The sequence below is a fragment of the Devosia sp. genome, from assembly GCF_028290625.1.
GTDB lineage: Bacteria > Pseudomonadota > Alphaproteobacteria > Rhizobiales > Devosiaceae > Devosia.
On sequence record NZ_JAQGJM010000038.1, the window covers coordinates 1 to 227,228 of the forward strand.

Consider the following 227,228-nt stretch of genomic DNA (forward strand, 5'->3'; position numbering starts at 1 on the left):
TTTTTTCGCGATTTGTGAGCGCTTAGCTCAACCCGAGCATCTTGCGGTTGGCGGCTTTGTCGGTGCCGGCCGCGGCGAAATCGTCGAACGCCTTTTCCGTCACGCGGATGATGTGGGCGGCGATGAATTCGGCGCCTTCGCGGGCACCGTCCTCGGGGTGCTTGATGGCGCATTCCCATTCGAGCACGGCCCAGCCGGCAAAATCATATTGTGCCATCTTGGAGAAAACGGAGGCGAAATCGACTTGGCCGTCGCCAAGCGAGCGGAAGCGCCCTGCCCGGTTGATCCAGCTCTGGTAGCCGCCATAAACCCCCTGGCGGCCGGTCGGATTGAACTCGGCGTCCTTGACGTGGAACATCTTGATGCGCTCGTGATAGATGTCGATGTAGTCAAGATAATCGAGCTGCTGCAGCACGAAGTGGCTGGGATCATAGAGCAGGTTGGCGCGCGGGTGGTTGTTCACGCGCTCGAGGAACATCTCGTAGGTGACGCCGTCGTGCAGGTCTTCGCCGGGATGGATTTCGTAGCAGAGATCGACGCCGTTCTCGTCCATGGCATTGAGGATCGGGGTCCAGCGACGCGCTAATTCATCGAAGGCTTCTTCGACCAGGCCTGCCGGACGCTGCGGGAACGGATAGAGGAACGGCCAGGCCAGCGCGCCCGAAAAGGTCGCGTGTTCGGTCAGGCCCAGGTTTTTGGAGGCCTTGGCAGCCCACATCAATTGCTGCACCGCCCATTCCTGGCGGGCCTTGGGATTGCCATGTACGGATGCCGGGGCGAAGCCATCCAGCATAGTGTCATAGACCGGGTGGGCGGCAACGAGCTGGCCCTGCAAATGGGTCGATAGCTCGGTGATGGCGATGCCGTGCTTGGCGGCGGTGCCGACCAATTCGTCGGCATAGGTCTTGGAGGTGGCGGCCTTTTCCAAGTCGATCAGGCTGCCGACCCAGGTCGGGATCTGCACGCCCTTGTAGCCGTAATTGGCGGCCCAGCCGCAGATGGCGTCGAAGGAATTGAATGGTGCCGCGTCGCCGGCGAACTGGGCCAAAAAGATCGCGGGCCCCTTGATGGTGCGCATGTCGTTTCTCCTCTGTCGGCGCTTGGCGCCAAGTCTTCTGTTGCCGCTTCATGGAACAGGCGGCGAATGACCGCCGCCTGCTCATTATTTCAGTCTCAATCTTGACTGGCACACAGCGCCTGTCAATGAGGTACGCACATCAAGCCCGCAGCAAAGCCCGGGCTTCATCGGGACCGAGGGCCGCAGGGCGCTCGCACGTGGTCGAAAGCGTCACCACCTGGCCGATTTCGCCGGCCTTGAGGATCGACGCCATAACGTCGATGGCATGCAGCGCAACGTCGATCGAGCAGCGGGCCGCATGGCCGGTTTCGATCGACATCATCATGTCCGACAGGCCCGCATTGCGGTAGTTGGCGCGCGGATTGGGCTTGTCGAGTTCCTGATTGGCGATACCGAACGGATGGTCCCACGGGGTAACCGTGGTCTTGGCGCCTTCACGGTCGGCGGTGATGACATCGCCGTTGAAGAAGTTGGGATCGGGCACATAGACCGAGCCCTCGGTGCCATAAAGTTCGATATTGTGGTGGCCGTGGCTGAACACGTCCCAGCTCGCGCCCAGGGTAACGATGGCGCCGGTGTGGAATTCGAGCACTGCGTGGATCGTGGTCGGCGTGCCGACCTTGATCTTGGTGCCAACCAGCGGCGAAGTCGGGGTAGAGATGGTGCGTTCAGGATTGGCCATACCGGTGAAGGCGGTCACCCGCTTGATCGGCCCGATCAGGCTGATCAGGTCGGTGATGTAGTAGGGGCCGAGATCGAGGATCGGGCCGCCGCCAACCTGGAAGAAGAAGTCCGGATTGGGGTGCCAGTGTTCCATGCCGCGCGACAGCACGTGCATGGTGCCCGAAGTGATGCGGCCGACCTTGCCGCTATCGATGATCGAGCGCGCCTGCTGATGCGCGCCGCCGAGGAAGGTGTCCGGCGCGGAGCCGATCTTGAGGCCGGCCGCGTCGGCCTGCTTCTTGAGCGCCTTGCCCTCTTCGACGTCGAGCACGAACGGCTTTTCGGAATAGGCATGCTTGCCGGCCGAAAGGATATCGCGCGACACCGAATAGTGGGTCGAGGGGATGGTCAGGTTGACGATCACGTCGACTTCGCTGTTTTTCAGCAGCTCGTCGGGCGTCTGCGCCTTGACGTTGTATTCAGCAGCGCGCGCCTGGGCGGCGGCCGGGACGATATCGGCGATGGCGCGCACTTCAAGGTTCTTGAACAGCGGCGCGAGACGCAGATAGGCGCCCGAAATATTGCCGGCACCCATGATGCCGACGCCATAAGTCTTGGCCATGTTAGACTCCGAAAGAATTGACGGTCGCGATGGACCGAGTGGCGAAGCGGGTGAGATCGTTTGGATTGTCGTGCTCGGCCACGAAGTAGCGCGCGGCGGTCTTGGCCTTGACGTGGTTCAGCAGGTCCTTCCACGGCAGCGTGCCATGGCCGACGTCTGCCCAACCGTCTTCATCGAGGTTCTGGCCGGCCGGAGCGATGTCCTTAACGTGGACGGCGACGATGCGCTTGCCGAACTTTTCCAGCCAGGCGAAGGCGTCGGCCTTGCCGCGATAGATCCACGCGATATCGGCTTCGGTGTAGATGTCGGGCGCCGCTTCGAGCAGCACGTCCATCGGGTAGCGACCATCCGGCAGCATGGCGAATTCGAAATCGTGGTTGTGGTAGCCGAAGGTGATTCCGGCCTTGGTAAAGGGTGCCGAAATGTTAGCAAGACGCTCACCAAAAGCCTGCCAACCGGCCACATCGGTGGGGCGTTGATCGGGCGACAGCCAGGGGCACATGAACACCGTGGTGCCCAGCGCTTCGTTAATGGCCAAAGCGCGGTCGGGCTGCTCGAGCAGGTCGAGACCCACATGGGCGGTCGGCATGGTTAGGCCATTGGCATCGAGCTTGGCCTTGAGGCCCGGCAGGTCGCCATAGAGGCCGCCCAGGCCGCCATCGGTGGAGGCGTAATCGAGGCCGCCGTAGCCTTCGACATATTTGTAGCCGGCATCGGCGACGGTTTTCAGCACCTGATCAAGCGGGTAATTGCGCCCGCTGAACATCTGGAACGACATATCCATAATTTTTGGTCCTTATAGGTTGGCCTCTGAGCATGATCCGGAAAAGTGGCTACCGGTTTTCCGAAAACATCATGCTCTAACAAAGAGATAGAGCTTGATGATAACTCGAAGAGAAATCATCACGCTCCAGGGGAAGTCCGCTTACTTCCAGCTCTTCCACGCATCCATACTGCGCGTGGCGAAGCGGTCGACATCCGACGGGTTGTCGTGTTCGGCGACGAAATACTGGGCGCGGGTCTTGGCACGGATGGTGCCGATCAGCGCAGACCAGCCCATGGTGCCCTGCCCCGGATCGGCCCAGCCGTCTTCGTCCTCGGCGACGCCGGCGGGCGCGATGTCCTTGACGTGGACGGCGGTGATGCGCTGGCCATAGGCGTCGAACCACTTCTGCGGGTCGTTCTCGCCACGCACGATCCAGGCGACGTCGGCCTCCCACTCGATATCCGTGGCGGTATCGAGGATGATGTTCATCGGCAGCTTGCCGGTTTCGGTGGGCCAGAATTCAAAATGGTGATTGTGCCAGCCAAAGCCGAGGCCGGCCTTCTTGTAGGTCACGGCCAGCTCAGCCAGCGTTTCGGCCAATTGCACCCAGCCGGCTTCAGGCTGCTTGCGCTGGTCCTGCGGAATGGCCGGGCAGAACACGGTCTTGATGCCGAGCGTCTCAGCGGTCTTGAGCGTGGTCGAGGTGTCCTTGAGCATATCGAGGCCGAAATGGCCGGTCGGCATGGTCAGCCCATTGGCCTTGAGCGAAGCGGCCAGAGTGGCGGCGTCGGCATAAAGCCCGCCATAGCCTTCCACCTGCCCGTAGCCCAGCGATTTGAGCTTGGCGAGGACGGTATCAATGGGCGGGAAATTGCGGGCGCTGTAGAGCTGGAAAGACAGTTCGGTCACTTTTGGCCTCAGATTAACGTTCATACGAAGATCAATACCACTGAGATAGCGCATTCGTCATGCGCCATCGCGCCAGTTCGACAGGTCAGTTGCTTGAAAAGTAACATTGGCCGTGGCTTTGCCGGCGAAGTGGCTGCCGGCGCCTGAGCGCCGGCAAACTCGAAATCAAATGCGGTTGGTGGTCTCGGCGTTAAAGATAGAACCGCGCGCGGGATCGAAGCCGATTAGGATCTTCTGGCCGCTCGTGATCACGACATCGCTGTCGCAGCGGAAGGTCACGGCTTTGCCCGCGATCTTGGTCCAGGCCAGGGTGTCGGAGCCCATCGGTTCGACGATTTCGATTTCGACTTCCTGGGTGAACGGCTTGGACTTGGCGTCCTCGCCGATCAGGATGTGCTCCGGGCGGACGCCCAGAACGGCCTTGGTCGAGCCGCTGACCGGGGTCTCGAAGGCGTAGGTACCCACCGGAACGACAGTGCCGTCATCGGCAACGAAGGTCTGGTTGGCGGGATTGAGCGTACCTTCGAGGAAGTTCATCGAGGGCGAGCCGATGAAACCAGCCACATAGAGATTGACCGGCCTGTTGTAGATGGTGTGCGGGTCAGCCAATTGCTGGATCGTGCCATTCTTCATGATAGCGATGCGATCCGCCAGCGTCAGCGCCTCGATCTGGTCGTGGGTGACGTAGATCATGGTGTTCTTGAGGCGATGATGCAGCCGCTTGATTTCGACGCGGAGGTCGCTCCGGAGCTTGGCGTCGAGATTGGACAGCGGCTCATCGAACAGGAACACGTCCACATCGCGCACCAAAGCGCGGCCAATGGCGACGCGCTGGCGTTGTCCGCCCGACAGGTTGGCGGGCTTGCGACCCAGCAGCGGCTGAATCTGCAGGATTTCGGCGGCGCGATTGACGCGCTGTTCAATCTCCGCCTTGGGCATGCCGGAGACGCGCAGGCCGAACGACAAGTTCCGCTCCACCGTCATCTGCGGGTAAAGCGCATAGGACTGGAACACCATGCCGATGCCGCGATCCTTGGGCTCGGCCCAGGTCACGTTCTTGCCGCCGATGAAAATCTGCCCTTCGCTGACGTCGAGCAGGCCGGCAATGCAGTTCAGCAGTGTCGACTTGCCACAGCCGGAGGGCCCCAGCAGCACGATGAACTCACCTTTGGCGACTTCCAGATCGAGCGACTGCAGCACTTTGACGCTGCCGAAATCGAGCGACAGATCTCTGATTGAAACACTGGATTCCATAATTCTAACCCTTCACCGCGCCGGCAGCGATGCCGCGGACGAACCATTTTCCCGAGATGAAATAGACCGCCAGGGGCACGAGGCCCGTCAGGATGGTTGCGGCCATGTTGACGTTGTATTCCTTCACGCCCTGCGTGGAGTTGACGATATTGTTGAGCTGCACGGTCATCGGATAATTCTGGTTGCCGGCGAAGATGACGCCGAACAGGAAGTCGTTCCAGATACCGGTGATCTGCAGGATCATCGCCACCACGAAGATCGGCAGCGACATTGGCACCATGATCTGGATGAAAATGCGCCAGAACCCTGCCCCGTCGACCCGCGCCGCCTTGAACAGTTCAGGTGGCAGCGAGGCGAAGTAGTTGCGGAACAGCAGCGTCAGGATCGGCATGCCGAAAACGGTATGGATCAGGATCACGCCCTGCAGGGTCGAGAACATATGCAGTTCGCGCAGGATGATCACGAGCGGATAGAGCATCACCTGGTAGGGTATGAACGAGCCGAACAGCAGGATGACGAAGAAAACCTCAGAACCCTTGAAGCGCCAATTGACCAGGGCATAGCCGTTGATCGAGGCGATCAGCACCGAGACGATGACGCTGGGAATGGTGATCTTCATCGAGTTCAGGAACCCGACCTTGAGGCCTTCGCAGTAAAGGCCGGTACAGGCGGTATCCCAGGCCTTGAACCAGGGATCGAAGGTCACCTTGATCGGCAGTGCGAAAATGTTGCCGCCACGGGCTTCATCCAGGCTCTTCAGCGACGTGACGATCATCACGTACATCGGGAACAGGTAGTAGACGGAGATGAAGAACAGCAGCGAATAGATGATGATCTTGCGGGGGGTAAAGAACGGGCGCGGGCGCATCCCCCGGGGTTCTAGTGTATCGACAGCCATGATGGCCCTCCCTTGCTGACGCGTCCGGTCATTTGTTTTTCTTTGGGCCGAATTCGATATAGGCCCATGGGATCAGGATGATCAGCACAGTCACCAGCATCATGGTCGACGCGGCCAGACCCTGGCCGAGATTGCCGCGCGCAAACATGTAGTCGTAAACGTATTTCGCGGGGACGTCGGAGGCGAAGCCGGGGCCGCCCTGGGTCAAAGCCACCACCAGATCGTAGAGGCGGACAATGCCCGAGCCGACGATCACCAGCGTGGTGATGACCACGCCGCGCATCATCGGAATGACGATCTGCAGATAGGTGCGCCAGGCGGGAATGCCGTCGATGCGTGCGGCTTTCCAGATTTCCTCGTCGATGCTGCGCAGCCCTGCGAGCATCAGCACCATGACGAAGCCGGTGCCCTGCCAGAGCCCTGCGATCACTAGGCCATAGATGACGGTGTCGCTATTGGTCAGCAGGTCGAACCGGAAATTGGTGAAACCCAGGTCGAAAGCGACTTTCTGGATGCCGTAATTGGGGTTCATGATCCACTGCCACACCAGGCCCGTGACGATGAACGACAGCGCGAACGGGTAGAGAAGCACGGTGCGGAAGGTGTTTTCGAAGCGGATCTTCTGGTCCATCAGCACGGCCAGCAGGAAGCCGACCACCATGGTGAAGACCAGCGACAAGACGCCGTAAAGAGCGAGGTTTTCGGCCGAACCAACGAAGCGCGCCGTCTTGAACAGACGCTCATACTGAGCGAAGCCGACGAATTTGCCGCTTGGGAGCGAGCCGGAGTTGGTGAAGGAGTAGATAACGCTCCAGGCGCTGCAGCCGACGAAGACCACCAGCACTGTAAGGACCATTGGCAGAGCGGCGATCTTGGCGCTCAGGTTCCTTAGGAAGATATTGTGCAGCAAGCTTGGCCGGGTGGATATTTCTTCCGGCTTGGATTGTGCCGCGAGTGTCGCCTCTGCCATGGATCGATGCCTTACTTCATGCCTTATTGGAAACATGGCCGGCCCGGGTATTGCCCAAGCCGGCCACGCCTAGCCTAATGTCGAGCTACCGATTACTCGGAAGCGGCAACGATATCGGCGTATTGGGCCTGCATGTCTTCCGCAGTCATGGACTTGTCGGCGAAGAATGCAAGCACGAGATCCTGCAGCTGGCCCTGAGTGTCGGAGCTGAAGGTCTGCTCGCCGGTAGGCAGGACGTTTGCCGGATCGGCCAGGATTTCGAGGCCCTTCTTCATGCAGGCATTGGCAGCGGCGAGATCAACGTCGCCACGAACCGGCATCGAGCCCTTCTTCAGGTTGAACGCAACCTGAACTTCAGGGGAAAGCATCAGTTTGGCCAGCTCGAGCTGGGTGCGGGTGATTTCCGGATCGGTGCTCTTGGGGAAGTAGAATGCGTCACCGCCGGTATCGACGATGGCGTGCATGCCCAGACCTGGCAGGCAATCATAGTCCTTGCCGGCGACCTGGTTGGCGACGGCGAATTCACCCTGGGCCCAATCGCCCATGATGTTGCCGGCAGCCTTGCCTTCGATCACGAGCTGGGTCGCGTCGTTCCAGAGCGGAACGATGGCGCTAGTGTCGGCGGTGTCGCGGACGACGGCGAAAGCATCGACGACAGCCTTGAACTCAGGACCGCGGACCGCGTCGGCGCTCTTGTCGATATTGACCGAGCGGAACAGGTCAGGACCACCGATGGAAGCGAGCAGAACGCCCCACATGGTGTTGATCGGCCAGCCCTGGCCAATCGACATCGGGATGATGCCGGCTTCCTTGAGCTTGGGGAAATCGGCGACATATTCCGTCCAAGTGGTCGGAACGGTCATGCCGTTGTTCTCGAAAGCGGGACGCGACAGCCACAGCCACTGCTGGGAGTGGATGTTGACCGGCACGCAGTACATCTTGCCTTCGAACATGCAAGAGTCCATCAGCTTGGCCGGGCGGATCACGTCAGCCCATTTTTCGGCCGTCGCGACTTCGGTCAGGTCCTGCATCAGGCCGGCCTGGATGAGCTGCTCGGCATCGCGGCCGGTGTTCATCTGGGTGGCGCCCATCGGGTTGCCGCCGAGAATACGGCTGATGATGATCGGGTTGGCGGCATCGCCCGAACCAGCGATAGCACCGTCGATCCACTTGTCGGTGCCCGTTGCGTCGAGCGCATCGGCGAACACCTTCACGGCGGCGGCTTCGCCACCCGAAGTCCACCAGTGCGTAACTTCAAGATCGGTAGCGTGTGCGGTACCGCACATCAAGGCAGCCGCCATCGTGGCAGCTACTGCGAACTTATTCATATGTAGTCCTCCCAACGTCCTCATGGAGCGAAACGCTCCCGCGAAATTGCCAGCCGCAAGGTTACCTTCTTAGGAGGCATCCCCGGCTGGCCGCATGTAATCGATTGCATCGCAAGTTTTTTGCCAGTGCAATCGATTGCATGAGTTTCAAACACTTCTTGCGGTCGTGTCAAGATCGATTTAGACCGTTTGCGTTGCTGACGGCCTGAGGGGGTGCTGCCAGGCATGAGTATAGCCAGAAAAACGCCCACGATTCAGGACGTTGCGCGCTTCGCCCGCGTATCCACCGCCACCGTGAGCCGCGCGCTTTCCAGCCCGGAGCGCGTCAGCGAGGGGACGCGCGCGCGCATTTCCGATGCCGTCGAGGCCACCGGATACACCCTTAACCAAGCCGCGCGATCGCTGCGCCAGCGTACCTCCAAAACCATCCTGGTGGGGCTGCCCGATATCCGCAATTCGTTCTTCTCGACCATACTCGACGCCATCGAGCGCGAAGCGGCATTGCGCGGCTATGGGGTGCTGGTGTGCAACCGTTATTCGGGGCCTAACCCAGCGCGGCGACTGGGGGAATACTTCCTGTCGCACCGCGCCGACGGCCTGCTGTTGCTGGACGGTTCATTGGACCTCGAGCAGTTGCTGGAGCTGACGCGCGAGCCGAGCGCCGTGCCGCTGGTGGTGGCCTGCGAGGAGATTCCCGATGCGTCGTTCCACACCGTCAAGACCGACAATCCCCGCGCCGCTGCCCATGCCACCCGCCACCTGATCGATCAGGGCCATACCCGAATCGGTCACATCACCGGGCCTGCCGGCAATGTGCTGCGCCAGGAGCGTCTTGCCGGCTTCATGCAGGCCATGGACGAGGCTGGGTTAAAGGTCCTTCCCGACTGGATTTTCCCGGGCAATTTCATGATGGAAAGCGGCTATGCGGCGGCACTCCAATATCTGGCCATGGCCAACCGTCCCAGCGCGGTGTTCGCGGCCAATGACGAGACAGCAATCGGCTTCCTGTCGGGCCTGCGCGAACAGGGTCTCGAATGCCCGCGCGACATTTCCGTGGTCGGCTTCGATGATCTTGCCGTCGCCCTGCACTATTCGCCGCCGCTGACCACGGTGCGCCAGCCGCGCGAGAAACTCGGGCAATTGGCGGCGCAAACGCTGATAAACATTCTCGAAGGCGGCGTTGAAGCCAAACCGCTGCGGATCGTGCTCACCTCCGAAATGATCATCCGCAGCAGCACTGCCCGCTACTTCCCGCCCCCACACAGTTAAGGGCAGTGTCCAGAATCACTTAGCCCGATCCCTGGACAAAAAGAATCAACGCCCCTGCCCTGTCAGGCCGGCAAGAAGGGCGTTCATTTTGCCGCAAAATGCGCTAAAGGAGCCCTGCCAAGAGCCTCGGTCCCGTAGCTCAGCTGGATAGAGCAGCAGCCTTCTAAGCTGTTGGTCGGGGGTTCGAGTCCCTCCGGGATCGCCAAAATTTCCAGTGTCGGCGGGACCAGATCAGTCTGAATCGATTTGGCCCAGAAATCCTGAATCGACAGAAATCCCTGAGTCGATTTGGCCTGAAAGCGTGAGTCGTAGCCGCTCCACCACGTTGGCGTGCTGAGACCACCCAACCTTGCCACTGGCCGTTCGGGCATTGCAGCGTGGAAATTTCCCTTTGGCGCGCGCTAGAAGGAGCCCTTGGCTCCGGCCTGCACCTGGCTGGTCTGGGCGTTGGAGGTGAATTCACCCGTGTAACTGAGATCGAGCGCGAGAGCAGAGCTGACGTCGAGGCCGGCCGAGGCCTCCACGGCGAGACGGTCGGCGGGGACTTCGGCGCTGGAGACTGCAAAGCTGTTGCCGCCGGCCACGAAGCTATGGCTGATGGTCGACTGATCCGCAAAGGCATGCTTCCAGCCAGCGCCGGCACCGAGGGACAGCAGCATGTCGCCGCCAACCACGAAGTCGGCCGAGGTGCGCAGGCCGACGGTGGTGTAGAAGATGTCGTTTGTCCGTGCGGCGACTGAGAGTGCGGCCGTGCCGCCCTGTTCGAAATAGGCATCGCCCATGCTGCGGACATATTGCGCGCCGGCATAGGGGGTGAGGCTGATGACGCCGAAATCGAACTCCTTGGCCGCCTCGCCGAAGAGGCTGCCGGTGCGGGCCGCATAGTCGGCCGTCAGCGTCTGTACGGTGGGCAGAGTGATGTTCCGGGTGCTCGCGACGGCCGATTGGGTATAGACGGCGCCCAGCGCCAGGCGAATGCTGTCCCACTCCGTTCCGGCATAGACGCCGGCAGAATAGTCGGCGCTGCCAATGCTGGTGTCCAGCGCGGCAACCGTGTTCGCCGAATGGCCGTAGCCGCCCATCGCGCCGACCGTCCAATTGTTCAGTTCGCCATCGAGGCCGAAGGTTAGCCCGCCGGTATCGGTCGCGCTGGCGGCATTCTGCGCGCTTGCATCGACACTTGCGCGCGCGCCGTAGCCGGATATCCACATCGAATGGGTGGGGTCCGGCGTCCCGTCGATCGCATCGAAGGCCTGGGTGACCGGATCTGGCGTCGGCAGGTAGTTGCTGGCCCCGGCGCCCTTGAGCGCATCGAAGGCCTGGTTGACGCGATCGACCACGGCGGTGGACACGAGGCCGGCCGATTGCACCTGTCCCTGGTCGGCCGAGCCGAGGCTTTCGCCCGAGAGCTGCTGGTAGGCGCTTTGCACCTGGTCGCTGCCGAGCCCCAGAATGCCGCTATAGAGGGGATTGCCGGTGCCGAGACTTTCGATGGCACCCGCCGTGCTCATCTGATTGCCGCCCTGCGCCAGGTCCGTCAAGCTCGCCTGGTTGCGGGCGAGGGTCAGGGTGACGGCGTTGGGCGTGGCATAGTCGAGCGAACCATCGAAGAAGGCGAGTGCGCTGGTATCGAGGCCATTAAAGCGGCCGGTGACGCCGCCGGTCGCGGTGAGGATGGTGTACTGGCTCGGTGTGCTCGGAAAGTCGTTGGCTCCCGAGGCCGAGGTGACGACCACGGTGCCGGCCAGCGTCGCTATACCGGTCACGGCGATGTTGTCGCTGGTGCCGTCAGGCGCGACCTCGACCACGTAGCTCGAACCGACCGAGAGCGTGAGAGCGCCGGTGTGGAGCGTGCCGATGCTGTTGCCGGGCGCAACGGTGCCGCCGGACTGCACGGTGGTTGCGCCCACCGTACCCATGCCACCGAGCGTACCGCCGGATTGGACGGACAGCACGCTGTTGGCGAGGGACCCGTTGACCAAGAGCGCGCCGCCCGAGACGGCGGTGTCGCCACTGAAACTGCTGGTCCCCGTCAGCGTCCAGCTGCTCAAGCCGGTTTTGCCGAAAGTGTCAAAGTTCTGGAACGTGGTGGCGATAAGCGACAGGTCGAACGCGCCATTGCTACTGCCGCCCAGCACCAAACCGTCGCCGGTGCCCGCACCGTCACTCACCGCATTGCCGTTGAGGACATAGCCGTTCTCCAGTGCCAGCGTATTGCCGCCACCAGTGAAGCTGACTGCATTGGCCCGCACCAAGTTGGTGCCACCCATGCCGCCCGTCACGGTGCCGGCGACCGTCACCATGGCGCCGCCGGTCGCCTGGATGCCGGCGCCGCCGGCACCTGTCTGCGCCGTGCCAAGCGAGCCGGTGCCGGCCGCGGCGCCATTGCCGCCCCTGACACTCGCATCGGCCTGTACGGTGACATCGCCGGTAGCATTCACGCCAGCACCACCGGCACCGCCATTGCCGCCAAGGCTGTTGGCATTGGCGCCACCGTTGCCGCCTGCGCCGCCGTTGCCGCCGGTGACTGTGCCATGCTCGATCGTAACGCTGCCACCCCCGGAGGAGCTCATGCCCTCGCCGCCCGCGCCACCAATGCCGCCCGAGCCGGGGTTGGCTGCCCCCTGACCATTCGGAGCCGGCCCGCCGTTTCCGCCTGCACCACCATTGCCACCGGTTATCGTGCCGGTTTCAACGATGACATCGCCGCCTACGGCAGTGACTATGCCAGCGCCGCCGACGCCGCCGTCGCCGGAAGTCGCAGGGCCGCCGGCCAAAGCACCGTTTCCGCCGAGACCGCCGGCGCCGCCCACGATCGAGTCGACATTGGCCGTGACGCTGAAGCCGTCGGCCATGACCACGCCGCCACCGCCGTCACCGCCGCCGCCGCCCGCACCACCCTGAAACCCCTTGCCTCCGGCGCCGCCCTTGCCGCCGACGACGATTCCAACGCCGGCTTCGTCCAGCAGGTCCTCGATATCGAAGAGATAGTAGAAGCCCGCACCACCGGCGCCGCCACCGCCGCCGCTGCCGCCACCGTTGGGGGCACCGGCAACACCAGCGGCGCCATCACCGCCGTCGCCCGCCGAAGCACCATTCTGATTGTTGAGGCCACCATTGCCGCCGTTGCCGCCCGGACCGCTAGGGGATCCAGGGCCGCCGTTGCCGCCCGGACCACTGGCACCGCTACCGGCACCACCACCGCCACCGCCGGCATGCAGCCAGGCCGGGTTATCGCCGCCCGCGCCTGCCGCACCGTTATACCCGGCGCCGCCGGCTCCGCCCCCCGTTCCGCCGCCCTTGCCGCCATCGGCAAGCGCGGACGTCAGCCCGCTCGCCGTCAGCAGCAGAGCAAGGAAAACCACCGCGGCATTGCGGCTGGTCGTCGCACGAAATGGCATGAGGGTCTCGGGAAGGGAGCCGTCGGATCCAGATGGCTGGCGAATGGGCACGAATCACCTGGAGAAAGTACGGTTTCGTACACTGGTAACGTGCCTCTCCGTGCGACCACAAGCACAGTGCTAACCACGAACGAGCGATTTTTTTATCGTCCAGCGGCGATCGTAGCGGTGCCCTGAGGGTCGCCCAAACCTCTTCACGCCGTGGTTGGTGCTGCAGGATGTGAAATCGGCGGCGACAGAATAGCCGCTGCCCGGTTTGCCTAGCGGGCTACCTTCCTTGGAGCACGGTCGGGACGCGTCTGGCTATGCGATCCATCTCGAGAACGGCAGCGATCGATCGCTCTCGCGGCGTGCCGTCCCTGCAATGTACGGTATCGCCGGGGCCATTCTTGCAAAGTGATCCGCATAATCACGTTGGACAATTTCCAACAAGGCGCCGGCGCCTTCGATGAGCTTAGCCTGATCGACTTTGACAAGTTTGCGATCTCGCACCACGAACTCGCCGTCGACCAAAACGTCTCGCACGCCTCGTCCGTTCTCCGCGTAGACCAATTGCCGCTGCGCGTTGTTCAGCGGAAGATAGGCAAAATCATCGAGATCGATGATCGTCAGGTCGGCTCGCTTGCCCACCGCGATGGACCCGACAAGATCGCCGATTCCCAACACGTTGGCGGCGCCCTGGGTGGCGATGGCGAGCACTGCACGCGCGTCGAGCGGGCTATTTTGCGGGCCACGTCCCGAATTGAGGTGGGCCAGCGATCGCATTGCCTCGAACATATTCTGGCCATCGCCAGCACTGACATTGTCGCAACCCAGCGTCAGTTGCGCACCTGCACGCAGCAATGCGCCATGAGGCGCCACGCCGTTCTTGAGTTTCAAATTGCTGGCCGGGCATGTTGCCACGGCAGCGCCGACGCTGCCAATTCTGTCGATCTCGGCGTCGCTGAACCAGATGCCATGTGCCATGCACAAGCGAGAGTTCAATACCCCGGCTGCCTCCAGGTAATCGAGCACCGAGCCCCCATAGGCGCCATAAAGCTCCCTGGCGAGAAAGACCTGCAACTTGGATTCATTGACATGGGTGACATAAGGCAGGCGTCTGGCTCGCGCCAGATCGCCCAGGCCCGCCATCAGTTCGATCGTGCAGCGCTGTGGCGATCCTGGCGCTATCGCCCAGTGCAGCCGGGACTTGGCGGCGTTTTGCAGTGGCGTCGCCACGAAGGACAGGAATTGCTCGACATCGGGCGGATTGCCTGAGATGAGCGGCTGGATTTCCAACGGCATGCTTTCGCGAATTCCGGGCAAGCAGTCGATGGCCGGCCGATTGCCGACTTGCAGCGACATCACGCATCTGATGCCGATCTCGGCATAGGCAGCCAAGGCGGCCTCGACGATGTCCTCGCTCCCGGGACCGCATCCGAGCATATCCTGGACGGTGGTCGTGCCGTTGCGCAGGTTTTCAGCCGCGCCGATGAGCGTGCGCAGGCGCACCTCTTCCTTGGTCACCTTCCGCCAAGGTGGCAGGATTGCCAGCGCGATCCACACCTCCAGCGGAATGTCCTCGAACAGTCCGCGGGCCAGGACGTCGTGCGAATGATAATGGGCGTTGATAAGTCCGGGGATGATGAGGGTGCGATTGCCCTCGATGCGCTGGCTACCGGACCAAAGTTCCCCGCCGGGCTCACGCAAAGCGCTGATGACGCCGCCATCGATGAAGACATCGCGTTTGACCGGCACTGCCGATGCGTCGGTCAGCACCAGGGCATTCGAAAACACCAGACCCAAGGCGCCCTCCAGGTTGATCAGTAGCAGCGAACGCTTGCCTAAAGATCGAGGATCAGTTTTTCCGACTTGGCGCCGGAGCAGCAGATCAGCATGACGTTATTGGCATCGCGTTCGCGGGTGGAGAGGACATTGTCCTTGTGGTCTGGGATGCCGGCGAGGACGCGTGTTTCGCAGGTGCCGCAGACACCTTCGCGGCAGGAATGGGAGACCTGGATTCCATTGCGTTCGAGTACCTGCATGATCGACTCGCCGATCTCGACATGGAACTGCTTGCCGCTGCGCTTGAGTTCGACGTCGAAGGCGGTGGTTGGCTTGGCATTGGTGCCGACGAAATGCTCGATGTGAACGTTGTCGCTCGGGCGCCAGCCGGCCGAGGCCTTGAAGGTCTCGATCATGCGCCCGGGGCCGCAGCAATAGATATGGGCGGCCTTGGGAATACCCGATGCCAGCTTGAGCAGCGGCATGACCTTGCCGGCCTCGCTATCGAAATGCAGCAGAACCCGGCCCGGCGAGCTGGCCTCGAGCGCTTCCAGCTCATCCACGAAGGCGGCGGTTGAGCGGCTGCGCGCGCCGTAGAACAGCTTCCAGGGGCGCCCCAGCGCCTCGAGGCGCCGGATCATCGACAGGATCGGCGTGATGCCGATGCCGCCGGCGAAAAAGGCGTTGAGTTCGGCGTCCTCGACCAGCGGAAAGGTGTTGTGCGGCGGATCGACCGGTAGCACGTCGCCCACCTTGAGCGTCTCGGCGATATAGGCCGAGCCACCGCGGCTATTGGGATCGCGGTTGACCGCAATGGCGTAGCGATCCAGCGTTTCGGGCCCATTGGTCAGCGAATAGGAGCGGCTGAGTTCCCCCGGCAGCTTGAGGTTGATATGTGCGCCGGCCGTGAACGGCGGCAGCGGCGCGCCATCGGCCGATACCAGCTCGATCGCCCGCACCGTGTCCGCTACCAGCTCGATAGCCGACACCCGCAGCAGCAGGGGCCGGGCATCGGCGGGCACCACATGGTGCACCGCCGGCTCGTCGGGGCCCGAGGGATCCGCGAGCTGCGCATCGAACCCCATGTTCAGCCCCTCGCTCATTCGGCCGCGCTGAGGTTGGGCCGGTAACCCTTGATCTCAGCCATCTTCTCTTCGTAGCCCTCCAGCCATTCGGTGCCGTAGGGGACGATGATGTCGCCGCCGCGGGCATCCTTAGCCAGCTCCGGCCGATGGGCGACCGGTGGCAACTCGCCGGTGGCGGCATATTTCCGGGCCGCATCGAGCATGACGCGGCGGGTGAGGATCACCATGCGGTCGGAAGCGGCGAGGTGTTCCATCTCGCGGTCGACGATGGGCCCCATGGATTCCTGGATCATCTGGTCCTGCAGCGGCACGCCGACAATACCCGTATAGCTGTCGCCATTACGCTGCCATTCACGGTCGATGGCGTAGTCGTTGGTCAGGTCCTTGGTCGGGCGCCAACGGCCCTTCCAATCGGTGGTGTTGGGCAGGTATTCGAGCGGACGTGCCAGCCCGCCGACCGGTGTGCCATCCTTGTACATCAGCTTCTTCTTGCCGCCGCCACTGGCGCGGCGCAGGTCGATATTGAAGATCATGGTCGAGTGATCGTCGATCGGCACCCAGGCATTGGCGGTGATGTTGGTGTCTAGATCGCCGCTCGGATAGCTCACCCAGATCGGGAAAATATAGTGGGCATAGCGCTGATGCTCGGTGCCCTCATAGGCGTCGCGCTGCGCCGAATACATGGTGCCGTAAGCCATTTCCGACACGTTGATCTTGGGCGCCTTCTCCTTGACGGTGAAGACTTCGGGATCGTTGAGATCGAGCTTTTCGCTATCGACGCCGCCGACATGCAGAAAGCCCAGATGCGAGGTGTCGATGTCGCCTTCCAGCGCCTGCAGGTAATTGCAATCGCGGTGGGTCAGCACGATGTTGCGGTCGTCGCCTTCGGCCATGATGGCTTCCAGATGCGGCAGTTCCGGCGGGTTTTCCTGGTGCTCGCCCATATAGGCGAAGACCATGCCGCCCTGCTCCTTGACGCGGTAGGCGATCGCCGGTGTGCCGGCAGGATATTTGGACTTGTCCTCGAGATTAGGTTGATCGAGGCATTTGCCGGTCACGTCGAACTTCCAGCCGTGATAGGCGCAGCGGATGCCGCCCAGCTCGTTGCGGCCGAAGAACAACGAGGCGCAGCGGTGCGGGCAGCGGTGGTCGAACACGCCGACACGCCCTTCTGTGTCGCGGAAGGCGACAAGCTTTTCGCCCACGATCATCAGGCGCACCGGGTCGCCATCGGCCTTGAGTTCGGAGGACAGGCAGACCGGCAGCCAGAACTGACGGAAGAAATTGCCCATCAGCGTGCCACGACCGACACGGGTGAGCTCGATGTTTTCCTCGGCGGTAATCATGCCAGTTCTCTCCTAATGGGCTGCTGCGGCCACGGGCTCAACTGCACCGTGGGATTGCGGTTGAAGTATTCCTGCGCGCTCCAGATTCTGGCGAGCGGCCTGGATAGCCCCTTTGATCTCGGAACTGTCGGCCATCGGCGCGTCGAGGAAGTAGTTTGGTGGGTAGAATTCAGCGCGACTGTAGAAGGGCACATACATTTCGTAGCGCGCCCGCAGCAGCGGATTGTCGAGGCCGGTATCGGTGCGCCGGTCGGCCCGCAGCTGCTCGATATCGATGAGCGCGGTGACGGCGCTGTTCTCGGCCGCGTCCTCGCGATAGGCCAAGGTGCGGCCCTTGTGATCGAGGATATGCGAGCGCCCGCCCGGCTCGGTATTGTCGGGCGAGAAGCCGATCCAGTCGGCGACGTTGGCGCTGACCAGGTAGGTCATGTTCTCGGTGACGCGGGAGAGCTTGGCGGCCTCCTGGCGCGCGGTATATTTGGAATTTGTGGGGTGCAGGATCACCTCGGCGCCCTGCATCATCATCACGCGGGCGACCTCGGGAATGGTGATCTCCCCACACGGAATAACGCAGAGCTTGCCCAGTTCGGTATCGACGACCGGGAACCAGTTTTCCTGCGGCGTGGCGGCGGTATAGCTGCTGAGGAAGTCATGAACCGATGGGAACGCCGCCGTGTTCAGCCGCCGGTAATGCAGAACGATTTCGCCATCGCGGTTGATCAGGAACGAGCTGTTGAAATAGCGCCCCGGCCATTCGGGCGGTGCCTCGAAAGCATTTCCGGCAATGAAGATGCCGCGGCGACGCGCCAGTTCCTGCAGCGGCTGCGTCAGCCGACCCGGAAAGGGGTAGCAGGCGCGCGCGATCCATTCGGCCGGCCGCATCTTGAGTGGCGGCCCCTGCATGGCGAACTCGGGGAACACCACCAGGTCGGGCGCCTCGTTCGAATCGCAGGCCTGCTCGATGAGCGAGACGAGCCGATCGATATTGCGCTGGATGACCTGGCTCGCAGTCGCGTCGTCGGGCGCCTGCGAGGCGCGTTCGCTGCGCATCTGAATGCAGGTTGCACGCCAGGGTTTGATCGGCATCGGCTTCGACTCCAATGTTGGACCACTCAGGCACGCCAGTGGTATACCACCTATTTTTTACTGCATTGTCGAAAGATTGCAAGGCCCTCCCGACGAAAAAAGTGGAAAGACCGACCTTGGGATAGGGCTGGATTGCCCTTACGGGACTAAAGGGATACCAGACATATGCCGGGGTTGTTTAAGTCGGCAGTGCAAGTCGACTTTAGGCGGGAGAGTATTCAGTGGCGAATGTGCCCGAGCATCGCAACGATCAGGACCTGGTGGGTGATGACCAGAACTATGCCAGCCTGACCGAGCAGGTATACGGCCAGTTGACCGACCTGCTGATCGGGGGCGAATTGCGGCCGGGTGACGTGATTACGGAACGCCGGATGGCCGAACGGCTCAATGCATCGCGCACGCCAATCCGTGAAGCGCTTGGACGGCTGGAGTCCGAAGGGCTCGTCTACAAGCAGCCCAGCCGGGGCGTGACGGTCAAGCCATTCTCCACCGAGGCGTTCGTCGAGATGCTCAATGTGCGCCGACTGCTGGAGGGCGAGGCGGCCTATCTGGCGGCTGGCAAGATTCCGCAGGCGCGCATCGACGAGATCCGCAAGAGCCTTGAGGAGCTCAAGCGTTTGCCGCAACCGACGCTGGCCGAGATCTGGAAGGTGGACGACCTGCTCCATGGCGAGATCGCCACCGCCGCCGGCAACACGCTGATGGCACAGATGATCCGCGACCTGCGCCGCCGCATCCACGTGTTCAACGCCTATCGCAACAGCGTGCAGCCGAAATTCGGCTTCGAGGAAAATGGCCAGCTGCTCGACGCCATCGAGAGCGGCGACCAGGAGCGGGCCCGCGACGCAATGGTCCAGCACATCGACAGCGTCAAGCTGGCGATCATCGAACGCCTCTCTGGCGCCATCCGTTAGCCTCTGGCGACGAAGCGCCCGGTGCCGGCCTTTGCACGGATGGCAGCGCCGTCCCAAACCAGTTGACCGCGTACGAACGTCGCCGCCGGCGTCACCGCGAAGGTCTCGCCGTCATAGGCGCTCCAGCCGGGGCCTGTGGGATTGCTTTTGGCGTCGTATCGCATCGATACCGGCGCCATCACTGCCACGTCCGCGTCCATGCCCGGTGCCAGACGGCCCTTGCGGGACAGTCCGAAGAACCGCGCCGCCCGGTCACTGCCGAGATCGGCGACCATCATCGCGGCATTGTCGGCGCCATAACGCTCGGCCGCCTCGGTGAAGAAGCCCGGCAACAGTGCCTCCAGCCCCGGCATGCCGGCAGCCACGTCGAGGATTGACGGATTGGTCTTGCGCTCGATCGGCCAGGCGCTGTGGTCGGACGACACGAAGGTGGCGCCGTCCTGCTCGATCACCTCCCACATGTCCTCGCGCACGCCGTCGCGGATCGGCGGATTGACCTTGAGCTGGCCGCCCAGCCGCGTCATGTCCGTCGCCGCATCGAAATGCAGATAGTGGAAGCACATCTCGGCCGTCGCATCGACGCCCGCCTGCCGATAGCGCTCGACGATTTCAAAACCCTGCGGCGTCGAGATATGCACGATATGCAGGTGAATATCCCGATCCCGGCCCAGTTCGAGAAAGGTGGCCGTCGCCGTCAGTTCGGCGACCTCCGGCCGGCTGGCGCTGTGGTCTTCCGGGCGGGTGCGCCCTTCCGCCTTGAAGCGCTCCGTGGTGCGGCGGATGATGTCCTGGTCCTCATTATGCAGCCCGAGCGGCAGGCCCCTGCCCTCCAGCGCATCGATCAGCACCAGCGTCGCGCCATTGTCGATGCGCGGGAACCGGTGTGGATGGGCCTGGAACGATGAGATCTTGAAGGCGCAAACGCCCCCATTGATCAGCGCCGCGATATCGTCGGGATTGGGTTCTGCAGGAACGGTGCCGTAGAGCGCCACGTCGCAGATCGCATACTGGCCGACAGCGTCGACCTTCTGCTGTAGCAAAGCACGCGTGATGATCGGATCAGGCTCGTCATAGGGCATGTCGATGATGGTCGTGACGCCACCGCGCACCGCAGCTTCCGTAGTCGGCGTCAGTCCCGGAAAGCCGATCTGGCTGCCCGCATGGGTCTGGCCGTCGATGCCGCCCGGCAGCAAATAGGCCATACCGTAGTCGGCAACCTCTTTTGCTTGCGGCCGTCCGCCCTGCCCGACAGCAGCAATCGTACCGCCGGAAATCGCCAGCCAACCGTCATCGAGAATGGCGCTCGGCGATACGACGCGTCCAGCGATCAGCAGGTCATACATGTGCCGCCCTCTCAATTTCACAGCAGCCAAGGCATTTTCAGTATGCACTTGGCATCCATCTGGTGTACCAATATTTCGAGGCGTTGAATAGCCTCGCTGCAACCACAAACATGGGGCCAACATGTTCTATGATCTGACCATCCTGTCGCTATTGCCGAACACCCTGGGCGCCGTGCTGCCCATCCTGCCCAAGACCTACGCGTCGTTTTCCAGCACCGGAAAGACGATCGGCTGCTTCGGCTGCGAGTTCGGCGTCCTCAACCGTTTTGCCTTCCTGACTGCCTATGACAGCGTCGAGAAAATCGCCGAAGAGCGCGCCCGCCTGATGCAGGCCGAAGACCCCTACGGCATCGCGCCCTATCTCGGCGGCGTGCAGAGCACCGCGTTTAAGCCCCTGTTCTTCATGAACGACGCGATCGAGGCCGGCAGTTTCGGTCCATTCTACGAATTCCGCACCTATACGATCGCCCCCGGTGGCCTGGCCGAAACCGCCGATGCCTGGAGCAAGATCGTCGAGCGTCGCAACGCGATGTCTAAGCTTTTGATGGTCATGGGCTCGATCGAGGAAGGCCCGCAGCGCATGGTCCATATTTGGCCCTACAACAGCATCGAGGACCGGGTGAAAGCCCGCGGCCAGGCCAGCAAGGAAGGCATCTGGCCACCCCCGGGCGGCTCCGCCAAGCTGACGGCCCTGCAGTCCGAACTGTTCGTCGCCACCGGCTTCTCCGACCTGAAGTAATACCACGGGCGCTCGCCAATAGCGGGCGCCCTTCAGACCGCCTCGGCCCGCAGCCGCTCCATGGCCATCAGCACGCGCTCCGGCGTCGCCGGCGTGTCCAGGTGTGGCGCCTTGCGATAGTCCGCCACGCTCGCCACCGCCATGCCGAGCGCGTCGAGCACCGCGATGGCCAGCATGATCGGCGGCTCACCGACGGCCTTGGAATTGCGGACCGTCGGAGCCTCGTTGATCGACCATTCGGCCAACGCGACATTGAAGATACGCGGTCGGTCGGACGCCACCGGAATCTTGTAGGTCGAGGGCGCATGGGTGCGCAGGCGCCCCTTGCTGTCCCACCACAATTCCTCAGTGGTCAGCCAGCCCATGCCTTGGATAAAGCCGCCCTCGATCTGGCCGATATCGATATCGCGATTGATCGAGCGACCGACGTCCTGGAGGATATCGGTGCGTAGCACCACATATTCCCCGGTCAGCGTATCCACCGCGACCTCCGAACAGGCCGCCCCATAGGTGAAATAGAGGTACGGACTCCCCTTGCCGGCCTTGCGGTCCCAGCTAATGTGCGGCGTCTTGTAGAAGCCGGCGGCCGACAGCGATACGCGAGCGCCATAGGCCTGTTCGATCATCTCGGGCCAGGCAATGAGATGGCGGCCGACACGAACGGCTTCGTGCTCGAACACCACCTGCTCGGCGTGGACCCGATAGGCATCCATGGCAAATTCGACCAACCGCTGCTTGATCTGGCGCGTCGCATCGATCGCCGCCATGCCGTTGAGGTCGGTGCCCAACGATCCCGCGGTCGGCGCCGCATTGGGCACCTTGTCGGTCGCCGTCGCGGTGATACGCACACGGCTCAGATCGATGTGCAGTTCCTCGGCGATCACCTGCATGATCTTGGTATGCAGGCCCTGCCCCATTTCGGTGCCGCCCTGACTCACATGCACCGAGCCGTCGCGATAGATGGTCAGCAGCACCGCGCCCTGGTTCATTACCTTCTTGGAAAAACTGATGCCGAATTTGACCGGCACCATGCCGATGCCCCGCCGCACGATCGGGTTGGTGCGGTTATGCGCGATGATCTCGGCGCGCCGGGCCTGATATTCGCTGCTGGCCTCCAACTCGGCGATGATGCGCGGCATGATATTGTCCCGCACCTCCTGCCCATATGGGGTCGCGTTGCGCTTGGCGCCATCGTAGAAATTGCGCTTGCGCACTTCGAGCGTATCGAGCCCTAGCGTATAGGCGATCTCTTCGATCATCCGCTCGACGGCGACTAGCCCCTGCGGCCCGCCATAGCCGCGAAAGGCGGTATTGGAGACGGTGTTGGTATAATAAAGCTGCGACGCGACGCGGGTGGCCGGAAAATAGTAGGCGTTGGACGCATGCATCAGCGTGCGGTCGGTGACGCCGATAGACAGGTCCAACGAATAGCCGCAGCGCGCGCCGTAATCAGCCTCGACGCCGGCGATGATACCGTTGTCGTCAAAACCCACAGCATAGTCGACGACATAGTCGTGGCGCTTGCCGGTGATCATCATGTCGTCGTCGCGGTCTGGTCGTACCTTGATGGCGCGTCCGAATTTGCGCGCCGCCACGGCGCCCACCGCGGCGAACAACGTGCCCTGGGTCTCCTTGCCGCCGAAGCCGCCACCCATGCGCCGCACATGCACGCGCACCCCATTGGCGTCGAGCCCCAGCACCCGCGCCACCACATCCTGCGTATCGCTCGGATGCTGGGTGGCGGTATGGAGCGTGACTTCCCCATCCTCGCCCGGCACGACCAGCGACACCTGGCCTTCGAGATAGAAGTGCTCCTGGCCCCCGATGGTGATGGAGCCGCGCACCACATGGGCCGCCGCCTCCAGCGCCGCCTTCACATTGCCGTTTTGGATCACCATGCCGGGCGCCACAACCCGGCCGCCAGCCTCCTGCGCCGCGCGCACATCCAGGATCGGCACGGTCTCAGCATAACTGATCTTTGCCAACTTCGCCGCGCGCCGGGCAGCGTCACGGGTACGCCCGACGACGGCGAAAATGGGCTGACCGTGATAGGTGACGCTGGTTTCGCAGAACAGCGTATCGTCGCCGATGCCAGCCGGACTGATATCGTTCTTGCCCGGAATATCGGCGGCAGTGATCACCCCGACCACGCCCGGCGCCGCCAACACGGCGCCGACATCGATGCCGGTGATCTCGCCGCTGGCAATCGCTGCCGTGCCCAGATAGGCGTGCAGCGTTCCCGTCGGCTCGGGTATGTCATCGACATATTCGGCGCGGCCCGTCACATGCTTATGCGCCGAGTCGTGCGGCACCATGGCGCGGTTGGTCGGCCGAGCCCCGATATCCCGCCGCTTGCGGACGTCATCCATCGATCAGGTCCCTCCCACTCGTCACTGTCCCGCCCCGGGTTTCGATGAAGAAGCGCAGCAGCAGATTACGCGCAACCAACATGCGGTAACCGGCCGAAGCCCGCCAATCACTGAGCGGCTTGAAATCGTCGGCATAGCGGGCCATCGCGGCCTCGACGGTGTCGCGCGTCCAGGGCTGCCCGATCAGTGCCGCCTCGACACTGGGCGCCCGTTTTGGCGTGGCGGCCATGCCCCCATAGGCGATCACCGCATCGGCCACGCGGCCATCAACGATGCCAAGGCGGAAAGCGCCGAGTACCGAGGAGATATCCTCATCGAACCGTTTGGTGACCTTGTAGACCCGGAATTCCTGTCCGACGTCCGGGATCGGCACGCTGATAGTCTCGATGAACTCGCCGGGCTGACGGTCCTGCTTGCCATAATCGATGAAGTAATCCTCGAGGGGTAGCTCGCGCCTGCTGGCGCCCATGCGCAGGGTGATACGTGCCCCGAGCGCGATGAGCGTTGGCGGCGAGTCTCCGATCGGCGAGCCGTTGGCGATATTGCCGCCGACAGTGCCGGCATTGCGTATCTGCACCCCGCCGATCCGCGACCAAAGTTCCTCAAGCTGCGGAATGGCCTCGGTTAGCGACGCCGCCGCGTCGGAAAACGACACGCCTGCGCCCAGCACGATCCGCCCATCCGCGATGGCGACGGTCTGCATATCGGCGACCCGGTTGAGGAACACCACCACCGGCAGGCTGCGCATAAACTTGGTGACCCACAGCCCGACATCGGTCGCCCCGGCGATCAGCACCGCCTGCGGATAGCTCTCGAGCACCACCGCCAGATCGTCGCTACTAGCCGGCGAGATGACTCGATGCCCCGGCGCTTCGATTTCAATGCGCGCCCCGTCGCGCAGCGCACGTAACCTCTCAATCGTCTGTGCCCGATGAACCATCAGCGCGTCATCAGCCGGGTTGGCATAATGGCTGATCGTCTGCGCCGCCTTGATGATCGAACTGTAGCCGGTGCAGCGGCAGAGGTTCCCCTGCAGCGCCTGCTCCACCTCCGGCACGCTTGGCTTGGGATTCTGCAGCCATTGGCCATAAAGCGACATCACGAAGCCCGGCGTGCAGAAGCCACACTGGCTGCCATGATTGTCGACCATCGCCTGCTGCACCGGATGGAGCGGCGCGTCCTGCGGCGCCAGATGCTCGATGGTCACGACATGCACCCCATCGAGCGAGGCGACAAAACGGATGCAGGCATTGATGGTCTCATAAACCAGATGGTCGTCGCGATCGAGCCGCCCCACCAGCACGGTGCAGGCGCCACAATCGCCCTCGGCGCAGCCCTCCTTCGTGCCGCGCATCATCCGATCCAGCCGCAGGTAATCCAACAGCGTCTGGTAAGGCGCGATGGTATCAAGCTCGACCAACACGTCATTCAGATAGAAACGGACCGTCCGGCGAACGTTCATGCAATCCCCTCCCTACCGACGGATCTGGCAAATGCAGTCGATCGCCAGCGCCGTGCCGCCCGGCAGGGATGCAACTCCGTAGGCCATCCGCGCATGCGCGCCACGCTCGCCGAACACCTCCAGCAGCAGTGTGGAACAACCGTCGATCACCGCCGGATGCTGGGCGAACTCGGGCACGGCACAGATCATCCCGGTGATGCGGATCACCTGCTGCACCTGTTCGAGGTCCCCAAGTGTGTCCTGTAACACCGATAATATAGAGAGCCCGACGCCCCGCGCCGCGGCATTGGCAGCCGCGACGTCGAAATCCCGCCCGACAATACCGACCAGCGGCCCGCCCTCCGCGTTGCGAGCCCCGAATCCAGACAGATAGATCAGGTCACCAACGATGACAGCCGGTCGGTATGCACCGGCCGGCTTGGGTGGCGCCGGTAGGACGAGGCCCTGTGCGAGTGCCATGGCGTTCAGGCGACCGCGGCGATCGGCGCGCCGCTTTCGGCGAGGCGCTGCTGCAGCCGGTGCACCAGCCGATCCAGCTCGCGGTGGTCGTCCCCGGTCAAGCGCGGGCCGGGCGAGCGGACATGCGCGGAGGCAATCGCGCCGCGGCGACGCAGCAGCTCCTTGCGCAGCGCGATGCCAACCACCGGCTGGGCCTCGTGGCGCAGCAGTGGCAGGTAGGCGTCATAGAGGTCTTCGCCGCGGTCCTGGTTGCCCTTGGCGAATTCGGCGCAGACCTGCACTAGCATTTCGGGATAGGCGAAGCCGGTCATCGCGCCATTGGCGCCGCGCGCCAGTTCCTGCGGCAGGTAAAGCCCACCATTGCCCACCAGGACGCTGACCTGGCGGCCCGGCGCGGCGCGCAGGCGCGATAGCTTGGTCAGGCCTGGCCAGTCCTCGTGCTTGAGCATGACGACGTTGGGGTAGCGTTCAAAGACGCGCAGCAGGCAATCGACGGAAATGTTGACGCCGGTGGTAAAAGGATAGTCCTGCAACACTACCGGCGCATTATCCAGCCGGTCGATGACATTGCTGAAATAGCCCAGGATTTGCTCTTCGGTCCGCAGGGTGGTGACCGGGGCCAGCATCAGGCCGGCGGCGCCGGCATCCATGGCTTCCTTGGCGAACTGCACCAGCGGATCGGTACCCGGATTGGAGACGCCGACTACGACGGGCACCCTCCCATCGACACGCTCCAGGTAGCGCGTCATGACCTGGCGGCTTTCGTCGACGCTCAGCTTGTGGGATTCCCCCATCATGCCGAGGATCGTGATGCCGGACACGCCCTTGTCGAGGTAAAACTCGGTGACGCGATCGATGCTGTCCAGGTCGACCTGGCCAGCATCGGTAAATGGCGTGACAGCGATGACGTAGACGCCCGCCGCGCTCTCATCCAGCCGGTGTGACATATTCTTTCTCCTCGGTTCGGCGTTATAGGGCGACGGCCTTGCTGCGGTCGTCGCGTTTGGATTACTCGCTGGTGATCACGGCGGCGTGCTTCCACGGCACGACGAACTTCTCGATCAGCTCGATGATGGCAAAGAAGATCATGCCGATGGCCGAGATCATGATGATAGCCGCGAACTGACGGGCGATGTCGAAGCTGGAGCCGGCCACTACGATGACGTAGCCCAGCCCCTTGTCGGCCCCGATGAACTCGGCCACGACCGCGCCGATGACCGACAGCACCGTCGCCAGCTTGAGGCCGGCGAACATATAGGGCAGCGCTTGCGGCAGCCGGAACTTCCAGAACGTCTGCCAGCCGCCGGCACCCATCGATTGGGCCAGATACAGCATTTCGGCGGAGCTCGACTTCAGCCCCACCACCGTATTGATGACGATCGGGAAGAACGACAGCAGCACGACGATGACGATCTTGGGCGTCAGGCCGTAGCCGAACCAGGCCAGCAGCAAGGGGGCGATGGCCACCTTGGGAATGGTCTGGCTGGCGACGATCAGCGGGTAGACCGAGCGTTCGGCGGCGCGCGAATAGGTCACCAGCACCGCCAGCGGCACGCCGATGAAGATGGCGCAGATAAAGCCGATCAGCACTTCGGACAGGGTCACGCCGGCATTGATCAGCAGCCGCGGCCAGTAGTCGACGAATTCCAGGGCGATCGCCGAGGGCGACGGCAGGATGTAGACGGGAACATTGGTGATACGGACCGCGATTTCCCAGAGCACCAGCAGGATGATGAGGGTCCAGAAGGCCGGCGATACGGAGCCGAGAAAACGCAGTGGGGAACGACGGGTCCGCGCAACGGGCGCAGCGTCGGTTATCGCAGCCATGGTCACACCTCTTCCCTGAAGACGCCGAGACCCATGAAGATCTCAGTCAGCTCGCGCGTGTATTTGATGAATTTGGGGTCTTCGCGCACCGCCAGCCGGCGGGGGCGTGGCAGGTCGATATCGATGATTCTCTCGATCCGGCCGGGGCGCGGCGACATCACCACCACGCGGTCGCTGAGGAACACTGCCTCGGGGATCGAGTGGGTGATGAAGAACACCGTCATGTCGTCGTCCGAGCACAGGCGCAGCAGGTCGAGCTGCAACTGGTCGCGTGTCATGGCGTCGAGCGCGCCGAACGGCTCGTCCATCAGCAGCAGGCGCGGCTTGTGCAGCAGCGCCCGGCAGATCGACACGCGCTGGCGCATGCCGCCTGACAATTCCTTGGGATAGGACCCTTCGAAATCCTCCAGCGACACCATCTTGAGCAATTGCTTGGCGCGGGCGGTCGCGGCGTCCATCGGCGACTTGCGGATTTCCGCCTGGATCAGGATGTTCTCCAGCGCATTGCGCCATTCCAGCAGCACGTCCTGCTGGAAGACGATGCCGATATCGGAATTGGGGCCGTTGATAATCTTATCGTCGACCTGGATCTTGCCGCGGCTCGATGGCAGCAGGCCCGACAACAGCATGAGCAGCGTGCTCTTGCCGCAGCCCGACGGTCCCAGGATCGACACGAACTCGCCGTGCTGGATCTGCAGATCGACCTCGCGCAGCGCCTGCACTTCGCCCTGGCGTCCGCGGAAGGTCTTGGAGACCTGGCTGATATTGATGTGTGGTTTGACCGCATGATCGGTCATGAGTGACGTTGCGATTTGATCCACCTGCTGCTGCTTCGGCCTAAGCCGACCTCCCTATCGAAAACCTGCCGTCCACCTGTCCGCTCTTGCGGCTAGATCGAGCGGATGGCCCCTCCGTCCACACGAATGACGGAACCCGTGACGTAGCTGGCGCTGGCGCCAGCCAGAAATGTTGCGACGGCCGCGAACTCCTCGACCGTGCCGTAGCGCCCCGCCGGAATAGATGCCGCCGATGCCTGCGCAATATCGTCCTCACTGCGGCCTGCAGCGCTGGCCATGGCCGCATCCACGCTGTGCGTGCGGTCGGTGGCGATGCGTCCTGGCGCCAGGATGTTGACGGTGACGCCGTCGCTGGCCACCTCACTGGCCAGCGTCTTCATGAAGCCGACCAGCGACGCGCGCAGCGTATTGGAGATCGGCAGATGCGCGATTGGCTGCACCACCCCGCTGGACGCGATCGTCAGGATGCGGCCCCAGCGCCGCTGCCGCATCGATGGCAGCACCGCCAGCGTCATGGCGATCAGCGGTTGAACCATGCCGTGGAACTGCTTTTCCAGCGCCGCCAGGTCCATCTCGCTTGCCCTGCCCGTCGGCGGCCCGCCGCTATTGTTCACCAGGATGTCGACCTCGCCGGCGGCAGCCCGAACCTCATCCAGGATGCGTTGCGGCGCGGCCTTGTCCGCCAGGTCGGCCGCCACGATCACGCAGCGATCCCGATCAGCCGCCGGCAAAGCGGCCCGCGCTGCGGCCAGCGCATCGAGGGACCTCGAGGTCATGGCGACCCTGGCGCCCTCGGCCAGAAGGCTGCGGGCAATACCCAGCCCGAGGCCCCGGCTTCCGCCGAGGATCAACGCCGTCTTTCCGTTCAGTCCGAGGTCCATCGCTTCACTCTGCATCGGGCGGGATTGGCGCGGCGACTTGGGTCGCCGCGCCGGTTGACTTTGTTACTTGGCGGCGGGCTGGTAGGCGTTGGTGTAGACCATGTCGGCGGTCACGAAACCGGTCGGGACTTCGCTGTACTTTTCGACCAAGTCGATCGACTGCTGCACATCCTCGGGCGCGATCAGGCCGAACGCCTGGCCTTCGGTGCGCTGGGTGTGACGGTACTTTTCCATCACGTCGATCTCGCGGGCGATCGCCTCTTTGTTGGCGTCGGGCCGGTATTGCATGAAGATCTCCAGCGCCGCTTTCGGATCGGCCAGCACGTCGTCATGAGCCTTGGTCAGGGCGCGCAGATAGCCGCGGACGGCATCTTCATGGGCCGCCAGCCAGTCCTTGCGCACGATGACGCTCGAACCCAGCACATTGATGCCATGGTCGGCAAACAGCATCGGCGGCTCGATTTCCTTGAAATCGGCGATCTGGTCACCATCGGGGTTCGCCCAGGCATTAATGAAGTCAGCATCGCCGCTCAGCAGCGCCTGCTTGTAATTGTCGGTGATGATCAGCTCGATCTTGTCCATATCGACGCCGTTCACTTCGGCGAACGCGCCGATCATGCCGTCGCTGAGATTGCCCGCCTCGGTGGCGAAGCGCTTGCCTTCCAGATCCTTGGGCGACGCGATGCCGCTGCCCTTGAGCGAGATGATCGAGGTTGGGTCTTTCTGCACCAGGCCGAACACGGCCGTGATGTTGTCGAACTTGGCTTGAGCCGACGCCTGAACGAGGGCGCCAAGGCCGGCATTACCGAGCTGGATGCTGCCATTGCCCACGGCCTGAATGGTCCCGGTCGAGCCGTCCCCATCGGCAATCGAGACGTCGAGCCCTTCGTCCGCGAAGTAGCCTTTGCCGAGCGCCACGAAGAAAGGCGCGTCGATACCACCGGCGATAAAGGCGAGCCGGACATCGATATGTGTCGGCGCGGCCTGCGCAAAAACCGGCAGCGTGGCAGCGCTCAGCGTGCCGACAACCGCGGCGGCGAGCAATCCGCCCTTCCAGAAATTCTTCATTTTCAACCTACCCCTGACCACCAGTTCAGCCTGGCATTCACACGGTATGCCAACGGAATATCTGGTGTCAACCAGCCTTGAGTGCGCTTTAGGCGAATGTCTAGTTCCGCCTAATTCGCAGGCATATGGCGTGAAATCATGCATCGCGTGGTTGCACTCAATGCATACCTGCCAAACGGCTTTGCCGTCTCGCGATTTTCGAAATCGTGTAGTGGCGGGCGAATGTGGGGGTGCCGCTTTGTTAGTCAAAAACACCTGCACGCGCTCCATGCCCACGAACTCGGCGGGCCAACTCTCTGCCGCACTTGCAAATCTCAGACCAGTGTAGCGGCCCTCAGCGATGGACTGCCCTGCGCGGAAAGCGTGGCTGGCGCGGACCGCTAGCCGCCCATAGACGAAGGCCATCTTGCCACCCCAGGCAGGTGTAAGGCCTCGTCCCTTCGCTGCGCGTTATGCTCACGAGAACGGCAGCGATTGACGTTGGTATGTCATCGGTGTACCAGATGATGGAGGGAGCCATCTATGAGCGTTGTGGGTCAAGCCGGTGAAGCTGGCAGCGTCGATGCCAGGCTGAAAGTCGCCGAGGTCGTCAGCCTGAGCGATTACGCCTATACCTGCATCCTCGAGCAGATATTCTCCGGTAAGATCGCTCCTGGCACCATCCTGCAGGAGCGCCGCATAGCCGAAGCCCTGTCGATTTCCCGCACCCCGGTTCGCGAAGCCCTCGGACGGCTCGAAGCCGAACTGCTGGTCACGCGCAGCCATGGCCGCGCCCCCGTGGTCAGCCATGTCGGCGTGGAATCCTTCGTCTCCATCCTCGATATGCGCCGCATCCTCGAAGTGGAATGCGCCGGCCGGGCCACCGGGCATCTGGGCCAGAACGAGGCCGACAGGGTTGTCGCCGAGATCAACGCGCTGCTCGCCATGAGCGCGCCGACCCCGGTCCAGCATTGGGCCGTCGACGACCTCGTGCACGAGACCATCGCCGATGCCGCCGGCAATCCGCTGGTTGCCTCGACCATCCGCGACCTGCGCCGCCGCACGCGTCTGTTCAACACCACGCGCATCCGTCAGCGCTTGACGCCGGGCGCTTCGGAGCACCTCAAGATGATCGCGGCGATCATGAGCGGCGATCCGGACCTATCGCGGGAGGTGATGGGCCGGCATCTCGACAACGTTCGCGACGCCATCATCGAATATCTCCTCGGGGCCAAACGGTCCTGACGTGACGAATTCGGATACGGCAACCACATCCCCGCAAAGCTCAACGGTGCCAGTCGGAGGCGATGGCGGCGCCCGAGGGTCCGCCGACGGTCGCCTTGGCCAGCCTTGGCATCGCCGTCGGCTGGCGCATGGCAAGACGAGCACGCCTCTGCTCCTTCTGCAGGTACTGGCGGCCGCGCCGCTCCTGCTTCTATTGTTCTGCGTCGTGACCATGGTCTTGCTGCCCACTCGCCAGTTGGCAGACCGAGCCTGATGTCCAAGGCCTTCTTTTTTCGGAGTCTCTCATAATGACCGTGGGTCAACGCCTCAAGCGCCTGGGTATCGACACCTACCTGCTGCTCATCCTCGCCACGGTGGCGCTGGCGGCCGTGCTGCCGGTGTCCGGGCAAGCGGCGGATGGGGTGAAGTGGTTATCGCAGATCGCCGTCGGGCTGCTATTTTTCCTCTATGGCGCGCGACTGGATACCAGTTCGGTCATTGCCGGCCTCGTCAACTGGCGGCTGCAGCTACTGGTATTCCTCTGCACCTTCGTGGTTTTCCCGCTGATCGCCTTAGGCGAGACGGGGTTGTTTTCCTCCTGGTTCGATCCGAATCTTGTGCTGGGCCTGCTCTTTGTCGGCGTACTGCCGTCGACGGTGCAATCGTCCATTGCCTTCGTGGCGCTGGCACGTGGCAATGTCGCTGCGGCGGTCTGCGCCGCCTCGCTGTCCAACCTGATCGGCGTCGTCCTGACCCCGGTGCTCTGCGCCTTGCTGCTGCACACCAATGGCGGCGGCATCAATGGCGGCGCTGTGATCAGCATTGCGGTGCAGATCTTGCTTCCTTTCGTGCTGGGGCAGTTGCTGCGGCCATGGATCGGCGCCTGGGTTAAAAAGCACAGAATGGTTTCGCTGATCGTCGACCGTGGCTCGATCCTGCTGATCGTCTACTCCGCCTTCAGCTCGGGCATGATCGCCGGCATTTGGGGCCAGGTCGACATCACTACGCTGGCACTGCTGGTGGGCTGCATCGCCGCCATGCTGGCGATGGTCATGGTCGGCTCCGTCGCGGTCGGGCGCGCCATGGGCCTGTCGAGCGCCGACCGTACGGTATTGCTCTATTGCGGTTCGACCAAGAGCCTGGCCAGCGGCGTGCCGATGGCGAGCATCCTGTTTGCCGGCCAAGCCATCAGCTTCATCATCCTGCCGCTGATGCTGTTCCACCAGCTGCAGCTCATCGTCTGCGCTATCCTGGCGCAACGCCAGGCGGCCTTGGCCGGGGAAGCGGACCTGCTCACGGCCGCCACCGTGACGACCTGATGCGCGCGACGGAGCCCGCCTGCCCCATGTCTATATCTTCGGCGCCGGACATGTCGGCAAGGCGCTGGCCCGGCTCGGCTCGGCTCGGCCGGAGCTCGGCTCCGCTCGATGCATCGCGCAAAGCAAAACGATCGCGGCAGCGCGCCGTAGCTGCATGAAAACCCAGCGGAGGAACCGCTGGGTTTTAGGTTTTCGGAAACCGAGGTCTCGGCCTCAAATGCTCTGGATCATCCCGCCATCGACACGCAACACCGTGCCGGTGATATAGCCGGCGCGCTCGCTGGCCAGGAACGCGATGGCGTCCGCATATTCCTGCGGGTCGCCGTACCGGCCCATTGGGATCGAGCCGACGCTCTCGTTGACCACGGCGGCGACCTCGCGGCCCTCCCGCGTGGCCTTCTGCTCATCGAGGAAGGTGATACGATTGGTGGCAATACGGCCAGGGACGACGACATTGGCCGTCACCCCGTCCGGGCCCACTTCACGCGCCAAGGTCTTGGACCAGCCGACCAGTGCCATTCGCAGCGAATTGGAAATCCCCAGATTGGGAATCGGCGCGACGACGCCCGAGGAGGTCGAGGTGATGATCCGCCCCCACTTGCGCGCCCGCATCTCCGGCAGCACCGCGTCGGTAATCGAGATGACACTCAGCACCATGGCATTGAAATGCTTGTGCCAGAGCGCCTCGCTCTGCCCCATGATTGGGGTCGGCGGTGGCCCGCCGGTGATGTTGACCAGAATGTCGACCGGACCGAAAGCGCGGTTCACTCCCTCGATATGACCGCCAATGGCCCCCAGATCGCCCAGGTCCCACTCCAGCGCCGTCGCCTTGCCGCCGCTCCCGCCAATCGCCGACACGGTGCTTTGTGCGGCCTCCAGATTGATATCCGCTACGACGACGTTGGCGCCTTCTGCCGCCAGCGTCCGGGCGATCGCTCCTCCGAGCCCTCCACCGGCGCCCAGCACCAATGCCGTCTTTTGCTGCAGTCCGAGATCCATCTCGCTCCCCTTGTATTGCCGCCCAATTTCATTTGCATACCATTGGTCGACCAAATGCCGCAAGCCATCACAAAGCCTCGTGGTGCTGAGAACCAAGTCGCACTGACTGCGGTCACCCGCGCAGTGACTATTGTCATCACGGGTCCTTTGATGTCCTTTGACGGTGTTCAGAGGGTCCGAGAATGAGTTCACTGCCAACGGTTCAGGTCATTTGCCACAAGGCGCCCGGCACCAAGTACAAGGGGCTCGACGACGTGGACCCGAAAGCCTTCATTTTCGACTCTCGCGCGTGGAATTCCTGCGGGTGAACTTCCCGGCTTGAGCGCCGGATGAGTGAGCATCCTCCCCGAATCCAAACGCCGCTGCGGTAAAGCCAACCGACCCCGCCCTATCCTGGAGACTAGCGTGAAGTTCATCCTCACCACCGCCGCCTTGCTGCTATTGACGCCAACGTCCGCTTTTGCGGCGCTTTCGGGCTTTTATGACAGCGCCGAACAAATAAGCACGATCTTCGGCAGCACCGAGGTTGCCGATGCCTTGCGGCAAGCGCCAATCGGGCAAATCAGCAATACCGGTACCAGAGCCGATGGCGCCAACGAGTGGACGATCCGAACGCAGGAATGCGACCTGGTGGTTTACCTCGTTCCTAAGCCACCTGCGGGGCCTGGCATGACCACCTATAGCCTCGATTTGCCAAATACCTGCGAGTAGCGCATCGGCCCTCGCGGGCCCGACGCCTCCTGGAACCTCTCCTTCACCAAATGCGTTGCGTTCGGCTTTACGATGCCATCAGATCGCCTTGTATCAACAATAGTCTGGTGACCTCCCTAGGCCGAGTATGGGGTTGAAGGAGACGACGATGAGCATTTCCCGAGCGAAGAGCTATTCCTGGTGGAGCCGTGAGCAGCGGCCCTTCACGCTGGCGGAGCTTGTTGCCGACGGGGTAGTGCATGTTTTCGGCTTGATCATCGCCATTGCGGCGGGATCGGTGCTCCTGGCATTTGCGATCACCCATACCGCCCCCGAGGCGGCGCCGGCACTGGTGGTTTATGTCGGCTCGCTGGTGGTGGTACTGGGCGTGTCGCTGGCCTATAACCTTTGGCCGGTTTCGCCGATCAAGATGTATCTGGCGCGGCTCGACCAGGCGGCGATTTTCCTTTTCATCGCGGGCACTTATACGCCGTTCCTCGCCGTTCTTGGCGGCACGCCGGTGGCGACGATCCTGACGGTATTCGTGTGGGGCGCGTCGCTGATCGGCATTGCGCTCAAGCTGATCGTGCCCGAGCGGTTTGGCCGGCTGGCAATCGCGCTTTATCTCGCCATCGGCTGGAGCGGCATTTTCGTGTTCAGCTCGCTGGCGCATTCGCTGCCGCCGCTGGCCCTCTGGCTGCTGCCGGCGGGTGGCGCGGTCTATTCGCTCGGGATCATCTTCCATCTCTGGGAGAAGCTGAAATTCCAGAACGTGCTGTGGCATGTCTTCGTGGTCGCCGGCGCGTGCCTGCACCTGTGGGCCGTGCTGGACACCATGGTCATCAGCCGACTCTAGCGCCCTCGCCTATTTGACCTTTTTGCCGACGCGGTCGTGGATCATGGTATCGCCCGGCTGTAGCCCGATCGAGGCCGCGACGCCGCCGGGAATTTCCAGAACGTATTGCACCGGCACGCCCGAGGGGATCGAGGTCGTATCCATCGGGCGCGCATTGGCGTGAACGGTTTTGACCACGCCGTCGGCGCCGACAAACACCATGTCGAGCGGGATGAGAGTGTTCTGCATCCAGAACGACACCGGGCGCTCTTCCTTGAAGTCGAACAGCATGCCGGCGTCATCGGCCAGCTCCTGCACGAACATCAGCCCTTTGGAGCGGCCCTCGGGCGTATCGACGACTTCAACATGGAAGGCATGGTCGCCGCTTGCCGTGTGCAGCACCAGCTTGCCTTCGTCGCTACAGGCAGCCAGCGGCGCAAAGGCGATGATGGCAGCAAGACCGAGGCCTGCGGCTTTGAGCATGCTCCTAGGCTGCCGGGCGACGATCAGATGGGACATGGAAAGACCTTAGTGGGAGGACGGCGCGTCGCCCCAACCATCCGGGCGGATTTCGGCGACCATAAGGCCCTTTGGGCCATTGCCGTAGCGCACCAGTACGAACTGGCCGGGGCGCAGTTCGGTGATGCCGAAACGGCGCAGGGTTTCCATGTGCACGAAAATGTCGGGCGTACCCTCGCCCGCTGACAGGAAGCCGAAGCCACGGATGCGGTTGAACCACTTCACTTCCAGCCGCACCATGCCGGAGGTCGCCTCGACCACCACATGGGTGCGCTGCGCCGGCATCTGCGCGGGATGGCGTGCCGTCGATTCGTCCATCGAGACAACGCGGAAAGCCTGTAGGCCACCGGGGCGATTGAGGGCTTCGACGACGATACGCGCGCCTTCATAGGCAGTCTGGTAGCCGTCGCGGCGCAGGCAGGTCACATGCAGCAGCACATCGGGCATGCCGTTATCGGGAACGATGAAGCCAAAACCCTTGCCGGCGTCGAACCATTTGATAGCGCCGACGATCTCGATGGTATCGAGCCCGGCATCGCCACTTTCGGAATGAACCGCCGGGCCTGCCTCGCCCGACAAACCTCCGGACTCGTCGCCGTCGCCAGAAAACTTGGCCCCCATGATCCCCAAAGCCTTTTCGTACTCGCCCCGCCGCCGCGAGGTACTCCACAAGACTTACACACTCTGTCCGATTCAAACCAAAAAGTTAAGAAGGCGTTGCGATTTTGTTTGGGATGGCGGTGATTGCCCCGAGCCTCCCGGATTGCTACGCCTGCGGCAGCGTTTCAAAGGAGGATAATCATGCAATATCTGCACACCATGGTGCGTGTCACCGATGTCGAAGCGAGCCTGAAATTCTATTGCGAGGGCCTGGGCCTGGAAGAAACCCGGCGCAGCGAGAACGAAAAAGGCCGCTATACCCTGATCTTCCTGCGCGCGCCCGGCGATGTCGGCGGCGAGGTAGAGCTGACCTATAACTGGGATCCGGAAGAATATACCGGCGGCCGCAATTTCGGTCATCTGGCCTATCGCACCGGGGATATCTATGCGCTGTGCCAGCACCTGTCCGACATGGGCGTGGTGATCAACCGGCCGCCGCGCGACGGCCACATGGCGTTCGTGCGCTCGCCGGACGGCATTTCAATCGAGCTGATCCAGGACGGCTCCCTGCCCCCGCAGGAGCCTTGGCTGTCGATGCCCAACACCGGCAAGTGGTAGGCTTGCGTTAGCGAAACGTTAACGCCTCGCATACGTTTCGCTAACCGTGCCGCTTAGCGCACGGTTAGCGAAACCAATCGTATTTTAGCGACTTCACCCGACCATGTTTGACTGTTGCATTCGCGCAACATTGGTCCCGGAAGCCGCCATGAGATCAATCGCCCTTATCCTCGCCTGTACCCTCGCCCTGACCGGCTGCATGCCGATGGCCATGTTCGCCAACAGCAACGGCGCGAGCTATTCGGGCAAGGGCAACAGCTTTGGCACCTTCGTGTCCAGCCGGGAGGTCAACGCCTTCTGCATCACCCCCAAGCTGCGCTTCCTGATCTGGGACTTCGAGGGTCATTTCGGCAAGAAGGTGATCATGAATTCGGGGTATCGCGACGACCAGCATAATTCGTCGGCTGGCGGCCAGGACAATTCCTACCACAAGAAGTGCATGGCGGCCGATTTCTACATCCCCGGCGTCGATAAGAGCCAGCTCATCGCCTATGCGATGCGCAATGACGGCGTGGGCGGGTTGGGCTGCTATCCGGGGCGGTCCTTCATCCATATCGACGTGCGCGACCGCCCGCGCGGCTATTCGCGCCCGGTGACTTTCAGCGGCTGTTGAAAAATTCAGTTTAGCGGTCGGAAATGGGTTGCACATCCGGGATGAGCTGAATATACGAACGCAACGCTTAGGCGCCCATCGTCTATCGGTTAGGACGGCACCCTTTCACGGTGCAGAGCGGGGTTCGATTCCCCGTGGGCGTACCACCCTCTTGCCAGCCAAGAGCCAAGCGTTTAACGACAGAGATGCCAAGCCTACGGCACCTCAATGACCAATGCGCCCATCGTCTATCGGTCAGGACGGCACCCTCTCACGGTGCAGAGCGGGGTTCGATTCCCCGTGGGCGTACCAGTCACCCCCTTGTAATTCTGTAGTCGCTAGCGCCTCTTCTCTCGCTCGAAGCTGCCAAGGGTCGCAGGCTAGGTACTATCCGTCCTCTCCCCACCGGTCGCCTATATTGGTCGTTGAGAAGCACTTCAGTGGCCTGCTGAAGCACCGCACTTTTCGTGGTAAATCCATTGCCGTGGCTGCGACAAAAATGGCTGGTCCATGAAAGTGTCCATACATTCTGGCACACCAGCCGCGTCTACAAACGACAGTTCACTTGTGTCGGTTCGCATAAAGGAGCCCAGATAGGTCCAAGATGCGGCAGAACTGTCATCGCTTAATTGGCGCAGTGGAGCGAAGGCAAAGCCATTGTTTGAGTCGATATCGATGATCCAGACGGTGTTGCCATCACGATAGAGATTTGCACGCAGACCCGGCCCCCACTCAGCAGTCAATTGCAGAGTAAGTTTCTCGCCGGATGAGACCACTTCCAGGTAACGATCTCCGCCATGGTGACCGACCGTTATTGTTACCCCGAGATCGGGGAATGCATAGTCCGCCTCCGCCGAGGGTATCGTGAGACTGCAGAATGCCGCCAACCCAACGACCGAGAGTCCCGCAATAACGATCCGAAGTACCGAGTGATTTGCCTGGGTCCAATCGACTGAGGACATTGCCTCGAATCAAACCGGCTTGCGGTACTGGTAAATCCCGACGTCGATGGCGCCTTCGGTGAAGCCGGCCTCGCAATAGCTCAGGTAGTAGACCCACTTGCGCTTGAACTCTTCGTCATAGCCGAGCGGGGCGATCATGGGCCAGCGTTCGAGGAACCGGTCGCGCCAAAGCTTGAGCGTCTTGGCGTAAGACAGGCGGAACGTCTCGGTGCTTTCCAGCACCAGGCCGACCTTGTCGCCCATCTGCTGCATGGCCGTCTTGGTCAGCAGCATGCCACCGGGGAAAATGTAGCGCTGGATGAAATCGGGGCCGCTGCGATAGCCTTCGAAATCGGCTTCGTTGATGGTGATGGCCTGGATGGCCGCCGTGCCGCCCGCCTTGAGCCGGTCAAAGACCGTCTGGAAATAGCTTGGCCAATTGTCTTCACCGACCGCCTCGATCATCTCGATCGAGCCGATATGGTCGAACTGGCCCTTGGTGTGGCGGTAGTCCTCGAAGTGCAGCGTGGCGAGGTTATCGAGGTCCTGGCGGGCCAGACGATCCTGGCCGAACTTGAGCTGTTCGGCCGACAGCGTGATGCCGTGCAGCTTGGCTTTGTAGTCACGCGCGACGGTTTCGGCGAAGCCACCCCAGCCGCAGCCGATCTCCAGTACGCTGGAGCCCTCCGTGATGCCCGCCATATCGGCAACGCGGTGATATTTGACGCGCTGGGCTTCTTCGAGGCTCTGGTCGCCGGAGGTGAACACCGCCGACGAATAGGTCATCGAGGGGTCGAGCCACTGGCCGTAGAAATCATTACCGAGGTCATAGTGCTCGGCAATGTTCTGCTTGGAACCCTCGAGCGAATTGGGGCGGGACATGTGGTAGGCGAAATCCTGGGCCGCCTTGCGGAACAGGCCCGGATTGGCGTTTTCGAAGATGTCGCGGTTCTGCAGGAAAAAGCGGAACAGCGCTGTGAGATCGTCGATCTCGATGTCGCCCTGCATATAGGCATGGGCGAAACCGACCGTGCCGCGGCGCATCGAATCCTTGATGACCTTGAAATTATTGAGCCGCAGGACCGAATGCTCGCCGGTCGAGGGGTTTCCGATAGTGCGGGCGCGACCGTTGGGAAATATGACGGTAACTGCGCCATGGCGCGGGTGGCCGAGGAGGCGGACACCCACCGACTCGACAATGCGGGATATAAATTGCGTCCACAGCGTTACGCCACTGCGGTTCTGATCAACTGCTGTTTTAGTCATTAGGCCGCGAATTCCAACTAGCGAGAGGCGGGCGGCGGCTGCTTCGCTGTCGCCGGAACTAACGTTCAGTGACTCGTCTATAGAGCCACGAGAGTAGCGCTTCCCAGTGAATACCGGCGAGCACTTTACCGGTCACAAATGGATATGCAAGAGCCAGTTTCAAGTCGGCGTGATGACGCAAGCGGGGCGATAAGGCACCAAAATGTGCCTTAGGTGCGTGGCTTTGCGATATCGGTGACGCGGAACTGCACCTGCTCCCGACCCTGCCAATGATCGATGTTAAGGGTGCCGGCGAAGTGCATGTGCTGGTCATCGGTGGCCAGCAACAAATCGCCGATCGGCGTGCCCGCAGCCCGGAAAGCGATGGCCTTGAGCTTTGCACCGTCCTCGGAAGTCAGGGTGAAACTGACATGGCCGCCCTTGCCCACCACTTGGGCGAATTTGGCGCGATGGGCCGGGAAGGCAAAGACCGGCATGGCATTGCCGGAACCGAAGGGCCCTGCCCGCTCGATATCATGCACCAAGTCGGTGGTGGCGCCGCGTGCGGTAAGCGCCGCGTCGATGGGCAGCGCGGTAGCGGCGCGGGCATCCCCGACGGACACGGATAGACGCTCGATCAGATGCGAGCGGAACGGGCCGAGCTGGCCCGGCTTGAGGGTGACGCCAGCCGCCATGGCATGGCCGCCCCCCTTGACGATCAGGCCCAGTTCCACGGCCTCGATGACGGCGCTGCCGAGATCGACGCCGGGCATGGAGCGGCCGGAGCCGGTGCCGGTGCCATCGGGCTGCAGCGCGATGGCAAAGACCGGACGCTCGAAGCGCTCGCGCAGCCGTGCCGCGATGAGGCCAGCGACGCCGGGATGCCAATTGGCTGAAGCCAGCACCAGCACGGGGGGACCGTCGCTCAGTCCGATTTCGGCCCCCGCCACGCTGGCTGCCTCTTCGACGGCCTCGATTTCGATGCGCTGGCGCTCGGTGTTCAGCTCATCAAGCTGGGCTGCAATGACCAACGCCTGATGCTCGTCATCCAGCGTCAGTAGCCGGGTTCCCAGCGCCGCATCACCAATGCGGCCGCCGGCATTGATGCGCGGGCCGATGAGAAAGCCCAGATGGTATGGATTGAGCGGACCATTCACCCGGGCCGCCAGCGCTAGCGCCGCTATGCCCTGATTGTCGCCGCGCCGCGCCACTTCGAGGCCCCGTATCACGAAGGCGCGGTTGAGGCCGGTCAGTGGCACCACGTCGCAAATCGTCGCCAGCGCCACCAGATCGAGCAGCTTCATCAGGTCGGGCATTCGCGTATCGCCGCGCAAGCGAAGAACGCGATTGACCGCTACGAGGACCATGAAGGTCACCCCGGCCGCGCAGAGATAGCCTAGGCCGGAAATGTCATCCGGCCGGTTCGGATTGACCAGCGCATTGGCATCCGGCAGGTCGTGGTCGGACAAATGGTGGTCAATCACCAGCACATCGGCGCTGCGCGAGCGGGCATGGGCGATCGGCCCGTCGCTGGTGGTGCCGCAGTCCAGCGTGATGATCAGGCTGGCGCCGGCATCGATCAGCTTGTCTATCGCCGCCGAATTGGGCCCGTAGCCCTCGAAAATCCGATCGGGGATATGCACCTGTGGATCGAGGCCGAAGAACCCCAGATAGCGCGCCATCAGCGCGCAGGAACAGGCGCCGTCCACGTCGTAATCGCCGAACAGGGCCACGGATTCGTTATCGGCAATAGCTTTGGCGATGCGCTCAGCCAGCGCGTCCATCGCCGTCAGCGTCGATGGGTTCGGCATCAGCGCCCGGATCGTGGGTTCGAGGAACACATCGGCCTGGTCGATATCGACGCCTCGACCGGCCAGCACCCGCGCGAGGATTTCGCTGTGATTGGTGCGCTGGGCAATTGCCGCCGCAGTCCGCGTCATCGCCGGATCGAGCCGATCGACCCAAACACGGCCAGTGGCCGAGCGGGTCACATCGAGGAAAGGGCGCGGTGGTTCGACCATGGGGGACAGTTAGGTGATTTGGGGGATGGGGGAAAGGGGCGGAGTGCTATCCCTCAGTCATCTCCCTTCTCCCCTTGAGGGAGAAGGTGCCCGAAGGGCGGATGAGGGGTCTCTTGCTTCTGTTTCAGGTGCATGGGTGAGCGCAGCACCCCTCACCCTGATTTTCTGCTGGACGCAGAAAATCTGTCCCTCTCCCTCAAGGGGAGAGGGGTGACGACTGCTGGCCCTACCGCGCGTGATGCGCCTTGATCCAGCGTACGGTCTGGCTCCAGGACCGCATGACGATAGTGGATGTCTCCACCGACTTGCGCCGCAGCCGAATGCCGTCGAGCAAAGTCCCGTCCGTCACCCCCGTTGCCGCGAACAACACGTCGCCCGCCGCCAGTTCGGTGACATCGTAAATCCGATTGGCGTCCTGGATGCCCATGCGATAGGCGCGCTCGCGCTTGTCCTGCGTATCGAGGATCAGCTTGCCCTGCATGTGCCCGCCGATGCAGCGCAAAGCCGCGGCCGCCAGCACCCCTTCGGGAGCGCCGCCGCTTCCGAGATAGATATCGATGCCGGTGTCCTCAGTGTTGACCGCGTGAATGACGCCGGCCACGTCACCGTCGCTGATCAGCTTGACGGCGACGCCGGCGGTCCGCAGTTCCTCGATCAGCCCGGCATGGCGCGGGCGATCCAGTACGATGGCGGTGATTTCGCTCAGGGGCACACCCTTGGCGGAGGCAAGCGCCTTGACGTTGGCCGTCGCTGTCTCATCGATATGCACCACGTCGCGGGCATAGTCGGAGCCCACAGCGATCTTGTGCATGTAAACGTCGCGGGCGACGTTGAGCAGGCCGCCGCGCTCGGCCATGGCCAGCACGACGATGGAATCGGGCTGGTTCTTGGCGCAGAGCGTCACGCCCTCCAGCGGATCGACGGCGATATCGACCTCGGGGCCGTCGCCGGTGCCCACTTCTTGCCCGATATAGAGCAGGTCGGCCTCGCCGGCCTCGCCTTCGCCGATGACGATGCGGCCGCCGATCTGCACCCGCATCAACTCGGCCTGCATGGCGGTGACGGCGGCGTCGTCGGCGCCCTTTTCATTGCCCTTGCCGCGCCATTCGGCGGCGGCGATGGCGGCACGCTCGGTCACGCGCACCAGCTCAAGCGTCAGGCTGCGATGCAGGTGTGCCTCGCTGCGGCTCTCCTCGGCCTTGGTGAGTCTCATGCGTCCCCCTGCCCGTCTCCGGACGGCCGTTAAAGCATCTCGATCCGGATCAATTGCGGCTGCCCGACAATGAACCCGTCGGCGGCGATCTGCGCAAGGGATTCGCGCACATTCGCTTCCAGCGTCTGCTGGGTGATCATGACCACGGTCCGCGTCGGCACGCCATCCTCGGACACGTCCTTAGCCTTCAGATCAGGCCGTTGGATGACACTGTCGATGGAAATGGCATGCTCGCCCATCCGCGTGGCGATGGCGGCCAGCGCCCCGGGCACATCCTTGGCGTTGAGGCGGATGTAGTAGCCGCCCTCATGGGCCTTCATCGGCGCCTGTCTATAGGGCAGCAGTTCGTCGCTGGGCACGCCGAGCGGCGGCACGCGGGTGCCCCGGGCAATGTCGAGAATGTCGGATAGCACCGACGATGCCGTCGGCGGGCCGCCCGCACCGGGGCCGGCCAGCAACAATTCATGGACGTGGTCGGTTTCGAGCGCCACGGCGTTCATCACCCCGTCGACACCCGCAATGGCGCTGCCCTTGGGCACGAATGTGGGATGCACGCGCTGCTCGATGCCGTCGTCGGAGCGCTGGGCGATGCCGAGCAGCTTGATCTTGTAGCCGAGGTCAGAGGCCACCCTGATGTCGTGCTGGGTGATCTTGGTGATGCCCTCGACATGGATTTTGTCGGGGGCAATCTCGTAGCCGAAGCACAGGGTCGCCAGGATCGATAGCTTGTGGGCTGTGTCGAAACCATCGACGTCGAAGCTGGGATCGGTTTCGGCATAGCCGAGAGCCTGCGCGTCCTTGAGGCAATCGGCGAAGGAGATGTCCTCATTGCCCATGCGGGTGAGGATATAATTGCAAGTGCCGTTCATGATGCCGAAGACCTTGGCGATCTTGGCCGAGCCCAGGCCCTCGCGCAGGGTTTTGATGACTGGAATACCGCCAGCGACCGCCGCCTCGAAGCCGAGCTGGGCGCCCGAGTCCTCGGCCATCTTGGCCAGCTTGACGCCATGCTTGGCCAGCAGCGCCTTGTTGGCGGTGACAACGGGCCGGCCAATCTCGAGCGCGGCCTTGACCGCAGCAAAAGCCGGGCCGTCCTCGCCGCCGATCAGTTCGACGAACAGGTCAATGCCATCGGACTTGGCCAAGGCCACCGGATCATCGAACCAGTCGAGCCCGGAAATATCGATGCCGCGATCGCGCGACCGCGAACGGGCGGCGACGGCGGTGACGATCAGCGGGCGGCCAAGCTTCTTGGTCAGCTCGGCGCCGTCCTTCTGCAGGATACGCACCAGCGTGGCGCCGACATTGCCGAGACCGGCAACGCCGATTCGCAGCGGCGTGGCGGTGGCCGCTTCGCCGAAATCCTGCATGGCCTTGAGAATGCGCATTCGCGTGTCGCTGCGCGGCTCGCGGCCCTCGCGGAGGTCGAAAACGAACAGCGGATCGCCCGCGATGGTGCGGCCGAAACGCGTCGGCGTCCAACCGCGTGCGGAGATAAAGGATTCGACGGATTGGCGGAAAGATTGGATGTCGCTCATGGGAGCGACATCTGCATAGGAAAGTGCCTAGTCGTCAATAGGACTTAGCGAGCAGCCATCAAGGATGGGGCGCTTGATTGAAATAGAGCATTGAACCAACCACTATGATCAGAATCAGAACTCCAATAATCCAGCGCCGGTTCATGCGCTGAGCGGCACCACGTTGCCTGACCCGGTATTGCTGCCGAGCAGCTTCTTGATGTTGCGGGCGGCCTGGCGAATGCGCTGTTCGTTTTCCACAAATGCAAGGCGAATATATTGATCGCCATATTCGCCGAAGCCGACGCCGGGAGCCACGCCGACGCCAGTCTCCTTGATCAGGAGCTTGGCAAATTCGAGCGAGCCCAAGTGGGCGAACTGCGCCGGAATCGGGGCCCAGGCGAACATGGTGGCCTTTGGCACCGGGATATCCCAGCCGGAGCGCGCAAAGCTTTCGACCAGCACATCGCGGCGTGACTTGTAGATTTTGCGGACTTCCTCGATTACGTCGTCCGAGCCATTCAGCGCTGCCGTGGCGGCAACCTGGATCGGCGTGAAGGCGCCGTAGTCGAGATACGACTTCACCCGCGCCAGGGCCGCGATCAGGCGTTCATTGCCGACGGCAAAGCCTACGCGCCAGCCGGGCATCGAGTAGGTCTTGGACATCGAGGTGAACTCGACAGTGATATCGATGGCGCCCGGAACCTGCAGCACTGAGGGCGGCGGGGCGTCTTCATCGAAATAGATCTCCGAATAGGCGAGATCGGACAGGATGAAGATGTCGTTGGCCTTACAATACTTGACCACCTCGGTGTAAAAATCGAGGTCGGCGGTGTAGGCGGTCGGGTTGGCTGGATAGTTGAGCACCAGCGCGATCGGCTTGGGAATCGAGTGCCGCACCGCGCGATCGAGTGACCGCATGAAGTCTTCGTTGGGATCGGCCGGCATCGAGCGCACAACGCCGCCGGCCATGATAAAGCCGAAGGCATGGATCGGGTAAGTCGGGTTGGGAACCAGCACCACATCGCCGGGCGCCGTGATGGCCGACGCCATATTGGCAAAGCCTTCCTTGGAGCCCAGCGTCGCCACGATCTGGGTATCGGGGTTCAGCTTCACGCCAAAACGGCGGCCGTAATAGCTCGCCTGGGCCTTGCGCAGGCCGGGAATGCCGCGCGAGCTGGAATAGCGGTGGGTGCGCGGGTCCTTGACCGTTTCCTGCAGCTTTTCCACGATATGGGCTGGCGTCGGCATATCCGGATTGCCCATGCCCAGGTCGATGACGTCAACGCCCTCAGCGCGCGCCTTGGCCTTGAGCGGATCGATATGGGAAAACACATAAGGGGGAAGACGCCGGATGCGGTGGAAATCGTCGGTCATGATAATCCTCGATGGTCCTTCCCGGACCCGATGGGGCCGCGACGCGCTGTCTGGTTTGAGACTTTTGCGCTGCGCCTCCGAACAAGAGTGCGCGATTATCGCGGAATTATGGTTGTGAACGGGTTAAACGCTGCGTGTGGCAGCGGAACAATCATGTTCGGCTCTTCCCTGCCGGTGTGGCACGCGGGAAGAGCTAGCGGGCGTTCGCCCGCGCGAGTGCGGTGATAGCGGCGGCCATCCGATTGCCGGCGAGCGAGGCTCCAACCAAAGCAACAGTGAATGGGGACGGCATGTCTCTTGCCCTTCGGACACGTTTTTTGTAAGGAAATCAGCTATCGAGAGAGCCGTTCATAAATGCACTGCGGGGCATTGTAAATGGTCACGAGGGCTACGACCTTCGTCCAGAATGGCGTCAAGTGAGGATTGAATGGTAAAGCGCATTGCCCTGGTCACGATTGGCACGCAGGGCGACGTTCAACCCTATCTGGCTCTCGCCATGGCACTCAAGGATCGTGGCTACTCGGTGGTTCTCGGCGCTTCCGAGGAATTCGAGGACATGGTCACCAGCCACGGCATTGAATTTCACTCGCTCGGCCCCTCGATCCAGGCCTTCCTGATGCAGTCGCGGTTCGAAAACGCGATGAGCCAGTCGATGCTGATCAACGGCCCTTCCCTGCTGCGGCAGGGTCAGCAGATCGTCGATACGGCGGCCCGCCATGCCTGGAACATGTGCCAGGGCGCCGACGCGCTGATTCTCAACATGAACACCAGTTTCGGCATCGATATCGCCGAGGCGCTGCATATTCCCGCGCTGATGGTGGCGCTGCAGCCGCTCAACTCGACCAGCGAATTTCCGCTCTGCATCTATTACGGCGCCGATTTCGGCCCGGCCTTCAACCGCCTGACCTACACGGCGATGACGGTGCAGCAGATCTATTACAACCTTCCGCGCAACAAGCTGCGTCGCGAATTGATGGGCCTGGAATCGCGCAAGAAGGGCGGCTTCTTCCGCAATACCGACGGTACGCCGCTGACGACGCTCTATGCCTATTCGGATGAAATCTCCCCGCGCCCGCGCGATTGGCCCAAGAGTGCCATCGTCTCGGGCTATTGGACGCTGAAGGACCAGTCGAACTGGCAGCCGTCCGCCGAGTTCCAGAAGTTCCTGTCCGAGGGTGAGGCGCCGGTCTATATCGGCTTCGGCTCGATGCCGTTCGGGGCCGAGCGCAATACGCAAATTCTCAAGGACGCAGTGAAACTGTGGGGCGGGCGCGCTGTCGTCGCACGCGGCTGGGGCGGGATCAATCCGAGCGACCTGCCCGACACCATCTTCGCCATCGAAAAGGCGCCGCACGACAAGCTGTTCAAGTATGTGTCAGCGGTCGTGCATCACGGTGGCGCCGGCACGACGTCGGCGGGCCTGCATCTCGGCCGGCCGACCTTCGTCGTGCCGCAGACCGTCGACCAGCCGTATTGGGGCCGCCGCGTGTTCGAGCTTGGCACAGGACCCAAGCCGGTCCGCTTGCGCAAGCTGACGCCGGAAATCCTGGCCGGCGCGTTGGCTGATTTGAGCACCAACGAGACCTATCGCAAGAACGCCTCGGCGCTGGCGGAAAAGCTGCATGCCGAAGACGGCACCGCCAAGGCCATCAAGGTCATAGAGCGGGTCATGGCGAATTACACCCCGCACGCCGCGATCAAGCCGAAGAAGAAAAAGCCCGCGCTGAAGCTGGTTGGGTGATCGCCACAGTTTCAGTCAAATCTCTCCCAATCATAGGCAATCTCTCCCACCCACCGGCCTTCCCGCGGACTTGATCCGCGGGCCTCTCGCCGCGCCTACCGTGTTGAGAGTGGCCCGCGGATCAAGTCCGCGGGAAGAACCGTGGGTGGGAGACATCAAGGGCACGAAACAAAAAAAGGGGAGGCTTTCGCCTCCCCTTCTCATTGAGATGTGAACCCCCGCCCTATTGAGCAGGCACGGCCTCAGCCGAGTCATCGAGCGCGTCGATGCTCTCGTGACGATCGTACGCAGCCTGATCCAGAATGCCCTCGCGCTTGGCGACAATGGTGGGGATTAGCGCCTGGCCGGCGACGTTGACGGCGGTGCGGCCCATATCGAGGATCGGATCGACTGCCAGTAGCAGGCCCACGCCTTCCAGCGGCAGGCCCAATGTGGAGAGCGTCAGCGTCAGCATCACGGTGGCGCCGGTCAGGCCGGCAGTCGCCGACGAGCCGATAACCGAGACGAACGCGATCAGCAGATATTCCTGCAGCCCGAGCGGCACGCCATAGAACTGGGCGACGAAAATCGCAGCAATCGCCGGGTAGATGGCGGCGCAACCGTCCATCTTGGTGGTGGCGCCGAGTGGCACGGCGAACGCAGCATATTCACGCGGCACGCCGAGATTTTCTTCGGTCAAGCGCTGGGTCAGCGGCAGGGTTCCGATGGACGAGCGGGAGACGAAGGCCAGCTGAACGGCGGGCCAGACGCCCTGGAAGTAGCGAATGGGGTTGAGCCCATTGGCGCCCAGCACGATCGGGTAGACGGCGAACAGCACGATGGCGAGGCCGATATAGATGGCGGCCGAGAACCAGCCGAGCTGTGCCAGCGCATCCCAGCCGTAGACGGCGACGGCATTGCCGAGCAGGCCGATCGTGCCGATCGGGGTCAGGCGGATCACCCACCACAGGATCTTATGGACGATCTTGAGGAAGGAGCGGTTGAACGCCAGGAACGGATCGGCCGAGGGGCCGACGCGCAGCGCCGCGATGCCGACGACGATCGAGATGACGATGATCTGCAGCACATTGAAGTTCAGCGCGGTGGTTGCGCCGCTATCGGCGACCTTGGTGGATGCGGTCAGGCCCAGGATGTTGGAGGGAATGATACCCTTGAGAAAATCGAGCCAGGAACCGGAAGACGATGGCGCATGCGCCGCGGTTGCGGCCACGCCGGTGTGCAGTCCCGGCTGAATGATGAGGCCGAGCGCAATGCCGATGCCGACGGCGATCAGTGCGGTGATGGCGAACCACAGCAGCGTCTGCCAGACCAGGCGGGCGGCGTTGTTGAGTTCGCGCAGATTGGCGATGGAGGCGACGATAGCGGTGAAGATGAGCACCGGTACCAAGGCGCGCAGCAGCGATACGAAGATCGAGCCGACGGTGGACAGCGTCTGGGTCAGCCAGTTGGCATTGCCGGCCGCATCGGGACCGATCGTGCGGGCGATGTAGCCAAGGATCAGGCCCAGCGCCATGGCGGCGAGGACCTGGAAACCGAAATTGCGGTAAAAGGGCTTCGGGGCCCTGCTCGGCCGGGCGGCCGAGGATAGTGTAGTGGGTGACATAGTTGACCTGCAAGTTGGCGAGGCAAAGCTGCCTACCAATTAAGCGGCCCGCCCTATTCTTGGTCACAATCTATGCCCGCGCCTCGGAATATGCTGCGCATGGTTTTCCGTTTGCGGCAATCGCAGGGGAAATTCCTGTTGGCGAAACCGGTTTCACGGCAATGCCATGCCGGACGGGTTTACCTGGACATTACGGTGGCGCATGCCGCCAGCAATGGAGGCACGCTCAGCGCCAGCGCAAAGGCGATCACCAAAGGCCCCAGGTCGGGGGCAAACCAAGCCATCGCCAGCAGCCCTGCCCCGGCCAAGCCAAATGCCACGCCGGTCACCCGGTGCGCCTTGCGCCATTGACTGTCTCCGGCAATCGGCCAAGGCAGTCGCAGGCCGGCATAGGTGTGGCGCTCCGCTTCGGCGAAGACAATGCCAAGGCCGATCAGCAGCAGACCAAGAGCAATGGCGGTGAGGCGAACCAGATCGAGGTCCGAGCCGATACCATTCAGCAGCAGGCCGAGTTGCACCGCCACGAGGACCCCGAGCAGCAGCGCCAGCGCCGGCTCAAATATATGGCGCACCTTGGCCAGATGGTTCTTGGTCAGCAGACCACCGAGGACCGCAAACCCGCCCAGCAGGATGACGGCAATGACAGGGCCGACGGTCAGCGCTGCATTGCGGGGCCAAAGCCAATCGGCCTGGCTGGCCACCCAGTGTGCCGGAAAGGCATAATCAGCCGGCACGCGAAACACCGCCACGCCGGTGATGGCACCGAGCACAAGCAGTTGCAGCAGGTGGAAGCGGGTGATGAGGTTGAACATGGCGGGGCTCGTCGCGGGGTTCAGCGCAGATTGGGTATGAATTGCGGCATCACAACCCCTCACCCTGACTATTCTGCTGAACGCAGAATAGTCTGTCCCTCTCCCGCAAGGGGCGAGGGCCGGCATCGAGTTTATCCCAACCACCGACCCCCCCTTCTCCCCTTGCGGGAGAAGGGGCCCGAAGGGCGGATGAGGGGGTACCGGTCAAATAGCCCCCAAAAGAAAAGGGCCGGTTTCCCGGCCCTTTGCAAAATATGTTCCGAAGCTTAGCGCTTGGAGAACTGGAAGGACTTGCGGGCCTTGGCCTTGCCGTACTTCTTGCGTTCCACGACGCGGCTGTCGCGGGTCAGGAAGCCACCCTTCTTGAGCACTGGGCGCAGGCCCGGCTCGAAGAAGTTCAGCGCCTTGGAGATGCCGTGACGGACGGCACCGGCCTGGCCCGACAGACCACCACCGGCGACGGTGACGACGACGTCGTACTGGTCAGTGCGCTCGGTGGCGACGATCGGCTGCTTGACGATCAGCTGCAGCACCGGACGGGCGAAATAGGTCGCGAATTCGCGGCCATTGATCACGACCAAACCCTTGCCTGGCTTGATCCAGACGCGAGCGACGGCGTTCTTGCGCTTGCCGGTGGCATAGGCGCGGCCCTGGGCGTCGAGCTTCTGAACGTGCACAGGAGCCAGGTTGACGGCCGGAGCGACGGTCGAGGTCCCGAGGTCTTCGAGAGAATTGATGGTCTCAGCCATGTTACTTCACCCTCACGTTCTTGGAGTTCATCGCAGCCACGTCGAGCTTCTTGGGCTGCTGAGCCTCATGAGGATGCTCGCCATTGGCGTAGACCTTGAGGTTCTTGAGCTGGGCGCGGGTCAGCGGGCCACCAGGCATCATGCGACGCACGGCGTTTTCCAGAACGCGCTCAGGGAAACGGCCTTCGAGGATCTCGCGGGCAGTCCGGTCCTTGATGCCGCCGGGGAAGCCGGTGTGCCAATAGAACTTGTGCTGGTCGAGCTTGCGACCAGTGAACTTCACCTTGCCGGCATTGATGACAACGATGTTGTCGCCCATGTCCATGTGCGGGGTGAAGGTCGGCAGATGCTTGCCGCGGAGACGCGAAGCGATGATCGAAGCGACGCGACCGACCACAAGGCCTTCAGCGTCGATCAGGATCCACTTCTTGTCGATCTCGCTCGGCTTGGCAGTGTAAGTGCTCATGAGTGAAATTCCCTAGATTTTCGTAGCTTACCGGCCCGTTCTCGAAGGAATTGGCGGCTTGTTGCGGTCCGTTTAGAGGGGGAGTCGCACCTCGTCAAGGGGGTTGATAAAGATCAACAAAATCAATGCCTTATCGATACGGTATTATGTTACCGTAAGGCGCGACGCATATCCGCGAGATAGGCGACAGTGAGCCCCGCCAGCATGAAGGCCAGCGCCTGATGGCCGACGGCGAGCCCGATGGGCACCGAAAACAGCAGCGTGGCGATGCCGAGAGCGGCCTGTAGCACGACGAAGGCGGCGATGCGGGGCAGCCAGCCGTTGACGCCGGCAAAGCCGCCATTGCGTGACTGGCGCCAGATGGCGAAGGCCAGATACAGCACGATGACATAGGCGATGCAGCGGTGGACGAACTGCACGGTCAGCGCATTCTCGAACAGATTGCGCCAGAACGGCTGCATTATGCCCAGGCCATTGGGGATGATCGCGCCATCCATCAGCGGCCAGGTGTTGTAGCCCATGCCGGCATCGAGCCCGGCAACGAAGGCGCCGGCGGCGATCTGGATGAGGATGAGCACGAGCAGGATCACGCCTGTCCAGATATTGGTGGCGGTGACCTTGCCGGGCGCCCTGCCCGGCTCCAGCGAGCGCGGCACGTAGACCAGGGCGATGAACAGCAGCGCGGCGGCGGTCAGATGCGCGGCCAACCGGTATTGCGACACCGAGGTGAGCTCGGACAGGCCGGAAGAGACCATCCACCAACCCAGCACGCCCTGGAAGCCGCCCAGCACGAACAAGCCGGCCAGCGGCCAGGCCAGCGTACGCGGAATGCGACGTTGCACCAGGAACACCAAGAACGGCACGAGGAAGATCACGCCCAGCAAGCGGCCGATCAGGCGATGCAGATATTCCCAGAAGAAGATGGCTTTGAAGCCATCCATGGTCATGTCGATATTGTTGACCTGATATTGCGGGATTTGCTTATAGGCGTCGAATTCGGCCTGCCAGGCGGCATCGCTCAACGGCGGGATGGTGCCGGAAATCGGCTGCCAGCTGGTGATGGAAAGTCCCGATTCAGTCAGCCGCGTGATGCCGCCAACCACGACCATGAACAGCACCGCCGCCGCCACGGCATAGAGCCAGATGCGCACCGGGCGCAGTCGATCGGCGGCAGGCAAGGTCAGGCTCAGTGCGGCATCATGGGCGGTCGTCACAGCATTATCCCGGTATCGGTCGACGGGGCGCAGTGGTATGCCCGCCAATTATGAACCGCAATAGCCGCGATGACGCATGATGACGCAGCGCAAACGCAAATTTCTGGGAGTGCTGCTGATCCTCGGCTCGATCGCAGCGTGGCTAGTCGTGGGCACGACGATCTACCTGGAACTTCTCCAGGGCATGCCGTGGTTCGTGCTCATCCCGTTCTTCTGCGTCGCCGGCATGGGCTGGATTTTTCCGGCCATGGCCCTCATCCGCTGGATGGCCAAGGATGATGCGCCCGTCGTTTAGCCGGTGATGCGGCCCATGATACTGAAGATGGTTCCCGTCGCAAAAACATCGACATAGCGGTTTTTCTGAAACAATCCGTTGAGCGACACCCGCGGCAGCGCCTGCGGCGTTTGGCTGTGGCGCACATAGATGCCGCCCGGCCGCGTGGTGACGCCGGTGCGGAAGCCCAGTTCGCGCGCCAGCTCGAATTCGCGCGGGCCAGCTGAGGCCGGGCCGCCGATGGGATAGGAGATGTGCGCCGGTCGGTGACCGAACTTTGCCTGCAGGATGTCGGCCGACTGCGCCATTTCGCTGCGTGCCTGCTCGATCGGCAGCTTGGCCAATTCATAGTGATGCACGGTATGCGCGCCGATGGTGCAGAGCGGTTCGTCGGCGAACTGCCGCAACTCGTGCCAGTCCATGATGAGGTCGAGACATTGCTGGTCGAGGTCATAGCCGTGAGCCGCCGCAAAGCCGCGCATCAAAACGACGCGATCTGCTTCGGGCATTTTGCGCATTCGCCAGTAGAGCACATCATAGGCCGCTTGTTTCAGCGCCAAGGTGCTGGTGTCGAGGCGTTTGGCTTCGATGGTGACGGCGTCGTGCCGGGCAATAATATCCTCGATCGCCTGCCACCAGACTTCCCCGGTTCCATCGACCAGGGCGGTGGGCACATAGAGCGTGAACGGGCAATCCTGCCGCCGCAGCACCGGCAGCGCGTATTGCAGGTTATCCTTGTAGGCGTCGTCGAAGGTGAGGACGACGAAGGGTCGCTCGTGGTCGTCGGTCGAAGCCACGCGGATGACCGCTTCGTCCATGCTGACGATGTCGATATCGAGCGCCCGAACGCGCTCGATACAGTATTCCAGAAAGTCAGGCCGCACCTGCAGGATGGCATTCGGCGAGAACTCCGCCGGCGCATCGGGCAGCACGCGGTGCAGTGTGAAAATGACGCCGCGCGACGAGGAAAGCGACCGGATCAGCCCCGGCAGGCGGGACAGCCACAGCGCTTCGAACATGGCGCCGATGGCGGCGTATTTCAGAGACGGCACGCGGGGACCCCCGACTGAATTATGCCGCGACCAATTCGGGCGTGGTGACGATATCGGCGCGGCCAAAGCCGGCATCGGCCAATTGCTGGCGCAGGTCCTCGACGTCGGTAGCGTCATCGCTGGCGACCAGCACTAGTCGCCCTTCGAGGTCGGCGAACAGGGGGAGTGTCGAGGTCATGCCGACCCGGCCGGTCATCAGCACCACGACTTCATAGATATCGCCCAGCGCTTCGATCAGCGTCAGCGGCTTGGGCGAGCGGCGGTCGATGGTCGCGCCCTGCCCCCATGGCACTTCGGCAAAGCTGTTGTCGCTGGACTTGTGCACGACATCACCGAAGCTGGCTTCATCCGTGCTGAGGTCGGATAGTCCGGCATCGTCGGAGCGGCGGGCGCTGCCGGCATCGACCAGGGCAACGCTCAGCCCCTTGTCGAGCGCATCAGCCACCAGCGCCTCGGCTAGTGTTTCGCATTCCACATTGGAACGGTGCCCGGCGAGCAGCACCAGCCTGGTGCGGCCAAGCGCTAGATCGGCGGACAAGTCGGCAAAGGCCGTATGGGCCGATTGCGGCCGCTGCGCAACGGGAGCCGGCGGCAACGCAGTTTCAGACCGCGTCCGGACTGGCGGCGCGGGCAGCACAGGCGCTGCCGGTGGCGCGATGGCGCGTTCGACCTCATGCTGCTCATCCTCGGTCAGTTGCGGCTCAGGCTCTGGCTCGGCCAGCACTGCCTTGATGAAGCGGGCGCGGTCGGCCTGGTCGACATCGTGTTCGCTGGCGAATAGCGGCGCAGCTGGCTCGGCGAGGGGGACTGTCACGGCTACCGCAGCAACAAGTTCCTCTGGCGTTTCGAATGCAGGTGGTGCCTCGAAGGCCGCAACTTCCGGCTCGGCATCGTCCAGCGTGGTGATCTCGGCGTCGAGCCCAGGCGCTTCCGTCCACTGCTGGTCGGCCTCAAGCTCGGTCTCCATGAATGGGACCGTCTCAAGCTCGTCCTGTGGCCGCGGCTCGTGGTCGTCTTCGTAGGCAGCGCGGCGACCTTCGACGATGGCCCGGCCGGACATCAGCTCACCCAGGATGACAAGGCCAATCTGGGCGGCAGCGGCAACAATGCCGACCGCCAGCAGGATCAGCGGCGTCTTGGGCGAGGCCGGGCTCACCGACGCGGCAGCAAGCGAGACCACACGCACGTCAGGTAGCGCCTCGGTGCGCGTCGTGGCTTCGCTGTAGCGCTGCAGATAGCTGGCCAGCAGGTCGCGCTGCGCCTTGGCTTCGCGCTCCAGGCTGTCCAGGGTGACGGTGTTGGTAGTGGCAGCCGAGGCCGAGCCCTTTGCGCGGGTCAGCTCGGTGCGCAGCGAGGTTTCGAGATTGGCCTCGATTTCGGCTTCCGATTCCAGTCCCTCGGCGACGCGGCGGCCTTCGATATTGATCTGGTTGTTCAGCTCATTGATCTGGGCGACCAGCGCCTGGATGGTCGGATGATTAGGCAGTAGTGTTGCGGCCTTCTGCGCCTGCTCACCCTGCAGCCGGGCCTTTTCCTGGGTCAATTGCTGGATGACGGCGGAGGCGCGCACATCGGCGATGCCGTCGATCGGCGCCCCACGTTCCAGCAGACCACGGATCAAAGAGGCCCGCGACAGGGCCGCGCTCTTGCGCTCCTGCGCGGCGCTGATCTGGGTGGCGACGCTGGACAGGTCCTGGTCTGCGAGGCTGGTATTGTTGGCGCCAACGAACAGGTCGTTCTGCACCTTGAAGTTGGCGACGGCGTTTTCCGCATCGGTGACCGATACGCGTAGCTTGGCGATTTCATTGCCGAGCCAGCCGGAGGCCTCGACAGTGTCGGACAGCGACAGGTCGGTGCGGCGCGCCACGTGGGCATTGGCGACGGCATTGGCGATCTTGGCGGCGAGTTCCGGATCGACCGAACGCACCAGCACAGTGATGATGGCCGAATCGCGCTCCTGGATCACCGTCATGCGGTCGAGCAGGTTGGAGAGCACGGTTTCATCGACATTGGCCGGCGCAGCCTTGCGGCCCAGAAACTGCGAAATGATGCCCAGCGGCGACGGCCCGCTGCCGCTGCCATTGAACTCGGGGACGGAGCGCAGGTCGAGCTGGTCGATGACGTTGAGCAGGGTCTCGCGCGACTTGATCAGCTCAATCTGGCTGGAGACGACGCCCGCTGCCAAGCCGCTGACCGCAGCCGAAGGCCCATTCCCCGCCGTGTCGAACACGTTGCTGCGCGGCTCGACCAGGATGCCGGCCGAACTCTCATACATGCGCGGCACCAGCATCAGCAGCGCGAAGGTGGCGGCCAGCAATAGCAGGGTCACCACGATGATGCGTGGCAGACGCTTGACGACCGCGCCGAGTACGGCGCCCAGATCTATTCTTGCATCGCGCAAAGCCTGCGATTCATAGGCCATTGCTTACCTCGCGTGTTCGGGGGGATTTATCGCCCCATCGTGGTAAGCAATCCGTTAAAGCATTTGCAGATCGCAACAATACGCTGCCGCTCTAAGGGAAATCTTAACCATCCCAGCAGACACTCCGGCCATCAAACCCGAGCTGGATTCTCATGCGCTGGCTGCCCGTTCTCACCATTGCATTGATGCTGCCGCTGGCATCCTGCGCCACCGTGCCGGCGACGTACCTCGTCGACACCAAAGGCCCGTACCAGCTCGACACTGGCGACGCCGTGCGGGTGACCGTCTATGGCGATGCCGACCTGACCGAAACCTACCGCGTGGATGATAGTGGCTCGATCGCCTTTCCACTGGTGGGCACGGTGCCAGTGCGCGGACAGACCACCAAAGTGGCCGCCGCGCGTCTCGCGGCAGCGCTGTCCAACGGCTATATGCGCAACCCCAATGTGGCGGTGGAAGTGGCGGAATACCGCCCCTTCTTCATCCAGGGCGAAGTCACCAATGCCGGCCAGTTCCCCTATGTCTATGGCATGACCGTCCGGGCCGCGATCAGTACGGCTGGCGGCTTCTCGGATACCGCCGATCGCAACCGCGCCGTGGTCTATCGTCGCCAGGGCAACGAGATGGTCAAGGGTGCCGTCGACCTCGATTTCCCCATCTATCCCGGCGATACCATCGTCGTGAACGAACGCTGGTTCTAGCCGGTGGCAACAGCGCGCAAACTGCGCATCCTGCAAGTCATGCGCGCTCCGGTGGGCGGGCTGTTCCGCCATGTCGCCGACCTGACGCGGTCGCTCGCGGCCGACGGCCACGAAATCGGCATCGTCGTCGATAGCCTCGCCAATGACGCGCAGACCGAAACCCGGCTGGCGGCGCTTGAGCCCTTTGCCAGCCTGGGCATTCACCGCTTCGCCATGCCGCATGTGCTGGGCCGCGGCGACCTGGTGACGCCGCTGGCTGTGCGCCGGCTGGTCAACAAACTGAATATCGACGTGCTGCATGGCCACGGCGCCAAGGGCGGTTTTTACGCGCGGCTGGCCAAGATCGGCAAACGCAAGCCGATCGCGATCTACACCCCCCACGGCGGCGTGCTGCACTTCTCCGCCAGCTCTCGCTCCGGCCAGGTTTTCCACCTGCTCGAGCGCAAGCTGATGGCGCAGACGGCGGCGATCATCTTCGAAAGCGCTTTCGCCAAACGAACCTATAGCGCGGTGATCGAAGAGCCGAGCTGTCCCAGCCCGGTAATCCATAACGGCCTGAACCAGGACGAATTCGTCCCGGTGCCTGCTAATGACGACGCAGCGGATTTCGTCTTCGTCGGCGAATTGCGCGATCTCAAGGGCATTCACGTGCTGATTGACGCACTGGCCGAGGTGCGGCGCTCCGATGGGACGCCAGCCACACTGGTCATGGCGGGCGATGGCCCGGCCCGTGCCGCACTGGCGACACAGATCGCCAAGCTCAAAATGCAAGACCGGGTGGAACTGGCAGGAGCCCAACCGGCGCGGGCGATGTTCGCACGCGGGCGCTGCGCCGTGGTGCCGTCGCTGGCCGAGTCCCTGCCCTATGTGGTGTTGGAGGCCGCAGCCGCTCAACTGCCGGTGATCGCCACCAAGGTGGGCGGCATTCCCGAGATTTTCGGGCCTACGGCGGCCAGCCTGATTGCCGCTGGCGATCCCCTTGCCCTGCGCGAGGCCATGCAGGGCGTCCTCGACGATCCGAGAGGCGCCCATATCGAGATGAAAACCCGGCTGGCGCACATTGCCGAGGCCTTCTCGCTGGAGCGGATGGCGGGCGATATCGCGGCGCTCTACGCCAGCCTCTCGACCTAATCCTCACGGCCAATTTCACCGAGTCTTCACTCCTTGCGCCGATGATGGCGCCGAGTACGAGTACCGGTGGCGTCAAATGTATCGCGTAGACCCTAAACAGGCTGTGCTGGAGCACGTCTCCAAGCAATCCGAGGCCGGTCCCGCCGGCCGCACACTGTCGCCTCAGGCCGAAGCCATCATCGCCGCCCCCATGGAGCGCGGCTATTCGGGCGCGGTGATCGTCGGCATCGCACAGGCTGCCGAGGCCGTGCTCTTGGCGCTGCTGGGCTACGGCATCTACGAAGTCTATGTGCAACTGGGCGAGCCCTCCTTTTATGTCCCGGTGATCCTGGCCTCGTGCCTGCTGGCCAATGTGCTGTTCAACGGTGCGCGAACCCATCGCATCACCGCCTATCGCACCCTGCTCAGCCAGCTCAGCCGGGTGCTGATCGGCTGGACGCTGGTCATGCTGGTGCTGTCCATCACCGTGTTCTTCCTCAAGGCGTCGGACATGGTGTCCCGCGTCTGGCTGCTGAGCTGGTACGTGGGCGGCGCAGTGGGGCTGGTGTCCTATCGGCTGGCCCTACGGGCGCTGGTCTGGCACTGGACCAAGATGGGCCGCTTGAAGCGCCGCACCGTGATCGTCGGCGGCGGCCACGACGCCGAAACCCTGATTCAGCAGATCGACAAGGGCGCCTCCAACGATATCGGGCTGCTTGGCCTGTTCGATGATCGCGTCGACGACCGCTCGCCCGAAACCGTCGCCGGTTGCCCCAAGCTGGGTAAAGTCGCCGATCTCATCGAGTTTGCGCGCCGCTCGCCGGTCGACCTGGTGATCGTCTCCATGCCGCTTTCGGCAGAAAAGCGCGTGCTGGAAATGCTGACCCAGCTCTGGGTGCTGCCGGTCGATATTCGGCTCTCGGCCCACATGAGCAAGCTCAAGTTCACCAACAAGGCCTATTCCTATGTCGGCGACATTGCCGTGTTCGACATGGCCGACCGGCCGATTTCGGACTGGAACCTGATCTTCAAATGGGTGTTCGACAAGATCGTGGCGCTGACCGCGCTGGTCGTGTTTTCGCCGATCATGCTGGCGACCGCCATCGCCATCAAGCTGGAGAGCAAAGGCCCCGTGTTCTTCATGCAGAACCGGCACGGCTTCAATAACGAGCTAATCAAGATCTACAAATTCCGCTCGATGCGCACCGACATGCTGGATGCCGGCGCCACAAAGCTCGTTACCAAGGGCGATCCCCGCGTCACTCGGGTGGGTCGCTTTATCCGCAAGACCTCGATCGACGAGCTGCCGCAGCTGCTCAACGTGCTCAAGGGCGAGCTGTCCATCGTCGGCCCCCGCCCCCATGCGCTCCAGGCAAAGGCCGACAACAAGCTCTATTACGAAGCTGTCGAGGGCTATTTCGCGCGCCATCGCGTCAAGCCCGGCATGACCGGCTGGGCCCAGGTCAACGGCTGGCGCGGCGAGACCGACACAATCGACAAGATCATGCAGCGCGTGAACCACGACCTCTATTACATCGAGCACTGGTCGATTCTGCTCGATCTCTACATCGTGGCCATGACCCCGGTATCGCTCGTCTCCAAGAACGAGAACGCCTATTGAGCCTCGCGGGCACCATCGGCTCCGATAGCTTCAAGGCCGCCTCCAAGCGACTCGGCCGCGCTTATCTGCGCAGCAAGGTGCAGGTGCTGTTCGATTTCCTGGTTGGATTCTGGATTTTCACCGGTTGCCTGGTGTTCGTCGAGCCGTCGCCCTACGAGGTCAGTTTCCTCCTGGTCCTGCCGTTCGCCTTCATGGCCGGCATGGGCGTTTATCGCTCCACTCTGGGGCTGCTGGCCATGTTCGTCGCCTTCATTCCCTTTGCGTTGATCTCGGCGTTCCAGGCGCGGGTACTGTCGATCACGGACGAGATCATCTTCGTCAGCGTCACTGCCTTCATGCTGCTCACCAGCTATTTCGTGGCCAACTACGTGGCCGAGCAGACAGAGCGGCGCATGCGGCTGGTGATGAACGCCTATACGGCCGCCGCCCTGATCAGCGCCGTGATCGGCACCCTCGCCTATCTGGGTTTGATGCCGTCGGCCGATACGTTCCTGCTCTATGGCCGCGCCAAGGCCATGTTCAACGACCCCAATGTGTTCGGGCCGTTCCTGATCCTGCCGGCAATGTATGCCCTGCAGCGTGTCCTCCTGGGTACGACCCGCAAGGCGTTCTGGGCCGGTGCGGTCTATATGGTGCTGTTCATCGGCGTGTTCGCCAGTTTTTCGCGCGCGGCCTGGGGGCACTTCGCGTTTTCGTCGATCATCGTGCTCGTGCTGTGCTTCTGGCTGGAGGCGCGGGCGCACGAAAAAGTGCGCATCATGATCCTGTCGCTGGTGGGCGTCGGCATGCTGGTTGTGGCGCTCGGCGGGCTGCTCAGCATTCCCTCGGTCAACAGGCTGTTCGAGACACGCGCGGCGAGCCAGAACTATGACAGCGGGGAAACCGGCCGGTTCGGCCGCCAGGGCTATGCCTGGGAGCTGGCGATCGCCCATCCGCTGGGGATCGGCCCGCGCGAATTCAGCTTCATGCGGGTCAGCGAACTGCCGCACAATGTCTATGTCAACGTGCTGCACGCCTATGGCTGGGGCGGCGGCGCCGTCTACTATCTCCTGGTGATCCTGACGCTGTGGCGCGGCATAGCCAGCCTGACCAAGCCCTCCCCCTACCGCCTGATGATGATTCCCCTGGTCGCGACCTACACAATGCTGGTTGGGGAATCGGCCATCATCGACAGCGATCACTGGCGGCATTACTTCCTGCTGGTCGGCCTGATCTGGGGTGTGGCCAGCGCCATCAATCACGGCAAGCGCGACCCGATCCCGCGGGACGCCATGCTCATCTGAGCAGTTGCGCGGTTTCCATATAGCGCTCCGCCAGCCGAGCGGTCCCAGCGGCAAAACCCGGCGCATGGGTCTGGGCCAGGCTGGTTTCGCCATGCGAGCTGATCCAGGCCAGCAGCGCCATGCGGCGCAGCATCACCATCGTATCCATCGCCGCCAGATCGGCAGCCGAAAGCGACCGGACGGCTGTGTAACCCTCCAGCCACGCCGCCTTCAGCGCCGGGATGGCCAGATGGGTCTCGTGGAAGGAAATGGCAGCGGCAAAGTCGTAGGCGAACCAGCAAAACCCGCAATCGTCGAAATCGATCAGGGTGACGTCGTCGCCATCGACCAACAGGTTGCCCAGCCGCATATCGGCATGGATCAACCCGAACCGATCGGGCGCGGTGCCGTACTCGGCCAGTTGCCGACGCAGCAGTCCATCCAGCCGGTCGAGGGTCGCCCTGATGAAGGGCGTGATCTCCCGCGCAGCGCGCCAATCGCCCCACAGACCATCGGCATCCAGAATCCGCTCGGCGCTCCAGACCTGCCGCGTGAAACCCGCCGGCCGGCGCCAATCGATGACGTGCTGGTGCATCTGCGCGGCAAACCCACCCAGCGTGACGAACAGCTCGCCCAGATTGCTGGTCGGCGATGGCTCCTGCCCCGGCGCATAGGCGAACAGCACCGCCAGCCGCGGCTCATGCCCCGGCTGATCGAAGGATTGCAGGATTTGGCCATTGCGGCCCCTGATGGGTTTGGGCACCGGCAGCCGGGTATCGCGCCGCAGCGCCATCAGCCAGGCCAGCTCGCTCTCGACCGAAGCGCGCGACTGATAGCCGGGCCGATGCACGCGCAGGCAATAGCTCTCGCCAAACGGCGCATCGATGCGAAAGGTGTGATTTTCAGAATGATTGATCAGCTGCGCCGTACCGGCAGCCGTTTCCGACCACAACTGCAATGCGCCGATGAGGCCGGGAATGCTCAATGCAACGGCATCCGGATTGTGCCCTCAAGCTTCGTGCATGACGATATCCCGAATGGCTGGGGATATGCCATGCGACATCAATGTCATCTACGATGAGTGGGAATTGGTCGGAGCGGCCGGATTTGAACCGACGACCCTTTGTCCCCCAGACAAATGCGCTACCAGGCTGCGCTACGCCCCGACTGCGCGGAGACATACGGAAAGAGGAGTTTTGAGGCAACCCCAATTTTCCGGAATTGGGGACAAAGCGAAAATTAGCGTGGCTTTGCCCCCACGTTCAATCCGGCCGTAGGGCCGTGAGTTCGGCAAGACCCGCTTCCCGAGACATTACCGGCTCATAGCCTAACTCATTGCGCGCCTTGGTGATATCGACCGTGACCTCCACCGCCGAGGTCGCGAAGACCTGTCCAGTGATCGGAGCTTTATTCGCCCGTTTTTCTATGCGGCCAATGTTCGCCATGGCGCTCAAGTGCCTGTGGCTTGTCAATCGCTCCTGCGAACCGCTTCTGCCGTCAGGCTGCGTAAAACTTCAGGAACATGGCCACGCCGCTGGCGACCACGCGGCTGATTTCTTCGGCGGGCATTTCCTGCCGCAGATTGCCGAACAGGCGCCGCTTGAACGAGGAGGCCATCGACAGCTCGATAAACTGCCGCGCTGCCAGCTCGGTATCTTCGATGCGCAGTTCGCCCGATGCGACCTTGGCGTCGAGGAACGTCTTGAGCACGACAATGGCCGAAAATGGATCGGGACCGAAGAACCGCGTGGCCAAGTCCGGCATGCGTTCGGTTACGGCCAGCACCATGCGCTGCGCCCGGATCACCACGTCGGAGGTCATCTTGGTGGTGGTGGCAACACCAAAGCGCTGCAAGGCCTCGGCGGTGGATTGGGCTTCGTTGAGCTCATGTTCGGCGAAAGTCAGCATGGCCGTGCGTTCGCGCTCGATCAGGCTGCCGAACAGTTCTTCCTTGTTCTGGAAGTAGACGTAGATCGTGCCCTTGGAGACGCCGGCCTCGGCGGTGATCTCGTTCATGCTGGCGGCCTCGAAGCCCAGCTTGAGAAAGCAGTTCTTGGCGCCGTCGAGAATCTGGTCGCGCTTGGCGGGGTCCTGCCCTGCCGCCGCGCGGCCGCGCTGGATTGCGGGAGCAAGAGGGGCGTCATTTTGTGAGTCGTTCACTATGCACTCCTTGCATGGTTGGCCTTCGAACCGAGCGGTTCGATTTATGTTGATATGGAATATGGAGAGGTCTATGTCAATCGAACCGAACAGTTCGGTTTAATGAATTCAAGCTCTGTGGTGCTCCGCTATGGCCAACGATAACGATAAAGTCCGCCGCTTGCCTGCTGCCCGCCGGTCCCAGACCGCAGCCGCGCCCGCTCCCCTTGAGGCGCCAGATGTAGCGCCCGAGACCCCCGAAATGGCTCCGACGCAGGAAGCAGCGCCCGCCCTTGCTGCACCCGTCAAGGTAAAAGGCGGCAGCCGCCGCCGGATCGTCGTCTCGGTGATCGCCCTGCTGGCGCTCGCCGGCGCTGGTTGGTTCGGCAACAATTATTACACGACCGGCCGCTTCATGGTCTCCACCGACGACGCTTATGTCGTTGGCGATATCACCACCATTTCGCCCAAGGTCACCGGTTATGTGACCCAGGTCAATGTGGTTGCCAACCAATCGGTCAAGGCCGGCGATGCACTGGTGACGCTGGACGACGGCGATTATCGCATCGCCCGCGACCAGGTCCAGGCGACCATCGACACCCAGCACCTGACGCTGGCCCGTATCGACGCCCAGATCACCGGCGCTGGCGCTGCCGTTACCCAGGCCGAGGCGCAGAAGACCGCGCTCCAGGCTGCCCAGCGCAATGCCCAATTGGCCTTCGATCGCTCCACCGAGCTGACGGCCCGCGCCGTCGTCTCGCAGGCCGATCTCGACAAGGCTACGGCCGCGCTCGACCAAGCCAATGCCAATCTGGCGGCTGGCAACGCGCAGATCACCGCCGCACAGGCCAATATCGGCGTGTTGCAGGCTCAGCGGGCGGAAGCCGCTGGCGCCATCAAGTCGCAGGAACTGGCGCTGCAAAAGGCCGAACGCGACATGGGTTTCACCGTGCTGCGCGCCCCCTATGACGGCATCGTCGGCAATATGGCGGTGCAGACCGGCGACCTGGTCGGCCCCGGCGCGCGGCTTGCCGCCGTGGTCCCGGTCAATGCGCTGTATGTGGAAGCCAATTTCAAGGAAACCCAGCTCGCCAATCTGGTTCCCGGCGAAGAGGTGACCATCACCGTCGACGCCATCGGTGCCGAGCCGATCCATGGCACAGTCGAATCGCTGGCTCCCGCCTCCGGCTCGGTGTTCTCCCTGCTGCCGGCCGAAAACGCCACCGGCAACTTCACCAAGGTGGTGCAACGCGTCCCAGTGCGCATCGCCCTGCCCGCCGATTCGCTGGGCACCGGCAAGCTGCGCGCCGGCCTCAGCGTCACCATCGAGGCCGATACCCGCACCATTCCGGCGTCGGCGAACTGACGTTGGCATGAGGGAGCGCTCCGATGGCAAACGCAATAGTCGACGTCGCGGCGGTCAGCGCCGATAAGGATGCCATGCCCGCACGCCGCATCTTCGCCTTCGTGGCGATGGTGTTCGGCATGTTCATGGCCATCCTCGATATCCAGGTGGTCTCGGCCTCGCTCGCGGAAATCCAGGCCGGCCTCAGCGCCGGCTCGGACGAAATCGGCTGGGTGCAGACCTCCTACCTGATTGCCGAAGTCATCATGATCCCGCTGTCCGGCACGCTGGGCCGCATCATGTCGACCCGCGTGCTGTTCACCATTTCAGCCGCCGGCTTCACCATCGCCAGCGCGCTCTGCGCCACCGCCACCAATATCGACCAGATGATCGTCTATCGTGCGCTACAGGGCTTTATCGGCGGCGGCATGATCCCGTCCGTCTTCGCCGCTGCCTTCACGATTTTTCCGCCCTCCCGGCGCGCCATCGTCTCCCCCATCATCGGCCTTGTCGCCACGCTGGCGCCGACTATCGGGCCAACCGTTGGCGGCTACCTGACCAGCGCCCTCTCCTGGCATTGGCTGTTCCTCATCAACGTCATCCCCGGCATTCTCGTCGCCACGGCCGCCTGGCTGCTGATCGATTTCGACAAGCCGGAAAAGGGCCTGATGGCCAAGTTCGACTGGTGGGGCCTGCTCGCAATGGGCACGTTCCTGGGCGGCATGGAATACGTGCTGGAGGAAGGCGCCGCTCATGACTGGCTGAACGACCAGACCATCCTCATGGTGTTCATCGCCATGGTTGTCGGCGGCGTCGTGTTCTTCTGGCGCGCCTTCAAGGTCGAGTTCCCCATCGTCGATCTCCGCGCCTTCAGCAACGTCAATTTCGCCTTCGGCTCGGTGTTTTCCTTCGTCCTGGGCATCGGGCTCTATGGCCTGACCTATCTCTACCCACTCTATCTCGGGCGCATCCGCGGTTATGACTCGATGATGATCGGCGAAACGCTGTTCATCTCCGGCCTCTGCATGTTCCTCACCGCGCCATTTGCCGGCTTTTTGTCGAGCAAGATGGACCTGCGCGTCATGATGATGATCGGCTTCCTGGGCTTTGCCGCCGGCACCTGGTCGATGAGCCAGCTCACCGCCGACTGGAGCTTTAACGAACTCCTGATCCCGCAGATTTTCCGCGGCGTCTCGATGATGCTGTGCATGGTGCCGATCAACAACCTGGCCCTGGGCACGCTGGCGCCGGAACGGCTCAAGGGCGGTTCGGGCCTCTTCAACCTCACCCGCAATCTCGGCGGCGCGGTTGGCCTGGCGCTGATCAACACGATCCTCGTCAACCGTACAGCGACGCATTACGAGGTGCTGGCCGAGCATATCACCTGGTCCAACCCCGCCGCTGTCGCGCAAATGGACCAGATGGTGCGCAACAACACCGCCAACGGCTTGAACGGACTGGAAGCCGCGACGCGCCAACTTTCCAACATCGTGCGCCAGCAGGCCACGATCCTGTCGATGATCGACGTGCTGCTGATCCTGACCGTGGCCTTCGCCGGCCTCGCCGTCTTCGCCTTGCTGATGAAAAAACCCGGCAAGGCGGCAGGCGGTGGCGGGGGCCATTAGATTAGCGGCAACCGCACCCTGAAACACGCGCCCGGCAATGCGCTGGGCGCCAGTTCCAGCGTACCGTTCATCCGCGCAACAATCTGCCGGCTAATGGTGAGCCCGAGCCCCGCCCCGCTCTGATCGGTGCCGCTGCGGCGCCCGCGCGAGAATTTCCGGAAGATCAGTTTGCGCTCGCCCTTGGCGATGCCCCCGCCATTATCGGCGATATCGACCACATAATGTCCCGAACGCACCAGCGAGCTGACCCGCATCACCGGCTGCTCGGCGTCGTTGTATTTCACCGCATTGGAAATCAGGTTGATGAACACCTGGCACAGCCGATCCGGGTCGCCATCCACCATGGCGGTGCGCGTGCGCGGCCCAAGCTCGACGCTCATCCCGCGTTGCCGCAGCAGCGCATCACACACGCTCAGCGCCCGCTCCAGCGCCGCCTCGGCGTCGGTTGGCCGGTTCTCCCACGCCCGCTCCCCCCGCTCCAGCGCGCTCAGATCCAGGATTTCGTCCAGCAGCTTGGTCAGCCGCAAACTCTCCTGATGAATGGTTGACACGAACCGCTGCCGCTGGCCGTCGTCCAACTCGCCCGGCTCCAGCAATATCTCCGAGAACGAGCGGATCGACGTCATCGGCGTGCGTACCTCGTGGCTCACCTGACTGAGGAAATCATCCTTCTGTCCATCGAGTTCGCGCAATTGCGCATTGGCATCCTCCAGCTTCTGCGCCGTCGAGCGTAGTTCGGCCGACGTCAGCTCCAATTGCTGGGAATACTGGATCACCTGCTGCGTCTCGTCGGCCATCTGCATGACCTCCTCCAGCGACACGTCGCTGCCCGAAACCACCTTGGACAGCATCACATGGGCCGAAGCCGCACCAATCGAGCCGGCCAATTCGCGCTCCAGCCGTCCGATGAATTCCGGCGACGGGTCGAGCTGCGCCGGCTCCACCCCGCTTTCGCGTGCCGCCGTCTCAAACAAGGCAGCCGCGCGCCGTTCCCCCAACACGCGCTCAGCGACGAAGTACAAATCGTTCGCCGTCGCCGAGCCACGGATGAAGTTGCCCTGCGGCACCGCGCCCCGGCGGAAGATGTCCACAAACACGGTCGCCTGAATACGCTCCAGCGCCGATTGGGTGGTGAACAACGACACCACAACCAGCATGAAGACGTTGAGAAACAGGCTCCAGAACACCGAATGCACCAGCGGATCGAGCCCATCGAGCCCGAACAGATGCTCGGGCCTCAGGAAGCCGACGCCCCATGGGCCTTCCACCATCAGTCGTGCCACCACTGGGCTGACCGTCTCGAAGCTGGGCAGGAACATGGTCCAGGCCCAGACCACAAAACCAATGAACACGCCGCTCGCCGCGCCCTTGAGCGAGGCCTCCCGCCAATAGAGCCCCGCCAGGATCGCCGGCAGGAACTGCGCCACCCCTGCGAACGAAATCAGCCCGATCGGCGCCAGCGCATCGCTGTCCCCGGTCAACGAGAAATACAAAAATCCCAGCGTCAGGATCAGCGCGATGGAAATGCGCCGGCTGATCAGCAGCAGCCGCGTCACCCCACGCCCATCCCCCTGCCCGATGCCGCTGGAACTGCGCAGCACGATGGGCATGATGATGTGGTTGGAGACCATGATCGACAGTGCAATCGAGGCGACGATGATCATCGAGGTGGCCGACGAAAACCCGCCGATAAACGCCAGCAGCGCCAGCCCGGACTGCCCCGCCGCCAGCGGCAGCGTCAGCACGAACATGTCTGGATTGGCGCCGGCCGGCATGTTGGTCAGCCCATAAAGCGCAATGGGCATGGTGAAAATGCTCATCAGCAGCAGATAGGCCGGAAAAGCCCAGCCGGCGGTGCGCAGATGGTTCTCGTTGGAGTTCTCGACCACAGTAATCTGGAATTGCCGTGGCAGGCAGATGATGGCGGCAGCGGACAGGATTGTCATGGCCAGAAAGCGTGAGCCGAACGTGTCGTCGGAGTAAATCTCGATGCCCGCCGCTGCCGCCCGGCTGTAAATTGCGTCAAACCCGCCACCGAGCCCGAATGTCACGAACACCCCGACCGCCAGCAGCGCCGTCAGCTTGACCACGGCTTCGAAAGCGATGGCCGCGACAACGCCGTGATGCTGCTCCTTGGCGTCGACATTGCGGGTGCCGAACAGAATGGTGAACAGCGCCATGCCCGCCGCGATGCCGAAGGCCAGCGCCCCGTCATCGACCCCGGCCAGGCTCCCGCGCGCACCCTCGGACGATGCCGCGACCGCCTGAATGGACGACGTGATCGCCTTCAGCTGCAACGCGATATAGGGCGTGATGCCGATCACCGCGATCAATGTGATTAACACCGCCAGCCGGTTGGACTTGCCGTAGCGCGAGGACAATAAGTCGGCGATCGAGGTGATGGCCTGGGTCCGCCCGATCCGCACCAGCTTGCGCAGCACGAACCACCAGCCCACGAACACAATAGTGGGTCCGAGATAAATCGTCAGGAATTCCAGCCCGCTCCGCGCCGCATTGCCTACAGCACCGTAAAACGTCCAGCTCGTGCAATAGACCGAAATCGACAGCGTGTAGACCGCCGGCGAATGCAGGAATGAGGTCTTGCTCTGTCTGGCCCGCCGGTCGCCGAAATAAGCCAGCACGAACAGCAGGCCGACATAGACCACGGCCGAGATGATGACGAAATCGGCCGACAGCATTAGCCGCCTCCGTCGCCAGAATCGGGCGGCACATGCTTGGGCAGGTAGTGCGTCAGCACCGCCGTGCCGGCAATCAGCAGCCCCCACACCACGAACAGGTAGATGACGATCTGCGGCACGCCGAAATGGCTGATACGCTGGTTGAACACAAACACCAGCGGCGGCACGAACAGCAGCGCGCCGAACCCCGCCAGCACCAGCATGCCGCTTTCGAGCTTACGGCGATCCGGCATTTTCGCCCAGCAATTGCCGCACCGCGCCGACGACATCGGCATTGGCATAAGGCTTGGTGACGAAGGCATCGGCCCCCAGTTCGGTGGCGATGCGCCGGTCCTGCTGCTGGCCCTTGGCGGTCAGGATCAGCACCGGAATGCCCTGCAACGCCGCATCTGCCCGCACCAGCTTGAGCACGTCGAAGCCGCTGCGCTTGGGCAGCATGACATCCAGCAGCAGCATACGCGGCCGCAGCCGACGTACGCCCTCTAATGCCGCGTCGCCGTCGGTCACCGCGCTGACGCTCCAGCCGGCCCGCCGAAGAATGAATTCGAGCGATTCAAGAATGCTCGGCTCATCTTCGGCAATCAACACGTCGATTGCCAAAATCCCCCCTTTGCATCCGCGGTCTCCCCTCCGCGAATGCCACCACTAAAGCGCAATCAGCTGGGATCGCCAAGCGCAAACCCCGCGGGCACCAAAGGCGAGCGGATTTCCGCCGCCGTGCCGCCCGGCGCCATGACCTCCTCCTGCCGGCTGGGACACTCCCGCCGCGTGCACAGGCGGCAACTCGGGCCCACAGGCACATCGGCCGATTGATCCTGCAAGTCGAGCCCGGCGCTATAGATCGTCCGGTCGGCATGCAGCACATTGCAGGCCAGCATGATCGACGTCGGCACCACCGTCTCGCGGAACGCCGCCGTCCTTCGCTGCACCGTCTGCGCCAGGAACAGATAGCGCGATCCATCGGCAAACCGCACGATCTGGCGCACCATGGTGTCGGGCGTGCGAAAAGCGCCATAGATCGCCCAGAGCGGGCACGCATGGCCGCTATTGGGCAGCAGCAGGCCGGGCAGCGGAAAATGCTTGGTCAACCGCCCCGCCGGATCGGAGCGCAGGAACCCAAACGGTATTCCTTGCCCGCCGGGGCGGCGCAGCGTCACCAGTCGGTGGGCGATCTGCTCGAAGCTGGCATGATAAATCTGGCGCAGCCGGTCGATATCGTAGCGCACCGCCTCCGCATCGCTGAGAAAGCGCAAATAGGGAAACACCATCGCCCCGGCCAGATAAGTGCCCAACGCCCGCGCCGCCAACCGTCGCGCCACCGGGCTGGTCAGGGCCGCCGATTGCAGCGCCTCTGCCAGCACATCCCCGGCCGCCAACTCCCCATAGAGCCGCGCCAGTTGAAACTGCCGCGTCGCCAACGTCGCCGCCCCCTGGAACCACAGCACCCCAGATTCGGTATCGAAGCGGTATTGCCCCGGAAAGTCCGAGCCGACATTCGCCGCCGCACCGCCAAACACAACCTGAACGCCGAATCGGGTCCCCAGCAGCGCCGTCAGTGTGAAGACGTTGAACGGCCCCGCCGCCTCGATCTCATCCCGCAAAACCGCCGCCGCATCCTCCAGCGTCGGAAAATAGTTCTCGCGCTCGATAATCAGGTCATCGATTTCCCGCGCCGACGAAACGCCGCGCCGGGTCCGGCTGGCCGTATCGAACTGCCCGATCAAGTTCCGCGCCACATCGCTCAGCGCCAGTGACTCGCGCCCGATGGCTGCCAGAAACCGCTGGCGCTCGGCATCATCCAGATCGGGCACGTCCTGCAGAATTTCGGCGCTGGACCGCACCGCCGTGATGCTCGACAGGATCTGGTGCAGCATCTGCGACAGCAGCGGATCGCTACGCAGCCGATCGGCATAGGCGTCAGCGCTGGTCACTGCCGCCCCATACGCCCGATGCAGCCGGGACAGCGCCGCCGCACTCGCCGGATATTGTGCCACGAGGTCGCGTCGCTCGTCGGGTTGGAACGGAAGTGCCTGCACCATCGGGTCGGCGAATGCCTCTTCCAGGTCTTGCAGCAATTTTTGTTCAAGAAGTCCAGCAAGCTGGTCGATATCGATGTCCAGATGCTGCGCGACGCGCTGCAACAGCGCCCCGCCGATGTCGCGTTTATTGTTCTCGATCAGGTTGAGATAGCTCGGCGAAATGCCGACCAGCCGCGCCAAGGCGGCTTGGGAAAGCTTCAACGCCTTCCGCCGATTACTGATGCGAAAGCCGATCGGGGCGCGCATGGCAATGTCCTCCGCACGGCGATCTGTCAATCAATTGACCATTATCCACCGTATCCAGATCAATTATTTACAGAATATCTCTGCAATTACAACAAGCTATTGCCAGCCTTTACGGCCAGGGCGAATACTCTGCACGCGGAGACCTGCTGGCTATGCATCAGCCGTCCCGCGCCAAAAGGAGGAAATCGATGGCACTTTTGACTCGGCGCAGGCTGCTCCAGACCGGCATGGCCGGCATTATCGGCACGGGCATCGCGCCCATGATGTTCACCAAGGGCGCCTGGGCCCAGGAATTCTGCAACAATCCCACCGGCGACACCGTCACCTTCGGCTTCAACATGCCGCTGACCGGCGCTTACGCCGATGAAGGCGCCGACCAACAGCGCGCTTTGACGCTGGCGGTCGAGCATCTCAATGGCGAAGGCGATGGCGGGCTGCTGCCGACCTTCTCGTCCAAGTCTTTGACCGGCAAAGGTGTTTTGGGGAAGAAGGTCGCCTATGTCACCGGCGACGACCAGACCAAGGCCGATGCCGGTCGCGACTCGGCCCGCCGCATGATCGAACGCGATGGGGCCATCATGATTTGCGGCGCCTCGTCCTCCGCCGTCGCTATCGCCGAACAGGCGCTCTGCCAGGAAATGGGCGTCATCTACATGGCGGGCCTCACCCATTCCAACGACACCACCGGCAAGGACAAAAAACGCTACGGCTTCCGCCACTTCTTCAACGCCTACCAGTCGGGTATCGCGCTCGGCCCGGTCCTGGGCGAAGCCTATGGCAAGGACCGCGTCGCCTACCACCTGACCGCCGACTACACCTGGGGCTGGACCCAGGAAGAATCGATGAAGAACGCCACCGAGGCGCTCGGCTGGAAGACCATCGCCCCCGTCCGCACGCCAGTGGGTGCCGGCGATTTCAGCCAATACCTGACCCCGGTGCTCAATTCCGGCGCCGACGTGCTGATCCTCAATCACTACGGGTTCGACGGCGTCAATTCGCTGACGCAGGCCGTGCAGTTCGGCATGAAGGACAAGACCGTCAACGGCAAGAAGTTCGAGATCGTACTGCCGTTGGTGTCGGACCTGATGGCCAAGGGCGCCGGCGAAGCGATGAAGGGTGTTTACGGCACCTCCAACTGGGATTGGCAGCTCAAAGACGCCGCCAGCGCGGCGTTCACCAAGTCGTTCGGCGCCAAATATGGCCAGCCCCCGAGCCAGATCGCCCACACCTCCTATGTTCAGGCGCTGCTCTATGCCGATGCCTGCGAACGCGCCGGCACCTTCTATCCGCCCGAAGTCATCAAGGCGCTGGAAGGTTTCGAGTTCGACGGCATGGGCAATGGCCCAACGCTGTACCGCGACACCGATCACCAGTGCTTCAAGGACGTGTTGGTGGTGCAGGGCAAGGAAGCCCCGGCCAACCAGTATGACCTGCTCGACGTGGTCGCGACGGCTTCCAAGGACAGCGTCACCTACGATCCGGCGATCTTCGGCGGCGAGCTGGGCCCCGATACCGCGGCCATGTGCTGATCCAACTGGGTCCGGCCACGTGCCGGGCCCTGCCCTTCTCCCGCGCGAACATCGGTAGGTTCATGGACGCGATCCTCGCACAGCTTCTCAATGGCCTCGACAAGGGCGGCGCCTATGCCCTGATCGCCCTGGGCCTCACCCTGGTGTTCGGCACTCTGGGGGTGGTCAATTTCGCCCATGGCGCGCTGTTCATGCTCGGTGCCTTCTGCGCGGTGGCGTTTCGCCAGTTGATCACCATGGAAACCACCACGGTTGATCCCGGCCAGCTGTCGCCTTGGGGCGCGCCGCTCGAAATCAAGACGCCGCTGGCGCAGACCTGGTTCGGCGATTTCGGCGCGGTAATGATCGAATATTCGGTGCCGCTGTCGATCGTGCTGGCCATCCCGGTCATGCTGATCATTGGCATCGCCATGGAACGCGGCATTATCAAGCACTTCTACAAGCGCTCCCATGCCGAGCAGATCCTGGTCACCTTCGGGCTGGCCATTGTGGCGCAGGAGGTCATCAAGGCGATCTTCGGCCCCAACCCGATTTCCCAGCCCATGCCCACCTCGCTACGCGGTGCCGCAGATGTCGGCCTCTGGCTGGGCATGGGGCCCAATGTGCTCACCTATCCCTGGTGGCGGCTGATTTATTTCGTGTTTTCCGCCGCCATCATCGCCGCCGTCTTCGCTTTCCTGCGCTTCACCACCTTTGGCATGGTGGTGCGGGCCGGCATGGCCGACCGCGAGACCGTGGGCCTGCTTGGCATCAATATCGGCCACCGCTTCACCATCATGTTCGGCCTCGCCGCGGTGGTCGCGGGGCTGGCAGGCGTCATGTACACGCCGTTGGTGCCGCCCAATTATCACCTCGGCATGGACTTTTTGGTACTCAGCTTCGTCGTCGTCGTGGTCGGTGGCATGGGCTCGCTGCCCGGCGCTGTGGCAGCCGGGTTCCTGCTCGGCATCCTGCAAAGCTTTGCCTCGATGGCGCAGGTCAAGGGGCTGATACCGGGGATCGACCAGATCATCATCTACCTGACGGCAGTGATTATCCTGCTGGTCCGTCCGCGAGGCCTGATCGGCCGGCGCGGCATGATGGAGAGCTGAGATGAACGCTCTCCTGATGTCCCGCCGCGATGCCGTCACGCTAGCAATCTTCGCCCTGGTCGTTCTCACCATGCCAGTCTGGCTGCAACCGTTCGGCGCCGCCTATCCCGGCCTGATGCAGAAGTTCGCGATCTACGCCATCTTCGCCATCGGCTTCAACATCCTGTTCGGGCTGACCGGCTATCTCAGCTTCGGCCACGCGGCGTTTCTGGGCGTTGGCTCCTACACGGCCGTCTGGTCGTTCAAATTGCTGACTATGGACGCCCTGCCTGCCATCGCGTTTGCGATCATCCTCTCGGGCTTGTTGGCCGTAGTCATCGGGTATCTGAGCCTGCGGCGGTCGGGCATTTACTTCTCCATCCTGACGCTGGCCTTCGCCCAGATGTGCTACAACCTCGCCTATTCGGTGCTGACGCCGATCACCAATGGCGAGACCTCGCTGCAGCTCAACCTGCGCGACCCGCGCATCATCGACTCGGCGCTGGCGCCCCGCCCGGCCGGATTGCCAAGTGCCGGCCTATTCGGACACACGTTCACCGGTCTCGAAGGCTTCTATTTCTGTGCCGCGGCGCTGCTGATCGCCTTTTTTATCGCCCAGAAAATCTTCGCCTCGCCCTTTGGCATGATGCTGCGCGGCATCAAATCCAACCAGACGCGAATGAACTATACTGGCTTCAACACCCGCCCCTATGCGCTGTCGGCCTTCGTCATCTCGGGCATGTATGCGGGCCTCGCCGGCGCCTTGCTGGCCGTCACCGATCCCCTGGCTGGCGCCGAGCGCATGCAGTGGACCGCATCGGGCGAGGTGGTGCTGATGACCATTCTCGGTGGCGTCGGCACGCTGATCGGCCCGGTGCTGGGCGCATGGATCATCAAATATTTCGAGAACATCTTCTCGGCCTTCAACGAGCAGATCGTCAGCCGGTTCTTCGATTTCCTGCCCGCTGGGGCGCATGAAGTGGTGACGGCCGTCGCCAGCAAGTTCGTCGGCGAGGGCTGGAACCTCACGCTCGGATTGGTCTTCGTGCTGATCGTCGTCTTCCTGCCCGGCGGCATCATGGAGGGTGTGCGCCGCATCGCCCACCTGTTCGACAAGTCCCGTCGCGCGCCCAAGGCGCCGGCCAAGCTCTCCACCCAACCTGCCGAATAGGACGACCCGATGGCTGTTCCCAATGTCGTCCTACATGTTGCCGACGTCCATAAACGCTTTGGCGGGCTGCACGCTCTGGCCGATATCGATCTGCAGATCGAGGAGGGCCAGACCCACGCCATTATCGGTCCTAATGGCGCGGGCAAGTCGACGCTGCTCAATGTGTGCATTGGGAAGCTCGCACCGACCAGCGGCACGGTGGTGTTCGATGGCCAGGTCCTGACCGGCAAGAAGCCCCATGAAATCAACCAGCTCGGCATCGCCCGCGTGTTCCAGACACCGGAGATCTTTGCCGATCTCAGCGTGTTGCAGAACGTCATGATCCCAGCCCTCGCCAAGCGCGACGGCGCATTCAAGCTCAACCTGCTGCGCTCGCTGGATAGCCAGACCACCATCCGCGCGGAGGCCGAGGACATGCTGGAGGATGTCGGCCTGTTCGGCCGTCGCGACACGCTCGCCGGCAGTCTCAGCCGGGGCGACAAGCGGCGGATGGAGCTGGCCATGTGCCTGATCCAGCATCCGCGCCTCTTGCTGTTGGATGAGCCTACCGCCGGCATGAGCCGCCACGACACCAATACCACCATCGAATTGCTCAAGAAGATCAAGAGCCGCGGCATGACCAAGGTGATCATCGAACACGACATGCATGTCGTCTTCTCGCTGGCCGACAAGATTTCCGTGCTGGCGCAGGGCCGCATCATCGCCGATGGTACGCCCGACGAGGTACGCGGCAATCCCAAGGTGCAGGAAGCCTATCTCGGAGGAACGCACCAGTGAGCGCGATCGCCATGGAAACGCAGATCATCGGCGCCAGCCAAGCCGCCAGCGTGGAAACCACTCGTCCGTTCTTCTCGGTGCGCGATGTGCATGCCTATTACGGCGAAAGCTACATCGTGCAAGGCGTGTCGCTGGATATCCGCCAAGGTGAAATTCTGGCGCTGCTGGGCCGCAACGGCGCCGGCAAGACCTCGACCCTGCGCGCCATAGCCCGCACCGACGACCCGCAATTGCGCCAAGGCGAGATCTGGCTCGATGGCCAGCCCATCCACCAGATGAAGTCGTTCCAGGCCGCCCGCGCCGGCATCCAACTCGTGCCCGAAGACCGCCGCATCATTGCCGGACTGACCGTGGAGGAAAACCTGGCGCTGGCGCGGGTTGCCCCCGGTCATGGCTGGGAGCTGGAGCAGATTTACCAGAGTTTTCCGCGCCTCGCCGAACGCCGCAAGCAGGAGGGGGTGACACTATCGGGTGGCGAGCAGCAGATGCTGGCGATCGCCCGCGCGCTGGCCCGCGACCTCAAGCTGTTGCTGCTGGATGAGCCTTACGAGGGGCTGGCGCCGGTCATCGTGCAGGAGATCGAGCGCATCCTGCACTCGATCAAGACGCTGGGCATTACCACTGTTATCGTGGAGCAGAACGCCATCGCCGCACTCAAGCTGGCCGACCGCGCAGTGATCCTCGATACCGGCGAAGTCGCCTTTGCGGGCACCGCCAAAGAGGTGCTCGACAACACCGAACTGCGCCACGAATACCTGGCGATCTGAAGACGGACGCCAGCTGCGATCCATCCTGGGGCTTCCGCCCAAGGCAATTGTGCCGCTTCTCTCCCAAGGAAGCCTCAGGATCGGATACCTTCAAACCAGCTTCAGGCCCTGGGGATTGAATAGGCGCAGGTCCTTGGGCTTCCAGGTGAAATGCACTGTCTCGCCAGCGGCGAGATCGTCGCCGTCGCGCTGCTCGGCTACGAGACTCTGGCCATCGGGAAGCTGGCAATAGAGGTAGCGCGTGCCACCCAGATATTCGAAGAAATCCACGGTCGCCTTGAGCGTGCCGGGGGCTGACGCCGTGAGCACCAGGTGCTCGGGCCGCAAGCCGACCGTTACCTTACCGCTGCCAGCCGCCGCGATCGTGGGCACGTCGATTTCGGCACCGGCGGCCAAGACTTTGCCCGCGCCCTGCCCCGCGGCGTCGAGCAAATTCATCCGCGGCGAGCCGATGAAACCTGCGACGAAGGTGTTCGCGGGGTGCTCGTATACCTCGCGCGGGGTGCCAACCTGTTCGATGACCCCATCGCGCAGGACCACGATCTTGTCGGCCAGCGTCATCGCCTCGGTCTGGTCGTGGGTGACATAGACCATGGTATTGCCGAGCTCGCGGTGCAGCCTGGCGATTTCGATGCGCATTGAGACGCGCAGCTCGGCATCGAGGTTGCTCAGCGGCTCATCGAACAGAAACACTTGCGGCTTGCGCACGATGGCGCGGCCGATGGCGACCCGCTGGCGCTGGCCGCCCGAGAGCTGGCCGGGACGCCGATCCAGCAACGGCTCGATCTTGAGGATTTTTGCCGCCGCGTCGACCTGAACCGCGATTTCCGCCTTGGGCACATTGGCCATGGACAGGCCAAAACCGAGGTTTTCCCGCACGCTCATATGCGGATAGAGCGCATAGGACTGGAACACCATGGCGATGCCGCGCTGCGATGGATCGAGGTCAGTGACGTCCTTGCCGCCAATCTCGATATCGCCGTCCGAGACTTCCTCCAGCCCGGCGATCATGCGCAAAAGCGTGGATTTCCCGCAGCCCGACGGGCCGACGAAGACGACGAATTCGCCTTCGCCAACCACCAGGTCGACGCCGTGGATCACCTCAATCGGTCCGAAACTCTTGCGGACCTGCCGCAGCCGCATGCCGTCGGTCATGGCCGTTGTTCCGCCCGCACCCAGACCAGCATTTCGCCAGGCTCGCGGTTATCCCACAAATGGTACGGCACCATGCGGGCCTTGTCCGCCTTGGCGCTTGGCACCGCCTCGCTGTAGAGCGCATCGTCAGCGCTCTCCGCCACTTCGCGCAGCACTGGCAGATCGATGGCGATAGCGCCATTGAAGTTCGGAATGACCGCCGTCTGCGATTTGCCCAGCCCGTCCCCAAGCAGGATCGAGTTCAGGCCCACGGCATTGTCGGTGCCTTCGAGGCAATAGACCAGCGGGCCGCGCATGACCGCAACGCGGCCGGCGTCCTGGCGCACTTTCGGGTTGGCGCGCAAAGCCCGCGGCACCAGCGGCAGGTCGAGCCGGACGCTGTCGCCAGCCTGCCATTCGCGCTCGATTCGCGCGTAGCCATCGACGGTGATGCCATCGACATCGACGCTCTGCCCATTGACCGCAATAGCCGCTCCCTTGGCCCAGGCCGGGATACGCAACGAGAGCGCGAAGCGTGTCGGCTTCTCCACGGCGACCGATAGCGCGATCGCCCCGTCCCAGGGATATTGCGTCTGCTGTGTCAGCGTCACCGCGCCACTGGCCAGATCGACCCGCGCGGTGCTCTCGCCATAGAGATGCACGGCGATTTCGTCATCGGCCACGCCATACATGTACGAGCCGATCGAGGCCACCAGCCGCGCAATGTTCGGTGGGCAGCACGGGCAGCGATGCCAGATCCAGCGATGGTGCTTGCCGGCGCTTTCCAGCGGATTTTCGTAGAAGAAGGTCTTGCCGTCGCGCGAGAGGCCGGCGATGGCGCCGTTGTAGAGCGCCTGCTCCATGGTATCGGCATAAAGCCGGTTGGGTCCGCGCCCCAGCATGCGGTTGGCCCAGAATACCAGCCCGACGGAGGCGCAGGTTTCGGCATAGGCACTCTCGTTGGGTAGATCGTAATAGTCAGTGAAGCCCTCATTCGCCGCTGCCGGCCCGATGCCGCCCGTCAGGTACATCTGCTTGTTGGTCAGGTCGGCCCACAGCGCTTCAAGCGCATGGGTCAGGCTGTCATCGTGATACTCAGTGGCGATGTCGGCCATGCCGGAATAGATGTACATCGCCCGCACCGCGTGGCCGACCACCTTGGTCTGGTCGCGCAACGGCATGTGCGACTGGTTGTATTCCAGCGTATTGGCCTGTACCCCCCTGGGGTCACGGCCATGGGCAATAGCTTCCTCGACGAAAAAATTGGGCGCCTGGCCGCGCTCGTCGACGAAGAACTTGGCCAGTTCCATATAGCTGGAATTGCCGGTCTCGCGCGCCAGCCGCACCAGCGCCAGCTCGACCTCCTCGTGTCCGCAATAGCCGCGCACCTGCCCCGGCCCGCGCCCGAAGCGCTTGACCATGTAGTCGGCCATGCGGCTCATGATATCGAGGAATTTGCGCTTGCCGGTGGCCTGGTGATAGGCGACGGCCGCCTCGATCATGTGACCGGCGCAATACAACTCATGGAAGTCCCGCATATTGGTCCATTTCCACTCCGGCTTGATGCGCTGGAAGAAGGAATTAAGGTAACCGTCAGGGTCCTGCAGCTTTTCATAGAGATCGATGATCGCGTCGGCGCGTGTTTCCAGCACAGGATTGGGCTTGCGATAGAGCGAATAGGCGATGGTCTCGATCGATTTGGCCAGATCGCTGTCCCAGAACATCTGCGTGGTGCCCAGCCAGCCGACGATGGGGATGACGAGACCGGGATTGGGCGCGTCCACATCGACCTGTTCGAGCATGCGCGCCTCGATGCAGCGATCCAGCAGGATGGCAGCGGTCTCGTCGCAGACAGCCTCCTGCCAATCGCCCCAGAAGCCGGCGACATCGACGCTGGGCACGGGCAGAGGACGGAATTGACGCGTGGTGGACTGAGCCATTTTAAGGTTCCGGTGGTTAGGATTATTTGACCGCGCCAGCCATCAGGCCGCGCATGTAATAGCGTTGCAGGATGAGGAATACGGCGAGGCACGGTATGGTCATCACCATCACGCCCGCCTGCACCGCGCCCCAGTTGATTGCCCCGAGCCGGCCGGCGCGCACCGCCGTCATCAGCACCGGGAGCGTATATTTTTCGTTGTCCGAGAGCAGGATCAGCGCCGCCAGGAACTCGTTCCACGAATTGAGGAAGGCGAAGATCGCCACGGTGGCAACGCCGGGCATGACCAGCGGCAGCAGCACGCGGATCAGCAGCTTGAGATCGCGAGCGCCGTCGATCCGTGCCGCCTCTTCGATTTCGCGCGGCACCGCGTCGAAGGCGTTGCGCATCATGAACACCGAAAACGGCAGTTGCAGCGTCACATAGACCAGCACCAAACCGACCAGCGAATTGTTGAGCCCGAGCTTGGCGAGGATGATGAACAGCGGCGTCAGGATCGACTGGAACGGGATCATCAAGGTCGCAATGATCAGCACGAAGAACACGTTCTTGAGCGGAAACCGGTAGCGCGAGAAGCCGTAGCCGGCCAGCAGGCTGACGATCACGGTCAGCACAACGGTCGCCAGCGCCACGATGGTTGAGTTGAACACGTGCTGCCAGACGCCGGCGCCAAAGGTGTTGAGAACGGCGTAGGTATCGAAGCTGACGCCGTGGGTCGGCCAGGGTGGCAGCGGCGGCTGCTGCGCCTCAGTGCCGGTTCGCAAGGAGGCCAGCCCCGTCCAGGCGAATGGCGCGAAGAAGAACAGGGCCGCGCCGATACCGAAGGCGTGGTAGCCGAAGCCGCCCCAGAATTTGCGGCGCTGGCGTGCCTGCTTGGCGTCAACGCTCATTTGTCGTCTCCCACGCGCAGCAGGCGCAGTTGCACGACGCTCAGCACGATCAATATGCCCAGCAGCGCGATCGACAGCGCCGAGCCATAGCCGAGGTGGAACGACACGAAGGACTGGTTGAAGATGTAATAGACCACCGAAATCATCCGGTTCTGGGGCCCACCGCTGGTCATGATGTAGAATTGGTCGAAGGCCAGCACCGAGCCGGTGACACTCAGGATCAGCGCCAGCGCAATGGTGCGGCGCATCAGCGGCAGCGTCAGGTGGCGGAAGCGCTGCCAGCTCCCCGCCCCATCGATGCGCGCGGCCTCGTTGAGTTCGACAGGGATCGACTGCAGCCCAGTCAACAGGATGATCATGGTGAAGCCCGCAACTTTCCACACCACCATGACGATGATGGTCCAGAAGGCGCTATCGAAGGTGGCGAGCAGGTTCACCTTCTTGCCGGCAAAGCCCATCATGCGGATAGCCGGCCCGATCAGCCCGCTATCGACATTGGCCAGCCACACCCAGAGCAGCGAGGCGGTCGCCAGCCCCACCACCACTGGCATGAAGAACACCGTGCGGTAGAACCCTACCCCGCGACGCTGCTTTTCCACGAAGATCGCCAGCGGAAACGCCACCACGAAAATCGCGATGGTGGTGATGACGGTGTAATAGGCGGTGAACCGGAGTGACGAGAGAAAGCGGGTGTCGGTCAGCAGGCGGACATAGTTGCCCAGCCCGATCCATTCCGGCTGCCCCAGCAGCGGCCAATCGTGAAAGCTCATCCAGAAGGTGAACAGCACGGGGATGACGAAGAACACGATGACCAGCGCCATGGCGGGCGCGATATAGAGCAGCCCCTGCCACTGCCCCATGCGGGCGCGGCGGCGGCGCGAAGACGCCGGCACGGCCAAGGTGAGAGCGGGACTGGTCATTGGCGGGCTCCGAAAGGAAGAAAGCCGGGAGCCGAAGCCCCCGGCCAGAATCTTACTTGGCGTTGTCGATGATCGACTGCATTTCAGCCTGCGCATCGGCGAAGGCTGCATCGACGTCGTCGCCATAGATGGCGGCGTTGATGAAGGTCGCCCATGGACCGTTGCTGGAGTTGATCAGGTCGTTGAACAGCACGGTATAGGGCGTCTTGGCGGTCGCGATGGCGTCGACAGCTACCTGCAGGCGCGGATCGAGGCCCTTGAGCACGTCAGCGGCGATATCGCTGCGGGTCGGCAAGCTGCCGTTCTGGGCGAAGACCTTCTGGGCTTCGGGCGAATACATGTATTCGATGAATTCCTTCACCGTCGCCAGCTTGGGCGTGCCCTTGGTGACGACGATATTGTCGCCGCCGGCAAACGACGAAGAGCCGCTGGTGATGCCTGGAATCGGCGCGATCCCGAAGTGCAGGTCCGGGAAGTCGTTGATCATGGTGCCGATGGCGAAGGCGCCAAGGCTCTGCTGGCCGATCTTGCCATTGGTGAAGCTGAGGAAGTTGGTGCCGTTATCGGTCGCGGCGCTTTCCGGCACCAGGTCCTTGGCCACCATGGAGCGATACTTGTCGATGGCGGCGCGCATTTCCGGCGTGTCGAGCGTTGCCGTCTGTGCGTCCTCGGAGAGGATATCCTTGCCCTCCGCCCACACCAGGGGCGTAAACGTGAAGATCATGCAGCCGCCGCAGCCGCCGCCGGAAAAGTAGAAGCCATAGGTATCGTCGCCCAGCGCGCGGATCTTTTCGGCGTTGGCTTCGATTTCGTCCCAGCTTGTCGGCGCCTTTTCAGGGTCAAGGCCAGCGGCGGTGTAGAGGTCCTTGTTCCAGGCGAAAACCGAGGTTTCGACCGAGAGCGGCAGACCGTAGTTCTTGCCCTCATAGGTGCCCAGCTTGACGTGGGATGGTGCCAGAGCGTCGAAATATGGCAGGCCGTGGGCCCAGTCGGTCAAGTCTTCGAGCTGCCCGGCCGCGGCGAAGGACGGCGTATAGATCAGGTCGAGCGAGAGCGCGTCGGGGGCCTGGCCGCCGGCGATGGCGGTGGCGTATTTCTGCACCAGCTCGGCGAACGGCACCTCGGTCAGAGCCACCTGGTTTTCGTGGCTGGCATTATAGGCATCGACCACACCGGTGAAAGCGGCGCCGATGCCGGTACGCACCCACATGTTGATCGTGTCCGCCGCCGAAGCGTTCGAAACCAGGCACAGCGTGGCGACGCTGGCGGTTGCTAGAAGACGTTTAAGCATTTCATTCCTCCCTGTTGGGGCCCTCAAACACGCCGGCCCATGGCGTAACTTCAGCCTGCGGCTACTCCTCCGCAGGATTGGCGCACGACCAGCTGGCATGGCAGTTTCCGGATTCCCGGTTCTACTGTCTTGCCTTCCGCCATCGCCAAAACTGTCAACCCGGCCTCCTTGCCGAGCGTCTTGAGGTTCATATCCACGCTGGTCAGTGGCGGACGCGTTGCCGCCGCGACGATTTCCCAATTGTCGAATCCGACCACCGACACATCGCGCGGTACATCAACGCCGCGCTCGCGCAGTGCATCGACCACGCCGCGGGCAATCTGGTCATTGCCGCAAAAAATACCGTCTGGATGCGGGCTGCCCCCGGCCCACAATTGCGCGACCGCCTCATGCCCCCAGGCTTCCGACCATTTGCCGTGGAGAATTTCGGCGCCCGCCCCGACGATTTCCGAATAGGCATCGGCGCGGACCTGTACCGAGGCAAAGCTGGTCGGACCCGTGACATGCACGATCCGATTGCGGCCCAGCCCCGCCATCCATTGCACCGCCTCGCGCGAGCCCTGCGCATCGTCCGAGACGAAACGCACGCTATCGTCGGGGCCGTCGGTGAAGGCGTAGACCACCGGCACCGACAGATGGCTCAAATCCACCGGCAGCCGCCGATCGATGCGCTTGCCGGAGGCGATGATGCCATCGACCTGTTTGTCGAGCATGGCATCGACATGAATTTTGGCCAGCACCGGATCGTCTTCGATGGTGCAGAGAAAAACCGACACACCGTGATCGACCAGCGCCTCGGAAATGCCCGCCATCAGTGGCAGGGTGAAACGGCCATAGGTATCGTTGGTCAAAAGGCCAATGGTGAAGCTGCGCTTGCTGAGCAGTCCGCGCGCCATGGCATTGGGCCGGAAGCCCAAATCGATCGCCGCCCGCTTCACCCGCTCGCGCGTCTCGGCCGTCATCCGCCCCGTATCGTTCAGCGCCTTGGAGGCCGTCGCGACGCTGACGCCCGCCGCCAGGGCGACGTCGTAAATGCGTATGCGCTCAACCTTTTTAGCCTGCTGTTCCACCGGATTCCGCGAAAATGAGAAAACGTTTGCGCATTTGAGATAACGTTTTTTCATATCCATTTGCGGGCGTCAAGTTGGATAAGTGGAGAGCGGTGAAACTTGTGGGATGGGAGGTTAGGACCGCGGATTTTGCTGCGGCGAAGGATTCGAGCCCGCTAAGGCCGCCCCACTCTCGGTGTCACCCCGGCGCAGGCCGGGGCCCATCCCGAGATCGCTTCATGTGCCGCTAGGTTATGCGATCGGCACCACCTGGCGGCCGCAATCGGATATCAGGATGGGCCCCGGCCTGCGCCGGGGTGACATCGTGGGTGGGGAAAACCTGGGAAAGTAGCGTGCGTTCTTCCCTACCCCAGCTTGAACGCCTGCATCCACAGGTAATACGGCCGCGCCTCATCGGCGATGGCTCGCAGATGATCCGGCAAATCCGGCGCAGTTTCGTCCGGCGCAGCAAATCCCGTGGTCTTGAACACCGCGTTGTACCAATGCGGCGCCCAGACCCCGTCGCTGGCATGCTGACCCGGTGCCCAGCTCAACATGGAATCCTCGAACGGCAGATCGATTGCCGCACACAGCGCCGACAATGATCCGCGCGGATCGCGCCGCACGTCCTCAGCCTCGATCACTACGGGCGCATGGCCCAGCCGGTCGGCGACGCGGTCGAACAGCATGGCCTGCCCCTCGAACCCCACATCGGCCAGCGTCACGCTTTCGCGCTTTTGCGCATAGGAGGCCAGCACCCGCTCCGGGCTGCGCAACAGGAACACATTGGTGACCCCGTCCATCCAATCGAGCGGAAAACCCTCGATCATATGGTGGCTCATATGCTTCTGATACCAAACCGGCTTGCCGTCCGGCACCGGTCCCAACATGTCCGCGGCCACCTGCGCCGCATCCTGCGGTTGGCTGGCCATGACATCTTGGCCCATGGGATGCTCCAGTCCAGTCGCCTTGAGATAGGCCGCATAAAACGGCTCATCGCTGACCGCACAATCCGCCCGTGCTCCGAACGAGCGCATCATCGCGGTCGACAGATTGCGCGGACCCGACCACATGGCGATGCGTTTGATGGTCTCGCTCATGGCCGGAAAATCTCGCGTTCGATCAGTTCTCGATACAGCCCCTGCAGGCGCAGCGTCATTTCCCCCGGGATCGGGCCGGGCCCGGTCAACGGGTGGCCCATCACCCTGCCGTCGACTTCGCGCACCGATGTTAGCCCGGCGAAAGTGCCGGTGACAAAAGCCTCATCGGCGCCATAGACGTCGGTCAGCGAGAAATTCTTCTGCCGCACGGTGATCCCCGCCTCCTCCGCGACCCGGATGATATTGCCGCGCGTGATGCCGCCCAGGCAGTAATCTCCCGTCGAGGTCCATAGCTCACCGCGGCGCACGATAAAAAAGTGCGTGGAATTGCAGGTGGCCACAAACCCCTGCGGGTCGAGCATCAGCGCCTCGTCTGCGCCAGCCTTGGCCGCCTGGATGCAGGCCTGAATGCAGTTGAGCTTGGAATGCGAATTGAGCTTCTGGTCCTGCATATCCGGCGCAGTGCGGCGGATGGTGGAGGTGAACAGCGAAATCCCGTTCGGCTTGGGCGACGGCGCCTTGAACTCTGGAATGATGACGATGGTCGCATCGCCGATCGTTACGCGCGGGTCCTGATAGGGCGTGGCCTTGATCCCACGCGTCACCATCAGGCGGATATGCACGCCATCGGTCATCTCATTGGCGGCGAGGCAATCGAAAATGCGCTTCACCAGCGCATCGGGGGTCAGCCCCACCGAGAAGTCCAGCGCCTTGGCACCCTCGTAGAGCCGCTCCAGATGCGCCCAGAGAAACGGAATGCCGCCCTTGTGCAGGCGCAGCCCCTCCCACACGCCATCGCCGAGCACGAAGCCCGAATCGAACACCGAGACCACCGCCTTGTCGCGCGGCATCAGCGTATCGTTGACCGCGATCTGGATGGTCGCGTTGCGCGGATCGTCCACATATTCATGCACGCCATAGGCCATCGGAAATACCCCAATTCATTGCGCGCACTGTCGTCATTTCCGGCCAAGGCGGCAAGCCGCCAAAGTCGCGGTGCATGCGACTTGTCGCTTTCGCGCGGCGCGAAGGCTGGCTAGGTTCGCCGGCGGAGGACCATTAATTGACCATCACACCAGAACGGCTGCGGACCCTGTTTGGGCTGAACGAGCCCCGCATCACCCTGCTCGAAACCACCATCGAGGAGCACGAAAACTACGTCCTGGAGCGGCTGAGCTTCACCTTCGAAGGCAAGGGCGCCGTGCGTGGCCTGCTGACCCGACCGCGCGACAATGCCGGCAAATTGCCCGCGATTCTCTACGGCCACTCCCATGGCGGCCGCTACGATATCGGCGCCGATGAGCTGACGTCCGGCCGCGAATATCTGCGCGATCCGCTCGGCCCGGTCTTCGCCGCCGAGGGCTACGTTACGCTGTGCATCGATATGCCGGTGTTCGGCACGCGCGCCACCGAGGGCGAGAATGCCGCCGCCAAACGCCTGCTCTGGCATGGCAAATCGCTGTTCGGCGAAATGCTGTCGGACCATGCGGCCGCCTTGACCTATCTCATCGGTCGCGATGACGTCGATCCCGCTTGCATCGGCGCCTTCGGCATGTCGATGGGCTGCACGCTGAGCTATTGGCTGGCGGCCGTCGATCCGCGCATCGCTGCCGTCGCCCATCACAGCTGCTATTGCGATTATGAGACGCTGAACGAACTCGGCGCCCAGGACGGCCACGGCATCTACCTGATGGTGCCGGGCCTGCTCGAAGCGACCAGCACCGGGGAAATCGCCGGTCTGATCGCGCCCCGCCCCCAACTGATCTGCGTCGGCGACGCCGATTCGTTGACGCCGCCCCTAGCGATCGACCGCGCCTATGCGCAAACCAGCGCGCTCTACCGGGCGCAGGGCGCGGAAAACAAACTCACCCTGCTCCGCGAACCGGGCATCAAGCATGAGGAAACCGACCGCATGCGTCAGACGATGCTGAGCTTTTTCCGTGACACGCTTCAGCGGTAGGGCTGCATCCAGCCGAGGCCGGCGGTGGTGGTGGTCTTAGGCTTGTATTCGCAGCCGACGAAGCCGTCATAGCCGAGCCGGTCGAGCGCCGGCAGGATATTGGCGTAGTTGATTTCGCCCGTGCCCGGCTCGTTACGGCCGGGATTATCGGCGATCTGGATATGGGCGATGCGGTTGCTCAGCCGCTCATAGGTGGACAGCAAATCGCCCTGCATCACCTGGGTATGATAGATGTCATATTGCAGGAACAGGTTGCTGGAATTGACGTCAGCCATGATGGCTTCGGCATGGTCGGTGGTGCTGACGAAGAAGCCCGGCATATCGCGCTGGTTGATCGGCTCCATCAGCAGCTTGATGCCGGCCTCAGCCAAGCGCGGCGCGGCATATTTCAGGTTCTCGACCAGCGTCGATTGCAGCACATCCCGGTCGACCCCGGCCGGCGCAATGCCGGCAAGGCAGTTGATCTTGCTGCAGCCGAGCGCCTTGCCATAGCGGATAGCGGTGGCGACACCGGCCTGGAACTCTTCGACCCGATCGGGGAAACAGCCAATGCCGCGCTCGCCGCCGGCCCAATCGCCAGCCGGGAGATTGAACAGCGCCTGTTTCAGATTGTGCTGCTTGAGCAGGTCGGCGATGACTTCGGGCGGGTGATCGTAGGGTCCGACATATTCCACCGCCGGAAAGCCGTCGGCAGCGGCGGCGGCAAACCGCTCAAGGAACGGCAGTTCGGTATAGAGAAATGTCAGGTTCGCGGAAAATTCGGGCACGGCAAAAGTCCTCAGTTAGTCGGCATATCCGGCGCGAAGTCGGCACGCCGGGTGACAATAGCATCGTAGAAGGCTGGCAGCCGCGTGTCGAAAGCCGCCAAAGCACGGCATTCGGCGATCTCGGCCAGTGCCGGCTCCCCTGCCCGCAGCGCCAGCAGCAGCCGGTCGTGACATTCTGCCAAGCTCGCGAATTGCGCACTGGTTGCCAGCGCCTCCGGTCCCAGCAGGAGATGGATCGGTTCCCGCTCACTCATCCCCTTGAGCGCGATCGACCCGGCATCGAGCAGCGCCAGTTCGGCCACGGCGTCGCGCGTCTCGCGGGTCACCAGAATATCGTAGAGCACGGTCTTGCAAGCGCCCTCCAAGCGGCTGGCGACGTTGACGGTTTCCCCGACGCAGGAATAGTCGAAGCGCGCCTCGAACCCCATATTGCCCACCAGCGCCGGGCCGGACGCAATGCCAATGCCGATCGCGATGGGCTCCGCGCCTTGCGACAGATTGGTCTGGTTGAGCTGTCCCAGCGCCTCGCGCATGGCCAAGGCCGCCTGGCAGGCCCGCAACGCATGGCGCTCGACATCCACTGGCGCGTTCCAGAACGCCATCACGGCGTCGCCCATGAATTTGTCGATGGTCCCCATCTGCTCGATGATCGCCGCGCCCAGCACTCCGAACAGCGTATTGAGCATCCGCACCAGATCGGTCGGCGCGGTCTTTTCGCTGATGGTGGAGAAATTGCGCACGTCGGAAAACATCACCGTCAGTTCGCGCATGTCGCCGCCCAGTCGCAGGCTCTCGGCGTTGTTCTCGATCTGCGTCAACAGCGATGGCGCTACGTAGTGGGCAAAGGCATTGCGGATGCGCCGCCGTTCGGCATCGGTGATGGCGAACTGGAAGAAAGCCATGGCGGCATAGACGATCAGCGCGCCGAGAAGGGCGAAGCTCGGGTCCAGCAGTAGGCCATATTGGACGAAGGCAAACCAGCTCCCCGCCGTGGTCACCAGCGCGACCATGATCGAAAATCCTAGCCCGATCAGCGGACCGGTGAAGATGATGGCGAGCGTGATGGCGATGCCGCTCAGCACGAAGATCAGGATTTCGAGCCCGCCGACCCAGTCGGCGCGGTTGAGATAGACCCCCGTCAGCATCTGTTCGAGCGCCTGCACGTGAATGGAGACGCCGGGGACAGGCTCGCCCAGCGGGCTCTGCCGCACGTCGAGCAGGCCGCTGGCGGACGCGCCGACGAAGACGATATTGCCCGCAATCTGCGGTGCGAGGCTGGCATAGTCATCGGCCAGCAGATTGCGGGCAGAGACATAGGTGGAGGGATCGAGGTGGCGATAATACAGCCAAAGATCTCCGCTGGGCCCGGTCGGCACGGTGATGTCGCCGATGCGCAGTGACTCGATAGTGCCGGTATTGGTGGTGTCGCCGAGCACAACGAGCGTGGAGGCGCCGAGCGCGACGCGCAGCGCCTCTACCGAAAGGGCCGGAAACGCCGATGTTCCATTGGACCACAGCAGCGGCAGGCGGCGGGGAATACCGGTATTTTCCTGATCGAGGCTAGCGACGCCAAGCCCCGTCGCGGCGTCGGCAAGCTGAGCCATCGGCATTGCCGCGCCGGTCAGCCTCGGCAAAAACGGCAACGGATCGGCCCCGGTCATGGCAAAGCCAGCCTTGGCCTGCTGCGGCAAAACGAGACTGTTCGGGTTCTGGGTGAAGCTCAGGACGGATGGCCCGGCGGCGAGCGCGGCGGCGAACTCCGCGTCGTAATCCACCCCACCGCTCGCGCTGGCGGATGGCGACAGGCGATCCGGCTCGGGAAACAGCACGTCGAATGCAATGGCGGCGGCGCCGAGCTCGGTCAGGCGTTGCGCCAACGTCGCCATCGTATGGCGCGACCACGGCCATTGCCCGATTTCGGCAAGGGACCGCTCATCGATATCCACGATGCGAATGGGCAGGTCGGGCGCCGCGCGCGGGCGCAATTGCTGGAAGAAATCAAAGGTTGTCTCGCGCGCCACGCGCAGCGGATAGGGGTCGGCGGCGCGCAGCAGCACCAGTCCGGCGATGATGCAAAAGCCGAACAGGAAGGCCCAGAGGCGCCGTTTCCACATAAGCTGACGGCCTACCCGATCGGATCAGTTGTACCGCTCTTCGGGGGCCGGCCGCTTGACGCTGGCGAGAACCGGCCGGGCGCGCACATCGCGGCGGAAATCGGTGGGCGACATACCGGCGATCTTGCGGAACGACTTGTTGAACGCGCTGAGCGAGCCGAACCCGCTATCCATCGCCACCTGCAGCACGTTGGCGTTCTCCTGCATCAGCAGCGCCTGGGCATAGCTGAGCCGCAACAGGTTCACATATTCGTTCAGCGTCATCCCGGTGGACTTCTTGAACACGCTCATCGCGTATTTTGGGTGGATATCGGCCGAGCCTGCGATATCGACGCTGTCGATGTCCTCGCGGAAATTGGTCGAGATGAATTCGCAGATGCTGGCGATATTGCTGAACGAATGGGCGTCGAGCGGTTCGGTCTTGGGCAATTCGGGCCCATGCGGCTCGATCAGGAAGAACGGCTCGAACCGGATTCGCTCCAGCCGCAGGATCAGCTCGTCGATAGCGTGGTCCACTTTTGCCTGCTCGCCCGAGCGCATATAGGACACCCAGCGATGGAAGGTCTCATGGTCGGTGCCGTCCGGCGCCGAGGTCACCAGCGTGGCGCCGTGGGTCAGTTTTCCGGTCAGCTCGCTCGATAGCCGCAGGCGGAAAAAATTGACCAACGGCAGATGGATGGCAGTGAAGAAAGCGTCTTCGCTGGTATCGATGACCTGATGCGGCAGCCCGCCCCAGAACATGGCGACATCGCCTTCGCGCAGGAAAACACGGTGCCCGCTCATCTGATATTCGATGGTGCCGCGGAACACGAAATTGACCTCGACCTGCGCGTGCCAATGGCCGTGCTGCATGATGCCGGGCTGCTCGTAAGCCACGAAAAGCGCATTCGGAATCCGCTCCACGCCGCTCTTGTCGGGGTTCCAGAACCGTTTTGACGGCTTCTTACTTTCCAGCAATTTCATGTTCCCATTAGGAGCGACGCGCCGTTCTGCGACGATAGTGTTACAACGCTCGGCATAAGAGCAACAAAAAAGGGAGGACTACAATGAACCGTATCGCTTCGCGGCGCGGGCGTCTGCTCGGCCTGGCTTTGGCCGGAATCAGCTTTTTCAGCGTCGCAGCCGCTTCGGCCGGAGAAATCTCGGTCTGGGTCTGGGACAAGGCATTCAATGGCAACACCATGCGTGAAGCCGGCGCCCTCTACACTGCCGACCATCCGGACGTGACCTTCAACGTCGATGACAGCGCCAGCCAGGACGATATCCGCGCCAAGCTGCAGACGCAGCTGCTCGCCGGCAGCACCGACGGCTTGCCCGATATCGTGCTGATCCAGGACGATATCGCCCAGAAGTACCTGCAATCCTTCCCCGGCTCGTTCGAGCCGCTGTCAGACAGCATCGATATGTCGGTCTTCGCACCCTACAAGGTTGCGGCTGCCACCTATGACGGCAAGTCCTACTCGCTGCCCTTCGACTCCGGCGTCACGGGCCTGTTCTACCGTTCCGACTATCTCGAGGCAGCCGGCTTCAAGGCCGCCGACCTCAAGGACATCACCTGGGATCGCCTGGTCGAAATCGGCACCGAAGTGAAGGCCAAGACCGGCCATCTGCTGCTCGATCTCGATCTCAACGACACCGGCGTCATCCGCATGATGATGCAGTCGGCCGGCCAGTGGTATTTCAATGCCGATGGCAGCCTGCATGTCATCGACAACGCCCCGCTCAAGAAGGCGCTGGAAACCTACGCCAAGTTCTATCAGGCAGGCCTGGTCAAGCCAGTGTCCGGCTGGGCTGAATATACCGGCACGTTCACGTCGGGCGAAGTCGCCGCCGTTCCCGTGGGTGTCTGGATCACCGCGACCATCAAGGCCAATGCCGATCAGTCCGGCAAGTGGGCCGTGGCCCCGATCCCGCGCCTCGATATGGAAGGCTCGGTCAACGCCTCCAACCAGGGTGGTTCAAGCTGGTATGTGCTGTCCTCCTCGGACAACAAGGCCGAAGCTATCGACTTCCTCAAGACCGTCTGGGCCGGCAACAAGGATTTCTACCAGGACATCCTGATCAAGCGCGGCGCCGTTGGCTCCCTGCTCGCCGCCCGTGAAGGCGATGCCTACAAGGCCTCCGATGACTTCTTCGGCGGTGCACCGGTGTGGCAGGACTTCTCCACCTGGCTGAGCCAGATCCCGAGCGTAGATTACGGCACCTTCACCGCCGAGGTCGACTCCGCTGTGCAGGCACAGTTGCCCGGCATCATCGCGGGCGGCGACATCGACGCGGCCCTCCAGGCGATCAACGACCAGGCCCAGCAGCAGATGCAATAATCTGCTGCGTGAAAGCGGGCTTCGGCTCGCTTTCACTGCCGGGCGCGCAAAGCGCCCGGCGCCTATTGGCCGTGATGACGTTGCTACACCAGGGAGGGTGACAATTGGCACAGGCGCGACTTGATCGCAGGGATCAGATCACCGGATGGGCGTTCATCGCCCCAGCCTTGATCCTGCTCGGACTGTTCATGATCTACCCGATCGTCTGGTCGCTCTGGATGAGCTTCCAGGTCGGCAAGGGCATGAATCTCAGTTTTGGCGGCTTCGCCAATATCATGCGGCTGACCAAGGATCCGGTCTTCCTGCGCGCGCTGGGCAACACCTTCACCTTCTTTATCGTGCAAGTGCCGATCATGATCGTGCTCGCCCTGCTGTTCGCAGTCGCGCTGAACGACTCGACGCTGCGGTTCCGCGGCCTGTTCCGCACCGCGATCTTCCTGCCCTGCGTGACGTCGCTGATCGCCTATTCCACCGTGTTCAAGTCGATGTTCGCCACCGATGGCATCATCAATGAAGCCCTGATGGCGGTCCATCTCATCGGCGCGCCGATCGGCTGGTTCAGCGATCCGTTCTGGGCCAAGGTGGCCATCATCCTCGCCATCACCTGGCGCTGGACCGGCTACAACATGATTTTCTATCTTGCTGCACTGCAAAACATCGACCGCTCGATCTATGAAGCCGCGCGCATTGATGGGGTGCCGGCCTGGGCCCGGTTCCGCTATCTCACCATTCCCATGCTCAAGCCGGTGATCCTGTTCACGACGGTGATCTCCACCATCGGAACGCTGCAGCTGTTCGACGAGGTCTACAATTTCACCGCCGGCAATGGTGGGCCTTCGGACTCAACCATCACGCTGTCGCTGTATATCTACAACCTGACCTTCAAGTTCATGCCCAGCTTCGGCTACTCGGCGACGGTGTCATGGGTGATCGTCGTGGTCGTGGGCATTCTGAGCTTCCTGCAATTCCTTGTTGCGCGTGATCGGAGGAGGTCAGCATGACATCGACCACAATGGCCGAAAATACCGCCTCGGCCGCCACCAAAGTTGGCTTGGCCACAGGGGCTGCGCCGTTCCGCCTCATCCGCCGGGGCCTCGTGTACCTGCTGCTCAGCATCGCCGCCTTTATCTCAGTATTCCCGTTCTATTGGATGGTCGTGGGTGCCACCAACCCATCGGCCGAGATCATCAAGGGCAAAGCCACGCTCGGTGGCTCACTGCTGACCAATGCCGCAACCTTCTTCGCCCAAGTCGATGCGCCCCGCATTTTCTTCAACTCGGCCTTCATCGCCGTCATCGCCACGGCGCTGACGCTGGCGATCTCCTCGCTGGCCGGTTACGGCTTCGAAATGTTCCGCTCTCGCGTGCGGGAACGCATCTTCGGGCTCCTGCTGCTGCTGCTCTCCATCCCGTTCGCGGCGATGATGGTGCCGCTGTTCGTGATGTTCTCGCAGGCCAAGCTGGTGAACACCTACGTGGCGGTGATCCTGCCCACGGTGGCCTCAATCTTCATCATTTTCTACTTCCGGCAAGCCACCAAAGCCTTCCCCAGCGAATTGCGCGACGCCGCCAAGATCGATGGGCTCAAGGAATGGCAGATTTTCCTGTTCGTCTATCTGCCGGTGATGCGCTCCACCTACGCCGCTGCGACGATCATCGTGTTCATGGCCAATTGGAACAATTACCTCTGGCCGCTGATCGTGCTGCAGACCGCCGAGAACAAGACGATCACGCTGATCCTATCGGCGCTCACCTCGGCCTATACGCCCGATTACGGCATGATCCTGTTCGGCACCGTGCTCGCAACCCTGCCCACCCTCATCATTTTCTTCCTGCTCCAGCGCCGCTTCGTCGAAGGCATGCTGGGCGCGGTCAAATAGGTGCATAGAACATGAGCCATCTCACGCTTAAGGCCGTGCGCAAATCCTACGGGTCGGTCGAGGTCATCAAGGGCATCGACCTGGCGATCAAGGCCAAGGAATTCGTGGTTTTCGTCGGCCCCTCCGGCTGCGGCAAGTCTACCCTGCTGCGGATGATCGCCGGGCTCGAACACATCAGCGGCGGCGATCTGGAGATCGGCGGCAAGCGGATGAACGATGTCGATCCGTCCAAGCGCGGCATCGCCATGGTGTTCCAGTCCTATGCGCTTTATCCGCACATGACCGTGCGCGAAAACATGGGCTTCGCCCTGCGTTTTGCCGGCGTGGCGAAAGAGCAGATCGCCAAGCAGGTCGCCGAGGCCGCCCGCATCCTGGCGCTCGAACCGCTGCTGGATCGCGTGCCCAAGGAACTCTCCGGTGGCCAGCGCCAGCGCGTCGCCATCGGCCGCGCCATCGTGCGCAACCCGCAGGTGTTCCTGTTCGACGAGCCGCTGAGCAATCTCGACGCCGAGCTGCGCGTGCATATGCGTATCGAAATCGCGCGGCTGCACAAGGAACTGCAGACCACGATGATCTACGTCACCCATGACCAGGTCGAGGCCATGACGCTGGCCGACACCATCGTGGTGCTCCGCGATGGCCTCGTGGAACAGGTCGGCAAGCCGCTGGAGCTCTACGACAACCCCTCCAACCAGTTCGTCGCCGGCTTCATCGGCTCGCCCCGCATGAACTTCATGGCCGCCAAGGTGGTGGAAGCCGGCTCCGGCACGGTGACGGTTGCGCTGACCAAGCAGGGCAATGTCCGCATCACCCTGCCCCTGACCGCCGCGCCCGCCATTGGGTCCGACGTGACGCTGGGTGTCCGTCCCGAGCATTTCGGGCTCGCCGCAGCTGGCGATGCCGATCTGGCGGTCAATGTGGACGTGGCCGAGCATCTCGGCGCCACCAGCTACCTCTATGCCAATACCGGCACCGGCGAGCAGTTGATCATCGAGCGCGAGGAACTGCGCAACGAGTTGGGCAAGGAAAGCCTCACCGTCTCGATCCGCGCCGCCAATTCATACCTGTTCGACAATTCGGGCCAGCGCCTGCGTTAGGCCTTTCTTTCTAGGAGTAATTTCATGACTGAAACTAAAAAAGTCCGTTGGGGCATCCTCGGGCCAGGCTCTATCGCCAAGGCATTCCAGGGCGGCGTTGCCGGCTCCAAACATGCCGAGCTGGTTGCCGTCGGCACCCGCAATCCCGAAAAGCCGGGTCTTGCCACCGACTTCCCCGGCGCGCGCGTTCACAATGGCTATGACGCGCTGCTGGCCGACAAGGACGTCGATGCGATCTATATCGCGACGCCTCATCCCGGCCATGCCGAATGGGCGATCAAGGCTGCCGAAGCCGGCAAGCACGTCCTGGTGGAAAAGCCGATGGCGCTCAGCGCCTTCGAAATCGACGCCATCTTCCACGCCCACCGCAAGGCTGGCACCTTTGCGGGCGAAGCCTTCATGTATCGCCTACACCCGCAGGTGAAGAAGCTGGGCGAGCTGATCGCCTCCGGCGTCATCGGCGAAGTGCGGATGATCCAGTCCAGCTTCGGCTTCTCCATGGGCAAGTTCCAGCCCCAGCACCGCCTGTTCGCCAATGACCTGGCTGGCGGCGGCATTTTGGATGTTGGCGGCTATCCCGTCTCGATGTCCCGTTTCATCGCCGGCGCCGCCGTGGGCAAGCCCTTCGCCGATCCGATCAAGGTTTCGGGCACCGCCAAGCTCAATGCCGAAGGCACCGACGATTGGGCAGCCGCGGTCCTGACCTTCGAGAACGGGATCGTCGCCCAGGTCTCCTGCGCCGTGATGGCCAATCTCGACAATGTCCTGCGCATCCATGGCTCGGAAGGCCGCATCGAGGTTCCTGATTTCTGGTTTGCCGGTGGCAATCGTGATCAGGGCGTCGGCCGCATCGACGTCATCAAGGGTGGCAAGACCGAAACCATCAGCGTCAACGAAACCGGTCACGTCTATTCCTTCGAGGCCGATGGCGCGTCCGAAGCGATCCTGGCCGGTCGTCATGAATTCGCCGCGCCGGGCATGAGCTGGGCCGACAGCCTGGGCAATGCCCGCGTGCTCGACAAGTGGCGCGCCGATGCCGGTATCGAATTCAACATCGAAAAGCCCGCCAAGCGTGTCAACACGCTCTCGAACCGTCCGCTGGCCTCGGGCGGCACTGCCATCCCAAAGCGTTCGATCCCCGGCCTCACCAAGCAGGCTTCGGCCGTCGCCCTGGGTTTTGAGGATTTCCGCACCTTCTCGTCCGGCGCCATCCTGCTCGATGCGTTCTGGGAAAAGGGCGGCAACCTCTTCGACACCGCCTTCGTCTATGGCAGCGGCTATACCGAAAAGCTGTTCGGCGATTGGCACAAGAGCCGCGGTACCCGCGAGCAGTCGGTGCTGATCGGCAAGGGCGCGCATAGCCCGCTGGTCTATCCCGACGTCATCGCCAAGCAGTTGACCCAGTCGCTGGATCGCCTCCAGACCGACTATGTCGACGTCTACTTCATGCACCGCGACAATCTCGATGTCCCGGTCGGCGAGTTCGTCGACGCCATGGATGCCGAGGTCAAGGCCGGTCGCATCCGTGGTCCGTTCGGCGGCTCCAACTGGACCAAGGAACGCATGGACCAGGCGATTGCCTATGCCGACAAGACTGGCAAGCAACGCCCCGGCGCCCTGTCCAACAACTTCGCTTTGGCCGAAATGCTCGACCCGATCTGGGCCGGCTGCGTCACCTCCTCCACCCCGGAATGGAAAGCCTGGCTCAACGATCGCCAGGTCACCAATTTCTCCTGGTCGAGCCAGGCCCGCGGCTTCTTCACCGACCGCGCCGGCCGCGACAAGACCGACAACGAGGAACTGGTCCGCGTCTGGTACAACGACCAGAACTTCGGCCGCCGCGACCGCGCGATCGAACTGGCCAACAAGCTCGGCCATTCGCCGATCCACGTTGCCCTGGCCTACGTGCTTGCCCAGCCCTTCCCCAGCATCCCGCTGATCGGACCGCGCACGCTGTATGAGTTGGACGACAGCATCAAGGCGTTTGATATCAAGCTGACGTCGGCCGACCTGAAGTGGCTGGAAGACGGCAAGTAGGCCGACGCCGTAGCGTGAACTTACTCAACACCCTCGGGCTCGCCCCGAGGGTGTTTTGCGTCCCACAATGCCTCCACTTACTCGGTGTCACCCCAGCAGAGGCAGGGGCCCATCCCGAGGTGGCGCCTTAACCGCAAGATCGTCGCGAGAACGACCCATCCTGCCACGCCCTCGTGGTTCGAGGGTCGCTACGCTCCCGCGTCACCATGAGGACTACTGAAACTGCGCAAATTCTAGCAGCATCCCCCATGTGAAAACTCCCTCAGCAGTTCACAGCCCAGTAGCCCTCATGGTGAGGTGCGAGTTCTTCACGAGCCTCGAACCACGAGGGCGTGCCCCAATCTATCCCTCTTATCCCCACCCCCAAAACCTCCCGCATACTCCACCCCGATATCTCCACGATGGCTGCGGGTTCGCGACGAACGGCCGTGGGGAGTTTGGTGGGAGGGGAATGCGGTCGCGCGATCCCTGGGCCAGCGCGACGTTCGTTTTCCCCAATGAAAGGGATGACCACGTTCGAGCGGCCAGAAATCCCATCGCATGCGGCGAGACGTGTCTCGCTTATCTACAAAACCCATGAGGCACGTCTCGCCGCATGCCGCAGTCTTCCTCAACCGTCGGTGCGAGCCGCACGGCGCTTCAACACGTCCAAACCGAGCAAATCATTTCCCGGCGTTCGCAAACTGCGCACAGTATCAGCCGTGTGTCTTATTGCGCGCACCGATCTCACGCCCTATCTTCCCGCTTGCAGGCGAAACATCGTCGGCAAAACGTTCTCAGGGCGGGGTGTAATTCCCCACTGGCGGTAACGGGGAGACCCGAAGCCCGCGAGCGCCTCATGTGGAAGCTGTTTGAAATTCGCTGTGGCGAGTCAAATGGCGGTGTTTTCGAGAACCGGAGCGGAGCGTACATTAGTACGTGAGCACCGGAAGCGCAGAAAACGCCGTTAGTTGACCGGCACAGTAGAATTACAAATGGGTTCCAAGTGGGGGTCAGCAGATCCGGTGTGATTCCGGGGCCAACGGTATAGTCCGGATGATAGAGAACGGGTCTGGATCTGGCCTTGGGCGCCGGCGGGAAACCGTCGCCGCAACACCGCTTTGTCTTTTCCCGTAACCCTGAGGAAGCTGGTTACGGAAAGGACTATCATGAACCAGGTTTCCTCCTCCCCGAATGGCGCCGTGCTTGGCGCTGCCTTTGTCATTATCTCAAGCCTCGCCTTCGCTGGCACCAATATCCTGCAATCCGTGCTGCCAACCCCCACTGAATACGGCGGTTTCGGCATGGCCTCGACCGGTATGGCCTTCTGGCAGTACCTCATCGCCACCGTGTTCGCCCTGCCGCTGATCCTGCGTATCGGCATCGGCAAGCTGCGCACGAAGCACCCCGCGATCCACGAAATTCGCGCTTTCGTTTCCGCCCTCGGCGTCCACGTCTTCGTCTATGGCTTCGCCTCGGGCGTGCCCGTCTGGCAGATGGTGACGTTGCTGGCCACCGGCCCGCTGTTCATCATTGCCGGCTCCACCCTGTTCCTGGGCGAGCGCGTCACCGTCACCCGCCTGATCGCTGCTTTTGTCGCCTTTGCCGGAGCGCTCATCGTTTCGGGCATCGGGTCTGAAGGCTTCTCGCTGACCACGCTGGTGCCCATCGTGGCCGCGGCTTTGTGGGCGACCACCGACGTGCTGACCAAGTATCTCTCGCGCGAAGAAAGCCCCGAGACGCTGACGATCTCGTTGCTGGTGCTGGTGACGCCCAATCACCTGCTGATCCTGCTGGTGGCCACCCTGGCTGCCTGGCTGGTGCCAAGCCTGGTTCCGCAAGGCCTCGCCACCGGCTTCCCGTTCCAGCTCCCGAGCGGTCTGGGTCTTGGCCTCGTCGTCCTGCTCGGCTTCCTGACGGCGGCCGCCCAGTACCTGCTCAGCCTGGCCTATAAGGTGGCGGACGCCACCTATCTGCAGCCGTTCGGCGACCTCAAGGTGCCGCTGACCGCCCTGCTCGGCTGGGCGTTGCTTGGCCAGGTGCCGACGCCGTGGTTCTGGCTCGGCGCCGCCCTGATCATCGCCGCCTCGGCCTTCATCTTCCACCAGGAAGCGCAGAAGGATCGGCCCAGCCGGGCAGCCCAGGCCGCCTAAAGACTGACCCAACCCTTGTCATGGTGCGACTGCGCCATGGCATGGACCGTGCGTTCGATCACCAGGCCCGCGTCAAAGTCGATGATGCGGGCCGGCTTGCCCTCGATGGCATTGAGCAGTTCATGGCATTCGATGATCTTGAGATCGTTGAAACCCAGCCCATGCCCCGGCGCCGGAATGAACCGGTCATACGGCGCGTGATGCGGCGCGCTGAGGATGGTTCGGAACCCCTGCTCCGTCGGCCGGTCGCTGACGGTATAGAGCTGCAGCTCGTTCATGCGCTCCTGATCGTAGACGATCGTCCCCTTGGAGCCGAAAATCTGCAGCGCGATCCGGCCTTTGCGGCCCCAGGCCGAGCGATCCAGCGCCATGACGCCAGATATCCCCGCCCCGATTTCAAAGAGTATGCTGGCGATATCGAATGTCTCTACTGCCCTGCGGCTCCCAGATTGAGTCGGGCGATCCTGGTAGGGCTTTGAAAGGTTAGCGAAAACCCGGGAAACCGGACCAAACAGTTTAAGCAGCAGACTAAGGGGGTGAACGCCGAAATCGTCCAGCGCGCCATAGCCGGAACTGGCCACGCTCTTCCAGTAGAACAACGCCTCCGGGTCGGCCATAAAATCCTCATCCATCTCCAACCGGACATGGTTGACCGTGCCGATGGCGCCTTCGGCCAACAGCGTTTCGATATGCCGGATCAGTGGGTTCTGGATATAATTGTAGCCCAGCACCGCCACTTTGCCGGACTTTTTGGCGGCCGCCGCCATCCGTTCCGCATCGGCGAGCGCCACTGCCATCGGCTTTTCGCACCAGACGTGCTTGCCCGCTTCGAGCGCGGCAATCGCCATTTCGGCGTGAAAGGCATTGGGGGTGGTGACCGAGACGACATCGACCTCGGGATCGGCGATCAGGTCGCGCCAATTGCCCGTCGCCTTGGCGAAACCGAACTCGGCGGCCTTCTTGTTCGCGATATCCCCATTCACCTCGGCAAGGTGTACAAGACGTGGCGTGGGCCCGGTGCCGAACACCGCATGCACGCTAGTCCACGCCAGAGCGTGGCATTTTCCCATATAGCCGGTGCCGATCAGGCCGATGCCTAAAGTCGAATTCATTCCACCCTCCCGCAGTTATGAAACACTTATGCCGCTTATTCCAAAAACGGAATATGCTTTCTGTTGGGCTCTTGATTGAATGGCTGGATTGGGGATTATGACAGTATTGCTCCCGTCCGACAGGCCCGACATGACCGAAATCGTCGCTAAAGTGAGCCCGCCACAGGATTTCGACGCGCTGCGCAGCGTCATTCTGGAGCGCAAGGGCGAGTTGCCGAAGCGGCTGACGCAGGTGGCCGCCTATGCGCTGGATCATCCCGACGAAATCGCCTTTGGCACCGCCGCCAGCATCGCCATTTCGGCCAATGTGCAGCCGTCGACGCTAGTGCGGTTCGCCCAGCATTTCGGCTTCGAGGGCTTTTCAGGCCTGCAACTGCTGTTCCGCGCCCGCCTGCGCGAACGCACCTCATCCTATGAGGATCGGCTGCGCACGCTGGAGCAGGATGGCCAGGCGCTGGCGGAAAGCACCAATATTTTCAATGGTTTCACGGCCGCAGCGCATCGATCGATCGACACGCTGTCGGCGGCTGTAGATCCGGCGGCGTTCGAGCGGGCGGTGGATATTCTTGCCGCCGCCGACACGATCTACCTGATCGCCAAGCGCCGCTCCTACCCCATCAGCAGCTACATGGCCTATGCCTTTGGCAAGCTGAAGGTGCGTTGCCAACTGGTGGGCACAGCGGCCGGTATCGACGACGATCTGCTGGCCATGGCCAGCCCGCGCGACGCGGCCTTCGCGGTCAGCTTTTCGCCCTATGCCTCGGAAAGCGCGGTCCAGGCCCGCAACCTGGCGGCGCGCGGGATCAATGTTGTTTCGCTGACCGATTCGGCGTTCTCGCCGCTGGCGGAATGTTCCAAGGAATGGTTCGAGGTTGTGGAAGCCGATCACGCCGGCTTCCGCTCGCTTTCTGCCAGCATGGCCTTTGCCATGGCCTTGACGGTGAGCATTGCCGAAAAACGGCGTCGCGGCTAACCTCACTATGGCCGTTTTGATGAACGCACCTTAAATGGAATGCCGAGATATCCATTTGGAATGGACATTCCATGTTGACGAATTTCCAGAACTGATGTTTCATAATCAGAGGCGCAGGAATTCAGCATCATGGATTTCTTGCTAAAGCGCCGACGCCAATCGGGAGGACTTGAATGACGAACGCGCAGCCCAGCAACGGGACGAAATTGCTCGACGTCATCACCATCGGCCGGGCCTCGGTCGACCTCTATGGCCAGCAGATCGGTACCCGGCTTGAGGATGTCACCAGCTTCGCCAAATCCGTCGGCGGCTGCGCCACCAATATCGCCGTGGGTACCGCTCGGCTGGGACTGAAATCGGCGCAGATCACCCGCGTCGGCAAGGAGCAGATGGGGCGGTTCATCCTCGAGCAGCTCCAGCGCGAGGGTGTCGAGACCAAGGGGATCGTCACCGATCCCGAGCGCCTGACCGCGCTGGCGATTCTATCGGTGGAAAACGAGCACTCCTTCCCCCTCCTCTTCTATCGCGACAACTGCGCCGACAACGCGCTGAACCCCGACGACATCGATCCGGCGTTCATCGCGACCGCCGGCGCGGTGCTGGTGACCGGCACGCATTTCTCCAAGCCGCATACCGAGGCGGCGCAGCGCAAGGCGATGCAGCTGGCCAAGGAGAATGGCAGCAAAGTTATCCTCGATATCGATTACCGGCCCAATCTGTGGGGCCTGGCCGGGCATGACGCCGGCGACAACCGCTACATCGCGTCCGATGTGGTTTCGGCCAAAATGCAAACGGTCCTCGCGGACTGCGACCTGATCGTCGGCACCGAGGAGGAGGTTCTGATCGCCTCCGGCGCGGCCGACCTGCTCACCGCGCTCAAGACAATCCGTGCCCTGTCCTCCGGCACCATCGTCTTGAAGCGCGGCCCCATGGGCTGCATCGTCTATGACGGCGCGATTTCCGATGACCTGGAAGACGGCATCGTCGGCAAAGGCTTTCCCATAGAAGTCTACAACGTGCTCGGCGCCGGCGACGCGTTCATGAGCGGCTTCCTGCGCGGCTGGCTGCGCGGCGAGCCGCATGCGACCAGCGCCACCTGGGCCAATGCCTGCGGCGCGTTCGCGGTGTCGCGGCTGTTGTGTGCGCCGGAAATCCCGACCTGGGTCGAGCTGCAATATTTCCTCGAGCATGGCAGTCCGGAACGTGCGCTGCGCAAAGACGCCGCCATCAACCATGTGCATTGGGCGACGACGCGGCGGCGCGAGATTCCCAGCCTGATGGCGCTGGCGATCGACCACCGCAGCCAGCTCGAAGACCTGGCCAATGGCGACGCGGCCATCCTTGCGAAAATACCGGCGTTCAAGGCGCTGGCGGTGAAGGCCGCCGTGCAAGTGGCCAACGGTCGGCCCGGCTTCGGCATGCTGCTGGATGACAAATATGGACGCGACGCGCTCTATGCGGCCGGCGGTCAGAAGAATTTCTGGATCGGCAAGCCGATCGAACTGCCGGGCTCGCGGCCCCTGCAATTCGAGTTTTCGCAGGACCTCGGCAGCCGGCTGATCGACTGGCCGGTGGATCACTGCATCAAGGTGCTGTGCTTCTATCACCCGGACGACGCGCCGGAGTTGAAGGCGCAGCAGATCGACAAGCTGCGCGCAGCCTATGATGCGGCGAGAAAGATCGGCCGCGAATTGCTGATCGAGATTATCTCGAGCAAGCACGGCGCGCTGCGCGACGACACGGTGGCGCGGGCGCTGACCGAGATTTATGATGCGGGGCTGAAACCGGACTGGTGGAAACTGGAGCCACAGGCCAATGTGGCGGCATGGGCCGCGATCGACGCGGTGATCGAGACGCGCGATCCGTTCTGCCGCGGTGTGGTGCTGCTGGGGCTGGAAGCGCCGCAGGAGGCGCTTGAGGCGGGCTTTGTCGCGGCGCAGCAGTCGCGGACGGTCAAGGGCTTTGCCGTGGGCCGGACGATTTTTGCCGAGGCGGCGAAGGGCTGGCTGGCGGGTAGCGTGAGCGACGAGGTCGCAGTGGCGGATATGGCGGCGCGGTTTGGCGCGCTGGTACGGATTTGGGAGCGTCTGGGGGAAGTGCGGGCGGCGTAACGGCGCCACGTCCGCGTGGTTCGAGGCTTTGCTGCGCAAAGCCTCACCATGAGGACTACTCTCACATTGAGTGAATTGAGACCTCATGGTGAGGTGCGAGCACTTTGCGAGCCTCGAACCACGAGGTCGGGCATAGAGGACTAGGCCAATGAGCCAGAAGACGATCCGACTAACGATGGCGCAGGCCGTGGCCCGCTTCTTGACCATGCAGAAAACCATGATCGACGGTGAAACCGTGCCGATCTTCGGCGGTGTCTTCGCCATTTTCGGGCATGGCAATGTCGCGGGCGTTGGCGAGGCGTTGTACGGCATCAAGGACACGCTGCCGACCTATCGCGCCCAGAATGAGCAGGGCATGGCGCATGCGGCGATCGCCTTCGCCAAGGCCAGTTTCCGGCGGCGGTTCATGGCTTGCACGACCTCGATCGGGCCGGGCGCGCTGAACATGGTGACGGCGGCGGCGCTGGCGCATGTCAATCGCCTGCCGGTATTGCTGCTGCCGGGTGATGTGTTCGCCAATCGCCTGCCCGACCCTGTGTTGCAGCAGATGGAAGATTTTGGCGACGGCACGGCCACGGTCAATGACTGCTTCAAGCCGGTGAGCCGCTATTTCGACCGCATTACCCGGCCCGAGCAGATCATCCCGGCGCTGCGTCGCGCTATGCAGGTGTTGACCGATCCCGCCGAATGCGGGCCGGTGACGCTGTCGCTGTGCCAGGATGTGCAGGCGGAGGCCTATGATTATCCCGAGAGCTTCTTCGCCGAGAAGGTGTGGGGCACTCGCCGCATCATGCCGGATGCCGATGAATTTGCAGTGGCCGCCACGGCGCTGCTGCATGCCAAAAAGCCGGTGATCATTGCCGGTGGCGGCGTGTTGTATTCGGAGGCCTCGTCGGCGCTGCGCAATTTTGCCGAGCGCTATGGCGTGCCGGTGCTGGAAACCCAGGCCGGTAAGTCCAGCCTGCCGCACGACCATCCGCTCAATATGGGCTCGGTCGGCGTGACCGGGACTTCGGCGTCCAACGACCTGGCCGAGCAGGCCGATGTCGTTCTCGCCATCGGCACGCGGCTACAGGATTTCACTACTGGCTCGTGGGCGCTGTTCAAGAATGACGATCTCAAGATCATCGGCCTTAACGTCCAGCCCTTCGACGCCCAGAAGCACCGCGCCCTGCCCCTGGTGGCCGACGCCCGGGCGGGGCTCGAGGCGCTCAATTCGGCGCTGACTGGCTGGCAAGCCGACACCAGTTGGACCGACACGGCCACGGCGGGCAAGGAGGACTGGATGGTTGCCGCCGACCGGGCAACCGGCACCACCAATGCCGAATTGCCCTCTGACGCACAGGTCATCGGCGCGGTGCAGCGGGCCCGCGAGACCGCGACGCTGGTCTGCGCCGCTGGCGGCCTGCCGGGGGAATTGCACAAGCTGTGGAAGGCCGGCCGGCCCGGCAGCTACCACATGGAATACGGCTTCTCGACCATGGGCTACGAGATTGCCGGCGGCCTCGGCGTGAAGCTGGCGCGGCCCGATGACGACGTGGTCGTCATGGTGGGCGACGGCAGCTACATGATGCTGAACTCCGAAATCGCCTCCTCGATCATGCTGGGCGCCAAGCTGACCATCGTGGTGCTCGACAATGCCGGCTATGGCTGCATCAACCGGCTGCAGATGGCGACCGGCGGGGCCAACTTCAACAATCTGTTGAAGGACACCCACCATGTCACTCTGCCCGGAATCGATTTTGCTGCGCATGCTGCCTCGATGGGGGCGATATCGCGCAAGGTTGGCTCGATTGCGGAGCTGGAGACGGCGTTGCAGGAAACTGAAGGGACGGATCGTACGACGGTGATCGTTATCGACACCGATCCACTCATCACCACTGATGAAGGTGGGCATTGGTGGGATGTGGCGGTGCCGGAGGTGAGCGACCGCCCGCAGGTGAATGCGGCGCGGGAGGCTTACGTGACGGCGCTGAAGGGGCAGCGGGTGGGGTAGGCTTTGTGCCACGCCCTCGTGGTTCGAGGCTCGCGAAGGGCTCGACCTCACCATGAGGGCTACTTTGAGATTGAGCTCCCAGTAGGCCTCATGGTGAGGCGGGAGCGCAGCGACCTCGAACCACGAGGGCGTGGCAATAACGGAGCATAAATTGAAAGCCAAACTCGGCATGTCGCCCATCGCGTGGTGGAACGACGATCTGGTGGAATTGAGCGACGACGTGTCGCTGGAAGAATGTCTGCGCCAGTCGCGGTCGGCCGGGTTCACCGGCATGGAAAAGGGCCGCCGGTTTCCCGACGATCCTGAAGTGATGCTGCCCATTCTGCGGGCCGCCGATGTGACGCTGTGCGGGGGCTGGTTTTCCGGCACGCTGGTGGACGAGGACCTAGCGTCCAACAAAGCCCGCATTGCGCCGATGATCAAGCTGTTCAAGGCGGTCGATGCGCCTTGCATCGTCTATGGCGAGGTTGGGCGCTCCATCCAGGGCAAACGCGAAATCCCGCTGGCACAGAAGCCCAAGCTCTCCGATGACGAGATGAAGGCCTATGCCTACAAGGTCACCGAATTTGGCGAATGGTGCGCCGAACAGGGCATGCCGCTGGCCTATCACCATCATATGGCGGCCGTGGTCGAGACAGAGCCCGAGCTGGATGCCTTCATGAAGGCGTCCGGCGCCGGTATTCCACTGCTGCTGGATGCGGGGCATCTGGCTTTCGCCGGTGGCGATGTGCTGCGCGCCATCGACAATCACCACCAGCGGATCAGCCACGTGCATGTCAAAGACGTGCGAATGGGCGTGATCGATGGGCTGGATCGGACCAAGCAATCGTTCCTTGACGCCGTGGCGCTGGGTGCCTTCACCGTGCCCGGCGATGGCTCGCTGGACTTTGGCGCCATCGTGCAGAAACTCGCCGATTACGGCTATGAAGGCTGGTTTGTGGTGGAGGCAGAACAGGACCCGGTCGCAAATCCGCCGCTGCGGATGGCGCAGGTTGGCCACAAGGAACTTATGCGCGTCATGACGGCGGCCGGATACACTGTGGAGACGCAGGGCTTCCCGAAGGGGTGAGCTTTGCCGTCCCGATGTGCTAGACCATTGCCCAATGGTTCTGGAGAATGGCCGTGCTGCTCAAGCCTAATGACGTAAGCTGGTTTCGCCCCATATGGCGGCGCTATGCCGTAACCGCATTTTTGGCGGTGTGGTGCGCGTGGGAATGGGTCTGGAATCGGGAGCCGTTCTGGGGCGTGCTCGTCGGCGCCGCGCTGCTGTTCTCGATCTACAGCTTCTTTATCACCTTTCCCAAGGAAGAGCCCACCGATGGCAACGACACCCAACCTCCGAGTCCGCCCCAAGGGTAACTCCGGCAAGGTTCACTCGATCACGCCAAACAGCGCGCGCTGGACCTATGTGGGCTTCGCGCTGCACAAGCTTGGCGCCGGCGAGGCCGTGGGCGCGGAAACCGGCAGCGACGAAGTGTGCCTGGTGCTGGTCAGCGGCAAGGCGAAGATTTCGGTCGACGGCAAGGATTTGGGCGAACTCGGGCAGCGCATGACGCCGTTCGAGGGCGAACCCTATGCGGTCTATGTGCCGGCGGGGAGCAATTGGGCGGCGGCGGCCACGACCGAGCTGGAGCTGGCTGTGTGTTCAGCGCCGGGCGAGCGCGGGGCCTATCCGGCGCGGGTCATTCCGCCGGGCACCAATCCGCCGATCGTGCGCGGCAAGGGCGCCAATGTGCGCCACGTCACCAATATCCTGCCGGAAACCGATCCGGCCCATTCGCTACTGGTGGTCGAGGTGATCACGCCGGGCGGCAATACCTCGTCCTATCCGCCGCACAAGCACGATACCGACAACCTGCCGCACGAGAGCTTTCTCGAGGAGACCTATTTTCACCGGCTCAACCCGCCGCAGGGCTTTGCCATGCAACGGGTCTATACCGATGACCGGAGCCTCGATGAAGCGCTGGTGATCGAGGACGGCGACGTGACGCTAGTGCCCAAGGGCTATCACCCGGTGGCGACGACGGCCGGGTATGATCTGTATTACCTCAACGTCATGGCCGGCCCGGTGCGGACGTGGAAATTCCACAATGCGCCCGAGCATGAGTGGTTGTTGAAGTAAGAGCATCGCGCCACGCCCTCGTGGTTCGAGGCGCTGAAGAAGCGCACCTCACCATGAGGGCTACTCTTGGCTCAATATTCCAGTAGCCCTCATGGTGAGGTGCGAACTCTACGCGAGCCTCGAACCACGAGGGCGTGCCCCAATGCTTATCGCCCCTGGAAGATGCCCTTATCCGCCAGTACGCCTGTGACTTCGCTGACCTTCACCGCGCGCTTTTCGGCGACCGATTTAAGCGCAGCATCGGCCAGCGCCAATGCAATCAAGCCGTCCAACCCGCTGGGGCCGGCGACAGATTTTGATTCAACGGCCTGGATGAAGGTGCTGATTTCGTTGGCATAAGCTTCGGTATAGCGGGTCATGAAGAAGTCGTGCAAAGGCGGGCGGGTGTAGCCGGAGGCGTTGGCAACTTCGATGGAAACCGGGCGCTGGTTTTCGGCCGAGACGGCTCCCTTGGAGCCGTGGACCTCGATGCGCTGGTCGTAGCCATAGGTGGCGCGGCGAGAGTTGGAGATAGTGGCGTGCTTGCCGGTGGCGGTGGTGAGGATGACGCTGACGCTGTCATAATCGCCGGCGGCGCCGATGGCCTTGTCGACCAGGTTCGAGGCATAGGCGGTGACGGTGTCGACTTCTTCGCCCAGCAGGAAGCGGGCCATGTCGAAGTCATGGATGGTCATGTCGCGGAAAATGCCGCCCGAGCGCTTGATGTAATCGACCGGCGGGGCGCCGGGGTCGCGCGAGGTGATCTGGACCATTTCGACGGCGCCGATCTCGCCTTTGTCGATGACCGCTTTAACGGCCATGAAATGGGGATCGAAGCGACGGTTGAAGCCGACCATCAGCGTGCCACCGGCAGCATCGACGACCTTGAGGCAGGCCTTGACGCGCTCGACGTCGAGATCGATCGGCTTCTCGCAGAAGATTGCCTTGCCGGCCTTGGTGAACTGCTCGATCAGGTCGGCGTGGGTATCGGTGGGCGTGCAGATGACGACTGCGTCGATATCGGTCGCGGTCAGGATCTGGTTGATGGTGCGCACGTCGCAGCCATACTGGGTCGACAGATCACTGGCCGCCTTTTCCATGGCATCGGCAACGGCGACGAGGCGCGCATTGGGATTGGCCGAAATGGCCTTGGCGTGAACTTTGCCAATGCGGCCGGCGCCGAGAAGGCCGAAGCGAACAGTCATGGGGAGACTCCGAGTAGAAGGGCGCGTGCGCGCGGTGGTTATAAAAAGGCCGCGTGCCATTCAGGCAAGGCCGAATGACACGCGGAATCGTTGAGCGCAGCCTAGCGCAAAATCAGACTTTCTTGCGTTTGCGCTGGCGGTATTGGTCGGCGACGACGGCGGCGACAATGATCATGCCCTTGATGATCTCCTGATAATAGGCGTCGACGCGCAGGAACGTGAAGCCCGAGGTCATGGTGCCCAGGATGATGGTGCCAATGACGGTGCCGGTGATGCGCCCCTGCCCGCCTGCGAGCGAGGTGCCGCCGATGACGGCGGCGGCGATGGCGTCGAGTTCATACATGACGCCCATGCCGGCCTGGGCCGTCTGTGCCCGGGCGGCGGTGACGAGACCGGCCAGGCCCGCCAGCATGCCGGCAATGGCGTAGACCTTGACCAGGTGGCGCTCGATATTGATGCCGGAGACGCGTGCCGCCTGCGGGTTGGCGCCGATGGCGTAGGTGAACTTGCCGTAGCGGGTGTAGCGCAGGCCGATATGGAAGATGGCGGCGACGCCGAGGAAGATGATGACCGGCCAGATGCCGGAGCCGATGAAGTTAAACTCAGGGGTCAGGCCGGAAACCGGCTGACCCTTGGTGTACCACTTGGCGACGCCACGGGCGGAGACCATCATGCCCAGGGTGGCGATGAAGGGCGGGATTTTGGTGTAGGAGATCAGGCTGCCATTGACCACGCCGGCGAGGCTGCCGATGGCGAGGCCGACAACCAGCGGGATGATGACGGGCAGGCCGACCAGCGCCGGATAGACCGGGCGCGCCCAATCCGCCGACTGCGCGAAGCTGGCGGCAATCATGGCGGTCATGCCGACGACAGAGCCGGAGCTCAAATCGATGCCGCCGGTGATGATGACCTGGGTGACGCCGACGGCGATGATGCCGACGACCGAGACCTGCAGGATCATGATGGTCAGGCGTTGCTGGTTCATCAGGAAGGATTGCTTGATGAAAATCCAGCCGAGGATTTCGAACACCAGCGCGATGCCGACGAGAACCGCCAGGATGGACAGCTCGGTGGGGAGTTTTCGCGAGCGGCTGCGCGGGGTGGCGAGGGCGTCTGAGGTGGTGGTCATGATTGGGTCCTCGCGGGTTGGCGCAGGCTCGTCTGAAATAACGGAGTGCTCATCGTGCCGCCAAATCCATGATCTTGACCTGATCGGCTTCGGAGCGGTCCAGGAAGCCCGTGGCGCGGCCATGGTGCATGACCATGATACGGTCGGACATGCCGAGCACTTCGGGCAGTTCGGATGAGATCATCACCACCGCGACGCCCTGATGGGCGAGCTGGGTGACGAGTTTATGGATTTCGGCCTTGGCGCCGACATCGATGCCGCGGGTGGGTTCATCGAGAATGAGGATTTTCGGGTTAGTGAGCAGCCAGCGGCCGATCAGCACCTTCTGCTGGTTGCCGCCAGAGAGGTTCTCGACGCGTTCGGCCAGGTTGGGCGTCTTGACGCGCAGCTTCTGGGCCATGTCCTCGCAGGTGCGGGATAGCTCGCCCTGACTGACGAAACCGAAACGGCTGTATTTGTCCTGCAGCACGGCGAGTTGCATGTTCTCCTGGATGTCGAGCGACAGGAGGCACCCGGTTTCCTTGCGGTCCTCGGTGATGAAGGCCATGCCGTGCTGGATGGCGATGGTCGGGGTGGCGATATTGACCACTTCTCCGTTAATCGAGATGGTGCCGCTGCTGGCCGGCGTCACGCCGAAAACCGTCTCGGCGACATTGGAACGGCCGGAGCCGACGAGGCCGGCAATGCCGAGGATTTCGCCGGCACGGACATCGAAGGAGATGTCTTCGAACACGCCCTTGAGCGACAGGTTCTTTACCGACAGCACCACTTCGCCGATCGCCACCTCTTCCTTGGGGAACATCTGGGTGATCTCGCGGCCGACCATCATGCGGATGATCTGGTCGCGGGTAACGTCCGCCGAAGCGTGGGTGCCGATATAACGGCCATCGCGGAACACCGAGACTTCGTCGGCGATCTCGAACAGCTCGCTCATCTTGTGGGTGATGTAGACGACGCCTTTGCCCTGGGCGCGCAGGTCGCGAATGATGGCGAACAGATGCGCGACTTCGGTTTCGGTGAGCGCCGAGGTCGGCTCGTCCATGATGAGCACGTCGCTCTCATAGGACACCGCCTTGGCGATTTCGACCATCTGCCGGCTGGCCACAGACAGGTAGCTGACCTGAATTTCGGGATCGATATCGATCTTGAGGCGGGCGAACAGCTCGGCGGTGCGGCGATTGAGTTCGTGGTGATCCACAAAGCCGAAGCGGGTCAACGGCTCGCGGCGGATCCAGATGTTCTCGGCGACGGTCATGAACGGCATCAGGTTGAGTTCCTGATGGATCATGGCAATGCCGTTTTCAAGCGCGTCGAGCGGTGACTTGAGGCGGATGTCGATGCCGCGGAGCTGCACATTGCCGCTATCGGGGGCGTAAATGCCGGCGATGATCTTCATCAGCGTCGACTTGCCGGCGCCGTTTTCACCCATCAGCGCATGGACGGTGCCGCGCTTGAGTTGCAGCGACACATCATCCAGCGCGACGACGCCGGGAAATTCCTTACGGGCGTGGCTGATTTCCAAAAGAAATTCGGACTGGGGCGTAGCGCCGCTTTCGCGGACGGCGCGCATTGTCTGCGGACTGACCAATCACTGCCTCCCCTGCCCGGTTTCCGAGCTTCGTTGATGAGAGGATGCGCCGTTTGCGCGGCGCATCCAAGTGTGATGTGGGCTTAGTTCTTGCCGGCGTATTCAGCGACGTTGGCCGGGGTCACCAGCTCGAACGGCACGAAGACCTTGGTCTCGACCGCGTCACCCTTGGCGAGTGCGAGGGCGGCATCGAGAGCGCCCTTGCCCTGGCCGGCCGCATTTTGGAACACGGTGGCGTCGAGATCGCCGGCCTGAAGCGCGGCAAGAGCGTCGGCGGTCGCGTCGACACCAGCAACGATCACGTCCTTCATGTCGATGCCGCCGGCCTTGAGGGCCTGGATGGCGCCGATGGCCATTTCGTCATTGTTAGCGACGACAGCATCGAACTTGAGGCCAGCCGACATCCAGTTGGTCATCAGATCGGCACCCTGCTGGCGGGACCAGTTGGCGGTCTGCTCTTCGGCGATCTTCATGAAAGAGCATTCCGGCGTGGCGATCACGTCATGCACGTCCTGGGTGCGCTGGCGGGCGGCCTGGTTGGAGAGCTCGCCCATCATGACGACGATGTTGGCTTCGGTCTTGCCCGCTTCGGTCAGCAGGCGGCAGACTTCCTTGGTCTCCAGCGTGCCGGAGTCCACTTCGTTGGATGCCACGAAGGCCTGCTTGGCCGGCAGGGTATCAAGGTTGACCGGCTGGCGATTGACATAGACCAGCGGAATGCCGGCATCGGAGGCCAGCGTCGACATGGCGGCGGTGGCGTCGGTATCCACGGCGTTGACGATGATGGCATCGACGCCCGAAGCGATGAAGTTCTGGATCTGGCTCATCTGCTTGGACACGTCGTTCTGCGCGTCTTCGACCTGCAGCTCGACATCGGGAAGGGTCTTGGCATAATCGCCCATGCCGTTGCGCAGCACGGTCAGGAAGTTGTCGTCGAACGCCGCCATCGACACGCCAACGGTCGCGGCCATTGCCGAACCGCTCATCAGGCTGGCGATGACGGTAGCCAATACGAGCTTCTTCATTCTTCTCTCCTCCACAGAGCGGGCGTCCGGCGGCGCCCTTGTTTTTCCGGAAATTTCCCAGTTTTTACGGGAATTTATTGGGTCAGGCGGCGCGGGCCGCCAGGCCATTGGCGACGAAATCCATGCTCTGCCGAATGGCGGCAGCCGGATCGGAAAGGGTACGCAATTCCTCGGCAAAGGGCTCGAAGGAGAGCAGGCCGGAATAGCCGCCGGCATAGAGTGCCGCGATCTGTTCGAGATTGCCGAGGCGATCGGCGTGGCCGACGAGGACGCGGTGGCTGTCGCGCATGTCGCGGACGGAGACCGTGGGGTCGTCGACGCCGGAAATGTGGATCAGGCCGGTCAGTTCGGGGAAGATGTCCCCTTCCCCGGCTAGGTGATGATGAAAGGTGTCGTGGGTCAGCTTGAACACATCGCGCGCATTGGCGGCGTCGATAGCGGCGACGGCCTCGCGCTTGGAGCGCAGCGAGCAGATTTCGAAGCCGAGGCATTCAACCAGTCCCACTAATCCCCGCTGCCGCAGAACGGGCGCAAGGTGCGTCAGGGCTTCGGTGGCGTTGCTGACGCGCATATCGGGTTCAAGGCCGGTGCCATCATTGGCGGCGACGAGGACAAGCGCTTGCGAGCCGCACGTAGCGGCGTAGTCGGCGAGGGCTTCGGCCTCACTGGCGCGTAGGGGCGACCAATGGTTGAATTTTTGCAGGGCATTGATGGAAATGATGGAAACATCATTTTGGGTGGCGAGCGACTTCACGACCCTCGCCGAGGTGCCATCGAGGATCGTGTTGCCGGCGATATCGTTGCGAATCTCGACGCCAGACAGGCCAAGCGAACGGGTCAGCGCGAAGAAATCAGCCAGGCCCAATTGCGGCGCGACCATGTGATTGAGCGCAAAGCTGGGGCGCGGACTGGCTGACACTAAAACGAACTCCCTGACGGCGCCGGATTGCTCCGGTCTCTGCGTCAAATGAAACACTGGTTCTGTTATGTTGTCAACGCGGAATATACATTCCATAAATGGATTGGAAATATCGCAAATGCCCGGCTTTGTTGGAACGGCTACAACAGGGCAGTAGCGCTGTCCTAGATATTTTCCGAGACATAGATCTCAAAGGGCAGGAAGGTTTGCCCACCTGATTCCGGGGTCCGCGTAGTCATGGCGGTTGCCGCCAGATTGACCAGGGCGTTACCTATCGCGGTGACCGGGGTCGCGGTCAGCGCGGTGATGAGATTTTCGGCGAGCGCGGCTCGAGAGAAGGCGTTGATCTCGTTGCACACCACGGCGAGACGGCCGGCCATATCCTCCTCGCGCAGGGCGGCGACTACCCCCTCCATGCCACCGCCAGCAACATAGATGGCGCTGAGATCGGGGTGGCGACGGAGCAGGTCCGAGGTTGCTTCGTGGGCGAGGTTGACGTCTTCGAGATTGACCAAGGTATCGATGATCGTCAGGTGCGGGGCGGATTGGCGAAGGTAGGAGCGGAAGCCGATTTCGCGCAGTTCGTGGCCGTGGAAGCGGTGGCTGCCGACGAAAATCGCCACCTTGCCAGGGGGGGCCGAATGGGCGACAAGCCAGCCGGCGGTGCGGCCGACCTTGGTGTTATCGGTGCCGATATAGCCGCGCCGAACGCCGGAGGCGAAATCGGACAGGAGGGCGAAAACCGGAATGCCGGCGGCTTCGATTTCAGCGACGGCGGCGGTGACGGCGGGGTGATCGATGGCCACCATGGCGATGACCTGGGCGGTGCGCGCGGCATCACGCAGGCGATTGGCGATCTCGGACGGCGTCTGGGAGGCAAGGAAGCTGATGGTGGCGGTGACGCGGAATTGGGTGGGCGACAGGGCGGCGCGTTCCAGTTCGCGGGCAAAATCGGCGTAGAACAACTGGTCCGGGCGTTGCAGCAGGATGTGCAGCCGATAATGCGGCAGGCCGGCCTCGACGCGGCGTCGGATCAGGCCGGTGCCATGGTAGCCGATCTGCTCGGCGGCCTTGAAGACGCGCTCGGCGGTCTCCTGGCGCACCGGGAGGCGCGCATTGAGGACGCGATCGACGGTCGCGACGCTGAGGCCGCAGGCGGCGGCGATATCGGCGACGGTAGGGCGGCGGGCCATGGCGATATCCTGCTATAAATTATCACCGCAAAATCCGCATGGTGATAGCAATGATAGAAACTATCACGCTTGTGTTGCCAGTGGAAGGGCGTGGGAGTAGCCATTTCTAAACAAGCATGCGGGATTTCTGGCGGGAGGACGTCATGACCATTGCAGCCACCAGTCGCGATTACAGCCTGATCGGTCGCGACAGCGCCCTGGCGGTCGCCAATGGGCTGGCGGCGGCCGAGTGGTATCACACCGATGTCGAGCGCAAGGCGATGAAGGCCTTGATGCAGCGTTCGGACGGTCCGGCTATTCGCGACACGGCGATCTGGATCGGCGCGATGGTCGTGTTCGCGGGACTAGGCATCTGGTTCTGGGGATCGTGGATCGCGGTGCCGTTTTTCCTCGCCTATGGGGTGCTCTACGGCTCGGGCGGCGACTCGCGGTGGCACGAATGCGGGCATGGCACGGCGTTCAAGACGCGGTGGATGAACGATGTCGTCTACCAGATCGCCTGCTTCATGATGATGCGCAATCCGGTCACCTGGCGCTGGAGCCATGCGCGGCATCATACCGATACGATCATCGTGGGGCGCGATCCCGAGATTTCGGTAATGCGGCCGCCAGATCTGCTGCGGGTGGTGCTGAGTTTCGTCGGCGTGCTGGATGTGTGGCACGGCTTGACCGACATGGTGCGCAATGCTGCGGGCGTGGTCAGCGCCGAGGAAAAGACGTTCATCCCCGAAATGGAGCAGGCCAAGGTGGTGCGCGTGGCGCGGATCTGGGCGGCGATCTATGCGGTGACGATCGTCGTGGCGATCGCCATGGGGTCGTGGCTGCCGCTGGTGATTGTCGGGGGGCCACGGCTTTATGGCGCTTGGCACCATGTGCTGACCGGCCTGCTGCAGCATGGCGGGCTGGCGGACAATGTGACCGACCACCGGCTCAACAGCCGCAGTGTGCTGATGAACCCGGTCAGCCGGTTCATCTACTGGAACATGAACTACCACGTGGAGCACCACATGTTTCCGATGGTGCCGTATCACGCGCTGCCAAAGCTGCATGAGCTGATCAAGCATGACCTGCCGGCGGCGAATAGCTCGATGTGGGACGCGTATCGCGAGATGGTACCGGCGTTCCTACGGCAGTTGCGCAATGAGGACTATTTCCTGAAGCGGGAATTGCCGGCGACGGCGAAGCCGTATCGGGAGGAATTGCATGGGGATGCAGCGGCGGCGGAGTGACGGCATCCCCGACATCGGGGCTCTCATCCCCCCACCCTTGATCCCTCCCCGCGAAGGGGGAGGGTGTCGACTGAAAACTCACAGTGAAAGCAAGAAGAATGGGCGAGTGGATCGAGGCGTGTGGGAGCGATGATGTGGAAGAAGAGGATGTGATCCGTTTTGACCATGCGGGGCGGGTGTTCGCGATCTATCGCAGCCCGGATGACGAGTATTTTGCGACCGATGGGCTATGCACGCATGAGCATGTCAGCCTGGCCGATGGGCTGGTGATGGATGAGATCATCGAATGCCCCAAGCATAATGGGCGGTTCAACTACAAGACCGGCGAGGCCAAGGGCGCGCCGGTGTGCGTGAACCTGCGGACGTATCGGGTGAAGGTCGAGGGCGGGGCGGTGTTTGTGGAGGTTTAGAAGCCCCTCACCCTGACATTTCTGCTGGACGCAGAAATGTCTGTCCCCCTCCCGCAAGGGGAGAGGGGTGACGACTGCGGGGCTTAGTTCCTTTCCCCCTTCTCCCCTTGCGGGAGAAGGGGCCCGAAGGTCGGATGAGGGGTACTTTTGGAGGCGGCATGAGCAAGCATTTTGTCATAGTGGGAGCCGGAGAAGCCGGGGCGCGGGCCGCGATGGCGCTGCGTGAGCAAGGCTTTGATGGCGACGTGACCTTAGTGGGCGGCGAGACCCATTTGCCCTATGAGCGGCCGCCCCTGAGCAAGGACGGAATGGTGGCGGAGGTGTTTGCGGCCAAGACTATTGCGACGGCGGAGCGGTTGGTGGACGCGGGTGTCGCGTTTCGTGGCGGGGTAACTGTTGCGGGGATCGATCGGGCGGGCAAGCGGCTGGAGATGAAGGGCGGGAGCACCTTGCCCTACGACAAATTGCTGCTGGCGACCGGGGCGTCGCCGCGGCGGCTGGCGGGAGTCGAGGGGGAGCGGATCGTCTATCTGCGGACCATCGAGGACGCGCAGCGCCTGCGTGGCGCATTGGGACCGGGCCGGCATATTGCCATTATCGGCGGCGGGTTCATCGGGCTGGAACTCGCAGCCAGCGCGCGGGCGCGTGGCGCCGAGGTGACGCTGATCGAGGCCCTGCCCCGGCTGTTGTCGCGCGGGGTGCCAGCGGGGATCGCGGCGCGGATTCAGGCGCGGCATCTGGCGGGTGGGGTCAGGCTGGTTTTCGGTGACCCAATTGCAGCTATTGAGAGCGCGGCAGTTAGCGCAAGGGTAACATTAGAGAGCGGAATGTGCATCGAAGCTGACATGGTGCTGATCGGGATTGGCGCTGCGCCGAATGTGGCGTTGGCAGAGGCGGCCGGATTGACCGTCGTCAACGGAATCGCCGTCGACGAGCGATTGCAGACCACTGACGCCGATATCTTTGCAGCCGGCGATTGCTGCTCGTTTCCGCTGGCGATCTATGGCGGGCGGCGGGTGCGGCTGGAAAGCTGGCGCAATGCGCAGGACCAGGGGAATTTGGCCGCGCGCAATATGCTGAGCGCTGGGGAAGTCGGGGCCAGCGTGCCGTGGTTCTGGAGCGATCAGTATGAGCTGACACTGCAGATTGCGGGGTTGGCGGATGAAGGGGCTTTGACCGTGGAGCGGGAATTGGCGGAGGGGTCGATCCTGTTTCATTTGAGCGCTGATGGGCGGCTGGTCGCGGCGAGCGGGATTGGCGTAGGGAACGCGGTGGCCAAGGATATTCGATTGGCGGAAATGCTGATCGGGCGCAGGGCAAGGCCGGACATGGCGGCGCTGGGTGACCCAGGGGTCCGGCTTAAAGTCCTGCTATCGCAGGGAGAATTGGCATGAGCCGAGTACGGCCGACGGTGGCGGATTTACGGGCGCTCAAGGGCAAGCGGCAATTGTCGATGTTGCGGGTGATGACGCTGCCGGAAGCCGAGGCGGCAGAAAAGGCTGGGGTCGATTTGATCTCGGTGCCGCCGGCGCTGATCGCGCAGCGGGAATTCCGCGATGCGGCGCCCAATTGCTTTGCGATTCCGGGGCTGGAATATGGCGACTTCGTTACTGCGGAGGACTATCTGCGCGGGGCGTTTGCGATGATCAAGGCCGGGGCGGACGCGGTCTATTGCGCGGCGGGGATGGGTACAGTCCGGCGGTTGCGGGACGAGGGCATTCCGGTATGCGGGCATTCGGGACTGATCCCGAGCCAGGCGACCTGGACCGGTGGGTTCAAGGCGGTTGGCAAGACGGTCGAGACGGCGCGGCTGGTGTGGAACCAGGTCAAGGCTCTGGAGGAGGCTGGGGCGTTCGCGGCGGAAATCGAGGTGGTGCCGAGCGAGGTGGCGGCGGCGATTTCGGCGCGAACGTCGTTGGTGCTGATTTCGATGGGTGCCGGCGCGGGCTGCGATGCGCAATATCTGTTTGCGGACGACGTGTTGGGCAGTAATACCGGGCATGTGCCGCGGCATGCCAAGGTCTACCGCAATTTCGCGGCAGAGTACGAGCGGCTGCAGCAGGAACGGGTGGCGGCGTTCAGCGAATATGTTGCCGATGTGCGCGGCGGGGTTTATCCCGAAGCGCGGCATCAGGTCGGGATCGAGACCGAGGAATTGCGCCAGTTTCTGGCCGAACTGAATTGAGTTTGGAGACTATGATGACTTCCGCTTCTATGGCGCAGGCTGCCAATATCGAGACCGCGCTGGAGCAGCCGGGTTATGTGCTGACGCTGAGCTGTACCGATCGGCCGGGGATCGTCGCGGCGGTGACCACGGAGCTGGCAGCACTGGGCGCCAATATTGCCGAGAGCAACCAGTTCTGGGACCGCCAGACCGGCATTTTCTTCATGCGACTGGCGTTTACGGCGCCGGCAGGCATCGACCGCGATGGAATCGAGCGGGCCTTGCGGGCTCCGATTGACCGGTTCGGCATGAAGACGACGCTGGTGCCGATGTCGCGCAAGCCCAGGATGGTGATCATGGTCTCTAAGTTCGACCATGCGCTGCTGCACCTGCTGTATCAGATCCGCGTTGGGTGGCTTGACGCGGAGGTCGTCGGGATCATCTCGAACCATCCGGACGCCGGCAAGATCGCGGCGGCGGAGAATATTCCGTTCCATCTGTGGCCCGTGGGCAAGGATAACAAGGCCGAACAGGAGGCCAAGGTGATCGCGCTGGTGCAGGAAACCGGCGCGGACCTGGTGGTGCTGGCGCGCTACATGCAGGTGTTGAGCAACACGCTATCGACGCGGCTGTTCGGCAAGATCATCAACATCCACCACTCGTTTTTGCCCAGCTTCAAGGGGGCGAAGCCTTATCACCAGGCGCATGATCGGGGGGTCAAGATCATCGGGGCGACGGCGCACTATGTGACGCCGGACCTCGACGAGGGCCCGATCATCGAGCAGGAAACCGCGCGGGTGACGCATTCGATGAGCGCGGACGACCTGGTGGCGGCGGGGCGCGATGTGGAGAGCCGGGTGCTGGCGCGTGCAGTGAAGTTGCACCTGGAGAACCGGGTGATGCTGAACGGGCATAAGACAGTGGTTTTTGGGTAGAACTGGATTTTGCAGCAAGCACCCCTTCCCAAAGAACAAAGACGCCCTTCCCCCGGACTTGATCCGGGGGCCTCTCGACCATGTGCAGAGCTGAGAGTGGCCCGCGGATCAAGTCCGCGGGAAGGACGGTAGGTGGGCACACGTCGGGGCTGACCGGAAAGGTTGAGCCTAGGACTTGTTCCTATTCGCCTTGGTATCGGACACAGCCGTGCTGAAGCGCTTGAAGAGGCGGGCGAAGGTGACGAGGTCTTCTTCGGGCCACGTGCCGAGGGCTTCGGCGAAGGCGCTCCATTTGTAGTGGCGGATGGCTTCGGCGTGGCTGTGGCCGGTTTCGGTCAGCTCAAGGCCAATGCGGCGGGCGTCGGACTGGGAGGCGACGCGGCGGATGATGCCCTTGTCGACGGCGTCAGCAACGATTCGGCTGGCACGCGACGGGTCGATGGCGAGGCGCTCGGCGATCAGGCCGACGGTGATTTCGCCATCGGGACCGGGGCCATGCTCGATCATGGAGATAATCTCCAGATCGGTGATGTCGATGCCCAATTGCAGGTCGCGCAAAGCCAGGCGGCCCAGTTCCTTGCGGGCCATGGAGCGCCGCAAGTTGCCCATATAGGTATCGATATCGATGGTCGCCTGGGCCGCATCCGGCGTCATGCCCAATTCGAGCAGCAGCTCACGATGCTCCTCAGTGGGCGGGGCGCAGAATGCGGGCGGCTGTTTGATCGGTTGGTCCATGGGAGTCTCATAGCAATTCGGCGACAAATGTGAAATAGTGGACTTAGTCACATATATGACATTGACATATATATGCTAATGTCACATGTTTCGCACCATTCCGCGATATATGGTGATCGTTATGACGGACGTCAGTCCTTTTTCCAATTTGTCTCATCGCCACAAGATGGTGATTTATACCGCCCTGCTGATCGGCATGTTCATGGCGGTGCTCGATATGCAGATCGTCGCCACGGCTCTGCCGACCATTGCGGCGGACCTGGGCAATCTCGATCTGTTCAGTTGGGTGGGCGCTGCCTATCTGCTGACGACTGCGGCGGTGATGCCGTTCTACGGCAAGCTGGGCGACCTGTTCGGGCGCAAACAGGTGTTCATGACGGCAATCGTGCTGTTTGTGATCGGCTCGCTGGCCTGCGGGCTGGCCTGGTCGATGCAGAGCCTGATCGCGGCGCGCGTGCTGCAGGCGCTGGGTGGCGGCGGCCTGATGATCACGGCGTTTGGCGTACTGGCTGACCTGTTCGAGCCGCGCGAGCGGGCGAAATACCAGGGCTATAGCTCGGCGGTGTTCACGGCGGCCAGCATTGTGGGGCCGGCGGCGGGCGGGGTGATCAGCCAGTCGATAGGCTGGGAGTATATCTTTCTGATCAACCTGCCGGTCGGCATCGTGGTCATCCTCATCCTGGCGTTCGGCATGCCGAGCATCAAGACCGGGCGGCGGCCGAGCATCGACTATATCGGCGGGCTGCTGTTGGCCGGTGCGGTGACGGCAACGGTGTTCTGGGCCGAAGAGGCGATGGGCGGCGGTTATGGCGGGGCCTTGCTGTATATCCTGCCGGCGCTGGCGATCCTGGCGGCCGTGGGCTTCGTGCTGGTGGAACGGCGGGCGGTCGAGCCGATCCTGCCGCTGCGGCTGCTGACCAACCGGACCATTGCGCTGTCACTGCTGATGTCGATCGTGGCGGGCGTGGCGACACTGGGCATGCTCAACTATTTTGCACTGTTCCTGCAGACCGTGACAGGGCTGCCGCCGGCGTATGCCGGGCTGCTGTTCCTGCCCTCGTCAGTGGGCACCTTGGTGGGCTCGATCTGGACTGGCTACATGATGGCCCGGACCGGGCGGTACAAGGCCTATCCGATGCTGTCTATGGGGCTAGGCGTGGTGGTGATGGTGCTGTTCGCGCAGGTCAATGCGGCGACGCCATTGTGGGCCATTGGCGTGCTGATGTTCTTCTTCTCGGTCAGCATCGGGCTACAGATGCAGACACTGATGGCGGCCGTGCAGGCGGCGGCGCCACGCTCCGACGTGGGCGCGGCGACCGGCGCGGTCGGGCTGGCGCGAATGATCGGGGCATCGCTGGGGCTGGCCGCCAATGGTGGGCTGCTGACGGCGGGGCTGCTACGTGGGCAGGGCACGATCAGCGAGGCGACGCTGGCCACGATGCCGGCGCCGATGACGGAAATGACACCGGCGGCGATTGCGACCCTGCCAGCGGCGGCGGCGCAGGAGGTGGTGCAGGTGTTCGGATCGGCGTTCGCCGGCGTGTTCTACTTCGCCGCAGGCCTGTTCGCGGTTGGCTTGATGCTGTCGCTGCTGTTGCAGGATGTGAAGCTGCCGTCGCGAGCACCGGCCCCGGTCGCGGGCGAATAGCGTTCTTGACCACTGGCCGGCAATTGTGTCCCCTGCTCGATGAGCGGGGGACTTTTTTATGACCAGAGTTGGCGTTATCGGCTGCGGCTTTTTTGCCGGCAATCACCTGAACGCGTGGAAGCAATTGGCGAGCGAGGGTGTCGAATTGGTCGCGGTGTGCGACATGGACGCGAGCAAGGCGCGGGCGGCGGCCGAGGCATTCGGCATTGCGGGCGTCTATAGCGACGCTGCGGCGATGCTGGCGGCTGAGAAACTCGATCTGGTCGATATCGTGACGCAGGTGCGCTCACATCGGCCGCTGGTGGAGCTGTGCCTCAATGCGGGTGTACCGACCATTGTGCAGAAGCCGTTTGGGCTGAGCCTCGACGATTGCGTAGCGATGCGGGACCTGTCCGAGCGGCTGGGCGTGCCGCTGGCGGTGCACGAGAATTTCCGGTTCCAGGCGCCGTTGCAACTGGCCAAGGAGATTCTCCATAGCGGGGAGATCGGGGAGGCGAACTGGGCGCGGATCAATTTCCGGACGGCCCACGATATCTATACCGGGCAGCCATATCTGCGGACCGAACAGAAGCTGGTGATCAACGACCTGGGGGTACATGTGCTGGATGTGGCGCGGTTTTTCCTGGGCGAGGCCAAGCACATCTCGGCAGAGACGCAGCATCGGCGTCCGGACATCGCGGGCGAGGATACGGCCACCATGCTGGTGCGGCACGAGTCGGGGGCGGTTTCGGTGGCGGAATGTACCTATGATGCGCGGCGGCTGCCGGACCTGTTTCCGCAGGTGCTGCTGGAGCTGGAGGGCACGCGCGGCTCGGTAGTGGTGAAGGCGGATTATGAGGTGGTGGTGACCGCAAATGGGGCGGCGCGCACGATCATGGCGGAGCCGGATGTTCAGCCGTGGATGCGGCAGCCGTGGAATGTGGTGCAGGACAGCGTGGTGGCGACCTGCGCGCATATCCTGCAGGCGTACCGGGCGGGCGAGATGCCGGGCGTGTCTGCGGCGGATAATGTGAAGACGATTGCGCTGTGCGAGGCGGCGTATGAGGCGGCGGAGCGCGGCGTGGCGGTGGTGCCGAGGGGGTAGAACCCCCTCACCCTGCTCGCTCCGCTGAACGCGTCGCAAGCTGTCCCTCTCCCGCAAGGGGCGAGGGGTGACGACTGCGATCTCCCAGGTCATCCCCTTCTCCCCTTGCGGGAGAAGGTGGCCGAAGGCCGGATGAGGGGTGCTGAGCGAGCGGAGCCCCTGCCCTCAGGTCTCCCGCGCCCGCTCCAATATCCGCTTGCACTCGAGCAGTTCGCGCAACACTTCGGAGAGTTTGTTGCGGCTGTCCTGGTCGAGGCTGGGATTGGCGAGCATGACGGCTTCTTCGAGTTCCGCCTCGTCGCTGGCGGCCTCGGCGGCTTCGAGGAGTGGGAGGATTTCGTCGATGGACTTGCCCTCGCCGACGGCGATGACGTAGCGGCTGCCCTGGTCCTTGAGGATGCGCTGCACACCCTTGATGGTGAAACCCTGATCGTAGAGCAGATGGCGGATGCCGCGCAGAAGCAGCACGTCCTCGGGGCGGTAATAGCGCCGGCCGCCGCCGCGCTTGAGCGGCTTGATGGTGGCGAAGCGGGTTTCCCAGAAGCGCAGCACGTGCTGCGGCAATTCAAGCTCGTCGGCGGCCTCAGAAATGGTCCGGAACGCGTCGGGGGACTTTTCCACGCCAGTCATGCGCCCGGCCCCAGGCGCGTCCGACAGCGAAGCGGCGACTGCGGCCGCACCTGCTTGTATCGTTCACGCGAAAAACCAGCTTCCACTTTTTCGCACGAGGCTCCGGGAGAAGGTCTTATTTTCCAGTACGAACCATAGATTTGTTGATCTTGGATTTCAACACGTTGCTAGGTTTGAACACAAGAACCTGCCGCGGCAGGATGGGAACTTCCTCGCCAGTCTTGGGATTGCGGCCAATTCGCTCGTTCTTGGAGCGCACCTGGAAGGAGCCGAAAGAGGAAAGCTTGACGTTGCTGCCATCGATCAGGGCCTCCCCGATCAGTTCGAGCACCCGCTCAACCAGTTCGGCCGATTCGGTTCGCGACAGTCCGACGGACCCGTAGACCGCCTCGGCTAGATCAGCACGCGTCACCGTTTTCTGCGTCATAGACACCCCCGTGTTGCGCAAAGGGCCTAAAATCCCGTCGCAGGGCGACCCTCTCGCACCTCCGACACATTGAATGCCCCAGCCGATTCCCCTAAGAATCGGACTGCGACTGCAGGGATTTTTCCCCAATCTACCGTGCCCGGACCGACTGCAACGCGCCACATGGCGCGTCGTTCCAGCCCGGTTCCTCCACTCGGAATTGACACTAACGCCTTGAAACACCAGAGGTCAATCTGGTGAAGCGCACGATTACCAGCGGATCAGCGAGGCGGCCCAGGTGAAGCCGCCGCCCATGGCTTCCAGCATCACCAGATCGCCCGGCTTGATGCGGCCATCGGTGAAGGCCTCGTTGAGAGCCAGCGGCACGGAGGCCGCGGAGGTATTGGCGTGGCGGTCGACGGTGACCACGACCTTTTCGGGGGGAATGTGGAGCTTGTGCCCTGCCCCGTCGATAATACGCTTATTGGCCTGGTGCGGGATGAACCAGTCGAGATCGTCGACCCCATAGCCGGTGGTTTCGAAGACCGAGTTGACTACATCGGTGATCATGCCGACGGCGTGGCGGAAGACTTCTTTGCCTTCCATATGCACGTAGCCCATGCCGAGCGTCGTGGATGGGCCGCCCTTGGTGTAGAGCTTGTCCCAGTAATGGCCGTCCGAGCGCAGGCTGGAGGCCAGGACGCCGCGTTCGGGAGCGTCGTCGCCCACGTGTTCGACTTCCATCACTACGGCACCGGCGCCATCGCCAAACAGCACGCAGGTGGTGCGATCGTTCCAGTCAAGCAGGCGCGAAAAGGTTTCGGCGCCAATGACCAGGGCGCGCTTGGCGAGGCCGTTCTTAAGATAGCTATCGGCGGTGGCGACGGCGAAGACGAAGCCGGAGCAGACGGCCTGCAGATCGAAGGCCGCACCGTGATGCATGCCCAGCTTGCGCTGCACGATCGCGGCGGTGGAAGGGAATGTGTAATCGGGCGTCGTTGTGGCGACGATGATCAGGTCAATATCGGCCGGGGTGAGGCCCGCGCGCTCGAGCGCCTGCTGGGCCGCCGCAAGGGCGAGATCGGAGGTAAACTCGCCATCGGCGGCCAGATAGCGCTGCTTGATGCCGGTGCGCTGCTGGATCCACTCGTCGGAGGTTTCGACGCGCTGAGCCAGCTCGTCATTGGTGACGCGATTGGCGGGCAAATAGCCGCCGACACCGCGGATGATGGAACGCGTCTGAGTCACGCACTGGCCTCGGGTTCGGGTGTGGGCAGATCCGTCACTGCGCTGACGGGGAAGCGCTGCATGCCTTCGCCGATCTTGTCGATCAGGTGGCTGCGGGCCATTTCATAACCAAGGCCCAGCGCGCTCTTGAAGCCGACTTCGTCGGTGCCGCCATGGGATTTGATGACGATGCCGTTGAGCCCCATGAAGACGCCGCCATTGACGGTGCGCGGGTCCATCTTGCGGCGTAGAGCGTTGAGCGCGGAGGTGGCAAGGAGCGCGCCGAGCTTGCTCAGCCAGTTGGCGCTGAGGGCGCTGCGCAGGTAGGACGCGACCTGGCGGGCGGTGCCTTCGGCGGTCTTGAGCGCGACATTGCCGACAAAGCCTTCGGTGACGATGACGTCGACGGTACCCTTGCCGATGTCGTCGCCTTCGACAAAGCCGTGATAGGTGAAACCGGCGCCGCTGGCCGCGGCGAGAATTCGGCCGGCCTCCTTGATCGACTCGAGGCCCTTGACCTCTTCGGTGCCGACATTGAGCAGGCCGATAGTGGGGGAATCCTGGTCGAACAGGGCGCGGGCGAGCGCCGAACCCAGAATGGCGTAATCGACCAATTGGCGGGCGTCGGCGCCGATGGTGGCGCCCATGTCGAGCACGATGATGTCACTGCGCAGCGTCGGCCAGATGGCAGCGATGCCGGGGCGGGAAATGCCCTTCATGGGGCGCAGGCAGAAGGTGGACATTGCCATCAGCGCGCCGGTATTGCCGCCCGAGACCGCGACATCCGCCTCGCCGTCCTTGACGGCCTGGATGGACTGCCACATCGAGGAAACATTCTTGCCCTTGCGCAGGGCCTGGCTGGGCTTTTCGTCCGAAGCGATGACCATCTCGCAATGGCGCACGATGGAATGGGCCTTGAGCGCGGGAAATTCATCGAGCAGCGGAGTAATCAGCTCCTGCCGCCCGTGGAAAATAAAAGACGTGTTCTTGCGTTCCTTCAGCGCCAGATGGGCGCCGTGGATCACCGCACGGGGGGCATTGTCGCCGCCCATGGCATCCACTGAAATTCGAATTGTGTCGGTCATTTCCGCCAATAGTCCGGCTCGCAGGGGTGCGCGAGCCTACTCTTTTGTAATCGCATCGCGGCCTGCAAACAACGAATTCCCACTGCTTTACGCGACGCTTCGGGCGCTGCCGCAACATATAACATCACCCTTTGGGCGCAACCCCCACGGAGCCACCCGATATGGATCACGCGTCGCCTGTGTCCTCGGGGGACTTGAGCGCTTTAAGACCGGCAAAGGGGCCCTCCTCCTTGTCCGCAAGATCGACGCCGATGGTGTCGAGGCTTTCGCCGGGCAGGCGCGGATAGGGATCGATGGCGAGGGCCAGCGTTTCGATCAGCAGCGCCGACAGATCGACCTCGTTGCCATCAACGTGGTCGGGAAAATCCTCGTCTTCCAGATCGACGAAAATTTCGGCGCCGGGAGCGGGATTGTGCGGCTTATCGGGGCCCTGGATGAAGAGGCGATCGACCGGCTCATCGATGTTCTGGGTAACGGGCTCGAAGGTCACCACGGAGGGTTGGACGATTTTTGCGGTCAGGCGGCCCTGGACGCGGATGCCGCCACGCAGCTTCACGGCGGTCAGGCTGGCGTGGAAGGCCTCGACGGTGGTGATCTTTAGGATATCGGCCATGGCGGCAAGCGCCTCGGCGTCGGGCGTCACCTCAAGTTCGCGGCCTGAGGCGGGGAGGCGGTCGAAGCGGATGATGGCGTCGAGAATCGGGGCGGTATCCTGATGGTGGCTCATGCGGCGGCCTCGAAGGCGATGGCGCCGTTGACGATGGTATCGGCGGATTGGGTGGCGAGCCGGGCGTCTTCGGCCAGCAGATATTCGGCGAGAGCACGGATATGGGGGCCAGAAGCGCCGTCGAAGACGTTGCGGGACAGCACGGCTTCGAGCGCGCCCAGGTCCTTGCGATCCATGGCTTCATTCAGCGCGGCGAGCAGGCCGAAGAAGATATTGCCCATCTTCTGGATCTTCTTGGGGACGGCGAGGTCCCCTGCCCCCATCTCGCGAAGGGAACGGTCCATGTCCTTGAAAAACAGGTCGAATACTGCTTGGCTGAAGTCCTTCTGGCCAGCGTTCTCGGAGCGCAGGCGGCGGAACAACAGCGCCAGATGCAGGCTGATCATATCGAAGCGGCCGGTGACGGTATCGGGCACCGACCAATCGGCGTAGAACCGAGGCTGCCGGGATTGCGCCACAATGGCACGATAGACGGCGTAAACCGGCTCGGGGGCAGTGGTCTTGCGGAACAGGGACAGGATCATGGATTGCGCTCGGCGTCTTGATCGGTCATCACACCAGCAAGTCTCTTAACTTGGCCAATGCCAGCTTGCCAGGATGGTGGGTTGGCAGCTAAACATTCCGGCGGCTGCCGCTTGTCGCCACGCCTATAGTCGAGAGCCATCGGGAAAGTCAAATTCATGCCTCTGTCTATCGTTGCCGGTCGATTTGCACCCATCGCCACCGCTGCCATGCTGGCGCTCGTTCTGGCGGGATGCGCGAGCAACATGAGCCTGGTGACCCAGCGGACCCAGGGCTATGAAATCCCCGACACCGCGCTGCAGCAAATCCGCCCCGGCCAGAGCCAGGAACTGGTGACGCTGGTGCTGGGTTCGCCCCAGACCACCAATTCGTTCGGCGACCAGACAGCATTCTATTATGTCGAGACCAAGGTTCAGGAAACCTCCTTCGGCATGAACATGATCAAGTCGCGCACCGTGCTGGCGATCTATTTCGACAAGAACAAGAAGGTCGTCGACAAGGCGGTGTATTCGCTCGCGGATGGCAAGGCGGTTACCGTGGAGACGCGGCGCACCCAGTCGTTCGGCGAGGACCGCACGTTCGTGGAGCAGATTTTGCAGAGCTTCTAAGCGAAACGTAGAAATTGAAAAAGCCCCGGGAGACCGGGGCTTTTTTTTGTTTGGGATATCGTGGCCACGCCCTCGTGGTTCGAGGCTCGCAAGAGCTCGCGCCTCACCATGAGGGCTACTTTAAGTGCAGAGTTCCCAGTAGTCCTCATGGTGAGGTGGGAGCGAAGCGACCCTCGAACCACGAGGGCGTGCCACAATGCTACTGCGTTTCGGTCATATCCGAGCCGGCTTCGCGGGCGATGGCGTCGAGGGTGGCATTGACGAGGCCGGACGCGTCGTCTTCGTAGAAGGCCTTGGCGATATCGACATATTCGGTGATGACGACGCGGGGCGGAATGTCCTTGCGACGCAGCAGCTCGAACGCCGCGGCGCGCAGGATAGCGCGCAGCGTCGCATCGACGCGCTCGACTGGCCAGCCATCTGAGAGGGCGCGATCAACAGCAGGATCGATTTCAAGCTGATGCTTGGCGACGCCGCCGACGATCTGCCGGAAGAAATCGGCATCGGCGGGCAGGTATTGCTCGCCCTCGATCTCGCGGCCGAGATGGAAGGCGCCGAACTGGGCCAGGGTGTCTTCGAGCGTGGCGCGGCCGACATCCATTTGATAGAGCGCCTGCACCGCGGCAAGGCGGGCGGCCCCGCGCTGATTGGCGGCGCGGCTGGACTGGGGATCGCGTTTGGGGGCGTCGGCCATCAATTGCGTTCCTGCGTAGCCTTGCCCAGTGGCGGGCAAGTGGTGTTCGGCGTCATGCTCATGCGTTCAATTTCAGTTTGAGGGCGGCCATGGCGAGGGCGGTCCGGGCGGCGCGGCCGCCGACATTCTTGCCGATAACGGCGGTCTGGCCGTGGGCCTCACCTTCGGTTTCGACCATGACCAAGCCATTGCCGAGCGGCATGGCATCGACCACGGACAGCTCAAGCAAGGCGCGGGTGACTTCAGGGACGACGTGGCCGACGGCGACCGTGGTGTTGCGCACGACGACGCCCAGGGCGATGAAACCGTCATAGTCGCCGGCTTCAAGCGCCATGGCGATGGCGGCCGGGATTTCGAGTACGCTGGGGACCGAGACGACATCGTAGCTGGCGCCGGCTGTTTCCAGGACTTCGCTAGCGCCCCGCAGGGCTTCGTCGGCGCGGTCGGCATCGTAGCGCGACTCGACGATCAGGAAATGCTGCTCATCGCCGGAGGCGATATCGATGGGAAAAGTCGCGCCTGCCGGGGCCATGTGTCAGTCCTTGTTGCGGAAGTCGGCGATGATCAACCCCATAGTCGCCCCCAGCAGGAACTTCAACCGAATAGGCGATCCAAAAGGGGGAGAAGCGGGCTGGATCAGTCGTCTTCGGTCGCCGGCACGCTCGGGGTTTTCGCCAGTTCGCTGAGGAACGAGCGGAAATCGTCGGCAGCGGAGAAGTTCTTGTAGACCGAGGCAAAGCGCACGAAGGCGACATCATCGAGGCCCTTGAGGCCCTCCATGACATATTCGCCGATCTGGTCGGAGGTGACTTCGACTTCGCCCAGCGATTCGAGCTGGCGGACGATGCCCGAAATCATGCGCTCGCTGCGTTCGGGATCGACGGAGCGCTTGCGCAAGGCGGTATTGACCGAACGCGCCAGCTTTTCGCGGTCGAAGGGGACCTTGCGGCCGCTCTTCTTGACCACGGTAAGGTCGCGCAGCTGCACGCGCTCGAAGGTGGTGAAGCGGCCGCCGCAGCCGGAACAGATGCGGCGGCGGCGGATGGCACCGGAATCTTCGGTGGGGCGACTGTCCTTGACCTGGGTGTCGTCGTTACCGCAATAGGGACAGCGCATTACAGTTCCTAGCTCGCGTAGATCGGGAAGCGGGCAGTGAGCGCCTTGACCTTGTCGCGCACGGCCGCTTCGACGGCGGCGTTGCCCTCGTCGGAATTGGCTTCGCGCAGCCCATCGAGCACGTCAACGATCAGATCGCCGATTTCCTGGAATTCGGCGACGCCGAAACCGCGGGTGGTGCCGGCCGGGGTGCCCAGGCGAATGCCCGAGGTGACGAAGGGCTTTTCCGGATCGAAAGGAATGCCGTTCTTGTTGCAGGTGATGAATGCACGGCCCAGACCCTGCTCGGCGCGCTTGCCGGTGGCGTTCTTGGCGCGTAGGTCGACCAGCATCAGGTGGTTGTCGGTGCCGCCGGAGACGACTTCCAGGCCATGCGACTTCAACCGCTCGGCCAGCGCCTTGGCGTTGGTCACGACCTGCTGGGCATAGGCCTTGAATTCGGGCTGCAGCGCTTCCTTGAAGGCCACGGCCTTGGCGGCGATGACGTGCATAAGCGGGCCGCCCTGCAGGCCGGGGAACACGGCGGAATTGATCTTCTTGGCCAGATCCTCGTCATTGGTGAGGATCATGCCGCCGCGCGGGCCGCGCAGGGACTTGTGGGTGGTGGTGGTGGTGACATGGGCATGGGGCACCGGCGAGGGGTGCACGCCGCCGGCCACGAGGCCTGCGATATGAGCCATGTCGACCATCAGGTAAGCGCCCACTTCATCGGCGATGGCGCGGAAGCGGGCCCAGTCCCAGAAGCGGGAATAGGCGGTGCCGCCCGCCAGAATCAGCTTCGGCTTGTGCTCGCGGGCGAGGCGCTCGACCTCTTCCATATCGAGCAGGTGATCGTCGCGGCGCACGCCGTAGGAGACGACGTTGAACCACTTGCCGCTCATGTTGACCGGCGAGCCGTGGGTCAGGTGACCGCCCGAATTGAGGTCGAGTCCCATGAAGGTATCGCCGGGCTGCAGCAGCGCCAGGAACACGGCCTGGTTCATCTGCGAGCCGGAATTGGGCTGGACGTTGGCGAACTTGGCGCCGAAGAGCTGCTTGGCGCGCTCGATGGCCAGGGTTTCGGCGACGTCAACGAACTGGCAGCCGCCATAGTAGCGTTTGCCCGGATAGCCTTCGGCATATTTGTTGGTCATGATCGAGCCCTGCGCTTCTAGCACGGCGCGGGAGACGATGTTTTCCGAGGCGATCAGCTCGATTTCATGCTGCTGGCGACCCAATTCGTTCTGGATCGCGCCCGCGATCTCGGGATCGGTCTCGGCCAGCGAGGCGCTGAAAAAGGCGGGAAACAGCGGAAGGGAATTTGCAGCGCTCATGGGCGATCTCCTGGGGCTTTCCCGAGATGTTGTGCTGGGCGTGGGGTGTTGGCGCAGCCTGTAGCACAAAGCGCGGCGCCAATCCAAGCGTCGCGGCGTGATTTCGCAGGGTTTGACGCAACCCGGAGTGCCATCTGCGCATTGCTTTGGCAGAGACTGGAATATCCGGTTGCGGGTGGGTCTTCAGGAGATACAAAATGAACGTTTTGAGCAAGGGACTTACAGCGCTGGCACTGATCAGCACGATTGCTATTTCCAGCGTCGTTCCGACGCAGGCGCAGAGCATTCAGTTCGGTTTTGGCCAACGCGACCGCGTGATCACCAGCTATTGCGACCGCAATCCGCGCGACCGCGATTGCCGCAGCTACTATGGCGGCGGCTGGCACGATTCTGATTACAACCGCTTCTATCGTTCGCGCCGCAGCGGATTGGATAGCATCGCCAGCGGCCTGTTCGGCTTTGGATTCGGCGCTATCCTGGGCAGCGCGATCGCCAATTCCAACAATAACGACCGGGTGATCGGCCGTGTTTATAACGGCGGCAGTTCCCATGTGCAGGCATGCTATGCCCGCTACAGGTCGTATGACGCCAACAGCGACACCTATATGGGTTACGATGGCTATCGTCACCGCTGCAATCTCTAGGTAGAGCAGCAGATTAATTGGAAAGCCCCGGGAAACCGGGGCTTTTTTGTTGGGCAGTCTAGAAGCGGCGCGGTTCGGGCTTGAGCGGTGCGTCGCCGAGCTTCTTGCGCAGCTTGGCCAGCGCGACCTGCTGCATCTGGGTGCGAGTGGCGACGACCGGGGTAATGACGATGACCTCGGTTCCGCTCGGCACGTGGATGGCGGCGACGCGCATCTGCTGGCCGACCTGCACGAATTCGAAAAGGACTTCTCCGTCAGTCATCTGCCCTGCCCTCCGGCTAACGGCACAATGCCCGAGTCTCGACCAAATGCGAACGCCCTCCGCGATGGGAGGGCGTTTGCGTATTCGGGGAAGCGAAAAGATCAAGCTTGCTCGAAGGTGACCTTGCCCTGCTCATCGAACTTATAGACGTCGTCGCGGAAGCTGACGGTGCCCTGCTTATTGGCCCAGGCCGTGATGTAGGTGGTGTGCAGCGGCACGCGGGCCTTGCACTCGACATCGAGGCGCTCGTTGGACTCGAACGTCTGGTCGACGCGAGCCTGATCCCAATCGCCGTTGTCGCGCAGCAGCCAATTGACCAGCTGGTTGACGCCCTCGACGCGAACACAGCCCGAAGAATGGAAGCGGGCGTTTTCGCCGAACAGTGCCTTGGTGGGCGTGTCGTGCAGATAGCAATCGTAGGGATTGAAGAAGTTGATCTTGCAATGGCCCATGGAGTTTTCGGCGCCCGGCTCCTGGCGGTACATGTAGTTTACCGCCTCGCCGATATTGGTCCAATCGATGGTTTCGGGCGAGATCTCGTTGCCCTTACCGTCGTAGATATGGATATTCTGCTTGGCGAGGTACTGCGGATCTTCCTGCATGTACTTGGTCAAGTCCTGCTGGATCAGCGACTTAGGCACGTGCCAGTAGGGGTTGAAATTGATCTGCGTGACTTTGCTGGCCATGATCGGAGTGGCGCGCTCGACGCGACCGACAACCGCGGTGTGGCGCTGCTCGACCATGCCGCCGGCAACGGCCTCGATGGTGGCAGCCGGAATGTTGACCACGACATAGCGGTCGGTCAGGTTGGCGGCCATGGTCTGAACGCGCTGGGCGTTCAGGTAAAGCTGGTTGAGGCGGGTCTGGGCCGGCACGTTCATGGCGTACCAGGTCGGCTCATCGACCAGACCATTGACGATGAGACCGTGGCGCGCCTGGAAGGCACGCACGCCAGCGTCGGCGCTTTGGTCAAACGTCTCGCTGACATTGTCGACAAATGGCATGTCGCCAGACTGAATGAGGCGACGCTTGAGCTGGATCGCAGCTTTGCCGCTCTTGCCGACGCTCAGGTTGTAGGCTTCCTGGGGAATTTCTTCCCAGCCGCCATTGGCGACGAAAGGTTCGTACTGCGAAATCGCCAGCTGCAAATTGTAGGCGGTATCGAAGGACAGGATCGGCTCATTGGTCTCGATCAAGGCCTGTGCCGCGCTGGTATTGCCAGCTTGGTCGACTTCGCGCAGCACACGGTTGCGGCCGAACATATCGAGAATTGATTCTTGGGCGCGGGCGCCAGCCGGCAGAGCCACAGATGCCCCCGCCAAAGCCATGGAGCGGAGGAGAGTACGTCGATTGAGCCGCATTAAATCACCCGAATTGCCTAGCCGCGAAGCTGTCAGTTTTTACCATTGCGTCCCGCCGGTCACAATGTCGGTCAACCGACTGTGAACCCGTAAAGGTTTTGTGAACCAAGATTATGCGGGAAATGGTTTCAAACCACTCAACGTCCTCTCTTATGGTGATTTGCGGCAGGAATGTGAAAACGCCAGCGCGAAGCTGGCGTTTGCTTTCAGGTGTGGCGGGCACGCAACATTCGGCTGATCCCGGTCTGCAAATGGCGGTCTTCTGCGCTTCCGGTCCTCACGTACTGATGTACGTTCCGGTCCGGTTCTCGAAAACCACCATTTTCGACTCGGGCTGAGTCGAATGCGTTCAAGCTTAGAGCTTGTAGAGAATCTGGTCGACCCAGAAGCGTTCGAGGCGGGCCAGCGCCTTGTTGAGACCGTCGAATTCGTCGTCGCCCAGGCCGCCGACCTTGTCGATGGATTTGAGGTGACGGTCATAGAGTTCGTCGATGACTTCGGCGACTTCTTCGCCCTTCGGGGTCAGCTTGATACGGACCGAGCGGCGGTCGGTGCGCGAGCGTTCCTGGAAGATATAGCCGGTTTCGACCAGCTTCTTGAGATTGTAGGACACGTTGCTGCCCAGGTAGTAACCGCGCGAGCGCAGTTCACCGGCGGTCAGCTCGGCATCGCCGATGTTGAACATCAGCAGCGCCTGGACGGGATTGATATCGTCCCAGCCCATGCGGTCGAACTCGTCCTTGATCAGGTCGAGCAGGCGACGATGCAGACGCTCGACCCGGGAAACAGCTTCGAGATAAAGCGGCTTCAAGCTCTGGGTACGTTCCGGGACCATAGCCTCGGCGGCGTTGGATTTGATTGCCATTCTAGCCTCACTGTTGTTCCGACTGTGCGATTTTTCGCATCTCATGAGGCCAAACTACGGCCACCGGACTAAGATCGGGCTAAGCCGCACGCTTAAAACTATCTTACTGGAATAGTTCGAGAATTTGGCTTTATTCTTCGTTACACCAGTGCATAAAGTTGTAACCTAAACGGGGTCTGAACACCCCGTTATCGGCTTGTTAGTCATGTGCCTGGGCGCGGCGGAGGCGGATGCCGAGCACGAAGATGATGAGGATGGAGACCAGCAAAAGCAGGCGCACCGCGAAGCCGAAGGCGCTCATGCGGATGTCGGGATTGCCCATCAGGTAGAGCACCATTTCGATGAAGGTGGCGGCGGCAAGCAGCACCGCGCCCCAACTGGCCTTGATCCACAGGCCCACCGCCGCGAACAGGCGCGTCAGCGAAAAGATGGCCAGGTAGACAAAGCCGGTCATGCCCAGGGTCGCCATGGGCGAGACATTGCCAAGATTGACGCCGAGCAGGCGCGCGGCATCGTTGAGGCCCAGCAGCAGGCTGATGATGGCGACGATGCGGATATAGATGCCGATGGCGGGTGCGTTGAAATCCATGGCGGTTTTCTAGCGCTTGGCCGGGGCTGCGACAAGCTACGCCTTTATGCCGTGAACGGCGGCTGGTAATACGGCTGCGGTTTTATGGAGATCTAGCATGGCCGAGCAATGGAACAAGCACGACATGGAGTTCCTGGGCGGCCGCCGGTTGCGCCGGACGCGGCGGACGGCGTGGAGCCGGGCCATGGTGCGCGAGACCGTGCTAACGCCAAGCGACCTGATCTGGCCGCTGTTCGTGATCGAGGGGCACAATGAGAAGACGGCGATCCGCACCATGCCGGGCGTGGAGCGGCTGAGCGTCGATTTGTGCGTGGCGGCGGCGAAGGCGGCGCGGGATGCGGGGATACCGGCGCTGGCGCTGTTCCCCAATACGCCGGAGCATCTGCGCAGCGAGAATGCGGCGGAGGCGTATAATCCGGACAACCTGATGTGCCGGGCGCTGAGCGCGATCAAGGACGCGGTGCCGGAAATCGGGCTGATCGCCGACGTGGCGCTGGATGAGTATTCCAGCGACGGCCAGGACGGGCTGGTGCGCGACGGCGAAGTGCTGAACGACGAGACCATCGAAGTGATGATCCGCTCCACGCTGGTGCAGACGCGGGCGGGGGCGGACATCATCGCGCCGTCGGACATGATGGATGGGCGCGTGGCGGCGATCCGCATGGCGCTGGATGCCGAGGGGCATGAGCAGACGCAGATCATGGCTTATGCGGCCAAATATGCGTCCTTCTTCTATGGGCCGTTCCGCGAGGCGGTAGGCTCTGGCGCTCGGCTCAAGGGCGACAAGAAGACCTATCAGATGGACTATGCCAATTCCGATGAGGCACTGCGCGAGATCGCGCAGGACATCGAGGAAGGGGCCGACAGCGTAATGGTCAAGCCGGGGATGCCGTATCTGGACATCGTGCGGCGGGCCAAGGATGCGTTCAATATTCCGATCTACGCGTACCAGGTGAGCGGGGAATACGCGATGATCGAGATGGCGGCGGCGGCTGGGGCGATCGATCGCAAGGGCGCGATTCTGGAGAGCCTTTATGGGTTCAAGCGGGCCGGGGTCAGCGGCGTGCTGACGTATTTTGCGCTGGAGGTAGCGCGGGAGCTGGGGCGCTAGGTTACTTTTGTGTGCCCACCCTCTTGCGCAGGGGGCAGGCCGTGACAATCTGATTGGGCATGGACCAGACCTATCAAAACAGCCGCCCTACCCTGCCCGATCCGTCGACGGCTCCCGAATTGTTCGAGGGGCTGCTGACGCGGCGCGTTGCTGCGTGGTTTATCGACGTGGTGGTGATGAGCGCGATGATCGTGGCGTTCAGCATCGTGGGGCTGGTTGCGGGCTTTCTCACTTTCGGGCTGGCATGGTTGGCGCTGATCGTGGTCGTGCCGGCAACGGTGGTGCTGTATTACGGCGCGACGCTGGGTTCGGCCAAGCGCGCGACGCTGGGTATGCAGGCCATGGATCTGGTGTTGACGCCGACTCGCGGGCAGCCGCTGAATGGCCCGATGGCGTTTGTGCATGCGGCGGTGTTCTGGGTCACGATCTGGATTTCCTGGCCGATTTCGCTGCTGGTGGCGTTGTTCACGCCGCGCCGGCAAATGATTCACGACCTGATCGTGGGCACTTTGATGGTGCGCCGGTCGCCGATGGAGCGGCATTGGCGCGGGCAAAACCCGCGGAACGAGCCCGCTTATTGAAGCGTTGCGAGTGAGCGCCCGCAGGACTACACTGTGGCGATGCCATGGCAGTGCTTTAGATGACCGACCAGACTCCGGAAACAACGCAGCTGTTCCTGACCGCGGCGATGCCGTGCCCTTATCTGCCGGGTAAGCAGGAGCGAAAGCTGTTTACGCATCTGACCGGACGGCGTGCATCGAACCTGCACCATCTGCTCAGCGAGAACGGATTTCGGCGCAGCCAGAACCTGATCTATCGGCCGGCCTGCGAGGGCTGCAACGCGTGCCAATCGGTGCGGATCGTGGCCGACGCATTCGTTCCTTCGGGGCGGTTCCGGCGCGTGGAGGCCAAGAACAACGATCTTGGTATCGATGTGCGGCAGCCGATCGCGACCAGCGAACAGTACGATTTGTTCAAGCGCTACCTGGAATCGCGCCATGCCGGCGGCGGCATGAACCAGATGAGCTTTGTCGACTATGAGTACATGGTCGAGGATACACCGGTGCAATCGGTGCTGGTGGAATATCGCCTGCGCGACCACCCGGACCAGCCGCTGGTCGCGGTAGCGCTGACCGATGTGATGCCGGATGGCCTGTCGATGGTCTACAGCTTTTATGATCCCGATTTGGCGCATCGGAGCTTGGGGACCTTCCTCATTCTCGACCATATCGCGCAGGTGCGCTCGGCCGGGCTAGGATACGTCTATCTGGGGTACTGGGTAAAAGATTCCCCGAAAATGGCCTACAAGGCCGATTATCAGCCGTTGCAGGTGCAAAAGGGTCCGCTTGGGTGGTGCGCCCTCTAGGGCGAGTGTGGCGCATTCTGCCCACAAACACTGGTCATTCCCGCGCAGGCGGGAACCTCTGTTTTCTTCCTTGAGCCTGGCCAACGGAGGTCCCCGCCTTCGCGGGGATGACCCGGTGGGTGTGGACAAATAGAGCGAAGCGGGCTGTCGCTGACCGCCGCTTGGTTGCTCCCCTCAAACTTCCAGATCGAACACCATCAACCCCTCGATGCCGCCTTCGAGGGCGGCGACGAGGCGTCCGCCGGCGGCTTGGTGGGCGGGGTCGGTGAGGTAGGCGTCGCGGGCGGCGGCGTCGCGCAGGTCCATGACGAAGCCGTCATTGAAGCCCTTGCCGAGGCCTTCGGGCGAAACGTTGGGGCCGAACTTGGCGGAGAGCAGGCCATCGATGGGGCCGACAAGGGCGTTGAGCTGGGCGTAGACGCCGTCGCGCTCGGACTGCGGGACGTTGGCGCGGAATTTGAAGAAGACGCAGTGGCGGATCATGACGAGCTCCAATTCTGGTTCTGCCTTCTCCCCTTGAGGGAGAAGGTGCCCCGAAGGGGCGGATGAGGGGTTTCTTTCAAGGCATTCAAGCATAGGTGGGCGCAGCACCCCTCACCCTGTTCTTCCGCTGAACGCGGAAGAACTGTCCCTCTCCCTCAAGGGGCGAGGGTAAGAAAGGCGGCGGTTACCCCACGAACTTATTGTTCTTCGGAAACCCGTTGGGCGGTTGACGGCCGGCCGTGGCGCGGTCGCCGGACCAGTCGGTGAGTTCTTCCATGGGCTTGGTGTAGGTGCGGCCGGAGCTGTCGGTCCAGGTGAGGCCATCGGCGGCGTAGAAGGTTTTGAGGTCGGAGACGCCGCCGTCCTTGTATTTCTGCAAGCGGACGCCCTTGCCACGCCCCATTTCGGCGAGCTGAGCGAGCGGGAAGACCAGCAGCTTGCGGTTTTGGCCGATGATGGCGACACGGTCGCCGGCCAGCGGCACCAGCAGCTTGGCTTCGTCGGGCGCGGTGACGTTGAGGATCTGCTTGCCCTTGCGGGTATTGGCGATCATTTCGTCTTCCGAGACGATGAAGCCATAGCCGGCGGCGGAGGCGATGATACGCTTGGTGCCGGGGCGATACAGGAACAGGTCGAGGATGTCCTGACCTTCCTCGATATCGACCATGATGCGCACCGGCTCGCCCTGGCCACGGCCGCCGGGGAGCTTGTCGCCGCCAAGAGTATAAACCTTGCCGCCGGTGGTGAGCAGCAGCAGCTTGTCGGTGGTCTGGGCATTGAGGCTCAGCTTGAGGCGATCGCCAGCTTTGAAACCCTTCTCGTCGACCTCGGCATTGTGGCCCTTGAGGGCACGTATCCAGCCTTTTTCGGAGAGCACCACGGTGATCGGCTCGCGCTCAATAAAGGCCTCGGTGACTTCGGCGTGGTCGGCACTGGGCATGTCGCCGAACATGGAGCGGCGGCCGCCGAGCGGATGCAGGGCGCCGTTGGCGTCGAACATCGGATAGGCTTTTTTGAGGGCCTCGACCTGCTTGGAGATTTCGCCCCACTGGCGCTTGTCGGAGGCCAGCAGCAATTCGAGGCGGCCCTTTTCGTCGGTCAGGTCGCTGTGCTCCTTGCGGAGTTCCATTTCTTCCAGCTTGCGCAAGGAGCGCAGGCGCATGTTGAGGATGGCTTCGGCCTGATTGTCGGTGAGCGAGAAGGTGCTCATCAACATTGGCTTGACCTCGTCCTCCTCGCGGATGATGCGGATCACCTCATCGAGGTTGAGATAGGCGATGATGTAGCCTTCGAGCACTTCGAGGCGGTTGGCGATCTGCTCGAGGCGGTGGCTGGTGCGGCGCTGCAGCACGATCTTGCGGTGATCGAGCCAGGCGCGCAGGGCATCGCCCAGGCTCATGACACGGGGCACGGTGCCCTTGTCGAGCACGTTGAGGTTGAGCGGGAACCGCACCTCGAGATCGGTGGTGCGGAACAGTTGCTCCATCAGGATATTGGCGTCGACTGTGCCGGCGCGCGGCTCCAGCACGAGGCGGATGTCATCGGCGCTTTCGTCACGCACGTCTTTCAGCAGCGGGAGCTTCTTGGCCAGCAGCAGTTCGGCGATCTTTTCAACCAGGCGTGACTTCTGGATGCCGTAGGGAATTTGCGTGACGACAATCTGGTAGACACCGCGGCCCTTTTCTTCTTTTTCCCAGACGGCGCGCAGGCGGAACGAGCCGCGGCCGGTCTCATAGGCATTGACGATGGCCGAGCGGGTTTCGACCAATTGCCCACCGGTGGGGAAATCGGGGCCGCGCACCAGATCGTCGGCGCTGAGCGGGCTGGAGAGATCCTGGTGGATCAGCTCATCGACCGTGGCGGCGGGATTGAAGATCAGCTTGAGCGCGGCGTTGCACAGCTCGACCAGATTGTGCGGCGGCACCGAGGTGGCCATGCCGACGGCGATACCGGTGGAGCCATTGGCGAGCAGATTGGGAAAGTTCGAGGGCAGGACGACGGGCTCCTCGTCCTCGCCGTCATAGGTGGGTTTGAAATCGATGGCATCTTCGGTGATGCCTTCGAGGAGGCGCGTGGCCACGTCGGTCATACGGGATTCGGTGTACCGCATGGCGGCGGCGCTATCGCCGTCGATATTGCCGAAATTGCCCTGGCCATCGACCAGCGGGTAGCGCAGGGCAAAATCCTGGGCCAGGCGGACCAGGGCGTCATAGATCGACTGGTCGCCGTGCGGATGGAACTTACCGATCACGTCGCCGACGATACGGGCGGATTTCTTGTAGCCCTGGTTCGGATCGAGCTTGAGCAGGCGCATGGCGTGGATGATGCGGCGGTGGACGGGTTTCAGGCCGTCGCGGGCATCGGGGAGCGCGCGCTGGGTGATCGTGGACAGCGCATAGGACAGATACCGCTCTTCCAGCGCCGCGCGCAGATCGACGATGCGCTGATCGTCGGCGGGAGGAAGGGTATCGGATGCGGCCATGGCGTCGGGTCTCGGGAGAACGAATCAGGATTGGACTATAGCGGGGATGGGGAAGAAACGCAGGGTTTGCGGCGGTTTGGGTGAGGGTTTTGCAGGGGTTTCAGCGGGTTTGACCGCAGCGCCGGGGGCGTGCGGTTTGGAAAGACTGCGGCATGCGGCGAGACGTGCCTCATGGGTTTTGTAGTAAGCGAGACACATCTCGCCGCATGCGATGGGGTTTCTGGCCGCTCGAACGTGGCCTCCATTGTTTCAGGAGACGAACGTCGCGCAGGCCCAGGGATCGCGCGACCGCATTCCCCTCCCACCAAACTCCCCACGGCCGTTCGTCGCGAACCCGCAGCCATTGTGGAGATATCGGGGGTGATTATGGGGGAGGAATTGGGGGTGGGGAGAAGGGGGATAGAGGGGATGGATCAACCCTCCTACCACCGTGTCTTCCCGCGGGCTTGACCCGCGGGGCGCTCAACGCGAACGCTGACCTGTAGTGGGTGCTGGTCGCGGCCCGCGGGTCGAGCCCGCGGGAAGTGCGGTGGGTGGGGAGGAGCTGTGCAAAGGGTGAGCCGCGTGCTCAATCTTGCTGCTTGGTCAAACTCTCGATCAGCGCGTCGCGAACGGAGGGGGCAGCAATATCACGAGGCCCCCAGACGTGCATATCCAGAAAATGCCCGGTTAGCCGGAACGCGTTGGCGATGTCGTCGGGGGAAGCGTTGCCGCGGTGGGTGAGGCAGGCGGCGAGGGGCAGGAGGCGGTCGAGATAGGGTTGGGCGGCGGCGCGGGAGACGGCGCGGCCGGATTTGGGGGAGACGTGCGTCAGATCGGTGGTGACGCCGGTGGCGGCGCAGGAGGTGAGGTCGAGGCCGAAGCCGAGTTCGTCGAGCACGGCGAGTTCGAAACGGGCGATGGCGGCGCCGTCGGGGGCATTGTCGAGCAGGTTGAGCGCCATGCCGAGGAGGCGGTCGTGGGGGTCGCGTTCGGGGAGCAGGTGGAGGAGTTCGCAGATCAACTGGCTGGCATAGAGGCGGGTGCGGTCGGCGATCAGGTCGGCGGCGCGGGCGGTGAGGAGTTCCGTGGTGAAGGTGCCGAGATGATCCTCGAGGCGGGCGCGCCAGACCAGTTGCACGGTATTGCCGGGCTGGAAGATGGCGGCGGTTTTGGGGGCGCGACCACCGCGGACGAGGCCGAGCCAGCGACCGCGGCCGACCACCATGGCCTCGGCGATGAGGCTGGTTTCACCGTGGCGGCGCACACCGATCAACAGGCCTTCGCCGGTCCATTCCATGGTGAACTTATAGCAGATCGGTGAAGAGCATGGCGATGGCGACAAGCGCCAGCAGCCAAAGGGCGATGATGACGGCCAGGCCGATGCGGCTCACGGGCTTGGCGGCAATCAGCGTGGCGGCGGCGCGGTGTTCGGCCATCAAGGGTGCGGGGATCAGTTTGACGACGGCCAAAATGCCAAGCGGGACGATCAGCATGTCATCGAGATAGCCGAGGATCGGGATGAAATCGGGAATCAGATCGACCGGCGACAGAGCGTAGGCGGCGACGCAGGCGGCCAGGATGCGGGCGGCGAGCGGTGTGCGCGGATCCTTGGCGGCCAGCCAGATGGCGATGACGTCACGCTTGATCGCCCCCGCCCATTGCTTGGCGCGATCAAGCGTGGCGAATGCCATGGGCTCAGTTCTTTCCGTGGGGGTATTCAAGGCCCATTTCGCGGTAGCGCTCGGGGTCGTCGCCCCACTTTTCGCGGACTTTGACGAAGAGGAAGAGGTGGATTGGGACTTCGTACATTTCCATCAGCTCCTTGCGGCTTTCCTGGCCGATAGTCTTGATGGTTTGGCCGCCGGCGCCCAGCACGATCTTCTTGTGGGTGTCGCGGGTGACGTAGATGACCTGGTCGATCTTGTAGGAGCCGTCCTTCTGGATCTTGAAGCTCTCGGTCTCGACGGTGGAATTGTAGGGAATTTCGTCGTGGATGCGCAGGAACAGCTTTTCGCGCGTGATCTCGGCCGCAGTGATGGCCATGGTGAGATCGGTCAGGTGATCCTCGGGGAAATGCCAGGGGCCGGGTGGAATGTGCTTGACGCACCAATCCATGAAGTCCTGCACGCCGTCGCCCTTGAGCGCCGAAATCATGAAGGTGGCCTCGAAACGCAGCTTGGCATTGATGGTCTCGGAGAGCTTGAGCAGATGCTCGCGCTTGACCGCATCGACCTTGTTGAGGATGAGAATTTTGGGATGGTTGACGTTGGCCAGACCTTCCAGAAGAGATTCCAGATCCGGACCTAAACCCCTTTCGGCATCAAGGATAAAGGCGACGATATCGGCATCCCCTGCCCCGCCCCAGGCGCTGTCGACCATGGCGCGGTCCAGCCGGCGCTTCGGCGCAAAAATGCCGGGGGTGTCGATGAAGACGAGCTGGGCCTTTTTGTCCTCAAGGGTGACGACGCCGCGGACCTGGCTGCGGGTGGTCTGCGCCTTGTGGGTGACGATGGACACTTTGGTGCCCACGAGCGAATTCAGCAGGGTCGACTTGCCGGCATTGGGCGCACCGACGAGGGCGATGAAGCCACAGGATGTATCGACGAGAGGTAATTGGTTCATGCGGGGGTTTTCCAGACGTTTTGAGCGATGAGGAAGGCCTCGGCGGCCTTGTGTTCGGCAATTTTCTTGGACGGGCCCGAGGCGCTGAGCGGGGGGAACTCGCCGAGCGCAACGGTGATGGTGAATTCGGGGGCGTGGTCGGGGCCGGTGCGGGCGGACTGGATATAGGCGGGTGGCTCGAGGCCGCGGGCCTGGGCCCATTCCTGGAGGGTGGTCTTGGCGTCGGCGCGGTCGGCATGGCCTTCGGAGAGCTGGTCGCCGAACATGCGCTCGACGAATTCATAGGCCTTGCCGAGGCCGCCATCGCAATAGATGGCGCCGATCACGGCTTCGGCGACATCGCCGAGGATAGCTTCCTTTTCGGCACCGCCGGTGCGCGCCTCGCTGGAGCCGAGGTTCATTTCGGCGCCGAGATCGAGCTGACGGGCGATGATGGCGCAAGTTTCCTTGCGCACCAGAGTGTTGAGGGTGCGCGACAGCTCGCCCTCATTGGCCTTGGGCAGGCGGCGATAGAGCATGTCGGCGACGACGAGGCCGAGCACGCGGTCACCGAGGAATTCGAGGCGCTGATAGGAGCGCTCGATGCGCTTGGCGGGCGAGAGGGCGCTGGAATGGGTCAGCGCGCGGTCAAGCAGATCCGGATCGGCGAAGCGATAGCCCAGCCGTTGTTCCAGACCTGAATGGGACCGGGCGCGCTGGCTCACTGCCCGGTAACGCGCGGGGTATAGTTGTTGACGTTTTGGAACATGCGGTCCCAGCGCACATTGGCGGGCCACTGCCAGACCTGCCACGGCGGAATATTGTTGGTGATCGAGAAGAAGGTGGCCTCGGCCTTGGCGATCAGGTTCGTCGCGGGGACGTAGCCAACCGACTGCAGCACGCGGCTATCGGCGGAGCGGTCGCGGTTGTCGCCCATCATGAAGTAATGGCCGGCGGGGACGACGTATTCCTGGGTGTTGTCGAGCTGGGCGTCGTCGGAAATTTCCTGGATGATGTGGGTCGTGCCCTCCGGGAAGGTTTCCTTGTAGACGGTGACTTCGCGGTCGTCGCCGGTGCTGTCGGTATCGATGGCGGTGCCGACTTTTTCGCGCTCGACCATGACGTCGTTGATGTAGAGGCGGCCGGCCTTCATCTGGATGCGGTCGCCAGGAAGGCCGACGACGCGCTTGATGTATTCGATGTTCTGCGGCACGGGGCGGAACACAGCAACATCGCCGCGGTTGGGCTCACGGCCGAGGATGCGGCCGTTGATGGGCAGTTCAAAATCGAGCAGCGTGAAATCGCCGTAGCGGCCGAGCGAGAAGGAATGCTTGCCATAGCCCCAGACCCACTTATTGGCGACGAAGTAATCGCCGATCATCAGGGTCTGCTGCATTGAACCGGTGGGGATCGAGAAGGGCTGGTAGAGGAAAGAGCGCAGCACGATGGCGATCAGCAGCGCCTCGACCACGACCACGATGGTATCCCACCACTCGTTGGTCGCAGACTTCTTGCTGGTTTTTGGTGCGGACTGGCTCATTGATATCCCCGAAACGATGCTTGCAGACGGTTAGAGCGTTACCGGGGCCCGGTCAACTTCGTTGGCCGGCAGCGCTTCGATGATCACGAACGCTTGCGCGAGGCCAGCGTCGTCGGTGATGGTCAGGTGAATGTGGGGAACATGGCCGGGCGGCACAAGGCGGGCGAGCGCTTTGGCCGCGCCATTGGTCAGATGCATGGTCGGTTTGCCCGATGGCAGGTTTACGACGCCCATGTCGCGCCAATAAACGCCAAAACTAAGGCCGGTGCCCAGGGCCTTGGAACAGGCCTCCTTGGCGGCGAAGCGCTTGGCGTAGGAGGCGGCACGCTGGGCGCGGCGATCGGACTTGCGGCGCTCGATCTCGGTGAAGCAGCGCTGGGTGAAGCGGTCGCCGTAACGCTCGAGCGTTTTTTCGACGCGGCCGATCTGGCAGAGGTCGGAGCCGAAGCCGATGATCATGGTGTGGCTCCCTTTGAGGAGGGGAACCCCCACCTAGCCTCCCCCTGATAGGGGGAGGAATTCCGTCGAGTTTTTGGCTCGATCTTGCCCCGGCAACCGACTAGGCTCCTCCCCCTACCAGGGGGAGGCGGGGTGGGGGTGATGGTACAGAAAATCACTTCACCCCCTGAATGCCGCGGCTGCCGGGTTTGACCGGGGGGATGGCGGCAAGTTCGGGAGGAAGCTGGTCGGCTGGATACGCCGGGACCTTGAACTGGATCAGCGAAACCAGGGGCACGCCGACATCGGCTTCGCCGCCGGAGCGGTCGATGAGGCAGGCGGCGGCGACGACGTTGGCGCCGATGGCACGAAGTGCCTCGACGCATTCGCGGATGGAGAGGCCGGTGGAGACGATGTCCTCGACGACGATGACCTTGTCATCGGCCGAGATTTCGAAGCCGCGGCGCAGTTCGAACTTGCCGTCGACGCGCTCGGTATAGAGTGCGGGGACGTTGAGGTGGCGGGAGGTTTCGTAGCCGGGAATAATGCCGCCGATGGCCGGGGAGACCACCTTGGTCACATCGCCATAGCCCTCGGCGTGGATCTTTTCGGCCAGCGCCTTGCAGAGCTTTTCGGTCTGGGCGGCGTATTGGAAGACCTTGGCCTTTTGCAGGAAGATCGGCGAGCGCAGACCGGACGACAGGATGAAGTGGCCCTCCAGCATGGCGCCGCATTCGCGGAAAATGGCGAGCACTTCGTCTTTATTCATCGTCATTTCTCCGTTCGACCTGACCGTCCCATTCCAGCGTCGAAATCATGCCGGCTTCGCGCACGCCTGCACGTTGGACGGAAGAAAGGCCGGGGCTGCGCTTGAGCGTTGCCAGAACATCGGTCAGTTGCGCAAGGTCGCGGACCTCGATTTCAAAGATCATCTGGTGGAAATCGGGTGAAATCATCCGCATCACCAGATTGTTGATGTTGGCGTCGCAGGCGGCGATGGCCGAGGTGATCTGCGCCAGGGAGCCGGGCTTGTTGACGGACTCCATGGTGATCACGGTGGCGTAGAGCTTGTCTTCGCTGCTTGGATGCCAGCGGACATCGACCCAGGCGACATCCTGGTCGTGCATCTCGTTCAGGGCGTCGGAATGGATCGGATAGACCAGCATGGGCATATCGGGCTGCATGATGCCGACGAGGCGATCGCCGGGCACGACGCCTTCGCTCGACACCTGCACCTCGGTGTGGAAATCGAGCTGACGCATGGCGAGCTTGGCGCGCGGGCCGGGCTTTTGGCCGCCGGGAACGCGGAAGCGGAACAGGTCGGTTGAGCGCAGCGCGAACCAGCCGTCGGCGGTATCGGCCACGGGCAGTTCCAGCTTGCGGCGGCGCTTGCGCAAGCCCTTGATGCGGGCCAGTTCGTTGGCCAGCGGCTCGCTGCCGATCTTGCCTTCGCCCACGGCCATCAATAGCTCGCGGCGGCTGGTGACGCCGAGAGATTCGGCCAGCGCCTTGGCCTCGCTGTCGTCGAGCGAGACGCCTTCGCGCTCCAGCATCATGGAGAGGACATGCTCGCCCAGGGCGAAGGCGCGCTGGTTGGCAGCGTTGCGGACCGAGCGGCGGATGGCGGCGCGGGCCTTGCCGGTGGCGGCGATGCCGATCCAGTTGCTGGGGGGCAAATGGTTCTGGTCGCGGATGATCTCGACTTCGTCGCCGCTGCGGAGCTGGGTCACCAGCGGCAGGATGGCGCCGTTGATCTTGGCGCCGACCGTGGTGTCGCCGATATCGGTATGCAGCGCGTAGGCGAAATCGATGGGCGTGGCACCGCGTGGCAGCGCGATGAGGCGGCCGCGCGGGGTGAAGCAGAACACCTGGTCCTGGAACAGCTCGAGCTTGGTGTATTCGAGGAAATCCTCGGTGGATGAGCCAGCGGTCAGGTGGCCGATCGTGGTACGCAGGGAGCCATAGGCCTGGCTCTCGTTTTCAAGGCGGTTCAGGTCGGCGGAGGCGCCGTCCTTGTAGAGGGCGTGGGCGGCGATGCCGTATTCGGCGATCTTGTCCATTTCCTCGGTGCGAATCTGCAGTTCGGCGCGCTGGCGGCCGGGGCCAACAATCGTCGTGTGGATGGAGCGATAGTCGTTGTGTTTGGGGACCGAGATATAGTCCTTGAAGCGGTTAGGCACGACTTTCCACTTGGTGTGGACGACGCCGACGGTGCGGTAGCATTCCTCGACCGAGCCGACGATGACGCGGAAGCCGATCATGTCGGAGAGTTGCTCCAGCGCGATGGATTTGCGCTCGATCTTGTTGAAGATCGAATAGGGCGACTTCACGCGCGCCTTGACCCGGGCGGAAATGCCCTCGGTGGCGAGGCGTTCGCTGAGCTCGGTCGAGATGGTGGAAATGGTCTCGCGATACTCGGCCTGCATCTCATCGAGACGCTCGGTGATGGCGTTGTAGTGATCGGGCTGCAATATCTTGAAGGAGATGTCCTCAAGCTCGTTGCGCATGTCCTGCATACCCATGCGGCCGGCGAGCGGGGCATAGATATCCATGGTCTCCTGGGCAATACGGGTGCGCTTTTCGGGCGGCATGTATTGCAGGGTGCGCATGTTGTGCAGGCGGTCGGCAAGCTTGACCAGAAGGACACGCACGTCCTGGGAAATCGCCAGCAGCAGCTTGCGCAGGTTCTCGGCCTGGGCCTCCTCGCGCGAGACCAGGTTGAGACGCTCGATCTTGGTCAGACCATCGACGATGGCGCCGATTTCGGGGCCGAAGAGCTGGTCGATTTCGGCGCGGGTGGCGTCGGTATCCTCGATAGTGTCGTGCAGCAGGCCCACGGCGATGGAGGCGTCGTCGAGCTTCAGCTCGGTCAGAATGGCTGCGACTTCAAGGGGATGGTTGAAGTAGGGGTCGCCCGAGGCACGCTTTTGCGAGCCATGCTTCTGCATGGCGTAGACATAGGCTTTGTTCAAAAGATCTTCGTCGACGTCCGGGTTATACGCCTGGACGCGTTCGACGAGTTCGTACTGACGCATCATGGGATTAGGTGCCGCTCACTCTTGGAAAGAGCTTAGCGCTTTGGGAAAACAGTGGGAAGGGCGACGGCGGACTATATCGGTCAGACTGCGCCGAATAGGGCGGCGGGACTGAATTAGTGCTGGCACTGCCCTTGCTTCCCGCGGGCTTGATCCGCGGGCCGCTCGTCGCGCTTGCCGTGTTGAGAGTGACCCGCGGATCAAGTTCGCGGGAAGGACTGTGGGTGTGGCGACTGGGTGCACAAACGAAAACACCCCCGGCCGAGGCCGAGGGTGCTGATTTCAACAGACTGGGAAAAATCAGTCGTCGCGACGTTCTGGCGGCGCGAGGCTTTCGATGCCGCGCAGCAGTTCGTCTTCGCTCATGGTGTCGAAGCTCAGCGAATCGTCGTTGCTGTCGTTTTCGATCATCGGCGCGGCGTGCTGTTCGGGCTCGTCGACCTCGACATATTTCTGCAGCGAGTGGATCAGGTCCTCGTGCAGGTCATCGGGGGAAATGGCGCCATCGCCGATTTCGCGCAGGGCGACAACGGGATTCTTGTCGTTATCACGCGACACGGTGATTTGGGCGCCGGACGAAATCATGCGCGCGCGATGGGCGGCCATGAGTACGAGATCGAAACGGTTTTCGATCTTTTCAATGCAGTCTTCAACGGTGACGCGGGCCACGGACGTCTCCACACTTTGGGGGATGAACGGTTCCCTTACACGAGGGAGCGGGCAGACACAAGGTTTGGTCTAACCGCTGACCATGCCCCTGCCCTGCGTCAGTGGCGTGACACCCTCTCGCGGAGTTAACTTGCGTAGAATGGTTCAAATGTGCGAATACCAATGGCAGGTTAAAGTCTTCTGCGGAATTTATTCAGGCGCAAGGCATTGTTGCCGCTCAGTTTTTGGACCCGCAGGGCCGCATAGGAGTTTGTATGGCGATCGATCCCCGCGAAAAAATCGTGTTATTCATCGATGGGGCCAATCTATATGCGACCTCCAAAGCCATCGGCGTGGACATCGATTATCGCCGGCTTTTGGCTGAATTCAGCGCCAAGGCGTATCTGTTGCGGGCCAATTATTACACCGCGCTGGTCGAGGACCAGGAATACTCGTCCATTCGTCCGCTGATCGACTGGCTGGATTATAACGGCTTCACAGTGGTGACCAAGCCGGCCAAGGAATTCACCGACGCCAGCGGCCGCCGCAAGATCAAGGGCAATATGGACATCGAACTGTGTGTCGATGCCCTGGAGTTGGCCCCCTATTATGATCACATGGTGTTGTTTTCGGGCGATGGCGACTTCACCGCGCTGGTGGCGGCGCTGCAGCGCAAGGGCAAGCGCGTGACCGTGGTGTCGACGCTGACCAGCTCGACGCCGATGATTTCCGATGACCTGCGGCGGCAGGCGGACTTTTTCATGGATGTGGCGGAATTGGCCAAGAGCGTTGGGCGGCCGCCGAGCACACGGCCGGTGGTGGCGCCTGTTGTGGCACCGGTGGTTCCAGACGAAGAATAGTCCCACGCCCTCGTGGTTCGAGGCGCTGAAGAAGCGCACCTCACCATGAGGGCTACTTTTGGATCGCGCTACCTAGTAGTCGCAGATCGCGATTCCCTCAGTAGACCTCATGGTGAGGTGGGAGCGCAGCGACCCTCGAACCACGAGGGCGTGCCACTTAATCCCGAGCGCCGTTCTTCATGATGCGGGATTTGTCGCGGTTCCAGTCGCGGTCGCGCTCGGTTTCGCGCTTGTCGTAGTTCTTCTTGCCCTTGCCGATGCCGATCAAAACCTTGGCGCGACCCTGGTCGTTGAAGAACAGTTTGAGCGGCACGATGGTGTTGCCGGCGCGCGAAACTTCCTCACCAAGCTGGGCGAGTTGCTTTTTGGAAACAAGCAGTTTGCGTGGCCGCCTCTCCTCGTGGTTGAAGCGATTGGCCTGCAGGTATTCTGGGATATGGGCATTGATCAGCCACAGCTCGCCCTTTTCGGGCGACGCGTAGGACTCGGTGATCTGCGCCTTGCCCAGGCGCAGGGATTTGACCTCGGTGCCGGTCAGCACGAGACCGGCTTCCATGGTTTCGCCGATGGCATAATCGTAACGCGAACGGCGGTTTTCAGCCACGAGACCGTGGCTGATGACGCCGTTCTTGGCTTTGTCGTTCTTTGGACCGGCCATACTAAACCTAGATCAGCCCAGCATGGGCCATTGCAAAATCCATCGCATCACGCGTCGCCTTGCCGATCGGCACCAGCGGCAGGCGCAGTTCGTTGGCACACAGGTTCAACCGGTTGGCGACGTACTTTGCCGGCGCCGGGTTGGGCTCCATGAACAAGTCCTTGTGCAGATAGGCGAGTTTGTCGTTGATGGCACGGGCACCGGCGAAGTCACCGGCCAGCGACAGGTCCTGCATCTGCGAGCACAGGCGTGGCGCCACGTTGGCGGTCACCGAGATACAGCCATGGCCACCATGGGCGTTGAAACCCAGCGCCGTGCTGTCGTCGCCGGACAGCAGAATGAAGTCCTTGCCCAGCTTGTTGCGCTGCGCGGTGGTCCGCTCAAGACTGCCGGTGGCATCCTTGACGCCGATGATGTTGCTGTGAGCCTCGGCCAGGCGCGCAATGGTATCGACGGTGAGATCGACGATGGTGCGGCTTGGGACGCTATACAGAATAACCGGAATGCCTACAGCACCGGCGATAGCCGAGAAGTGCTGGAACAGGCCTTCCTGGTTGGGCTTGTTGTAATAGGGCACGACCGAAAGCACGGCATCAGCGCCGGTTTCTTCGGCGAAACGGGCGAGCGAAACGGCCTCGGCGGTCGCGTTGGACCCTGCCCCGGCGATCACCGGAACGCGCTTGTTGGCAACTTCGACGCAGATTTCGACGACGCGGCGATGCTCCTCATGGGACACGGTGGGGCTTTCGCCCGTCGTTCCCATGGGCACGAGGCCGTGGCTGCCCTCGGTGATCTGCCAATCGACAAAGGCCGAGAAGGCTTTCTCATCCACCGCTCCGTTGACGAAGGGGGTCATGAGCGCCGTGATAGAGCCTCTCAGCATGGTCGGAAAATCCTCATTGAATATGCCACAGTTCAGCCGTGGCGGGATGGCAGAACCCTATGATGGTCCGCCGATTGACGCGGCGCACCATACTTTTTGTTGGACGCCATCACAAGGACAAGCACGCCACAGCCAGCACGGATCATCGGCGCGAAACCTATTGTTCACCTAGATGGGGTAACTTTGGGTTAACCGCAAGGATGGGGCAACCTTGCTGGATCAGTTACGAGTACCAGTAGGGACGGCACTATGGACACTCGCCTCCGGGCCAGCGTGTTCGCTGCGGTTTTGGGCTTCCTGAGTATTGCCCCACTCACGCATGCGGTCACCAACGACGCCATCGACCTGACCACAACCGGCTCGATCCACGCCGAGGGCGCAGTTGTGACCGACGCCAAGGGGTCGCCGGAATTCCGGGCGGCGCTGGCGGTGTTGGCCGATGACAAGGCGGCGGACGCCTATGTGCTGGCGCGGGCATTGCCCAACGATACCGAGCGCCGGGCGGTCCAATGGGCGGCGATCTATTTCCATAGTGGCGACATCGACTATGCCAGCATTGCGCGCTTTGCCGCCGATGCGCCGGGCTTTGCCTCGGCGACGGACTACAAGACGCGACTGGAGCAATCGCTGACCAAGGCCAAGCCGGCGGGCGCGGAGGTTATCGCGCAACTGGGCGGGGCCGTGCCCAATACGATCGACGCGCAGATCATGCTGGCGCAGGCCTATGTCGCCGGTGGGCAGACGGCGCGCGCCACGACGCTGGCGCGCACCCTTTGGGTGGATGATTTCCTGACGGAAGCCCAAGAAAAACTGGTTCTGAATAGCTTGGGTGGCCTGCTGGATCGCGACACGCATTGGGCGCGGGCGGTGCACCTGATGATGCATGACCGGGCCAGTGCCACCGAGCGGCTATTGCCGTTTTTGACCCCGGCGCAGAAGAGCCTGGTGGTGGCGCGGGCGGCGGTGTCGCGTAACGATGCGAACGCCAAGAAGCTGCTGGATAATGTCGACCCCGCAATGCAGGCCAACCCGGTGTTCATTTTCTCGCGGGCGCAGCGGGCGCGGCAGTTCGAATTGTGGGACAGCGCGGTGGATTGGCTCGCCAAGGCCAAGGGCGAACTGCCGGACGCCGCGGAGTGGTGGTACGAGCGGCGGACGCTGACGCGGGCATTGCTCAATGTGGGCAAGCCGGATTTGGCCTATAAGGCGGCGGCTGGATATACGAACGGCCGGGAAGGGCGAATGGTGGAAGCCCATTTCCACGCGGGCTTCATCGCACTGTCTTTCCTCAAGGACGCGGCGAACGCCAAGGCGCATTTTGCCCAGATGGCAACGCATTCGACGCTGCCTGATACGGTGTCGCAGGCCAATTACTGGCTGGCACGGGCTGATCTGGCGCTGGGCGATACCATTGGCGCGCAGGCGGCTTACTCGGCGGCGGCGGAGCATGGCACGGTCTATTACGGATTGTTGGCGCGGACGGCTTTGGGCGAAGCCGGGGCTGGTATCAGGCCCCTGCCCGCCTGGCAGGATAGCGAGACGCTGTTCTCGGCCAATGAAGTGGTGCGGGCGGTGAAACTGCTGGCGGCCAACGGGCACGGTACCTGGGCAGTGCCGCTGCTGCGCAACCATGCGGCGGGGCTGAAAAGCGGCGGCGAATTGTTGCTGGCGGCGCGGCTGGCGCAGGAAATCGGCGCGCATCATCTGGCTATCACCATAGCCAATGATGCCGACAAGCAGGGCTTTGCCCTCGACCTGTTCAGCTTTCCCAAGGATGGGCTGGCGGCGGATGTTCCGCTGAAGGCCGATCGCGCGGCGGTTTATGCGATTACGCGGCAGGAATCGATGTTCCAGGTCGACGCGGTTTCGGTATCGGGAGCGATGGGGCTGATGCAGTTGATGCCAGGGACGGCCAAGGACACGGCGCGCGATGTCGGCGTCGATTACTCGGCGGCGCGGCTGACCAGCGATCCGGCCTATAATGCGCTGCTGGGATCGACCTATCTCGGCAAGCAATTGCAACGCTATGAGGGTTCGCTGCTGCTGGCGGCGGCGGCTTATAATGCGGGCCCTGGCAATGCCAGCAAGTGGATTACCGCCTATGGCGACCCGCGCGCCGACAATGTCGATCCGGTGGTCTGGGTCGAGCTGATCCCGTTCCAGGAAACGCGGAAGTATGTGCAGCGGGTGCTAGGGAACTATCTGGTGTACCGGCAGCGGCTCGGGGATACAGGCATGACCATGACGCAGGCATTGCGGACGATTGAGTGAGGCGGTTCGGGTTTGCGCATAGTCACCCGCTTCGCGCACTTCACTTAATACAGCTTAGCTTAGAGCTTAGCTTAATCTCCCCCATCCACCGGTCTTCCCGCGGACCTGATCCGCGGGCCACGGGCCGCTTGTGCCATGCTGATAGAGACCCGCGGATCAAGTCCGCGGGAAGGACGGTGGGGGGTGGGGAGCCTGGGGTTTACCATCCGGCACTGATTACAGTTTGCGCTTGAGGACCGATGCCCCCTGCCCGTAAATGGCGGGGCAATCGAGTGTTCGCCCATGTTCAAGAAGCGCAAATTTCCTGTTGATCATCCCGGCTTCGCGGCGCTGCCAGTGCAGATGGTGACGCTGGGGGACGGCGATCTGCAGGCGGCGGTGCATGTGAGCGGGACGCTGTCGAGCCGGCGCATCCCCGTGGTCTGCGTGCCGGGCTACCAGCGCAACATGACGGATTTCACCGAGTTTTCCGATTATTTTCAGCGTGTTGGCGGTGGGAACTGGCCCGTCGTGTTAATCGACCTGCCGGGGCGCGGGCGCAGCACCGACCGGGACGAAGCCGACGATTATGGCTCGCCGCGCGATGCGCGCGATTTGGCGGCGGTGCTGACGGCGCTCGGAATCGAGCGGGCAACCTTCATCGGCCAGGGCTACGGCGGACAGGTAACGATGACGCTGGCGGCGGTGCATCCGCTGCTGGTGGCCGGCGTGGTGCTGCTCGACGCGGGGCCGGTGACGGATTCCCGCGGCATCGTCCGGCTGCGCAATAATCTCAAGCATGTGGAAAGCTTGCGGGGCGCCAAGGCGGTGACGGCGGGATTTCGCAAGATGCTGCTGGGCGATTATCCCGGCAGCAGCGAGAGCCAACTCGACAGCCTGATGGCGCGCAGCCATTTCCTCGACAAGCGCGGGCGCGCCTGGCCGCTGCACGATCAAAGGCTGATCGCTGCGCTGGAGGCGTTCAGTTTCGACGACGTGCTGACGGCGCAATGGCCATTGTTCGACGCGCTCGAAGCGACGCCCCTAATGCTGCTGCGCACGCAGCTGACTGATCAGGTGCGACGCGAAACGTTTGAAGAAATGGTGCGCCGTCGGCCTGACGCGGTGGCGCTGACCATTGCAGGACAAGGCTCACCGGCGCTGTTCGACCAGCATGAAGAAATCGAGGCCGTAGCGGAATTCGCCATTGGGGTCAGCAGCAAGAGGCTGGGCAAGGCAGCATAGCCGCCTCGCCTTCAGGATCAGTCGACGTGGTGCTCAAGCACCTTGATGACGATGCGGCGGTTCAGCCGCTTGCCGGCGGTCGTATCGTTGTCGGCAATCGGCTGGGATTCTCCGTAGCCGACGGCATAGAGCCGCTCGGGCGCGATCTTGCGGGCGATCAGCGCGTCGATGACGGCTTCGGCGCGGGCCACCGAAAGCGCCAGATTGAGCTGGTCATCACCATCCGCATCGGTGTGGCCCTCGACATCGACATCTGCCGCGGGGCAAAGAGCAAGGTAGCCAGCCAATTCGTCCAGAGGCACGGAGGATTCCGGCGCGAGCACGGCGGCGCCGGACTGGAACAGGATGGCGTTGCGCGTCGAGAATTCGGCGACGCTGGCCTGACAGCCATCGAGCGGCGGCGGCGCGGTGATGTTCAGCGTCCATGCCGCACCGGCAGGGAGCGCCGCGACACTGGCCATCACGGCGTCGCGGGCGGCATTGGTCTGGGCCTTGCCGGAGAGGCTCCATTTGCCGATGGCGAAGCGCAACTGGCCGTTGTCCAGCTCCATCAGGGCGCGAATGCCGGCCTCGGCATTGAGGATGAAATCGTCCGGAGCACCATCGGTGATGGTTACGCCGGTAGTTGGCGCGCCAGTGATGACGCCGAAAAAGCGCAAAGCTGGATCGGCCGGAAGCTGACCGCTGAGCGTGACGGCACCCCCTACCCCGCGATCGGCGGTGAAGGCGTAGGCGGGGTCGACTTTGGCGGCGACCGGCTCGGTGACGGGAGGCTTTGGGGCCTCGGGCGCGGCGACGGGGGGCGCCGGCTCGGTGGCCTCCGGCGTCACGCCGGGCGCTAACGGTTGGACCGGAGCAGTCGGCTCGACGGGTGTCGCTTCAACGGGCGGCGCGGTTGGTTTGGTGGGCTCCGGCTCTGCGACGGGCTCGCTGGCATTCACCGGCGGCTTGGTTTTTGGTGGCGGGTTGGCGGCAGCGACGCCGACATCCAGCGTCCAGCCGGACGCCGCGAGCCTGCGGGTGGTGAAGGCCGCCTCGATCGCGGTTTTATCGGCGGCGGTGGCGGCGGTACCGGATACGGTCCAGTTCGTGCCGTTAAAGGCTGCGGTGCCGGTATCGAGCCATTTCAACAGGCCGAGCGCAGTGGTGGCAGAGACGATAAGATCGTCCGGCTCGCCGGAGGCATAAGTGATTGCTGCGACAGAGGGATTTCCCTCTGCAACGGCCAGGCTGGCTTTGGCGGCGACGTTGGGCAACATGCCGGTTAGGGCGACTGAGCCACCTGCCGTCTTGGCGGCAGACAGCAGATAGGGCATGGCGGGCGGTGCCTGAATCTCGTTGCGCGCCAGAAGGAGACCCTGCGGGGAACCGGCGGCAATCAGTTCGGCCAGAGCAGTGTAATCCTCGCTGGAACGGGCGATGCCGGTTAAAGTGATGCTCTCGCCATCCAGGGCGAAGCGGCCTTCACTCAGCCGCGCGAGGATGGCGAGGCCAAAATCGACGGCAGCCTGATAATTTTCGGGCGCACCGCGGCCTAGCTTGAGGAAATTGGTATCGGCGTCCTTGGTCTCGGAGAGGCGTTTGCGCGTGGCCTCATCGGGGGCGTAGCCATCGAAGACGATCACGCCACCAGATTGGCGCGTGGCGCTCATCCAGTAATCGGAGATCAGGGGCGATTGGACCGTGACGATGGAACCGGCCTGCGCCAGTTCGAGCGTCGCCGGGGCCGCGATTGTGCGCGCGTCACTATCCGATGCAGCATTGGCACCGCTCATCGTGGCGGCAAGCGCCGCTCCACCCAGAACCATCATCAGCCCAGGCGCAACCCACTTCACAACGAGCTTGATCATTCCGATTCCAGGCCTTTTCCGCACTGGCCGGACGCTAGAGCATTTTGGGCCCCGATGGAATGGAAATGGACGGCCTAAAGCACTGGTCTATCAGCAGTTCGGCGGCCAAAGCAGGCGGAATTGTGGCTTTAGCGCCAGCGGTGTTGAATGCGCCGGATGGACGCCGTACAGGCGGAACCCTTCCTGCGGACAAAGCGCCTAACAGGACCCATAGTGATCGACTGTCTACATAAAAAGAAAAGGCCCGGCGTGAGCCGGGCCTTTCCGTAGTCGAAGCTTTAGAAGACTTATTCGAAGGTCTTCGCGGCCTTGTAGGTCAGGCGGTAAGCGCCCTCGGAAGTAGCCTGGCCCTTGATCGAGGTGGTGAAACCACCGCCGGGAGCCCAAGCCAGTTCAGCCGAACCGTAGACGATCGCATCGTCGTAGCCAGCGAAGAACGTCGTATCGCGCCAGTAAGCGCCAACTTCGCCGGTGACCTTGATGGTCTCGGAGACAGCAGCGACGAGCTGAGCGGCAACCTGGAGGGTATTCTCATCACCAGCAACGTCGTTGTTGAAGTAGCGAGCGCCCAGGTTGATCTTCACGCCATCGGTAACAGCAGCACCGATGGAGCCACCGATACCAAAGCCATTGACTTCAGTACCGGCAGTCACGTTCTCGGCACGAGCATATTCACCCGACAGAGCAACGGTGAACATGTCGAAGGTTGCTTCGCCAGTCAGCATTGCATGAAGAGTGTTCGTCTCAACACCGCCAACAAAGTTCGTGTAGTCCTTGGTGAGGTAACCAACGGCCGCACGTACGCGGAAGTTGTCGAAGGTGCCGGTGGCACCAGCGTGGATGCCCCAGGCATCAACCTGGCCATCGAGAATGCCGATGGCAAGACCGGTGACATGGGCAGTGATGCCTTCGCCAGCATAGCTCAACACACCAACCAGGGTGCCAGCGCCATGTGCGTTAGTCAGAGTGCTACCAACAGCGTTGGTATCAGCATCTGCGCTATTGAGGTTTTCAAGGCCGACACCGACGTTCAGGCCATTGCCAAGGTCAGAAACGACCTGGATGACATGCTCGCCAGTGAAGTTGACGCGATCGCCGTCAGCATCGAAGCCGATACCATCGTCAACCGAATCCCAGCCAAACAGCTTGGTGAAGTTGAAGGGTTCGCTGTCGCCGAAGTTAGCGATCGAGGACTTCTTACCAGCCATGATGACGGTCGAGTCGCCGATGGAGACGTAACCTTCGTCGATGTAGAAATCGCTGTTGTCGACGCCGCCGACGCTGCTGTCAGCACCACCGAGGACGACACCATCAGCACCACCAACTACACCAAAACCTTCGCCTTCGTTGATAACGCGGGTCTGGCTAACCGACTTGATCTTGAGAACAGCCTTGGCAGGACCGAAGTCGCTGTCGGCCGTGCCAACAAATTTCAGCCAGGCTTCGACCTTGCTGTCCCAATCGGTTTCAAAACCGTCGGCAGCGGCGATATCGTCGCTCGAACCGATGATGCCATAAACGCCGACCGGCGTAGCAGCAACGACCAGGTCGCTACCGCTAAGATTGCCGTGACGATAGTCACCCCAGTTGAATTCATACGAAACGCCGCCCGAGATCTGCAGGCAGTTGGTGTCGGACGAGATCGTCAGGCCGGAAATACCAAGCGAGTCACAAACGTCAAGCGACGTCAGCACGCCCAGATCGGCAGCGAAGGCACCGGTCGAGAGACCAGCGGCAGCAACAGTACCGAGGATAAGGCTCTTGAGTTTCATTATTTGACCTCCAAAGTCAGTCATTCTTGGTGCCGGTTACCCGGCGGTTTGTCGAAACGCGACCACACTATCGTGGTGCAGTGTGTTGCCGTCGCGTTGCGACCGACAAACGATCCCATGCATGGATTCGCAAGACCCACTCTACGCATGCCCGCTGAGGACGCAATCATGCAAAAGCCCTTTTGGCGCCGCCACAATATGGTTGCAGGGTTGTTGTTGCAGATTCAGCACAGGTTTCGAAACCTCTTGTTAACCCGGCTGAACGAGGCGTTAAATATTGCGCGTTCGCAAGGCTTTAGCGATGAACGACTCCAGGAAATGCACGGTTTTGCCATGCATTCCGGCATTCTGATGCTATGGCATTGACGACGGCAAACGGCGCAATTGCGTCGGGATAGTGGCTGAAAGCGGCGAAAGCGCCATAGAGGAGAGATGGAATGACGACGACCAAGGTGGCGGTAATAACCGGTGGTGGCTCGGGAATCGGCCGTGCGGCGGCGCTGGGATTCGCGGCCGCGGGCTACAAAACCGCCATTTGCGGGCGCCGGAGCGAGGCACTGGAAGCGGTAACCGCGGAGACCGGCGGATATTGGGGACAATGCGATGTCACCGATCCGGCCGAGGTTGCCAAGTTTTTCGCCGGGGTGAAGACGGAGTTCGGCCAGATCGACGTGGTGTTCAACAATGCGGGGCGCTCGGCGCCGGCGGTGTCGTTCGGCGACGTTGACGTGGTGACCTGGCGTGAAATGATCGATACCAATCTCAACGGCGCCTTCTATGTCGCGCGCGAAGCGTTCCGGATCATGCGGGACCAGACGCCACAGGGCGGCCGCATCATCAATAATGGCTCAATCTCGGCCGACGTGCCCCGGCCGGGCGCGGCGGCGTATAATGCTTCCAAGCATGCGATCACCGGGCTGACCAAGACCATTTCGCTGGATGGCCGCGCCTTCAATATCGCCTGCGGGCAGATCGATATCGGCAATGCGGCGACGGATATGACCAGCAAGATGAGCGCTGGCGTACTGCAGGCCAATGGCACGATAATGCCTGAGCCGCGGATGGACGTGGCCAATGTGGTGGACGGGCTGCTCTATATGGCGGGGCTGCCGCTGAGTGCCAACGTGCAGTTCATGACCGTCATGGCCACCACCATGCCGTATATTGGCAGGGGGTAGAACGGGCGCATTCTTTCATGGAGCTCCAAAAACCCACGACGTCATTCCCGCGCAAGCGGGAGGCATTCGTTCGACACGGGCGGTTGAAGAAGAGTGGGTTCCCGCTTGCGCGGGAATGACATCGTGGGTGGGGAGGTATCGCGGGGCCTAGGCGCGGAACACTTCGACGCCGTCGACCCAGGTGGCGCGGACCTGGCGGTCGTCGGACAGGTGGACGAAGCTGGCTGAGGCGCTGGCCATCAGGTGGCCGTGAGTCGAGGCGAGGTCCATGGCTTCGGCGGGATAGAGCGAGGCCATGCGGATCGCTTCGTCCAGCTCGAGGCCGATGCGGTCCACCATGAAATTGACGGCGTCGATCATATCGAGATCGGCGCCGGCCAGCGTGCCGTCGGCAGTGCGCAGCGCGCCTTCGCTGCGGGTGATGGTGCGGCCATTGAGGGTGAAGGACACAAGGTCGGTGCCGGTCTGGGACATGGCGTCGGTGACGAGAAATATCCGGCCGGGGCCGCGCTTGGCGCGGAGGGCAGCGCCGATGGTGGCCGGATGGACATGAATGCCGTCGGCGATCAGGCCGGCAAACACTGAGGGCCGGTCGAGCACGGCGCCGGCTACGCCGGGCTCGCGGTTGCCCAATTGGCTCATGGCGTTGAATAGGTGTGTTGCCATGCTGGCTCCGGCATCGAAGGCGCGCGAGGCGACGTCATAGGACGCGTCTGAATGGCCGATGCTGACGACAATGCCGGCGGCGGTCAGCTTGGCGATCTGGTCGGGCGTGACGGTTTCGGCCGCAACAGTGCAGATAAGGTTGGGCACGAGGTCTTTGGCGGCGATGATGCGCGCCATGTCGGCGTCGTCCATGGGGCGGATCAGGGCGGGGTCATGGGTGCCCTTGCGGGCGACCGACAGGTGCGGCCCCTCCAGGTGCAGGCCGATGAATCCGGGGACACGCTCGCGATAGGCGGCGACGCCCGCCGCTATGGCGGCGACGTTGACCTGAACGGTGTCGGTAATCAGCGTCGGCAGGAGGGCCGTGGTGCCGAATTGCGCGTGGGCGGCGCAGATGGTGCGGATGGCGTCGAGCGAGGGATCGTTGTTGAACAGCACGCCGCCGCCGCCATTGACCTGCAGGTCGACAAAGCCGGGGACGATCATGCCGCCATCGAGCACGACCCGGCGGGCTTTGTCCGGTACCGCGTCGGCCGACGAGATGCCGGTGACGTAACCAAATTCGGCCAGCAGCGCGGCATCGTCGTGCCACGCGTGCCCGTCAAAAATGCGGGCGCCGGAAATGGCGAGAAGGTCGCTCATACGGTTTCGGTGACTTTCTTGAGGGCGGGTGGAATGTCGGGGTTGAGACCGCGATGGCGCGACAGCGCTTCGACAAATCCATAGAATGACACGATTAGCGCCAGCGGATCGGTTATCGGGTGGCCGGTGGCAGCAAAGGGTAGCGCCTTGGCGGCGCCAGGACGCTCGCTGGTCAGGAATGCCAGCGCGCCCTGCCCGGCCAGCTTGTGGGCCATGTCGGCCACTGATGCTTCGGCGGCATCACGCGCGGCCAAACCCAGAACCGGGTAGCCGGGCGTCACGATGGCCACGGGTCCGTGCATCACTTCAGCGGCGCTGTAGGACTCGGCCTGGATGTTGCACGTTTCCTTGAACTTAAGGGCGGCTTCATTGGCGATGGCCCAGCCGGGGCCGCGACCAAGGACGTAGAGAGCATTGTGGCCATCGAGCGCGGTGACCATTTCGGACCAGTCACAGGCGACGGCTTTGGCCAGGGATTCGGGGAGCGCGTGGACGGCGGTGTTCAAGGCTTCGTCGCCGCTCCATTCGGCGAGCAGAGCCAGGCCCGCGACGATGGAGGTGGCGAAGGTCTTGGTGGCGGCGACGCTCTTTTCGAGCCCGGCGTGCAAGTCGATGGTGAAATCCGAAGCTTCGGCCAGGGGCGAGGCGGCGGTATTGGTGATGCCGATCAGAGTGGCGCCGCTGCGGCGGGTGGATTGGGCCATGCCGACGATGTCGGGGCTCTTGCCGGACTGGGAGATGGCAATTGCGGCGGCACGATCCAGCTTGAGGTCGCGGCCATAGATCGAGGCGATGGAGGGGCCGATGGAGGCAACTGGAAGGCCCAGGGTCAGCTCGATGGCGTATTTGAGATAGGCGCAGGCATGGTCGGACGAACCGCGGGCGACGGTGACCACGATGGACGGGTTTTTCTCGCGCAGCGCGGCGGCGGCGGCCGATAAGGTGCCTGCGCTCTGCGTGAGGAAATTGGCGACCACATCGGGAATCTGTTCGATCTCGGCGCGCATGTGGGTCTGGTTGGTCAGTGCAGTCGTCAAGGCTTGGTGCCTCCGGAACTATCGCCGAGCCGCAACTCGGCGACGAAATCATAGGTATCGCCGCGATAAATCGAGCGGGTGAATTCGATGACACGACCGGACGCCAGATAGGACGTGCGTTCGATATTGAGGCCGGCCGAGCCCTCGGGGACTTGGAGCAGGCCGGCATCTTCCTCGCCGAGATTGGCGGCGCGAATGCGCTGGATGGCGCGAACGGGCCGATTGCCGCTTTTGTCGAGGTGCTTATAGAGCGAGTCGGCGATGGCGAGGGGATCGGGCAGGATTTCGCTGGACAGACTGGCGCGCTCGATGGCCAGCGGCGTGTCGCCGGTGAGGCGCAGGCGCGAAATGCGAGCGACGCGATCGGACGCGGACAGGCCCAGGATCAGCATTTCATCGGGCGACGGCAAATAGAGCCCGCGATCGAGCCATTGGGCACGAACGATCATGCCGCGCCGGGCCATGTCGTCAGTGAAAGAGGTCAGTTGCGACAGCGACTGCTCGACGCGCTGGGTGCGCGGGGCGACGAAGGTGCCCGAGCCATGACGCTGCACCAGGATGCCATCGCGCACCAATTGCAGCACGGCCTTGCGCACGGTCACGCGGGAAACATCGACCTTTTGCGCTAGGTCGCGCTCGGAGGGGAGCGCATCGCCGGGGTTGATCTGGCCGGAATGGATAGCGTCTTCGATCCAGCGCTTGAGCTGCAGATATAAAGGCCCGCCGGAGGGCAGGACCACACTCTGATCGGCAAAAAAACGCTCGGACAGATCAGCCAAAACTCTTCAACCCCGCTCCAACGCCAAACCTTTGAGAGGCGTAACCGTCGCATGGCGATGCGTCCAATAGAAAATTGAGCGCGACTTATAATACCAATAAAATACCATTCACCAAGTGCAAAAGGAAGATTTCTGCACTGCGTCATAAAGCACGGGCTGCCTCATATTTCTGGGGGTTTTTGGCGGATTTCCGCCCCGAAAAGCGGCAGTCAGTGGACAAGTGGTATTTTTTTGGCATTATCGGCGCGAAGGAGTTTTGCATGGCTATAGCACAAACAGAAATGACCCATGGCAGCGTCAAGGGGCTAGATTTGCTCGCCCCGCATGACGCTTTGCGGATTCTGGCCGTGGCACAAGCCGAGGCGGCTCGCGTCGTGGAAACGGCAATCCCCGAGATCGCCGCTGCGGCGCAATTGGCGGCTGATTGCGTGGCAGCCGGCGGGCAGTTAATTTATGCGGCGGCTGGCAGTTCGGGTTTGATGGCACTGGCGGACGGGCTGGAATTGCCGGGTACTTACGGCATCCCCAACGCGCGGATCAAGATCCTACTCGCGGGCGGCGTTGCCGGGCTATCCGACATGGCGGGCGCGCCAGAAGATGACGAAGACGAGGCGCGGGCAGCCATGGAAGGCGCCGGCGTCAAGGCCGGCGATTGCGTGATAGCGGTGACAGCGAGTGGGCGGACACCGTTTCCGCTGACGGCGGTCGGGATCGCGCGGGCGGCAGGGGCGAAAACCATCGGTATCGCCAATAATGCCGGAGCGGCATTGTTCGAATTGGTGGATGTGGCCATCTGCCTGCCGACGCCGCCGGAGGTGATTGCCGGCTCGACGCGGATGGGCGCGGGTACGGCGCAGAAGATCGCGCTCAACATGCTGTCGACCATGATGGCAATCCATCTCGGCCATGTGCATGACGGCTATATGGTCAATGTGCTGGCGGATAACATCAAGCTCAAGGGGCGGGCGAGGCGGATCGTGATGGCGGTGACCGGGGTGTCGGAGGACGTGGCCGCGCAAGCGTTGGATGTTGCGGGCGGCAGGGTGAAAGTGGCGATATTGTTGGCGGCGGGAGCGGATGGCGTTGCAGGGGCCGAGCGGCTTTTGACGCGGAGTCGGGGGAGGCTAAGGGGTGCGCTGACGGAGTTGGAGCGCTAAAGGCGGGCAAGCCAAGCCCGGCACATCAAGCTATCCCGACTCCCAACGCTGTGGCAGCAGATGAAGCCTATCTTTTCGCCGGATACGCGATGACTTTGACATATCGACAGGCAACGGCGAGGAACGTAACCATCCTCGTCATACTTTCGTGTTCCGTCCTGTTTCCAATTCTTATATCCGTGATTGTGAACTACACTGGAGAATTTGTAGATTACACCGGAATTTCAGAAGCCATATCTCGCGGAAACTCAAATATCAGAGAAAATTCTGATTTGTTCGCTGGTGAACGGCATCGAACGTTCATAGCATCGTACTCCATTTCTGCGTATTTCTGGAAGATAAACCTTATCGTCTCGCTAATTCTCGTCTTATTTCACGTTGCTGTCCAAATTAGGATGGATGGTTGGCGATTTTTATATAGAAGAAGATCAATTTTTGTAACTATATTCTTTCTCTTAATGACCTTTTGTGCCGTATATTTTATCTATTTCAAGGTGGGACTATTTTTGAACGAAGGACGAAAAAGTACTCCGCCAAACGTTTTCGGATTGGTAATTTATTCGATATGTTCGGCAATGCCTTCAATTTCTCTTTTTCGAATATTCTCATTGGTTCCAGGCACTAAGCCTTGAAGCTCCATCTGGCGTATTCTGCCTATGGCACAAGTGCTAGTCCACCCTGCCCCGGGCAGCTACTACCACCCGCTCCACCAGCTTCCCGCCAGAAATCAGGCTCACCTCATCGAACAGGTTGCTGACGACGCAGGCGTGATTGGGGATGATGCGGAGTTTTTCGCCGATGGCGGGCTTCGTGGCGCAGTTGGTCAAGTCGATGTGGCCATGCTCTTCGCTGAGGCCAGTGATGACCGCCTCCGGGTAAGCTTCGATGAGGCCGAACCCGACCATCCCTAAGGTGTCGCTGGTGAGGGATTTGGAGCCGGCATCGATGATGGCGCGGTTTTCGGTGGGGCGGCTGACGACGGTGGCGAGGACGGTGAGGGCGCAATCGGCGAAGATGCCGACGTTCCGCGCGACCTGCGAGCGATCCATGTAGATATATGTGCCGGGGCGGTGCTCGGTGGCGGCGGTGACCTCGTGGGCGCGCCAGAGATCGGGCGAGCCGCCATTGGAGATGACGCGGGCGGGCAGATCGGCGGCGATCAGGGCATCGCGAGCAGAGGCCAGCCAGGCGGCGTTGGTTTCGACCTGGCCGGCGGCCGGATAGGTCATGAGGCCGTCGAAGACGAGGCCCGGGGCGGCGGCGATGTATTGGGCGAGAATGACCGCGTCGGCAGGCGACTGGACGCCACAGCGGCCCATGCCGGTGTCGCATTCCACCAGCACGCGCAAGGGCTTACTGGCGCTAGCGAACATGGTGGACAAGCCATCGACGGTGATGGTGCTGTCGGCCGTCACGGCGATGCTGACGCGTTCGTTGAGGACACGCAGGCGGGCGAGCTTCTCGGCGCCGATGATGTTGTAGGGCAGGAAGATATCGGTGATGCCTGCATCGGCCATGACTTCGGCTTCGCCCAGCTTCTGTACGGTAATGCCGATGGCGCCAAGTTCGATGGCGCGCTTGGCGAAGCGGGGCAGCTTGTGGGTCTTGATGTGGGGGCGCAGCGGCAGGTCATGCTTGTCGGCATAGGCCTGGGCGCGGGCGAGATTGGCCTCGACGCGGTCGATATCGATGAGGACGGCGGGGGTGTCGATGTCGGTGAAATCGGTCATTTTGGAGCTTTCAGCACATCATTGACGAAGCGGAGATTGCCGGCGCTGAGGCCGGCATCGACCGGAAGCACGGTGCCGGTAATGCCGGAGGCGGCGGGCGAGGCAAGGAAGGCGACGGCATCGGCGACTTCGGTGGGCGAGACCAGGCGGCCGAGTGGATAGTGCGGCAGTACATTATCCAGCAGGTTCGGATTGGCGGCGAGGCGGTGATCCCAGGCGGGGGTGCGGACCGAGCCGGGGGCCACCACATTGGCGCGGACGCCCTGCCCGCCCCGCTCGAGCGCGATGGCCTTGGCATAGGCGATGAGGCCGGCCTTGGCGGCGGAATAGGCCGGATTGCCGTAGTGGGCGAGGCCGTTGACCGAGGAGATGAACACCAGGCTGCCGGAGCCGCGGGCGGCCATGGCTTCGACAATCGGCGCGGTCAGCGCGTAGGCGCCGTTGAGGTTGATGGCGACTTCGGAGGCCCAGACGGCGGGATCGACCTGGTCGAGGATTTCAGCGCGGGTGAAGCCGGCATTGGAGACGACGATGTCGGGGGCGCCGTGTTCGGCGATGTAGGCGGTGACCGCCGTGGTGGTTGCGGCCATGTCCGCAAGGTCGCAGACCAGAGTGTGATCGAGGCCCAGATCCACAAGTAAAGCGGGGTCGCGGTCGGCGCCGGAAACGCGGGCGCCGGCGGCCTTGAAGGCGGCGACTATCGCGTGGCCGATGCCGCCGCCGGCGCCGGTGATGAGGACTATCTGGCCGTCGAGACGGAGGAACGCGTTCATCTCACGGTGCCTTATAGGCGGTGCATTCGATCTCGACCTTGCAGTCGACCATCATGTGGGCCTGGACGGCGGCGCGGGCGGGCGGATTGTCGCCGAAATAGGATTTGTAGACGGCGTTGAAGCTCCAGAAATCGCGCGGGTCATCGAGCCAGACGCCGCAGCGGACGACGTGTTCGAGACCGTAGCCAGCTTCATTGAGGATGGCGACGAGGTTGGCGATGGTCTTGTGGGTCTGCTCGACGATGCCGCCGTTGATGATTTCGCCGTTTTCCATGGCCACCTGGCCGGAAACGAAGAGAAAGCCGCCGGCTTCGACAGCGCGGGCGAAGGGGAGATTTTGGCCGCCGGCACCGGATTTGTCTGCGCCGTAGCGTTTGATGGACATTGGAGGCCTCCGAGGGATTTCTGAAAGGGAATTTCGTAGATGATAGCTATATCGTGGCTTTAGCGGTGTTTCTTCCCCAAAATGGGGCTATTTTTGTAAATTCCTTACGTGATCGACACGGTTTGGCTGTGGTATCGTACGCCAAGGCGCGCTGTCGCCAAGCTCTATTTGATCCCCAATTGCGAGTCATCCGTTGCGCATTTTTACCGCCGCCCTGGCCACGGAAACCAACACGTTTTCACCTATCAGCATCGACAAGCGCGCGTTCGAAGCTTCGCTCTATGCGCGACCGGGCGAGCATCCGGCGACGCCGACGCTGTGCACGGCGCCGATCACGGTGGGGCGCGAGGTTTGCGCGGCAGAGGGGTGGGAGCTGATCGAGGGGACCGCGACCTGGGCCGATCCGGCGGGGCTGATCAACCGGACGACCTATGAGGAATTGCGCGACGAGATTTTGGTTCAGTTGCGGGCGGCTATGCCGGTGGATGGCGTGGTGCTCGGGCTGCATGGGGCGATGGTGGCGCAGGGCTATGACGATCCCGAGGGCGATTTCCTGAGCCGGGTGCGCGACATCGTCGGGGCGGATGTGCTGGTCTGTGCGGAGCTTGATCCGCATTCGCATCTGACCGCCAAACGGGTGGCGGCGGCGAATTTCTTCGTGGTGTTCAAGGAGTTTCCGCATACCGATTTCGTTGACCGGGCGCGGGACTTATGGGCGATCGCGGTGCGGGCGCTCAAGGGCGAGATCAAGCCGGTGATGTCGGTGTTCGATTGCCGGATGATCGATGTGTTTCCGACGAGCAAGGATCCGATGCGCAGCTTCGTGGACCGGCTGTTCGTGCTGGAGAAGAGCGATCCGGCGATCCTGTCGATTTCGGTGATCCATGGCTTTATGGCGGCGGATGTGCCGGAGCTGGGGACGCGGATGATCGTGGTGACGGATGACCGCGCGGATATTGGCGACGCGCTGGCGGAAAAGCTGGGGCGCGAGCTGTTCGCGATGCGCGGGACGTTCATGGTCAAGCAGGTGGACGAGGTTGCGGCGGTCGAGAAAGCCATGGCAGCGAGTGTTGGGCCGGTGGTGATCGCGGATGTTTGGGACAATCCCGGCGGCGGGACGGCGGGGGATGCGACGGTGTTGTTGGCCGAGTTGATCCGGCGCGGGACGACGGATGTCGCAGTGGGGACGATCTGGGACCCGATCGCGGTGCAGATTTGCTTTGCCGCCGGTGAAGGCGCGGAGATTGCACTGCGGTTCGGGGCGAAGTCGGCGCCGGAGACGGGATCGCCGATCGACAAGCGGGTGGTGGTGAGGAAGCTCGTGGTCGACGCGCAAATGCGGTTCGGCGAGAGTTTTGCCCCGTTTGGGGATGCCGCGTGGGTGAGTTTTGACGGGATCGATGTGATCCTGAATTCAACACGGGCGCAGAGTTTTGATCCGAGCCTGTTTTCGGCGCTGGGGATCGATCCGAAATCGCGCAAGATCCTGCTGATCAAGTCGACGAACCATTTTTATGACTCGTTCTCGAAGATCGCGAGCGAGATTGTATATTGCTCGGCGGGGCGACCGTATCCGAATACGCCGGCGACGACGGATTATCGCAAGGCGCGGCGGACGATCTGGCCGATGGTGGAAAATCCGTGGGGGTGATTGTGCCACGCCCTCGTGGTTCGAGGCTCGCAAGAACTCGCACCTCACCATGAGGGCTACTGGGATATCGCCGTGGCGCTAAGATCTCGCCGTGACGGCTACCTGACGTGGCTGCAGCGCTCCTGAGAAGCGCCGCCAAGTTCCTGAGACTTCATGGTGAGGTGCGAGTTCTTATGAGCCTCGAACCACGAGGTCGGTGAGCGCTGACTCCCTACTCCGCCCAATTCCCATACATGATCGGCATCATGCCGGCGAAGGCCGAGAACCGCGTCCAGGACTTGCGTTCGGGCAAGGTCCAGCCGGCTTCGGCGATGGCGGAGATGCGGGGGAAGACGAGGCGGTCGAAGATGGCGCGGTCGGTCATGGGTTCGGACCAGATGCAGGATTGCACGCCGAGCAGGTGCTTGACGGCTTCGGGGGTCATGCCGTCGCGGGCCTCGAAGGTGTAGGTTTCCTCGGGGCCGGACCAGCCGGCCCAGCCGGCGCCGGGCTCGGACCAGGAAATGCCGTTGGCCATGTCGAGATAGTAGCGCTGGCCGGGGGAGACGACGATGTCGTAGCCCTGCGCGGCGAGGGCCGCGTTGATTTCGACATTGCGCCAGCCGACCAGATAGGAATTGGACTTGTCGACGGCGTTGCCATGAGCGGCCTCTTCCCAGCCGCCGGTGATGGCGCCTTTGCTGGCGATGATCTGGTGGACGCGCTTGACGAAATAGCCCTGCAGGATCGCGGTGGGGGAGTCTTCGATTTCGTCGGCACCACCGTGATTGCCGAGCTGGTTGAGCTGGGCCTCGTGCTTCTTGCGCATTTCGGGGCCGGCGAGCTTTTCCAGCAGGTCAAGCGCCAAAGGCGAGCCGGACCAGGCGGCGAGCGGAACTTCGTCGGCGCCGAGGTGGAAGATGCCGCCGGGGAAGAGGTCCAGCATTTCGGTGATGACGGTATTGAGGAAGGTGTAGGTCTCCTCCATCGCCGGGTTGAGGCAATTGTTAGGGAAGCCCTGGACGGACTGGTATTCGCCGACTTCGTTGGGGTCGCGCAGCTGCGGCAGCGATTGCAAGAGCGCGTAGCAGTGGCCGGGCATGTCGATTTCGGGGACGACCTGGATGCCGAGGCTATCGGCGAGCGCGACAATCTGGCGGATCACCGGCTTGGAATAGTAGCCGCCGGTGGGATGCGGGCCGCTACCGAGCATGGGCGGCAACGCCTTGCCATGGCCGCGCCAGGCGCCGATTTCGGTGAGCTGCGGATAGGCATCGATTTCGACGCGCCAGGCCTCGTCTTCGCTGAGGTGCCAGTGGAAGCGGTTCATCTTGTTCCAGGCAATCAGCTTGAGCAGGCGGCTGACTTCGGCGCCGGTATAGAACTGGCGAGCGACGTCGAGATGGGTGCCGCGCCAGACCAGGCCCGGCTCATCGGTGATGGTGCCGCCGGAGGGGAAGACCAGCGTGTGCGGATGTTGCTTGGCGCCGCGCAGGATCTGGCCGGTGGTGATGAGGCCATAGAGGAAGCCGGCGCGAGCGGTCGCCGAGATGGTGACGGCGTCCTCGGCAAAGGCGATCTCATAGGCTTCGGCGCCGAGGCCGGATTTTGGCTTCAGATGGACCGGCATGCCGCCTTCGGAGGCGGGGCGGACCAGGGCTTCGACGGGGAACAGGTCGTCGACCAGTTTGGCGAAGGCCGCGGCGGCCTTGGTGGCGGCCTCGCCTTCGGGGAGCGGATTGAGACCCTGGGGGACGGCGCGGGCGCCGGTGACGGAGACGTTTTTGGGCCAGGGAATGATCGAGACCGAGACAGGGGTCTTGGCGGGCATTGGGAAGCGCGCGGCGCCCTTGAGCAGCGGGGCATTGCCGGCGGTGGAATGGGTGGGTGTGGTGATGACCGGCAGAATGGTGTCATCGGCCAGCGTTACGTAGGAGGAATTGGCGCCGTCGCTCCAGTGGCGCAGGCCATAGGACAGGCCGCGGGCGGTGACGGTCCAGGTTTCGCCGGGGGCGAGGACGTAACCGGCCGGCGGGGCGAACAGGGAATGGTTGGAGAGGCGCTTTTCGAGGACGCCGCCTTCTATTTGGGCATGCGGATCGATGCGCGCGGGGCCGCTGAGGCCGAGCTTGAAATTGCTGATCGGCGTGGTGCCGTTATTGGTCAGCTTGATCGCATAGGACAAGGGCTCGGTTGCGGTAGCCGGGGTCCAGATGGTGGCGAGATTCAAGGTGGGGGCGGTCATGTATCGTACTCTTCGTGAACCTGTTGGCACGCCCTCGTGGTTCGAGGCTCGTGAAGAACTCGCACCTCACCATGAGGGCTACTGTAACGGCGGTGCTCCAGTAGCCCTCATGGTGAGGCGGGAGCGCAGCGACCCTCGAACCACGAGGGCGTGACTGGATTTCGCATCAGTCCCCCAAAGGCTGACTGTCGTCGCCGTCGCGGTTGACGACGAGCTGGTGCTTGATGCGTCGCATGCTGGCGACGGCGGGAGGGCCGAGGCGGGTGGCGATGGTTTGGGACAGAATGTCGACCATAGACAGGAACGCATAGCGGCCGGTGGTGGGCTGGAAAATATCGGGGTTTTCGGCGCGGTCGATCGGCAGCAGTACATCGGCCTTGTCGGACATGGGCGAGCGCGAGCGGGTGATGACGATGCGCGGCAAGCCGTATTCGCCAGCCGCCGTGAGCGCCTTGACCAGCGGCAGGTTGTTGCCGCTGAGCGAGAAGGCGATGATCACGGTGCCCGTGGGGGCACTGGCGGCGCGCATCAACTGGGCCTGATGATCGATCGAGGAAGCCACCTTGAGGCCGAGGCGGAACAGGCGCATTTCCATTTCGGTGGCAACCATCGAGGATGAGCCGCCGGAGCCGAAGGTGAGCACGAAGCTGGATTTGATGATGGTTTCAGCGGCGCGTTCGATGGCGTCGAAATCGAGGTGGTCGAAGGTGTCGTAGATGGTGGACTGGATGGAATTGACCACGCCCTGGGCGATTTCGCGCACGCTTTTGGGGCCATTGGCCGGCACCACATAGCGTTGGCCGACAAAGCGGCTCTGGGCCAGGCGAACCTTGAAATCAGCATAGCTGTCGCAGCCGAGGCGACGGCAGAAGCGGGTGACGGTGGGCGGGGAGACTTCCGCCTGGGCGGCGAGGTCGACAATGGACATTTTCAGCACGGATTCGACATCGAGCAGGATGATGTCGGTCAGCACGCGCTCGGACCGGGTAAACTCGCTCTTTTCGGACTGCAGGACGCCGACGATGTCGAGCATGGCTTTGGTCTCTGAAACTGGGATCGATACCATAGTCAGCAACCCCCTACCCCAGCGTTCCCGCCAGGGACCGGTGGGGCTTTCTAGGCGGGCTCCTGACCTCTGGCCGCGTTAGTAAACCGCGAGGCCGGCGGTGTCGAACAGGTGGGCGGAGGACAGCTTGAAGCCGATTTCGAGGGGAGCGCCCTCTTCGATCTTGGGGTCGCCCTCGAACAGGGCAATGAAGGTCTCGCCGCCGGGGAGATCGGCATAGAGCACGGTGTGGATGCCCAGGTGCTCGACGATCTTGGGGGTGACGGTCAGGGTGAAATCGCTCTTGCCGAGCACCAGATGCTCGGGGCGAATGCCCAGGGTGACAGTATCGCCGGCAACCCGCTTGGTGGCGCGCGGCAGGGCGATGGTGCCCAAGGCGCCGAGATCGATGGTCACATTGGTGCCGTCGGATGTCGTCGCGTTGCCCTGGATGAAATTCATCTTGGGGCTGCCAATGAAGCTGGCGACGAACTTGTTGTCGGGCTTGTGGTAGAGCTCGAGCGGCGAGCCGATCTGCTCGATCAGGCCGGCATTCATCACCACGATCTTGTCGGCCATGGTCATCGCTTCGACCTGGTCATGGGTGACGTAGATCATGGTGGAGCCGAGCTTCTTGTGCAGTTCCATCAGCTCGATGCGCATTTCGGAACGGAGCGCGGCGTCGAGGTTGGAGAGCGGCTCGTCGAACAGGAAAATCTGTGGCTGGCGGACGATGGCGCGGCCGATGGCGACGCGCTGGCGCTGACCGCCGCTAAGGGTGCCGGGGCGCTGTTCGAGGCGGGCATCGAGCTGCAGGACCTTGGCGGCGCGGCCGACGCGCTCCTTGACCTGGTCATTGGGCAGGCGTTCGACGCGCAGCGGGAAGGCGATGTTTTCGAACACGGTCATATGCGGGTAGAGCGCATAGGACTGGAACACCATGGCGATGCCGCGCTTGACCGGTGGCAGGTCGTTGACGACCTTGTCGCCGATGACGATGTCGCCGCTGGTGATATCTTCGAGGCCCGCAATCATGCGCAGCAGCGTGGACTTGCCGCAGCCGGAAGGGCCGACAAAGACCACAAACTCGCCCTGCGACACTTCCAGGTCGATGCCCTTGATGATCTGGGTATCGCCGAAGGACTTTTCGAGGTGCTTGAGGCTGAGCTGGGACATGGGCGCAGAGTCTCCGGTCGGGCATGCCGACAGTTCAAAATGAGGTCCGCTGCCGCCCGGAGGCGGCAGCGGGAAGCAACAAGCTTACTTGTACTGCTCGAGCTCGGCAGCGGCCTTGGTGAGGGCAGCCTGAGGTTCGGCAGCGCCGGTGACGACGGACTGAACCATTTCGATCATGACGTTCTGCAGGCCGAGATAGTCGGTCAGCAGCGGCTCTGGGCCACCATAAGCGATACCGTCGAAGAACGGCTTCCAGTTGGGATCGGCAGCGACGATGGCGTCGGCAGCCGCACCCGGACGCAGCGGGGTCAGACCCTGCTCGGCTTCATAGGCGGTCTGGTTTTCGGCATTGGTGATGAACTTGGCCAGATCGATGGCCTTTTCTTCAACGCCCGTGCCCTTGAACACAGCCATCGAGTCGGTGATCAGCAGCGTGCCGGGACCCTTGGCCGATGGGCCCTGGGGCAAGGTGGTGACACCCCACTTGAAGGGCGAGTCCTTGAGCAGGTTGATCGCACCCGAAGCAGCCTGGATCATGCCCAGCTTGCCATCGAGGAAGATGGCGCGCACTTCGTTCTGCTCGTAAGCGGTCGGGCCTTCTTCCGAGTAGGGAACGATGTCCTTGATCGCGGTGAGGGCTTCCAGGTTCTGCTTGCTATCGAGCACGATGTTGTTGTCGGCATCGATGACCAGGCCGTCATTGGAATAAACCCAATGGAGGAACTGGTGCATCGTGTTGTCGAAGGTCTTGGCGACGAGGCCATAGCCGGCAGCATCGGTCTTCTCGGTGATGGCCTTGGCGTCGGCGATTTCCTCGGCGAACGTGGTCGGTGGCTTCTCGGGATCAAGGCCAGCGGCCGCGAACAGGTCCTTGTTCCAATACAGGGCCTTGGTCGAGAACGCGACCGGACGGCCCCACTGCTTGCCATCGAAGGTTACGGTGTCGGCGACGTAAGGATAGTAGCCGGCCTTTTCTTCGTCGGTCATCGGAATGTCGACGATGAGGTCGTTCGAAGCGAGCTGCTTGAGCGCGCGCGAACCGATATAGGCGAGACCCACGGGGGTGCCGGCGACGGCAAGCGTGGTCACCTTATCCTGGCACTGGCCCCAGCCAACAACCTCGGGGGCAACCTTCCAACCTGGATTGGCGGCTTCCCACGTGGCGATGGTGGCGACGTGGACGGCGCTGAGCGTATCGCCGCATTCCACGAAGCTGATGGTCTGGTCCTGCGCGGCGGCATAAGCCGTCGAAGCAAGCAGCGCGAGCATCGCACCACCCAGAATCCTGGTATTTTTCATGTTTGTACCTTCCCTTGCTTTACTGGCTCCCGAAGGAGCGAGTCCCTTTATTGAGCGCGGCTTTTGACGCCGTGCCCTAATCTTGTTCAGTCACGTTTCCGAACCGGAAAACCGCTGCGCACTTTTCCTGGAAACGCTCCTAGGTCTTGACGGCACCGGCGGTGAGGCCAGCGACGAGGTATCGTTGTAGAAAGACGATCAGAATGAGCACCGGGCTAATGCCAACGAAGCTGGCGGCCATGAGCTCGTTCCACACCACTTCCTGTCGGCCAAAGTAGGCGAACAACCCAATGGGAAGCGGCATGAACTCGGTCTTGGAGTTGAATGTCAGCGCAAAGATGAACTGCTGCGCATAGGCTCCAATGAATGTGGTGATAGCGACGACGGAAATGCCGGGCATGGCGATCGGCAGGATGACGCGGCGCAACGTATAGAGACGGCTGGCGCCATCGACCCATGCGGCTTCATCGAGTTCCCGCGGAATGCGCATCATGTAGGTGCGCAGCAGCCAGATGGCCGATGGGATGAGGAAGGCCACGCCGGGCACGATCATGGCGAAATAGGTGTTGAGCACGCCCAGCGAGCGCATCAGCCGGTAGAGCGGGATGAGCAGCACGGCGCCGGAGAACATGTTCACCGCCAGGAACGCCGCCAGCATGATGCCGCGGCCCTTGAAGGGGAAGCGCGCAAAGGCGTAAGCAGCAGGCACCACCATGATCAGCACGACGATAGTGATGGTGGTGGACAGGAACAGCGAATTGACGATGTAGCGCCAGAAGCCGGGCACGCTCTGCCACATGGTGAAATAGGCGGTGAGCGAGCCGTTTTTGGGCCAGAAGCTATAGGGCGAAGAGAACAGCGCCGACAGCGGCTTCAGCGAGACCATGAAGCCTTCGATGAACGGCGCCAGCACGAAGAACAGGAAGACGAACATGCCGGCGTAAATCGCGGTGTATTCATACCATTTATAGCGGTCGATCATCGCCCGGACGGCCTTGGCGGGCTTCCTGATGGCGGGCACCACGGCCAGATCATCGGCGGGATGGGCGGTCTTTTCGGCAGCGATATTCAGCGGCTGGTCGGTCATGCCTTTTCTCCCGTATTGATTTTTCCGACGACGCGGAAATAGGCCAGGCAGAACAGGGACAGGAAAATACAGATCATCACCGCACGGGCAGCGCCTTCGCCATATTTGTAAGAGCCAATGGCGGTCTTGTAGGTGTCGATGATCATGGTGGTGGTGGAGCCGGACGGGCCGCCACGGGTCAGGATCCAGATGATGTCGAAGGAATTGAACGTCGCGATCAGCGACAGCAGCGACATGGTCACCAGAGCCGGAATGATCATCGGGAAGGTGATGCGGCGGAAGCGGTAGAAGCGCCCTGCCCCATCGGTCCAGGCGGCCTCGTAGAGATCGCGCGGGATCGATTGCATGGCGGCCAGCAGATAGATGGTGACCAGCGGCACGCCGATCCACACGTCGGTGACGATGGTGGCCCAGAACGCGGTATTGCCGTAGGCCAGCCAGGCGATGGGGCCATCGACGATGCCGAAATTCTGCAACAGGCCCGAAATCATGCCGAACTGGCCGTTATACATCCAGCCCCACATGAAAATGCCGATGGCCATGGGCACGACCCAGGGTGGCATGGTGAGGATGCGGAACAGGGCGCGGCCGGGCACGGCGGCATTGAGCAGCACGGCGCCGAAGGTGCCGACGACCATCTTGATGGAGACGGAAAAGAAGGTCCAGACGAAGGTGCGGACGATGACTTCGTTGAAGTTGTTCTTGAAGATTTTTTCGTAGTTCGCCCAGCCGACGAACTCGTAGGTCTTTTTCAGCGCCGCATTGGTGAAGCTGAGATTGATGGTATCGACCAGCGGATAGGCGACGATACCGATGATGTAGAGAAGGGCCGGAGCCAGCAGAGCGAGAGCGAACAGGGTAGCGTTTCGTGTGCTGGTCATGGTCTATCCCCTCAACTGGTTCGGCCGAGGGCAGCGTCGAACTGCTGCCAGATCGGGGCCATGTCGATGACCGATTTGGTGCGCATGGCCTGGTCCATGGTGAGAGCCAGGAGCCCCGCTTCGAGCGCGTCGACCACCGAGACCGGCAACGGCACGCCTTCAACCATGTGGCTCAGGATATCGGCGGCCATCTGCTCGTCGGCGCCGTAATGCTGGCTGAGGCCGCTTGTCTTGTAGGTGTTGTCGACCAGGCGGTCGGAGGTACGGCTATCGGTGACGCGCAGGAAATTGCGGATGAAATCGCCCTCGGCCATGCCCTTGGCGCCCATCACCGCAAAGCGGCGGAAATCGTCGGGAACGTTGAGATTGGTGTGGAAAGTGAGCGCGGAGCCATTTTCGTACTGCACCATGGCGGTCTGGAAATCGATGATGTCGCCGTCGCTGTCGAAGACCTTGTCGCTGCCCATCCAGCCGCTCGGCTTGCGATGGTAGACTTCCATGTCGTTGATGCCGGTGACGGCCGGAGCGTTCTTGGGCACGAAAGTGCGGCGGCCACCGAAGCTGGAGACGTAGCGCGGGCGGCAGCCCATGACGCCATTATAGAGATCGAGATCGTGGCAGCACTTTTCGAGCATGAAGCTGCCCGAATATTTTTCGTAGCGGCGCCAGTCGCGCATGAAGAAAGCGCCGTGATAGGGCGGGATATGCTCTGACGCTTCGATCGAGGTGATGTCGCCGAGCTGGCCTTCGGCCTGGGCCTTGCGCAGGTCGATATAGAGCGGCGCGTAACGTAGCACGAGGCCAACCATGAGGTTGTCGGAGCCGTATTGGGCGATCAGCTCGGCCAATGCCATGGTGTCCTCGACCGAGGTCACGACCGGCTTTTCGGTGAAAATCTTGAGGCCGCGTTCCAGCCCGATGCGGATGTAGTCCAGATGTGTGTGGTTGGGTGAGCCGACCATCAGCAGGTCGAGCTGTTCGCCATCCAGCATGGCTTCCAGCGTCGGGTATTCCTTGCCGACGGAAACGCCGTGTTCCTTGGTGTAGTCGAGGCCCGCAGGCGCGTCATCGACGTAAGCGACGACAGAAAAGTCGTCACGGGCAGCGGAGAACACCCGCGCCAGATAACCCAGACGATAGCCGAGGCCGATAATGCCAACCCGCATGAATGCCGTAACCCTGTTGCCCCGCCACTCTCTTAAACGGAGTGGTAAGGAATTTTGTAAACTATTTTCAAGACTAGGATTGTCTCAAGTGTCATGTCAACACGAAAACCAACCAACTTCAATACCAATTTAAGCCACCCCGAAAAACGGCGCGCTTTTGCGCAAAGTGCCGCAAAACTGGGCGGTTTTTGGCGCTCTATTGCGCAAATGGATGTGGACAAGTCGGCATCGACACCGGATGATGCTTGAATTGGTATCGATGTGGGCTCTTCATCGGAAGACGACGATGTTGTCACGAATGAAAATTTGCAACACGATGGCAAGGCCGGCGACGCTGCGAGCGCGCTGGAGGATTGTGGTTTCCGAAGCCTTACCGACCATTCAACTCCAAACGCACGTGAAAGCCCAGCCAGATCGTGTTCGTTGGAAATGCAGGAAGAGTTAGATGTCGTTCTTGAGTGCCCAGCGGCTGACCATGCTGGTGTTTTTTCTGCAGCCGGTGGCGTTCGGAAGCTGGTTGCCGCGGATTCCGGATGTGCAGGAAATGTTGGGGCTGGGGCCGGCGGGGCTGGCCTGGGCGCTATTGGGACTGCCGTGCGGCACGCTGCTGACGCTGCCCTTCGCCGGGCCGATCGTCGGCAAGATCGGGCCGCGACGGACGCTTCTTATAGGCTTTGTGCTCTATACTATTGCGGTGAGCCTGCCGGCGCTGGCAATGACGCCGGCTATTCTATTCCTTTGCCTGATGCTGGCGGGTGGGGCGATTTCCTTCACCGAGCTGGGGCTCAATGTGCAGGCCGATGCGGTGGAGAAATCCACCGGCTCGCTGATCATGAGCACGTCGCATGGCTTCTGGTCGCTGGGTATCATGACGGGCAGCCTGATCGGCTCGGGCCTCGCGGCGATTGGGCTGGAGGCACGCTGGGCGATACCGCTGGTGGCGATCATCGTGCTGCCGATCGCGCTGCTGGCGTCGCGGCAATTGCCGGATGCGGCGCAGGAGCCCCATCATAGTGAGACCGGCAAGCGCTCGGCCTGGAGCCTGCCGAGCCTAGCGCTGCTGGGAATTTGCCTCTTTGTGTTCGGCATCACCATGACCGAGGGGGCGATGGCCGATTGGTCGGCGGTGTTCCTGCGCAAGGTGTTCGGCGCCGACGGTGGCGCGGCGGGACTGGGCTATTCAGTGTTCGCCATGATGGTGGCCGTGGGACGATTCGGCGGCGATAGGCTCAAGGCGCGATTCGGCGCTGTGCCGCTGGCACGGGGCGCTGGCCTGCTCGGGCTACTCGGCGTGGCTGTGCTGCTGGTGGCGCCCAATACGGCGTTGGCGCTGGTGGGCTTTGCGGTAATCGGGCTAGGCGTATCGGTGGGCTTCCCGCTGGCGGTGACGGCGGCGGCGAGCCTGACCGACCGGTCGAGTTCGGCCAATGTGGCGATCCTGAGTTTCGTAGCACTGGCGGGTTTCCTGGTGGGGCCGCCGGTGATCGGCTTCATCGCCGAGCATGTGGAAATGCGAATTGGCCTCGCGGCACTGTTGCCGGTGTTGGCCATCAGTCTGGCGCTGACCGGACGGCTGGCGATCAAGCCCGCTGCCAAGCCCTTGACCGATCCGGAAGCTGAAATTCCAGGAGTGTATTGAATGCGCATTGCCGTTGCCGGACTACATACCGAATGCAGCACCTATAATCCGGTGCTGGCGCGCGAAGCCGATTTTCGCGTGCTGCGCGGGCCATCGATGCTCAAGGATGCCTATTTCGATTTCCTGACGCATTTTCCGGCCGAGTTCGTCACCATCCTGCATGCCAGGGCGATTGCCGGCGGGCCGGTGGAGCGGACGATCTATGAGCGCTGGAAGAGCGAAATCCTCGATGGGCTCAAGGCGGCGGAAAAGCTGGATGGGGTCTATCTGGCGCTGCATGGCGCGATGTTCGTCGATGGAATGTTCGATGCCGAAGGCGATTTGATCGCGGCGGTGCGTGGGGTGATCGGGCCCGACGTGCCGATTGCGGCGAGCTACGACTTGCATGGCAATATCAGCCAGCGGATCGTGGACAATCTGGACATGTTTTCGACCTATCGGACCGCGCCGCATATCGACATCCAGGATACGATGCGACGCTCGGTGACGATGCTGGTGCGGGCACTGCGCACCGGCGTGCGGCCGTTCCTCGTATGGGCGCCGGTGCCTGTGCTGCTGCCGGGCGAGCGGACCAGCACGCAGGACGAGCCGGCGCGCACGTTCTACACCACCATCCACGAGGCTGAGGAGCCGACGGGCATCTGGGATGCGTCGTTTCAGGTGGGTTATGTGTGGGCGGACGAGCCGCGCGCGACCGCTTGCGCACTGGTGACCGGGACGGATCGGGCGGCGATGGATATTGCCGCCAAGACGCTGGCGCAGGGCTATTGGGATATCCGCGAGCAGTTCGTGTTCGGGCCCAAGACCGGCACCATCGATGAATGCGTCGACTGGGCCATGGCGGCGACCACGAGCCCGGCGGTGATCGCCGAATCGGGGGACAATCCGACAGGCGGCGGAGTCGGTGATCGGGCGGAGGTGCTGACCGCGCTGCTAGCCAAGGGCGCGCAGGGCGTGGTGTTCGCCGGGATCATGGATGCGGCGGCGACTGAGGCTGCATACGCCGTCGGCGTTGGCGGGATGATCGAGGCCAGCATCGGGGGGAGCCTCGATCCATCCAGCACGCCGGCGCTCGTGACGGCGGAAGTGGTGTTCCTGCTGGATGCGCCGGAACCGAGGCTGCGCGAGGCGGTGTTGCGCGTCGACGGCGTCGAGCTGGTGGTGACGGCGAGGCGGCGGCCGTTCCACAATATCGAGGACTTTGCCCGGTTGGGGCTCGATCCCCGCACGGCGAAAATCCTCGTGGTCAAATCGGGCTATCTGTCGCCGGACCTCGGGCCGCTGGCCAATCCGAGCCTGATGGCGCTATCGCCCGGCGTGGTTGATCAGTTTGTCGAGCGGCTGGAGCGCAAGCACAAAGGCATTCCACAATATCCGTTCGACAAGGATTTCGCCTGGTCGCCGGTGGTGATCGCCTCGGCGCGGGTGAAGGGGTGACGGTTTTTCGCGGAATTTCGGTAGGGCGTGTCGAAAGGCTCTTTGCCTGCTCGTCGTGAGGATGAACAACCATTCCAAGCGAGGAAACCTGAAATGACCGACACTGCTGACGAAAGCCGCGAACTGAGCCTGACCCGTTTGATCGACGCGCCGCGCGAAGCCGTATACCGCGCCTGGACCCAGCCGGACCTGCTGATGCAGTGGTTCGCGCCCAAGCCGTGGAGCACGGTAAAGGCAGAGGGGGATCTGCGAACCGGTGGCGCCAGCCTGCTGGTCATGGCCGATCCGGACGGGAACGAATACCCCAATCCGGGTCAGTATCTTGAGGTAGTGCCGAACGAGAAGCTGGTGTTCACCGATGCCTATGTGGGCGATTGGGCGCCCTCGCCCAAGCCGTTCATGACCGTGACCCTGACCTTCAAGGACGAAGGCGGCAAGACGCGCTACACGGCGGTGGCCAGGCACTGGACGGTCAAGGACCGCAAGGCCCATGAGGCCATGGGCTTCCACGAAGGCTGGGGCCTGTGCGCCGACCAGTTGGAGGCGCTGGTCAAGACGTTCTGAGCGCCCTGCCCGCACGCAACAAGGCTGGCGCCACGGCGCCGGCTTTTTTGTTTATGTGCAATGTCTTGGGTGCCTGGATGACACCGCAGCGAGAACCGAATTGTGGTCGACCGGTTCGCTGGGGTGAATGGCGGAGAAGAAGGGATTCGAACCCTCGAGACAGTTTTTGACCATCTGCGCCCTTAGCAGGGGCGTGCCTTCGACCACTCGGCCACCTCTCCAAGACGGGCTGGTACATGAGAAAGTAGCGGGTGCGCAAGAGCTTTTCTCCGACGGCGGTATTTTCCTTGGGGCTGGCGCGATGGAGCGCGCGATTGCGGGCGCTACGGGTCACGGGCACGCCACAAAATATGGGCTTACGTGTCCGCCGGGATGCTATCGCCGCAATTTTCTTTGTTCCGATGTGATCCTGGGCATAATCGCGAGATGACTTCCACGCTGTCGAATCGGTGTGGGCCGGCAAGGGCGGATTGGCATGGTGCACACTGGACTTCTGGCAGGGTTGAGAGTGGCGGCGCTGGCGCTGGTCATGCAGGCCGGGGGGATGGTGGGGGCGATGGCGCAAGGCGCCGTCGAAGTCCCGGTCGCGACGGACCCGATCGAGGGGGTGTGGCAGACCGTGCTGCTATCGGAAATCACCATTGCCGCCTGCCCCGAGGGCTTTTGCGGCACGCTGAGCAAGATTATCGTGCCGAGCGAAGGGTTGACGCCGGAGGAGCTGGCGGCGGCACAGGCGATGGACCCGGCGACGTTTACCGACCTGCGAAACAAGGACCCGGAATTGCGCAACCGGCCGATGCTGGGGCTGCAAATCCTGACGCTACTGCCCAGCACCAAGCCGAACATCTATGATGGCGAAATCTATAACCCTCAGGACGGCAACACTTATTCGGGCTATGTCGAAATGACCGGACCGGACGCGGCGCGGCTCAATGGCTGCGTGCTATTCAACGTGGTGTGCAAGGGCGAAGACTGGGTGCGGGTGCCGCCGCCAGTCGCCGAAGAGTAGATGCCGCGCCCGAGGGCGCGGCGATTGGGCTAGCGGGCGCGTTGGTTGAACAGGATTTTCTGGGCTTCCTTGTCGTCGGCGAGGCTGGTGGCCTGTGGAACTTTGCCGATTTCGAGGCCTTTGGCGACTGCGGGGCGGGCGTTGAGGCGATCGAACCAGGCGTAAAAGTGCGGGAACTCGGCGCGGGTGATGCCGTAGCGCTCGGCGCTCTGGGCCCAGCCGATGGCGGCGATATCGGCAATGGAATAGTCGCCGGCGATATAGTCCCGGCCGACAAGACGCTTGTTGAGGACGCCGAAAAGGCGATGAGTTTCATCGCTATAGCGCTTAATGGCGTAGGGAATTTTCTCGGGGGCGTAGACCGAGAAGTGGTTGTTCTGGCCCAGCATCGGACCGAAGCCGCCGACCTGCCAGAACAGCCATTCATCGACTTCGACCTGCTGGCGCGGATCGGTGGGGTAGAGCTTGCCGAATTTGAGGGCGAGATATTTGAGGATGGCACCGGATTCGAAGACGGAAATCGGGGCACCGTCCGGGCCTTCGGGATCGACGATGGCGGGGATTTTGTTATTCGGCGAAATGGCGAGGAATTCCGGGGTGAACTGCTCGCCCTTGCCGATGTCGACGCGGTGGTAAGTGTATGGAACGTCAAGCTCTTCCAGCATGATATGCAGCTTCTGCCCGTTGGGGGTGGGCAGCGAATAGGCGAGGATCGGCTTGGTCTGGATGGTCATGGCGCGTCCGTTTAGCTGAGGGGTGCAGCCAGTCTATCGGCAAATGACGATGAAGGGCAAGGCGATGCACCCTGCCCCGATCATGCATTTTCCTCGAAATCGTTCGACGAAAAACCCAGCATGCTGGATTTCTTGAGCTTACCCAGGCGGCATCAAGATGGGTGATGGGGCAATCAGGGAAATGCGTTGGGCGGTGTGGGGATTAAAGGGATAAGCAATTGGCCGCTTCGGGGGATGGCCGCACGCCCGTAACCCCAGCCCTCCCCTTGAGGGGAGGGAGCCGATCGTCGGCGCATGAGGATTTGAGATGACTGAACTGCTGTTGCTGATCGCGGGGTTGTTGGGGGGAGCGGTGAACTCGCTCGCCGGAGGTGGCTCGTTTATCGTGTTTCCGGCGCTATTGGCGGTGGGGGTGCCGCCGGTGATCGCCAACGCATCCAATACCTATGCGGCCCTGCCCGGCTATGTCAGTGGGGCGGCGGGGTATTGGTCGGGGATCTGGGCCAACAAGGACCGGCTGGTGGTCTATTCCATCGTGGCGCTGATTTTTGGCTATGTGGGAGCCGAACTGCTGCTGGTGGTGTCGGATGCGCAGTTTTCGGTGATCGTGCCGTGGCTGATGCTGTTCGCCGTGGTGCTGTTTGCGTTCGGCAACCAGATCAATGCGTGGATGGCACAGCGCGGTGGCGGGCGGCGCGGGATGAAGGCGTTGGGCACGATGCTGCTGCTGGCGTTTTTGGCGCTAGTTTGCATTTATGGTGGGTTCTTTAATGCGGGCTTGGGGATTTTGACGCTGGCGTTCCTGGCGACAGCGGGGATGAGCGATATCCACGCCATGAACGGGCTCAAGATGTGGATTGCCGCGGTGGTGGCGATCGTGGCGGTGGCGCGGTTCGCGCTGAGCGGGTCGATCGACTGGTATCATGGCTCGATCGCCATGGTGGGTGTGACGGTGGGCTCCTATGTGGCGGCAAGGAATGCGCACCGGTTTCCGAGGGAGGCGATCCGGGCGGGCGTGATTGTTTATGGGATCGGAATGACGGGGTATTTTTTCTGGAAGGCTTATGCGTAGGGCAAACTCAGAGCATCCCCCCAATCAAGGGGGAGGTTTCTCTCCACGCTTGGAGCGCGATATATGTCCCAACCACCGCCCCTTCCCGCGGGCTTGACCCGCGGGGCACTCACACCACCCACGATGTTTGGCGTCGGCTGAGAGTGGCCCACGGGTCAAGCCCGCGGGAAGGTCGAGTGCGGGGAGAGTGCGGGTGGGCAATGAGCGGTAAGCGGCAGCGATGCTCCGCTTCCCCTAATCCGCCTTCCTGAGCCACACCGCGGCGTCGTGGAACGATGCGCCGCCGAACGGTGGCGCCGGGGCGGCGCTGGTGAGGGTGTTGATGCCTTGGCCGCGGCGGTGGGCTTTGTTGCGGTGGAGGCCTTCGGCGACGAGGACGCCGAGGGACATGCCGGTGGAGATGCGGGCGATCAGGTCGACGGAGCCGCGATGGTTGCCCAATGTGACATAGTCGCCGTCGGCGATGGCATTGGCGGCGGCATCGTCGGGGTGGATGAAGACGGAGGGCTCGCCTTCGCGCTTGAGGCTGCCGGGGGTCTGGTTGAAGCTTGAATTGAGGAAGCCGCGCGCCGGGCTGGTGGCGAGGCGAAAGGGGTGCTCGGTTGTGGCGTTTTCGATGATGTCCCAGTGGTCGGCGAAGCGGGGCATGTCAGCCGGATCGCAAGTCCAGAGGTAGCCCTTCTTGTCGGCGGTGCCCTGCCAGTTTGGCGCGAAGCGGAAGCGTTTGTCGGGCCAGGCGAAGCCGGTGGCAAAACGGGCGATGTCGTCGGGGCGTTCGCGGTCGACGAAGCCGACCTTTTCGATTTCGTCCAGGTCGCCGTAGTTTGAGCGACGGAAGGTTTCGGCGACGACGTCGCGGTCCTTGGTGCGGAAGATGTCATCGTCCAAGCCAAGGCGCAGGGCCAGGGCGTTGATGACTTCGTGGTTGGACCAGGTCTGGCCGGGGCGTTCGATGAGTTTGGGGCCGTAGAGGACGCGGGTGTGGCCGCCGCGGGTGTAATAATCGTTGTGTTCGAGGAACATGGTGGCAGGCAGGACGATATCGGCCATTTCGGCCGTTTCGGTCATGAACTGCTCGTGTACGACGAGGAACAGGTCCTCGCGGGCAAAGCCTTGCCGGGTGAGGTTCTGGTTGGGGGCGACGCTGGCGGGATTGGTGTTTTGCACGATCATCGCCTTGACCGGGCCGCCATGCTTGAGCGCCTTGGCGTCGCCGGTCAGGATCGAGCCGATCTCGGACATGTCGAGTTCGCGCGGATTGCCCTTTTGCAGGTCGGGACCGGTGATGCGGGATTTGTCCAGGGCGAACGTGCCGGAATTGGAATGGAATGCACCGCCGCCGCGATGCTGCCAGGCGCCGGTCATAGCGGGGATGCTGAGCGCCGCGTGCATGGCGGTGGCGCCGTTGCGCTGGCGGGTGAAGCCGTAGCCGAGGCGGAAGTAGGTGCGTGGCGTGGTCCCGACGAGGTGGGCGAAGGTTTCGATGTCGGCCACGGTGAGACCGGTGATGGCAGCCGCCCATTCGGGCGTTTTGGTCGCCAGATGGGCTTCGAAATCGGGGCCGAAATCGGTGTATTTGGCCATGTAGGCGCGGTCGGCGAGGTTATCGCGCAGCAGGATGTGCATGACGGCCACGGCCAGAGCGCCATCGGTGCCGGGACGGACGATGAGGCCGAGATCGGCCTGGGCCATGGTAGCGGTACGGTAGATGTCGACGACGACGATCTTGGCGCTGCGCTCTTTTTTGGCGCGCATGGCGTGGGTCATGACGTTGACCTGGGTATGCACCGCATTGGTGCCCCAGATGACGACACAGTCGCTTTCGGCCATCTGTTCGGGATTGACGCCGCCCAGCATGCCGGTGCCGGCAATATAGCCGGGCCAGGAGGTGCCGGTGCAGATGGTGTCGTATTGGTTGGAATAGCCCATGGCGGCGCGCAGGCGATCGATGCCGTCACGGTGCACGTGGCCCATGGTGCCGGCGTAGTAGTAGGGCCAGATGGATTCGGCGCCGTGTTCGGCTTCGATCTGGGTGAACTTGGCGGCGATTTCGTCGAGGGCGTCGTCCCAGGAGATGGGGGACCACTGCCCTGCGCCTTTGGGCCCGACGCGGCGCAGGGGCTGGGTCAGGCGATCGGGGTGGTGGACGCGCTCGGCGTAGCGGGCGACTTTTTCGCAGATGACGCCGGCGGTGTAGGGATCGTCCTTGGCGCCACGGACGCGGCCGATGGTGTGGTCATCGATGATTTCGACATCGAGGGCGCAGGCCGACGGGCAATCGTGCGGGCAGACCGAACGGGCGATGCGGGCGACGATAGGTTTGTTCATGGAAGGCGGCTCGGGGCTTGCTGTTGGTGCAAGGTACGCGAGGGGGCGGTGGGGGTAAATGTGATTGTGGTGATGGCTGGGATGAAGGGGAGTGATGGGGGGTGAGGATTGGGGCTAAACCGCACCCCCACCTAGCCTCCCCCTGAAGGGGAGGAACGACACCACTCGTTTGGGCTGGATCGGGACACAGCCACAGTGTGGCTCCTCCCCCTCGAGGGGGAGGTTGGGTGGGGGTGGTCGGAGGAGAGACGAGTGTTAAAGCGCGAACGCCTTGGTCGCGGTTTCGGCATTTCGTCGCGCCCGATTTGCGGCGTGCTTGGCCAATTGCGCGGCCCCGGTGTGGAACTGCGAGAACGTCACCTTTTGCCGATCGTGGGTCGCGATGGTGATGCCGCGCCAGTTGGGGCGGACGGAGCGGACGTCGGACCAGGCAATGGTGGTGGTCTTGCCGAAGGCGGATTGGCGTTCGAGGGCGGAATTGTTCCAGCGCACTTTGACGAACAGGCCGCCCAGCCCGATGGCGACAGCCCCGAGGCCCAGGCTGACCGAGGCGATGAAAGTGGCGATCATGTGGGCGGGCGGGACCACCCTGGTGCCGCCGATGACGATGATGGCCGACATCAGCACGACTGCAAGGGCGGCCGCGCCGTAGCAGGCGAAATATTCGACCATGGAGGGGCGCAGTTCGGCCCAGCCATCGACCTGGATGGCCTCTTCGGACTGCACGATGCGCAGCGCCAGGAACGCCGCATAGGCAAAAGCGACAACGCCGGCAGCGCGTGCCAGTGGCAGGCTATCGAGGGCCGGAACATGTTTGAGAATGAGAAGGGAAACGATCACGATCAGTGGCACAGCCACTTCCTGCCAGCGCAAGGGCACTATCTGCTCTCCAAAAATGAGGGCCGGTGACGCGAACACGGCATTCCAATAGTCTGGAAGCTAACAAACTTTTTGAATCGGCCCACTAACATTTTCGGGAGCGGCGCAGATGGCGCGGAACCCGTACTTTTTTGTCACACCTTGGTGGCGGAGGTTTTGATTCAACTGGCTCATGTGATGAGTCAACCGCCGCCGGAATTGAGTCCGGCGGCAGCGCTAAGTCATTGTCAAGAAAACAGTTTCAGGCCGCCGATGCCGGCGATGATCAGGCCGATCGACACCAGGCGCGCCACCGTGGCCGCATCGCCGAACAGCATCATACCAAGAATGGCGGTGCCGACCGTGCCGATGCCGGTCCACACGGCATAGCCGGTGCCGACGGGCAGGTCGCGCAGGGCAATGCCGAGCAGCACGACGCTGATTATCATCGCGGCGACGGTGAGGACTGTGGGGGTGAGGCGGCTGAAGCCGTCGGTATATTTGAGGCCGATCGCCCAGCCCATTTCAAACAGGCCGGCGATAACGAGATAGACCCAGGCCATTGGATTGCTCCGTGGTTTCGGGTCGTCCCGAGGAAGTGAAAACGCCTGGCCGTCCAGGCAAGCTGTAGATAGTCACCCTCGGGACGATTGTGAAGAGGTGGTCGGGACCAGCAGATGGTCCCCATTTGCATGACCGCGCGACCCGGTTTTGACGATGCGACAGCAAAGCCCGGACCGGTATTCATCAGGTAAAAAGGGTTATGCAGCAGCAATTTGCCCCGGCAACTTGACCGGGGCGGAATGCGCCTCCATCTATACGATGCTGTCGGGGGGCAGACCGGGCTTGAGGGAGACTGGCGATGGATGTGTTTGCAGCAGCGACCGCGCCATTTGCCGTGGCCATCGGGCTGACGCTGGCGATTGCCCTGATCGAAATGCTCGGGCTGCTGATCGGAATCCACCCCTCCTCTGCGATCGATAGCGCCCTGCCCGATTTGCATGTCGATGTGGACGTGCCGCATGTGGACATTGGCCATCTCGAGCTCAATCCGTTGAGCCAGACGCTGACTTGGCTGAGTTTCGGGCGGGTGCCGGCGCTGGTGGTGCTGATCCTGCTGGCGGCCAGTTTCGGGCTGATCGGGTTCGTGCTGCAGGAGTTTCTGCGGCAGAGTTTTGGCTTCACGCTCGATCCGTGGCTGGCCAGCATTCCGGCGGCGATTGGCGCGGTTTTCGCGACGCGGCATGGCGGGCGATTGCTCGGGCGGATCATGCCCAAGGAAGAAAGCGACGCGGTGAGCACGGCGGCGTTCGTCGGGCGGATCGCCACGGTGTTTCGCGGCCAGGCGAGTGCCGGGCGGCCGGCCGAGGCCAAGCTCAGCGATATTCATGGCAAGACGCATTACCTGCTGGTGGAGCCTGAGGAAGCCGAACAGGTGTTTTCCGAGGGCTCCGAAGTCGTGATCATCCGCCAGGAGGGCAGCGTCTATCGCGCGATCACGCGGCTGAAACCGGCGGCCTGATGGCGAAAGTCAAATTACCCCTGCCGCCAAATGCTGGCGACACACTCCCGGTGCAGAATGCGCCACCACCACTTCAGACGACCACCGAACAGCCCTACCGACCCCGGAGATCGCCTACATGTCCAGTTCCATCGTCGACATCCTGATCGTGCTTGCGGTTATCCTGATCGCGCTGTTTGCCATCGGCATCATCTTTTCGCGGCTATATCGCCGCTCGTCCAAGGAGGTGAGCTTCGTGCGCACCGGGTTTGGCGGGCAGAAGGTGATCATGAATGGCGGCGCGCTGGTGTTTCCGGTGCTGCATGAGCAGATCCCCGTCAATATGAACACGCTGCGGCTGGAAGTGCGGCGCGCAGCCGATCAGGCGCTGATCACCAAGGACCGGATGCGCGTCGATGTGCAGGCGGAATTCTATGTTCGGGTGCAGCCGGTGATCGAATCGATCGCCAATGCGGCGCAGACGCTGGGGCGGCGGACGATGGAGCCGGGTGCGCTCAAGGAACTGGTCGAAGGCAAGTTCGTCGATGCGCTGCGCGCGGTGGCGGCCGAGATGGGCATGGAGGAGTTGCACGAGCAGCGGGTGAACTTCGTGCAGAAGGTGCAGGCGGCGGTTTCGGAAGACATTCTGAAGAACGGGTTGGAACTGGAATCGGTATCGCTGACCGGGTTGGACCAGACCAATCGCGAATTCTTCAATCCGGACAACGCGTTCGACGCAGAAGGTCTATTGAAGCTGACGCAGGCGATCGAAGAGCGGCGCAAGATGCGCAACGATATCGAGCAGGAAACGCAGGTTCTGATCGAGCGCAAGAATTTCGATGCGCAAGCGCAAAAATACCAGATCAACCGCGACCAGGAATTTGCCCGGCTGGAGCAGGAGCGCGAAATCCAGACGCGCGTGGCCGAACAGGGCTCGCTGATCAAGCAGCAGCAATCGGATCGCGAGCGCGAGTCGGAGCAGGCCCGGATTATGGCGGCGCAGCAGGTGCGGGAATCCGACATCGCCTCGAGCCAGATCGTGCAGGAGCGGGAGATCGCGACTGCGCTGGCGGTGGAAGCAGCGGCGGTCGACAAGGCCAAGCAGATCGCGCTGGCCGAGCAAGCGCGCGATATCGCGGTGGCGATCAAGAGCAAAGAAAAGTCGGTGGCCGATGCGGCGGCTGACCAGGCTCGAGCGCTGGCGGTGACGGCGGAAGAAGAGGTAACGACCGCCCGCGAGACGGCAGTCGCCGAGCGCCAGAAGGCCATCCAACTGATCGATGCACGCAAGGCGGCCGAGCAGGCGGCAATTTCGATCACTGTGGCGGCGGAAGCAGAGAAGTCGGCAGCGACGGATCGGGCCGGAGCGGTGCGGATCGGGGCGACGGCGGACGCCGAGAAGGTGCGCGTGGCGGCCAAGGGCTCGGCGGACTCCGAAATGCTGCGGGCCGGAGCGCTGGCGGCGATCTATAAGGTGGAGGCCGAGGGCAAGCGCAGCGTCAACGAGGCGAGCAATACGCTGAACGCGGAGCAGATCGCGATGCAGGTGCGGATCAGGCTGATCGAGGCCCTGCCCTCGATCATCGCAGAGTCGGTCAGGCCGATGCAGAATATCGAGGGGATCAAGATCCTGCATGTCGATGGGCTGAATGGGTCGAGCCAGAATGGCGGCGGTGGCGGCGAGGGTGCGGGCGGCGGTGGGTTGGCGGATCAGGCGGTGGCGGCGGCGCTGAGATATCGCAGCCAGGCGCCGTTGATCGATGCGCTGATGGCCGAGCTTGGATTGAGTGGCGGAACGCTGGATGGATTGGCGAGTTCGGTGACCGGGATTTCGGTGCCCGAGCCAAAAGCCAAGAAGTAGCGCCATGGATGCGGCGGTGGCGGCGGTGTTCGAGGGCTATCCGGCGGCAGTGCGTGAGCGGCTGTTGCGGTTGCGGGACGTGATCATCGAGACCGCGGCCAACACGGCCGGAGTGGGCGCGCTGGAGGAGACGCTGAAATGGGGTCAGGTGAGTTACCTGACCCAACAGAGCGGCAGCGGGACGACGGTGCGGATCGATGTGGATAAGGCCAGCGGGCTGCCGGCGATTTATGTGAATTGCCAGACCAATCTGGTGGATGGGTATCGCGAGGTTTATCCCGAGGCGTTCGCGTATCAGGGGACGCGGGCGGTGGTGATTGGGGAGAAGCCGGACGAGGCGGCGCTTCGGCATGTGATTGCGCGGGCGCTGACCTATCACGCAAGGAAGAAGCGGGTGGCGTGATGGCGGTGGAGGCAAGCTGCCACTGCGGCGCGGTACGCATCACGGCGGCTTATGCGCCCACCGACATCAACGATTGCCAGTGTGACCATTGCCAGAAGCGGGGCGTGCTCTGGGCGTATTACAGCCCCAGGGACGTCACGGTGACGGGGGCTAATTCATTCTATGTGTGGGGCGACAAGCGCATCCGTTTTCACTTCTGCACGGTGTGCGGATGTACGACGCATTGGACGGCGGTCGATCCGACGCGGGATCGCATGGCCATCAATGCGCGGCTGCTGCCGCGTGAAGTGATGGCCGGCGCGACCATTCGGGAGTCGCCGGGACCGCGATGAGCGGACCCGGCTGAGATTGCCTAGACCTGCGGCTTGCGCTTTGCCTTGTGGTCCTTGGGCTTGAAGACCTTTTCCTTTTTCGGAGCAGCACCGGCGGCCTTGTCGGCGCTCCACTTTGGCTTGCCCTTATCCTTGGGACTGGGGCCACGCGGAGCGCGGGGCTTGTCGGTTTCGACGCGAGCCGGACGCGGCTGGTCGAAATCGGTGCGGACGGCGCCGTCGGTGGCGGCCGGATCGTAGCGCAGGGCGCGGTCGGCGCGTTCAGGACGCGGTGCGGCAGGGTCGTAGCGTTCGATCGGGCCTTCGGGGCGGCGCTGGGCGGCAGGCGGACGGGTGCGGCCTTCGGTGCGTTCGCCGGGGCCGTCGATGGCGGTGATGAAGACACCGCGTTCACCGGAGCCGTTTTTCTCGACCGATTTAGCGAAGGCATCGGCCTTGCCGGCGGCGACTTCGAAGTGGCTCTCGGTATCGAAAATGCGGATGGAGCCGATGGCGACCTTGGTGACATTGCCGGCCTTGCAGAGCATGGGCAGCAGCCAGCGCGGCTCGGCCTTGTGCTTGCGGCCGACCGAGACCTTGAACCAGGTGCCGCCTTCGAACTTTTCACGGACGCGGGGATCGCTGTCGCCGGGCTTGCCGGGAGCGGCATTCTCGGTGACTTCCTCGGGGGTCGGGCGGGCGGCGAGCTGCTGGCGCAGGTAGGCGGCAGCGATGGCCTCCGGGGTGTAGCGCGACAGCAGTTCGGCGACGAAGGGTGCCTCCTCTTCGCCGATGGTGGCGGTGAGGGCGACGTCGGTCAGGATGGACTCGCGGTAGCGGGCATCGATATCGGCGCTGGTCGGGGGCGCCATGTTGGTGACGTCGAGCTTGGCCAGCTTGAGGGTGCGCTGGACGGCATTGCGGCGGTGCATCGGCACGATCAGAACGCAGGTGCCCTTGCGCCCTGCCCGGCCGGTGCGGCCCGAACGATGCAGGAGCGTATCGGGATTGGTCGGCATGTCGGCGTGGATGACGAGATCGAGGTTCGGCAGATCGATGCCGCGCGCGGCCACGTCGGTGGCGACGCAGATGCGGGCGCGGCCGTCGCGCATGGATTGCAGCGCGTTGGTGCGTTCGGTCTGGCTCAGCTCGCCCGAGAGGGTGACGACGTCGAAGCCGCGATTGTGCAGGCGCGAGGACAGGTGTTTGACGCCTTCACGGGTGGAGGCGAAGACCAGGGTGTTGGCGCTATCGAAATAGAGCAGCGTGTTGATGATGGCGTTTTCGCGCTCGGCGGCGGGGACCAGCATCAGCTTGTAGTCAATATCGGCATGCTGTTCGGCGGAATTGGTGGCCGAGATGCGCAGGGCGTCGTTCTGGAAGGTTTTCGCCAGTTGGGCGATCTGCTTGGGAACGGTCGCGGAGAACAGCAGTGTGCGGCGGTCCTCGGGAGCGGCGTCGAGGATGAATTCGAGATCTTCGCGGAAGCCGAGGTCGAGCATTTCGTCGGCTTCGTCGAGGACGACGGCGCGCAGGGCGGACATATCGAGCACGCCCTTGGTGATGTGGTCACGCAGGCGGCCCGGGGTGCCGACGACGATGTGGGCACCGCGTTCGAGCGCGCGGCGCTCGGTGCGCATGTCCATGCCGCCAACGCAGGACGCGGTCTTGGCGCCGGCTTCGGCATAGAGCCAATCGAGTTCGCGCTGCACCTGCAGGGCGAGTTCGCGGGTCGGGGCGATGATCAGCGCCATGGGGGCGCCGAGTTCGGTGAAGCGTTCGGCATCGCCCAGCAGTGTGGGGGCGATGGCCATGCCAAAGGCAACGGTCTTGCCGGAGCCGGTCTGGGCGGAGACAAGGAGATCGCGGCCGGCGGCGTCATCGGCGATGACGGCCTCCTGCACGGCGGTCAGGGTTTCATAACCCTTGGCGGCAAGAGCGCGGGCGAGTGGGGCGAGGATAGTCTCGGGAAGTGACAATGCAGATCTTTCAGGTGGGGTGAGAACCCCTACCCGGCCCTCCCCTTTGTCGTCGGGAGGCAGCGAAGGAGCTCTGGATTGGGTGCAGTATAGCACAAACAAGCAAAAAGGCCGCCCGGCGGGCGGCCTTCCAAGTCGCGATAGCGGACCGGTTAACGGTCGCTGAAGGGAACGCCGCCCTTGGACTTGCTGTCCCGGGGAGATTCAACGATCTGGACGGTGACGTTCTCGGCAGCGGTGCCGAAATTCTTCACCACCGCATCGGTGATGTCTTTCATCAGTCCGCGCTTTTCAGCGGCAGTCCGGCCTTCGACGGCAAAGACGACGATCTCAGGCATTAGCCGACGATTTCGTCGTTGGTGAAGAAGAACTTGATCTCTTCGGCAGCGGTTTCGGGAGCGTCCGAGCCGTGAACCGAGTTTTCGCCGATCGAGATGGCGAATTCCTTGCGGATGGTGCCGTCAGCGGCGTTAGCCGGGTTGGTGGCGCCCATGACTTCACGGTTCTTGAGGATGGCGCCTTCGCCTTCCAGAACCTGCACAACGACGGGCGAGGCGATCATCTGCTCGACCAGTTCGCCGAAGAAGGGGCGATCCTTATGGACGGCATAGAAACCCTCGGCCTGAGCGCGGGTCATGTGGATCTTCTTGAGCGCGACGGGGCGCAGACCGGCTTCCTCGAACTTGGCGAGAACCTTGCCGATCAAATTGCGGCGGACGACGTCGGGCTTCAGGATTGAAAAGGTGCGTTCGAGAGCCATTGAATTGGTCCTTGATTTTGGATTGGTCCGTGAGCCTTTTGAAATTCTACTCTGGCGGCCATCTGCAGCGGTTTTCTGCGCTTCCGGTGCTCACGTACAAACGTAAGCTGAGCTCCGGTTCTCGAAAACCACTGCATCTGACTCCCCAGAGCGAATTTCGAAGCGGCTCTTGGAAGTGTGGGGCCTTGTAGCGGCAGAGTTTGACAGAGGCAAGACTGGTGCTGCGCATGGCTCACCAGCGCGGCGATAGCTGCAATTTGTGTTCGATGGCGGCCTTGCCAAGATCGCGCCGACAATGGGATGCGTATGGCCGTTCCATAGCTTCCTAATGATCGAGTCTTTCATGAATGGTATCTTGAACGCCTTTCCGACGCGGCCGCTGCGCGTTGCCAAAAGCGGAATCGGTTCGCCCATGGGCAATGTGGTCCTGGCGCTGGTGATGTTTGCGCTGCTGCTGGGCGGAGCGATCTGGGTGGGACCAAACCTGGTGCGCGACTTCATCATCCAGGCCGACCCGGTGGAGGTGCCCGAGGCCGATATCCGCAATGGCGAATGCTCGACCTATCGGGGGATCGTGGAAAGCTGCGGCGCCGATATCGCCTATGAGATCAAGGGCAAGCAGGTGCAGGCGTCGCTGCACTACCTGTTCCTCGATCCATCCAATGGCGATTATCAGGTGAGCGTCGTGCGTTCGGCCAGCCACCCGAGCATGGCCACGCTCAGCCTCGGGCTCGACATGCTGTGGAACCGGGCCATCGTGGCGGCGGCTGTTGGGCTGGGCTTGCTGGCGGCGGGGCTGGCGCTACTGACAAAGGCCTCACGCGGTGCTCGTTTCGAGCGGTCGCTGAAGGAGCCGATGCAGTTGGTGCCGCTGGCGGCGACGGTGAGCATGGCGCGCAAGCTGTTCTTCGGGTTGTTCGGGACCAGTTATGCGGTCAAGTACAGCGTGGACGGGAAGAAATACACCAATGCCCACACCACGTTCAGAGGGAAGAGCCGGCCGTTCGTGCTGGGCTATGCGGGCAAGAAGACGGTGTTGCTCGGCGTCGTGCCCCGCCAGGGCGGCATGCTGATCCTGCTCGACGCGGCGCTGACGCGAATGGACTTCACCGACGCAGAGCGCGAGGCGATTGGCGGGGCGATGGCGGCATTAGGCGCTTAATCGCCAATATCGACGCGGCCACCGAATTGGGGCTGGCCATCGGCGCCCAACACCGTGATCTGCAAGGCGGTGGCCTCGGACGGGACCTGCACCGTCACGTCGACCGGAATGGCGACGATTTGCATGGTGCAGATTTCAGCGGTTTTGCTGGTGGGGATGGTGACGCTGAGGGCACCATCGGTGAGCGCACCAGTCTGTGGGGCCTCCGCGGCCTGACAGGCGCCGCCGTCGAAGGTCAGTTGCAGGTGGACCGCGTCGGGCGCCGTGCGGGTGGCGGAGGCGTCGGAGAAGGGCTGCAAATCTGGGGTGACGGGGCCATCGGCAAAGGCTGCGGTGGCGGTCAGGGCAAAAATTGCGGCAAGAGCGGCGCGACCCATGTAATCCTCCTTCTGATCGGTACTGGCGGATAGCATCGCGGTTTGGCAAAGGTGTGTCGAGCGGCTAGAAAGCCTTGCGGCCAGCACCTATGCGGCAAAGCCGGTTGCCAGCGAGCCGGCTTAACTCTATCCAGCACTCTGACATTGGCGCGCGTCTCGACGCTGCCGCCTCGACCCATTTCCTCGTTTTCAGATCGTGTCGCCATGCTGACCATCAATAATCTCATTTATCGTATCCAGGGCCGCGAGTTGTTTGACGGTGCCTCGGTGACGCTGCCGACCGGCTCCAAAACCGGATTCGTGGGCAAGAACGGTACGGGCAAGACCACGCTGTTCCATCTGATCCAGGAACATCTGCAGCCCGACGCGGGCGGTATCGAGCTGGTGAAGAAGGCGCGTATCGGCGCGGTGGCGCAGGAAGCGCCGGCCGGCAATGAGAGCGTGCTGGAAGTGGTGATGGCCGCCGACAAGGAGCGCACCGCACTGATGGCGGAGGCCGAGACCGCGACAGATCCGGAGCGGATCGGCGAAATCTACATGCGGCTGGCCGATATCGACGCGCATACCGCTGAAGCGCGGGCGTCGACGATTCTGAAGGGCCTTGGCTTCGAGCATGACCGGCAGAACGGGCCGACCCACGAGCTATCGGGCGGCTGGCGCATGCGCGTGGCGCTGGCCGGCGTGCTGTTCAGCCAGCCGGACCTGCTGCTGCTCGACGAGCCGACCAACTATCTGGATCTGGAAGGCACGCTGTGGCTGGAGAAGTATCTCGCCACCTACCCCTACACCGTGTTCATGATCAGCCATGACCGCGACCTGCTGAACAAGTCGGTCTCCTCGATCATCCATCTCGAGCACAAGAAGCTGACCTTCTACAAAGGCAATTACGACACGTTCGAAACGACGCGCCGCATGCAGATGGAGCTGAACAACAAGAGCCGCGACAAGGCGCTGGACCAGGTCGCGCATCTGCAGAAGTTCGTCGATCGCTTCAAGGCCAAGGCATCCAAGGCCAAGCAGGCCCAGTCGCGCATGAAGATGATCGAAAAGCTGAAGCCACCAGCGGCGATGTTCGACGAATTCTCGGCGCCGTTCACGTTCCAGCAGCCTAAGGCGGAAGCCTCGACGCCGATGATCTCGCTGGACGGGGTTTCGGCCGGCTATGGCGACAAGACCATTTTGCGCAATATCAATATGCGCATCGACCCGGAAGACCGCATCGCCCTGATCGGCGTCAACGGCAACGGCAAGTCGACCTTCGCCAAGCTGCTGGCGGGCGATATCAAGCCGCTGGGCGGGACGTTCAACAAGGGCAAGAAGCTGGAAATCGCGCATTTCGCGCAGCACCAGATGGATAAGCTCAAGCCGGAATGGACGCCGTTCGAGCATTTGATCGAACTGATGCCGACGGACCCGGAAAGCAAGCGCCGCTCGCGCTTGAGCCAGATGGGGCTGACCAAATCGCGCATGGACACGCCGGCCAAGAACCTCTCCGGTGGCGAGCGGGCGCGGCTGCTGATGGGACTGATTACGTTCAGCGGGCCGGGAATGATGATCCTCGACGAGCCGACCAACCATCTCGATATCGACAGCCGCGACGCGCTGGTGCATGCGCTCAATGACTATGAAGGTGCCGTGCTGATCATCAGCCACGATCGCCATCTGGTGGAAGCGACTTGCGATACGCTGTGGATCGCCGAGGGCGGCACGATCAAGGTGCTGGACGAGGATCTCGACAGCTATCAACGCAATATCGTGGGTGGCAAGGAGCCCAAGGGGTCCAAGGAAGACCGCAAGGCAGCCAAGCAGGAGGCCGCTGCCAAACGCGAAGCGATCGCCCCGATCAAGGCGAGCATTAAGGATGCGGAAACCAAGATTGCCCGTTTGAAGGTGGAAATCGGGAAAATCCAGAACCAGTTGGACGATCCGAAGATTTACAACGGGCCGGCCGACCGGTTGATCGCGCTGGGCAAGGACAAGGCGCGGTTTAGCGCTGACCTGGACACCACCGAAGAGCATTGGCTGGCGTTGAGCGCTGATCTGGAGAGTGCCGAGAGCGCATGACGCAACTCGCCGCCAAAGACGTGATCTTTACCTTGGGGATGAAGCGCCATCCCGAGGGCGGCTGGTATGCGGAGACGTTTGTGGACGGCGATGCGAGCGCCGGCAGGCCGCGGTCGACGGCGATCTATTATCTGCTGGAGGCTGGTGACGCCTCGCACTGGCATCGGGTCGATGCCGTCGAGGTGTGGCACTATTATGCCGGCGCGCCGCTGGCCCTGCGGATTTCGGACGGCAAAAGCGTCGACCTGCACATGCTGGGGTCCGACCTGGATGGCGGCGAGCGGCCGCAAGTGGTGGTGCCCAAACAGGCCTGGCAGGCGGCAGTCAGCACGGGGGCGTTTACGCTGGTCGGCTGTACGGTGGCACCGGGATTTCAGTTTTCGGGGTTTGAACTGGCCGACAAGAACTGGGCTCCCGGCGGCGATTAACTTGGCGGCGCGTCGTGAGTTGACAGTGACGCCGCGTTGCACTTTGGTGAACTCAGCAGCTTCGACCGAAAGTCAGTACATGCGCGCGTCACGCATCCGCCTGGTCCTCGTTCTCCTCGCGGTTATTCTGGGTGTCGGTTCGGTCGCTGCGCAGCCGACCAGCAAGGCGCAACGCGCCACGATCAACCGCTTCGCCGCCAATAATTCGCTATTCGTGCTGTATCACGAAATCGGGCACATGCTGGTGCATCAGCTCAACCTTCCCGTGCTGGGCAAGGAAGAGGACGCGGCCGACAACATGGCGACCTGGACGCTGCTGCGCAAAGGCACGCCGGAGGCCGACCAGGCGCTAGCGGACGCGGCTTATGGCTGGCTGCTGTCGGGCCAAGCCTATAACGAGACGATCGAAGATGAGGACCTGTACGGCAATCATAGCCTCGACCGGCAGAGGGCGTTCCAGATCGTCTGCCTGATGGTGGGCAGTAATGAAACGGCGTTCCAGCCGATCGCCAATGAATATGCCATCGACACCGACCGGCAGGGTACCTGCGCCGACGATTATTACACCATCAACCGGAGCCTGGAGGGTCTGCTCGGCTCGCGCGCCGGCAAGAATGGGCACGGCACCAAGGTTACCGTCATTTATCACGATGCGGGCGGGCAGCTGAAATCGGCGGCCGACGCTTTTCGCGCCAGCGGGGTATTCGACCAGGTGGCCGAGGAAGTTCGCGCCAATTACAGCATTTCCACTCCGCTCAAGTTCAATGCGGAGCGCTGTGGCGAGGCGAATGCATTCTACGATCCGAGCAATGACGAAGTGATCTTCTGCTACGAGCTGATGCAGGACTATATCGACCTGTATTCCGCCGACATTCCCGCCAGCGACGTTTCGGCTGATCCGCGCGCTACAGGTACCGGAAAATCGAAGAACGCACCGACATCGACCGGCACGAGCGTGTCGCAAAAGAACTAGATTTCCGCGTTACGCGGGCCAGAAATACGGGGACTTGAGGGATGGACTTGCTACGAACCGCTGCGGCGGCGTTGATTTGTTGCGCCATGTTGACTGCCACGGCCATCGCGCAGGATGACGCGGAACAGGTGGAGTCCGACGCGATGGACTTTGCCCTGCACGATGCCGAGTACACGATGTATCACGAGATCGGGCATCTGCTGGTCAACGAGCTGGACCTGCCGGTGCTGGGCAAGGAAGAAGACGCTGCCGATGCGCTGGCCGTCATCCTGATGCTCAACGATACGTCCGATCTCGAGGAGTCGGCGAACGCCTTGGTCGATAGCGCTGACGGCTGGTATTACAACGCGGTCAAGGCCAACCGGGCGACGGTAGAAGACCTGATGTATTACGACTCGCATAGCCTGGATATTCAGCGCGCCTATGCGATGGTCTGCATGATGGTGGGTGCGCAGCCCGAGGCGTTCAAGGAAACCGCCGACGGGTTCAACATGGATGCCGACGGGCAGGAGCAGTGCTCCTACACCTATTCGGATGCTGATCGGGCCTGGAGCAAACTGCTGGAGCCGTTCCTGGCTGTCGAGGGTGGACCGGTGGGCGAGCCGATCACTGTCGTTTACGAGGACGCTGCGCCGGGATTCGAGCAGTACAAGGACGAGCTGGAGTCGCGCGCCATCCTGAACAACGCCGCGGCGCTAGTCTCGGCTAAATTCGTGCTGCCGCGGCCGATCACCTTCCTGGGCACCCAGTGCGATACAGCCAATGCCTGGTACAGCAACAGCGAGGCGCAGATCACCTATTGCTACGCGCTGACCGCCGATATGCACGACCTCTATGTCAACGACATCATCGGCTCGGGGAGCGATGAGGCCACAGGCGACGAGGAAGCCACCAGTGATGAGGAGGCCACAGGTGATGAGGAGGCAAGCGAGACCGATGACAGCGAGGAAGCGACGACTCAATATTGGTAGGCGTCAGGCCTTCTTGACCCAGCGGCCGTCCGGCTCCTGCTGCCAGTAGGTCAAGGTATTGCCGGGCAGCAGGTTGCGCCAGGCGATGCGCGCTTCGCTGACGGCGTCCGGATCGTGGCCAGAGAACATATAGGCGATGCGCTGGTAGCCCTCGGCGGTCTGGGGCACGGCGCGATCGATGAAGAAACGGACGGCGGCGCCGTTGGGATTGTCATTGGCGGTCGTGATCAGGATGGGCTGGAGCGGGTCGGTGTCCTCTCCGGCCAGGCCATGGGCAAGGAAGCTGTCGTCGCGATAGGTCCATAAATGCGCGTCCAGCGCTTCGGCGCGCTCGGTGCTGCCGACTTCGATTACGGCGCGCCAGCCGCGCTCCAGGGTCTTTTCCAGCAATTGCGGGATGACTGCCTCAAGGGGGCGTTGTTCGAGGTGATAGAAGAGAACGTCAGCCATTTTCGTCTCGTGCCTCAAATGCGGGGTCATCCCCGCGCAGGCGGGGACATCTGTTGTCTTCCTAAGGCCAGTAAACGGAGGTTCCCGCCTGCGCGGGAATGACCCGGTGGGGAGGAGCCTCCGTGGGTGGTCGCACGGGGCGGGTCTATGCCTCCCCTGCCCTAGCCCTGATAATAGTCCCTGACCAGCCGATCGAGCAGCGCGACGCCGTAGCCGGAGGCCCAGGAGGTGTTGATCTCGTTGGCGCTGGTGCCAAAGGCTGTGCCGGCGATATCCAGATGGGCCCAGGGCACGCCGTTGACGAAGCGCTGCAGGAACTGGGCAGCCAGGATGGAGCCACCCGCGCGGCCGGCGGAGTTCTTGATATCGGCGAAGCGCGATTCAATGATCTTGTCATAGGCCGGCCCGAGCGGCATGCGCCAGAGCTTCTCGTTGGCGGAAAGACCCGCATTGAGCAATTGGCTCGACAGCTCGTCATTGTTGGAAAACAGCCCGCCATGGTCATGACCGAGCGCCACGATGATGGCGCCGGTGAGGGTGGCGAGATTGATCATGAAGCGGGGCTTGAAGCGGTCCTGCGTGTACCAGAGCGCGTCGGCCAGCACGAGGCGGCCTTCGGCATCGGTATTGATCACCTCGATGGTGGTGCCGCTCATGGCCTTGACGATATCGCCGGGACGCACCGCATTGGCATCGGGCATATTTTCAACAAGGCCAATGACGCCGACGGCGTTGACGGGGGCTTTTCGCTTGGCCAGAGCCAGCATCAGGCCGGTGACGGCGGCCGCACCGCCCATGTCGCCCTTCATGTCTTCCATCGAACCGGCGGGCTTGATGGAAATGCCGCCTGTGTCGAAGACGACACCCTTGCCGACAAAGGCCAGCGGGGCCGCGCCCGACTGACCGCCGAGCCAGCGCATGACCACGAGGCGCGCCGGGCGGGACGAACCCTGAGCGACGCAGAGTAGCGAATTCATGCCGAGGCGCTGCATTTCCTCGGGTTCGAGGATTTCCACTTCGACGCCGAGCTTGACGAGTTCGGAAGCCTTGGCGGCGAATTCGAGCGGGCCGAGCACATTGGCGGGCTCGTTGATCAAGTCGCGGGCCAGCAGCGTGCCCTCGACGGTGGCGGCGCGGTCGGCAATGGCGGCATCGACGGCAGGCTGGTCATTGACCACGAGCGTGATGGTCAGCGTGGCCGGGGCGTCATCGGGCTTGGCGGATTTGTATTTGTCGAACTTGTAGTGGCGCAGGCGGAGGCCCGCGGCAAGTTCGGCGACGGCGGCGGGGGTCGCACCGGCGCCGTCGAGAATCACGGCCACGGTTTCGGCGCGCATCGGGCCGAGCTTGCCAAGCAGCGAGCCGCCGCGATCGGTCCACGCATTGAGGGCAGCCCCCTCCCCGGCCTTGCCGGAGCCCAGCACCAGGAGGCGCGACGCCGCGACGCCATTGGGTGCCAGCAGATCCAGCGCCTGGCCCTGCCGGCCCTTGAAGCCAGCGGCATTGGCCACCGTCTGCCAATCCAACCCCGTGGCGGCCCAGATCGTCGCACCGGCGCCCACAGGCGGAACGCCCTCGGCGGCGTAGATAACGGTCAGGGCTGCGCCCGCGCCCGATTGGGCGGCGGTGTGGATAATGAGGTCTTGGGACATGCAAACGGCCTTTTTGGGCATTAGTCGGGAGGCAGGGGCGTCGATAGAGCGCGGTGAGAATTGTTGGCTTTGCGGGCCGCGTCAATCCCGCAACACGGCAAAGGCAAATCCCTATTGGGGTCTTCGTATCCTTGTCTGAGGGGCCGAACTGAACGAATGATGCGCGGAGGGCCTAAGCAATTGGATTTAATAGCGAGCAGATGAGACGACTGACCCGCTATCTGGCAAAAATGTTTGCTGTCGATGCGCTGATCCTGTTCGCGGTGGTGTGTGGCCTGCTGTGGATGGTCAACTGCTTGCGCTCGTTCGACGTGGTGTCGGTCAAGGGCCAGGGCGTGCTGACGCTGGCCTATCAGGGCGTGCTCACCATGCCACCGCTGGCGCTGGTGTTCTTCCACGTCTGCGTCGGCATCGGCATGGCGCGGGCGATGACGGCGCTCAAGACCAATCATGAACTGCATATCATTCATACCACGGACGGGCTGCGCAGCCTGTTCGGGGCGACCGCGACCGTGGCGGCAATCGGCGTGTTCTGCGTGCTGATGCTATCCAATTTCCTCGACCCCTGGTCGACGCGGGGGCTGAACCAGTTGACCGCCAGCGTGGCGGCGGACCTGGTGAGTTCGACCCTCAAGCCGCAGCGGTTTACGCAGGTGACGCCCGGGGTGGTGCTGCTGATCGGCGGGCGTGCCGGACAAGGCGAAATCACCGAATTCTTTGCCGACGACCGGCGCGATCCGGCGGTGCGGCGCACCTATATCGCCAAATCCGCACGGGTTTCGAGCGATGGCACGAACTACGTACTCGAGCTGCGCGACGGCACGCTGCAATATTCGGAAAAGGACGGCCGGTTCTCGGAAATCTCGTTCGGGCGTTATGACCTGAACGTGGACCGGCTGTCGCAGCCGCTGGCGACGCCCGACCCACTGGCCGAGCGCGACAGCCTGCAATTGGTCAGCGATGCGCTGGCGAGCGGCGACTGGCCGGAGCCGGTGGTCGACAAGCTGCTCAAGCGGTTGAACGAGGCCCTCAGCGTCATCGGCGTCTGCGTGCTGGTGCTGGCACTATCGGGCTTTCCGAGCGGGCGGCGCGGCGGGCGGATTGCGTTGCCGATGGAGGTGACGGTGTTGCTGCTGGCCTTCGCCGAGCGCGGCATCAGCTCTTATAGTCCTCTCGGGCCCGCGACCGGGGCGCTGCTGATGATGGGGGTGGCGGCGATCATCATCTTCGTACGTGCCCGTCCGCGCCGCATCCAGTACGCGGTGATGGCATGACCAGAATCGACTGGCTGGTGCTGAAGCGGGTGATGAGCCGGATCGCGGTGACGCTGGTGGTGTTCTACGGCATTATCGCGCTGGTGGAATCGCTAGATACTTGGCGCTTCAACTTCATCGCCCAGAACAGCGGCGTCGGCATGGCCATGCTAAGCGTGGTCGCCAGTGGCATGCGCTGGACCATCAAGACGCTGCCGGTGACGGTGCTGATGGGGGCGATTCTCGGGCTGATCGATCTCAAGGCCAAGCATGAGCTGACCATCATCAAGGCCAGCGGCATTTCGATCTGGCGAGTGGTGCGGGCGCCGACCGTGGCCCTGCTGATCGCCAGCTTCGGTATCGCGCTGGGGGTGGAGACGGCCAGCACCCTGGTGGTTCGCGAGCTTGTGCCCACCCCGCCGGGCGAGGCGGCCCTGCTGACACCGCCGGGCGAAATCTGGCTTGAGCAGCGCAGCGGCGACCAGCATTACATCATGATGGCCACCGGTATGCAGCCGGGTGGCGCGGTGCTGGGCGGGGTGACGGTGTTTCAGATCGGGGGCACCTCCGGACGCCGAATCGAGGCCGAGCAGGCGCTGCTTCAGCCCGGCCACTGGGTTCTGCCAGTGGCGATTTTCCGTAGCCCGGACGCCCCGGCCCGAACGGTGGAAAACTATGAGTTGCCCACCTCATCGACCGCGGCGGAGCTGGATTTGCGGCTATCCTCAACAGAAGACATGACGTTTTTCGAGCTGGCGGCGCTGCTGAAAGCGGGCGTTTCCGACAGCGCCATCAAGGCGGCGGCGACGATGCGGCTGATCAAGCTGCTGGCCATGCCGCTGGTGCTAACCGGTTCGCTGTTCATTGCATTTGCATTTACCGCAGGTTATCGAAGGTCCGATAAGTATGGTCGGGCGGTCCTCTATGGGATCGTGCTGGGTTTTGTCGTGTTCGTGATTACCGAGATGGCCGACCGGGCTGGGTCTGCCGGGGTTCTCGATCCGACATTCGCGGCAATCGGACCTGCATTTGTGGCCATTGTCATCGGCGTGACAGTGCTGCTCTACAAAGAAGACGGGCGTACGTGAGTAAACGGGGCTGGGGAAGCATCAAGAGTTCGTTGCGCCTGGCCGCTGCCAGTGCCGTGGCGCTGTGCATGCTCGGCAGCGTCGCGATGGCGCAACTGGTGCCCGCCGACTTCTTCAATGCGCCGATCGACCCATCTGCCCCCACCTCCGTGGAAGCCGACGACCTTCAGGTCGACGCGCCGACCAGCATCATTACCGCCACCGGCGACGTGGTGCTCGGCTATGGCGGCTACATCATCAAGGGGCAGAAGCTGGTGTATAACCGCACCACCCGCGATGCCCATTTTATCGGTGCCGTTACCATTACCGACCCGTCCGGCAACGTGCTGGAAACCGAAGATTTCGAGGTCAAGGACGGGATGAAGCGCGCTTTCATCACCGCCATGACTATCACGACCTATGACGGCGCGCGGATTACCGCCGACAGCACCGACTACGACAAGGCCTTGCAGACCCTCCTGGATAACGCGACCTATTCGCCTTGCGGCGATTGCATCGACGATGAAGGCCGCCGCGTCGGCTGGTCGATGAAGGCCAAGCGGATCACCTATAGTTCGGCAGACGGCTCGCTGGCGATGGACCAGCCGAGCCTGGCGCTGCTGGGCATTCCGGTGGCGTGGCTGCCCTATTTGTGGCTGCCGGACACCAGCCAAACGGCCCTCGCCAACGTGCGGATGCCGACCTACGACTATAGCGATGCGATCGGCCACAAGGTGGCCGTGCCGATCAGCGCCTATTCCAGCAAATACACCGACGTCATCCTGACCCCGACCCTGCTGACGCGGCAGGGCCTGCTGATGGACGCCGAATGGGTGCAGCGGTTCGAGGCGGGCTCGTTCCGGATCAAGGGATCTGGCGTGTATCAGCTCGATCCGACGGCGTTCACCTTTGCGCCGTCGCAGCGCGAGTGGCGCGGCGCGATCCAGACCTCTGGTAATTTCGTGCCGGCAAAAGACTGGAAGGTCGGCTGGTCCTACACGGCGTTCAGCGATTTTGCGTATTTCGAGGACTACCGGATTTCGACGGCAGAAACCTCGGTCAACGAGGTCTATGCCACTCATTTGACGGACGACACCTACTTCGATGCGCGCCTGCAGCAGTTCAATGTGCTTGGCCAAGTCACGCGAGAGTCGCAGGATTTGCAGGGCAATGCGTTGCCGAAGGTGCGGTTCGAGCAGATGCTGGAGCTGGCGCCGGGCATGGGCCGGGTCGAGATCACCGGGCGGTTGCTGGGCGTTCGGCGCGAGTCGGACTACAGTACCAGCGCCAATGGCGTGCCCTATCAGTTCGGTTACGCGGGCAACAAGAACCATGCCGTGTTCCAGGCAGGTTGGCAGAACCAGTATATCGGCGGCGGTGGGTTCGTGGCGACGCCCTATCTCGGCGGACGGCTCGACATCGCCAATTACGACAGCGCAAGCGCCATTGGTCCGGCTGACGCGACGCTGTGGAGCGCCACACCGATCGCCGCCATGGACGTACGGTTTCCGCTTGCGGCCAGCGATGGCTCGACGGTGCATCTGGTCGAGCCGATCGTGCAGGTAGTGTATCGCGGCACGGATAACGGACTGCCGGGGATCACCAACGATGATTCCCAGAGCTTCATTTTCGACGACACGAACCTGTTCAGCTATAACCGGTTTTCCGGCATGGACAGGCAGGAGACTGGGCTGCGCGCCAATGTGGGCGGGCGCTACCAAGCCAATTTCGCCAATGGCAGCTATGTCGAGCTCGTCGCCGGGCAGTCGTTCCAATTGGCAGGCCCCAACGCCTATGCGGTCACCGACCCGACCCTGGTCGGCGTTGGATCGGGGCTGGACGTGTCGCCATCCTATGCGGTGCTCGGGGCCTATGGGTCGTTCGTCGAGGGGGTCACTGTCGGCGGCAAGGTGCAGGCCGATACCGGCGAAGGACGCGTCACCCGCGCCGAAGCAGGCGCAGATTACACCAATTCGGGTTATTCAGCCGGGGTGAAATATGCCTATATCGCGGCCAATCCGGCACTGGGCGTGCTGATCGACCAGCAGCAGATCGGCGCTTATGCGGGTGTGCCCTTAGCCGATTATTGGACGCTCACGGGCAATGCCTATTGGGACATTACCTCGAACCAATTCTTGCAGGTCGGAGCGGGCCTCACCTATGATGACGGGTATCTGGTCATCGGCGGCACCGCGACGCGCACTGGCCCAACTCATACGTCGCCGGATGACACGCGCTTTACCGCCAGCTTCTTTCTTAAAGCCCCAGCAGGGTTGAACCTCGGCTATTCCGGCGCTGTCGCCGTACCCGGATTTTCGCCGTAATTTTCGGCAATTGACAGGGCGGGTTTCCCACCGCATTGAGAGTGGGACGACAATGGACAGGCGGATGACGATGATGGCGAACAGTGTTTTGGGGCGCGTAGCTGGCGCCATGATCCTGGGACTGCTGGTCACCATGGCCGCGGCCATGCCGTCCTTTGCGGCAGTTATCGTCACCGTCAACGGAACGCCCATCACCGACACGCAGGTGTCGCAGCGCGTCAAGCTGTTCTCGATGGAAGGCAATCGGACGGGCCAGCGCGGCGCCACCGACCAGTTGATCGATGAAGCCTTGCAGATGACCGAGGCCAAGCGCCTTGGCATCACTGTGTCCAATGCACAAATCGACAGCGCGCTGGTGGACGTGGCCCGCAACGTCAAGTTGAGCAAGGACAAGCTGGTTGAAATGCTGGAAGGCAACGGCGTCGGGATGGACACGTTGCGCGACCGGCTGCGGGCGGCAATCGCCTGGGGCGCGATCGCCGACCAGGCCATCACGCCGACCGTGCGGGTCTCCGACCTTGATCTCGACCAGCAGGCAGAGAGCAAGCTCGCCGACTACCAGAAGTTCGACTACATCCTCAAGGAAGTCATTTTCGTTGCTCCCGGTGGCCAGGGCGCCGGCGCCCGCACGGCGCAGGCCAACCGCTATCGCAGCGCGTTCACCGGCTGCGATAGCGCGGTGGACCTGTCGATGAGCTATACCGATGTCGCCGTGATCGACGTTGGCCGTCGCAATGCAACCCAGTTGCCAGAGGCCGTGGCCAAGGAACTGGCCGGGCTCAATGTTGGCGGCATCGGCAAGCCGCGCACCACCGATACCGGAGTGTCGATGCTGGCGATCTGCCAGAAGACGGAAGCCGAAGACCTCACCTTCATCAAGGGCCAGATGCAGCAGGAAGCCGGCGGCGCGGCTCTGAGCGGCAAGGTTGCCGAATACCTGGCCAATCTGCGCAAGCAGGCCAAGATCATCTATAACTGATCGACCGGCGCGTCCGATAAGGGCGCGCCACTGACACCCATGAGGGCCGAATTGGACAAGCCGCTGGCCATCAGCATGGGCGAACCTGCGGGCGTGGGTCCTGACTTGATCCTGCAACTCTATGCGCGCCGGGCCGAGCTAGCGCTGCCGCCATTCTGCGTGTTTGGGCAGGCAGATTTCCTGCAGGCGCGGGCTCAACGGCTTGGCCTCGACATCCCCATGGAGGCGACGAGCGCCCAAGAGGCCGGATCGATCTTTGCGACCGCCCTGCCTGTGGTGCCGGTCGAAGGATTGCTGCCGGACCGTCCAGGCGAGGTCAGCCCGGTTTCTGCAAGCGCGGTGATCGGCTCGATCGAGGCGGCCGTGGCGGCGACGTTGACCGGTGCATGCCGCGGGCTAGTAACTGCCCCGATCCACAAGGGCGCGCTCTATCATGCCGGGTTTAAGCATCCCGGCCATACCGAGTTTCTGGCTGAGCTCTGCGCCCAGGGTGGCAAGGCGCGGCTGCCGGTGATGATGCTGGCGCATGGCGGGCTCCGGGCGGTGCCGGTGACGATCCACGTGCCGATCAAGGACGTACCGGGCCTGCTGACGCGCGAACTGATCGTGGAAACGGTGCGGGTGGTAGCCTATGACCTGAAGCTGCGCTTCGGGATCGCCGAGCCCAGGATCGCCGTGGCGGGGCTCAATCCGCATGCGGGAGAAGGCGGCGCCATCGGGCGCGAGGATCTGGAGATCGTCGCGCCGGCGGTGGCGCAATTGCAGTTCGAGGGCATTGCGGTCACCGGCCCCCTGCCCGCCGATACGCTGTTCTATCCGGCCTATTGGGCGAAATACGACGCGGTGGTGGCGATGTATCACGACCAAGCGCTGATCCCGATCAAGACGTTGGCGTTCGAGGACGCTGTCAATGTGACGCTGGGCCTGCCAATCGTGCGCACGTCGCCGGACCATGGCACGGCGTTCGACCTGGCGGGCACCGGCAAGGCCTCGCCGCGCAGCTTCATCGCTGCAATCCAGATGGCCGACGCGATGACGCGCAACCAGGCAGAAGCATGAGCCAGATCGACGATCTACCACCGCTCCGCGAGGTCATCGCCGAGCATGGCCTACGCGCGAAAAAAGAACTGGGGCAGAACTTCCTGCTCGACATGAACCTGACGGCCCGCATCGCGCGGGTCAGCGGGTCGCTGGAGGGCGTGCGGGTTATCGAGGTGGGTCCGGGGCCAGGCGGGCTGACACGGGCGCTGCTGGCGGAGGGCGCGCGCGAGGTGATCGCCATCGAGCGCGATCCGCGGTGCCTGCCGGCCCTGGCGCAGATTGCCGAGGCCTGTCCCGGCCGGCTGACGGTCATTTCGGGTGATGCGCTGGAGACCGACTATCGGCTGCTGGCTGATGGACCGACGCGGATCATCGCCAACCTGCCCTACAATATCGCCACCCCCCTGCTCACCGGGTGGCTGACGACCGATCCTTGGCCCGCCTGGTTCGAGAGCCTGACGCTGATGTTCCAGCGCGAAGTGGCGGAGCGGATTTGCGCCAAGGCCAATGACGACGCCTATGGGCGGCTGGGCGTGTTGGCCGGCTGGCGTACCGACGCACGGATTGCGTTTAATGTGGGCCGGCAGGCGTTCACGCCGCCGCCGAACGTGACCTCGGCCGTGGTGCATCTGGTGCCTAAGGCGATCGCTGGCGACGTCGCCGTGAAGGACCTGGAGCAGATTACCCGCGCGGCGTTCGGGCAGCGCCGCAAGATGGTGCGGCAGAGCCTCAAGGCGACCGGCGTGCCGGTGGAAGGATTGCTGACCGTCGCCGGGCTCAAGGGCGACGAGCGGGCCGAGGAACTGCCGGTGGAGGCGTTCCTCAAGATGGCTAGGGCGCTGCCGGAACTGCGGCGCGGCTAAAGCAAATCGATCTGGTTCTGCAGGTCTTTGACGAAGTGGTCGAGCTGGGTCAGCCGTGGGCGGGCCAGGCGGGCGGCGGCGAGGATGGAGCGGACCTTTTGGGTCGACTGCTCGAGATCCTCGTTGATGATGATGTAGTCGTATTCGCTGTAGTGCTGCATTTCGAGCTTGGCATTGCGCAGGCGCTTTTCGATGGTGCCGGCGCTGTCCTGGGCGCGACGCTCTAGGCGGGCGCGCAGTTCTTTGATGGTGGGCGGTAGGATGAACACCGTCACCATGTCGGAACGGCTGCGCTCATAGAGCTGCAGCGTGCCCTGATAGTCGATATCGAACAGGATATCGTTGCCGGCGGCCAGTTGCTCTTCGACCTTGGCGCGAGGGGTGCCGTAGTAATTGTCGTGCACCTTGGCCGATTCCAGCAGCTCGCCTTCGGCCTTCATGCTCTCGAAGGTGGGGACATCGACAAAGTAGTAATGCGTGCCCTCGACCTCGTCGGTGCGGCGAGCGCGGGTGGTGACGGACACCGACAAGCGGATGTTGGGGTCCTGCCCGAACAGCGAGCGTGAAATGGACGACTTGCCGGCGCCCGAGGGCGAGGCAATCACCAGCATGACGCCACGGCGTTGAGACTCAATCACGACACGACCCTATTGGAAATTCCGATTTGTGCGGCGTAGTTGCGCGATCGTGATGACATGGTCAAGACAGTTATTGGGGCGCCGTTTCGGTAGCGCCTTCGGCCTCGCTGGCTTCCAGTGCGGCCTTGGCGGCTTCAGCGTCAATCTGCGCCTGTTCGCGCTCGATGGCGCGGAACTTGGCCACGTTGGCCTGGTGCTCCTTGTAGGTCGCGGCAAAGACGTGACCTTGGTCCGGCGTGGCGCCCTTGGCGACGAAATAGAGATATTCGTGGCTATCGGGATTGGCCACGGCCTTGAGCGCATCGATGCCCGGATTGGCGATAGGCGTCGGCGGCAGGCCATCGATCTGGTAGGTATTATAGGGCGTTTTCGCCTCGATCTCGGAACGCTTCAGACCACGGCCCAGAACCGACTGGCCCTTGGTAATGCCATAAATGATGGTCGGATCGGACTGCAGGCGCATGCTCTGTTTGAGGCGATTGACGAAGACGGCGGCGACCTGCGGGCGCTCGGAGGCGACGCCGGTTTCCTTTTCGACGATCGAAGCCAGGACCACTAGTTGCTCGGGGGTCTGGAGCGGCAGGTCGGCATCGCGCCCTTCCCACACGGCGGCCAGTTCGGTCTTCATCGCCGCTTCCATGGCGTCGAGCACCGACTGGCGACTATCGCCCGGATTATACTGGTAGGTGTTGGGCAGGATCGAGCCTTCAGCCGGCAGGCCGGTGATTTCGCCGATCAGGTTCTTGTCCTGGTTGAGGCGGTCAACCACCTGCCAGGAGGTGAAGCCTTCCGGCACGGTGACGGCGTAGAGAATCGGCTTGCCGTGCAGCAGTTCGTTGAGAATGTCGGACATGCTGGCATTGGCGGGAATGCGGTATTCGCCGGGCTTGAGCGTGCCTTCGACATTGGAGACGCGGCGGCCGAAATCGAAGACGTAGCGGTTGGAAATCAGGCCAAGGCTTTCCATACGCTCGGAGGTGGAGCCTAGCGTATCGCCGCTTTGCACGACGAAGGTGGTGCCGTCGGGGATGGCGCTATCGGCGTAGAACTGGGAGGCGATGAAGACGAGCCCGCCTCCGACCACGAGCATGCCCAGCACGGCCAAGGTCAGGAACCCATTGAGGATTTCGATCAATCCGTTGCGGCGGCGGGGCCGCGAACGCTTGGCCTTGCGATCATTCATTGCTGCGTCACCCCAAAAGCCCGGTCATTGCTACGCCGGGTCTTTTCATCGTATTGGCGCCAAATCATGGCAAGGCCGGGCGCATTCTTCTCACGGCCCCAGGCAAAGACAAGCGGAAACACCGCGCCAACGGCGCGATGTGAACTGAAAACAACAGCGGATGAAGCGTCAGGCGACCTTGCGCATGACCAGGGTCGCGTTGGTGCCGCCAAAGCCGAAGGAATTGGACAGCGCGACGTTGATCTCTTTCTTGAGCGCCGTGTGGGGCACAAGATTGATCTCGGTCTCGACGGAGGGGTTGTCGAGATTGATGGTCGGCGGCGCGATATTGTCGCGCATGGCGAGCAGCGAGAAGATCGCTTCGACCGAGCCGGCGGCGCCGAGCAGATGGCCGATGGCCGATTTGGTCGAGCTCATGGCCGCGTTGGAGGCCGAGGCCCCCAGCATGCGCGTGACCGAGCCAAGTTCGATCTCGTCGCCAAGCGGCGTCGAAGTGCCGTGGGCGTTGATGTAGTCGATCTCGGATGGGGAGATGCCGGCGCGCTTGATGGCGGCCTGCATGCAGCGGAAACTGCCATCGCCATCGGGAGACGGCGCGGTGATGTGATAGGCATCGCCGGACAGGCCATAGCCGATGATTTCGCCGTAGATCTTGGCGCCGCGGGCCTTGGCCCGCTCATAGTCCTCGAGCACCACGATACCGGCGCCCTCGCCCATGACGAAGCCGTCGCGGTCCTTGTCGTAAGGACGCGAGGCCTTTTCGGGGGCATTGTTGAAATTGGTCGACAGGGCACGCGCCGAGGCAAAGCCGGAGAGAGCCAGCCGGTTGATGCAGCTTTCGGCGCCGCCGGCGATCATCACGTCGGCATCGCCCAGGGCGATCAGGCGCGAGGCATCGCCAATGGCGTGGGCACCGGTGGAGCAAGCCGTGACCACGGAATGATTGGGGCCCTTGAGCCCGAACCGGATCGAAACGTAACCGGACGCCAGATTGATCAGCCGGCCGGGAATGAAGAAGGGGCTGATCCGGCGCGGGCCTTTTTCATGCAGAATGATGGAGGCATCATAGATGCCGCCAATTCCGCCAATGCCCGAACCGATCAGAACGCCGGTGCGCTCCTGGTCTTCCTGGGTCTTGGGCTCGACACCCGCGTCCTGGATGGCCTGAGTGGCGGCTGCCATGGCATAGACGATGAAGGGATCAACTTTACGCTGATCCTTCACGTCCATCCATTCGTCCGGGTTGTATTTTCCGTCCGCATAGTCGCCCAGCGGAAGCTGAGCGGCGATCTGGCAGGCTATGTCATCGACCTGGAAATTCTCAATGCGCCTGGCACCGGATTTCCCGGCGAGAATATTGGCCCAGGTAGTCTCGACACCACACCCTAGAGGGGTAACGAGGCCGATACCGGTGACGACGACACGGCGCAATTCCATGATCAATGGGCCTATCTAGGCTTAGCCGACAGCTTTGGTCAGGAAGGAGACTGCGTCACCAAAAGTCTGGATAGACTCGGCAGCGTCGTCAGGAATTTCGACCGAGAATTCTTCTTCGAACGCCATAACCAGTTCGACCTGGTCAAGGGAATCGGCGCCCAGATCGTCGATGAAGCTGGCCTTCTCGACAACCTTCTCGGCATCCACATTGAGGTGTTCCACAACGATCTTGCGGACCCGATCAGCGACATCGCTCATATTGACTTCCCTTTTCGAAATCGAGGTTTCGTTTCGCTTCTTATTGGCGTGGCGCTAAATCTTCAAGCGCCGTGTTGGCTTGCACCCAGGCAATCTAGGGGGCGCGGTGCGGGCTCGCAAGGTGGACCAAGGCTCCGTACACAGACAGATACAGCGGTCCGATCAAGCAATTACCTGCGTTATCAGTGGCTTGGCGATCAGATCATAGCCATGCCGCCGTTGACGTTGAGGGTGTGACCCGTGATGTAGGCTGCCGCATCGCTGGCAAGGAATACTGCACAACCCGCCACTTCCTGGGCGGTTCCCAGACGGCCGGCGGGAATTGTGGACAGGATGGATTCGCGCTGTTTGTCATTCAGTTCATCGGTCATGGCCGACGCAATGAAGCCCGGCGCGATCGAATTGACGGTGATGCCGCGCGAGGCGACTTCGTGCGCCAAGGCCTTGTTCATGCCAATCAGGCCGGCCTTGGAGGCAGCGTAATTGCCCTGCCCCGGATTGCCCATGACGCCCGAGACCGATGAGATGCCGATGATGCGGCCATGACGCTGCTTCATCATTCCGCGCAGCACGGAGCGGGTCAGATGGAAGGCGGCGGTGAGGTTGACGGCGATGACGTCGTCCCACTCCTCGTCCTTCATGCGCATGAAGAGATTGTCGCGGGTCATGCCGGCGTTGTTGACCAGAATATCGAGGCCACCCAAGGCGGCTTCGGCGGCGGGGACCAGGCGGTCCACCTCATCGAGCTTGGAGAGATTGCAGGGAAGAATCGGGCAATCGGCGCCGATTTCCTTGGCAGTATCCTCTAGCGCCCCGACGCGGGTGCCGCTGAGGGCGACACGGGCGCCAGCAGCAGCTAAGGCCTTGGCGATCTCGCGGCCAATGCCGCCGCTGGCGCCGGTGACGAGGGCGCGTTTTCCAGTTAGATCAAACATTTAAGCGTCCTCGGCGAGAAATTGAATCGGGTCGTTCAGGTATTGAATCAGGTGCTTACGCGAGCAGTTCAGCGACAAAGGCATCGATGTCGGCCGGCGTGGTGACCGATGTGCCAATGGCTTCGGCATTGATACGCTTGGCCAGGCCGGTCAGCACCTTACCGGTGCCAAGCTCGGCCAGATGGGTGACGCCACCGGGGCCGGTGAGCCAGGTGACGGTCTCGGTCCAGCGTACGACGCCGGTAACCTGCTCGACCAGACGCTGGCGAATTTCGGCCGGATCGGTGATCGGCATAGCGAGCACGTTGGCGACCAGCGGGACAACGGGAGCGTTCATGGTGACTTCGGCGAGCGCCTGCGCCATGGCATCGGCGGCAGGCTGCATCAGCGAGCAATGGAACGGTGCACTGACGGGCAGCAGCAGGGCACGCTTGGCGCCCTTGGCCTTGGCCAGCTCGACGGCGCGTTCGATGGCGGCCACGGTGCCGGAGACGACGACTTGGCCCGGCGCATTGTCGTTGGCTACGTCGCACACTTCGCCTTGGGCAGCCTCGGCAGCAACTTCATGGGTGGTGGCCATATCGAGGCCGAGCAGTGCCGCCATGGCGCCATGGCCGACTGGCACGGCCTTCTGCATGGCTTGGCCACGGGTTTTGAGCAGGCGCGCGGTATCGGCAATGGTGAAGGTGCCGGCGGCGGCGAGCGCGGAATATTCGCCGAGCGAATGACCGGCAACGAACGCGGCGTGATCGGCGAGGCGAACGCCCTTGGACTCGAGCACGCGAATAATGGCGAGACTGACGGCCATCAGCGCAGGCTGGGCGTTTTCAGTCAGGCGCAGGATATCGTCGGGGCCTTCGAACATGATGGCGGAGAGGCGCTGGCCGAGCGCTTCGTCGACTTCCTGGAAGACGGCGCGGGCCTCGGGATAGGCGGCGGCGAGATCCTTGCCCATGCCGACGGCCTGGCTACCCTGGCCGGGAAAGGTGAATGCGCGCTTGGTCATGATGAACCCCTCGTTTCGTCGCAGTATGACAACCCCTAATGGGATGTCCAGTTGCGCGGCGTTTGCCGGGAGTGTGCGGCAGAGTCAAGGCGGCAGGCCGCGGGGTGACGGGAGCGGCCTCGTGGCCGCCCCCATGGGCAACAGTGTTACTGAACGCCGAGCATCTGCTTGGTGGCGGTTTCGGCCATATCGGCGGCCTGCTTGATCTGCTCGTCGGTCAGGCCCTGAGCCTTGCCGGCATCTTCGGCGGCCTTGCGGGCAGCCGCAATGGTTTCCTGCTTCTGCGCATCGGTCATGGTGGCGGCCTGGGCCTGGATGGCCTTCATGGCATCGTCCGGCGTGGGCGCGGTGGCGGCGGGGGCCATTGCCGGGGCTTCGACAGCGGCGGGCGCCGCAGGAGCGGTGACGGCAGCAGGGGTTGCGGCAGCGGCGGGCGTCTCGGCATCGTTCTTGCCGCAAGCGGTCAGAGCCAGGGCGGACACGAGAACCAGGGGCAGAAGAAATTTGACGGTCATGTAATATTTTCCCACATGTTTGGGCTTGAGAGTTTCAAGCCTAGCGGGGATAGCAGGCCGAATTGGGCGAAGATGTGTCGCCATCGTGTCGAACCCACGACAATTCACAGCGGCGTGATCGGATTGTTGCGCGAAGTGCTTGCCGGCAAGCGATGCGTTTACACCAGCACTGTAGAGGCGTAATTTGCGGGGGTGTCAGTTCTCAAAAGGGAGGAAGTCATGCTCACAGATCATCGTGCCTACGCAACTATCCCGGCTGCAGACATGAGCCGCGCAAAATCGTGGTATCACGACAAACTCGGGCTCACCCCGGCAATGGAAGACGAGATGGGCTGCATCTACAAGGTCGGCGGGGGCACCAGTTTCCTGCTGTATCCGACGCCCAATGCCGGCAAGGCGCCCAACACCCTGCTGTCCTTCGCCACCGATGACGTGGAGGCCGAAGTGAAGGATTTGCGGCGTCACGGCGTTAAGTTCGAAGACTATGACATGCCCGGCCTCAAGACGGTCAACGGCATCGCCACCATGGGCCAGTACCATGCGGCCTGGTTCAAGGACTCCGAAGGCAATATCCTGGCCGTGGGTGACGAGCCGAACTGAGCCAGCCTCCGGCGACACCAAGCAGAATATGCCGCCGGGCCATCCGGCGGCGTTTTTGCTTGATCTGACGCCCGTTTCGCCCTATTGCACCGCCAGCATTCGTTTGGCCGGGGGCTGAACGGAGGGTTTGCTATTGGCGAAAGCCGATGCAGATAGGGTGAAATTCCCGGCCTCCCGTGTTCCCGCTCTTTGCAAGACTGCTTTGATGCCCTTCCCGGCTTCAAGGAGGCTCCGCGCCAGCAAGTGCACATGTGTTGAACCACTGAGGAAGCCGCATTCATGGCCCTTTACGAGCATATCTTCCTGGCGCGCCAGGACGTTTCCCAGCAGCAGGTCGAAGAACTGACCGCGTCGCTGACTGAAATCCTGACCGCCAATGGCGGCAAGGTTACCAAGAACGAATATTGGGGCCTCAAGGGCCTCTCCTACCGCATCCGCAAGAACCGCAAGGCTCACTATTCGCTGATGAACATCGACGCTCCATCGGCCGCAGTGGTCGAAATGGAACGCCAGATGCGCATCAATGAAGACATCCTGCGCTTCATGACCGTGCGTGTGGACGAGCTGGAAGAAGGCCCGTCGGCAATGATGCAGAAGCGCGATCGCGACGACCGCGATGGCGGTGGCCGTCCCGATCGTGGTGGCGACCGTTTTGGCGGCGGCGAACGCCGTCCGCGCCGTTTCTAAGATAAGGACTAACAGCTATGGCAATTCGTGACCTAACTACCGCCCAGGCCCGCCGTCCGTTCCAGCGCCGGCGCAAGACCTGCCCGTTCTCGGGCGAAGGCGCACCAAAGATCGACTACAAGGACGTGCGCCTGCTGAGCCGCTACGTCTCCGAGCGCGGCAAAATCGTGCCAAGCCGCATCACTGCCGTTTCGGCGCTGAAGCAGCGTGAACTGGCTCGTGCGATCAAGCGTGCCCGCTTCATCGGCATCATGCCGTACGCTATCCAGTAAGTTCGCGGGGCTGGCGATCTAGCGGCGGTTCGCTGCGCCTCCGGTGCTCACGTACTTAAGTACGCTCCGCTCCGGTTCTCGCGAACCACCACTATCTCATCCAGCCCAACGACTTTCTGATCGGCCTACTGCCTCGCGCAGTGGCCCGTGCCCTTCGGGGCACATCGTTGGGGTTCCGGATGGTCCGGGGCTCCTAACCACCCAAGGGTGGGACAGCCAAAGGAATATTCCCATGAAAGTTATTCTGCTCGAGCGCATCGCGCGCACCGGTTCGATCGGCGACGAAGTCACCGTCAAGGACGGCTTTGCCCGTAACTTCCTGCTGCCTCAGGGCAAGGCGCTTCGCGCCACGGAAGGCAATCGCGCCAAGTTTGCCGTCGAACGCGTCAATATCGAAAAGCGCAATGACGAACGCCGCAACGCGGCAGCCGGCATTGCCGAAGGCCTCAATGGCCGCACCGTCATCATCATCCGCCAGGCCGGCGAAACCGGCCAGCTTTACGGTTCGGTCGCATCGCGCGACATCGTGGAAGCCCTGGGCGCCGATGGCTTTGTCATCCAGCGTTCGCAGGTCGACCTGATGGACCCGATCAAGTCGGTCGGCGTTCACACCGTGTCGCTGCACCTGCACTCGGAAGTGGCCGTCACGATCCGCGTCAACGTGGCCCGCTCGACCGATGAAGCGACCCGCCAGGATAGCGGCGAAGACCTCACCGTCACCGTCTATGAAGAAGACGAAGCCGGCGATTTCGCCGCCGGCCAGAAGGACGCCCAGCAGGACGACCGCTTCGACGACGAAGTCTGATTTTTGGGACTTTAGATTTGGAAAGGCCGGGCGCAAGCCCGGCCTTTTTCGTTTTGCGCCCAGCCTTAGAGGCCGGCAAAGAACTCGCGCACTTCACCCATCCAAAGGCCGGGCACTTCCAGCACTGCATAATGGCCGCCTTCGTCCAGTTCGGTCCAACGCAGGATGGTGTTGGACTGTTCGCCAAAGCGGCGGATCGGCACTTCGTCATAGCCGAACACGGCCACGCCGGTGGGAACGCCCGAATTCGCCTTGGGGCTCCAGGCCTCGGGATCATGGGCGTTTTCGTAGTAGAGCCGCATCGAGGAAGCTGCCGTTCCGGTGAACCAGTAGACCAGCGCATTGGTGAGGAACGCGTCGGCATCGACCGCTTCGGGCCGATCGCCGAAGCTGGTGAACAGGTCGCTGATCCAGGCCAGCAGGCCAATGGGCGAATCCGAGACGGCATAGGCCAGGGACTGTGGACGGCTGGACTGGACGGCGTTGAAGCCAAAATGCTCGGCCATGAAACGTTGCAGCCGCCGCATCCGGGCCAGTTCACGCTCGTTGAACGTGGCGATGACCTCCGGCTCGATCGGCCCCATCGGGATGAAGCCCATGGTGGCGGCGTTCAGCTGAATGCCAGTCACCTTCTCGGGCGCGATGCGGCCGATTTCAGGGCCGATTATCGCCCCCGCGTCGCCCCCTTGGATGCCGAAGCGGGCGTAATCCAGGCGGCTCATCAGCTCGATCAGCGCGCGCGCGATGCGGCCATTGTTCCAGCCAGCTTCCTTAGTGGGGCCGGAAAAACCAAAGCCCGGCAACGATGGGATTACGACGTCGAAAGCATTTTCGGCCTTGCCGCCATGAGCGACCGGATCAGTCAGCGGCCCGATGACGCCGAGGAACTCGACGAACGAGCCCGGCCAGCCATGGATCAGCAGCAGCGGAGTGGCGTTGGCCTCGGCCGATTTGACGTGGATGAAATGCAGGTTCTGGCCATCGACGGTCGTGGTGAACTGGGGGTGCCGGTTGATCGCGGCTTCCTGAGCGCGCCAATCGAACCCGTTGCGGAGGCGTGCGAGCATGGTTTGCACATAGGAGAGCGCCGGCCCCTGCTCCCACCCGTCCGTGGTGACGGAGGGAAGCACAGTCTGGGCCAAACGCGCGTTGAGATCGTCAAGGGCAGCATCCGAGACGGCAATTTTGAACGGGGTAATGGTGGACATTCTCGTTCTCCTGATTGGGTTTAGGTGAGATCGAACTCACTTGACCCCCTCGTTCTAGCCAGCGCGGCCGGATCAGGATTGAAGAAATCCGACAGTTTTCAGGGTGGCGTGCCCGCGGCGATGGCACGCGGCGTCTGGCCCATGATGGCCTTGAGCGACCGGATCATGTGGGGCTGGTCGGCATAGCCGAGAGCGAAAGCGACATCGGCCGCAGCTTGGCCGGCTTGCAGCAGCGACATGGCCTTGCGAGCGCGCTCGATCTGGGTGAAGCCCTTGTAGGTCAGGCCGGTTGTGCGCAGGAAGTGACGCTGCAAGGTCCGTTCCGACATGGCCATCGCCCTGCCCTGAACGACAGATGATACCGCGCCATTGGTCTCGACGATCTCGGCGCGGGCCAGCCGTTCGATAAAGCCATCCACATTGGCGAAATTAGGAATTTCCACCACGTCGGTGCCGATCCAGAAGCGGTCCTGGCCGATCATCGGCATCAGCACGCCTTCGTCGCGCATTCGCTCACCGGGCATCAGGGGCATGAAACTGTCCGGATTGAAGGAGATGGCGAGAATTTCATCGCCGGGCTCGGCGACATAGGTCACTGGCCTGGTGGTCAGCCCTGTGCGCAGAACCATGAGCCGATCGCGGCGCTTGAGGACAGCGATGTCCCAGCAGCCGTCGGGCAGGATCGCCATCTGGCTAGCCTCGGTAAACGTGATGAGGCTGACGTCGCGAACCAGGGGCGACTCCAGGCCGGTGGCATGCGTGACAATGGGCATGGTCGGCGCGCTATCCCTGTTGCGGGCGCAGTATCATCGGCGTTCGGCGGCGGGCTGTCCACTGTCCGCGCGCAAGGTGCCCGAGCCGGTCTTGGGAAACAGGCGCGACTCGGTCATTTTGCTGCCTTGAGCATATGCAAAACAAAATGCGAACATTCCCCGTTGTCCACACAGTTCACAGGCGCGGTTCGCACAACGTTAACTGTGCAGCAGGTAGGTCGAGACTCGTGATCAACCCCCGTGGTTAAGAAACGTTAATATTTACCCCGAGGCACATGATGGCTGAAATTGCACGGCTTCATCCCGCGGAGGACAAGTCCTTCCGCCTCGCCCCGCACAATGTGGAGGCAGAGCAGGCGCTGCTGGGCGCCGTCCTCGTCAATAACGAAGCGTTCTACCGGGTCTCCGACTTTCTCGAGCCCATCCATTTCTACGAGCCGATTCACCGTGAAATCTATGAGGTGATTGGCAAGTTCGTGCGCGCCGGCAAGTCGGCCGATCCGATTACCATCAAGACCCATCTGCCGGAAAACCTGCTCGCCGACATGACCATGGCGCAGTATCTGGCGCGCCTGGCCGCCGAGGCCACCACGGTGCTGAACGCGGCCGACTATGGCCGCATGATCCATGATCTGGCGCTCCGGCGCTCGCTGATCCTGATCGGCGAGGAAATGGTGTCGACGGCCTATGAGTCCGAAGTCGACGTCACGCCTGAAAAGCAGATCGAAGAGGTCGAAGGCGCGCTGTTCCAACTGGCGGAAAAGGGTCGCTACGACGGCGGCTTCCAGCCGTTCAATGCAGCGCTGAAAGACGCGATCCAGATGGCCGGCGAGGCCTATGGGCGCGATGGTTCGCTCTCGGGTACCGCAACGGGACTGAGCGATCTGGACCGGCTGATGGGCGGCTTGCAGCGAAGCGACTTGATCATCCTCGCCGCGCGCCCTGCCATGGGCAAGACGGCGCTGGTGACCAATATCGCCTTCCACGTCGCCAAGGAGTGGAAGGGCGACGTGACGCCCGACGGGCATCGCAAGACCGTCAACGGCGGCATTGTGGGCTTTTTCAGCCTGGAAATGAGTTCCGAGCAGCTCGCCACGCGTATTCTGGCCGAGCAGGCGCAGATTTCCTCATCCGACATTCGACGCGGCAATATTCACGAAAGCCAGTTCGCCAAGCTGGTGGATACGTCCAACCTGATGGCGCAGATACCACTCTATATCGATGACACCGGCGGCATCAGCGTGGCCCAATTGGCGGCGCGGGCGCGGCGGCTGAAGCGGCAGAAGGGGCTCGACCTGCTGGTCGTGGACTATCTGCAACTGCTGTCGGGATCGAGCAAGGCGTCCAGCCAGAACCGCGTGCAGGAACTGACCGAAATTACCACTACGCTCAAGGCGCTGGCCAAGGAGCTGGAAGTGCCGATCATTGCGCTCAGCCAGCTGTCGCGCCAGGTCGAAAATCGCGACGACAAGCATCCGCAACTGGCGGATCTGCGCGAATCGGGCTCTATCGAGCAGGACGCCGACGTGGTGATGTTTGTTTACCGGGAAGAGTATTATCTCAAGAACAAGGAGCCCAAGGAGGGCTCGCCCGAGCATTTGACGTGGCAGGGGGAAATGGACAAGGTGCACGGCAAGGCCGAAGTGATCATCGGCAAACAGCGCCACGGTCCTACCGGTACGGTGCAGTTGTCCTTCGAGGCGCAATTCACGCGCTTCGGCAATCTGGCACGCGCCGACTATCTGCCTGAGCGCATGGAGTAATATGAGCGTCACGTCTGGCCTGGGGGGCCTGCTCAGCATCGATCTGGGGGCATTGGCCCGCAATTGGCGTGCGCTCGACAAGGTCAGCGCAGGCGCGCTCACGGGTGCGGTGGTCAAGGCCGACGCCTATGGCACCGGCATCGCTCCGTCGAGCAAGGCGCTCTATGCGGCGGGGGCGCGGTTTTTCTTTGTGGCCACGCCGGACGAGGCCATTGCGGTGCGCAGCGCCCTGCCCGATGCGCATATTTTCGTGCTGGGCGGGCTCTATCCCGGCGCGGCCAATCTCTATGTGCGGCAGAATCTGATGCCCGTCATCGGCTCGATGCCGATGCTGGAGGAATGGCTGGCCAAGTGCCTGGAGCGCAACGAGGCCTATGCGTCGGCCTTCCATTTCGATACCGGCATGAACCGGCTGGGCTTCCGCCTCAACGAGGCGAGCCTCGTGAAGCAGCGCATCGAAACGCTGGGCTATGCACCGCAGATGATCATGAGCCATCTCGCGTGTGCAGATCAGCCCAATCATGAAAAGAACCGCACGCAACTGGCGCTGTTCGGCTCGGTGATGGCGCAGTTTCCCGGCATTCCGGCGTCGCTGGCCAATTCGGCCGGGCTGATGACCGGGCGCGATTATCATTTCCAGATGGTGCGGCCGGGGATCGCGCTCTATGGCGGGCGCGCTGTCGTCGGGCGCAAGAACCCGATGGCGCCGGTGGTGACGCTGCATGTGCCGATCCTGCAGGTCAAGGAAGCGCGCACCGGCGAAACGGTGGGCTATGGAGCCAATTACACGCTGGCGCGTGATAGCCGGCTGGCGATCATCGCCTATGGCTATGCCGATGGTTTCCTGCGGTCGGCCTCGGGCTCGAACACGCGGCCGGGCGCCAAGGTGGTGGTGAACGGGCGGCTTTGCCCTGTGCTGGGCCGGATATCGATGGATACCAGCATTATCGACGTGACCGAACTGGGCGACAACCTGCCCAAACCCGGCGAGGGTGTTGAAGTGCTAGGACCGGCACTGAGCGTTGACGACCAGGCCGACGCGGCTGGCACGATCGGGTATGAAATTCTGACCTCGCTCAAGGGGCGCTATACGCGCAATTATGTCGGGGACGGCAATCTTGGGTAATGTTCGCTATTTGTTCTTGATAGTGCGCACGCGATATGCATTAATCGGCCTCGTCATTCCCGCATAGGCGGACATCCACTCGCGTCGCCAGCGGTGGGCGGGTTTCAGCTTTTGCGGGAATGGCACCAGCACTCTCGCCTTCTCGCTGCATGCGTCAGGAAGACAATTGGCCAAATCCCGCTCCTCCTTCGTCTGCCAGGCCTGCGGCGGCGTCACCACCCGCTGGCAGGGACGCTGCGATGCCTGCGGGGATTGGAACACCATTGTCGAGGAGCTGACCGATAGTGGTGTCGGCGCGGGACCGAAATCGGCCAAGGCGGGCGGCAAGGCGGCCAATCTGGTGCCGCTTTCGGGGGAAACCGAGAGCGCGGCGCGGGTGGTCAGCGGCATTGCCGAGCTGGACCGGGTGACTGGTGGTGGCTTCGTGATGGGGTCGGCGCTGCTCTTTGCGGGCGATCCGGGCATTGGCAAATCGACGCTGCTTCTTCAGGCCGCGGCGGCTTTGGCCAATCGCGGCAAGCGCGTGGTCTATGTGTCGGGCGAAGAGGCTGTCGCGCAGGTACGGCTGCGGGCCCAGCGGCTGGGACTAAGTGAAGCAGAAGTGCTGCTGGCTGCCGAGACCAATGTGGAGATCATTCTCGCCACGCTGGAGAGCGGCCCGCCGCCCGATCTGGTGATCATCGATTCGATCCAGACACTGTGGACCGACCGGGTGGACAGCGCGCCGGGGACCGTGACGCAGGTGCGCACCTCGGCGCAGGCGCTGACGCGGTTCGCCAAGAAGAGCGGCGCAGCGGTGGTGCTGGTCGGGCACGTCACCAAGGACGGGCAGATCGCCGGTCCGCGCGTGGTCGAGCACATGGTCGATGCGGTGCTGTATTTCGAGGGCGATTCGAGCCACACGTTCCGAATTCTGCGCGGCGTCAAGAATCGCTATGGCGCCACTGACGAGATCGGCGTGTTCGAAATGACGGCCCTGGGGCTGGCCCAGGTGGCCAATCCATCGGCGCTGTTCCTCGACCAGCGCGACGAAGGCGCGGCCGGCTCGGCAGTGTTCGCCGGTATGGAGGGCACGCGCCCGCTGCTGATCGAAATCCAGGCGCTGGTCGCCCCCTCCCCGCTCGGCACGCCAAGGCGGGCGGTCGTCGGCTGGGACTCTTCGCGGCTGTCGATGGTGTTGGCAGTGCTGGAGACCCGCTGCGGCGTGCGCATCGGTGCTAATGATATCTATCTCAATGTCGCCGGCGGGCTGAAGATCAACGAACCGGCGGCGGACCTCGCGGTGGCGGCGGCGTTGATTTCCTCGCTGACCGGCTCGCCCCTGCCCTCGGAATCGGTGTATTTTGGCGAAATCTCGCTCGCTGGCGGCATTCGCCCGGTGGTGCATGGTTCGCTGCGGCTGCGCGAGGCGCATAAGCTGGGGTTCAAATCGGTATCGACCGGACGGCTCAGCGCGGCGGACCGTAATAGCGGGCTGGAGGTGTCGGAGTTCACGAACCTGGCGGACCTGGTAGGGCGGATCGCGGCCAAGGGCCAGAAGCCGGCGGCGAAGGTGGACGAATGGGCCTGACTGCGACTCCTCTGCATGCTTTCTGGGAACATTGGCCGTGCACGGCCCGCGCGCCCTTGGCAGCGGCGGCTAAAGCGGCTAAACGAAGCGCCATATGGGGCTCTGGGCCTCTTCTGGAGCTGGCGAAACCATCATGCTGACTGCATTCGACGTTGGTATCGGAGTGCTTGTGCTGATCTCGGCGATCCTCGCCACGGCGCGGGGACTGACGCGCGAAGTGCTCTCATTGGTGACATGGGCCGGCTCGGCCGCCATCGCCATCTATATGTGGAAGTATCACCCGGAAATCGCGCAGGGCTATATTGCCGATCCGACGGTTGCCGATATCGCCACCGTGGTGGTCAGTTTCATCGTTGCGCTGATCGTGCTGCATCTGCTGACCATGCGGATCGCCGATTTCGTGGTGGACAGCAAGATCGGGCCGATCGACCGCACGCTCGGCTTCGTGTTCGGCGTGTTGCGCGGGCTGCTGGTCGCCATCGTGGTCACGATTTTCGGCACCTGGCTGCTGGGTTCGAACCTGCCGCCCTGGGCCAAGGAATCGCAGTCGCTGCCGCACCTGACCCAGATGGGCAATTCGCTGATCGCCATGCTGCCGCCGGACCTGGAAAAGCAGGTCACGGAAATCCTCAAGGGTGGTACCGGCCTGACGGAAGATCCCACGGATCCAACCGGCGCGGCAGCCGAAGGCACCGACGAAACCGAAGATTCCAGCGTTCCGCCCGACGCGGGGACAACCGTTCCCGCCCCGGCAGCGCCGGTCGCACCGGCCACTACTCTTTGATCATATTGCGGTGAGGGCCTCTTCCTCGCCACATCACGGACCAGAAGCCCGCTATTATGGGCCCGACGATAGACCGATCTGGCAAGGCATGGGGATGCCGGATCATCGCGCCGCCGCTGGCGGCGCGCCAGTTTCTGCAGTTGAGGCAGCATTGGAATGGAGAGCCCGGTGAACCATCCGAGCGACGACACTTTCGATATCGATGGCGACACGCTGCATGAAGAGTGCGGCGTGTTTGGCATTTTGGGGCATAGCGACGCCTCGACCCTGACGGCGCTGGGCCTGCATGCGCTGCAGCATCGCGGCCAGGAAGCGGCGGGCATAGTCAGTTTTGACGGCCGACAATTCTATACCGAAAAGCGCATGGGACTGGTTGGTGACCACTATACCGACCCGGCCCTCCTGGCCAAGCTGCCCGGCACGATGGCCATCGGGCATACGCGCTATTCCACCACTGGCGAAGTGGCACTACGCAATGTGCAACCGCTGTTTGCGGAACTGGAAGCTGGCGGCATCGCCATTGCGCATAACGGCAACTTCACCAATGGCCTGACGCTGCGCCGGCAGATCATCGCCACCGGCGCCATCTGCCAATCGACCTCCGACACCGAGGTTGTGCTGCACCTGATCGCCCGCTCGCGCCATAGCTCGACCACCGATCGCTTCATCGACGCGCTGCGGCAGATGGAAGGCGGCTATGCCATGTTGGCCGTAACCCGCACCAAGCTGATTGCGGCACGCGACCCGATCGGCATAAGGCCGCTGGTGATGGGCGAGCTCGACGGCAAGCCAATTTTCTGTTCGGAAACCTGTGCGCTGGACATTATCGGCGCCAAATATGTGCGGGACGTCGAGAACGGCGAGGTCGTAATCTGCGAGCTGCAGCCGGACGGCTCGATCACCATCGAAGCCCGCAAGCCGGTGCGGCCCGAGCCGGAACGGCCATGCCTGTTCGAGTACGTGTATTTCGCACGCCCCGATTCGGTGGTGGCCGGACGCAGCGTCTATACGGCGCGCAAGCGCATGGGCATCAACCTCGCCAAGGAAGCGCCGGTCGAGGCCGACGTGGTGGTGCCGGTGCCCGACGGCGGCACGCCGGCGGCCATCGGCTATGCGCAGGCGAGCGGCATTCCGTTCGAGCTGGGCATCATCCGCAACCATTATGTGGGGCGTACCTTCATCGAGCCGACGCAGTCGATCCGAGCTTTCGGCGTGAAGCTGAAGCATTCGGCCAATCGTGCCGAAATCGATGGCAAACGGGTCGTGCTGATCGACGATTCGATCGTGCGCGGCACGACTTCGGTCAAGATCGTGCAGATGATGCGCGACGCTGGAGCGACCGAGGTGCATATCCGCGTCGCCAGCCCGATGATCCGATATTCGGACTATTACGGCATCGACACGCCAGACCCGGAGAAGCTGCTGGCCAATCAATACAAGGACCTGGAGGCGATGTGTCGCTTCATCGGCGCCGATTCGCTGGCCTTCCTGTCGATCGATGGGTTGTATGATGCCGTCGGCGGCGAGCCGCGCAATAACCTGGCGCCGCAGTTCACCGATCATTATTTTACCGGCGACTATCCGACGCAGTTGACCGATCTCAACGGTCGGGCCAAGAACGAGCCGAAACAAATTTCCCTGCTTCGAGAGGCCGGTTAGTGGCTGATACGCAAGATCTTGCCGGCAAAGTCGTCCTCGTCACCGGGGCGTCGCGCGGAATTGGTTACGCCAGCGCGCGTGAGGCCGCGCGTCGCGGCGCGCATGTGGTGGCGGTTGCCCGCACGGTCGGGGGCCTCGAGGAACTCGACGACGAAATCCAGGATCTGGGCTCGTCGGCAACGCTGGTGCCGCTCGACCTGCGCGATGGCGACGCCATCGACCGGCTGGGTGCGGCGATCTTCGAACGCTGGGGTGCGCTCGATGGGTTGATCGCCAATGCGGGCATGTTGGGCACGCTGTCGCCCCTGCCCCACGTGGCGCCGGAGGAATTCGAGAAGGTGATGGCGGTCAATGTGACGGCCAACTATCGGCTGCTGCGTTCGACCGATCTGCTGCTGCGCCAGGCTGATGCCGGGCGCGCGGTGTTCGTGTCCTCATCGTCGGCCAAGTCGGCGCGGCCCTATTGGGGTCTTTATGCGGCGAGCAAGGCGGCTGTCGACGCCATGGTCAAATCCTATGCAGGCGAGGTCGAGCAGACCAGCGTGCGGGCCAATGTGTTCTATCCCGGCGCCGTGCGCACAGCGATGCGGGCCAGGGCGATGCCGGGGGAAGACCCCGATACGCTGCCGCAGCCGCGCGAAATTGCCGGTGCGCTGGTGGATATGGTCTCGCCGAACCTGACGCAGAACGGGCAGATTTACGACGTGGCGCAAAAGGGCTTCGTGGCGCTTTGAGCCGTCGCGGGAGCGCTGAATGAGCCTGGTTCGTCCTTTCGCTGCGGCTGACCTCGATAGCCTTTATGCGATCTCGCTGGCGACCGGCGATTCTGGCCGCGATGCATCGCCACTGCATCAGGACGGGCGGCTGATCGGGCATATTTATTCGGCGCCCTACGCGATGCTCGCGCCGGAACTGGCTTTCGTGGCCGAGGATGATCAGGGCGTGGCCGGCTACGTCGTCGGCGCGGCGGATACGCGGACGTTCGACCAGCAGCTTGAGCGGGACTGGTGGCCGGCGCTGCGCGGGCAATATCCCGATCCGTCGGGCTCGGCACCGGATAGCTGGAATGCCGACCAGAAGCGCAGTTTCGCCATTCATCATCCGAGCACGACACCGGATGCGGTTGTTGGCCCCTTCCCCGCGCATATGCATATGAACCTGCTGCCGCGGCTGCAGGGGACCGGGATGGGCCGCAAGCTGTTCGAGCGCTGG

211 protein-coding genes, 5 tRNA genes and 1 riboswitch (1 of these 217 running past the window's edge) are annotated in these 227,228 nt (G+C 62.7%); of the genes, 90 read left to right on the plus strand and 126 right to left on the minus strand.

Translation table 11 applies throughout. From position 1 onward, the window contains the following. Positions 1 to 22 precede the first annotated feature (22 nt). The 8 genes from JWR51_RS21040 to JWR51_RS21075 form a co-directional block, all read right to left on the minus strand. Positions 23 to 1,078 carry a sugar phosphate isomerase/epimerase gene (locus tag JWR51_RS21040; RefSeq protein ID WP_299752335.1) on the minus strand — a complete coding sequence of 352 codons (1,056 nt, stop codon included), beginning with the start codon at positions 1,076 to 1,078 and terminating at the stop codon, positions 23 to 25. Positions 1,079 to 1,217: 139 nt separating this feature from the next. Continuing rightward, complete coding sequence (locus JWR51_RS21045; protein ID WP_299752338.1) at positions 1,218 to 2,363, minus strand: Gfo/Idh/MocA family oxidoreductase; 1,146 nt, start codon at positions 2,361 to 2,363, stop codon at positions 1,218 to 1,220. Between the two features lies 1 nt (position 2,364). Next, positions 2,365 to 3,150 carry a sugar phosphate isomerase/epimerase gene (locus JWR51_RS21050; protein ID WP_299752964.1) on the minus strand — a complete coding sequence of 262 codons (786 nt, stop codon included), beginning with the start codon at positions 3,148 to 3,150 and terminating at the stop codon, positions 2,365 to 2,367. 138 nt (positions 3,151 to 3,288) lie between these two features. After that, positions 3,289 to 4,038 (minus strand): sugar phosphate isomerase/epimerase, encoded by a 750-nt coding sequence (locus JWR51_RS21055; protein ID WP_299752341.1) that lies wholly within the window; start codon positions 4,036 to 4,038, stop codon positions 3,289 to 3,291. 165 nt (positions 4,039 to 4,203) lie between these two features. Continuing rightward, a complete protein-coding gene (locus JWR51_RS21060; RefSeq protein WP_299752344.1) occupies positions 4,204 to 5,292 on the minus strand; it encodes an ABC transporter ATP-binding protein in 1,089 nt (362 codons plus the stop codon). Between the two features lie 4 nt (positions 5,293 to 5,296). Then, positions 5,297 to 6,190, minus strand: a complete 894-nt coding sequence (locus JWR51_RS21065; RefSeq protein ID WP_299752347.1) for a carbohydrate ABC transporter permease — start codon at positions 6,188 to 6,190, stop codon at positions 5,297 to 5,299. A 28-nt stretch (positions 6,191 to 6,218) separates the two neighbouring features. Beyond that, on the minus strand, positions 6,219 to 7,046 hold the full coding sequence (locus tag JWR51_RS21070; RefSeq protein WP_299752967.1) for a sugar ABC transporter permease: 828 nt from the start codon (positions 7,044 to 7,046) through the stop codon (positions 6,219 to 6,221). A 206-nt stretch (positions 7,047 to 7,252) separates the two neighbouring features. Continuing rightward, complete coding sequence (locus JWR51_RS21075) at positions 7,253 to 8,488, minus strand: ABC transporter substrate-binding protein (RefSeq protein WP_299752350.1); 1,236 nt, start codon at positions 8,486 to 8,488, stop codon at positions 7,253 to 7,255. Between the two features lie 225 nt (positions 8,489 to 8,713). Here JWR51_RS21075 and JWR51_RS21080 point away from each other — a divergent pair, with 225 nt between their 5' ends. Both JWR51_RS21080 and JWR51_RS21085 read left to right on the plus strand, forming a co-directional pair. After that, a complete protein-coding gene (locus tag JWR51_RS21080; RefSeq protein ID WP_299752353.1) occupies positions 8,714 to 9,757 on the plus strand; it encodes a LacI family DNA-binding transcriptional regulator in 1,044 nt (347 codons plus the stop codon). Positions 9,758 to 9,885: 128 nt separating this feature from the next. After that, a tRNA-Arg gene (locus JWR51_RS21085) sits at positions 9,886 to 9,962 on the plus strand. Between the two features lie 196 nt (positions 9,963 to 10,158). Here the strand turns inward: JWR51_RS21085 and JWR51_RS21090 are convergent. From JWR51_RS21090 to JWR51_RS21110, 5 genes are all read right to left on the minus strand, one after another. Continuing rightward, positions 10,159 to 13,158: an autotransporter domain-containing protein gene (locus JWR51_RS21090; RefSeq protein ID WP_299752356.1), complete on the minus strand. Its 3,000-nt coding sequence runs from the start codon at positions 13,156 to 13,158 to the stop codon at positions 10,159 to 10,161. A 303-nt stretch (positions 13,159 to 13,461) separates the two neighbouring features. Next, on the minus strand, positions 13,462 to 14,916 hold the full coding sequence (locus JWR51_RS21095; protein WP_299752359.1) for an amidohydrolase family protein: 1,455 nt from the start codon (positions 14,914 to 14,916) through the stop codon (positions 13,462 to 13,464). 65 nt (positions 14,917 to 14,981) lie between these two features. Further along, positions 14,982 to 16,025 carry a PDR/VanB family oxidoreductase gene (locus JWR51_RS21100; RefSeq protein WP_299752362.1) on the minus strand — a complete coding sequence of 348 codons (1,044 nt, stop codon included), beginning with the start codon at positions 16,023 to 16,025 and terminating at the stop codon, positions 14,982 to 14,984. Continuing rightward, positions 16,022 to 17,353 (minus strand): Rieske 2Fe-2S domain-containing protein, encoded by a 1,332-nt coding sequence (locus JWR51_RS21105; RefSeq protein ID WP_299752365.1) that lies wholly within the window; start codon positions 17,351 to 17,353, stop codon positions 16,022 to 16,024. Before JWR51_RS21105 ends, JWR51_RS21100 begins: the two co-directional genes overlap by 4 nt. Positions 17,354 to 17,365: 12 nt before the next feature. Then, positions 17,366 to 18,439 carry a nitrilase-related carbon-nitrogen hydrolase gene (locus JWR51_RS21110; RefSeq protein ID WP_299752368.1) on the minus strand — a complete coding sequence of 358 codons (1,074 nt, stop codon included), beginning with the start codon at positions 18,437 to 18,439 and terminating at the stop codon, positions 17,366 to 17,368. A gap of 221 nt (positions 18,440 to 18,660) precedes the next feature. On the opposite strand from JWR51_RS21110, the gene JWR51_RS21115 reads away from it, so the two are divergent. Continuing rightward, a complete protein-coding gene (locus tag JWR51_RS21115) occupies positions 18,661 to 19,353 on the plus strand; it encodes a GntR family transcriptional regulator (protein WP_299752371.1) in 693 nt (230 codons plus the stop codon). Here the strand turns inward: JWR51_RS21115 and JWR51_RS21120 are convergent. After that, the gene (locus tag JWR51_RS21120) at positions 19,350 to 20,696 is read right to left on the minus strand and encodes an amidohydrolase family protein (protein ID WP_299752374.1); all 1,347 of its coding nucleotides are present in this window, start codon (positions 20,694 to 20,696) and stop codon (positions 19,350 to 19,352) included. The genes JWR51_RS21115 and JWR51_RS21120 overlap by 4 nt on opposite strands. Positions 20,697 to 20,817: 121 nt before the next feature. Here JWR51_RS21120 and JWR51_RS21125 point away from each other — a divergent pair, with 121 nt between their 5' ends. Then, positions 20,818 to 21,435 carry an NIPSNAP family protein gene (locus tag JWR51_RS21125; RefSeq protein ID WP_299752377.1) on the plus strand — a complete coding sequence of 206 codons (618 nt, stop codon included), beginning with the start codon at positions 20,818 to 20,820 and terminating at the stop codon, positions 21,433 to 21,435. 32 nt (positions 21,436 to 21,467) lie between these two features. Here the strand turns inward: JWR51_RS21125 and xdhB are convergent, their stop codons facing one another. The 8 genes from xdhB to JWR51_RS21165 all read right to left on the minus strand — a co-directional run bounded on the left by xdhB (position 21,468) and on the right by JWR51_RS21165 (position 30,298). Beyond that, positions 21,468 to 23,750 carry a xanthine dehydrogenase molybdopterin binding subunit gene (gene xdhB / locus JWR51_RS21130; RefSeq protein WP_299752970.1) on the minus strand — a complete coding sequence of 761 codons (2,283 nt, stop codon included), beginning with the start codon at positions 23,748 to 23,750 and terminating at the stop codon, positions 21,468 to 21,470. A 46-nt stretch (positions 23,751 to 23,796) separates the two neighbouring features. Next, the gene (xdhA, locus tag JWR51_RS21135; RefSeq protein ID WP_299752380.1) at positions 23,797 to 25,266 is read right to left on the minus strand and encodes a xanthine dehydrogenase small subunit; all 1,470 of its coding nucleotides are present in this window, start codon (positions 25,264 to 25,266) and stop codon (positions 23,797 to 23,799) included. 12 nt (positions 25,267 to 25,278) lie between these two features. Beyond that, entirely contained in the window at positions 25,279 to 25,725 is a 447-nt protein-coding gene (locus JWR51_RS21140; RefSeq protein ID WP_299752383.1) for a RidA family protein, read from the minus strand. A 5-nt stretch (positions 25,726 to 25,730) separates the two neighbouring features. Beyond that, the gene (locus JWR51_RS21145; RefSeq protein ID WP_299752385.1) at positions 25,731 to 26,672 is read right to left on the minus strand and encodes a dihydrodipicolinate synthase family protein; all 942 of its coding nucleotides are present in this window, start codon (positions 26,670 to 26,672) and stop codon (positions 25,731 to 25,733) included. Positions 26,673 to 26,733: 61 nt separating this feature from the next. After that, positions 26,734 to 27,552 (minus strand): ABC transporter permease, encoded by an 819-nt coding sequence (locus JWR51_RS21150; protein ID WP_299752388.1) that lies wholly within the window; start codon positions 27,550 to 27,552, stop codon positions 26,734 to 26,736. 2 nt (positions 27,553 to 27,554) lie between these two features. Continuing rightward, positions 27,555 to 28,349, minus strand: coding sequence for an ABC transporter ATP-binding protein (locus JWR51_RS21155; protein ID WP_299752392.1), 795 nt, complete (start codon positions 28,347 to 28,349; stop codon positions 27,555 to 27,557). 92 nt (positions 28,350 to 28,441) lie between these two features. Next, complete coding sequence (locus tag JWR51_RS21160; protein WP_299752395.1) at positions 28,442 to 29,230, minus strand: SDR family oxidoreductase; 789 nt, start codon at positions 29,228 to 29,230, stop codon at positions 28,442 to 28,444. Positions 29,231 to 29,293: 63 nt separating this feature from the next. After that, a complete protein-coding gene (locus JWR51_RS21165) occupies positions 29,294 to 30,298 on the minus strand; it encodes an ABC transporter substrate-binding protein (RefSeq protein WP_299752398.1) in 1,005 nt (334 codons plus the stop codon). Between the two features lie 522 nt (positions 30,299 to 30,820). Here JWR51_RS21165 and JWR51_RS21170 point away from each other — a divergent pair. Next, entirely contained in the window at positions 30,821 to 31,522 is a 702-nt protein-coding gene (locus tag JWR51_RS21170) for a GntR family transcriptional regulator (protein ID WP_299752401.1), read from the plus strand. A 287-nt stretch (positions 31,523 to 31,809) separates the two neighbouring features. Next, the gene (locus tag JWR51_RS21175) at positions 31,810 to 32,820 is read left to right on the plus strand and encodes a bile acid:sodium symporter family protein (RefSeq protein WP_299752404.1); all 1,011 of its coding nucleotides are present in this window, start codon (positions 31,810 to 31,812) and stop codon (positions 32,818 to 32,820) included. Between the two features lie 213 nt (positions 32,821 to 33,033). Here JWR51_RS21175 and JWR51_RS21180 read toward each other — a convergent pair whose 3' ends face one another. Then, positions 33,034 to 33,819 carry an SDR family oxidoreductase gene (locus JWR51_RS21180; RefSeq protein WP_299752407.1) on the minus strand — a complete coding sequence of 262 codons (786 nt, stop codon included), beginning with the start codon at positions 33,817 to 33,819 and terminating at the stop codon, positions 33,034 to 33,036. Positions 33,820 to 34,001: 182 nt separating this feature from the next. Here JWR51_RS21180 and JWR51_RS21185 point away from each other — a divergent pair, with 182 nt between their 5' ends. The 3 genes from JWR51_RS21185 (at position 34,002) to JWR51_RS21195 (ending at position 35,365) form a co-directional block, all read left to right on the plus strand. Continuing rightward, positions 34,002 to 34,127 (plus strand): hypothetical protein, encoded by a 126-nt coding sequence (locus JWR51_RS21185; RefSeq protein WP_299752410.1) that lies wholly within the window; start codon positions 34,002 to 34,004, stop codon positions 34,125 to 34,127. Positions 34,128 to 34,224: 97 nt separating this feature from the next. Further along, positions 34,225 to 34,530, plus strand: a complete 306-nt coding sequence (locus JWR51_RS21190) for a hypothetical protein (protein ID WP_299752413.1) — start codon at positions 34,225 to 34,227, stop codon at positions 34,528 to 34,530. Positions 34,531 to 34,678: 148 nt separating this feature from the next. Further along, the gene (locus JWR51_RS21195) at positions 34,679 to 35,365 is read left to right on the plus strand and encodes a hemolysin III family protein (RefSeq protein WP_299752416.1); all 687 of its coding nucleotides are present in this window, start codon (positions 34,679 to 34,681) and stop codon (positions 35,363 to 35,365) included. A 9-nt stretch (positions 35,366 to 35,374) separates the two neighbouring features. Here the strand turns inward: JWR51_RS21195 and JWR51_RS21200 are convergent, their stop codons facing one another. Continuing rightward, positions 35,375 to 35,827, minus strand: coding sequence for a DUF192 domain-containing protein (locus JWR51_RS21200; RefSeq protein WP_299752419.1), 453 nt, complete (start codon positions 35,825 to 35,827; stop codon positions 35,375 to 35,377). A 45-nt stretch (positions 35,828 to 35,872) separates the two neighbouring features. Then, positions 35,873 to 36,535, minus strand: a complete 663-nt coding sequence (locus JWR51_RS21205; protein ID WP_366525635.1) for a cold-shock protein — start codon at positions 36,533 to 36,535, stop codon at positions 35,873 to 35,875. 129 nt (positions 36,536 to 36,664) lie between these two features. Between JWR51_RS21205 and JWR51_RS21210 the strand changes: the two genes are divergently transcribed. The 4 genes from JWR51_RS21210 (at position 36,665) to JWR51_RS21225 (ending at position 37,985) form a co-directional block, all read left to right on the plus strand. After that, complete coding sequence (locus JWR51_RS21210) at positions 36,665 to 37,081, plus strand: VOC family protein (protein WP_299752423.1); 417 nt, start codon at positions 36,665 to 36,667, stop codon at positions 37,079 to 37,081. 148 nt (positions 37,082 to 37,229) lie between these two features. Then, a complete protein-coding gene (locus JWR51_RS21215) occupies positions 37,230 to 37,694 on the plus strand; it encodes a D-Ala-D-Ala carboxypeptidase family metallohydrolase (RefSeq protein WP_299752426.1) in 465 nt (154 codons plus the stop codon). Positions 37,695 to 37,765: 71 nt separating this feature from the next. Beyond that, positions 37,766 to 37,840, plus strand: a tRNA-Glu gene (locus JWR51_RS21220). 70 nt (positions 37,841 to 37,910) lie between these two features. Then, a tRNA-Glu gene (locus tag JWR51_RS21225) sits at positions 37,911 to 37,985 on the plus strand. 125 nt (positions 37,986 to 38,110) lie between these two features. On the opposite strand, the gene JWR51_RS21230 is transcribed toward JWR51_RS21225, so the two are convergent. From JWR51_RS21230 to JWR51_RS21255, 6 genes are all read right to left on the minus strand, one after another. Beyond that, positions 38,111 to 38,635, minus strand: coding sequence for a hypothetical protein (locus JWR51_RS21230; RefSeq protein WP_299752428.1), 525 nt, complete (start codon positions 38,633 to 38,635; stop codon positions 38,111 to 38,113). Positions 38,636 to 38,644: 9 nt separating this feature from the next. After that, on the minus strand, positions 38,645 to 39,880 hold the full coding sequence (locus JWR51_RS21235; RefSeq protein WP_299752431.1) for a cyclopropane-fatty-acyl-phospholipid synthase family protein: 1,236 nt from the start codon (positions 39,878 to 39,880) through the stop codon (positions 38,645 to 38,647). Positions 39,881 to 40,089: 209 nt separating this feature from the next. Then, positions 40,090 to 41,889: a single-stranded-DNA-specific exonuclease RecJ gene (gene recJ, locus JWR51_RS21240; RefSeq protein WP_299752976.1), complete on the minus strand. Its 1,800-nt coding sequence runs from the start codon at positions 41,887 to 41,889 to the stop codon at positions 40,090 to 40,092. 217 nt (positions 41,890 to 42,106) lie between these two features. Then, positions 42,107 to 43,093, minus strand: coding sequence for a class II fructose-bisphosphatase (glpX, locus tag JWR51_RS21245; RefSeq protein WP_299752434.1), 987 nt, complete (start codon positions 43,091 to 43,093; stop codon positions 42,107 to 42,109). A 29-nt stretch (positions 43,094 to 43,122) separates the two neighbouring features. Further along, positions 43,123 to 44,463, minus strand: a complete 1,341-nt coding sequence (locus tag JWR51_RS21250; RefSeq protein ID WP_299752979.1) for a homoserine dehydrogenase — start codon at positions 44,461 to 44,463, stop codon at positions 43,123 to 43,125. A gap of 309 nt (positions 44,464 to 44,772) precedes the next feature. After that, complete coding sequence (locus tag JWR51_RS21255; RefSeq protein ID WP_299752437.1) at positions 44,773 to 45,987, minus strand: LL-diaminopimelate aminotransferase; 1,215 nt, start codon at positions 45,985 to 45,987, stop codon at positions 44,773 to 44,775. 427 nt (positions 45,988 to 46,414) lie between these two features. Between JWR51_RS21255 and JWR51_RS21260 the strand changes: the two genes are divergently transcribed. Next, positions 46,415 to 47,728: a glycosyltransferase gene (locus JWR51_RS21260; protein WP_299752440.1), complete on the plus strand. Its 1,314-nt coding sequence runs from the start codon at positions 46,415 to 46,417 to the stop codon at positions 47,726 to 47,728. A gap of 223 nt (positions 47,729 to 47,951) precedes the next feature. On the opposite strand, the gene JWR51_RS21265 is transcribed toward JWR51_RS21260, so the two are convergent. The 5 genes from JWR51_RS21265 to JWR51_RS21285 all read right to left on the minus strand — a co-directional run bounded on the left by JWR51_RS21265 (position 47,952) and on the right by JWR51_RS21285 (position 52,572). Further along, a complete protein-coding gene (locus JWR51_RS21265; protein ID WP_299752443.1) occupies positions 47,952 to 49,331 on the minus strand; it encodes a dicarboxylate/amino acid:cation symporter in 1,380 nt (459 codons plus the stop codon). A gap of 179 nt (positions 49,332 to 49,510) precedes the next feature. Beyond that, positions 49,511 to 50,143 (minus strand): SdpI family protein, encoded by a 633-nt coding sequence (locus JWR51_RS21270; protein WP_299752446.1) that lies wholly within the window; start codon positions 50,141 to 50,143, stop codon positions 49,511 to 49,513. Positions 50,144 to 50,409: 266 nt separating this feature from the next. Then, positions 50,410 to 50,892 carry a 30S ribosomal protein S9 gene (gene rpsI, locus JWR51_RS21275; RefSeq protein ID WP_299752449.1) on the minus strand — a complete coding sequence of 161 codons (483 nt, stop codon included), beginning with the start codon at positions 50,890 to 50,892 and terminating at the stop codon, positions 50,410 to 50,412. Between the two features lies 1 nt (position 50,893). Next, a complete protein-coding gene (gene rplM / locus JWR51_RS21280; RefSeq protein WP_299752452.1) occupies positions 50,894 to 51,358 on the minus strand; it encodes a 50S ribosomal protein L13 in 465 nt (154 codons plus the stop codon). Between the two features lie 149 nt (positions 51,359 to 51,507). Continuing rightward, entirely contained in the window at positions 51,508 to 52,572 is a 1,065-nt protein-coding gene (locus JWR51_RS21285) for a COX15/CtaA family protein (RefSeq protein ID WP_299752455.1), read from the minus strand. Between the two features lie 79 nt (positions 52,573 to 52,651). Here JWR51_RS21285 and JWR51_RS21290 point away from each other — a divergent pair, with 79 nt between their 5' ends. Then, entirely contained in the window at positions 52,652 to 52,867 is a 216-nt protein-coding gene (locus JWR51_RS21290; RefSeq protein ID WP_299752458.1) for a DUF2842 domain-containing protein, read from the plus strand. Here the strand turns inward: JWR51_RS21290 and JWR51_RS21295 are convergent. Both JWR51_RS21295 and JWR51_RS21300 read right to left on the minus strand, forming a co-directional pair. Beyond that, the gene (locus tag JWR51_RS21295; protein WP_299752461.1) at positions 52,864 to 53,898 is read right to left on the minus strand and encodes a polysaccharide deacetylase family protein; all 1,035 of its coding nucleotides are present in this window, start codon (positions 53,896 to 53,898) and stop codon (positions 52,864 to 52,866) included. The genes JWR51_RS21290 and JWR51_RS21295 overlap by 4 nt on opposite strands. 19 nt (positions 53,899 to 53,917) lie before the next feature. After that, positions 53,918 to 56,320 carry a GumC family protein gene (locus JWR51_RS21300; RefSeq protein ID WP_299752464.1) on the minus strand — a complete coding sequence of 801 codons (2,403 nt, stop codon included), beginning with the start codon at positions 56,318 to 56,320 and terminating at the stop codon, positions 53,918 to 53,920. A gap of 152 nt (positions 56,321 to 56,472) precedes the next feature. On the opposite strand from JWR51_RS21300, the gene JWR51_RS21305 reads away from it, so the two are divergent. The 4 genes from JWR51_RS21305 (at position 56,473) to JWR51_RS21320 (ending at position 61,035) form a co-directional block, all read left to right on the plus strand. After that, entirely contained in the window at positions 56,473 to 57,021 is a 549-nt protein-coding gene (locus JWR51_RS21305) for a polysaccharide biosynthesis/export family protein (protein WP_299752467.1), read from the plus strand. Positions 57,022 to 57,024: 3 nt separating this feature from the next. Next, positions 57,025 to 58,152 (plus strand): glycosyltransferase family 4 protein, encoded by a 1,128-nt coding sequence (locus JWR51_RS21310; protein ID WP_299752470.1) that lies wholly within the window; start codon positions 57,025 to 57,027, stop codon positions 58,150 to 58,152. Positions 58,153 to 58,228: 76 nt separating this feature from the next. Further along, complete coding sequence (locus tag JWR51_RS21315; protein ID WP_299752473.1) at positions 58,229 to 59,752, plus strand: undecaprenyl-phosphate glucose phosphotransferase; 1,524 nt, start codon at positions 58,229 to 58,231, stop codon at positions 59,750 to 59,752. Continuing rightward, complete coding sequence (locus JWR51_RS21320; protein WP_299752476.1) at positions 59,749 to 61,035, plus strand: O-antigen ligase family protein; 1,287 nt, start codon at positions 59,749 to 59,751, stop codon at positions 61,033 to 61,035. Before JWR51_RS21315 ends, JWR51_RS21320 begins: the two co-directional genes overlap by 4 nt. Here JWR51_RS21320 and JWR51_RS21325 read toward each other — a convergent pair. The 3 genes from JWR51_RS21325 to JWR51_RS21335 form a co-directional block, all read right to left on the minus strand. Continuing rightward, positions 61,028 to 61,999 carry a phosphotransferase gene (locus JWR51_RS21325; protein WP_299752479.1) on the minus strand — a complete coding sequence of 324 codons (972 nt, stop codon included), beginning with the start codon at positions 61,997 to 61,999 and terminating at the stop codon, positions 61,028 to 61,030. The genes JWR51_RS21320 and JWR51_RS21325 overlap by 8 nt on opposite strands. Before the next feature lie 104 nt (positions 62,000 to 62,103). Then, a tRNA-Pro gene (locus JWR51_RS21330) sits at positions 62,104 to 62,180 on the minus strand. 331 nt (positions 62,181 to 62,511) lie between these two features. Further along, complete coding sequence (locus tag JWR51_RS21335; RefSeq protein WP_299752482.1) at positions 62,512 to 63,174, minus strand: TetR/AcrR family transcriptional regulator; 663 nt, start codon at positions 63,172 to 63,174, stop codon at positions 62,512 to 62,514. 130 nt (positions 63,175 to 63,304) lie between these two features. Between JWR51_RS21335 and JWR51_RS21340 the strand changes: the two genes are divergently transcribed. Further along, positions 63,305 to 64,519, plus strand: coding sequence for an HlyD family secretion protein (locus JWR51_RS21340; RefSeq protein WP_299752484.1), 1,215 nt, complete (start codon positions 63,305 to 63,307; stop codon positions 64,517 to 64,519). A gap of 23 nt (positions 64,520 to 64,542) precedes the next feature. Further along, on the plus strand, positions 64,543 to 66,123 hold the full coding sequence (locus tag JWR51_RS21345) for a DHA2 family efflux MFS transporter permease subunit (protein ID WP_299752487.1): 1,581 nt from the start codon (positions 64,543 to 64,545) through the stop codon (positions 66,121 to 66,123). Here JWR51_RS21345 and JWR51_RS21350 read toward each other — a convergent pair. The 4 genes from JWR51_RS21350 to JWR51_RS21365 are packed head-to-tail and all read right to left on the minus strand — an operon-like array spanning position 66,120 to position 71,107. Next, entirely contained in the window at positions 66,120 to 68,822 is a 2,703-nt protein-coding gene (locus JWR51_RS21350; protein ID WP_299752490.1) for a sensor histidine kinase, read from the minus strand. The genes JWR51_RS21345 and JWR51_RS21350 overlap by 4 nt on opposite strands. Further along, entirely contained in the window at positions 68,822 to 69,055 is a 234-nt protein-coding gene (locus tag JWR51_RS21355; RefSeq protein WP_299752493.1) for a hypothetical protein, read from the minus strand. Before JWR51_RS21355 ends, JWR51_RS21350 begins: the two co-directional genes overlap by 1 nt. Beyond that, positions 69,039 to 69,422, minus strand: coding sequence for a response regulator (locus JWR51_RS21360; RefSeq protein ID WP_299752496.1), 384 nt, complete (start codon positions 69,420 to 69,422; stop codon positions 69,039 to 69,041). Before JWR51_RS21360 ends, JWR51_RS21355 begins: the two co-directional genes overlap by 17 nt. Before the next feature lie 56 nt (positions 69,423 to 69,478). Continuing rightward, positions 69,479 to 71,107 (minus strand): short-chain fatty acyl-CoA regulator family protein, encoded by a 1,629-nt coding sequence (locus tag JWR51_RS21365; protein ID WP_299752499.1) that lies wholly within the window; start codon positions 71,105 to 71,107, stop codon positions 69,479 to 69,481. A gap of 188 nt (positions 71,108 to 71,295) precedes the next feature. Here JWR51_RS21365 and JWR51_RS21370 point away from each other — a divergent pair, with 188 nt between their 5' ends. From JWR51_RS21370 to JWR51_RS21390, 5 genes are all read left to right on the plus strand, one after another. Continuing rightward, positions 71,296 to 72,636 (plus strand): substrate-binding protein, encoded by a 1,341-nt coding sequence (locus JWR51_RS21370; protein ID WP_299752502.1) that lies wholly within the window; start codon positions 71,296 to 71,298, stop codon positions 72,634 to 72,636. Between the two features lie 62 nt (positions 72,637 to 72,698). Beyond that, positions 72,699 to 73,727: a branched-chain amino acid ABC transporter permease gene (locus tag JWR51_RS21375; protein WP_299752505.1), complete on the plus strand. Its 1,029-nt coding sequence runs from the start codon at positions 72,699 to 72,701 to the stop codon at positions 73,725 to 73,727. Position 73,728: 1 nt separating this feature from the next. Further along, entirely contained in the window at positions 73,729 to 74,877 is a 1,149-nt protein-coding gene (locus tag JWR51_RS21380; protein WP_299752508.1) for a branched-chain amino acid ABC transporter permease, read from the plus strand. 9 nt (positions 74,878 to 74,886) lie between these two features. Further along, positions 74,887 to 75,654: an ABC transporter ATP-binding protein gene (locus JWR51_RS21385; RefSeq protein WP_299752511.1), complete on the plus strand. Its 768-nt coding sequence runs from the start codon at positions 74,887 to 74,889 to the stop codon at positions 75,652 to 75,654. A gap of 11 nt (positions 75,655 to 75,665) precedes the next feature. Next, positions 75,666 to 76,421 (plus strand): ABC transporter ATP-binding protein, encoded by a 756-nt coding sequence (locus tag JWR51_RS21390; protein WP_299752982.1) that lies wholly within the window; start codon positions 75,666 to 75,668, stop codon positions 76,419 to 76,421. Positions 76,422 to 76,511: 90 nt separating this feature from the next. On the opposite strand, the gene ugpC (JWR51_RS21395) is transcribed toward JWR51_RS21390, so the two are convergent. The 8 genes from ugpC (JWR51_RS21395) to JWR51_RS21430 form a co-directional block, all read right to left on the minus strand. After that, complete coding sequence (gene ugpC / locus JWR51_RS21395; RefSeq protein WP_299752514.1) at positions 76,512 to 77,576, minus strand: sn-glycerol-3-phosphate ABC transporter ATP-binding protein UgpC; 1,065 nt, start codon at positions 77,574 to 77,576, stop codon at positions 76,512 to 76,514. Next, positions 77,573 to 79,495: a beta-L-arabinofuranosidase domain-containing protein gene (locus tag JWR51_RS21400; RefSeq protein ID WP_299752517.1), complete on the minus strand. Its 1,923-nt coding sequence runs from the start codon at positions 79,493 to 79,495 to the stop codon at positions 77,573 to 77,575. The genes ugpC (JWR51_RS21395) and JWR51_RS21400 overlap by 4 nt, the downstream gene beginning before the upstream one ends. A 22-nt stretch (positions 79,496 to 79,517) precedes the next feature. Then, on the minus strand, positions 79,518 to 80,384 hold the full coding sequence (locus JWR51_RS21405; protein WP_299752520.1) for a carbohydrate ABC transporter permease: 867 nt from the start codon (positions 80,382 to 80,384) through the stop codon (positions 79,518 to 79,520). Next, a complete protein-coding gene (locus tag JWR51_RS21410) occupies positions 80,381 to 81,304 on the minus strand; it encodes a sugar ABC transporter permease (protein WP_299752523.1) in 924 nt (307 codons plus the stop codon). The genes JWR51_RS21405 and JWR51_RS21410 overlap by 4 nt, the downstream gene beginning before the upstream one ends. A gap of 52 nt (positions 81,305 to 81,356) precedes the next feature. After that, on the minus strand, positions 81,357 to 82,595 hold the full coding sequence (locus JWR51_RS21415; RefSeq protein WP_299752526.1) for a sugar ABC transporter substrate-binding protein: 1,239 nt from the start codon (positions 82,593 to 82,595) through the stop codon (positions 81,357 to 81,359). A 50-nt stretch (positions 82,596 to 82,645) separates the two neighbouring features. Then, entirely contained in the window at positions 82,646 to 83,665 is a 1,020-nt protein-coding gene (locus JWR51_RS21420; protein ID WP_299752529.1) for a LacI family DNA-binding transcriptional regulator, read from the minus strand. A 344-nt stretch (positions 83,666 to 84,009) separates the two neighbouring features. Beyond that, positions 84,010 to 84,744 carry a hypothetical protein gene (locus JWR51_RS21425; protein WP_299752532.1) on the minus strand — a complete coding sequence of 245 codons (735 nt, stop codon included), beginning with the start codon at positions 84,742 to 84,744 and terminating at the stop codon, positions 84,010 to 84,012. Beyond that, positions 84,741 to 85,670, minus strand: coding sequence for an aminotransferase class IV (locus tag JWR51_RS21430; protein WP_299752535.1), 930 nt, complete (start codon positions 85,668 to 85,670; stop codon positions 84,741 to 84,743). The genes JWR51_RS21425 and JWR51_RS21430 overlap by 4 nt, the downstream gene beginning before the upstream one ends. A 137-nt stretch (positions 85,671 to 85,807) precedes the next feature. Between JWR51_RS21430 and JWR51_RS21435 the strand changes: the two genes are divergently transcribed. Further along, positions 85,808 to 86,704: a dienelactone hydrolase family protein gene (locus JWR51_RS21435; RefSeq protein ID WP_299752538.1), complete on the plus strand. Its 897-nt coding sequence runs from the start codon at positions 85,808 to 85,810 to the stop codon at positions 86,702 to 86,704. On the opposite strand, the gene hyi is transcribed toward JWR51_RS21435, so the two are convergent. The 3 genes from hyi to JWR51_RS21450 are packed head-to-tail and all read right to left on the minus strand — an operon-like array spanning position 86,695 to position 90,548. Then, positions 86,695 to 87,471: a hydroxypyruvate isomerase gene (hyi, locus tag JWR51_RS21440; RefSeq protein WP_299752541.1), complete on the minus strand. Its 777-nt coding sequence runs from the start codon at positions 87,469 to 87,471 to the stop codon at positions 86,695 to 86,697. The genes JWR51_RS21435 and hyi overlap by 10 nt on opposite strands. Before the next feature lie 11 nt (positions 87,472 to 87,482). After that, positions 87,483 to 89,585: an adenylate/guanylate cyclase domain-containing protein gene (locus JWR51_RS21445; RefSeq protein WP_299752544.1), complete on the minus strand. Its 2,103-nt coding sequence runs from the start codon at positions 89,583 to 89,585 to the stop codon at positions 87,483 to 87,485. Positions 89,586 to 89,609: 24 nt separating this feature from the next. Next, positions 89,610 to 90,548, minus strand: coding sequence for a helix-turn-helix domain-containing protein (locus JWR51_RS21450; protein ID WP_299752547.1), 939 nt, complete (start codon positions 90,546 to 90,548; stop codon positions 89,610 to 89,612). A gap of 83 nt (positions 90,549 to 90,631) precedes the next feature. Here JWR51_RS21450 and JWR51_RS21455 point away from each other — a divergent pair, with 83 nt between their 5' ends. The 6 genes from JWR51_RS21455 (at position 90,632) to JWR51_RS21480 (ending at position 99,051) form a co-directional block, all read left to right on the plus strand. Continuing rightward, positions 90,632 to 91,906, plus strand: coding sequence for an extracellular solute-binding protein (locus JWR51_RS21455; RefSeq protein WP_299752550.1), 1,275 nt, complete (start codon positions 90,632 to 90,634; stop codon positions 91,904 to 91,906). A gap of 104 nt (positions 91,907 to 92,010) precedes the next feature. Further along, positions 92,011 to 92,907 carry a sugar ABC transporter permease gene (locus JWR51_RS21460; RefSeq protein ID WP_299752553.1) on the plus strand — a complete coding sequence of 299 codons (897 nt, stop codon included), beginning with the start codon at positions 92,011 to 92,013 and terminating at the stop codon, positions 92,905 to 92,907. Continuing rightward, the gene (locus JWR51_RS21465; protein WP_299752556.1) at positions 92,904 to 93,785 is read left to right on the plus strand and encodes a carbohydrate ABC transporter permease; all 882 of its coding nucleotides are present in this window, start codon (positions 92,904 to 92,906) and stop codon (positions 93,783 to 93,785) included. The genes JWR51_RS21460 and JWR51_RS21465 overlap by 4 nt, the downstream gene beginning before the upstream one ends. An 11-nt stretch (positions 93,786 to 93,796) precedes the next feature. Further along, positions 93,797 to 94,882, plus strand: coding sequence for a sn-glycerol-3-phosphate ABC transporter ATP-binding protein UgpC (gene ugpC, locus JWR51_RS21470; protein WP_299752559.1), 1,086 nt, complete (start codon positions 93,797 to 93,799; stop codon positions 94,880 to 94,882). 24 nt (positions 94,883 to 94,906) lie between these two features. After that, on the plus strand, positions 94,907 to 96,919 hold the full coding sequence (locus tag JWR51_RS21475) for an aldo/keto reductase (protein WP_299752562.1): 2,013 nt from the start codon (positions 94,907 to 94,909) through the stop codon (positions 96,917 to 96,919). 768 nt (positions 96,920 to 97,687) lie between these two features. Continuing rightward, positions 97,688 to 97,970, plus strand: a riboswitch (FMN riboswitch). 97 nt (positions 97,971 to 98,067) lie between these two features. After that, on the plus strand, positions 98,068 to 99,051 hold the full coding sequence (locus JWR51_RS21480; protein WP_299752565.1) for a DMT family transporter: 984 nt from the start codon (positions 98,068 to 98,070) through the stop codon (positions 99,049 to 99,051). Here the strand turns inward: JWR51_RS21480 and JWR51_RS21485 are convergent. Beyond that, the gene (locus tag JWR51_RS21485) at positions 99,048 to 100,163 is read right to left on the minus strand and encodes a Gfo/Idh/MocA family oxidoreductase (RefSeq protein ID WP_299752568.1); all 1,116 of its coding nucleotides are present in this window, start codon (positions 100,161 to 100,163) and stop codon (positions 99,048 to 99,050) included. The genes JWR51_RS21480 and JWR51_RS21485 overlap by 4 nt on opposite strands. Before the next feature lie 130 nt (positions 100,164 to 100,293). On the opposite strand from JWR51_RS21485, the gene JWR51_RS21490 reads away from it, so the two are divergent. From JWR51_RS21490 to iolB, 6 genes are all read left to right on the plus strand, one after another. After that, positions 100,294 to 101,136, plus strand: a complete 843-nt coding sequence (locus JWR51_RS21490) for a MurR/RpiR family transcriptional regulator (RefSeq protein WP_299752985.1) — start codon at positions 100,294 to 100,296, stop codon at positions 101,134 to 101,136. A gap of 173 nt (positions 101,137 to 101,309) precedes the next feature. Continuing rightward, positions 101,310 to 103,247, plus strand: a complete 1,938-nt coding sequence (iolC, locus tag JWR51_RS21495) for a 5-dehydro-2-deoxygluconokinase (protein ID WP_299752571.1) — start codon at positions 101,310 to 101,312, stop codon at positions 103,245 to 103,247. 148 nt (positions 103,248 to 103,395) lie between these two features. Beyond that, positions 103,396 to 105,243, plus strand: a complete 1,848-nt coding sequence (gene iolD / locus JWR51_RS21500; protein ID WP_299752574.1) for a 3D-(3,5/4)-trihydroxycyclohexane-1,2-dione acylhydrolase (decyclizing) — start codon at positions 103,396 to 103,398, stop codon at positions 105,241 to 105,243. Positions 105,244 to 105,394: 151 nt separating this feature from the next. Next, the gene (gene iolE, locus JWR51_RS21505; protein WP_299752577.1) at positions 105,395 to 106,312 is read left to right on the plus strand and encodes a myo-inosose-2 dehydratase; all 918 of its coding nucleotides are present in this window, start codon (positions 105,395 to 105,397) and stop codon (positions 106,310 to 106,312) included. A gap of 47 nt (positions 106,313 to 106,359) precedes the next feature. Continuing rightward, the gene (locus JWR51_RS21510) at positions 106,360 to 106,602 is read left to right on the plus strand and encodes a hypothetical protein (RefSeq protein WP_299752580.1); all 243 of its coding nucleotides are present in this window, start codon (positions 106,360 to 106,362) and stop codon (positions 106,600 to 106,602) included. After that, positions 106,562 to 107,365, plus strand: a complete 804-nt coding sequence (gene iolB, locus JWR51_RS21515) for a 5-deoxy-glucuronate isomerase (protein ID WP_299752583.1) — start codon at positions 106,562 to 106,564, stop codon at positions 107,363 to 107,365. The genes JWR51_RS21510 and iolB overlap by 41 nt, the downstream gene beginning before the upstream one ends. A 146-nt stretch (positions 107,366 to 107,511) precedes the next feature. Here the strand turns inward: iolB and iolG are convergent, their stop codons facing one another. The 6 genes from iolG to JWR51_RS21545 form a co-directional block, all read right to left on the minus strand. Next, positions 107,512 to 108,549: an inositol 2-dehydrogenase gene (iolG, locus tag JWR51_RS21520; RefSeq protein ID WP_299752586.1), complete on the minus strand. Its 1,038-nt coding sequence runs from the start codon at positions 108,547 to 108,549 to the stop codon at positions 107,512 to 107,514. Between the two features lie 112 nt (positions 108,550 to 108,661). Then, the gene (locus JWR51_RS21525; RefSeq protein WP_299752589.1) at positions 108,662 to 109,678 is read right to left on the minus strand and encodes an ABC transporter permease; all 1,017 of its coding nucleotides are present in this window, start codon (positions 109,676 to 109,678) and stop codon (positions 108,662 to 108,664) included. 49 nt (positions 109,679 to 109,727) lie between these two features. Then, entirely contained in the window at positions 109,728 to 111,248 is a 1,521-nt protein-coding gene (locus JWR51_RS21530) for a sugar ABC transporter ATP-binding protein (protein WP_299752988.1), read from the minus strand. Between the two features lie 101 nt (positions 111,249 to 111,349). Continuing rightward, entirely contained in the window at positions 111,350 to 112,291 is a 942-nt protein-coding gene (locus JWR51_RS21535; protein WP_299752592.1) for a substrate-binding domain-containing protein, read from the minus strand. Between the two features lie 82 nt (positions 112,292 to 112,373). Beyond that, the gene (locus tag JWR51_RS21540) at positions 112,374 to 113,171 is read right to left on the minus strand and encodes a TIM barrel protein (RefSeq protein ID WP_299752990.1); all 798 of its coding nucleotides are present in this window, start codon (positions 113,169 to 113,171) and stop codon (positions 112,374 to 112,376) included. Positions 113,172 to 113,374: 203 nt separating this feature from the next. Further along, positions 113,375 to 114,403, minus strand: coding sequence for a LacI family DNA-binding transcriptional regulator (locus JWR51_RS21545; RefSeq protein WP_299752595.1), 1,029 nt, complete (start codon positions 114,401 to 114,403; stop codon positions 113,375 to 113,377). Between the two features lie 143 nt (positions 114,404 to 114,546). Here JWR51_RS21545 and JWR51_RS21550 point away from each other — a divergent pair, with 143 nt between their 5' ends. The 5 genes from JWR51_RS21550 to purU all read left to right on the plus strand — a co-directional run bounded on the left by JWR51_RS21550 (position 114,547) and on the right by purU (position 119,141). Then, positions 114,547 to 115,632: a fatty acid desaturase family protein gene (locus tag JWR51_RS21550; protein WP_299752597.1), complete on the plus strand. Its 1,086-nt coding sequence runs from the start codon at positions 114,547 to 114,549 to the stop codon at positions 115,630 to 115,632. A 98-nt stretch (positions 115,633 to 115,730) separates the two neighbouring features. Continuing rightward, complete coding sequence (locus JWR51_RS21555) at positions 115,731 to 116,042, plus strand: MocE family 2Fe-2S type ferredoxin (protein WP_299752993.1); 312 nt, start codon at positions 115,731 to 115,733, stop codon at positions 116,040 to 116,042. A 158-nt stretch (positions 116,043 to 116,200) separates the two neighbouring features. Then, complete coding sequence (locus JWR51_RS21560) at positions 116,201 to 117,436, plus strand: FAD-dependent oxidoreductase (protein ID WP_299752600.1); 1,236 nt, start codon at positions 116,201 to 116,203, stop codon at positions 117,434 to 117,436. Then, positions 117,433 to 118,227 (plus strand): 3-methyl-2-oxobutanoate hydroxymethyltransferase, encoded by a 795-nt coding sequence (locus JWR51_RS21565; protein WP_299752603.1) that lies wholly within the window; start codon positions 117,433 to 117,435, stop codon positions 118,225 to 118,227. Before JWR51_RS21560 ends, JWR51_RS21565 begins: the two co-directional genes overlap by 4 nt. Before the next feature lie 14 nt (positions 118,228 to 118,241). Further along, positions 118,242 to 119,141, plus strand: coding sequence for a formyltetrahydrofolate deformylase (purU, locus tag JWR51_RS21570; protein WP_299752606.1), 900 nt, complete (start codon positions 118,242 to 118,244; stop codon positions 119,139 to 119,141). Positions 119,142 to 119,309: 168 nt separating this feature from the next. On the opposite strand, the gene JWR51_RS21575 is transcribed toward purU, so the two are convergent. Continuing rightward, a complete protein-coding gene (locus JWR51_RS21575; RefSeq protein WP_299752609.1) occupies positions 119,310 to 119,876 on the minus strand; it encodes a MarR family winged helix-turn-helix transcriptional regulator in 567 nt (188 codons plus the stop codon). Between the two features lie 121 nt (positions 119,877 to 119,997). Between JWR51_RS21575 and JWR51_RS21580 the strand changes: the two genes are divergently transcribed. Together JWR51_RS21580 and JWR51_RS21585 are read left to right on the plus strand one after the other, a co-directional pair. After that, a complete protein-coding gene (locus tag JWR51_RS21580) occupies positions 119,998 to 121,524 on the plus strand; it encodes an MDR family MFS transporter (RefSeq protein ID WP_299752612.1) in 1,527 nt (508 codons plus the stop codon). A 58-nt stretch (positions 121,525 to 121,582) separates the two neighbouring features. Beyond that, complete coding sequence (locus tag JWR51_RS21585; protein ID WP_299752615.1) at positions 121,583 to 122,608, plus strand: Gfo/Idh/MocA family oxidoreductase; 1,026 nt, start codon at positions 121,583 to 121,585, stop codon at positions 122,606 to 122,608. A gap of 165 nt (positions 122,609 to 122,773) precedes the next feature. On the opposite strand, the gene JWR51_RS21590 is transcribed toward JWR51_RS21585, so the two are convergent. The 6 genes from JWR51_RS21590 to JWR51_RS21615 all read right to left on the minus strand — a co-directional run bounded on the left by JWR51_RS21590 (position 122,774) and on the right by JWR51_RS21615 (position 127,207). Beyond that, positions 122,774 to 123,229, minus strand: coding sequence for a MerR family transcriptional regulator (locus JWR51_RS21590; RefSeq protein WP_299727832.1), 456 nt, complete (start codon positions 123,227 to 123,229; stop codon positions 122,774 to 122,776). A gap of 124 nt (positions 123,230 to 123,353) precedes the next feature. Continuing rightward, complete coding sequence (locus JWR51_RS21595) at positions 123,354 to 123,665, minus strand: integration host factor subunit alpha (protein WP_299727806.1); 312 nt, start codon at positions 123,663 to 123,665, stop codon at positions 123,354 to 123,356. 249 nt (positions 123,666 to 123,914) lie between these two features. Beyond that, on the minus strand, positions 123,915 to 124,892 hold the full coding sequence (locus JWR51_RS21600) for a beta-ketoacyl-ACP synthase III (RefSeq protein ID WP_299752618.1): 978 nt from the start codon (positions 124,890 to 124,892) through the stop codon (positions 123,915 to 123,917). After that, positions 124,889 to 125,956, minus strand: coding sequence for a phosphate acyltransferase PlsX (gene plsX, locus JWR51_RS21605; RefSeq protein ID WP_299752621.1), 1,068 nt, complete (start codon positions 125,954 to 125,956; stop codon positions 124,889 to 124,891). The genes JWR51_RS21600 and plsX overlap by 4 nt, the downstream gene beginning before the upstream one ends. Before the next feature lie 166 nt (positions 125,957 to 126,122). Further along, positions 126,123 to 126,683 carry a DUF177 domain-containing protein gene (locus JWR51_RS21610; RefSeq protein ID WP_299752624.1) on the minus strand — a complete coding sequence of 187 codons (561 nt, stop codon included), beginning with the start codon at positions 126,681 to 126,683 and terminating at the stop codon, positions 126,123 to 126,125. Then, positions 126,680 to 127,207 carry a ubiquinol-cytochrome C chaperone family protein gene (locus JWR51_RS21615; protein ID WP_299752627.1) on the minus strand — a complete coding sequence of 176 codons (528 nt, stop codon included), beginning with the start codon at positions 127,205 to 127,207 and terminating at the stop codon, positions 126,680 to 126,682. Before JWR51_RS21615 ends, JWR51_RS21610 begins: the two co-directional genes overlap by 4 nt. Before the next feature lie 156 nt (positions 127,208 to 127,363). Between JWR51_RS21615 and bamE the strand changes: the two genes are divergently transcribed. Beyond that, a complete protein-coding gene (bamE, locus tag JWR51_RS21620; RefSeq protein ID WP_299752630.1) occupies positions 127,364 to 127,813 on the plus strand; it encodes an outer membrane protein assembly factor BamE in 450 nt (149 codons plus the stop codon). A 199-nt stretch (positions 127,814 to 128,012) separates the two neighbouring features. On the opposite strand, the gene nusB is transcribed toward bamE, so the two are convergent. From nusB to glyA, 4 genes are all read right to left on the minus strand, one after another. Continuing rightward, positions 128,013 to 128,507 carry a transcription antitermination factor NusB gene (nusB, locus tag JWR51_RS21625; protein WP_299752633.1) on the minus strand — a complete coding sequence of 165 codons (495 nt, stop codon included), beginning with the start codon at positions 128,505 to 128,507 and terminating at the stop codon, positions 128,013 to 128,015. 58 nt (positions 128,508 to 128,565) lie between these two features. After that, positions 128,566 to 129,039 (minus strand): 6,7-dimethyl-8-ribityllumazine synthase, encoded by a 474-nt coding sequence (locus JWR51_RS21630; protein WP_299752636.1) that lies wholly within the window; start codon positions 129,037 to 129,039, stop codon positions 128,566 to 128,568. A 104-nt stretch (positions 129,040 to 129,143) separates the two neighbouring features. Further along, a complete protein-coding gene (gene nrdR / locus JWR51_RS21635) occupies positions 129,144 to 129,623 on the minus strand; it encodes a transcriptional regulator NrdR (RefSeq protein ID WP_299752639.1) in 480 nt (159 codons plus the stop codon). An 8-nt stretch (positions 129,624 to 129,631) separates the two neighbouring features. Then, entirely contained in the window at positions 129,632 to 130,936 is a 1,305-nt protein-coding gene (gene glyA, locus JWR51_RS21640; protein ID WP_299752641.1) for a serine hydroxymethyltransferase, read from the minus strand. Positions 130,937 to 131,133: 197 nt separating this feature from the next. On the opposite strand from glyA, the gene JWR51_RS21645 reads away from it, so the two are divergent. Beyond that, positions 131,134 to 131,580 carry a BA14K family protein gene (locus JWR51_RS21645; protein ID WP_299752645.1) on the plus strand — a complete coding sequence of 149 codons (447 nt, stop codon included), beginning with the start codon at positions 131,134 to 131,136 and terminating at the stop codon, positions 131,578 to 131,580. A gap of 58 nt (positions 131,581 to 131,638) precedes the next feature. Here JWR51_RS21645 and JWR51_RS21650 read toward each other — a convergent pair whose 3' ends face one another. From JWR51_RS21650 to JWR51_RS21665, 4 genes are all read right to left on the minus strand, one after another. Continuing rightward, positions 131,639 to 131,842, minus strand: coding sequence for a hypothetical protein (locus tag JWR51_RS21650; protein WP_299752648.1), 204 nt, complete (start codon positions 131,840 to 131,842; stop codon positions 131,639 to 131,641). A gap of 101 nt (positions 131,843 to 131,943) precedes the next feature. Next, on the minus strand, positions 131,944 to 133,149 hold the full coding sequence (locus JWR51_RS21655) for a L,D-transpeptidase family protein (RefSeq protein WP_299752651.1): 1,206 nt from the start codon (positions 133,147 to 133,149) through the stop codon (positions 131,944 to 131,946). Positions 133,150 to 133,558: 409 nt separating this feature from the next. Next, positions 133,559 to 134,068 carry a MarR family transcriptional regulator gene (locus JWR51_RS21660; RefSeq protein ID WP_299752654.1) on the minus strand — a complete coding sequence of 170 codons (510 nt, stop codon included), beginning with the start codon at positions 134,066 to 134,068 and terminating at the stop codon, positions 133,559 to 133,561. Positions 134,069 to 134,267: 199 nt separating this feature from the next. Then, a complete protein-coding gene (locus tag JWR51_RS21665; RefSeq protein WP_299752657.1) occupies positions 134,268 to 134,657 on the minus strand; it encodes a hypothetical protein in 390 nt (129 codons plus the stop codon). Positions 134,658 to 134,754: 97 nt separating this feature from the next. On the opposite strand from JWR51_RS21665, the gene hemB reads away from it, so the two are divergent. From hemB to JWR51_RS21680, 3 genes are read left to right on the plus strand one after another with little or no spacing between them, the layout of a single operon-like run. Further along, positions 134,755 to 135,768, plus strand: a complete 1,014-nt coding sequence (hemB, locus tag JWR51_RS21670; protein ID WP_299752660.1) for a porphobilinogen synthase — start codon at positions 134,755 to 134,757, stop codon at positions 135,766 to 135,768. Positions 135,769 to 135,827: 59 nt separating this feature from the next. Continuing rightward, on the plus strand, positions 135,828 to 136,349 hold the full coding sequence (locus JWR51_RS21675) for an RDD family protein (RefSeq protein ID WP_299752662.1): 522 nt from the start codon (positions 135,828 to 135,830) through the stop codon (positions 136,347 to 136,349). Between the two features lie 59 nt (positions 136,350 to 136,408). Next, complete coding sequence (locus JWR51_RS21680; protein ID WP_299752664.1) at positions 136,409 to 137,134, plus strand: arginyltransferase; 726 nt, start codon at positions 136,409 to 136,411, stop codon at positions 137,132 to 137,134. Between the two features lie 174 nt (positions 137,135 to 137,308). Here the strand turns inward: JWR51_RS21680 and JWR51_RS21685 are convergent, their stop codons facing one another. The 11 genes from JWR51_RS21685 to rpoZ all read right to left on the minus strand — a co-directional run bounded on the left by JWR51_RS21685 (position 137,309) and on the right by rpoZ (position 148,364). Further along, on the minus strand, positions 137,309 to 137,617 hold the full coding sequence (locus JWR51_RS21685; RefSeq protein ID WP_299752667.1) for a Dabb family protein: 309 nt from the start codon (positions 137,615 to 137,617) through the stop codon (positions 137,309 to 137,311). Positions 137,618 to 137,801: 184 nt separating this feature from the next. After that, positions 137,802 to 140,099, minus strand: a complete 2,298-nt coding sequence (parC, locus tag JWR51_RS21690; protein WP_299752670.1) for a DNA topoisomerase IV subunit A — start codon at positions 140,097 to 140,099, stop codon at positions 137,802 to 137,804. A 568-nt stretch (positions 140,100 to 140,667) separates the two neighbouring features. Further along, complete coding sequence (gene recO, locus JWR51_RS21695; protein ID WP_299752673.1) at positions 140,668 to 141,378, minus strand: DNA repair protein RecO; 711 nt, start codon at positions 141,376 to 141,378, stop codon at positions 140,668 to 140,670. 7 nt (positions 141,379 to 141,385) lie between these two features. Further along, the gene (locus JWR51_RS21700; RefSeq protein WP_299752676.1) at positions 141,386 to 141,772 is read right to left on the minus strand and encodes a YkvA family protein; all 387 of its coding nucleotides are present in this window, start codon (positions 141,770 to 141,772) and stop codon (positions 141,386 to 141,388) included. Between the two features lie 4 nt (positions 141,773 to 141,776). After that, positions 141,777 to 142,703, minus strand: coding sequence for a GTPase Era (gene era, locus JWR51_RS21705; RefSeq protein ID WP_299752679.1), 927 nt, complete (start codon positions 142,701 to 142,703; stop codon positions 141,777 to 141,779). Next, positions 142,700 to 143,407, minus strand: coding sequence for a ribonuclease III (gene rnc, locus JWR51_RS21710; protein ID WP_299752682.1), 708 nt, complete (start codon positions 143,405 to 143,407; stop codon positions 142,700 to 142,702). The genes era and rnc overlap by 4 nt, the downstream gene beginning before the upstream one ends. After that, positions 143,404 to 144,222, minus strand: a complete 819-nt coding sequence (gene lepB / locus JWR51_RS21715) for a signal peptidase I (RefSeq protein ID WP_299752685.1) — start codon at positions 144,220 to 144,222, stop codon at positions 143,404 to 143,406. Before lepB ends, rnc begins: the two co-directional genes overlap by 4 nt. A 30-nt stretch (positions 144,223 to 144,252) precedes the next feature. Continuing rightward, on the minus strand, positions 144,253 to 144,681 hold the full coding sequence (acpS, locus tag JWR51_RS21720) for a holo-ACP synthase (RefSeq protein WP_299752688.1): 429 nt from the start codon (positions 144,679 to 144,681) through the stop codon (positions 144,253 to 144,255). A gap of 154 nt (positions 144,682 to 144,835) precedes the next feature. Then, on the minus strand, positions 144,836 to 145,429 hold the full coding sequence (gene pyrE, locus JWR51_RS21725; protein WP_299752691.1) for an orotate phosphoribosyltransferase: 594 nt from the start codon (positions 145,427 to 145,429) through the stop codon (positions 144,836 to 144,838). Next, entirely contained in the window at positions 145,422 to 147,698 is a 2,277-nt protein-coding gene (locus JWR51_RS21730; protein ID WP_299752694.1) for a bifunctional (p)ppGpp synthetase/guanosine-3',5'-bis(diphosphate) 3'-pyrophosphohydrolase, read from the minus strand. The genes pyrE and JWR51_RS21730 overlap by 8 nt, the downstream gene beginning before the upstream one ends. Before the next feature lie 297 nt (positions 147,699 to 147,995). Next, a complete protein-coding gene (gene rpoZ / locus JWR51_RS21735; RefSeq protein ID WP_299727592.1) occupies positions 147,996 to 148,364 on the minus strand; it encodes a DNA-directed RNA polymerase subunit omega in 369 nt (122 codons plus the stop codon). Between the two features lie 254 nt (positions 148,365 to 148,618). Between rpoZ and JWR51_RS21740 the strand changes: the two genes are divergently transcribed. Continuing rightward, positions 148,619 to 149,203: an NYN domain-containing protein gene (locus JWR51_RS21740; protein WP_299752697.1), complete on the plus strand. Its 585-nt coding sequence runs from the start codon at positions 148,619 to 148,621 to the stop codon at positions 149,201 to 149,203. 157 nt (positions 149,204 to 149,360) lie between these two features. Here the strand turns inward: JWR51_RS21740 and smpB are convergent, their stop codons facing one another. Continuing rightward, positions 149,361 to 149,861: an SsrA-binding protein SmpB gene (gene smpB / locus JWR51_RS21745; protein WP_299752700.1), complete on the minus strand. Its 501-nt coding sequence runs from the start codon at positions 149,859 to 149,861 to the stop codon at positions 149,361 to 149,363. Positions 149,862 to 149,868: 7 nt separating this feature from the next. Further along, on the minus strand, positions 149,869 to 150,744 hold the full coding sequence (gene dapA, locus JWR51_RS21750) for a 4-hydroxy-tetrahydrodipicolinate synthase (RefSeq protein ID WP_299752703.1): 876 nt from the start codon (positions 150,742 to 150,744) through the stop codon (positions 149,869 to 149,871). Positions 150,745 to 150,993: 249 nt separating this feature from the next. Here dapA and JWR51_RS21755 point away from each other — a divergent pair, with 249 nt between their 5' ends. Further along, positions 150,994 to 153,015 (plus strand): lytic transglycosylase domain-containing protein, encoded by a 2,022-nt coding sequence (locus tag JWR51_RS21755; protein WP_299752706.1) that lies wholly within the window; start codon positions 150,994 to 150,996, stop codon positions 153,013 to 153,015. Positions 153,016 to 153,297: 282 nt separating this feature from the next. After that, positions 153,298 to 154,239 (plus strand): alpha/beta hydrolase, encoded by a 942-nt coding sequence (locus JWR51_RS21760; protein WP_299752709.1) that lies wholly within the window; start codon positions 153,298 to 153,300, stop codon positions 154,237 to 154,239. A 17-nt stretch (positions 154,240 to 154,256) separates the two neighbouring features. Here JWR51_RS21760 and JWR51_RS21765 read toward each other — a convergent pair whose 3' ends face one another. Together JWR51_RS21765 and JWR51_RS21770 are read right to left on the minus strand one after the other, a co-directional pair. Beyond that, entirely contained in the window at positions 154,257 to 156,089 is a 1,833-nt protein-coding gene (locus JWR51_RS21765) for an OmpA family protein (RefSeq protein WP_299752712.1), read from the minus strand. 287 nt (positions 156,090 to 156,376) lie between these two features. Then, positions 156,377 to 157,861 (minus strand): hypothetical protein, encoded by a 1,485-nt coding sequence (locus JWR51_RS21770; protein WP_299752715.1) that lies wholly within the window; start codon positions 157,859 to 157,861, stop codon positions 156,377 to 156,379. A gap of 168 nt (positions 157,862 to 158,029) precedes the next feature. Here JWR51_RS21770 and JWR51_RS21775 point away from each other — a divergent pair, with 168 nt between their 5' ends. Beyond that, a complete protein-coding gene (locus JWR51_RS21775) occupies positions 158,030 to 158,227 on the plus strand; it encodes a hypothetical protein (protein ID WP_299752718.1) in 198 nt (65 codons plus the stop codon). Between the two features lie 71 nt (positions 158,228 to 158,298). Beyond that, positions 158,299 to 159,039 carry an SDR family NAD(P)-dependent oxidoreductase gene (locus JWR51_RS21780; RefSeq protein ID WP_299752721.1) on the plus strand — a complete coding sequence of 247 codons (741 nt, stop codon included), beginning with the start codon at positions 158,299 to 158,301 and terminating at the stop codon, positions 159,037 to 159,039. Between the two features lie 147 nt (positions 159,040 to 159,186). Here the strand turns inward: JWR51_RS21780 and nagA are convergent, their stop codons facing one another. The 3 genes from nagA to JWR51_RS21795 are packed head-to-tail and all read right to left on the minus strand — an operon-like array spanning position 159,187 to position 162,163. Continuing rightward, positions 159,187 to 160,347 carry an N-acetylglucosamine-6-phosphate deacetylase gene (gene nagA, locus JWR51_RS21785; RefSeq protein ID WP_299752724.1) on the minus strand — a complete coding sequence of 387 codons (1,161 nt, stop codon included), beginning with the start codon at positions 160,345 to 160,347 and terminating at the stop codon, positions 159,187 to 159,189. Continuing rightward, positions 160,344 to 161,354 (minus strand): SIS domain-containing protein, encoded by a 1,011-nt coding sequence (locus JWR51_RS21790; protein WP_299752996.1) that lies wholly within the window; start codon positions 161,352 to 161,354, stop codon positions 160,344 to 160,346. The genes nagA and JWR51_RS21790 overlap by 4 nt, the downstream gene beginning before the upstream one ends. Before the next feature lie 26 nt (positions 161,355 to 161,380). Continuing rightward, complete coding sequence (locus JWR51_RS21795) at positions 161,381 to 162,163, minus strand: GntR family transcriptional regulator (RefSeq protein ID WP_299752727.1); 783 nt, start codon at positions 162,161 to 162,163, stop codon at positions 161,381 to 161,383. 260 nt (positions 162,164 to 162,423) lie between these two features. Between JWR51_RS21795 and JWR51_RS21800 the strand changes: the two genes are divergently transcribed. Then, complete coding sequence (locus tag JWR51_RS21800) at positions 162,424 to 163,320, plus strand: N-acetylmuramic acid 6-phosphate etherase (RefSeq protein WP_299752730.1); 897 nt, start codon at positions 162,424 to 162,426, stop codon at positions 163,318 to 163,320. 668 nt (positions 163,321 to 163,988) lie between these two features. Here the strand turns inward: JWR51_RS21800 and JWR51_RS21805 are convergent. Genes JWR51_RS21805 through JWR51_RS21815 form a run of 3 tightly spaced genes read right to left on the minus strand, consistent with a single transcriptional unit; the run spans position 163,989 to position 166,208 of the window. Beyond that, positions 163,989 to 165,050, minus strand: coding sequence for a D-TA family PLP-dependent enzyme (locus tag JWR51_RS21805; protein ID WP_299752733.1), 1,062 nt, complete (start codon positions 165,048 to 165,050; stop codon positions 163,989 to 163,991). Further along, on the minus strand, positions 165,047 to 165,823 hold the full coding sequence (locus JWR51_RS21810) for an SDR family oxidoreductase (RefSeq protein WP_299752736.1): 777 nt from the start codon (positions 165,821 to 165,823) through the stop codon (positions 165,047 to 165,049). The genes JWR51_RS21805 and JWR51_RS21810 overlap by 4 nt, the downstream gene beginning before the upstream one ends. A gap of 1 nt (position 165,824) precedes the next feature. Further along, positions 165,825 to 166,208: a RidA family protein gene (locus JWR51_RS21815; protein WP_299752739.1), complete on the minus strand. Its 384-nt coding sequence runs from the start codon at positions 166,206 to 166,208 to the stop codon at positions 165,825 to 165,827. Between the two features lie 193 nt (positions 166,209 to 166,401). Here JWR51_RS21815 and JWR51_RS21820 point away from each other — a divergent pair, with 193 nt between their 5' ends. Continuing rightward, on the plus strand, positions 166,402 to 167,859 hold the full coding sequence (locus tag JWR51_RS21820) for a M81 family metallopeptidase (protein ID WP_299752742.1): 1,458 nt from the start codon (positions 166,402 to 166,404) through the stop codon (positions 167,857 to 167,859). 211 nt (positions 167,860 to 168,070) lie between these two features. On the opposite strand, the gene JWR51_RS21825 is transcribed toward JWR51_RS21820, so the two are convergent. From JWR51_RS21825 to JWR51_RS21855, 7 genes are all read right to left on the minus strand, one after another. Continuing rightward, positions 168,071 to 170,083 carry a beta-N-acetylhexosaminidase gene (locus tag JWR51_RS21825; RefSeq protein ID WP_299752745.1) on the minus strand — a complete coding sequence of 671 codons (2,013 nt, stop codon included), beginning with the start codon at positions 170,081 to 170,083 and terminating at the stop codon, positions 168,071 to 168,073. Between the two features lie 166 nt (positions 170,084 to 170,249). After that, positions 170,250 to 171,116 (minus strand): MurR/RpiR family transcriptional regulator, encoded by an 867-nt coding sequence (locus JWR51_RS21830; protein ID WP_299752748.1) that lies wholly within the window; start codon positions 171,114 to 171,116, stop codon positions 170,250 to 170,252. A 111-nt stretch (positions 171,117 to 171,227) separates the two neighbouring features. Then, positions 171,228 to 172,304 (minus strand): sn-glycerol-3-phosphate ABC transporter ATP-binding protein UgpC, encoded by a 1,077-nt coding sequence (ugpC, locus tag JWR51_RS21835; RefSeq protein ID WP_299752751.1) that lies wholly within the window; start codon positions 172,302 to 172,304, stop codon positions 171,228 to 171,230. Between the two features lie 84 nt (positions 172,305 to 172,388). Further along, positions 172,389 to 173,603 (minus strand): extracellular solute-binding protein, encoded by a 1,215-nt coding sequence (locus tag JWR51_RS21840; protein WP_299752754.1) that lies wholly within the window; start codon positions 173,601 to 173,603, stop codon positions 172,389 to 172,391. A gap of 139 nt (positions 173,604 to 173,742) precedes the next feature. Then, positions 173,743 to 174,585: a carbohydrate ABC transporter permease gene (locus tag JWR51_RS21845; RefSeq protein ID WP_299752999.1), complete on the minus strand. Its 843-nt coding sequence runs from the start codon at positions 174,583 to 174,585 to the stop codon at positions 173,743 to 173,745. A 101-nt stretch (positions 174,586 to 174,686) separates the two neighbouring features. Continuing rightward, a complete protein-coding gene (locus JWR51_RS21850) occupies positions 174,687 to 175,571 on the minus strand; it encodes a sugar ABC transporter permease (RefSeq protein ID WP_299752757.1) in 885 nt (294 codons plus the stop codon). Positions 175,572 to 175,582: 11 nt separating this feature from the next. Continuing rightward, positions 175,583 to 176,737 (minus strand): Gfo/Idh/MocA family oxidoreductase, encoded by a 1,155-nt coding sequence (locus JWR51_RS21855; protein WP_299752760.1) that lies wholly within the window; start codon positions 176,735 to 176,737, stop codon positions 175,583 to 175,585. Between the two features lie 93 nt (positions 176,738 to 176,830). Between JWR51_RS21855 and JWR51_RS21860 the strand changes: the two genes are divergently transcribed. The 4 genes from JWR51_RS21860 to JWR51_RS21875 all read left to right on the plus strand — a co-directional run bounded on the left by JWR51_RS21860 (position 176,831) and on the right by JWR51_RS21875 (position 180,377). Further along, positions 176,831 to 176,986 carry a hypothetical protein gene (locus tag JWR51_RS21860; protein ID WP_299752763.1) on the plus strand — a complete coding sequence of 52 codons (156 nt, stop codon included), beginning with the start codon at positions 176,831 to 176,833 and terminating at the stop codon, positions 176,984 to 176,986. Between the two features lie 205 nt (positions 176,987 to 177,191). Continuing rightward, positions 177,192 to 178,376 (plus strand): MFS transporter, encoded by a 1,185-nt coding sequence (locus JWR51_RS21865; RefSeq protein ID WP_299753001.1) that lies wholly within the window; start codon positions 177,192 to 177,194, stop codon positions 178,374 to 178,376. Beyond that, a complete protein-coding gene (locus tag JWR51_RS21870; RefSeq protein ID WP_299752766.1) occupies positions 178,377 to 179,813 on the plus strand; it encodes a M81 family metallopeptidase in 1,437 nt (478 codons plus the stop codon). 93 nt (positions 179,814 to 179,906) lie between these two features. After that, a complete protein-coding gene (locus JWR51_RS21875; protein ID WP_299752769.1) occupies positions 179,907 to 180,377 on the plus strand; it encodes an SRPBCC family protein in 471 nt (156 codons plus the stop codon). A gap of 128 nt (positions 180,378 to 180,505) precedes the next feature. Here the strand turns inward: JWR51_RS21875 and JWR51_RS21880 are convergent. Continuing rightward, a tRNA-Ser gene (locus JWR51_RS21880) sits at positions 180,506 to 180,598 on the minus strand. Positions 180,599 to 180,855: 257 nt separating this feature from the next. Here JWR51_RS21880 and JWR51_RS21885 point away from each other — a divergent pair. Further along, complete coding sequence (locus JWR51_RS21885; RefSeq protein ID WP_299752772.1) at positions 180,856 to 181,386, plus strand: DUF2147 domain-containing protein; 531 nt, start codon at positions 180,856 to 180,858, stop codon at positions 181,384 to 181,386. Between the two features lie 29 nt (positions 181,387 to 181,415). Here the strand turns inward: JWR51_RS21885 and JWR51_RS21890 are convergent, their stop codons facing one another. Then, positions 181,416 to 182,120: a glutathione binding-like protein gene (locus JWR51_RS21890; protein ID WP_299752775.1), complete on the minus strand. Its 705-nt coding sequence runs from the start codon at positions 182,118 to 182,120 to the stop codon at positions 181,416 to 181,418. A 307-nt stretch (positions 182,121 to 182,427) separates the two neighbouring features. Here JWR51_RS21890 and JWR51_RS21895 point away from each other — a divergent pair, with 307 nt between their 5' ends. Beyond that, complete coding sequence (locus JWR51_RS21895; protein WP_299752778.1) at positions 182,428 to 183,192, plus strand: sulfite exporter TauE/SafE family protein; 765 nt, start codon at positions 182,428 to 182,430, stop codon at positions 183,190 to 183,192. Positions 183,193 to 183,426: 234 nt separating this feature from the next. Here the strand turns inward: JWR51_RS21895 and JWR51_RS21900 are convergent, their stop codons facing one another. The 3 genes from JWR51_RS21900 to sugE all read right to left on the minus strand — a co-directional run bounded on the left by JWR51_RS21900 (position 183,427) and on the right by sugE (position 186,941). Further along, the gene (locus JWR51_RS21900) at positions 183,427 to 185,520 is read right to left on the minus strand and encodes a molybdopterin-dependent oxidoreductase (RefSeq protein ID WP_299752781.1); all 2,094 of its coding nucleotides are present in this window, start codon (positions 185,518 to 185,520) and stop codon (positions 183,427 to 183,429) included. Positions 185,521 to 185,775: 255 nt separating this feature from the next. Beyond that, a complete protein-coding gene (locus JWR51_RS21905; RefSeq protein WP_299752784.1) occupies positions 185,776 to 186,399 on the minus strand; it encodes a hypothetical protein in 624 nt (207 codons plus the stop codon). Between the two features lie 227 nt (positions 186,400 to 186,626). Next, entirely contained in the window at positions 186,627 to 186,941 is a 315-nt protein-coding gene (gene sugE, locus JWR51_RS21910; RefSeq protein ID WP_299752787.1) for a quaternary ammonium compound efflux SMR transporter SugE, read from the minus strand. A 299-nt stretch (positions 186,942 to 187,240) separates the two neighbouring features. Here sugE and JWR51_RS21915 point away from each other — a divergent pair, with 299 nt between their 5' ends. The 4 genes from JWR51_RS21915 (at position 187,241) to JWR51_RS21930 (ending at position 190,475) form a co-directional block, all read left to right on the plus strand. After that, positions 187,241 to 187,900: a YqiJ family protein gene (locus JWR51_RS21915; protein ID WP_299752790.1), complete on the plus strand. Its 660-nt coding sequence runs from the start codon at positions 187,241 to 187,243 to the stop codon at positions 187,898 to 187,900. Between the two features lie 118 nt (positions 187,901 to 188,018). Continuing rightward, positions 188,019 to 189,740 carry a flotillin domain-containing protein gene (locus JWR51_RS21920; protein ID WP_299752794.1) on the plus strand — a complete coding sequence of 574 codons (1,722 nt, stop codon included), beginning with the start codon at positions 188,019 to 188,021 and terminating at the stop codon, positions 189,738 to 189,740. Positions 189,741 to 189,744: 4 nt separating this feature from the next. Beyond that, positions 189,745 to 190,143, plus strand: a complete 399-nt coding sequence (locus JWR51_RS21925; protein ID WP_299752797.1) for a DUF1801 domain-containing protein — start codon at positions 189,745 to 189,747, stop codon at positions 190,141 to 190,143. Next, the gene (locus JWR51_RS21930) at positions 190,143 to 190,475 is read left to right on the plus strand and encodes a GFA family protein (protein WP_299752800.1); all 333 of its coding nucleotides are present in this window, start codon (positions 190,143 to 190,145) and stop codon (positions 190,473 to 190,475) included. Before JWR51_RS21925 ends, JWR51_RS21930 begins: the two co-directional genes overlap by 1 nt. A gap of 20 nt (positions 190,476 to 190,495) precedes the next feature. On the opposite strand, the gene JWR51_RS21935 is transcribed toward JWR51_RS21930, so the two are convergent. The 3 genes from JWR51_RS21935 to ndk all read right to left on the minus strand — a co-directional run bounded on the left by JWR51_RS21935 (position 190,496) and on the right by ndk (position 193,193). Next, positions 190,496 to 192,433: a DEAD/DEAH box helicase gene (locus JWR51_RS21935; protein ID WP_299752803.1), complete on the minus strand. Its 1,938-nt coding sequence runs from the start codon at positions 192,431 to 192,433 to the stop codon at positions 190,496 to 190,498. 152 nt (positions 192,434 to 192,585) lie between these two features. Then, complete coding sequence (locus tag JWR51_RS21940; protein ID WP_299752805.1) at positions 192,586 to 192,771, minus strand: tautomerase family protein; 186 nt, start codon at positions 192,769 to 192,771, stop codon at positions 192,586 to 192,588. Continuing rightward, positions 192,771 to 193,193 carry a nucleoside-diphosphate kinase gene (ndk, locus tag JWR51_RS21945; protein WP_299752807.1) on the minus strand — a complete coding sequence of 141 codons (423 nt, stop codon included), beginning with the start codon at positions 193,191 to 193,193 and terminating at the stop codon, positions 192,771 to 192,773. The genes JWR51_RS21940 and ndk overlap by 1 nt, the downstream gene beginning before the upstream one ends. Positions 193,194 to 193,536: 343 nt before the next feature. Here ndk and JWR51_RS21950 point away from each other — a divergent pair, with 343 nt between their 5' ends. After that, positions 193,537 to 194,355 (plus strand): hypothetical protein, encoded by an 819-nt coding sequence (locus tag JWR51_RS21950; RefSeq protein ID WP_299752809.1) that lies wholly within the window; start codon positions 193,537 to 193,539, stop codon positions 194,353 to 194,355. Here the strand turns inward: JWR51_RS21950 and JWR51_RS21955 are convergent. Further along, positions 194,352 to 194,732, minus strand: a complete 381-nt coding sequence (locus JWR51_RS21955; protein WP_299752812.1) for a hypothetical protein — start codon at positions 194,730 to 194,732, stop codon at positions 194,352 to 194,354. The genes JWR51_RS21950 and JWR51_RS21955 overlap by 4 nt on opposite strands. Positions 194,733 to 194,936: 204 nt before the next feature. Here JWR51_RS21955 and JWR51_RS21960 point away from each other — a divergent pair, with 204 nt between their 5' ends. The 4 genes from JWR51_RS21960 (at position 194,937) to JWR51_RS21975 (ending at position 199,168) form a co-directional block, all read left to right on the plus strand. After that, a complete protein-coding gene (locus tag JWR51_RS21960) occupies positions 194,937 to 196,796 on the plus strand; it encodes an ABC-F family ATP-binding cassette domain-containing protein (protein WP_299752815.1) in 1,860 nt (619 codons plus the stop codon). Further along, positions 196,793 to 197,224 carry a cupin domain-containing protein gene (locus JWR51_RS21965; RefSeq protein WP_299752818.1) on the plus strand — a complete coding sequence of 144 codons (432 nt, stop codon included), beginning with the start codon at positions 196,793 to 196,795 and terminating at the stop codon, positions 197,222 to 197,224. Before JWR51_RS21960 ends, JWR51_RS21965 begins: the two co-directional genes overlap by 4 nt. Before the next feature lie 79 nt (positions 197,225 to 197,303). Next, positions 197,304 to 198,197 carry a DUF4344 domain-containing metallopeptidase gene (locus tag JWR51_RS21970; protein WP_299752821.1) on the plus strand — a complete coding sequence of 298 codons (894 nt, stop codon included), beginning with the start codon at positions 197,304 to 197,306 and terminating at the stop codon, positions 198,195 to 198,197. A gap of 41 nt (positions 198,198 to 198,238) precedes the next feature. Beyond that, complete coding sequence (locus JWR51_RS21975) at positions 198,239 to 199,168, plus strand: DUF4344 domain-containing metallopeptidase (protein WP_366525636.1); 930 nt, start codon at positions 198,239 to 198,241, stop codon at positions 199,166 to 199,168. A gap of 3 nt (positions 199,169 to 199,171) precedes the next feature. Here JWR51_RS21975 and JWR51_RS21980 read toward each other — a convergent pair whose 3' ends face one another. Then, the gene (locus JWR51_RS21980) at positions 199,172 to 199,618 is read right to left on the minus strand and encodes a DNA polymerase III subunit chi (protein ID WP_299752827.1); all 447 of its coding nucleotides are present in this window, start codon (positions 199,616 to 199,618) and stop codon (positions 199,172 to 199,174) included. Between the two features lie 161 nt (positions 199,619 to 199,779). Continuing rightward, a complete protein-coding gene (locus tag JWR51_RS21985) occupies positions 199,780 to 201,270 on the minus strand; it encodes a leucyl aminopeptidase (RefSeq protein ID WP_299752830.1) in 1,491 nt (496 codons plus the stop codon). Between the two features lie 200 nt (positions 201,271 to 201,470). Between JWR51_RS21985 and JWR51_RS21990 the strand changes: the two genes are divergently transcribed. The 6 genes from JWR51_RS21990 to rsmA all read left to right on the plus strand — a co-directional run bounded on the left by JWR51_RS21990 (position 201,471) and on the right by rsmA (position 208,797). Continuing rightward, entirely contained in the window at positions 201,471 to 202,544 is a 1,074-nt protein-coding gene (locus JWR51_RS21990; protein ID WP_299752833.1) for an LptF/LptG family permease, read from the plus strand. Further along, entirely contained in the window at positions 202,541 to 203,611 is a 1,071-nt protein-coding gene (locus JWR51_RS21995; RefSeq protein ID WP_299752836.1) for an LptF/LptG family permease, read from the plus strand. The genes JWR51_RS21990 and JWR51_RS21995 overlap by 4 nt, the downstream gene beginning before the upstream one ends. Continuing rightward, positions 203,608 to 205,914, plus strand: coding sequence for an LPS assembly protein LptD (gene lptD, locus JWR51_RS22000; RefSeq protein WP_299752839.1), 2,307 nt, complete (start codon positions 203,608 to 203,610; stop codon positions 205,912 to 205,914). The genes JWR51_RS21995 and lptD overlap by 4 nt, the downstream gene beginning before the upstream one ends. A 73-nt stretch (positions 205,915 to 205,987) precedes the next feature. Continuing rightward, positions 205,988 to 206,893, plus strand: coding sequence for a SurA N-terminal domain-containing protein (locus JWR51_RS22005; protein WP_299752842.1), 906 nt, complete (start codon positions 205,988 to 205,990; stop codon positions 206,891 to 206,893). A gap of 39 nt (positions 206,894 to 206,932) precedes the next feature. Then, a complete protein-coding gene (gene pdxA, locus JWR51_RS22010) occupies positions 206,933 to 207,952 on the plus strand; it encodes a 4-hydroxythreonine-4-phosphate dehydrogenase PdxA (RefSeq protein WP_299752845.1) in 1,020 nt (339 codons plus the stop codon). Continuing rightward, complete coding sequence (gene rsmA / locus JWR51_RS22015) at positions 207,949 to 208,797, plus strand: 16S rRNA (adenine(1518)-N(6)/adenine(1519)-N(6))-dimethyltransferase RsmA (RefSeq protein WP_299752848.1); 849 nt, start codon at positions 207,949 to 207,951, stop codon at positions 208,795 to 208,797. Before pdxA ends, rsmA begins: the two co-directional genes overlap by 4 nt. Here rsmA and gmk read toward each other — a convergent pair. From gmk to JWR51_RS22050, 7 genes are all read right to left on the minus strand, one after another. After that, positions 208,794 to 209,435: a guanylate kinase gene (gene gmk / locus JWR51_RS22020; protein ID WP_299752851.1), complete on the minus strand. Its 642-nt coding sequence runs from the start codon at positions 209,433 to 209,435 to the stop codon at positions 208,794 to 208,796. The two genes, rsmA and gmk, sit on opposite strands and share 4 nt — an antisense overlap. Before the next feature lie 70 nt (positions 209,436 to 209,505). Then, positions 209,506 to 210,618 (minus strand): endolytic transglycosylase MltG, encoded by a 1,113-nt coding sequence (mltG, locus tag JWR51_RS22025; protein ID WP_299752854.1) that lies wholly within the window; start codon positions 210,616 to 210,618, stop codon positions 209,506 to 209,508. A 168-nt stretch (positions 210,619 to 210,786) separates the two neighbouring features. Continuing rightward, on the minus strand, positions 210,787 to 212,049 hold the full coding sequence (fabF, locus tag JWR51_RS22030; RefSeq protein ID WP_299753004.1) for a beta-ketoacyl-ACP synthase II: 1,263 nt from the start codon (positions 212,047 to 212,049) through the stop codon (positions 210,787 to 210,789). A gap of 27 nt (positions 212,050 to 212,076) precedes the next feature. Next, complete coding sequence (locus tag JWR51_RS22035; RefSeq protein ID WP_035100440.1) at positions 212,077 to 212,313, minus strand: acyl carrier protein; 237 nt, start codon at positions 212,311 to 212,313, stop codon at positions 212,077 to 212,079. Between the two features lie 197 nt (positions 212,314 to 212,510). Next, positions 212,511 to 213,248, minus strand: a complete 738-nt coding sequence (gene fabG, locus JWR51_RS22040; protein WP_299752857.1) for a 3-oxoacyl-[acyl-carrier-protein] reductase — start codon at positions 213,246 to 213,248, stop codon at positions 212,511 to 212,513. Positions 213,249 to 213,303: 55 nt separating this feature from the next. Next, a complete protein-coding gene (fabD, locus tag JWR51_RS22045; protein WP_299752860.1) occupies positions 213,304 to 214,254 on the minus strand; it encodes an ACP S-malonyltransferase in 951 nt (316 codons plus the stop codon). 146 nt (positions 214,255 to 214,400) lie between these two features. Continuing rightward, positions 214,401 to 214,769, minus strand: a complete 369-nt coding sequence (locus JWR51_RS22050) for a hypothetical protein (RefSeq protein WP_299752863.1) — start codon at positions 214,767 to 214,769, stop codon at positions 214,401 to 214,403. A 219-nt stretch (positions 214,770 to 214,988) separates the two neighbouring features. Here JWR51_RS22050 and JWR51_RS22055 point away from each other — a divergent pair, with 219 nt between their 5' ends. The 4 genes from JWR51_RS22055 (at position 214,989) to rplI (ending at position 217,133) form a co-directional block, all read left to right on the plus strand. Next, positions 214,989 to 215,369, plus strand: a complete 381-nt coding sequence (locus JWR51_RS22055; RefSeq protein WP_299752866.1) for a VOC family protein — start codon at positions 214,989 to 214,991, stop codon at positions 215,367 to 215,369. 279 nt (positions 215,370 to 215,648) lie between these two features. After that, a complete protein-coding gene (rpsF, locus tag JWR51_RS22060; RefSeq protein WP_299752869.1) occupies positions 215,649 to 216,056 on the plus strand; it encodes a 30S ribosomal protein S6 in 408 nt (135 codons plus the stop codon). A 23-nt stretch (positions 216,057 to 216,079) separates the two neighbouring features. After that, a complete protein-coding gene (rpsR, locus tag JWR51_RS22065; protein WP_299723426.1) occupies positions 216,080 to 216,328 on the plus strand; it encodes a 30S ribosomal protein S18 in 249 nt (82 codons plus the stop codon). A 232-nt stretch (positions 216,329 to 216,560) separates the two neighbouring features. Beyond that, positions 216,561 to 217,133, plus strand: a complete 573-nt coding sequence (gene rplI, locus JWR51_RS22070; protein WP_366525637.1) for a 50S ribosomal protein L9 — start codon at positions 216,561 to 216,563, stop codon at positions 217,131 to 217,133. Positions 217,134 to 217,198: 65 nt separating this feature from the next. Here rplI and JWR51_RS22075 read toward each other — a convergent pair whose 3' ends face one another. After that, the gene (locus JWR51_RS22075) at positions 217,199 to 218,341 is read right to left on the minus strand and encodes an epoxide hydrolase family protein (protein ID WP_299752872.1); all 1,143 of its coding nucleotides are present in this window, start codon (positions 218,339 to 218,341) and stop codon (positions 217,199 to 217,201) included. Between the two features lie 98 nt (positions 218,342 to 218,439). Then, positions 218,440 to 219,114 (minus strand): helix-turn-helix domain-containing protein, encoded by a 675-nt coding sequence (locus tag JWR51_RS22080; RefSeq protein WP_299752875.1) that lies wholly within the window; start codon positions 219,112 to 219,114, stop codon positions 218,440 to 218,442. A 278-nt stretch (positions 219,115 to 219,392) separates the two neighbouring features. On the opposite strand from JWR51_RS22080, the gene JWR51_RS22085 reads away from it, so the two are divergent. From JWR51_RS22085 to JWR51_RS22115, 7 genes are all read left to right on the plus strand, one after another. Continuing rightward, positions 219,393 to 220,877 (plus strand): replicative DNA helicase, encoded by a 1,485-nt coding sequence (locus tag JWR51_RS22085; RefSeq protein WP_299752878.1) that lies wholly within the window; start codon positions 219,393 to 219,395, stop codon positions 220,875 to 220,877. Position 220,878: 1 nt separating this feature from the next. Further along, positions 220,879 to 222,003, plus strand: coding sequence for an alanine racemase (gene alr / locus JWR51_RS22090; RefSeq protein ID WP_299752881.1), 1,125 nt, complete (start codon positions 220,879 to 220,881; stop codon positions 222,001 to 222,003). Between the two features lie 166 nt (positions 222,004 to 222,169). Beyond that, on the plus strand, positions 222,170 to 223,573 hold the full coding sequence (gene radA / locus JWR51_RS22095) for a DNA repair protein RadA (RefSeq protein ID WP_299752884.1): 1,404 nt from the start codon (positions 222,170 to 222,172) through the stop codon (positions 223,571 to 223,573). Between the two features lie 133 nt (positions 223,574 to 223,706). Next, positions 223,707 to 224,357 carry a CvpA family protein gene (locus tag JWR51_RS22100; protein WP_299752887.1) on the plus strand — a complete coding sequence of 217 codons (651 nt, stop codon included), beginning with the start codon at positions 223,707 to 223,709 and terminating at the stop codon, positions 224,355 to 224,357. Between the two features lie 168 nt (positions 224,358 to 224,525). After that, a complete protein-coding gene (purF, locus tag JWR51_RS22105) occupies positions 224,526 to 226,016 on the plus strand; it encodes an amidophosphoribosyltransferase (RefSeq protein WP_299752890.1) in 1,491 nt (496 codons plus the stop codon). After that, positions 226,016 to 226,750: an SDR family NAD(P)-dependent oxidoreductase gene (locus tag JWR51_RS22110; RefSeq protein ID WP_299752893.1), complete on the plus strand. Its 735-nt coding sequence runs from the start codon at positions 226,016 to 226,018 to the stop codon at positions 226,748 to 226,750. The genes purF and JWR51_RS22110 overlap by 1 nt, the downstream gene beginning before the upstream one ends. Positions 226,751 to 226,769: 19 nt before the next feature. After that, positions 226,770 to 227,228 carry the 5' portion of a GNAT family N-acetyltransferase gene (locus JWR51_RS22115; protein ID WP_299752896.1) on the plus strand. It continues 147 nt past the right edge of the window, so the window shows 459 of its 606 coding nt (coding positions 1-459); the start codon lies at positions 226,770 to 226,772; its stop codon lies beyond the right edge, outside the window.

Bases quoted from the DNA above. Each gene is read 5' to 3' on its own strand.
- ugpC (WP_299752514.1), bottom strand. From the start codon at position 77,576: ATGACCGACGGCATGCGGCTGCGGCAGGTCCGCAAGAGTTTCGGACCG.
- JWR51_RS21290 (WP_299752458.1), top strand. From the start codon at position 52,652: ATGACGCAGCGCAAACGCAAATTTCTGGGAGTGCTGCTGATCCTCGGC.
- JWR51_RS21950 (WP_299752809.1), top strand. From the start codon at position 193,537: ATGAATGGTATCTTGAACGCCTTTCCGACGCGGCCGCTGCGCGTTGCC.
- JWR51_RS21555 (WP_299752993.1), top strand. From the start codon at position 115,731: ATGGGCGAGTGGATCGAGGCGTGTGGGAGCGATGATGTGGAAGAAGAG.
- JWR51_RS22100 (WP_299752887.1), top strand. From the start codon at position 223,707: ATGCTGACTGCATTCGACGTTGGTATCGGAGTGCTTGTGCTGATCTCG.
- JWR51_RS21540 (WP_299752990.1), bottom strand. From the start codon at position 113,171: ATGGTCGCGCCGCAATTGGGCCTGGCTGATTTCTTCGCGCTGACCCGT.
- JWR51_RS21580 (WP_299752612.1), top strand. From the start codon at position 119,998: ATGACGGACGTCAGTCCTTTTTCCAATTTGTCTCATCGCCACAAGATG.
- smpB (WP_299752700.1), bottom strand. From the start codon at position 149,861: ATGGCCGGTCCAAAGAACGACAAAGCCAAGAACGGCGTCATCAGCCAC.
- JWR51_RS21980 (WP_299752827.1), bottom strand. From the start codon at position 199,618: ATGGCTGACGTTCTCTTCTATCACCTCGAACAACGCCCCCTTGAGGCA.
- JWR51_RS21990 (WP_299752833.1), top strand. From the start codon at position 201,471: ATGAGACGACTGACCCGCTATCTGGCAAAAATGTTTGCTGTCGATGCG.
- JWR51_RS21430 (WP_299752535.1), bottom strand. From the start codon at position 85,670: ATGGCCTATGGCGTGCATGAATATGTGGACGATCCGCGCAACGCGACC.
- JWR51_RS21525 (WP_299752589.1), bottom strand. From the start codon at position 109,678: ATGACCACCACCTCAGACGCCCTCGCCACCCCGCGCAGCCGCTCGCGA.
- JWR51_RS21060 (WP_299752344.1), bottom strand. From the start codon at position 5,292: ATGGAATCCAGTGTTTCAATCAGAGATCTGTCGCTCGATTTCGGCAGC.
- JWR51_RS21875 (WP_299752769.1), top strand. From the start codon at position 179,907: ATGACCGACACTGCTGACGAAAGCCGCGAACTGAGCCTGACCCGTTTG.
- JWR51_RS21270 (WP_299752446.1), bottom strand. From the start codon at position 50,143: ATGTTCAACCTCATCACCCGCTTCCACCTGCTGCAACTGCTTGTGCTC.
- JWR51_RS21065 (WP_299752347.1), bottom strand. From the start codon at position 6,190: ATGGCTGTCGATACACTAGAACCCCGGGGGATGCGCCCGCGCCCGTTC.
- JWR51_RS21765 (WP_299752712.1), bottom strand. From the start codon at position 156,089: ATGATCAAGCTCGTTGTGAAGTGGGTTGCGCCTGGGCTGATGATGGTT.
- JWR51_RS21390 (WP_299752982.1), top strand. From the start codon at position 75,666: ATGGAAACGCAGATCATCGGCGCCAGCCAAGCCGCCAGCGTGGAAACC.
- JWR51_RS21350 (WP_299752490.1), bottom strand. From the start codon at position 68,822: ATGCTGTCGGCCGATTTCGTCATCATCTCGGCCGTGGTCTATGTCGGC.
- JWR51_RS21210 (WP_299752423.1), top strand. From the start codon at position 36,665: ATGCAATATCTGCACACCATGGTGCGTGTCACCGATGTCGAAGCGAGC.
- JWR51_RS21560 (WP_299752600.1), top strand. From the start codon at position 116,201: ATGAGCAAGCATTTTGTCATAGTGGGAGCCGGAGAAGCCGGGGCGCGG.
- JWR51_RS21490 (WP_299752985.1), top strand. From the start codon at position 100,294: ATGACCGAAATCGTCGCTAAAGTGAGCCCGCCACAGGATTTCGACGCG.
- iolD (WP_299752574.1), top strand. From the start codon at position 103,396: ATGAGCCAGAAGACGATCCGACTAACGATGGCGCAGGCCGTGGCCCGC.
- fabD (WP_299752860.1), bottom strand. From the start codon at position 214,254: ATGACCAAGCGCGCATTCACCTTTCCCGGCCAGGGTAGCCAGGCCGTC.
- JWR51_RS21565 (WP_299752603.1), top strand. From the start codon at position 117,433: ATGAGCCGAGTACGGCCGACGGTGGCGGATTTACGGGCGCTCAAGGGC.
- JWR51_RS21805 (WP_299752733.1), bottom strand. From the start codon at position 165,050: ATGACCGATTTCACCGACATCGACACCCCCGCCGTCCTCATCGATATC.
- JWR51_RS21315 (WP_299752473.1), top strand. From the start codon at position 58,229: ATGTATCGCGTAGACCCTAAACAGGCTGTGCTGGAGCACGTCTCCAAG.
- pyrE (WP_299752691.1), bottom strand. From the start codon at position 145,429: ATGAATAAAGACGAAGTGCTCGCCATTTTCCGCGAATGCGGCGCCATG.
- JWR51_RS21965 (WP_299752818.1), top strand. From the start codon at position 196,793: ATGACGCAACTCGCCGCCAAAGACGTGATCTTTACCTTGGGGATGAAG.
- JWR51_RS21530 (WP_299752988.1), bottom strand. From the start codon at position 111,248: ATGCGCGCCGTCCGCGAAAGCGGCGCTACGCCCCAGTCCGAATTTCTT.
- JWR51_RS21800 (WP_299752730.1), top strand. From the start codon at position 162,424: ATGGCTATAGCACAAACAGAAATGACCCATGGCAGCGTCAAGGGGCTA.
- JWR51_RS21915 (WP_299752790.1), top strand. From the start codon at position 187,241: ATGGATGTGTTTGCAGCAGCGACCGCGCCATTTGCCGTGGCCATCGGG.
- JWR51_RS21930 (WP_299752800.1), top strand. From the start codon at position 190,143: ATGGCGGTGGAGGCAAGCTGCCACTGCGGCGCGGTACGCATCACGGCG.
- rpsI (WP_299752449.1), bottom strand. From the start codon at position 50,892: ATGGCTGAGACCATCAATTCTCTCGAAGACCTCGGGACCTCGACCGTC.
- ugpC (WP_299752559.1), top strand. From the start codon at position 93,797: ATGAGCCATCTCACGCTTAAGGCCGTGCGCAAATCCTACGGGTCGGTC.
- pdxA (WP_299752845.1), top strand. From the start codon at position 206,933: ATGAGGGCCGAATTGGACAAGCCGCTGGCCATCAGCATGGGCGAACCT.
- JWR51_RS21940 (WP_299752805.1), bottom strand. From the start codon at position 192,771: ATGCCTGAGATCGTCGTCTTTGCCGTCGAAGGCCGGACTGCCGCTGAA.
- rplI (WP_366525637.1), top strand. From the start codon at position 216,561: ATGAAAGTTATTCTGCTCGAGCGCATCGCGCGCACCGGTTCGATCGGC.
- JWR51_RS21110 (WP_299752368.1), bottom strand. From the start codon at position 18,439: ATGCCGATCAAACCCTGGCGTGCAACCTGCATTCAGATGCGCAGCGAA.
- JWR51_RS21610 (WP_299752624.1), bottom strand. From the start codon at position 126,683: ATGAGCCACCATCAGGATACCGCCCCGATTCTCGACGCCATCATCCGC.
- JWR51_RS21155 (WP_299752392.1), bottom strand. From the start codon at position 28,349: ATGACCGATCATGCGGTCAAACCACACATCAATATCAGCCAGGTCTCC.
- glpX (WP_299752434.1), bottom strand. From the start codon at position 43,093: ATGAGACTCACCAAGGCCGAGGAGAGCCGCAGCGAGGCACACCTGCAT.
- fabG (WP_299752857.1), bottom strand. From the start codon at position 213,248: ATGTTTGATCTAACTGGAAAACGCGCCCTCGTCACCGGCGCCAGCGGC.
- JWR51_RS21890 (WP_299752775.1), bottom strand. From the start codon at position 182,120: ATGACCATCCAGACCAAGCCGATCCTCGCCTATTCGCTGCCCACCCCC.
- dapA (WP_299752703.1), bottom strand. From the start codon at position 150,744: ATGCTGAGAGGCTCTATCACGGCGCTCATGACCCCCTTCGTCAACGGA.
- iolG (WP_299752586.1), bottom strand. From the start codon at position 108,549: ATGACTGTTCGCTTCGGCCTTCTCGGCGCCGGCCGCATTGGCAAAGTT.
- JWR51_RS21810 (WP_299752736.1), bottom strand. From the start codon at position 165,823: ATGAACGCGTTCCTCCGTCTCGACGGCCAGATAGTCCTCATCACCGGC.
- ndk (WP_299752807.1), bottom strand. From the start codon at position 193,193: ATGGCTCTCGAACGCACCTTTTCAATCCTGAAGCCCGACGTCGTCCGC.
- JWR51_RS21550 (WP_299752597.1), top strand. From the start codon at position 114,547: ATGACCATTGCAGCCACCAGTCGCGATTACAGCCTGATCGGTCGCGAC.
- iolC (WP_299752571.1), top strand. From the start codon at position 101,310: ATGACGAACGCGCAGCCCAGCAACGGGACGAAATTGCTCGACGTCATC.
- JWR51_RS21790 (WP_299752996.1), bottom strand. From the start codon at position 161,354: ATGCGCGCCGAGATCGAACAGATTCCCGATGTGGTCGCCAATTTCCTC.
- JWR51_RS21195 (WP_299752416.1), top strand. From the start codon at position 34,679: ATGAGCATTTCCCGAGCGAAGAGCTATTCCTGGTGGAGCCGTGAGCAG.
- ugpC (WP_299752751.1), bottom strand. From the start codon at position 172,304: ATGTCCCAGCTCAGCCTCAAGCACCTCGAAAAGTCCTTCGGCGATACC.
- JWR51_RS21300 (WP_299752464.1), bottom strand. From the start codon at position 56,320: ATGGCCTATGAATCGCAGGCTTTGCGCGATGCAAGAATAGATCTGGGC.
- JWR51_RS21340 (WP_299752484.1), top strand. From the start codon at position 63,305: ATGGCCAACGATAACGATAAAGTCCGCCGCTTGCCTGCTGCCCGCCGG.
- JWR51_RS22080 (WP_299752875.1), bottom strand. From the start codon at position 219,114: ATGCCCATTGTCACGCATGCCACCGGCCTGGAGTCGCCCCTGGTTCGC.
- JWR51_RS21535 (WP_299752592.1), bottom strand. From the start codon at position 112,291: ATGAAGAAGCTCGTATTGGCTACCGTCATCGCCAGCCTGATGAGCGGT.
- rsmA (WP_299752848.1), top strand. From the start codon at position 207,949: ATGAGCCAGATCGACGATCTACCACCGCTCCGCGAGGTCATCGCCGAG.
- JWR51_RS21770 (WP_299752715.1), bottom strand. From the start codon at position 157,861: ATGAAACTCAAGAGCCTTATCCTCGGTACTGTTGCTGCCGCTGGTCTC.
- lepB (WP_299752685.1), bottom strand. From the start codon at position 144,222: ATGAGCCAGTCCGCACCAAAAACCAGCAAGAAGTCTGCGACCAACGAG.
- JWR51_RS21545 (WP_299752595.1), bottom strand. From the start codon at position 114,403: ATGGCCCGCCGCCCTACCGTCGCCGATATCGCCGCCGCCTGCGGCCTC.
- JWR51_RS21920 (WP_299752794.1), top strand. From the start codon at position 188,019: ATGTCCAGTTCCATCGTCGACATCCTGATCGTGCTTGCGGTTATCCTG.
- JWR51_RS21355 (WP_299752493.1), bottom strand. From the start codon at position 69,055: ATGCCGGATCGCCGTAAGCTCGAAAGCGGCATGCTGGTGCTGGCGGGG.
- JWR51_RS21900 (WP_299752781.1), bottom strand. From the start codon at position 185,520: ATGAACAAACCTATCGTCGCCCGCATCGCCCGTTCGGTCTGCCCGCAC.
- acpS (WP_299752688.1), bottom strand. From the start codon at position 144,681: ATGATCATCGGCTTCGGCTCCGACCTCTGCCAGATCGGCCGCGTCGAA.
- JWR51_RS21365 (WP_299752499.1), bottom strand. From the start codon at position 71,107: ATGCGCGCCCCGATCGGCTTTCGCATCAGTAATCGGCGGAAGGCGTTG.
- JWR51_RS21675 (WP_299752662.1), top strand. From the start codon at position 135,828: ATGGACCAGACCTATCAAAACAGCCGCCCTACCCTGCCCGATCCGTCG.
- recO (WP_299752673.1), bottom strand. From the start codon at position 141,378: ATGGAATGGACCGGCGAAGGCCTGTTGATCGGTGTGCGCCGCCACGGT.
- JWR51_RS21665 (WP_299752657.1), bottom strand. From the start codon at position 134,657: ATGGATTTCAACGCACCCGCCATCGGCATCTATATCCGCATCGTCGCC.
- JWR51_RS21815 (WP_299752739.1), bottom strand. From the start codon at position 166,208: ATGTCCATCAAACGCTACGGCGCAGACAAATCCGGTGCCGGCGGCCAA.
- JWR51_RS21105 (WP_299752365.1), bottom strand. From the start codon at position 17,353: ATGATTACCGCCGAGGAAAACATCGAGCTCACCCGTGTCGGTCGTGGC.
- JWR51_RS21070 (WP_299752967.1), bottom strand. From the start codon at position 7,046: ATGGTCCTTACAGTGCTGGTGGTCTTCGTCGGCTGCAGCGCCTGGAGC.
- JWR51_RS21425 (WP_299752532.1), bottom strand. From the start codon at position 84,744: ATGAGCGAGACCATCAAACGCATCGCCATGTGGTCGGGTCCGCGCAAT.
- JWR51_RS21145 (WP_299752385.1), bottom strand. From the start codon at position 26,672: ATGTCACACCGGCTGGATGAGAGCGCGGCGGGCGTCTACGTCATCGCT.
- JWR51_RS21180 (WP_299752407.1), bottom strand. From the start codon at position 33,819: ATGGATCTCGGACTGCAGCAAAAGACGGCATTGGTGCTGGGCGCCGGT.
- JWR51_RS21995 (WP_299752836.1), top strand. From the start codon at position 202,541: ATGACCAGAATCGACTGGCTGGTGCTGAAGCGGGTGATGAGCCGGATC.
- JWR51_RS21125 (WP_299752377.1), top strand. From the start codon at position 20,818: ATGTTCTATGATCTGACCATCCTGTCGCTATTGCCGAACACCCTGGGC.
- JWR51_RS21405 (WP_299752520.1), bottom strand. From the start codon at position 80,384: ATGAGCGTTGACGCCAAGCAGGCACGCCAGCGCCGCAAATTCTGGGGC.
- JWR51_RS21740 (WP_299752697.1), top strand. From the start codon at position 148,619: ATGGCGATCGATCCCCGCGAAAAAATCGTGTTATTCATCGATGGGGCC.
- rpsF (WP_299752869.1), top strand. From the start codon at position 215,649: ATGGCCCTTTACGAGCATATCTTCCTGGCGCGCCAGGACGTTTCCCAG.
- JWR51_RS21120 (WP_299752374.1), bottom strand. From the start codon at position 20,696: ATGTATGACCTGCTGATCGCTGGACGCGTCGTATCGCCGAGCGCCATT.
- JWR51_RS21845 (WP_299752999.1), bottom strand. From the start codon at position 174,585: ATGATCGACCGCTATAAATGGTATGAATACACCGCGATTTACGCCGGC.
- xdhA (WP_299752380.1), bottom strand. From the start codon at position 25,266: ATGAACGTTCGCCGGACGGTCCGTTTCTATCTGAATGACGTGTTGGTC.
- JWR51_RS21380 (WP_299752508.1), top strand. From the start codon at position 73,729: ATGAACGCTCTCCTGATGTCCCGCCGCGATGCCGTCACGCTAGCAATC.
- JWR51_RS21595 (WP_299727806.1), bottom strand. From the start codon at position 123,665: ATGACGCAGAAAACGGTGACGCGTGCTGATCTAGCCGAGGCGGTCTAC.
- JWR51_RS21575 (WP_299752609.1), bottom strand. From the start codon at position 119,876: ATGGACCAACCGATCAAACAGCCGCCCGCATTCTGCGCCCCGCCCACT.
- alr (WP_299752881.1), top strand. From the start codon at position 220,879: ATGAGCGTCACGTCTGGCCTGGGGGGCCTGCTCAGCATCGATCTGGGG.
- JWR51_RS21660 (WP_299752654.1), bottom strand. From the start codon at position 134,068: ATGGCAATCAAATCCAACGCCGCCGAGGCTATGGTCCCGGAACGTACC.
- nusB (WP_299752633.1), bottom strand. From the start codon at position 128,507: ATGGCCGACGCCCCCAAACGCGATCCCCAGTCCAGCCGCGCCGCCAAT.
- JWR51_RS22005 (WP_299752842.1), top strand. From the start codon at position 205,988: ATGGCGAACAGTGTTTTGGGGCGCGTAGCTGGCGCCATGATCCTGGGA.
- JWR51_RS21925 (WP_299752797.1), top strand. From the start codon at position 189,745: ATGGATGCGGCGGTGGCGGCGGTGTTCGAGGGCTATCCGGCGGCAGTG.
- JWR51_RS21755 (WP_299752706.1), top strand. From the start codon at position 150,994: ATGGACACTCGCCTCCGGGCCAGCGTGTTCGCTGCGGTTTTGGGCTTC.
- JWR51_RS22085 (WP_299752878.1), top strand. From the start codon at position 219,393: ATGGCTGAAATTGCACGGCTTCATCCCGCGGAGGACAAGTCCTTCCGC.
- JWR51_RS21480 (WP_299752565.1), top strand. From the start codon at position 98,068: ATGAACCAGGTTTCCTCCTCCCCGAATGGCGCCGTGCTTGGCGCTGCC.
- JWR51_RS21160 (WP_299752395.1), bottom strand. From the start codon at position 29,230: ATGGACCTCGGACTGAACGGAAAGACGGCGTTGATCCTCGGCGGAAGC.
- bamE (WP_299752630.1), top strand. From the start codon at position 127,364: ATGCCTCTGTCTATCGTTGCCGGTCGATTTGCACCCATCGCCACCGCT.
- JWR51_RS22035 (WP_035100440.1), bottom strand. From the start codon at position 212,313: ATGAGCGATGTCGCTGATCGGGTCCGCAAGATCGTTGTGGAACACCTC.
- JWR51_RS21165 (WP_299752398.1), bottom strand. From the start codon at position 30,298: ATGAAGAATTTCTGGAAGGGCGGATTGCTCGCCGCCGCGGTTGTCGGC.
- JWR51_RS21260 (WP_299752440.1), top strand. From the start codon at position 46,415: ATGGTAAAGCGCATTGCCCTGGTCACGATTGGCACGCAGGGCGACGTT.
- JWR51_RS21450 (WP_299752547.1), bottom strand. From the start codon at position 90,548: ATGAAATTGCTGGAAAGTAAGAAGCCGTCAAAACGGTTCTGGAACCCC.
- JWR51_RS21830 (WP_299752748.1), bottom strand. From the start codon at position 171,116: ATGCTCGACATCGTCGGCGTCCTGCAGTCCGAAAAGAGCGAGTTTACC.
- JWR51_RS21445 (WP_299752544.1), bottom strand. From the start codon at position 89,585: ATGTGGAAACGGCGCCTCTGGGCCTTCCTGTTCGGCTTTTGCATCATC.
- glyA (WP_299752641.1), bottom strand. From the start codon at position 130,936: ATGAGCGCTGCAAATTCCCTTCCGCTGTTTCCCGCCTTTTTCAGCGCC.
- JWR51_RS21585 (WP_299752615.1), top strand. From the start codon at position 121,583: ATGACCAGAGTTGGCGTTATCGGCTGCGGCTTTTTTGCCGGCAATCAC.
- JWR51_RS21410 (WP_299752523.1), bottom strand. From the start codon at position 81,304: ATGACCAGTCCCGCTCTCACCTTGGCCGTGCCGGCGTCTTCGCGCCGC.
- JWR51_RS21080 (WP_299752353.1), top strand. From the start codon at position 8,714: ATGAGTATAGCCAGAAAAACGCCCACGATTCAGGACGTTGCGCGCTTC.
- JWR51_RS21235 (WP_299752431.1), bottom strand. From the start codon at position 39,880: ATGACTAAAACAGCAGTTGATCAGAACCGCAGTGGCGTAACGCTGTGG.
- JWR51_RS21650 (WP_299752648.1), bottom strand. From the start codon at position 131,842: ATGACTGACGGAGAAGTCCTTTTCGAATTCGTGCAGGTCGGCCAGCAG.
- JWR51_RS21475 (WP_299752562.1), top strand. From the start codon at position 94,907: ATGACTGAAACTAAAAAAGTCCGTTGGGGCATCCTCGGGCCAGGCTCT.
- mltG (WP_299752854.1), bottom strand. From the start codon at position 210,618: ATGAATGATCGCAAGGCCAAGCGTTCGCGGCCCCGCCGCCGCAACGGA.
- JWR51_RS21455 (WP_299752550.1), top strand. From the start codon at position 90,632: ATGAACCGTATCGCTTCGCGGCGCGGGCGTCTGCTCGGCCTGGCTTTG.
- JWR51_RS21040 (WP_299752335.1), bottom strand. From the start codon at position 1,078: ATGCGCACCATCAAGGGGCCCGCGATCTTTTTGGCCCAGTTCGCCGGC.
- JWR51_RS21955 (WP_299752812.1), bottom strand. From the start codon at position 194,732: ATGGGTCGCGCCGCTCTTGCCGCAATTTTTGCCCTGACCGCCACCGCA.
- JWR51_RS21840 (WP_299752754.1), bottom strand. From the start codon at position 173,603: ATGAAAAATACCAGGATTCTGGGTGGTGCGATGCTCGCGCTGCTTGCT.
- JWR51_RS21200 (WP_299752419.1), bottom strand. From the start codon at position 35,827: ATGCTCAAAGCCGCAGGCCTCGGTCTTGCTGCCATCATCGCCTTTGCG.
- JWR51_RS21985 (WP_299752830.1), bottom strand. From the start codon at position 201,270: ATGTCCCAAGACCTCATTATCCACACCGCCGCCCAATCGGGCGCGGGC.
- nagA (WP_299752724.1), bottom strand. From the start codon at position 160,347: ATGAGCGACCTTCTCGCCATTTCCGGCGCCCGCATTTTTGACGGGCAC.
- JWR51_RS21090 (WP_299752356.1), bottom strand. From the start codon at position 13,158: ATGCCATTTCGTGCGACGACCAGCCGCAATGCCGCGGTGGTTTTCCTT.
- JWR51_RS21850 (WP_299752757.1), bottom strand. From the start codon at position 175,571: ATGACCAGCACACGAAACGCTACCCTGTTCGCTCTCGCTCTGCTGGCT.
- JWR51_RS21255 (WP_299752437.1), bottom strand. From the start codon at position 45,987: ATGACCGACGATTTCCACCGCATCCGGCGTCTTCCCCCTTATGTGTTT.
- JWR51_RS21775 (WP_299752718.1), top strand. From the start codon at position 158,030: ATGCAAAAGCCCTTTTGGCGCCGCCACAATATGGTTGCAGGGTTGTTG.
- JWR51_RS22055 (WP_299752866.1), top strand. From the start codon at position 214,989: ATGCTCACAGATCATCGTGCCTACGCAACTATCCCGGCTGCAGACATG.
- JWR51_RS21615 (WP_299752627.1), bottom strand. From the start codon at position 127,207: ATGATCCTGTCCCTGTTCCGCAAGACCACTGCCCCCGAGCCGGTTTAC.
- JWR51_RS21250 (WP_299752979.1), bottom strand. From the start codon at position 44,463: ATGCAGGATTTCGGCGAAGCGGCCACCGCCACGCCGCTGCGAATCGGC.
- JWR51_RS21780 (WP_299752721.1), top strand. From the start codon at position 158,299: ATGACGACGACCAAGGTGGCGGTAATAACCGGTGGTGGCTCGGGAATC.
- JWR51_RS21305 (WP_299752467.1), top strand. From the start codon at position 56,473: ATGCGCTGGCTGCCCGTTCTCACCATTGCATTGATGCTGCCGCTGGCA.
- JWR51_RS21415 (WP_299752526.1), bottom strand. From the start codon at position 82,595: ATGCTTAAACGTCTTCTAGCAACCGCCAGCGTCGCCACGCTGTGCCTG.
- JWR51_RS21345 (WP_299752487.1), top strand. From the start codon at position 64,543: ATGGCAAACGCAATAGTCGACGTCGCGGCGGTCAGCGCCGATAAGGAT.
- JWR51_RS22050 (WP_299752863.1), bottom strand. From the start codon at position 214,769: ATGACCGTCAAATTTCTTCTGCCCCTGGTTCTCGTGTCCGCCCTGGCT.
- hemB (WP_299752660.1), top strand. From the start codon at position 134,755: ATGGCCGAGCAATGGAACAAGCACGACATGGAGTTCCTGGGCGGCCGC.
- JWR51_RS21960 (WP_299752815.1), top strand. From the start codon at position 194,937: ATGCTGACCATCAATAATCTCATTTATCGTATCCAGGGCCGCGAGTTG.
- JWR51_RS21140 (WP_299752383.1), bottom strand. From the start codon at position 25,725: ATGGCACTCGCACAGGGCCTCGTCCTACCGGCGCCACCCAAGCCGGCC.
- JWR51_RS21045 (WP_299752338.1), bottom strand. From the start codon at position 2,363: ATGGCCAAGACTTATGGCGTCGGCATCATGGGTGCCGGCAATATTTCG.
- JWR51_RS21185 (WP_299752410.1), top strand. From the start codon at position 34,002: ATGAGTTCACTGCCAACGGTTCAGGTCATTTGCCACAAGGCGCCCGGC.
- JWR51_RS21975 (WP_366525636.1), top strand. From the start codon at position 198,239: ATGGACTTGCTACGAACCGCTGCGGCGGCGTTGATTTGTTGCGCCATG.
- JWR51_RS21265 (WP_299752443.1), bottom strand. From the start codon at position 49,331: ATGTCACCCACTACACTATCCTCGGCCGCCCGGCCGAGCAGGGCCCCG.
- JWR51_RS21825 (WP_299752745.1), bottom strand. From the start codon at position 170,083: ATGACCGCCCCCACCTTGAATCTCGCCACCATCTGGACCCCGGCTACC.
- JWR51_RS21510 (WP_299752580.1), top strand. From the start codon at position 106,360: ATGGCCGTGCTGCTCAAGCCTAATGACGTAAGCTGGTTTCGCCCCATA.
- JWR51_RS21075 (WP_299752350.1), bottom strand. From the start codon at position 8,488: ATGAATAAGTTCGCAGTAGCTGCCACGATGGCGGCTGCCTTGATGTGC.
- JWR51_RS21230 (WP_299752428.1), bottom strand. From the start codon at position 38,635: ATGTCCTCAGTCGATTGGACCCAGGCAAATCACTCGGTACTTCGGATC.
- JWR51_RS21855 (WP_299752760.1), bottom strand. From the start codon at position 176,737: ATGCGGGTTGGCATTATCGGCCTCGGCTATCGTCTGGGTTATCTGGCG.
- JWR51_RS21685 (WP_299752667.1), bottom strand. From the start codon at position 137,617: ATGATCCGCCACTGCGTCTTCTTCAAATTCCGCGCCAACGTCCCGCAG.
- JWR51_RS21870 (WP_299752766.1), top strand. From the start codon at position 178,377: ATGCGCATTGCCGTTGCCGGACTACATACCGAATGCAGCACCTATAAT.
- JWR51_RS21170 (WP_299752401.1), top strand. From the start codon at position 30,821: ATGAGCGTTGTGGGTCAAGCCGGTGAAGCTGGCAGCGTCGATGCCAGG.
- JWR51_RS21895 (WP_299752778.1), top strand. From the start codon at position 182,428: ATGACTGAACTGCTGTTGCTGATCGCGGGGTTGTTGGGGGGAGCGGTG.
- JWR51_RS21375 (WP_299752505.1), top strand. From the start codon at position 72,699: ATGGACGCGATCCTCGCACAGCTTCTCAATGGCCTCGACAAGGGCGGC.
- JWR51_RS21175 (WP_299752404.1), top strand. From the start codon at position 31,810: ATGACCGTGGGTCAACGCCTCAAGCGCCTGGGTATCGACACCTACCTG.
- nrdR (WP_299752639.1), bottom strand. From the start codon at position 129,623: ATGCGCTGTCCCTATTGCGGTAACGACGACACCCAGGTCAAGGACAGT.
- iolB (WP_299752583.1), top strand. From the start codon at position 106,562: ATGGCAACGACACCCAACCTCCGAGTCCGCCCCAAGGGTAACTCCGGC.
- JWR51_RS21680 (WP_299752664.1), top strand. From the start codon at position 136,409: ATGACCGACCAGACTCCGGAAACAACGCAGCTGTTCCTGACCGCGGCG.
- JWR51_RS21860 (WP_299752763.1), top strand. From the start codon at position 176,831: ATGTCAACACGAAAACCAACCAACTTCAATACCAATTTAAGCCACCCC.
- parC (WP_299752670.1), bottom strand. From the start codon at position 140,099: ATGGCCGCATCCGATACCCTTCCTCCCGCCGACGATCAGCGCATCGTC.
- sugE (WP_299752787.1), bottom strand. From the start codon at position 186,941: ATGGCCTGGGTCTATCTCGTTATCGCCGGCCTGTTTGAAATGGGCTGG.
- plsX (WP_299752621.1), bottom strand. From the start codon at position 125,956: ATGACCGACACAATTCGAATTTCAGTGGATGCCATGGGCGGCGACAAT.
- xdhB (WP_299752970.1), bottom strand. From the start codon at position 23,750: ATGGTGCCGCACGACTCGGCGCATAAGCATGTGACGGGCCGCGCCGAA.
- rplM (WP_299752452.1), bottom strand. From the start codon at position 51,358: ATGAGCACTTACACTGCCAAGCCGAGCGAGATCGACAAGAAGTGGATC.
- JWR51_RS21485 (WP_299752568.1), bottom strand. From the start codon at position 100,163: ATGAATTCGACTTTAGGCATCGGCCTGATCGGCACCGGCTATATGGGA.
- JWR51_RS21630 (WP_299752636.1), bottom strand. From the start codon at position 129,039: ATGGCCCCGGCAGGCGCGACTTTTCCCATCGATATCGCCTCCGGCGAT.
- JWR51_RS21150 (WP_299752388.1), bottom strand. From the start codon at position 27,552: ATGGCTGCGATAACCGACGCTGCGCCCGTTGCGCGGACCCGTCGTTCC.
- JWR51_RS21760 (WP_299752709.1), top strand. From the start codon at position 153,298: ATGTTCAAGAAGCGCAAATTTCCTGTTGATCATCCCGGCTTCGCGGCG.
- JWR51_RS21370 (WP_299752502.1), top strand. From the start codon at position 71,296: ATGGCACTTTTGACTCGGCGCAGGCTGCTCCAGACCGGCATGGCCGGC.
- JWR51_RS21400 (WP_299752517.1), bottom strand. From the start codon at position 79,495: ATGGCTCAGTCCACCACGCGTCAATTCCGTCCTCTGCCCGTGCCCAGC.
- JWR51_RS21465 (WP_299752556.1), top strand. From the start codon at position 92,904: ATGACATCGACCACAATGGCCGAAAATACCGCCTCGGCCGCCACCAAA.
- JWR51_RS21215 (WP_299752426.1), top strand. From the start codon at position 37,230: ATGAGATCAATCGCCCTTATCCTCGCCTGTACCCTCGCCCTGACCGGC.
- JWR51_RS21970 (WP_299752821.1), top strand. From the start codon at position 197,304: ATGCGCGCGTCACGCATCCGCCTGGTCCTCGTTCTCCTCGCGGTTATT.
- JWR51_RS21700 (WP_299752676.1), bottom strand. From the start codon at position 141,772: ATGGCATTCGCCACGCTTGATCGCGCCAAGCAATGGGCGGGGGCGATC.
- JWR51_RS21100 (WP_299752362.1), bottom strand. From the start codon at position 16,025: ATGAGCGAGGGGCTGAACATGGGGTTCGATGCGCAGCTCGCGGATCCC.
- era (WP_299752679.1), bottom strand. From the start codon at position 142,703: ATGAACCAATTACCTCTCGTCGATACATCCTGTGGCTTCATCGCCCTC.
- JWR51_RS21385 (WP_299752511.1), top strand. From the start codon at position 74,887: ATGGCTGTTCCCAATGTCGTCCTACATGTTGCCGACGTCCATAAACGC.
- JWR51_RS21645 (WP_299752645.1), top strand. From the start codon at position 131,134: ATGAACGTTTTGAGCAAGGGACTTACAGCGCTGGCACTGATCAGCACG.
- purU (WP_299752606.1), top strand. From the start codon at position 118,242: ATGACTTCCGCTTCTATGGCGCAGGCTGCCAATATCGAGACCGCGCTG.
- JWR51_RS22075 (WP_299752872.1), bottom strand. From the start codon at position 218,341: ATGTCCACCATTACCCCGTTCAAAATTGCCGTCTCGGATGCTGCCCTT.
- JWR51_RS21730 (WP_299752694.1), bottom strand. From the start codon at position 147,698: ATGATGCGTCAGTACGAACTCGTCGAACGCGTCCAGGCGTATAACCCG.